A 228,712-nucleotide genomic window follows, 5' to 3' on the forward strand; every position below is an offset into this window, starting at 1 on the left:
AGCTCGCGCGCCGAGGCGAGATCGCGCCCGATCGGCTTCTCCAGCACGATGCGCGAGTTCGGCGTGATCAAACCGTTCTCTTTCAGCTTGTGCGAGATCTCGCCGAACAGCGCCGGCGCCACCGCCAGATAGAAAGCGCGGATGCATTCGCTGTCGCCGATCGCCGTCTTCAATTTGTCGAAGCCCGCGCCATTGGTCGCGTCGGCCGAGACATAGGAAAGCCGGGCAAGAAACGTCTTCAGCTCCGTGGCATCGATATCGGCCGGTTTCACATGGTCGGAAATCGCCTGCCTGGCGAACGCCTGGAATTCCTCGTCGGTCATTTTCGAGCGCGACGTACCGATGATGCGCGTCGGTTCGGAAAATTGATGGCCGCGCTGGCGATGATAGAGCGACGGCAAAAGCTTGCGTTCCGACAGATCGCCGGTGCCGCCGAAAATGATGAAGTCGAAAGGCTCGACGGGAATGATCTGGCTGGTCATGGTCTGTCCGCTTTAACGTCGGTCGCTGTGACGCGGTCGATATATTCTAATCGATTTAGATTTTCCAGTGCCACGACGTCACATCCCTTGGTCAATGGGTTTTTGCCGATTGGCCTTGAGGTCTGCCCTTGACACTGGCGCAACCCGGCGGCTTGTCGGCGAGGTGTTCCGGGTGGCCTTCGCAGTTGCAGCATAGAGCGGGATCGAAGCGAAAGCCAAAGGAGAAATCGAGCGTGTATACTGATCTTTCGGCGGCCATCGCCGGTGGCTGCCCGAGCGATCGTCTTCAATTGAGTGAAAAAGTCATGCGCCTGGAAAACAAAGTTGCCATCATTACCGGTGCCGCGTCAGGTTTCGGCGAGGGAATCGCCAAGCGCTTTGCCGAGGAGGGCGCCAAGGTCGTTGTCGCCGACCTCAACGCCAAGGGCGCCGAACGCGTCGCCAACGAGATCGGCCGGGCGGCGATCTGGACCCAGACGGACGTCTCGTTGCGTTCCGAGTTCGACGCGATGGTCGATGCCGCCAGGAGTGCCTTCGGCCGCATCGACATCATGGTCAACAATGCCGGCTACACCCATCGCAATGGCGATATGCTCGAGGTCGACGAGACGACCTTCGACCTGATCACGGCCGTCAACATGAAGGCGATCTACCACGCCGCTTTGGCGGTTGTGCCGGCCATGGATAGGCAAGGCGGCGGCGTTATCCTGACCACGGCTTCGACCGCCGGCATCAGGCCGCGGCCCGGCCTCACCTGGTACAATGCATCGAAGGGCTGGGCGATCACCGCGACCAAATCCATGGCGGTGGAGCTCGCGCCGAAGAACATCCGCGTCAACTGCCTGTGTCCGGTCGCCGGCGAGACCGGCATGCTGGAAAAATTCATGGGCGCCGACACGCCCGAAATCCGTGAGAAATTCCGCGCGTCGATCCCGCTTGGCCGACTTTCGACGCCGCTCGACATAGCCAACGCGGCGCTCTGGCTGGCTTCGGACGAGGCGGCTTTCATCACTGGCGTGGCGCTGGAAGTCGACGGTGGACGTTGCATCTGAGCCGTCCGGCGCTGTCGGGTCAAGTTTGACGCGATCGTTTATCGCACTCGCTGGACGCGGCCGACTGTATTACAGAACCCATCCGAGCCGTGCTGCAACGTCAAGGATCGCCTGACAGCCCTAATGCATGTCGCGCCAAAGTGCGCAGCGGTTTTGCGATAACGACATGCATAAAAACGAGAACTTAAAGCGCGTCGCATGAATCCATTCAAACGCGACGCGCTTTAGGCGCCGGTCTTGACGAAGCTCTTGTAGATCCAGCCGCGTTTGCCGTTGTAGACGATCTCACACCATTTCTTGCAGCCCATCACCTGAACCGAGGTTTTGGCGGGAATGGTGACGATTGCCGCCGCACTGTTCTTCGGACCGGTGCGCATGGTGACGCCCCTGAGGATGCGTCCGGTATCTGCCGGGCTTGCTTGCTTGGCCTCGACTTTGGCCTGGGTGCCATCGTTCTGTGTCGCCGCCGGCTCTCCCGGCTTCGGGTTGGGAATGGCGGCGGTTGGCGCGCCGTCCGTCGTCGTCTCGTTGGGAGCAGCGACTTTGGCAAGCAATGCTGCCACTTTGGTTTTCGCTGCCGGATCGGCGAGTGCCGCCGCAGCGGACGGCTTGTCTGCCGTTTTTTCAGCCTGGCCTGCCATCTGGCGGGATGCGGATCCCGATCCTGTCCAGCGAGGATCGTTGGGCGCCAGCGCCGGTATCTCGGCCTTCGCCGCAACCACCACCGGCGAAACCGCATCGGTTTTGCTCGCAGCCTGCTGCACCGCGGCGACCTTCGAGGCCGCGGCCGGCACGATCCTTGTTGTTTTTACCGGAATGCTTGAAACGATCTGCTCGGGACTCGCGACCGCTTGTCTCTCGTTGGCCGGCAATGCCAGCCATAGCGCCACCGCGGCCACGCCAAGCAGCGCTGCTGTGCCAAACGCGGCGATGACCAGATGCAAGTTCGACCGGATTTGCTGCCAGAACCTGGGCCGCACGTCGTAGCCAAACTGCATCGCAAAGCGCCGTCGTTCCGGCGCGCCGAAACTGAAGGGCTCTCTCACTCTTGCAACCTCCATTTGCGGGCCGACGTTCTTACGACCTGTGCCGGAAAACCGGCATTCGGTCGGCATCGGTCCCAAACCAACGCGGGCAGGCCCGCAAAATCCCCGTTCAACTGCCCTGAGCGGGCATCCTTTGCCGGCGATTGTGGCATCACTGCGCCCTTGCCGGGCGGATTCTGCACCTTTGCGCTGGATTCTGCAACTTCAAAGGGATTTTGCAATCTATGGTTATATCCTGTCCCTCAAGGCATACCAGTTGAGCGCAAGAAAGAGCAGAGGCGCGCGGAAGCGTCGACCACCGGGAAAGGCCGGGATTTTTAGGTCCTCGATCAGCCTCAGCCGGTCCCGGTTGCCGGCAACGGTTTCGGCATAGAGCTTGCCGAAAAAGTTCGACAGCATGACGCCGTGACCGGAATAGCCGCCGACAGAAATCACATTGGGCATCACCTCGCGCACGAAGGGTTTTCTCGGCATCGTGATGCCGACATAGCCGCCCCAGCCGTGAGTGATCTCGACGGCCTTCAGCGCTGGGTAAAGCTCGGCGATCTGCCGGCGGATGTGGACATGGATGTCTTTCGGATCGTTGACGGCATAGATCTCGCGCCCGCCGAACAGCAGCCGCCCATCCGTCGATTTGCGGAAGTAGCGCACGACGAAGCGGGAATCATCGACCGCCTCACCGCCCGGCAGCACGTTTGTGTCAGCCCCCAGCGGCACCGTCGCGCCGATGAAGGAGCCGATCGGCATGATGTGCGCGGCACTGACCGGCTCGAGCGTGCCGCCATGGGCGTTGACGCCGATCAGACATTTCTCGGCTGATATCGTGCCCTTCGGCGTCGTGACCCTGACCTTGCCGCCAAGCGACGCGATGCCGGTCGCCGGCGTCTGCTCGAACAGGTGCGCCCCCGCCTGCGCCGCCACCTTTGCCGTGCCGATCACCAGCTTCAGCGGATGGATGTGCCCGGTGCCGGTGTCGCGGGTGCCGCCGAAATAGCGCGTCGAGCCCAACCGCCCAGCCGTCTCCTTCGCATCCATGAAGGCGATGTGCGGATAGCCGAAGCGGTTCGCCATAATCTCGGCATGCGCCTTGTAATCGTCGACATAGCGCTTCTTATGCGCCACCGACATCTGGCCGGGCATGTAGTCGATCTCGATCTTGTTGACGGTGGCGAATTCGAGGAGATGCGACTTGGCCTCTTCGGCGAGGTCGAACAGCGCCTTGGCGCGGGAAAAGCCGTATTCCGCTTCGAGCTCCTCGGCCCAGGCGCGCTGACCGGTGCCGAGCTGGCCGCCATTGCGGCCCGATGCGCCGTCGCCGAAACGATGCGCTTCGATCAGCACGACATTGCTGCCGGCCTTGGCAAGGTGCGCCGCCGCCGACAGGCCGGTGAAGCCGCCGCCGACGATGACGACGTCGCATGTCCGGTCGCCGTCGAGCGCCGGGTATTCGGGCCGTGGGCCGGCCGTGTCCTCATACCAGGAGCGGCCGGGGGAGATTGGGGATTGGTAGGGCATGATGACCGAGTAGGGGAATAGGGGAATAGGGGAGTAGGGGAAATGCTAGTCGGCTGAAAGTTTGCGGATTAGAAGTCGAAGAAGCTTTCCTACACTTTCGGTGCTCGCCAACAATGGCGCCGCCGTGGCATTCGGCGCGATGCCGGTACGCTCAGCGATCGGAAGCTGAGTTTCCAGTTCCCTCAGTGACCCTTGAGCGATACGGAGGAATTGCTGATAGGAACCCCTGACCTCTCTGCCATAGCCTTCCGCTATGTTCGCCGGCACCGAGCTTGCGGCGCGCCGACTTGGCTGGTCAGTCCATAAAGCTCCTCCTTCGGCCAGGATTTCGTCGCGTCGTACACAGCCACCGCAAGGTCCATTGCCTGCTGCCAGACTATTAAGTCCTTGTAAGAACCCGTTTTCTCGCCCATTCGCCCTACGCCCCTACTCCCCTACTCCCCTACTACACGTTCAACAGCAGATACTCCCGCTCCCACGGACTGATCACTTCCATGAAGGTCTCGAATTCCGCCCGCTTGATCGCCGCATAGGTCGCGGCAAACGACTTGCCGAGCAGCGCGCAGAGTTCCTCGTCGGCTTCGAACAGGTCGACAGCCTCGAGCAGGCTCCGCGGCAGGTCGATCTCTGCCTCGTTGGCGGTGGTGAGAACCGGCGGTTCGGCCTTGATCTTGTTGGTCATGCCGATCAGCCCGCAGGCGAGCGATGCAGCCAGCGCCAGATAGGGATTGGCGTCGGAGGAAGGGATGCGGTTCTCGACGCGCCTGGCTGCCGGGTCGGATCGCGGGACGCGGAAGGCGGTGGTGCGGTTGTCGTAGCCCCATTTGTTGTTGACCGGTGCCGAAGCCGACTGCGTCAGCCGGCGGTAGGAATTGACATAGGGCGCGAACATCACCAGCGCGTTCGGCACATGTTTCTGCATGCCGCCGAGGAAATGGAAGAAGGCTTCGGTTTCCGAGCCGTCCTCGGCCGAAAAGACGTTCCTGCCGGTCTTCTTGTCGATGATCGACTGGTGGATATGCATGGCCGACCCGGGCTGCCCCTGGATCGGCTTGGCCATGAAGGTGGCGTAGATCTCATGCTTCAGCGCCGCCTCGCGGATGGTGCGCTTGAACATGAACACTTGGTCGGCGAGTTCGATCGGATCGCCATGGCGCAGATTGATCTCGAGCTGGCCGGCGCCTTCCTCGTGGATCAGCGTATCGATCTCCAGGCCCTGGCTTTCGGAGAAATGGTAGATGTCGTCAATCAGCTCGTCGAACTCGTTGACGCCGGCGATCGAATAGCCGGCGCCACCGCCTATCGCCCGTCCCGAACGCCCGACCGGCGGCGTCAGCGGGTAGTCCGGATCGGGATTCTTGCGCACGAGGTAGAACTCGATCTCGGGCGCCACCACCGGCTTCAGCCCGCGCTTGCCGTAAGCGTCAAGCACACGCTTCAGCACGTTGCGCGGCGTGAACTCGACCGAGCGACCGTCCTGGTGGACGAGGTCGCAGATGACCGCCGCCGTCGGGTCCTCTTCCCACGGCACCACGGTCAGTGTCGACAGGTCCGGCATCAGCTTGAGGTCGCCGTCGTCCTCCGGATAGTGAAAGCCGTTGCCGTCTTCCGGGTAGCCGCCGGAGATCGTCGTCATGAACACGGCCGAAGGCAGCGCCAGCGAGGTGTTGGAGGTAAACTTCTTCGACGGCATCATCTTGCCGCGCGCAACACCCGCCTGGTCGGGCGTGATGCATTCGATATCCTCGATGCCGCGCCACTCCAGCCAGGCGCCGACTTCCTTCCAGTTTTTCACACCACGTTGATTTTTCACGAAGGCAGGCGTGCGGATACGTCCTCCGCGGGTCGACGGACGGACTTCCTTTTTTGCAGGCGGCATCATTCACCAGATTGGGTTGCGGATTTGGGATTATAGCCGGGGCCGGCGAGGGAAGGGAAGGGGAGCGCGGTTGCGTTCGCCTGCGCAGTTGAAAACTGCTCTGGGCGGCTTAGGTTCGACGCAAGTTCAATGACCTCGGTTGAAGACATCGAATGCAGTACAATCATGAATTGACTACGATCGGCTTCGATGCCGACGACACGCTCTGGCAGAACGAGCAGTTCTTCCGCATGACCGAAAAGCGCTTTGCCGCGCTGCTCGCCGATCACGCCGAGCAGGAGCACATCTCGGCAAGATTGCTGGAGGCCGAGAAGCGCAACCTCGCCGTCTACGGCTTCGGCATCAAGGGATTTACCCTGTCGATGATCGAAACGGCAATCGAGATTACCGAGGGCCGCGCGCCGGCCTCGGTCATCGCCGAGATTCTTGCCGCGGGCCGCGAGATGCTTGGCCATCCGATCGAGGCGCTGCCTCATGCGCGCGAAACCGTGGAAAAGCTGGCAGATGCGTATCGCCTGGTGTTGATCACCAAGGGCGACCTCTTCGATCAGGAACGCAAGCTGGCGCAATCGGGCCTGGGTGACCTTTTCGATGCCGTCGAGATCGTCAGCGACAAGAGCCCCGCCACTTATATCAATATCTTCAGCCGCCACGGTGATGGCGCCGAAAGAAGCATGATGGTCGGCAATTCGCTCAAGTCGGACGTGGTGCCGGCCATTGAGGCCGGCAGTTGGGGTATCCACGTGCCGCATGAGCTGACCTGGGCGCTGGAACATGTCGAGCCGCCGATCACCGCCCCTCGTTTCCGCCAGATAGCCGATCTCTCGGAATTGCCCCGGCTGATCGAAAGCATCGGGAAAGCCGGCTGATCGCGTGTCTCGCTGTCGAGCCGGACGTGCGCTGCAGCGCATCGACGCCGGACATCAGCGTGTCGCAGTCCTTGTTGTCCGCTCCGTCATAGGGCCGCGCTGTAGCCGACGCCAAATCACGCGGCCGCATACAATCCACGACGTTAAGCCGTTTTCTACTTGCAAATCAGTCGCAATTGCAGAATATGCGAAAAGCGCGCGCCGCAGTCGCACAATGGCGGCCAGCGGCGAGACATTAAGAATCGCGACAGGAGAAATTGATGTTCGAGAGATACGGACGACGGGTTGTCGTTGGCTTGATGGCTGCGGTTTTCGTTGCGGCGGTGGCTTCAAGCCCAGCGAAAGCCCAGGAAAAATTCAAGGTGGTGACGACCTTCACAGTCATCGCCGACATGGCGAAGAACGTGGCGGGCGATGCAGCAATCGTGGAATCGATCACCAAGCCTGGAGCGGAGATCCACAATTATGCGCCGACGCCGGGCGATATTCAGCGGGCGCAAGGTGCACAGCTCATTCTGTGGAACGGGCTCAACCTCGAACTCTGGTTCGAAAAATTCTTCCAGAACCTCAGCGACGTGCCCGGCGCTATTGTCTCCGAGGGCGTCCAGCCGATGAGCATCGCCGAGGGACCCTATACGGGCAAACCGAACCCGCATGCCTGGATGTCGCCGGCAAACGCGCTGATCTACGTCGACAACATCCGCGACGCCTTCGTCGCGCACGATCCGGCGCATGCCGAGACCTACAAGGCCAATGCAGAAGCCTACAAAGCAAAGATAGAGGCGGCCGTCGCGCCGATCCGCGATAAGCTTGCCTCGATCCCGCAGGACAGGCGCTGGCTGGTGTCGAGCGAAGGCGCTTTCTCCTACCTCGCACGCGATTTCGGGCTGAAGGAGCTTTATTTGTGGCCGATCAACGCCGACCAGCAAGGCACCCCCCAGCAGGTTCGCAAGGTGATCGACGCCGTCAGGGAAAACAAGATCGTCGCCGTCTTCAGCGAAAGCACCGTGTCGGACAAGCCGGCCCGGCAGGTCGCGCGTGAGACAGGAGTGCATTATGGCGGCGTGCTCTACGTCGATTCTCTCAGCGAGGCGGACGGCCCGGTGCCGACCTATATCGACCTGCTGCGTGTGACATCGGATACGGTTCAGAAAGGCCTCGCCGCAGGGCTGTCGCAATGAACGAAGCCGTTCCGCCTCTTGCCCCCGCGTCCGAGGATGCGGGAGGCGGTCTCGCCGTCCGCGGCGCGACTGTCACCTACCGCAACGGCCACACGGCGCTGCGGGATGCGAGCTTTGAAATTCCGACAGGCACGATCACGGCGCTTGTCGGTGTCAACGGCTCGGGCAAGTCGACGCTGTTCAAAGCCATCATGGGCTTCGTGCGGGTGGCAAAGGGAGAGATTATTGTTCTCGGACAGCCGGCCGCGGCCGCGCTGAGGAAGAACGTCGTCGCCTATGTGCCGCAGGCCGAGGAGGTCGACTGGAACTTTCCAGTACTCGTCGAGGACGTCGTCATGATGGGGCGCTACGGCCATATGGGCATGATGCGCCTTCCGAAGGCGGCTGATCGCGAGGCGGTTACGGCCGCGCTTGCGCGTGTCGGCATGAGCGATTTCCGCAAACGCCAGATCGGCGAGCTTTCGGGCGGGCAGAAAAAGCGCGTCTTTCTGGCTCGGGCGCTGGCGCAGGACGGGCGCGTCATCCTGCTCGACGAGCCCTTCACCGGCGTCGACGTCAGGACCGAGGACGCTATCATCGAACTGCTGCGCGCGCTCCGGAACGAAGGCCGAGTGATGCTGGTCTCGACGCATAATCTGGGTAGCGTGCCGGAGTTCTGCGACCGTGCCGTGCTGCTCCGGAATACGGTCCTTGCCTACGGGCCGACAGGCCAGACCTTCACGCAGGCGAACCTGGAAAAGGCTTTCGGCGGCGTCTTGCGTCATTTCGTGCTGGGCGGCGCCGGGCTGCATGAGGACGACGACAGGCGCCGCCTTGCCGTCATCACCGACGACGAACGGCCACTGGTCTTCTACGGAGAGAACGGAGCCATGCAGCACAAGATGCGGGAACCGGACGAATGAGTGTCCTGCTCGAGCCGTTCGGCTACGAATATATGCTCAATGCCATGTGGGTGTCCGCCTTGGTTGGCGGTGTCTGCGCCTTCCTGTCCTGCTATCTGATGCTAAAAGGCTGGTCGCTGATCGGTGACGCGCTCTCGCATTCGATCGTGCCGGGCGTCGCTGGCGCCTATATGCTGGGCCTTCCCTTCTCGATCGGCGCCTTCTTCTCCGGCGGGCTAGCCGCTGCCGCGATGCTCTTCCTCAACCAGCGCACCAAGCTGAAGGAAGACGCCATCATCGGCCTGATCTTCTCCTCCTTCTTCGGCCTCGGCTTGTTCATGGTGTCGCTGTCACCGACCTCCGTGAATATTCAGACGATCGTGCTCGGCAACATCTTGGCCATCACCCCGGAAGACACGCTTCAGCTCGCCATTATAGGCTTCGTCTCGCTCGCCATGCTGCTGGTGAAATGGAAGGATCTGATGGTGGTTTTCTTCGACGAGAGCCATGCCCGCTCGATCGGCCTCAACCCGAGCGCGCTCAAGATCATGTTCTTCATGCTGCTATCGGCCTCCACGGTCGCCGCGCTTCAGACCGTCGGCGCCTTCCTCGTCATCTGCATGGTGGTGACTCCCGGCGCGACCGCCTATCTTCTGACGGACCGCTTTCCGCGCCTGCTCGTCATCGCGGTCGTCATCGGTGCGGCCACGAGTTTCAGCGGCGCCTATGCCAGTTATTTCCTCGACGGCGCCACTGGCGGCATCATAGTCGTGTTGCAGACGCTGATCTTTCTCGCCGCCTTCTTCTTCGCTCCCAAGCATGGAATGCTGGCAGCCCGCCGCCGCTCGGCGCGGGCCTTGGAGGCCAGCCTATGAGCATTCTCGATACGCTGCTTAGCCCCTTCCAGTTCGACTTCATGGTCAATGCCCTGATTGTTTCGGTTCTGGTCGCTATGCCGACGGCGCTGCTCTCCTGCTTTCTCGTTCTCAAGGGCTGGTCGCTGATGGGCGACGCCATCAGCCACGCCGTCTTTCCCGGCGTGGTCATCGCCTACATTGTCGGATTCCCCTATTCGATCGGCGCCTTCGCCGCCGGAATGGTCTGCGCTCTGGCCACCGGCTTCCTCAAGGACAACAGCCGCATCAAACAGGACACGATAATGGGCATCGTCTTCTCCGGCATGTTCGGTCTCGGCCTGGTGCTCTATGTAAAGATTCAGTCCGACGTGCATCTCGACCACATATTGTTCGGCGATGTGCTGGGCATCGGCTTGCGCGACATCGTCGAAGCGGGGCTCATTGCTGCGATCACGGCCGGCATCATCGGGATCAAGTGGCGCGACTTCCTGCTGCACGCCTTCGACCCGGCTCAGGCTCGCGCGGTTGGTCTTCGGGTCAATCTGCTCCACTACGGCCTACTTTGCCTGATCTCGCTCACTATCGTCGGCGCGCTGAAGGCGGTCGGCATCATCATGGCCATCGCCATGCTGATCGCGCCTGGCGCCATCGCCTTCCTGCTGACAAGGAAGTTTAGCGCCATGCTGATCCTGTCGGTCGCGATCGCGGTCGCCGCGTCGTTTCTCGGCGTCTATCTGTCCTTCTTCATCGACAGCGCACCGGCGCCGACCATCGTTCTCATGCTGTCCGCCGCCTTCATCGCGGCCTTCGCCGTCACCACACTTAGAGTGGGCCGAATGGAGATTGGCGAGGAACGCTAGAAACGGGCGGTCATTCTCCGGATTGACGAGAGCGTCGCGTTTTCTGGATCGGCTTTACGTAGATCTCCAGTCTGTGGCTGATGATCGTGAATCCGTGCTGTCGAGCGATTTCCTCTTGGAGCCGCTCGATCTCCGACGACTGGAATTCGACGACGTCTCCCGTCTCGATATTGATGAGATGATCGTGATGCTCACGGGGGACGGTTTCGTATCTGGCGCGCCGATCGCCAAAGGTGTGCCGCTCCAGAATGCCCTTCTCGCGCAGAAGGCTGACGGTGCGATAGACAGTGGCGAGCGCGATCGTCGGCTCGATGGCGACAACACGGCGATGGAGTTCCACCACATCCGGATGGTCGCTGGATTCGGATAGAACGCGCATGATGACGCGGCGCGGACCGGTGATGCGCAGTCCGAGTTTTCTGCAAAGCGCGGCGATGGTCTGTTCTGAGGACATGTCGTGATCCGCCGATATCGACAGCCATGTCGCGAAGTCGGAACATGCCTGCGGATTTGTTCGAAGGTGCTATCCCAGATGCGTCGCAATTGCAAAAGGAGACGTAGCGGGGCTCATTGTCAGGCGGTACCGAGCGCTCGCATACTGACATAAATAGCCAGATCCCGATCGCAAGAAGCGAGGAAAGGCGTGTAAGCCGGATCGGACGTCGGCTAGCTGCGTGCGAGCCCGATCAAATGGTCGATCACTGGCTGCAGCCGTTCGGTCGTGATCGGTTTGACGACAACCGTATCGACGACGCTCGACAGGCCGAGGCTCTCCGGTGTGCCGTTCTTGGTCGAAAGCAGGATCACCGAGGGAAGCGACCTGCCCGAGGTGCGTCGCAGCGCGTCGATACCGCACATCAGCGCGTCGCAGTCCTTGTTGTCCGCTCCGCCATCGAGGACGACAGCTCCGGGAATGAGCGATCGCAAAGTCGTTGCTGCCGTTTCGGGCGATTCCGAGATCGGTTTGAGCCCGGATCGTTCGACGATTTTCGAAACCACCACCCGGTTGACCGGCGACTTTCCGACGACGAGCACACGGGTGAAGTCTGTGAGCATCTCCGGGTCCACGTTGCGGCTCACGAAAGTCAGGTGGTTTACAGTCTTGGTATCGCGATTCACGGGGCGCATGAGCGTGGCGGGCACTCGTCGGGTTTCAATGCAGGGTTGAAACTTAGAGACAATTGCCGTGAGATCTCTCCCTATGTCAAGCTGAAACGACGATATCCAGAATATCGCAAGAAACGTTAAATTTAAAGCAAGTTCTGTTCTTGCTCATTATGGCAATTGATCGTGCAATCGCAGATCACCTGCGCAGAGACTGCGCAGGTGACGCCGGATCGATCGACAGGCTTTGGTCGGATTTCGGTCAGTCGAGGCTCCGCTGCGTGACGATCACCGGGATCAGCAGATCGCCCCAGTTGCCGTCGCCGCCATGGTGCCGTGCCGAGCGCACGAGCTCCACCGACACACCGGCCTCGACCGCCTTCATCACCGATTGGTTGAGCCTGTGCAGGTCGTTGGCCAGCATGCGGATGGTCGCCTGCTGGTCGACACTCATGGTGGTGGCCTGTTCTTCGGCCCGTTCCTTGACGCGACTGATCGATGCCATTGGTCTTCTCCCTTAGCCCTTTAGGGGCGTTTCCTCTGTCTGTTGCGTTCCTGCTATTCTGCGGCCGGCTTGAACTGGGCGTGCTCGGTCGATTCATGCATGGCCGTGGTCGAGGACCGGCCACCGGTGATCGCCATCGACACGGCGTCGAAATAGCCGGTGCCGACTTCGCGCTGGTGCTTGGTCGCGGTGTAGCCGTGGGCTTCCGCCGCGAACTCCGCTTCCTGCAACTCGGAATAGGCCGCCATCTGCCGCGCCTTGTAGCCGCGGGCGAGTTCGAACATGCCGAAATTGAGCTGGTGAAAACCGGCTAGCGTGATGAACTGGAACTTGTAGCCCATGGCGCCGAGTTCCCGCTGAAACCTGGCGATCGTGGCGTCGTCGAGGTTCTTCTTCCAGTTGAAGGACGGCGAGCAATTATAGGCGAGAAGCTTGCCGGGATGGTGCCTGTGCACGCCCTCGGCGAATTTTTTGGCCTGCGCCAGATCGGGCTTGGAGGTTTCGCACCAGATCAGGTCGGCGTAAGGCGCGTAGGCGATGGCCCGCGCGATGCACGGCTCGATGCCGTTCCTGACGTGGTAGAAGCCTTCCACCGTGCGGCCGGCGCCATAGTCGACGAACGGCTGGTCGCGCTCGTCGATGTCGGAGGTGAGCAGCTTTGCCGCTTCCGCGTCGGTGCGCGCGACGACCAGCGTCGGCGTGCCCATGACGTCGGCAGCAAGTCGCGCGGCGTTGAGGTTGCGGATGTGTGCGGCGGTCGGGATCAGCACCTTGCCGCCGAGATGGCCGCATTTCTTCTCCGACGCCAGCTGGTCCTCGTAGTGGACGCCGGCGGCACCCGCCTCGATGAAGGCCTTCATGATCTCGAAGGCATTGAGCGGTCCGCCGAAGCCGGCTTCCGCATCGGCGACAATAGGCGCGAACCATGTATCGACCGAAAGCCCCTTGCCTTCGGAGGTCTCGATCTGGTCGGCGCGCTGCAGGGTGCGGTTGATGCGCTTGACCAGTTCGGGCGCCGCATTGGCGGGATAAAGCGACTGGTCCGGATACATGGCGGATGCGGTGTTGGCGTCGGCGGCGACCTGCCATCCAGACAGGTAGATCGCCTTCAGCCCGGCCCGGACCTGCTGCATCGCCTGATTGCCAGACATGGCGCCGAGCGCGTTGACGAAGTCCTCCTCGTGGATGAGCTGCCAGAGCCGGTTGGCGCCCATTTCGGCGAGGCTCTGCCGGATCTGGACCGAACCGCGCAGCCGCTTCACGTCCTCTGGCGAGTAGGGTCGATCGATGCCGTCGAAGCGGCCTTCCGGCGCCGAGGGGACGAGGTTGTAAAAATCGGTCATTGGTCACTCCGGGTAAATCGCTGCTGGGAATGGACGGCGCCTCATGGAGAATTCCGCGCCGTGTGACAGCATTTACATTTCAGCGCGAGGAAAACCAGAAGATTGGCGGGAAAATAAGTGAAAACCTGTGTTGTGTTTGACAGCTAGGCGCTGTAATTTTGTCGCGATTGTAAAACGCCGACATGGCCATCGCCGTGCAGAAGTCATGTAAATTTCTGTCAAGGACAGTCGAGTGGCCGATCAGAAGATCTTCGCCGGGCCGCGTATCCGCCGCATCCGCAGCGCCAAGGGCCTGACCCAGACGGCGATGGCCGAAGGGCTCGGCATCTCGCCGTCCTATCTCAATCTCATCGAGCGCAACCAGAGGCCGCTGACGGTCCAGCTGATCCTGAGGCTGGCATCCGTCTACAAGGTCGACCCGCATGAATTGCAGGGCGAGGCGAGAGGGTCGGTCGCCGCCTTGAAGGAGGTGTTTTCAGATCCGCTGCTGGTCGGCGAATTGCCAGGTGACCAGGAGCTGATCGAGCTTGCCGAGGCGGCGCCCAACGCTTCCGCCGCGGTGATAAAACTGTTTCGCGCCTATCGCGAGCAGGCCGAGCGCCTTTCCGACCTCAACGAGCTTCTCGCGCGCGAGGGCAAAGCGACGGCACTCTCCGGCGCCCGCTTGCCGATCGACGAGGTGCACGAGATTTTCGAGCGCCGGCCGAACCATTTTGCCGCGCTCGAAGCGGAAGCCGAGGCATTCACGTCGGTGCTCGATCCCGGCGACGATCTGTTCAGTGCGCTGAAGGCCTGGCTGAAGCGCGAATACGGCATCGTCGTCAAGGTGCTGCCGGTCGCCACCATGCCGAACTGGCGCCGCCGCTACGACCGCCACTCGCAGCGTCTGTTTCTGTCCGAGCGCCTGTCGCCATTCGACCAGTTGCGCGAGGTGGCGATGGAGGCCTGTCTGATCCGCATGACGGTCGCGGTGGCAGGCGAGATCCAGGCGCTGAAGCTGAGCACGGATGAAGCCCGCCGGCTCGCCCGCTTCGAGCTTGGCCGCTACGCCGCCCACGCGCTGATGATGCCCTATCAATCCTTTCACGCGGCAGCACACCGCGCGCGTTACGACATCGACGTGCTGCGCTCACGCTTCGGCGTCTCCTTCGAGCAGGCGGCGAACCGCCTGACCATGCTGCAGCGGCCGGGCACGCCGGGCGTGCCGTTCTTCATGCTCGAGGTCGATAATGCCGGCAACCGCTTCCGCAAAGCGGGCAGCCAGGGCTTTCCGCAAAGCCGCTTCGGCGGCAATTGTCCGAAGCTTCCCGTGCATGCCGCCTTCACCCAGCCCGGCCAGATCTTCGTCGAGGCGGTGGAAATGCCCGACGGCGCCGAATTCCTCTGCGTCGCCCGCACGCTCGAAGGACCGCAAGGCTCGTTTTCGGAGCGCCCGCGTCGTACCGCACTTCTGCTGGGCTGCGACATCGGCTTTCGTGACGAGATCGTCTATGGCGCGGCACTGCCTGGGCCGGCTGCCGCAGCGACCGGAAAAGCCGGACAGGGCACCAATCCGGCCACGCCGATAGGCCCCGCCTGCCGGCTGTGCGAACGCATCGGCTGCCTGGCCCGCGCCGAGCCGCCGGTGACGCGCCCGCTCGGTCTCGACGAGATGGTGACCGGACTAAGCGCCTTCGATTTTCAGTGAGGCCTTGGCAGGCGACCTGCCGTCCTTGCCACAACCGTCGCCGTCCGCTGGATCACGCCTGGCAATCGTCTTTGCGTTACGCCAATGAGGCACGTTCTTGTCGTCCGTTGCGCATCGTGCCGCCCCGAAATCGTCGACAGTCGCGCCCATGACCGACACCGCATCATCACCGATCGCCGTTTCGCCTGCCGTCTCGCCGCGTGAGGAGCGTATCGGCTTCCTGTTGATATTCCTGTCGGCGCTGATGTGGAGTTTCGGCGGCGCCATCGCCCGTTTCATCGACGCCGGCGACAGCTGGACGGTGGTGTTCTGGCGCTCGGTCTGGGCCGCCGCCTTCCTGATCTGCTTCATGGTCTGGCGCGACGGCTGGCACGGCACGGTGAGGTTGTTCCGCGGCATGGGCCTGCCCGGCCTTGCCGTGGCGTTCTGCTTCGCCACCGCGTCGACCTCTTTCGTAGTGGCGCTTGCCTATACCACTGTCGCCAACATCCTTTTGATGCAGGCCGGCGTGCCGCTCTTGGCGGCGCTGTTTGCCTGGGTGCTGTTTCGCGAACGGGTGGCCTTGGCAACCTGGGTGGCGATTGCAGCCGTTATTGCCGGCGTTGCCATCATGGTATCGGAATCGCTCGATGGGGCTGTTTCGCCCATCGGCGACGGCTTGGCGCTGCTCATCGCTGTGATGTTTTCGATCGCCACCGTCATCACGCGGCGCTTTGCCCATGTGCGCATGACGCCGGCGACCTGCCTCGGCACGATGCTTGCCGCCGCGTTCGCGGCGTCGCAGGCATCGCAATTCGGCGTCTCCAGCAGCGACATGGGCTTCCTCTTTGCATTCGGCGTGGTCAATCTGGGTCTCGGCCTTGCCTTCTTCGCCACCGGCGCCCGGCTTGTTCCGGCGGCGGTCGCAGCACTGCTCGGCACTTTCGAGCCGATCCTCGGCCCGATTTGGGTCTGGCTCATCCATTCCGAGGTGCCGTCGGGACGCACCATCCTTGGCGGCACGGTCGTGGTCACGGCGCTGCTCGTCCATATCGGGCTCGAATTCAAGCGTCAGGCGCGGCCCGTACGGCCGGGTGTCACCGGCATGCCGTCGCCTAATTGATGCAGCGCACGCGCCAAAGCGAGATGAGCCATTGACAATGGCGCAGCCGCGCGGGCAGGCTGCCAATACGGCAACAACAAGACAGGCTCATCTTGCCAAGTCTCCCCTCCGGCCCGACCGAGACCGGACAACATCGTCGTATCCCTGCCCGCGCCGTGGCGAGAGCCTTTGACGGCGCCGGAATGCCACCTGGATCACGACATAGGAACGGGGGGCTTGGCCACTGCGCATCGAACCACGAGGGGATTGGCGGTTCGCGCTTGTCGCTTGTCGGAAAGCCCAATAATCTGAAGCAAACGCCCAGCTGCGCAGCCCCGCGACGAGTTGGCGATGGAACACTCATCAAAGGAGAGACGCATGACCCGCAAAGCATTCTGGCTTTCGGCGACCTCGGCATTTCTGACGCTTTTCACCCTCGGCGCTCATGCCCAGGACCGCGTCGTCAATGTCTATAATTGGTCGGATTACATCGACAGCTCGATCATCGAGGATTTCACCAAGGAAACGGGCATCAAGGTCACCTATGACACCTTCGATTCCAACGAACTCCTGGAGACGAAACTGCTTGCCGGCGGCAGCGGCTACGATGTCGTCGTGCCGACCGCCAATTTCCTCGCACGCCAGATCCAGGCAGGTGTGTTCCAGAAGCTCGACAAGTCGAAGCTGCCCAACATTTCCAACATGTGGGACATCGTTTCGGAGCGCACAGCCAAGTACGATCCCGGCAACGAATATTCGATCAACTATATGTGGGGCACGGTCGGCCTCGGCTATAACGTCAAGAAAGTGCAGGAAGCGCTCGGCACCGACAAGATCGATAGCTGGGACGTATTCTTCAACCCGGAAAAGCTGGCCAAGCTGAAGGATTGCGGCGTCTATGTCCTCGATTCCCCGAGCGACATCCTCCCGAACGCCTTCAAATATCTGGGCATCGATCCCGAGACCACGTCGCCGGACGATTTCGCCAAGGCGGAAGAACTGATGCTGAAGATCAGGCCTTACATCCGCAAGTTCCACTCGTCGGAATATATCAACGCACTGGCCAATGGCGACATCTGCCTGGCCGTCGGCTGGTCGGGCGACGTGTTCCAGGCGCGCGACCGTGCGACGGAGGCCAACCGTGGCGTCGAGATCAGCTATTCCGTGCCGAAGGAAGGTGCCGAAATGTGGTTCGACCAGATGGCGATCCCGGCCGACGCGCCGCATGTCGCCGAGGCGCATGAATTCCTGAATTACATGATGAAGCCGGAAGTGATCGCCAAGTCGAGCAACTACGTCTTCTACGCCAACGGCAACAAGGCGTCGCAGCAGTTCATCGAAAAGGAGATACTCGAGGATCCGGCGATCTATCCGGACGAGGCGACGCTGGCGAAGCTGTTCACCATCGCCCCCTACGATTCCAAGACCCAGCGCGTCGTCACCCGCACCTGGACCAAGATCGTCACCGGGCAGTAGGCGACAATCAACGACCCCGGCAGGTGCTGCCGGGGTCAAGTCTTCTGGGGACAGAACGCAGGACGGAGTGGGATATGAAATCGCTTGGCAGCATCCGCAGGGATTTCGCGCCGTGGAACGATCCGAACGCCAAGCCATACATCCAGTTCGACAAGGTCACCAAGAAATTCGGTGACTTCACCGCCGTCAACAATCTGTCGCTGACCATATTCGAGCGCGAGTTTTTTGCCCTGCTCGGGGCGTCGGGATGTGGAAAATCGACGCTTTTGCGGATGCTCGCCGGCTTCGAGGAGCCGACCGCCGGCCGCATCCTGCTCGATGGCCAGGATTTGCGCGGCATCCCGCCATACCGGCGGCCGGTCAACATGATGTTCCAGTCCTATGCGCTGTTCCCGCATATGACGGTCGAGAACAACATCGCTTTCGGCCTTAAGCAGGACGGCATGCCGAAGCCCGAGATCGCGGCGCGTGTTGGAGAGATGCTGAAGCTGGTCAAGCTCGAGCAGTTCGCCAAGCGCAAGCCGCACCAACTGTCCGGCGGCCAGCGCCAGCGCGTGGCGCTTGCCCGCTCGGTCGCCAAGCGGCCGAAGGTCCTGCTGCTCGACGAGCCGTTGGGCGCGCTGGACAAGAAGCTGCGCGAGGAAACGCAATTCGAGCTGATGGATCTGCAGCAGTCACTCGGCCTCACCTTCGTCGTCGTCACCCATGACCAGGAAGAGGCGATGACCATGGCCGACCGTATCGCCATCATCGACAAGGGCGAGGTGATGCAGGTGGCGACGCCGGCCGAAGTCTACGAGGCGCCAGGTTCCCGCTTCGTCGCCGGCTTTGTTGGCAACGTCAACATGTTCGAAGGCAAGATTGCGCATGGCGAGGCCGGCGCGGCAAGCATCGATGCGGGCAACGGCATCACCATTCGGACGGAGAATGCCGGCGATGCGGCCACCGGCGCGGCCGTCGCCTTCGCGATCAGGCCGGAGAAGATCAAGATATCGTCGACGAGACCGGCCGGTGCCGTTAACGCCATCGAGGGCGAGGTTTACGATATCGCCTACCTCGGCGACATGACCGTCTATCACGTCAGGCTTGACGACGGCCACGTGGTACGGGCGAGCACGATGAACGCGGCCCGCCTCACCGAGGATCCGCTGAGCTGGAACGACCGTGCCTGGGTGTCGTTCAGGCCGGACGCCGGCGTCGTGCTGACGCGATAGGGGCGGTCATGTCGAATGCCGCTGTCACCGCTGCAACGAGCTCTCGGGCCGCCGATGCGGGCAAATCCGCCCTGGCCAGACTGGGAGAGGCCGTCGTTGGCCGCCTTGTCATCATCATTCCCTATCTGTGGCTGGTCTTCTTCTTCCTGATTCCGTTCGTCATCGTCTTCAAGATTTCGCTGTCGCAGACGGCGATCGCCATACCGCCCTACACGCCGGTACTTGGCTTCGGCGATGGGCTTTCCGGTTTTTTCGCTCAGCTGAAACAGCTCAGCATCGATAACTACACATGGCTGACGCAGGACGCGCTCTACATCAATGCCTATGTGACGAGCGTCATCGTCGCCGCCATTTCAACGGTGCTGACATTGCTTGTCGGCTACCCGATCGCCTATGGTATGGCCCGTGCGCCGGCGATGCTGCGCCCGACTTTGCTGATGCTGGTGATCCTGCCGTTCTGGACCTCGTTCCTGATCCGCGTCTACGCCTGGATCGGCATCCTCAAGCCCGAGGGGCTGCTCAACCAGCTGCTGCTCGCCACCGGCGTCATCAGCCAGCCGCTGATCATCCTCAACACCTACACGGCAATCTTCATCGGCATCGTCTATTCCTATCTGCCGTTCATGGTGCTGCCGCTTTATTCCGCCCTCGAGAAAATGGACTATTCGCTGATCGAGGCGGCCAAGGATCTCGGTTGCCCGCCGACCAGCGCCTTCTGGAGGATCACCTTTCCGCTGTCGCTGCCCGGCGTCATCGCCGGTTGCCTTCTGGTGTTTATTCCCGCTGTTGGCGAGTTCGTCATTCCCGACCTGCTCGGCGGATCGCAGACCCTGATGATCGGCAAGACGCTGTGGAACGAGTTCTTCGCCAATCGCGACTGGCCGGTGTCGTCAGCCGTCGCCGTCATCCTGCTGTTGCTGCTGATCGTGCCGATCATGCTCTTCCAGCGGGCCCAGGCCCGCGCCCAGGAGCAGGACAAATGAACCCGACCTGGAGCCGCTTCAACATCACTTCGATCGTGCTGGGCTTTGCCTTTCTTTACCTGCCGATTGTCCTGCTCGTCGTCTTCTCCTTCAACGAGTCGAAATTGGTCACCGTCTGGGGCGGCTTCTCGACCAAATGGTACGTCTCGCTGTTCCACAACCAGGGCCTCATGGACGCCACCTGGGTAACGGCTCGCGTCGCCGTCATCTCGGCCACCGTGGCGACCGTGCTCGGCACGCTGGCGGCTCTCACCCTGACGCGCTACACGCGCTTCAAGGGCCGGATGCTGTTTTCCGGCATGGTCTTTGCGCCGTTGGTCATGCCGGAAGTCATCACCGGCCTGTCGCTGCTGCTGCTCTTCGTCGCCGTCGGTCTCGACCGCGGCTTTCTCACCGTCACGCTTGCCCACATCACCCTGACCATGTGCTTCGTCGCGGTCGTCGTGCAGTCGCGCCTGATCACGTTCGACCGCTCGCTGGAAGAGGCCGCGATGGATCTTGGCGCGCCGCCAGTGAAGACCTTCTTCCAGATCACGCTGCCGGTCATCATGCCGGCGATCGTGTCTGGCTGGATGCTGGCGTTCACATTGTCGCTCGACGATCTGGTCATCGCCAGCTTCACCTCAGGGCCCGGCGCCACCACGCTGCCGATGAAGATCTACAGCCAGGTTCGTCTCGGTGTGACGCCGGAGATCAACGCCGCCTGCACCATCCTGATCGCGGTCGTGGCGGTCGGCGTCATCATCGCTTCGCTCGCCAACAAGCGTCGCGAGGTGCAGCGCCAGCGCGATGAGCAGGCCGCACAGCGTGGGTGACGAAAGCGGGGCGGCAATACCCTCGTTGCCTACTCTCCGGAAACCCCGCGGCTTATCGGCGAAATGAACGGCGTGCTCCACGTTCCGCCGACGAAGAACGAAGACTGGTTGGGACCCTGGTTATTTGTCTGCGTGGCTGGCGGGTCCGCCTGAATGATGCCGCCGGACAGCGCCAGCCCGCGCCCGGCATAGGAGGCGATGCCGGAAAGCCAGATCTTGTACTTCGCCGAATTCGCTTCGGCCTTGTCAATCTTCGCCACACCGTTCGAAATGCTCGCCTTGAGTTCGGCCCCGTCGATCGGCAGCGTTCCGTCGGAGACATCGTCGAGCGCGAAGAACCCGCCCTGTTCGTTGTGTTTGAGAAACGCCGGCAAATTGAACCGGCTCAACGCGCCCTGGCCGAATTTCGCCGAAACCGAGCCGTCGGCGTTCTCGAAAATGGAATCCCAGGTTCTGCCCGGCCCCTTGAGGATGACCGAAACGGTTCCCGTGCCGATCGGCACCAGTCGCGTCATTCCGGCTGCGGTGCCAAAAGCCCCACCATCGATGTCGGAGGCGAGCAGCCTGATCTCGACCTGCGTGCCTCCCAGCTTGCGGTCGAAACGAAGACTGCTCTGGATGTTGCCGCCAAAGGCCGATGCATCGGAAATATCGAAGACGGCAAGACCGTTCTTGACCTGGGCGGCGGCGGCGACGTCGGCAAGCTGGATGGCGCCTGCGGTGGCCTGCGCTGCCGACAGTCTGAGATCGAGATCGATCCGGTCGGCGACACTTATGTCGATTTCGCCTGGACCAGCGCCGTCCGCAGGCGCCAGGGGGGTGAAAGCGGAGAGAAACGACCGCAAGTCGAGCGTCTCGAAGGCGAGCGTACCGGCGATCACCGGCCGCGCCTCGCCAAAGGAGAAGTCCAGCGCACCCATTCCCGGATTGTCGTCCAGAGCGATCTCGGTGTTTTCGAATTTAATGCGGCCGGAGGTCGCCGTGACCTTGCTGGAAACGGAAACCGAGCCGATTGCCGCGCCCGGCGCGATGCCGGCCCGCGACCATTCGAGCACGCGCCTGAGCGAGGGTGCGGCAAATTTCGCCTGGCCGTCGAAATAGGCATTCTCGGACATGCTGGCCACGCAGTCGAAGGAAAAACTGGCAGGGGCCGCCTTGAAGGAAAGCGTCATCGGCGCCGCACCGCCCCCAAACAGCACCAGCGGGTTCGCCGATGCGGCATCCACGGCGATGCTTTCGCCACGCCAGATCCCGGTCGCCGACAGCGTCGCATTGCTGTTCATGGCGGCCCAGTTCGCCTGTCCGCTCAGGCTGCTCAGTATCTCAGCGTCCTTACCATCGACGGAGGTCACCACGCGGCCGTTCCTGAACTCTACGGTGCCGAACGGATCAGCCGGCAGCTTGCTCAGGTCCGGCTTGGCTGGATTGGCGCTGACCACGGCGCGGGCGATGTCGATGGAACGGGTGATGCGTCCGCCTGAAGGCAAGGCGGGCAGGAAAAGCCCATGTGCTGCGCGTTGAACCCTGATCGTCGGCCGGATCAGCCTCGCCGTCGAGAACACCACATCGCCGCGCAACGCCGCCATGGCGGAGAGATTGACCTCGACCCGTTCGGCCTCGATCACCGGCGGGGTGTCGGTTTCTGTCCATTGCGAAAGCGTCACGTCGGTCAGGATGGCCCGGAAATTCGGCCAGACCTCGATCCGCGGGGCGCCGTCGATGGTGACCCTGAAACCGCTCCACGCACTCATTTCCCAGGCGATGCGGTCGCGCACGATGCGGGTCGAGGCGACGAGCGGCAGGGCGGCAACGGCCAGCGCGATGACGAGCACGGCAACGCCGATCGCCCATATTCCGCGCCGGATCAAAGGTGATGACATGTCGCCCGTATGCTTCCGTTCCGACCAAAAATCGCCCGACGGGTGTAACCCCAGTCGTCACTACGACTTAGGGCTGACGCATTTCAAGTCTTTATGGCCCGGCGATGGCATTTGCGCACATCCGCGTCGCGCGGCCGAACAAAATCTTGCTCTGCTGCGACGCGATATGCATAAGCGATCCCAATGCCTGTCGCCAAAATGCGCAACCTTTTGGGATAACGACATACATAAAACAAAAGTCTAAGGCGCGTCGCGTGAACCAAACGTGACGTGTTTTAAGGAGGAACGATCATGGCTGGCGACGCACCGCTCTGGGCACCGACGAAAGACCAGGTCGACGCGGCGCCGATGACTGCCTTCATGCAGGCCGCCGCGGCCGCAACCGGCAAGGTTTTTTCCTCCTATGCCGAACTACACCGTTGGTCGATCGACGATCGCGAGGCATTCTGGAGCCTGGTCTGGGACTTTTGCGGGATCGTGGGCGACAAGGGCGCCGGCGGCGGCGAACGCGTGCTTGTCGATGGCGAGAAAATGCCCGGCGCCGCGTTTTTTCCCGACGCGAAGCTGAACTTCGCCGAGAACCTGTCGAAGAAAACCGGACTCGGTGACGCCATCGTCTTTCGCGGCGAGGACAAGGTCGAGCGCCGGCTCTCCTGGAATGAGCTGCATGCGCTGACCTCGCGGCTGCAGCAGCTTTTCCTGTCGTTTGGGGTGAAAAAGGGCAACCGTATCGCCGCCATGATGCCCAACATGCCGGAGACCGTCGCGGCAATGCTGGCGACAGCCTCGATCGGCGCCGTCTGGTCGTCCTGCTCTCCCGATTTCGGCGAACAGGGCGTGCTGGACCGGTTCGGGCAGATCGAGCCTGTCGTCTTCATCGTGCCCGACGGTTACTGGTACAATGGCAAGGCGATCGAGGTCGCCGACAAGATCGCGGCCGTTGCGGCAAAGCTCGTCACCGTCCGCAAGATCCTGATCGTCGACTATCTCGGCACGTCGACCGATGTGGCGGCGACCATCGAGAAGGCGACTGCGCTGGACGAGGCGCTCTCATCCTTTGCCACCAAGCCCGTCACCTTCGAACGGTTACCGTTCGCGCATCCGCTCTACATCCTGTTTTCTTCCGGAACGACCGGCATCCCCAAATGCATCGTCCATTCGGCCGGCGGAACGCTGATCCAGCATGTCAAGGAAGAACGGCTCCACGCTGGCCTGCTCGACGGCGACCGCTTCTTTTATTTCACCACCTGCGGCTGGATGATGTGGAACTGGCTGGTCTCAGGCCTGGCATCGGGTGCAACCCTTCTGCTTTATGACGGGTCGCCCTTCTATCCCGACGGCAACGTGCTGTTCGATTTTGCCGACGCCGAGAAGATGACCTATTTCGGCACCTCGGCCAAATTCATCGATTCCGTGCGCAAGGCCGGCCTCAGACCGATCAAAACGCATGATCTTTCCAGCGTGCGCACGATCTCCTCCACCGGCTCGCCACTGTCGCCCGAGGACTTCCGCTTCGTCTATGACGGCATCAAGAAGGACGTGCATCTCGCCTCGATCTCCGGCGGCACCGACATCGTCTCCTGCTTCGTGCTCGGCGTGCCGACCGAACCGGTATGGACCGGAGAGATACAGGGGCCTGGTCTCGGCCTCGCCGTCGATGTCTGGGACGACGACGGCCACCCGCTCAGGCAGGAGAAGGGTGAACTCGTCTGCACCAAGGCGTTTCCGGCGATGCCGATCGGCTTCTGGAACGATCCCGAAGGCAAGAAATACCACGCAGCCTATTTCGAGCGCTTCGACAATGTCTGGTGCCACGGGGACTTCGCCGAATGGACCGCTCATGGCGGCCTGATCATCCATGGCCGCTCCGACGCGACGCTCAACCCGGGCGGGGTGCGGATCGGCACGGCGGAGATCTACAACCAGGTCGAGCAGATGCCGGAAATCTTGGAAGCACTGTGCATCGGCCAGGATTTCGACAACGACGTGCGGGTTGTGCTGTTCGTGCGGCTGGCTGAGGGGATGCAACTCGACGCGGAGCTGGAAAAACGCATCCGCGCGAAAATCCGCAGCGGCGCGAGCCCCCGCCACGTGCCGGCTAAAATCGTCGTCGTTGCCGACATTCCACGCACCAAATCGGGCAAGATCACCGAGCTTGCGGTGCGCGACGTGGTGCATGGCCGCGCCGTCAAGAACAAGGAGGCGCTGGCCAATCCCGAAGCGCTCGAGCTGTTCCGCGACCGGCCGGAACTGGCCGACTGAGCAAACAGACCGGCGGTGCCATGCGACTTAATAGGTCCGGCTGAGCATGGTTAACGAAATATCTCGCTCGAATTTACCTAGAATTCATGAGTGGTACACATTGGTAAATTTTTCGCGGCGCCGGTAAGGTTTTGTTAAGGGCCGGCATCGATAGTCGTGCGTAACTTGAGGGAGAAATCCCGTTCCTCTCCGGAGGATCTGAATTCGCTCAAGCCCCGTGTAACAGCAATCCAATCATTCAAGGCGTCCTGTGGACGCCTTTTCTTTTGGAGCATCGGACCCAAAAGTGGGGACCGGCTGGGAAAATCCGATGCCAAACAAAAAGATAGAGCGGCGACACGGACGACTGAAAGTCCGCCACTCTAATCCGCGAGCACGCGGGTCGACGGGAAAGCGACTTCGACCAGGGTGCCCTCTCCGGGCGTCGAGTTAATGGTGAACCGGGCCCGGTTCGCCTCGACCATGGCCTTGGTCAGCGGCAGCCCGAGACCGGTACCGTCGCCGCGCCCGCGCTTCAGCGCGTTGATCTGCTTGAACGGCTTGAGCGCCTGCTCGATCTCGGACTGGCTCATGCCGATGCCGGTGTCGCGCACGCGCATGACCACGTCGCCGGAGATCTCGTAAGCTGTCGATACGATCACCTGACCGCCGGCCTGCGTGTAGCGAATGGCATTCGACAGGATGTTCAGTGCGATCTGGCGCACGCTGCGCAGATCGGCCACCACTTCCGGCAGCCGAGAGGCGAAGCTGGAGCGGATGATGACACGTTCGCGGTTGGCTTGCGGCTGCATCATCGCCACCGTCTCGGACAGCGTGTCGTTAAGCGACACCGCCTCATATGCCATCTCCTGCTGGCCGGCCTCGATTTTCGAAATGTCGAGCAGATCGTTGACAAGGTCGAGCACATGATTACCCGACCGGTTAATGTCGCGTAGATAGTCGCGGTAACGGTCATTGGCGACCGGCCCGAATTTCTCGTCGACCATCAGCTCGGAAAACCCGATGATGGCATTGAGCGGCGTGCGGATCTCGTGGCTGATGCGGGCGAGGAAGTCGGTCTTTTGCGAGGAAGCGCGCTCGGCCACGGCGCGTGCCTGGGTCAGATCCTCTTCGGCCCGCTTCCATTGGGTGATGTCGCGCACCACCGCGCAGAAGCCGCTATCGTTGGGCAGGCTGCCGATGGTCATGAACAGCGGAATGAAGCGCCCCTGCGCCTCGCGTCCAATCACCTCGCGGCCGTCGTTGAGCACGCTCGCCACGCCGGGCTCGGACAATCCGTCGAGATAGTCTCGCGCGGCGCGCTGGCTTTCGATCGCGAACAGCGAGACGAAGGGCTTGCCGCTCACCTCGTCGCTGTCGAAACCGAAAAGCGCTTCGGCCGGGCGGCTGATCGAGCGGATCGTTCCGTCTCGGCTGATCAGCACGACGCCGTCGGTCGCGGTGTCGATGATGGTGCGCATCTCGGCGATGCGTGCCTTGAGCTCGGAAGTGTCCGGCTGCGTCTGGTCGTCGGCGGTACTATGCAGAATGGCTGCTGCCTCGTCGTCGCCGGAACGGCGCACGACCAGCATCAGCGCCTTGCCGCCACGCCACGGAACCGAACGCAGAATGGCCTCGATCGGGAACTCCTGACCGTCATGCGTCTTCAACCGGAGCGCGTGATCGGTTCCGTCGGAGGCGCTGTCGTCGTAAGGATCGGCAAACAGCGCGCCGAGGCCACCGGCATCCTCCAGATCGTCGAGCGTGTCATAGCCGGTCAGGCTGAGGAATTCCTCATTCGCATAGTGGAGATCGTCGCCGGAATGGATGAGCAGCGGCACCGGCAGTTTGCCGAGGATCGAAGTGTCCGGAGCCTTGCTGCCATCTGCGGTCGAAAAAGCCGATGGCACGAACCCTTCGAGCTTGAGCGGCGGCACCTGCAGGCGCGGCCGCTCAATCGGCGCCGCCTCCACGTCGCCGACATCGCCGATGTGATCGGTTGACGAACGGGTTTCGTCGTCACCGGACGGCGCCCAATCCTCGCTGTCTTCTGCATCACGGAAATCGGCGTCCGTCATGCTGTCGTCGTCTTCGGCGGCGGTCGATCGACTGCCCGTGTCGGTGGGTTCGACTACCTCTTGCGTCGCCTTGTCCGGCTCCGAAACCGGGGCGCCGTCGCTATTGTCGGCGACATAGTCCCGGTCGGCGTAGTCGAGCAGCGAGCCTGAGATGCCGGACACGGTTGCTTCCCGCTGCTCGGCGTCGAGCCTCGCGACATCCTTCTCGTCTTCGACATCGGTTTCGGACGGTTCCGCCGCAGCCGGTTCTGCCGACATTGCAGCATCGGGCTGTTCGGTTGGGGGATTGTCCTTCTTGAGCCGATCGCCGATTTCACGGAATGCACTGCGTTCCAGCGTCGACAGGCCTTTGTCGTTGGCCGGCTGCCTGTGCTCCGCCAACCGGATCACCTTGTCGGCAAAGCGCCGCTCCGGCTTCGGCACGATGGTCAGCGCCGGCACCTCGCCCTGGAACGGGTCGGTTTCGTCAGGCGTTTCGGCGACTTCCGGCTCGAAGGCTGCGGGAGCCCCGGCATTAGGGACAAGCGCCATACCGATCGCTTCCGGATCGACCACTGTATCGCCGGTGCGGGCAACGCCGAAGCCGCGAAAACCCTCGAAGGCACGGCTTCGGCCGTAGACGGGCAGCGCCGCCAGGTCGACGGGAATCTTGAAATCGGTGCCGGCAACCGGCCACAGCACCGAGCGGCCGGACCAGGTGTCGCGACGGTCGAGCAGGCCGGCGATCTCGCCGGACGCATCGAGGTCGAAGGTGGCCGCGACGTCCCTGAAACGCCGGCCGATCACATCGGCGGCAGGCTTGCCGACGAGTTCTGCGAATTCCGGCGACAGCGCACTGAACCTGCCTTCGGCGTCGGTGCGCCAGACGAAACGCAGGGGCGGCGCCGCGCGGTCGATCGAGGGGATGGCACGCTCAGTCGGGTAGCCGGCCCCGATGGCATCCTGTGCGGAACTTTCGGCCGAAGCATCCGCCTCGACATGTCCGGACGCATCCGGTCGGCCCGGCTTTTGCGCCTCATCCTCGCTGGCGCTGAAATACCAATGGTCATGCTGTGGAGGCATTCCGCCGGCCGCTTCCGGACCCTGCTCGGTCGAATCGGGCGCGGTTAAATCAGGTCTGGTCGAATCAGGTCTGGTTGAATCTGGCCCGGTCGAATCGGGAACGTCGTGCTCCGCCGACACCGAACCGTCTCCGCCGGCTGCCGGGACGGTCTGCGCTGCCACATCCAACTTCGCGACTGTTGCGGGCGCTTTGTCCTGCTCTGCTTTTGGCGGGACTGCGGCATCGGCCGCCGCCGCACCGATAGCGGTTTCTCCTCCCGCGCTGCGCTCGCCAGCAGAGCCTGCTTCGGAGTCAAGCCGGTTCTCGTCGATCACCACCAGCAGGTGCCGCTCGTCCGTCAGCCGGGCGAGGCCGGCCGGATAGGAAGTGGTGCCGCCTGGAACGAGGCGTTTGACGATGCGATCGTTCTCGTTCGCCACATCGGTCACAAGCGCTGCCAGCGTTTCGGGCAAGATGCCGAGCGCCGAAAAACCGTCGGAAGCGGCCTCGATGTTGCCTTTGGCATCGACGAAGGCGATGAAATGACCGTCTTCGGTAAAGCCGCTGATGGCCTGAGCGGCGATCTCGGCGCTGCGCGAGCCGGTCTGTGCCGCCGGCACCGCCAGCATGATCGCTTTTTCGCCGTCAGGCATTGTCACCGCGCTGGCCAGAAAGCCAACCGCGCGGCTGGTCAGGCCGGTTGCCAGCCGCACCGTGATGGCGCGGTCGCGACCGATCTGTGGAAAGCCGCTTGTCGCCATGATCTGGCGCCTGGCGATCAGCGGCAAGCCTGTCGAGGCGCCGATGATGGCCTCGATGTCGGGGTAGCCGAACACCGCTGCCCCTGGTCCGTTGGCCCAGATCACCTGTTCGAGGTCTGCCGACAGAAGGGCGATCGCGTCGCCGGCGGCAAAGCGCTGGCGGACCGCGTCGAGCACGGCGACGTCGAGGAAGGAGTAGTTTTCGGACGGCATGCGCTTTGGGAACCCTCACAGAGCGGCAGTTTGCGGTTAACGCTTTGTTAATAAAAGCCGACGGCGCGAAGGTCCACAAGCCATAGCGTGCAACCGCCGGAATCTCTGGGCTCGTGGTTAACGTTGGGAGCGAAATTCTATGGTGCGCTGCAACAAAGATATTGCAATGCACAAAATTTGCCTTTATATTGCCATCATACATGAACGAGACGGCTTTCTGTCGAAGTCGCTGCCGCTGCAAAGGATGGAAAATGTCCAGGACCAAGACCGCTGAAAATGTCGAATTCCCTAGCTTCGACGCTTCCAAAGCCACCGACCAGATCCGCGCTTTCGCGGAAAAGGGCGTCGAGCAGTCGAAAGATGCCTATGCCAAGCTGAAGACCGGCGCCGAAGAGACCCAGAAGGCTCTGGAGTCGACCTTTGAGACCGCCAAGAGCGTTTCCAACGACCTGTCGCTCAAGACCATCGCCGCTCTGCGCGCCAATACCGAAGCCGGCCTTTCGCATTTCGAAGCGCTGATCGGCGCCAAGTCGCTGTCGGAGGTCGTCGAACTGCAGACCGCATTCCTGCGTAAGCGCGTCGAGATGACCGTCGAGCAGGCAAAGGAGTTCCAGACCGTCGCCTCCAAGGCGGCCGAGGACGTCTCCAAGCCGATCAAGACCGCCTTCGAGAAGGCGATGAGCGAAATCAAGGCCGCCTAATATTTGCGCATATTTCGATGATGCAACAAAAGGTCGCATTTCTTCGAACAGGATTATGTGCGATATAGTGGTCAAGCGAATACCCGGCGGGTGGAACCTCCTCCCTCTGCTCTCCGGGGTGGCCAGCCAGCACCTCCTCCCGCTGGCTCGTAACAGGAAAAGGCCGGCACCTCCTCCCGCCGGCCTTTTTCTTTGCCCGGCGAAATACGATGTCGATGCCGGAGCACTCTTTGCCGACAGCGCCGCGCTTCCTGGTGCGCAAAGGACGCTGTAGAACTTTGGATTTTGCGAATGATCCTTTCCGAAAATCGATTCTGATTTTCGGGGCCATGCGCGGCCAAAAGCCTTGAATTAAACTCCGATAGCCCGTATTGACGCATCGCCGAACGACAGAGCGGGTCCCGGAGAATGAACGTTCCGCCCACTCCCGCTCAGGCAAACGTGCCGTTGTAGCTCAGATGGTTAGAGCGCCGGATTGTGGATCCGGAGGTCGCTGGTTCGATCCCAGCCAACGGTACCACTACTGTCCTCAATAAATTCAACCTGCTGGCGGATGGGGTAGGGGCCACCACGCCTCGACGGAGCCGTCGTCGGAAAATGGCTGACCCATTGCAGGGCATTCTACACAGCGGAATTACCGCCACGTACTTCGTTTGCATGTTTCGATTCCATTAGCTTGAGCGCATGGATTCGCCAGCCAGGCGACGACTCCCCAGTGCTCGCTGGTCAGGCCCAGCGGCCTCTAGCTGCCAGTCCCCCCACGCAACCAAGCCGCTGGGCCGTCCCGCCGGAGCGAAGCGCGTTGTCTCGCACATTAGCAACCTTCGGAACTGCCGGGCGCTATGCCGCGTCAATCTTCTGAATCGGACGATAACTGTGCACTATAGAACGAACAGAGCCGACTATGCGATTGCCGCGAAGCATGGCGGAGCGACTGCTAATGGCGATGAGTTGCCGGCGAGAACAAAGAAATCGCTGTTGGTAAGGGATCGGCGATCCGCCAAATTGGCCGCTAATCCGTCGAAAAGCGCGCTAGACCCGAACCCGAAAACGCGCGGTTAGCGCGTCCGGCGCTGGCCTTCGTTCCAAACAAAAAGCCCGCCGCGCACTTCGGCACGGCGGGCGTCTGTCCGAAGAGTTCGTGTCAGTCGTAGACCTTCACAATCTTGCGGGTGGATGGGTCGACCAGGACGGTTCGGCCATCTACGACGACGTAGCGGTATTGAACGTCCGGCACCTCGTAAAGCTCGACTGTATCGGGCAGAGCTGTGCCGATGTTGAGCTCCACGCCGAGAAGGCTGATGGATGCCATCGGTTTCTTTTTCACGTATTCCCGAATCACAGTATCCTGCTCGGGTTGAATGATGACGTCCTGAGCGGCGGCGGCGCTGACGCCAACGAGAAGAAGGATGCCTGCCGCGGCCGAGGAAAGTTGCTTTCTCATATTACCTCCAAGCAAACTCCGCTATGGCGCTTCATTGCTGCCGCGACGGATTGCTTAGCTTGAACGGTGTGGAGCAATTCTTGTTCCACTGGCAGGGCGCGAATCCGCTTACACAAACGCGCGCCCGCTCAAGGCGGCAAGCCATCCTGACAGGTATTTCGGGAACGATTGTCGAGACGGGGCGGGCAGGCACCGGGGTAACATAAAGGCAAAAAAGCCAATCAACGGCTGCACTCGGATTGTGGATCCGGAGGTAGGCGGCCGCGCTGCCTATGTGTCAGCCGCTATCGTCGCCTGCAACCATTGTGTGATGGCATCGAAAGCGATCGGTTTGGTCGTGGCGACGTCAAACAGCGGTCCGCGCCGCAGCGGCTCGGCGCGCTTGGCCAGTTCTATCAGTTCGGGGATGTAGGCCGCTCCCGGATGGCCGGCGGGACGCTGGTCGAGCCGTGCGCGATAGCGCTCGGCAAGAACCTCGCCGGGAGCATGACACCAGATTTCGGCGGTCTGCTCGACGCCGGCCCTTCGCAGGTGATCCTCGAGCACCTGGCGCGGCTGGAAGCCGAACCAGGCGTCGACGACAAATATGGTGCCAGACGGAGCCTCGCCGACGACCGACCAGATGGCTTGGTAACTGGCGCGGCCGAGCGTCCGGTTGAATTCGCGATCACCGCCGCCGAGCACTTCGAGGAACGGGTTCTTGATGGTATCGAGCGCGAGCAATGGCCAACCCATGCGCTCGGCGATGCCGCGCGAGACGGTGCTTTTGCCGCTGGCGGGGATGCCGTTAACGAGCACGGCGCGCCGGCTGGGCACGGCGCGCCTGGCGGGCACACCACGCCGGCCGGGGTTGAGCCGGGCAGATGGCAAGGACACGGGCGCGACTGCCGCCTTCGTCGCGAGCGCTTGCACACCGGCGCCGATGACGCCTGCGTCGTCGCCCAGTTGCGCGGATTCCACCGGGCATTGGTACCACGGAGCCAAGGCGGGAGCCCTGGCAAGCGCCCGGTGGGCCGCCAGGCCAAGTCCGCCGCCGAGCAGGACCAGGTCAGGGGCGAACATGGCCACGGTCGTATCGATTGCCGCACGCAGCGGCCCGGCCCAGGCTTCCAGTATGCCGCGCGCCAGCGCGTCGCCGCCCGCATCCCGGCCAAAAAGCTGATCGACCGAAACATCCGGACCGAGGCCTGCCCGCGCGATGTGACGGCCAAGCGCTGTGCCTGAGCTGGTGGTTTCAACGCAGCCGCGCCGGCCGCAGACGCACGCTTCGCCTGACATGTCGACGGTGATGTGGCCGAGCTGCCCCGCCGTCCCCTTGCCGCGGACGATCCGCCGGTCTTGGACCACGGCACCGCCAATGCCGGTCCCGATCGTGAACATGACGATGCTTTCATGGCCTCTGGCGGCACCGAGAGCCATTTCCGCGATCAGTGCCATGTTGTCCTTATCGACCAGGCGCAGCGCCGGTTCAGTGGAGCTCGCCAGGATGAATAGTTCCGAACAAACCACCCCACTTCTCGAAGTCCGACACCTTTCCAAGCATTTCGGTGCGGTGCAGGCGCTGAATGATTTCTCCATGGCCGTGCGGCCGGGCGAAGTGGTGGCGCTGGCGGGCGACAACGGCGCCGGCAAGACGACGCTGATCAAGGCGATATCGGGCGTCTTTCAGCCGACCGGCGGTGAAATTCTGCTGAGAGGGCAGCCGGTGACGTTCGCGACGCCTCAGGAGGCGCGCGAAAAAGGCATCGAGACCATTTACCAGGATCTCGCTCTCGCCGACAATTTGTCCATTGGCGCCAATATCTTTCTCGGCCGTGAACCCATGCGCAAGGCCTTCGGTTTCCTGCCGGTGCTCGATCGCAAGGCCATGGCCGTCGCCGCCAAGCAGACCATGGGACGGCTGGACTTCCATGTCAGCCGGCTCGACGCCCCGGTCAGCAATTTCTCCGGCGGTCAACGGCAGGCTGTAGCCATCGGCCGGGCCGTCTATTGGGACGCGCAGATCCTGATCATGGACGAACGGACCGCGGCCCTCGGCGTACCGGAGCAGCGCAAGGTCATTTCGCTCATCCACCAACTCAAGGCACAACGGCGGGGCGTGATCTTCATCTCGCGCAATCTGCAGGATATTTTCGCCGTTTCCGACCGCATCGTCGTGCTGCGCCGCGGCGTTCAGGCTGGCGAGCGCAAGATCTCGGAAACCAACCATGACGAAGTCGTCAAGCTCATGGTTGGCGGATAAGCCGAACTTTTCGATTATTTGAAACAGCTCACTTGCCGAAGAAATCAGCCTCCCGGGCCGCCAGCAGGCAACTCTTTGGCGAGAAGCGACCCGCGGCAAGATCGCCGGCATAGGCTATCGCGCCTAGCTGCTCAGCACCTCGATGCGCTCGGTCGATTCCCGGTGAAGTATGCTCGCCCCGATGATGATGATACGCCATACAGATGCGCTCGGCGGAGCGGAAACAAGCAGGATGGCGAGCAGAGTCGACATTGCCTGAGGATGTCACTATATAGCGGCGGCTTTGGCCGCGTGCCCTAGGGGTGCGCAGCGAATGGCACCGCAAACGTGCCACGTATTGTGACACCAATTGTCATACAAATTGACTGGAATTCCGGAAAAAAGCAAGTAGAAACAATGGTTCGATCCGGGACATGATCCCAGCCAACGGTGCCAGTCTCCTCAGAAAATAGAATCGCCTCAACAATTAGAATGTGCTCCTTGAACCTTCGATTCACGTCAGCTCTGTGGAGCTTGGGCAAGATCGGCTTGCCGGACGGCGACGACTCGGTTGGAATGGGATCGTGCATCTTTTCGGGGATACCGGCGTTTATGAATACCAACCGGCGCAGCCGCCAGGGAACAGCAGCATGAGCGAACACGCGATCGAGTTCTTGCAAGGGTGGATCGGCGAAAAGGTCCACTGCCAGCCCTCGCTGGACAGGATCGAGGAGCAGGCCGAGACCCTCGCCAGGGAATGCGCCGCCAGGGCGGCTGAAGCCGGCATACCGCTGGAGGATATCCAGGAAGAGGTCGGCGACATTCAGGAGCTTATAGCGTCGAAGCTGGAAGAGGCGGCTGAGGCCGACCAGGACGAAAAGAATTCGGACAAGCCTGCCGAGTGACATGCCGACCCGGCGAAAGGCCGGGAAAGGCATCTGTTTACCAGGCTCAACCATTTCCAAGACCTGGGCGACGTGTGACACGCCACAGTGCTACTTTCCCTGACTTGCCCCGAAGTTGCCCTTGAGCCATGCCTTCGGCAGCGCCGGCACGAAATTGCCGTCGCGCCCGGTCATGTCGTCATTGGCGACCAGCGCATTGAGGATCGCCTCCTCCACGCTCTCGATCACGGCGTCGAAGAACGGATCGATGTCGGTATCCGGGATAAAATCGGCGCTGGCGATGCGGCCTGACGGCGCCAGCGCCGCCTCGCGGTTGGCGGTCGAAAAGGCCAGGAAAATATCGCCCGAGCTATGATAGCCGAACCCGCCGGTCATGGCGACGCCGAGCGGCGCCCGGCGGGCCAGCCGCTTCATCTGATGCGGCATGAACGGCGCATCGGTGGCGACGATCCCGATGATCGAACCTTTCTCGGCCCGCGGCGTGCTTTCGCGGATCGCCGGTTCTACGAGATCGGGCCCGGCACGCAGGCCGCGAATGGTGAAATTGCTCCGCTTGCCGAAATTCGCCTGCACCAACGCGCCGACCGTGTAGCGCCCGCCGTGCCATTCGACGAGGCGCGATGCCGTGCCGGAGCCCGCCTTGAAACCGAAGGCGATCATGCCGGTGCCGCCGCCGACGCTGCCTTCCTCGATCGATCCGCTGGTCGCGCCATCGAGCGCCGCGGCAACATGTTCGAACCTGAGATGGTGGCCGTTGATGTCGTTCAGGAATCCGTCATAGGTTTCGGCAGCCACCGGCAGGCCCCAGCCGCTGTCGAGCGCGGACGGCAGCACGCGCTGCATCCAGCGCAGCGTTGCGTCGCGTGAAACGCCGCAGGAATGCGTGTTGGTGATGGTGATCGGGAAATTGAACGCACCTGTCTCCTCGATGATGTGCGAGCCGGTCAATTCGCCATTGCCGTTCTGGCTGAAGATGCCGGCAAAGACCGGCGTGGCGAGATCGGCGCGCGGTCTCGGCAGGATAGCGGTCACGCCGGTGCGCACCGGTCCCTTGCCGACCACCAGCCTACCATCGCCCAAAATCAGCGTCGAATAACCGACCGCAACGCCAGCCACATCGGTGACGGCGTTGAACGGCCCAGGCGTGCCGTCAAAACTTATGCCGAAGGCTCGCGCGCGTGGCCTGCCGGAAGGCGTCGTCTGGTGATGATTGTCGGTCATGCGGGCTCAGAAATCATAGGCACTCAGAAATCATTGCCACTCAGAACAGGGAGCCTTGATTGCCACGCTCCTTGGCTTTGGCGGCCGGCTTAGCAGTTGTTTTCGGCCGCGCGGCACCGCTGGTCGCAACCGCATCGGCGGTCCCGTCGGCAAACTCCAGCGAAAGTGCCATACCCGGCACCACTTCCGCCGCTTGCTTGATCACCGCGCCGTCGGCGTCTTTCACCAAGGCGAAGCCACGCGCCAACACCGCCTTGTGCGACAGCGTGGCCAGCAGCCGGTCGGCCTGGGTCAATTTCCCGCGCAAGCGCTCGAGCCGTACGGAAATCACCCGGTCCTGTCGCCGCGACAGCGCCGCCAGGCCATCTGCCTGCAATTTCTGCCGCCTTGCGATCGGCGCCGGCGACAGCCGCGCCGCGGTGCGCGAAAACCGCGTTCGCCGCTCGCGCACGATGGCGAAGAACGCCGCTTGCGCGCGGCCAAGGTCGCGGCCGGCCAGCGTGCGGGCCTCGTTCATGCGTCGCGACAGGGTGGCCGGCGTCAGCCGCTGCGCCTGAAGCCTAGCTCGCTTGCGCTGGACGCTGACGGACAGCGCCCGGCCAAGCCGGCTGGTCGCCTCGTCTAACCGCCGGCGCGGCAATGCCAGCAACTGGTCGGGCGAGGGCAGCGCTCGGGCGGCGGCACGCGCCGCCTGGCGCTTGCGCTCGAAATTGCGCGACACCGCGGCCTTGAGCCGCGCGCCAAGGCTGGCAAGCGTCACTTCGAGGTCGGCGCGCACGGGCACGGCGATCTCAGCGGCACCCGTCGGTGTCGGCGCCCGCACATCCGCCGCCAGGTCGATCAACGTCCAGTCCGTTTCATGGCCGACGGCGGAGATCACCGGAATGCGCGAGGCGGCGACGGCGCGGGCCAGCGCCTCGTCATTGAACCCCCAAAGATCCTCGAGGCTGCCGCCACCGCGCGCCACGATCAGCAGGTCGGGCTGCGGAATGGCGCCATCCAGCGCCAGCGCGTTGAAGCCGTTGACGGCGGCGGTCACTTCGGCGCCGGCCGTTTCGCCCTGCACCCGCACCGGCCAGACCAGCACATGCAGCGGAAACCGGTCCTTGATCCGGTGGATGATGTCGCGGATGACAGAGCCTGTCGGCGAGGTGACGACGCCGATGACGCGCGGCATGAATGGCAGCAAGCGCTTGCGGCCGGCATCGAACAGGCCTTCGGCCTGCAGCCGGCGCTTGCGCTCGTCCAGCAGCGCCATCAGCGCTCCGGCGCCGGCCGGCTCCAGATTGTCGATGACGATCTGGTAGTTGGACTTTCCAGGATAGGTGGTGAGCCGGCCGGTGGCGATCACCTCCATGCCCTCTTCGGGGCGGAACTTCAGCCGGCTCATCGTGGTCTTCCAGACCACGGCGTCGAGCCGTGCGCGGTCGTCCTTCAGGCAGAAATAGGCGTGGCCGGAGGAATGCGGCCCGCGATAGCCTGATATTTCGCCGCGCACCCGCACATTGCCGAAGACGTCCTCGACCGTGCGCTTCAGCGCGCCGGAAATCTCGCTCACCGTGTATTCGGTGGCGTTGGTGCGTGATTCGGATACTGCGTCGCTCATTGGCCGATTGGGGGGCGGTTGTCCGTCCGCGTCAAGACGGGTGTGTCCGGTGCCGGCCAATTGCGGGGGTTTTTCACCAGCCCGGCGAGATCTGGTTCGGCTTGGTCCGCTTCGTCTTAGAGAAGGCAAATGCCGGGAAGTCGAAGCTTCCCGTATCTTCGCCGAGCGGCACGGAAATATTGTCGAGGCTTTCCGAAATGTGGCGGGCCAGCGCATCGACGATCTCCGGCCGCGACGTCTGGCCACGCATGATGCCGATGCGGCAATCGGGCAGGGCGCCGAACCCGTCGGCGTCGCCCAGAACCCGCATGCCGGGCCGCAGCGCGCATTCCGGCAGCACCGAGATCGCCAGGCCGGAAAGCACCGCGGCGGTGATGACGGTTGCCGAGAAGCTGGTGAACAGGATGCGGTAGTCGCGGTTCTGCCGGTCGAGCACGTCGACGGCGGCCCGCCGCCAGATGCAGTTCGGCCGGCCGAAAGCCATCGGCAATGTGTCCTGCTCATGTGTCGCGTGGTTGGCCGAAGTGACCCACAGCAGCGGTTCGCGCCGCACCACTTCCGACTGGCCGTGTGCGTCATTGTGCGTCACCAGCGCCAGATCGAGATTGCCGCGCTTGATATGATCGACCAGCCCCGGCGTCGGCTCGCAGATCACGGTCAGTTCGACACGTGGATTGGAACGGGCGAAGCGGGCCATGATCTCGGGCAGGAAACGATCGGCATAATCGTCCGGCGTGCCGATGCGGATCGTGCCTTCGAGCCGCCGGTCGTCGAAGGCGGCCAGCGTTTCCCGATTGAGGAACAGCAACCGTCTTGCGTAGGAGAGCAGCCTGTCGCCTTCCTCGGTCAGCCTGTTGGTGCGCCCGTCCTTTTCGAACAGCGGCTTGCCGATCCGTTCCTCCAGCCGGCGCATCTGCATGGACACCGCCGACTGGGTCCGATGCACCGCTTCCGCCGCGCGGGTGAAGCTGCCGGTGTCGACGATTGAGACGAAGGTCTGCAACTGATCGAGATCGAGTGGCGCTTTCATCGGTCCAATCCATCATTAGTGTTGATGCTAAAGATTAGAAACATTCGTTGGATTAATCAATCGAACGATGGCAAATTTACGACTGTCCACATGACGGCATGTGAATCGGGACCGGAACGGCCGCTGTTACCAGCGCCGATCACCTGTCTCGTCCTTTCGATGAAGGAGACTGACATGGCTACGTTTGATTTCGCCACCGAGACTTCGCGCATTACGTCGCGTCCGGCTATTGCGACGCGCGTAGTCGACACCATCTTCAACGTCTATCGCGCCTGGAAAAACCGCCGCGCCTTCTATCGCCTTGGCGAGATGTCGGACGCCGAACTCGCCGACATCGGCTTGACGCGCGCCGATCTCCACGTCGCCATCGAGGTGCCGTTCGGCCGCGATCCAACCGAGAGGCTTCGCATCATCGCGGCCGATCGCACAGACACGATAGAGGGTATTGCCCGCAAGGTGGCATGATGGCGTTGTTGCGTGCCCTTTCGCGTGCTTTGCGCGTCTAAAGGGCGCACGGCGCTTGGATTTCGCAGGCTCCCACTCCCTGCCGGTCCCCCGCCGGCCCGCCTGCACACTGCCCGGTTCTCACAAGGACCGGGCATTTTCTTTGATCAACGCTGAAGATCAGATGCCGGCAGACTCGTCGGGTTACCGGCGATCCATTCCTCGCTTGAACTGGTCGAAGATCGATTCGACGCCCTTCAGGTAATCGTCGCGCTGCTGCGCGCCCGTCTCGAACATCTTGCCGAACAAATCGTCGAACGGATTCCTTGGCCTGCCGCTCGGATTGGCCGGCGGCTGTGGCGCCGGGCGCTGCTGGGGCGCCTGACGCGGCTGCGGCTGAGGCTGCTGCGGCTGTTGCGAACCACCGCCGAACATATCCTGCAGCACCTTGCCGAGCGGATTGTCACCATACGGGTTCTGCGTTTGTTGGGGCTGCGGCTGGCTTTGCGGCTGTTGCGCGCCGCCGCCGAACATGTCCTGCAGCACCTTGCCGAGTGGGTTGTCCATCGGGCCGGGCGCCTGGCGCTGCTGTGGTGCCGGCGCTTGCGCGGCTCCGCCGGCCTGCCGCATCATCTGCTCGATAATCTCGCCGAGCGGATTGCTGCCGCCGCCGAATCCGCCTGCTGCCTGCATCTGATCTGTAGTCTGCTTGAACAGTCCGCCCATCATCATCGAAGCCACGGCCGGCAGCATCTGCTGCAAAACCTGCTGGCTGACACCGCTTGCCTGCGCAGCCTGGCTGGCAACGGCGCGGGACAGCTCTTTCGAGCCGAACAGATGGCCAAGAATGCCGTTGCCTTCATCGACGCCCTGCGGCGAGAAAGCCCGGCTTGCGTCCTCGAAATATTTGGCGTGCTGGCCGCTGGCCATTGCCGTCATGAATGCGCCGAGCCCGTAAGGATCGGACGTGTTGCGCTTCAGCCCCTGTGAAAAAGCCGGCAGCAGCGCCTCAACCGCCGATTGCGTTTGCTGCTGCGACAGCCCGAACTGTTGGGCCAGGGCCTGCATGCCGTGGCCGTTCTGAGCCTGCGCCAGAATGTCGAACAAGGAAGGCATTGGTTTTCTCCTCCGGGAAAATCCTCGCAGGAAAGCCTACCGCATCGGCCCGAAAATCGGAATCGATTTCGGAAAGCACGATGCGGTAGCTTAAAGAGAGTCAGAGCGTCCTTGCGCGTCCACCAGGGCGCGGCGCTCTAATTCGTTTCCATTACCAACTGAGGCGACTATTCCTGAGCTGTCGGCCAACCGGATAGCAAACTGCTAGTACGCATATTCCATGAACACCGGCTCGATCGAGCCGCCCCAGCGCGTATGATAGGCGGAGAGCAGCTCTTCGGCGCTTGTCGTGCCACGCGCGACCACTTCGTCCAGCGTGCTGAGGAACGACGTTTCATCATAGCCGTCGCGGTTCTTGCGGCCGCGGTTCTTCAGCCCCATGCGCGAGATGACAAGCACGTCGCGGGCGATCTCGCGCAGTGTCGTGTTGCGGAACGGCGCCGAAATGCCCTGTTCCGGCACGGCGTTGCGCATCGCCAGCACCTCTTCATAGCTCCAGCTCGAGGTCAGCGCCTCGGCCGCGTCGAGCGCCGCCGCGTCATAGAGCAGCCCGACCCACAAGGCCGGCAGCGCGCAGATGCGCCGCCACGGTCCGCCATCGGCGCCGCGCATTTCAAGGAAACGCTTCAATCGCACGTCGGGGAACAGCGTCGACAGATGGTTCGCCCAATCGCCCATCGTCGGCAGCCCGTCGGGTATCTCGTTGCGGGCCGCACCTGCCATGAACTGGCGGAAGGTGACGTGTGTCATGTCGTGGTACTGGCCGTCGCGGATGACGAAATACATCGGCACGTCGAGCGCCCATTCGACATAATCGGCGAAGCCGAAATCGGGCGAGAAGCAGAATTCGAGCAGGCCCGAGCGCTGGTTGTCGGTGTCGCGCCAGATGTCGCCGCGCCAGCTCTGAAATCCGTTGGGCCGGCCTTCGGTGAAGGGCGAGTTGGCGAACAGCGCCGTCGACAGTGGCTGCAGCTTCAGCGACACCTGCATCTTGCGGCGCATGTCGGCCTCGCTCTCAAAGTCGAGATTCACCTGGATGGTGCAGGTGCGGTACATCATGTCGAGTCCTTTGGTGCCGACCTTGGGCATGTAGCGCGTCATGATCTCGTAACGCGATTTCGGCATTTTCGGTGTGTCGGCCAGTGACCATTTCGGGCTGCCGCCGAGGCCGAGGAAGCGTATGCCCATCGGCTCGGCGATCTCGCGCACCTGCGCCAGATGCGCATTGCCTTCGCGGCAGGTCTGGTGGATCGTCTCCAGCGGCGCGCCGGACAGTTCGAACTGGCCGCCGGGCTCCAGCGAGATCGCGCCCTGGCCGGTCGGCTCGACCAGCCCGATAATGCGGCCGGCATCCATGATCGGATCCCAGCCGAGTTTTTCCTGCATGCCCTCGAGAATGGCGCGGATGCCGTGCTCGCCGCCATAGGGCACCGGCGCATTGCCGTCGACATAGAACGGGAATTTCTCGTGTTCGGTGCCGATGCGCCATTTGTCGCGCGGCTTGTTGCCTTCAGCCAGATGCTCGACAAGCTCGTCGACGCCTTCGATCGGCCGGAAATCGGTTGTGTCGCGCGCCATTACAAGTCCTCTGCAGGCGGTCGGACGACCGCCGGCGCTAGATGGACGAAATGTCAGTAGGCGATCAAGCGAAAAATCCTGAGCCACAGGGTAACTGGAATTGATTGACGCTGCTTCTTTCTTCTCCCGCAAGGGCCCCGCTGGGGGAGAAGGGGAGAATCTTCACCAATCCCCGACCGTCGCCTGTATCACCGCCAGTGCCGCCACCGCAGCCGTGTCGGCGCGCAGGATGCGCGGACCGAGCGGAATGGCGGTTACGAAAGGCAGCACCCTCAGCATCCTTCGTTCCTCGTCGGAAAACCCGCCCTCGGGCCCGACCAGCAGCCCGAACTTCTTCTCCCGCACCGCTTGCAGCGCGGGCAGGGGATTGTTGGTCGAGGCATCCTCGTCGCAGAAGATCAACCGCCGCTCCTTGTCCCAGCCGGCCAGCAGGCGCTCGAACTTTTCCGCTTCCCGCACCTCCGGAACCGCCAGGATGCCGCATTGTTCGGCGGCCTCGACGACATTGGCGCGCAGGCGTTCGATGCCGGGCTTCGCCACTTGCGTGTGCTGGGTGATGACCGGCTGCAGGACGCCGGCGCCCATCTCGACCGCCTTCTGCACCAGATAATCGAGCCGACCCTGCTTCAATGGCGCAAAGCAGTAGATGAGATTGGGCAGCGGCGGCTGCGGCCGCTGCAAGGCCAGCACCTTCAGCCGCACCGCTTTTTTGGATTTCGCGGCGATTGCCGCCGACCATTCGCCGTCTCGGCCGTTGAACAACAGGATTTCGGCGCCTTCGCCGAGCCGCAGCACATGCATCAGGTAATGACCCTGCTGCGGGCTCGCCTCGAACTCGGCTTCCGGTCCGAGGTCGTTCGGCACGAAAAGCCGCTGCATCTTGTAATTGGCGCGCATCGCCGAGGAATGGGCGAGCCAAACCTTGGCGTCAAGTCTCAGCCGAGGGATGCCAGACCGGTTCGTAGCCTTGCCGCAGCACGGAAACGGTGGTTGCCGGCGTGAGCAGGCGGATTGGACGGACGGCAAAACCACCGAACCCCACCGGATCGCCATAGCCTGCGAAGGACCAGCGAAGCGCCTTGCGGCCGCGCATCGCATAGGCGTTGCCCCCTTCCGCAATCATGGCGCCGTCCGGCAACCCGGCAAGCTCTTCGGCGGATACGACCGGTGCCCGCCCACCTGCCGCCAGCCGCTCCTTATGCAGCCGCTTATCAACCTGCGGTGCGCGCGGCTCCGCAATGCCGTAGGCCACGCCGAAGCGCTGGACGAAGTCGCCCGCCCGCTCGCGCCGGCAGAAGAAGCAAGGCCGATGCCCGGCCGAGAGCGCTGTGACCTCGTCCAGGAAAAACAGCTCGGTCCAGCCGGTCTTGCCACCGTTCCTGTTTCGGCCCATCGGCTCGCGCCGTACATCGCGGAATTCACAGACGCAGATGATCCAGGCCTGCAGTGCCCAGCGCTTTTTCAGCAGCGTCTTCGTTTCGGGGTCATGGATGATACCGCGATTGCCCATCAACCGGCCACGCTCCGGCACGGCGCGGAGAACGCCGAACGGGTCTACGCGGTTCTGCAGTGGCATAGCTTTCTCCCCGAATACGCATCTTGGCCGAAATGACGGCGGCATGATATCGCTCGACGCATCATTTTCATATCAGCAGGTTTTTCAATGCGGGTGCTGGTGGTCCAGAATTTCGACAGTGAGGGCCTTGGCCAGATCGGCGCAGCGCTAGTCGAGGCGGGCGCCGATATCGACCTGCGCCGGCCCTATTGTGGCGAGATGCTGCCGCAGGACAGCGATGCGCACGACGCCATGGTCGTGCTCGGCGGCGCCCAGAATGCGCTGGACGACGAGATTTGCCCGTATTTCCCTGAACTGCTCGACCTGACGCGCGATTTTGCGAACAAGGATCGCGCCGTGCTCGGTATCTGCCTTGGCAGCCAACTGGTCGCGCGCGCCTTCGGCGGCGAGAACCGGATCGGCGGCGCCTCGGAATTCGGCTGGCACAAGGTCTCGCTCACTCCGGCGGCGAAGGCCGATCCGGTGCTCGCCGCGCTGCCTGGAAATTTCCCCATCTTCGAATGGCACGACGACACTTTTGCCTTGCCTGAAGGTGCCGTGCGGCTCGCCGGCAACGAAGTAGCCGAGAACCAGGCGTTTCGCATGGGCCGCGCCGTCTATGGCTTTCAGTTCCATTTCGAGGCGGACCGGCCGATGGTCCGCGACTGGAGCTCATCCTTCGCATCCCTCATTGCCGAACGGCACCCGGACTGGAGCACTCGGCTCGACGACGAAATGGCCCATCACGGACCGGATGCCGATGCCGCCGGGCTGGCCATTGCCCGCGCCTGGGTGGCGACGATCTGACGGCTGTCGGTCCCGACGTTGCATATTTGGCACGTTGGCAAAAATCCGCTGTGGACAGCTTGTTTCGTCCTTGGCTTGTGGCCGCCCGCCACCCTAGAAGGCACGCGCTCTGCATCTTCCGTGCAACGCGATGAACCCTTTGTCTCACTCGCGCGACACATCGCCGATACAGAAACTGCCTAGAAGCGCGAAATCGTCGAATTTTGAGACCTATTTCCGTTTCAACCTATTGGTAACCCGCCTCGTGCACAGATGAAGAGAGCTCAACAAGAGATGACGTCCGTGAAAGCAGCGCTTCTGTCCTTTGTCATGTTGTCGGCCATAGTGTTGTGCGGCTTCGGCACTTATGCCGGCGACGCAGCCAACAACCACAACGCCGTCGATGGCTACGGCGTCACCGCCGCGCTTCGCTAAAACACAGACTTGAAGCGCCACGCGCTTTAGGCCCTCTCACCTGACACCACCAGGATACGCTTGTCCGCGCCGTCGACGACGAGCGCGCTGAGGTTTCCCGTCTGGTAGGCAAGCGTGTCGATATTGACGCGGTTGACCATCACCTCCGCCTCCGGAACCGGCGTGTGGCCATGCACCACGATCTTCGGATGCAGGCCGGAATGATTGTGGAAGACATCGCGGATCCAGATCAGATCCTGCGTGCTCTGACTTTCCAGCGCAATGCCTGGCCGGATGCCGGCATGGCAAAAGAAGAAGTCGCCAAAGGTCAGTGAAAACGCTAGCGACTGCAGGAAGTCGACATGGCTTTTCGGCACGGCCTCGACCAGCGCCGCATGGCCTTGCCGCAGTGCCGCCTCGGACCTGCCAAACCACGCACCGCCGCCTTCATTGAGCACCACGCCATAGGACTGCGCGGTCTGGATGCCGCCATAGCGCATGAAAAGCCCGTCCGCATCGGGTGCATCGAGGAAGTCGAGGAAGCCGATGTCGTGGTTGCCGGCGAGCATCAGGTGGCGCGGGTCGCGTTTTCGCACTTCGATCAGGAAATCGATGACGCCCTTGGAGTCCGGGCCGCGGTCCACATAGTCGCCGAGATGGATGACACGCCAGTCGGCCGGCCGCGCCTGGCGGATCTCGGCCGCAATCCGGCGGTACATGGCGACGAGCAGGTCGAGCCGGCCATGCACGTCGCCGACCGCATAGATGCGCATGCCTTCCGGTCCGCGCGCGTCGAGAAAGTGGATGCCGGGGGCAATCAATGCGTCCATCTCCGTGATCATGCCGTCACGGGAGTCTAACGCCGAAGCTGATCTTTGCCCATGTCGGTTACCAGACGCTTTCCGCACAGTGCCAGCGTAATGTCCATCTCCTTGCGGATGATTTCCAAGGCTTTGGTGACCCCATCCTTGCCGAGCGCGCCAAGGCCGTAAAGGAAAGGCCGGCCGATATAGGTGCCCTTGGCGCCAAGACACAGCGCCTTTAGCACGTCCTGGCCCGAGCGGATGCCGCCATCCATATGCACCTCGATCGTGTCACCGACAGCGTCGGCGATCTCTTCCAGCACCTCGATCGACGACGGCGCACCGTCGAGCTGGCGCCCGCCATGATTGGAGACGATGATCGCGTCGGCGCCGGTCTTGGCCGCCATCAGCGCGTCTTCCTTGTCGAGGATGCCTTTCAGGATCAGCTTGCCGCCCCAGCGTTCCTTGATCCAGGCAACGTCCTTCCACGACAGATGCGGATCGAATTGCTCCGTCGTCCATGAGGACAGCGAGGTGAGGTCGCCGACGCCCTTGGCGTGGCCGATGATGTTGCGGAAAGTCCGGCGCTGGGTACCGGCCATGCCGATGCACCAGCCCGGCCTGGTCGCCATTTGCCAGATGTGTTTCGGCGTGAAGCGCGGCGGCGCCGACAGCCCGTTGCGGATATCCTTATGGCGCTGGCCGAGGATCTGCAGATCGAGCGTCAGCACCAGCGCCGAGCATTTCGCCGCCTTCGCCCTGTCGATGAGATTGAGGACGAAATCCTTATCGCGAAGCACATAGAGCTGGAACCAGAACGGCTTCTTGGTCACTGATGCGACATCCTCGATCGAGCAGATGCTCATCGTCGAAAGCGTGAACGGCACGCCGAATTCCTCCGCCGCCTGCGCCGCCAGCATCTCGCCGTCGGGGTGCTGCATGCCGGTCATACCGGTCGGCGCCAGCGCCACCGGCATCGCCACCTTCTCGCCGATCATGGTCGATTCCAGCGAGCGGTTGCTCATGTCGACCAGCACGCGCTGGCGGAACTTGATCTTTTGGAAATCCTCCTCGTTGGCGCGGTAGGTGCTTTCGGTCCATCCACCTGAATCGGCATAGTCGAAGAACATCTTCGGCACGCGGCGGCGCGCCAGGTCCTTGAGATCGGCGATGGTGAGGATCATGCTCATGGGTTTTCCGCTGGTTGTTCGCTAATTCGTCGTTGATTTTCTTGGCCGGCGCTCAGAGGCTGTTTGGAAAGTCGCTCCGGCGAGTCATATGGTGGGGGTTTCGAGAACCGGAGCGGAGCGGACATTTGGGCTCCGTGAGCCCGCGCATGACCCCAATTGGAAAGATTTTCGGAAAGGATCATGCGCAAAATCAAAAGTGCTACAGCGTCCTTTGCGCGTCCAAAGGACGCGCGGCGCTGTAGGTAAGCGCAGAAAACGCCATCAGATGGCCGCCGCGGTAGAGTTTCCAAACAGTCTCTCACGAGCGTTTTCTTGCCGGCTCGCTGTCGCCGGCCTCTGAGCGCTGAATCAGCCTCAGCCGCGACACACGCTGCCAGTCGCCGCTGCGCTCGGCCTCGGCCATGGTGCGTTCGACATGGGTGATGTGGTCCATCGCCGCCTGCCGTGCGGCCGCCGGATCGCCGGCCTTGACCGCCACGTAGATCGCCCGGTGCTGCGAAAGCAGCGCTTCGCGCGCGCCGGGCACGTTGAACACCAAGAGCCGGTTCTGGAAGACGCCCTCCGACAGCAGCCGGTAGCACGAGCGCAGCGTGTGCAGGAGGATGATGTTGTGCGCGCATTCGCAGATTGCGTGGTGGAACTCGACGTCGATTTCCGCCTCGTCGTCGAAATTGCCGGTCCGGTGCGCCTCGTCCATGCGCGCCATGATGCGGTCGAGCAACGCCAGATCGTCCGATGTTGCGCGCCGCGCCGCGTACTCGGCCGCCACCGCTTCGATCTCGCGGCGGTATTCCAGATAGTCGGTCGCCGCCTTGCGGTGCATGGAGATCAGGTCCGTCACCGGCTTGGTGAACAGCTGCCCGATGACGTCGGCGACATGGCTGCCGCCGCCGGGCCGCGTCGTCAAAAGCCCGCGCCCCTCCAGCGCCTTCAGCGCATCGCGCAGGATCGGCCGCGACACCTCGAACTGCCGTGCCAGCTCGCGCTCGCCCGGCAGCCTGTCGCCGGTGCGCAGAACGCCTTCGAGGATCAGACTCTCGATCTGCTGCACCACCTCGTCGGCGGTGCGGGGATGCTCGATCCGGGAGAAAATATCGCTCAACGGGGATGGCCTGGGGTTGAACCGGTGTCGCGCAGGATAAAGCCAGTGTCACCAACTGGTCAAATTATTTATCCACTTCGTCGGTTTGGCCGGGTCCAACGTCGTCGCGGTATATCGATTTCGGCTAACTTGTCGTTTGCGTCCCCCGGCAATTGGCTCTAGAGGGACGCGATTGCACCAGGCCCGGGGGACCAGCCGTGGCAGATGACCGGTCCAATCTCAAATTTCAGCCGCGCGTCGAGGGCAGCGTCATGGGCTTTCCCGCGCATCAGGGACGGCCTGGCGCGCTCGGCGAGGTTCACGCCCGTCCGCATCCGCTGGTCGAGAAACCGCGCGTGCTGGTGCAGCTTTCCTTCATGACCGAAGCTGGGTCCGGCGTCGACCAGGCCGTGCTTTCCGAATTGTCGCGGCGGCTCGGCATCGCCGCGCCTGACCCTCATGCCCGCCACCACGCGATGAAGTGGGGCAAGGGCTCGCTGCGCTGGGAACGGCACACGGAATTCTCCACTATCTGTGGGAAGGGCCGCTCTCCGAGAGCGGCCAGCGCCACGACGAGTCGCCTTTCGGCAACGGCTTTTCGCCGCCGGGAACGGTGATTTCCGGCATCAGGCTCGAAATCCGCAAATGGACGCAGGCGAGCGAAGAGCTGATCGCCAGCTTCGACCCAACCAGCCTGTGCTATTCGCTGGTCGAGCGCGGCAACGCCGCCATCGTCACCGATTTCCGCCAGGACGGTGACGGCATGACCCGCATGCTGGTGCTCGACCGCGGCCTGACGCCGGCACGCACCGGCGCGCTGGCGCAGCGGCTGATCGATATCGAAACCTACCGCACGCTGGCCATGCTTGGCCTGCCGCTGGCGCTGATGCAGTCCGGTCGCGCGCGCCGCATCGAAGACAGGCTGGCGCAGACCACACTGGAAATGAAAGTCGCCGAAACCCGCGACAGTCAGACGCTGCTTGCCGACCTGACCGAGCTTGCCGCCGAGCTGGAGGCCGATGCAGCCTCCAGCCTCTATCGCTTCGGCGCCAGCCGCGCCTATGACGGCATCGTCCGCGAACGGCTGGAGGCGCTGGAGGAGGAGGCGGTGCCCGGCTACGACACCTGGGGCGGGTTCCTGCAGCGTCGCGTCGCCCCCGCCATGCGCACCTGCCGTTCGGTCGAGGAGCGTCAGGCCAATCTGTCGACGAAGCTCACCCGCGCCACCACGCTGCTGCGCACCTGGGTCGACGTCGAAGTCGAGAAGCAGAACCGCGATCTGCTGGCGTCGATGAACAACCGCGCCCGCCTGCAACTGCGGCTGCAGCAGACGGTGGAAGGGCTCTCGGTGGCCGCCGTCTCCTACTACGTCGTCGGCCTCATCGGCTACGTCGCCAAGGGCGCCTCGATCTTCGGCCATGCCTTCGCGCCCGAGCTCGTCACCGCCGCCTCGGTGCCGCTCGCCATCCTGCTGGTCTGGTGGGGCGTGCGCCGTGTGCGCCGCTTGCACTCCGAACCCGCCAAGCAGGCGGGCGAGTAGGACCGGGTCACCGTCCCGGTCAAACAACCCACAAGGGAAGGATGAAATCTCAGCGGCAGATTGCCGCTGCGGAAGGCCGTGCCGGGTGTCGACTCTCGATTTCGGCCAAAGCAGGATTTGCAACAGGCGCCTGCCGCTGGTAAAAGATTTTTACCAGTCGATCGAAGGAGACTGTCGATGTCCGGCCTGCTGATGCCGAAGCCAGACGACGCCACGATGCGCCGGCGCGACGAGATCGTTGCCGATATGCGCATCATCGTGCCGGGCGAAGGCGTCGTCGACGCTGCCAATTCGATGCGTGCGTTCGAGAGCGACGGCCTCACCGCCTATCGGCAATTGCCGCTGGTCGTGGTGCTGCCCGAAACGGTGGCGCAGGTCTCGCGCGTGCTGAAATATTGCAACGACCGCAACATCCGCGTCGTGCCGCGCGGCTCCGGCACCTCGCTGTCCGGCGGCGCGCTGCCGCTCGAAGATGCCGTGCTGCTGGTGATGAGCAGGTTCAACCACATTCTCGAGATCGATTTTCCCAACCGCATCGTCGTCGCCCAGCCGGGCGTCACCAATCTCGGCATCACCACCGCCGTCGAGCAGGAGGGCTTTTACTACGCCCCCGATCCATCCTCCCAGATCGCCTGCTCGATCGGCGGCAATGTCGCGGAGAATTCCGGCGGCGTGCATTGCCTGAAGTACGGTCTTACCGCCAACAATGTGCTCGGTATCGAGATGGTGCTGATGAACGGCGAGGTGGTGCGGCTCGGCGGCAAGCATCTCGACGCGGAAGGCTACGACCTGCTCGGGGTCATGACCGGTTCCGAAGGGCTTCTCGGCGTCGTCACCGAGGTCACTGTGCGCATCCTGAAGAAGCCGGAGACGGCGCGCGCGCTGCTGATCGGCTTCCCGACCAGCGAGCAGGGTGGCCAATGCGTCGCCGACATCATCGGCGCCGGCATCATCCCGGGCGGCATGGAGATGATGGACCGCCCGGCGATCCACGCGGCTGAGGATTTCGTCCATGCCGGCTATCCCTTGGATGTCGAGGCGCTGCTGATCGTCGAGCTCGACGGGCCGGGCGTCGAGGTCGATCACCTGATCGGCCTTGTCGAAGCCATCGCCTATAGGAACGGCTCGACCACATGCCGCATCTCGCAGTCGGAGCAGGAGAGGCTGAGCTTCTGGGCCGGCCGCAAAGCTGCCTTTCCGGCGGTCGGCCGCATCTCGCCCGACTACTACTGCATGGACGGCACCATCCCGCGCAAGGAACTGCCGCGCGTGCTGCACGGGATGCGCGAACTGTCGGAGAAATACGGCCTCGGGGTCGCCAATGTCTTCCATGCCGGCGACGGCAACCTGCATCCGCTGATCCTTTATGACGCCAATGTGCCGGGCGAGCTCGACAAGGCGGAAAGTTTCGGCGCCGACATCCTGCGGCTCTGTGTCAAAGTCGGCGGCGTGCTGACCGGCGAGCACGGGGTGGGGGTGGAGAAGCGCGACCTGATGCCAGAAATGTTCAACCAGATCGACCTCGACCAGCAGATGCGGGTCAAATGCGCTTTCGATCCCAACCATCTGCTCAACCCGGGCAAGGTGTTTCCCCAGTTGCGCCGCTGCGCCGAGCTCGGACGCATGCACGTGCATCGCGGGCAGACAGCGTTTCCGGACATTCCGAGGTTTTGATGATGGATCTCAGAATGGGGGTTCCTGGCCCCCGCGTTGCGGGAGCGAGGAACCAGAGATAGCCATGACCACCTTCACTCCCTCCACCGCAGCCGAAACCCTCTCCACCGTTGCCTGGGCCGCCGCCGAAGACTCGCCGCTCGAAATCCTCGGCCATGGTTCCAAGCGCGGTATCGGCCGTCCGCTGCAGACCGAGCATACGCTCGACCTGTCGAAACTGTCCGGGGTGACGCTCTACGAGCCGGCCGAACTGGTGCTGTCGGCCAAAGCCGGCACGCCGCTCGCCGACATCGAAAGCCTGCTTGCCGAAAACGGCCAGCAGCTGGCCTTCGAGCCGCTGGATTATGGCCCGCTGCTCGGCGGTGAGTTAGGGCGAGGCACGATCGGCGGCGTGCTGGCTGCGAACCTTTGCGGCCCGCGCCGGCTGAAGGCGGGGGCGGCGCGCGACCATATTCTCGGCGTAGCGGCGGTTTCCGGTCGCGGCGAGGCCTTCAAGTCCGGCGGCCGCGTCGTCAAGAACGTCACCGGCTACGACCTGTCGAAACTCATGGCCAACAGCTGGGGCACGCTTGCCGTCCTCACCGACGTCACCTTCAAGGTGCTGCCATCAGCCGAGACCGAAGTCACGCTCGCTCTGCGCGGCCTGCTCGACGATCATGCCGCCGCCGCCATGGCGCTGGCGCTCGGCTCCAGCGCCGAAGTGTCGAGTGCGGCCCATCTTCCCGAACGCGTCGCCGCGCGGGTCGCCGGCGGCAGCCTCGGCAATGCCGCGGCGACATTGCTGCGCGTCGAGGGGTTCGGCCCGTCGGTCGCCTACCGCATCGCCGCGCTGAAAGACCTGCTCGGAAATGCCGGCCCGCTCGAGGAGATTTCGGGCGATATCTCGCATACCGTCTGGCGCGACATCAGAGATTGCGCGCCGTTTGCCGACGGCCTGGAAAAGCCGGTGTGGCGCGTGTCGATGGCGCCGGCGCAAGGTCACCAGATGGTGCTGGCGCTGCGCATGCAGGCGGCGGCCGATGGCTTCTATGACTGGCAGGGCGGACTGATCTGGCTGCGCATGGAGCATGGCGATCCCGAAGCCGATCTTCTGCGCGGCCTGGTGAGACAGTATGGCGGCGGCCATGCGACGCTGGTGCGCGCGGCGCCTTCGCATCGCGCCGCTGTGCCGGTGTTTGAGCCGCAGGCGCCGCAACTGGCAGCGTTGTCGGCGCGGCTCAAAGCCGAATTCGATCCTAAGAATATCCTCAATCCCGGCCGTATGGCGCCGGCTGCAAGCTCTGCTACTCTTGGCACGGCAACCGAGGGAGCAGCATTATGAGCGACGTCAATCCAGGCCCTACCGATTCAGGTAAACCCGCGCCGCGCCAGACCGACCGCTGGCTGGAGCCGGGTTCGACCAACGCGCTGGTCATCTACATCCTCTATCTCGCCAGCCTCGTCATCGGCGTCACCGGTATTGTCGGCATCGTGCTGGCCTATATCAACCGCGGCAAAGCAGGCGGCTTCGTCGAGAGCCACTATACATTCCTGATCCGCACCTTCTGGATCGGTCTGCTTTATGCGCTGATCTCGGTTGTGCTGATGATGGTGGCGATAGGCGTCGTGCTGATGTTCGCCGTCGCAGTCTGGTTCATTGCCCGCTGCATTCTCGGCCTGCAGGCGCTGCAGCGCGGCGAGCCGGTCAAAGACCCGGAAAGCTGGTTCTTGGGATTATAGGATTTTTGCGTGCAGACCAATTTTTCGCTTGCCCAGCTTGCCGATCCGCATGTCGCGGAATCGGAGAAGATCCTGCGCAAATGCGTGCATTGCGGCTTCTGCACGGCCACCTGCCCGACCTATGTGACGCTTGGCAACGAGTTGGATTCGCCGCGCGGGCGGATCTACCTGATCAAGGACATGCTGGAGAACGGTCGCCCCGCTGACAAGCAGATCGTCACCCATATCGACCGCTGCCTGTCCTGCCTCGCCTGCATGACAACCTGCCCGTCGGGCGTCAATTACATGCATCTGGTCGACCACGCCCGCGTCCATATCGAGGAGACCTACAGGCGCTCGCCGCTCGATCGGCTGATGCGCGCCATGCTGGCCTTTGTCCTGCCTTATCCCTCGCGCTTTCGCGCTGCGCTCAAGCTGGCGAGGCTCGCGCAGCCATTCGCCGGTCTGTTCGAAAAGATCCCGGCGCTGAAGCCGCTGGGCGCGATGCTCAAGCTTGCCCCGGCGTCGGTTCCTGCGGCCTCGCCAATGGCTTCGCCGGGCATCCATGCCGGGCCGGGCGCAGCAAAAAACGGCCGCGTCGCCATTCTCACCGGCTGCGCACAATCCGTGCTCGATCCCGGCATCAACGACACGACGATCGCGCTGCTGACGCGGTTGGGCGTCGAGGTCGTGGTTCCCGAGGGTGAGGGCTGCTGCGGCGCGCTGGTGCATCACATGGGCCGCGAGGGGGCAGCGCTTGCCTCGGCCAGGCGCAATGTCGACGCCTGGACGCGCGCCATCGATCAGGGAGGGCTGGATGCCATCGTCATCACCGCGTCGGGCTGTGGCACCACCATCAAGGACTACGGCTTCATGCTGCGCCTCGATCCGGCCTATGCCGACAAGGCGGCGCGCGTATCGGCGCTGGCCAAGGACATCACGGAATATCTGGTGGGTCTCGACCTGCCCGAGCCGGTGCGCAAGCCCGGCACCATCGTTGCCTATCACTCCGCCTGCTCGATGCAGCACGGCCAAAAAATCACCCGCCAGCCGAAGGAGCTTCTGGCCAAAGCCGGCTTCATCGTGCGCGAACCTCGCGAGGGGCATTTGTGCTGCGGCTCGGCCGGCACCTACAACATCCTGCAATCCGAGATTTCGGTTCAGCTGCGTGACCGCAAGGTCAGGAATATCGAGGCGACGGGTGCGGAAATCGTCGCCACCGGCAACATCGGCTGCATCACCCAGATCGCCTCTGCCGCCAAATTGCCGGTGGTGCACACGATAAAACTGCTCGACTGGGCCTATGGTGGCGAACCACCAAGAATGAGTTGATTGCGGCCCACCTACTAATGAGAGTGCAGAAGTGCTCGATTCAGAGTCCGAAGAGATTGAAACCATCGTACGGTTGCTATCGGACGGGTCGCGTACGACGATCCAGGCCCGCTATAGCGAATGCGAGACAATCATCGCTCTGCATCTCGAGGACGGGTCCGAATTCCTATTTGCGCTGATAAAGGCAGCAGTCGAAGCCAACGTTCACCGGACCAATCTGATTGACGACGTAATTTCGTTTCTCGACGACACGCACTTGGCCCGTCTGGCATTTTTCCTGCAAGGAGAAGTGAAACGGGGAATAGATGTCGAGGATCTGCTTGCTCACGTCGCCTTGCAGGCGCCGGAATTGTTGCCAGCCAGCACCTTGGGCGACATTCCCGATTTCGCAGACTGGCTGACGCATGACGATCCTCATTCGCCGCCCGCGTGCCATCACTTCATCTTTGAGGAGGGCGCTCCGAGCGACATGTCTTTCCGACGCATCGCAACCATCCCACCTGGCACCTGCCGGAGGCAGGACCGTCACTTGCAGTTGGCGGCGAGGGGATGGCCACCTGTCCGGCTTGCGGCAACAGGCTGGTGCATCTGGTCACCTTGAACGATCTTGGAGGGCAAAGAGGCGCATTTCCTCGGCTCCGCCTTGAAACTTGCGAGGGGTCTCTCGAGCCGACCTACTATTCCCATGACGCCACCGGGGTGCCGACACCGATCGCGCCGTTCCATTCCTCCGACGACTTCACGTCCGAACGAGCACCCAACGAGAGCATCGCCCGTCTGGCGCCGACGCCGCAGCGATGGCTCAGGCAGTCGTACGGGATAAGCAATTCAAGGCAAAACCTGTTTCGGCTTGGCGGGCTGCCCTCATGGATTCAGGGGCCTCAGTTTCCAGTCGTTCCCGGAACGGACCGGAAAATGAAATTTCTTCTTCAGTTCGATTCACTCGCCGGCTTCTGCTGGGGCAGCGGTGGGATGCTTTACGTCTTTTGGGATGAAGATAGCCGTATCACATGCCATCTGCCGCAATACACGTGACGCCACCAGCTACTCCGCCGCGAGCCTCTCCGCCGTCCCGTAGGTCGCCTGGTAGCGCGCGCGTTGCCGGCTGAGCGCTACCATTGTGTTGCGCAAAAGGATCGCCACGGTGATGGGGCCGACGCCGCCTGGCACCGGCGTGATCCATGACGCCACCTCCTTGACGCTCTCGGCGTCGACGTCGCCGACGATACGGCTCTCCCCGTCCGGTCCTGTCTCGGCATTGATGCCGATGTCGATGACGGCTGCACCCGGCTTCACCATGTCGGCCTTGATCAGCCGCGGCTTGCCGACCGCGACGAACAGCGCGTCGGCGCGGCGCGCATGAGCAGCCACCGAGCGCGTCATGTGATGGCAGACCGTCACGGTGGCGCCCTCGCTCATCAGCAGGAAAGCGATCGGCTTGCCGACGATCTCGGAGTGACCGACGATGACGACCTCGAGCCCCTTCAGATCGAGGCCGGTCTCCTTGAGCAGTTCGACCGAAGCGGCCGCCGTGCACGGTGCAAGGTCGAGCTGGTTGTAGACGATGTTGCCGATCGAGGCCGGGTGCATGCCCTCGACGTCCTTGAGCGGATGCACCGCCGCCTGAAGCGTCTTGATCGGGATATGCACCGGCACCGGCCGCTGGATGATGATACCGGTGACGCGCGGATCGGCATTGAGACCGTGGATCGCTGCTTCGAGTTCGCCGGCGGTGATGTCGGCGGCAAACCGTCTTTCCTCGAAACCGATGCCGGCCAATGCCGCCTTGGCGCGCTGGTTGCGCACATAGACGTCGACCGCAGCGGTGTCGCCGACGGTGATCGATATCAGTTTGGGCGGAAAACCTTCTGCGGTGGCGATCGCTGCATCCTCGCGCACCGAGGCGATGATGCGTTGGGCGACCGGGCCGCCTTTGAGATAGCGGCTGTCATCGGACAGGGGCATGTAGATTGGCCTTTGTCTGGGAACGTGGCAGCCGACATAGCAAAATAACGAGAAGAATGGCAGCGAGAATGCGAACCGCCATACCCCGGGCGCGACCTACCGGTCAAAGCTGACCCTGCCAGACGTGATCCTGTCGCCTCCTAGAAACAGAAAGGGCAGCGCGGTTTTGCCGCGCTGCCCTTTCGTGACTGGCCGCATCCCCACACGGCCCGTCCCCCGTATCCAATTACCAGAGTCTTCTGGACACACTCGGCAATAAAATCAACTGCAGATTACATCACCACAACCGTCGTGCCAACATCGACCCGCTCGTAGAGGTCGACGACGTCTTCGTTGCGCATGCGAATGCAGCCCGACGACACCGCGCCGCCGATCGTCCAGGGCTGGTTGGTGCCGTGGATGCGGTAGAGCGTCGAGCCGAGATAAAGCGCGCGCGCGCCGAGCGGATTCTCGACGCCGCCGGCGACATAGGTCGGCAGATAACGGCCTTTGGCGGCCTCACGCGAAATCATCACCGCCGGCGGCCGCCATTCGGGCCAGACCCTCTTCTGCGAGATCCTGTGCTTGCCGGCCCATTCGAAGCCCGGCTTGCCGGTGCCGACGCCATAGCGCCGCGCCTTGCTGTTGTTCTCGACCAGATAGAGGAAATTCTCCCTCGTATCGATGACGATCGTGCCCGGCTTCTCCGGACCGTCATAGACGACCTCCTGCGGCAGGTAGATCGGGTTGATTTGCGGGCGCGCGATAATGCGCTTCTTGGCCGGCGCCTGCATCGCCGCCGTGTGCAGCTGAGCCGGTTGCGCCTGCCGTTGAGAATGGCGCTGCGGCTTTTGCATCTCTTGCCGGTTCTGGCGGACGATGCCCGGCGCGCGGCCAAGCTGCAGCACCCAGGGCGCTGAAAGGTCGGGGCTAACCATCACCGGCGGCCTGTCGGCATAACGGTCATTGGCGCTGGAGGATGTAGCGGTAGTGGCCAGCACGGCTGCGGCGCCGAGCAGCGGGAACAAAAATGTCTTCATCGGAACGCACCTTGATCGTCGAACACGCCGGGCGCAAAAGCGTCCCCGGTTCGCGGACATTGGGCGCGGAGCAGCAACCGAAACATGAATCGGAATGCGTAAAATGCTCCATTGTCAGTAAAGCTTTCGGTGTGGTTACCGGCCGGTTCAGGAATCTGGTAAAGCCGCGGTAAAGGCAGCGCTGAGGCGCATTAACGAATGGAATTCCGCCATGGATGAGAAGACAGGCCTGCTCGCCGGACCCGATGGTATCGCGCGCTGCTTCTGGCACGGCAATCTGCCGGATTATTTGCACTACCACGATCATGAATGGGGCCGGCCGGTCACCGACGACCGCAAGCTGTTCGAAAAGATCTGCCTCGAAGGCTTTCAGTCGGGCCTGTCCTGGCTGACCATATTGCGTAAGCGCGAGAATTTTCGCGAGGCGTTCGCCGGCTTCGATGTCGACAAGATCGCCGCCTTTACCGACGAGGATATCGAGCGCCTGCTCGACAATGCCGGCATCATCCGCCACCGCGGCAAGATTGTCTCGACCATCAACAACGCTAAGCGTGCGCGTGAATTGGCCGACGAGGCCGGTTCGCTGGCGGCCTGGTTCTGGAAGTTCGAACCCGGCCCCGACGAACGGCCCGAAATCGTCGATCTCGCCCATCTGCGCGCCAACCCGACCACGGCGGTTTCCGTGCGGATTTCGAAAGAGCTGAAAAAACGCGGCTGGAGCTTTGTCGGCCCGACCACCGTCTACGCCTTCATGCAGGCGATGGGGCTGGTCAACGACCATCTCGAGGGCTGTGTCTGCCGCGAGCAGGTCGAGGCGGAGCGCAGGGCGTTCAAGCGGCCGAAGTAGCTTCCTTTTTGCCTTCTCCCACACAGGGGAGAAGGCAGGGCGCTCAAAAACTCAAGCGCCGCTGGCGCCGGCCAGAAAAAGCCCGGCGACGATGGCCGCCACCGTGGCAAGGGCTGGGTAGATCACCAGCAGGCCGGTCACCAGCGCATCGCGCATGGTCGGTCCTGTACGCTCGTCCGCGGCAACCTCGAACGGTCCCGCCATTTGGGTTGCAGGCCTCAGTGCATGATGATCGGCTGGCCTCAGCCGGGGCAGCTCGCGGGCGCCGCTGTCGATGATGTCGAATTGCCGTGCCGTGGTCATGGCTCGAACCCCTTGTTTCGGCGCGCTTTATCGGCTGCGATTGTGTCGGCACGATGCCGCGCTCATGGCGGAATTGTTTCGTTTTGGCCCGGTGTGTTTCAGGAAAGGTGCAAACTCTTGCCGCTCCCGGCTGCATCGGTTAGGACACCCGCGCTGTGGAAATTCAGTAATTTTGCCGATCCACGGAACGCTAGGAAACACCGAGTACCCATATGATGGCCGACAAATCGGAAAAGATGAAAGCGCGGCTGCCGCGCGGGCTTGTCGACCGCGGCGCCGACGATATCCGCGCCGTTGAGAAGATGATGGCGACGATCCGCTCGGTCTATGAGCTTTACGGCTTCGAGCCGGTCGACCAGCCGATGATCGAATACACCGATGCGCTGGGCAAATTCCTGCCCGACCAGGATCGGCCGAACGAGGGCGTATTCTCCTTCCAGGACGACGATGACCAGTGGCTGTCGCTGCGCTACGATTTGACCGCGCCGATGGCCCGCTTCGTCGCCGAGAACTTTGAGCGTCTGCCGAAACCCTATCGTAGCTACCGCTCCGGCTGGGTGTTCCGCAACGAGAAGCCCGGCCCCGGCCGCTTCCGCCAGTTCATGCAGTTCGATGCCGACACGGTCGGCACGCCGGGTGTGGCGGCGGACGCCGAAATGGCGATGATGATGGCCGACGTGATGGAGGCGCTCGGCATCAAGCGCGGCGACTATGTCATCCGGGTCAACAATCGCAAGGTGCTCGACGGCGTGCTCGAGGCGATCGGCCTCGGTGGCGACGAGAACGTCGGCCGCCGGCTGACGGTGCTGCGGGCGATCGACAAACTGGACAAGCTGGGCGTCGAGGGGGTTCGTCTGCTGCTTGGCACCGGACGCAAGGACGAGAGTGGTGATTTTACCAAGGGCGCCGGGCTGGACAACGTTCAAGCTGAGGCAATCCTTCACGCTACGGCGAAGCCCGAGCTAGGTGATTTAGGAGACCCGGTCTCCGCAGTGAGAGCCAGCCAGTCCTTCAACGAAGGCGTTGCCGAACTATCAACCATTGAAGACTTGGTAAGGGCCGCTGGATATGGCGAAGACCGAATAGTTATGGATCGTTCCGTCGTTCGTGGTCTCGAATATTATACCGGTCCGGTCTACGAAGCCGAGCTCCTGGCCGAGATCCCCAACGAAGAGGGAAAAATCGTGCGCTTCGGCTCGGTTGGCGGTGGCGGGCGTTATGACGGCCTCGTCTCGCGCTTTCGTGGCGAGCCGGTGCCGGCGACCGGCTTTTCCATCGGCGTCTCCAGGCTGATGACGGCGCTCAAAAACCTCGGCAAGCTCGACACGTCGGACGTCGTCGCGCCGGTCGTCGTGCTCACCATGGACAAGGACACAGAAAGTCTCGGACGCTACCAGAAGATGGTGGCCGAGCTGCGTGCCGCCGGCATCCGCTCCGAAATGTATCTTGGCGGCGCCGGCATGAAGGCGCAGCTCAAATATGCCGACCGTCGCGGCAGCCCCGTCGCCATCATCCAGGGCGGCGACGAGCGCGCCAAGGGTGAGGTGCAGATCAAGGACCTGATCGAGGGCGCCCGCATGTCGGCGGAGATTGCGGACAACGCCGAATGGCGCGCCGCACGCCCGGCGCAGGTGACGGTGGCGGAAAGCGAGCTGGTCGCCGAGGTGAGGAAGATACTGGCGGCGCAGTCCGAGGAGCGAGCGCGTGGCAAGTAGAGGTCGCGTTTCATCGCGCCCCCCTCTGTCCTGCCGGACATCTCCCCCACATGGGGGGAGATCGCCAGTTTCACCGGCGGCTCCATCCGTTCAGTGTCGGCGATTGGCGAAAGCGGCGACGACAGCCGATCTCCCCCCAAGTGGGGGAGATGTCCGGCAGGACAGAGGGGGGCGCCATAGAACGCTAACCTCTGCACTCCGTCCAGCACCCGCTGCGCGCCAATCCACCTTCTCCCACACGGGGAGAAGGGAAGGGCACCTGCCATGACCTCCCGCTACCCCGCCATCGCATCAGACATCACAAAACTCTTCGCCGCGCGAAACACGCATGCGGTCGAGGTGGCGGTGCTGCAGCCGGCCGACCCATTCCTCGACATGGCGGGAGAGGATCTGCGCCGCCGCATTTTCCTCACCGACAGCGAGACCGGACAGACGCTTTGCCTGCGGCCGGAATTCACCATTCCGGTCTGCCTCGACCATATCGCCAGCCAGGCCGGCACGCCGCGCCGTTATTCCTATCTCGGCGAGGTGTTTCGCCAGCGTCGCGAGGGCGGCAATGAATTCTTCCAGGCCGGCATCGAGGATCTCGGCGACCGCGACACGGCGCAAGCGGACGCGCGTTCGCTGGCCGATGCGCATGCGCTGCTTTCGCTGGTGCTGCCGGACCACCCACTGGCGATCACGCTCGGCGATCAGACCATATTCGAAGCGGTGCTCGCCGCGCTCGGCCTGCCGCGCGGCTGGCGCATGCGGCTGGCCCGGGCTTTCGGTTCGGCGGCGATGCTGGAGGCAGCGCTTGCCGACCTCGCCAACCCGACACGCAACGGCCAGCTCACCGGCCCAGTCGCTGCCCTTGTCCTCAATGGCGACCTGGAAGGGCTTTCGTCGCACATCGCCGGCGGCATGGAGCAAGCGGGGCTGTCGGCGTCGGTCGGGCGCTCGCCGGCCGACATTGCTAGGCGGCTCATCGAAAAGGCCGAACTGCGCAGCGTGCGGCTGTCGAACGAGGCGTTTTCGGCGCTGAAGGATTTTCTGGCGATCGACGTAGCGCTTGACGGCGCCGCACAGGCGCTCGAAACGTTCGCGGCCGGCGCCGGGCTTTCGCTGGGCGCGGCGCTGGACAATTTTTCCGCACGTGCAAAGTCGATCGAAGCTCTTGGCCTGCCCACGGCAAAAATCCGCTACGACGCCGCCTTCGGTCGTCCGCTCGACTATTACACCGGTCTGGTCTTCGAGATCGCGGCGGAAAACGGCGACCGGCCGCTGGCCGGCGGCGGCCGCTATGACCGCTTGCTGACGCTGCTCGGCGCGAAAACGCCGATCCCCGGCGTCGGCTTTTCCGTCTGGCTCGACCGCATCGAAGCGTTGCGGGAGAAGGCGCAATGATCACGCTGGCGATCCCGTCGAAGGGCCGGCTCAAGGAGCGGGCGCTGGAGGTGCTGGCCAAGGCCGGGCTTGCCGTCAGCCTGCCCGGCGACGAGCGTAAATACCGCGCCCGCATCGAAGGTGTGGAGAGCGTAGAGGTGGCGTTTCTGTCGGCGTCCGAAATATCAGGCGAGATCGGCCAGGGCTCGGTCGACCTCGGCATCACCGGCGAGGATCTGTTGCGCGAAAGCCTCGCCGATTGGGAGGCGCGTGCGGAGATCGTCGCCCGCCTCGCTTTCGGCAACGCCGATGTCGTGGTGGCGGTGCCCGACATCTGGCTCGATGTCGATACGATGGCCGATCTCGACGATGTCGCCGCCGATTTCCGACAGCGCCACGGCAGGCGGCTCAGGATCGCCACCAAATACTGGCGGCTGACGCAGCAGTTCTTCTCGCAAAAGCACGGTATCCAGGTCTATCGCATCGTCGAGAGCCTGGGCGCCACCGAAGGCGCGCCGGCGGCGGGATTGGCCGATGTCGTCGTCGACATCACCACGTCAGGCTCGACGCTGCGCGCCAACCATCTGAAGGTGCTGGCCGACGGCGTCATTCTGCGCTCGCAGGCCTGCCTTGTCGCATCGCGGAAGTTGCGTACGGCGGCGGACGAGGCAATCTTGCGCGACCTCGCGGCGAAGGTGGCAGGCGCAATCCCTCCCCCTTGAAGGGAGGGTGCCTCGCTTCGCTCCGAACCCTCCACTCAACGGGGGAGGGATCGCCGCGGCTCCAGTACCATCAACGGGATTTCCACCACCCCGGCAGGCTGATAGACTCGGTCGCCTGTGGAGGAGACGGCGATGCCGATCAATCTCGACGAGTTGAAGAATGCCACCAGTCTGCGCGGCCGCCGTCCGCGCAATGGCGCCACGTTCGTCGCGCCGGTCGACGGCAGGGCGCATGTGTCGGGCGAGCGCACCATGCCGCTGCTGCAGCAGACCATCCCGGCACTGCTTTCCGATACCGTCAGCAAATACGGCACGCTCGATGCCGCCGTCTTTGTCGACCAGGACAAGCGCTTCACCTGGAGCGAACTTTCAGACACGGTGGACGCGCTGGCCGCAGGCTTCCTGGCGCTTGGCCTGGCAAAAGGCGACCGCGTCGGCATCTGGTCGCCCAACCGCTGGGAATGGCTGGTGACGCAGTTCGCCACCGCGCGCATCGGCCTGATCCTGGTCAACATCAACCCGGCCTACCGGCTGACCGAGCTCGATTATGCGCTGAACAAGGTTGGCTGCCGAGCGCTGGTCACGGCCGTCAAATTCAAGACGTCCGACTATCTCGGCATGATCGAGACGCTGGCGCCGGAGATCGCGACTGCGACGCCCGGCAAACTCGAGGCGAAAAAATTGCCGGCGCTGAAGATCGTCATCCGCATGGGCGAGGAGAATTCTCCCGGCATGTTCAATTTCGCCGACGTGCTGGCGATGGCAGGACGCGACGAGCATGACAGCCTCGACCGGATCTCCGAGGGGCTGAAGCCCGGCGACGCCATCAACATCCAGTTCACCTCAGGCACAACAGGCGCGCCAAAGGGCGCGACGCTGACCCACAACAACATCGTCAACAACGGCAATTTCGTCACATCGGCGATCAGGCTGACGGTCGAGGACCGGTTGTGCATCCCGGTGCCGCTCTATCACTGCTTCGGCATGTCGATGGGCACGATCGGCTGCGTCACCAAGGGCGCAACCATGGTCTTCCCGGGCGACGGCTTCGATGCCGGCGCCACGCTGAAGGCAGTGGCGGGCGAGCGCTGCACCGGCCTCTACGGCGTGCCGACCATGTTCGTCGGCCTGCTCGACCATCCGGATTTTGACACCTTCGATCTCACCAGCCTGCGCACCGGCATCATGGCCGGCTCGCCGTGCCCGATCGAGGTGATGAAGAAGGTGGTGTCGCTGATGCATATGGCAGAGGTGACCATCGCCTATGGCATGACCGAGACCAGCCCGGTGTCGTTCCAGAGCAGCGTCGACGACCCACTGGAAAAACGCGTCTCGACGGTCGGTCGTGTCCATCCCCATGTCGAGGTCAAGGCGATCGATGCCGATGGCGTCACCGTTGCGGTCGGCGCGCCGGGCGAACTCTGCACACGCGGCTATTCGGTGATGAAGGGCTATTGGGACGACGAGAAAAAAACCCGCGAGGCAATCGATCCCGACGGCTGGATGCACACCGGCGACCTCGCCACCATCGACGCCGAGGGCTATTGCAACATCGTCGGCCGGGTCAAGGACATGGTCATTCGCGGCGGCGAGAACGTCTATCCGCGCGAGGTCGAGGAGTTCCTCTATCGCCATCCCAGGGTCAGGGAAGTGCAGGTGTTCGGCATTCCCGACCCGAAATATGGCGAGGAGCTTTGCGCGTGGATTGTGCTCAAGCCGGGCCAGATCGCCACCGAGCAGGAGATCAAGGCCTTTTGCGCCGGCCAGATCGCCCATTACAAGATCCCGCGCCACATTCGCTTTCGCACCGAATTGCCGATGACGGTGACCGGCAAGCCGCAGAAGTTTCTCATGCGCGGGGCGATGGTTGACGAACTGGGGCTGGAGACGCCGAAGACCGCCTGAGGGGCGGACCGGCGGAGCATCGTAGTCCTGTTGGCTGCCCTTTGCGACGCCCGGGCGAGACGCACGCTTCCGGGGTGGAGAAAAGCGGCTGGCTACCTATTTCGGAAGAGGGCGGATGGGGAAACAAGGCCGAAATCTCGGCCCCAAAGCGAAAGGAACCCGCAATGGCAAAGAATACGATTTGCCTCTGGTACGATAAGGACGCCGAGGCTGCCGCCCGCTTCTACTCCGAGATATTTCCTGACAGCGTGGTGAGTGCCGTGCACCGTGCACCCAGTGACTACCCGGCCGGCAAAGAGGGCGACGTGTTGACGGTCGAATTCACAGTCGCGGGCCTTCCTTGTATCGGCCTCAACGGGGGTCCCGAGTTCAAGCACAACGAAGCGTTCTCTTTCCAGATCGCCACCGATGATCAGGAGGAGACCGACCGCTATTGGAATGCCATTGTCGGCAACGGCGGCCAGGAGAGCGTGTGCGGCTGGTGCAAAGACAAATGGGGGATTTCCTGGCAAATCACGCCGCGCGTGCTGACTGACGCGATGGCGGCTGGCGGCGACGAGGCAAAGCGCGCGTTTGATGCCATGATGACCATGGTGAAAATCGACGTCGCCGCGATCGAGGCGGCGCGGCGCGGTTGATGCTCCATCGCGATTTGCGGCCAATTGCTGCCAGAGCTAGTCCGCTCGCCACCCAAGTGCGGCCGTCCAGCCACCAGCTTGCGCAGCGCGGCAGCCTTCGCTTCAAGCTGGGCGATCGGATGAAAGTCGGCGATGTCATTGGCTTGCTCTGCAATACGGGCAACTCGACCGCTCCGCACCTTCATTTCCCTGGTGATGGCTGTCGCAGTCGGAGCCAGCGGGCTGTCGGTAGACGAAGGTTCGCTGAGCGTCAGGATCCTTATCGGAGCGCTTTCGAGTGCGATTATGTTCATCACCATTTTCGTGGTGCTCGACCATGCCGAGGCGGTGGCTCGGCGTGTAGGCGAGCCGTACGGCACGCTGGTGCTGACTCTTTTCGGACAACACGGCCTTTTGTTGCCGGCTGCCGGAGCGGCCCTCGCGACCTACTTCAGAACTGCAGCCAGTTCGATCAAGTCATTTGCCATGTATTCCCAACCGTCGCGCGGCTTGACAACGGCAGCCTTCGATGGGTCATGCGCATTTGTGCGAACGACATACGCCGTCTTCAATCCGCATCGACGCGCGGCGTCCAGATCGTAGTCGTGGGCGGCAACCAGCATCGCCCTGTCCGGCTCCACGCCCAGCAGCTCGCAGGCACGAAGATACACCTGTGGCATCGGCTTATAGGCCTCGGAGACATCAGCGCCGAGGATCGTATCCCATGGCAGCCCGGCATGTTTTGCCATGTCCACCAGAAGTCGGGTGTTCCCATCGGACAGCGGTGCGACGATAAAGCGTTCCTTCAATCTGAAAAGACCCTCCACCGAGTCCGGCCACGGGTTGAGGCGGTGCCAAGCCAGATTGAGATTTTCCAGTTCGGCGCTCGGTACAGCCGATGGCATCAAGCCGTATCCTTTCAGACAGGCTTCCAGGTCCTCCATGTTGAGCAGATCGAGCGGGACAAAGGGCCGCCGACCGCAGCGAACGGCTTCAACCGATGCGTCATAGCGTCCGACCCAAGCATCGGCAAAAGCACTAGCGTCGATATGCAAAGCATCGTGGCGCTTCAGAAAAGAACTTGCCTCCGCCGCTATGCTGCCGCGCCAATCGACAACGGTCCCCAGGACGTCGAAGAACAATACCTCAACTTTCGTCACTTTAGCTCTCCATGCTCGTCGATTGGGGGTCCGTCAGTCGCGGTAAGAGGGGTCGATCTTGTCGAGCTGCCGCTTGAGATAGTCGAAAACCTGATCGTTGTAGGGCAGCCAGCCGTCAGCTTTTCTACGCCAGATCGTTGGACATGACATTGAGTGGTTGCCCGTCGATCGGTGCTGGCTCGATCTCGTCGGCCGCTGCGAATACTTGGGCGCGTCGGAAACATCGGCTATGGGGAGAGCCTCGCCGCCCTCACCTTCGATTTCCACTGTCAGCTGGCTCAGAGCGGGGTTGTCGCGGGCGATCAAAGCGACCTTCGCACCCTCCCGCGCGAGGCGCAGCACAATAGCAGCAGAAGCGCCGGTGATCACCGCTGTCTCTTCCGCTTCAATCCGGCGGCGCCAGGTCGGTGCTGGCAAGTCTAAACCGCCGGTCCTTCGAACCCGCTTCTCTCGTGCGATTTCCACAGGAACCAGCCGAGGACGGTACCGAAGAAGAATGTGTGGGCAATGAACTGCACGACCGGGCTTGCTTGCAGAAACCAGGGGAACGCGATCGGCGCGATCACATAGAAATTGACGAGCCACAAGGCGAGGCCAAAGATGCTGCCGAGACCAATGAAGGCTGCTCGCCCTCGCAGCATTGCGGCAATCTCCCCGAACACGATCCCATAGACGATGGCCAGGATCAAATGCACGATCACGCCAGCGATGCTGGCCGTCAAGAGCGGGTAGCCGGGATCGAGAGCTTCCGGTCCAAGCGCGATGGCGCCGATCATGCGCAGGGGCGTGAAGAACGCTTCCGCCCCCATCATGAACGCACTCGCCGTCATTTCAAACGCCGCAAAGACGAGGCCTGCGACAATGCCTGCAACGGCACCCTGCTGGAGTCCCCATCGGATGTCGCGCGGCGTCACCGGCGTGTGGATGTAATCACGGTAAGCCATAACACTGCTCCTTGTCTGGACGCAGACTCATCCGCAAAACCAATGCCAGGCACGCGTCGGCGGTTCCGGGCGTTCGGCGCAACTCACGAGGATTTGATTGAAGTTGATGTTCTCACGCCGAGCGGACGGTTCGGCCTTCGCCCGCATCGACGCTGCAGCCATGCAGCTTCCCCGCGACCGCCCCAATCCAGCTATTACCTCGCGCGAGACCTCAGCTGGCTCCATAGATCGTAGCCCGCAAGGAGGACGCCGATGCCGACCGCAACGCCTAGATCGGGATGCGGGACGAACCGGATTACGACGCCGAAAAACGCCAGAAAGACAACAAACGCCAAGACAGCCAGGAAGCGGCTCAAATTCATCTATTTTCCTCCACTCGCCGCGGCATCCCCGTCTCAGCCTCCATAGATCAGGTTGGGCAGCCCGTACACGATCTGCGGGAAGATGTAGATGATGACCATGCACAGGATAACGATCAGCATATAGGGCATCATTCCGCGGAAAATATCCGAAAGCTGAACATGCGGCGGCGAAATGCCCTTGAGGTAGTAGGCCGACATCGCCATGGGCGGCGACAGAAAGGCCGTCTGAAGGTTGACCGCGACGAGCACGCCGAAAAACAGCGGATCGATCTCGAAATGCGCCAACAGCGGCAGGAAGATCGGAATGAAGATAACGATAATCTCGGTCCATTCCAGCGGCCAGCCCAGGATGAAGATGATGATCTGGGCGACGATCAGAAACATCAGCGGCGACATGTCGAGGCCGGTGACGAAATCGCTGATCAGTTGCTGGCCTCCCAGATAGGCAAAGACCGAGGCGAAGGTCGCGGAGCCGACGAACAGCCAGCACACCATCGCGGTCGTGCGCGCCGTCAGATAGACCGACTCCTTCAGGCGTTGCCACGTCAGGGCGCGGTAGGCGGCGGCCAGCACCACGCCGCCGAGCGCGCCGATGGCGGCAGCCTCCGAAGGCGTGGCGAGGCCGAAGAGAATAGCGCCGAGCACCGCGAGGATCAGGACAGCCAGAGGGACGAAGGAAGTCAGCAGCATCCAGCTGATTTGCAGGACCGAATAGTGGCCTACCTCGTCTCGGGTCGGCTTCGGCGCCACCTGCGGCTGCAGCACCGCCTTCGCCACCACATAGATCAGATAGAGGCCGGCAAGCAGCAGCCCTGGAAGCAGGGCTGCCGCATACATACGAACCACCGACACACCCGCCGTCGCGCCATAGACGATGAGCAGAATGGATGGCGGAATGAGGATGCCGAGGGTTCCGCCCGCGCAGATCACTCCCGAGGCATATCTGATGTCGTAACGCGCCTTCAGCATGGCGGGAAACGCCAGCAGGCCCATGAGTGTCACGACCGCGCCGACGATGCCTGTGGCCGTTGCGAAAAGGGTGCAGGTGATGAGGGCGGCGACCGCCATGGAGCCGGGAATGTGCCGGGTGGCGATATAGAGAGTGCCGAAAAGGCGCTCGATGATATTGGCCCGTTCGACGATGTAGCCCATGAACAGGAACAGCGGGATAGCGGTCAGCACATCGTTCGAGATTACTGAATAAGTCTGATTCACGAACAGATCGAAAATGCGGTTGTTGAAGAAGCCGCCGATCCAATGTTCCGTAAGCGTCCAGCCGTCGGCACCATCCTCAACCGCCCGTTCGTAGGCGCGCCACATCCGCCCCGGATTTAAATAAGCGTAGTAGCCAAAGGCGACCCCGAGCGCCATCAAAGTGAACGCAACCGGGAAGCCAAGGAAGATCGCCAGAACCAGAATGAGCAGCATCGCAACGGCGACCTGAGGATCGCTCATCTGTCTTCTCCGTCGCGTTCGGGGCGATTGTCGGGGTGAAGGAATGGGAGGTCGACTGCTTCCGAACCGTGATGCAGAACATCGAGCGTCTTGGCTTCCATCAGCACCTTCTCGGTCTCTTCCACGTCTTCAGCTGCGCGCGGCCATGTTCCGGTTCGCAGACAGACGACGCAGCGGAACACCTGAGCAATCCCCTGAACGAAGAGCAGGATGCCTGCCGCCACGATGACGGCCTTGAACTGGAAGATCGGAATCCCGGCCGGACTGTTCGAGCTTACCTCGAGATAGCGGAAGCTGCGTGCGGCATACTTCCATCCGGCCAGAACCAACGCCGTCACGCCTGGGAAGAAGAAGATGAAGTACAGGACAAGTTCGACCGCCGCTTGCACGCGCGGCCTCCACAGACGGTAGACGAAATCGCCGCGCACATGCCCGTCTCGCGACAAGGTGTAAGCGCCAGCCATCATGAACATGGTGCCGTAGAGCATGTAGCTGAGGTCGAATGCCCACGCGGTCGGCGCGCTGAACAGGTATCGCACGACAACTTCATAGCTCACGCCGAGCGTCATGATGACGACGCTCCACGCGAACACCTTTCCAAACCATGCCGAAAGTTCATCGGCGAATGCGATGTAGCGGAGCATGTCTCGGGTTCCGTCAGATACATCCGGCGGTCGGGAAGACCGTCGGATTTGCCCAAGCGGAGGCGCGAATTAGACCTTCAGCTTGCCTGGGAAGTAATGTTCGTATGCCAGTGTCAGGTCGGCTGAATTCATAAGCTCGTAGTAGACAACGCGTTCGACCCATTGGCGCTGGCTATCGAGCACCCGCTTCATGAACTCGTCCGCCTCCAGCGTCGGGATGATCTTGTCCCAAGCCTGGAGTTGTGCGTCGAGAATCTCCTTGGAGGTGCGGTGCACGGTGACACCGTGCTCGGTCTGCAGTTTCTGCAGGTCGGCCGAATAGTTGTCGAGGGCGACTGCGGTGGTCGCGGTGCTGGCCGCCTCCACGCCATATTCGAGAATGGCCTTCAAATCGTCGTCGAGGTCGTCGAATACGTCCTTGTTGAACAGGAATTCGAACGACTCGCTCGCCTGATGATAGGACGACAAGATGTAGTTCTTGGCGACGTCCTGCGAACCGAAGCGAAGGTCGGATGACGGATTGTTGAATTCGAAGGCGTCGATAACCCCGCGCTCCATGGCCGGCACGATTTCACCGCCGGGCAGCTGCGCCACGCTGAGGCCGAGGTTCTGCATGAGATCGGCGGCAAGACCCACCGTCCGGTACTTGAATCCCTGCAGTTCGGCGGTGGTCGTGACAGGATTCTTGAACCAGCCGAACGGCTGCGCCGGCATCGGGAAGCCATAGAAGCCGACCACGTTGAGGCCCATGATGTCCTGCGTCAGCTCGCGGTAGAGATCCTTGCCGCCGCCCTGGTGGAACCAGGCGAGCATGGTGGTGGCGCTGCCGCCGAACACAGGGCCAGTTCCGAAAAGCGACGCGGCCTTGTGCTTGCCGTACCAGTAGACGGGAACGGTATGCGCCGCGTCGATGACGCCGTCATTGACGCCATCCAGCACCTGGAACGCGCCCACGACCGCACCCGCGGGCAGGAGCTCGAACTTCAGCCGGCCGCCCGACATCTTTTCGACGCGCTCTATGTATAGCCGCGCGAAATCCATCCAGATGTCCGACGCAGGCCAGGAGGTCTGCATCTTGATGGTCACCGGCGCCTGCGCCAGTACGGCCGGGGCCGAGAGCGTCGTCGCTGCAGCCGCACCGGCCGTGATGGCGGTGGACTTTTCCAGGAACCCGCGACGCGAGATTTTCTTGTCGGACATTTACTCCTCCCACTGTTGTAAACTCTTCTGCCACAACCAGAATATGCAAACTCGCCCTTCACGCAACCAATTTCGCTGCCGGTGACATCGGACCTCGGGCATCTGGTCCGGCACAAGCGCCACTGTGTTTCCGCATCCGACTTTTTAGTAGTCGGCGCGTATCCTCCATCTGGTTCCCATAGCGAATGTAGGACTGCTGCGCAGGCTGCCAAGGCGATCGTAACGAGTGTTGGCCGTCCGCGAAAGGACCCTGTTTATGGAAGCATGGGCCCCTTGCTCGCAGCTTGGAAACGAGATTGAGGTCAATCGGACCCTCTGATCCTCCACCTCACGCCGCCAGCATCGCCTGATCCAGCCCGCGGATAATCTTGACCAGTTCGAGACATTCGTCGTGCCGGACCTTGTTGCGCCGCCAGGCGAGGCAGATCGTGCGCTGCGGCATCGGTTCCTGGAACGGCACGATCTTCAAATCGCGCATGGCGCTGGCCGGCCCTGCGGCCATTTCCGGGATGAGTGTGACGCCGAGCCCGTGCGCCACCATCTGCAGCAGCGTCGTCAGGCTGGTTGCGCCATAGCTCGCCATTGCCACCGGCCGCACGCTGCCGCAGACGGCAAGCGCCTGTTCGCGCAGGCAGTGGCCTTCCTCCAGCAGCATCAGCCTTTCCAAGGCCGGGCTTTCCGGCGGAACCGGCGGCGAGGCGAAGGCGGGGTCGCCGGCCGGCACGGCAAGGAAGAACCGGTCGGAGAAAAGCGGCTCGGTGATCAGCCCAGGCTGATCGAGGGGAAGCGCCGCAATGAAGGCGTCGAGCTTTCCCAGGGCGGTGTCCTCGACCAGCGACGCGGTCACCGCTTCGCGCAATTCGAGCTGCAAGGCCGGAAAATGCCGTTTCAGCTCCGGCAGCACATGCGGCAGGAGATAGGGCGCCACCGTCGGGATGATGCCGAGCCGGAAGCGCCCTTCCATGGCGGGGCGGCCGCGCCGGGCCGTGGTCTCGATCTCGCGGATGTCGGCAAGAATGCGCTCGATCCGCGGCAGCATGGCCACTGCCTCGTCGGTCATCCGCACCGATTTGCCGCCGCGCTCGAACAACCGGCAGTTGAGCCGCAGCTCCATCTCGGCGATCTGCGACGACAGCGCCGGCTGGCTGACCCCGGCCAGCTTCGCGGCGCGGCCGAAATGCAGCGTCTGCGCCAGTGCCTCGAAATATTGCATCTGCCGGACGGTGAGGCCTATCATAAGGAAAACTTATCGCAACAAACAGGAAAGGCAATTTGTTTTTATCGACAGTGCGGCCTAGTCTGGAACCATTCCAGAATGGCGTGGCTCAAGTCCCGTCCGGAAATCAACAAAAATCAACGAATCGGAGAGAACGATGGACGCAAAGACCGATGACAACAGCGCCGGCAAATGCCCGGTCGCGCATGGGGCGGCCGGCAGGACCAACCGTGACTGGTGGCCAAACCAGCTTGACCTTGCCGTTCTCCACCAGCAGTCGAGCCTCTCGGACCCGATGGGCGAGGACTTCGACTACGCCAAGGAATTCAAGAGCCTCGATCTCGATGCGGTCATCAAGGACCTGCACCAGGTGATGACCGATTCGCAGGATTGGTGGCCGGCCGATTTCGGCCATTACGGCCCGCTCTTCATCCGCATGGCCTGGCACAGCGCCGGCACTTATCGCATAGGCGACGGCCGTGGCGGCGCCGGCGCCGGCCAGCAGCGTTTCGCGCCGCTCAACAGCTGGCCGGACAACGCCAATCTCGACAAGGCACGGCGGCTCTTGTGGCCGATCAAGCAGAAATACGGCAGGAAGATCTCCTGGGCCGACCTGTTGATCCTCACCGGCAACGTCGCGCTGGAATCGATGGGCTTCAAGACGTTCGGCTTCGCTGGCGGGCGCGCCGATGTCTGGGAGCCCGAGCAGGATGTGGATTGGGGTTCCGAGACCAAGTGGCTCGGCGACGAGCGTTATTCGGGCGACCGCGAGTTGCACGGCCAACTCGGCGCCGTGCAGATGGGCCTGATCTACGTCAATCCGGAAGGGCCGAACGGCAAGCCGGATCCACTGGCCTCGGCACGTGATATTCGCGAGACCTTCCGCCGCATGGCCATGAACGACGAGGAAACCGTGGCGCTGATCGCCGGCGGCCACACGTTCGGCAAGACCCATGGCGCCGGAGATGCCGCTCTGGTCGGGGCGGAGCCGGAAGGCGCCGGCATCGAGGCGCAGGGCCTCGGCTGGTCGAGCAAGCATGCCACCGGCATCGCCGGTGACGCCATCACCTCGGGGCTCGAGGTCACTTGGACCACGACGCCGACCAAGTGGAGCAACAACTTCTTCGATAATCTGTTCAACTACGAATGGGAACTGACGAAGAGCCCGGCGGGCGCCCATCAGTGGACGCCGAAGGGCGGCGCCGGCGCGGCCACGGTGCCGGACGCGCATAATCCGTCAAAGCGTCACGCGCCAGCCATGTTGACCACCGACCTCGCTTTGCGCTTCGATCCCGCCTACGAGAAGATCTCGCGGCGTTTCCACCAGAATCCGGATCAGTTCGCCGACGCCTTCGCCCGCGCCTGGTTCAAGCTGACCCACCGCGACATGGGCCCGGTTGTCCGCTATCTCGGCCCGCTGGTGCCGAAGGAAGAGCTGATCTGGCAGGATCCTGTCCCGGCGGTCGACCACGAGCTGGTCGGCGAGCAGGATATTGCGTCGCTGAAGGCGAAGATCCTGGCGTCGGGCCTGTCGGTTTCCGAACTGGTTTCGACCGCCTGGGCGTCGGCCTCGACGTTCCGCGGCTCCGACAAGCGCGGCGGCGCCAACGGCGCACGCATCCGCCTTGGGCCGCAGAAGGACTGGGACGTCAACCAGCCGGCCGAACTGTCGAAGGTGCTTTCGAAGCTCGAAGGCATCCAGAACGAGTTCAATGCCGCGCAGACGGGTGACAAGAAGGTCTCGCTTGCCGACCTGATCGTGCTCGGCGGCGTCGCCGCGGTCGAGAAGGCCGCCAAGGACGGTGGCCAAGACGTCAAGGTGCCGTTCACGCCGGGTCGCATGGACGCCTCGCAGGAGCAGACGGACGACCAGTCCTTTGCCGCGCTTGAGCCGACCGCTGATGGCTTCCGCAATTATGTCCGCGGCAAGCAGCCGATGTCGATCGAAGCACTCCTGGTCGACCGGGCGCAGTTGCTGACGCTGACGGCGCCGGAGATGACGGTGCTCGTCGGCGGCCTGCGGGTGCTCGGCGCCAACGCCGGCAAGTCGAAGCATGGAGTGTTCACCGACAGGCCGGGCACGCTGACCAACGACTTCTTCGTCAACCTGCTCAGCATGAACACGATCTGGGATCCGGCCGCAGGCTCCGAGGAGGTGTACGAAGCCCGCGACCGCAAGACCAGGGAGGTCAAATGGACCGGCACCCGTGCCGACCTGATCTTTGGCTCGCACGCGCAGCTGCGAGCACTTGCCGAAGTCTATGGGTCAGCGGATGCCGGACAGAAATTCGTCAGGGATTTCGTCGCGGCCTGGACCAAGGTGATGAACCTCGACCGCTTTGAGCTTGCCTGATCCCAGCGAAACGTTCTTTCCTCCCAAGAAAAAGGCGCGGGCGATGCCCGCGCCTTTTTTGATTGGCCAAGAGGGTGTCAGTCCTTCTCGAAGATGCGCGTCTTGGCGACCACGCCGGCAATGGCGCCGCCGATCAGCGGTGCGACGATGAACAGCCAGAGCTGGCCAATCGCGGCACTAGCCGAAAACAGCGCCGGGCCGATGGAGCGGGCCGGATTGAGCGACGTGCCGGTCACCGGAATGATGGCGAAATGCAGTCCCGCCAGCGTCAGGCCGATGACAAGGCCGGCAAAGGCCGTCATGTGGCTGCCGCTGTGACGCCGAGGATCACCGTGACGAAGGTGAAGGTTCCGATCAGCTCCCACAGGAACGCTGAGCTGACGCCCCATTTCGTCGTGTCCCAGCCATTGGCGCCGAAGCCGCCGGTATGGCCGCCGACCTGTCCGGAGACGATGATCCACAGCGCCAGCGACGCAATGATGGCGCCGATGATCTGTGCGATCCAATAGGGGATGACGTCCTTGGCCTGCATTCGGCCGGCAAGGAACACGCCGAGCGTCACCGCCGGGTTGAGATGCGCTCCCGAGATCGGGCCGATCGCATAGGCCGCCGCAATCAGGCCGATGCCGAATGCAAGACCGATGCCTTCCTGGCCGAGTGGCAGCGCGCCGCCGAAGCCGCCAGTCACCACCGAAGCCGTGCCGATGAACACCAGTAGAAATGTGCCTAGAACTTCCGCCAGATAAGTCTTCATTGCCCTCTCCTCGTAATTTCCCGCCGATCCGCTTGAAGTTCTTCGCGAATCACGCAGCGGAAGATTACCGCAACTTCAAAAGTTTGAAAGTACAAGCAACGCGTCGGTTGAAGTCTCGGATGCCGACAAAGTTGTTCGATCTGGCGCTCCGCCGCTTGTGTGCGCCTGTCGCGCGCTTTAGAGCGACGTGCGTCCACTTGGACGCACAAAGTACGCGTCTCAAGACTCTGAATCTTCGCATCGTGCTTACCGAAAATCGATTCCGATTTTCGGGCCGATGCGATAGAGCAGGACCCCGGAATTAATTTGCTGAGTAACGGAATAACAAGATGCGACTGGGCGGACGGCTGGCAGCGGCCATCGAAGTGCTGGAGGATATCGGCCGGCGGCACCGGCCGGTGGCCGATGCGCTGAAGGATTGGGGCCTGTCCCACCGCTTCGCCGGCGGCGGCGATCGCGCCGCGATCGGCAACATCGTCTACGACGCGCTGCGCCGGAAGCGCTCGGCCGGCTTTTTGCTGGGCGAAGATACGCCGCGCGCCATCGGTTTTGGCGCGCTGCTGCTTGAATGGAACCAGACGGCGCAGTCGCTGAACGAAGCGCTCGACGGCGACAAGTTTGCGCCGCCGCTGTTGAACGACGGTGAACTGAGGGCCGTCACCGATCGCCGGCTCGACGCTGCGCCGTCGGCGGTACGGGCTGATATTCCGGATTGGTGCGAACCGCTTTTCGAGCAGGCTTTCGGCGCCAGCTGGGTCGACGAAGGTGCGGCGTTAGCGACCCGCCCACCGCTGGACCTCAGGGTCAACACGCTGCGGGCCGACCGCGGCAAGGTGCTCGCCGAACTGGCCGAGACCGGCGCCGGGCCTGCACGGATCGCACCGCACGGCATCCGCATCCCGCCGATCGCGGGCGACGGCAGGCACCCGAACGTGCAGGCGGAACCCGCCTTCCAGAAAGGCTGGTTCGAAGTTCAGGACGAAGGCTCGCAGATCGCCGCCACGCTGACTGGCGCGGAGGCCGGGATGCAGGTCCTCGACTTTTGCGCCGGAGCCGGCGGCAAGACGCTGGCACTGTCGGCGGCGATGGACAATCGCGGCCAGGTGTTTGCCCATGATGCCGAAAAGGCGCGGTTGGCGCCGATCTTCGACCGCATCCGGCGCTCGGAAAACCGCAACGTGCAAATCGTCACCAAGCCGGCCGAGCTCAGCACCCTTTCGGGCCACATGGATATCGTCCTGATCGACGCGCCCTGCACCGGCAGCGGCACATGGCGGCGCCGGCCCGATGCCAAATGGCGGCTGACGCAGAAGCAGCTCGATGCACGCAAGGGCGAGCAATCGGCCATCCTCGATGCGGCCAAAGCCTTCGTCAAACCGGGCGGGCTGCTGGTCTACATCACCTGCTCGGTATTCCACGAGGAGAATGGCGAACAGGTCGCTGCCTTCCGAGATCGTAACCGCGGCTTTGTTCCTGTCGATCACCGCCAGCTCTGGGACAGCCGCTTTCCGGGCCACGAGGCGGCTGCGCGTATCGGCGCCGCAGGCGGCATTTCGCTGTCGCCGGCGCTGAGCGGTACCGATGGGTTCTATGTCTGTGCGCTGCGCAAGGGCGGCTGAACCAGGCCGGCGGACGTGATTGCTGCAGTGCAGCAATAGCGATTGCCTGCCGCTCATGCCTCTGCAATAAGCTTTTTTGACAGGAGCGTGACAAGCCATGGCAGCAAAGATCGTACCCGCCCCCGACTATGAGGATCGCGTCAGGACGTCCTTCGCGCGCCAGAACGCCATGACAACCATCGGCGCCGAGCTGACGCTGGTGACGCCCGGCATCATCGAGATCGAGATGCCCTATTCGACGGCGCTGACCCAGCAGCATGGCTTCCTTCATGCCGGGGTCATTTCGACGGCGCTCGACTCGGCCTGCGGCTATGCGGCTTTCTCGCTGATGCCCGAGAATTCGGGCGTGCTCACTATTGAGTTCAAGGTCAATCTGCTGGCGCCGGGCCGGGGCGAACGCTTCCTGTTCCGCGGCTCGGTGACGAAGCCCGGCCGCACCATCATCGTCGCAGACGGCCAGGCCTATGCCTTCGCCGTCGACGGCGAGGCCAAGCTGATCGCCACCATGACCGGAACGATGATGACCGTGGTGGGTCGCGATGGCATTGAAGGCTGATCCGATGCGCAAGGGCGTCAGAATTGCGGGTAGGGACGTGCTCTTCGCGATGGCGGCGCAGGCCGAATACGGTCCGCATCTGCAGCGGCTGTTCACGCCTGTCATGACCGGCGTTGGACCGGTCGAGGCGGGCGTCAGGCTGGGCGCGGAACTGTCATGGCTGAAATCTGAAAAGGCGCTGCCGGATCTCGTCGTGTCGCTCGGTTCGGCGGGCAGCCGGACACTGGAACAGACGGAAATCTACCAGGCCGTTTCGGTCGCCTACCGCGACATCGACGCCTCGCCATTGGGTTTCGAGAAGGGCGCGACGCCTTTTCTCGACCTGCCGGTGACCGTGCCGCTGCCGTTCAGGATTCCTGATATAAGGGAGGCGACGCTGTCGACCGGCGCAGCCATCATTTCCGGCAGCGCTTATGATGCGATTGCCGAGGATATGGTCGACATGGAGACCTTCGCCTGCCTGCGAGCCTGCCATTTGTTCGGCGTGCCGCTCGTCGGCCTGCGCGGCATTTCCGACGGGGCTGCCGATCTCAGACATGTCGGCGACTGGAAGGAGTATCTCCACATCATCGACGAGAAGCTGGCGGATGCTGTCATTCGGCTAGAACAGGCGATCGGGTCCGGCGCGCTGCAATTTGGATCACCGCATGAAAACGCGGAATCGGATTGAGGGAGACACCTCGCAACCCATTGCGCCGACTCGTTTCTTTCTCTAAACGCTCGCCATGAAGATAGCCAATCATCCCGACACCGTCCTGATTGTCGATTTCGGCAGCCAGTTCACGCAGCTCATCGCCAGGCGCATCCGCGAGGCCGGCGTCTTTTCCGAGATCGTGCCGTTCCAGTCGGCCGAAGCGGCGTTCAAGCGCATCAATCCGAAGGCGGTGATCCTGTCCGGCGGCCCGGCCTCGACCGCCGACATCGGCAGCCCGCGCGCGCCGCAGATCGTCTTCGACGCCGGCGTGCCGGTGCTCGGCATCTGCTATGGCCAGATGGCTATGTGCGTGCAGATGGGCGGCGTCGCCGAAAGCTCCGACCATCGCGAATTCGGCCGTGCCTTCGTCGAGATCCAGAAGGACAGCCCGCTGTTTGAGGGCCTGTGGGCGCCCGGCCAACGCCACCAGGTGTGGATGAGCCATGGCGACCGCGTCATCTCCCTGCCCAAGGGATTTGAGGTGTTCGGAAAATCGGAAGGCTCGCCCTTCGCCATCTTCGGCAATGTCGAGCGCAAGATGTACGGCATCATGTTTCACCCCGAAGTGGTGCACACGCCGGACGGCGCCCGGCTGCTGCAAAACTTTGTCCACAAGATCGCCGGCATCGAGGGCGACTGGACGATGCGCGCCTACCGCGAGCACGCGGTCGAGACGATCCGCAAGCAGGTTGGCAAGGGCAAGGTCATCTGCGCGCTTTCGGGCGGCGTCGATTCCTCGGTCGCCGCGCTGCTGATCCATGAGGCGGTCGGCGACCAGCTCACCTGCATCCTTGTCGACCACGGGCTGATGCGCAAGGACGAGGCATCTGGTGTGGTGGAGATGTTTCGCCAGCACTACAATCTGCCGCTCATCCTGGTCGACGCCTCGGACCGTTTTATCGGCGCGCTCGAGGGCGAGTCGGACCCGGAGAAGAAGCGCAAGACCATCGGCCGGCTGTTCATCGAGGTGTTCGAGGAAGAGGCCGAGAAACTTGGCGGCGCCGATTTCCTGGCGCAGGGCACGCTCTATCCCGACGTCATCGAAAGCGTTTCCTTCACCGGCGGCCCGTCGGTGACGATCAAGTCGCACCACAATGTCGGCGGCCTGCCCGAGCGCATGAATATGCAACTGGTCGAGCCGCTGCGCGAACTGTTCAAGGACGAGGTGAGGGCGCTCGGCAAGGAACTCGGCCTGCCCGACAGCTTCATCGGCCGGCATCCGTTTCCCGGCCCTGGTCTTGCCATCCGCTGCCCGGGCGGCATCAGCCGCGAAAAGCTGGAGATCCTGCGCGAGGCCGACGCCATCTATCTCGACGAGATCCGCAAGGCCGGCCTCTACGACGCCATCTGGCAGGCCTTCGCCGTGCTGCTGCCGGTGCAGACCGTTGGTGTGATGGGCGATGGCCGCACCTATGAATTCGTCTGCGCGCTACGCGCCGTCACCTCGGTCGACGGCATGACGGCGGATTTCTACCACTACGACATGGCGTTCCTCGGTGCCGCCGCCACCCGCATCATCAACGAAGTGCGCGGCATCAACCGCGTCGTCTACGACGTGACGAGCAAGCCGCCGGGTACAATCGAGTGGGAATAAAGCTCCGTCATTCCCCAGCATTCGGCCACTATCGGCGACACTTCATTAAACCTATGAATTTCAATTGCTTTCGTCTCTATGCCTATCGCTGACTATCGCCCCTAAGCGGAATCATTTGGCGGTAGATCTGACGGCATTCCTTTTCGCGTCTTCCTCGCTGCACACTGATACCGTCACTGCGCCGGACTCAAGCATTTTGGCATCTTTCAAGGTAAAGCATTGAATCCAAAGGAGTCTCGCACAGCCTTGACGGTAAAAAGGTTGACGGTAAAATTAGGCATTGAACAATCCTAGATGCACCTCACCCGGCTCCTCCTATGCTCACCGACATCGCACTTAAGAAGCTGAAATCAAAAGAAAAAATTTACAAGGTCGCTGATCGTGACGGTATGTACGCGACCGTGGCTCCCACGGGGCAGATATCGTTCCGATACGACTACCGAGTGAATGGTCGGCGAGAGACAGTGACGCTGGGCCGCTATGGTGAGGGAGGCATCTCGCTAGCAGAGGCGCGTGACCGCTGTCTTGCCGCACGGAAAATGGTGGCAGCCGGAAAATCGCCAGCCCAGGAAAAGCAGCGTGACAAGCGGCGCATGTCTGCGACGGCCACGTTCGGCGATGCCGGCAGACGATGGTTTAAAGGGGCGAAGATGGCGGACAGCACGCACTCCATGCGCAAAGCCGTCTTCGATCGAGACATCTTGCCGATTTGGGACAAAAGGCTCCTCACAGAAATAACATCGGACGACTTGCGGGCGCTCTGCGCAAAAGTCAGGGCCCGTGGCGCACCAGCAACGGCCATTCATGTCCGGGATATCGTTAAGCAGGTCTATGGTTATGCCATTCTGCACGGTGAGAAGATCGCCAATCCGGCGGACGAGGTAGGACCGGCGTCGATAGCCACCTTCGAGGCGAAAGACCGGGCGTTGTCACCCGCAGAAATTCGAATCATGCTGAAAGAGTTGGAAAATGTGCCGACATTGCCAACCATTCGGTTGGGCCTAAAGCTGATCCTGCTCACGATGGTTCGGAAAAGTGAGCTGCTGGACGCGACGTGGGATGAGGTCGACTTCGAGAACGCGGTATGGAGCATTCCCAAAGAGCGAATGAAGCGGAAGAAGCCACATAACGTCTATCTGTCGCGCCAGTCCCTCGACATCATGATTGCGCTCAAGACTTGCGCTGCGAACTCTCGATACGTGCTTCCATCTCGCTACGACGCCGACGAACCCATGTCGCGCGCGACCTTCAATCGGGTTACCATGGCGATTGTGGACCGCGCAAAAAAACAAGATCTGCCGCTTGCTCCCTTCACGGTGCACGATCTACGGCGGACCGGCTCGACGCTCCTAAACGAGATCGGATTCAATCGCGACTGGATCGAAAAATGCCTTGCCCACGAAGACAGTCGCTCCTCCCGCGGCGTCTATAACAAGGCTGAATATGAACCGCAGCGTCGCCACATGCTCCAGGAATGGGCTGACATGATTGAAGCCTGGGCGGCTGGCAAGAAGCACGGACCCACACTGCAGCCGAGTTCCGGGGCAGCCGTCATCCTCGATCCGATTTGACGGGTCTCGTCTTCCGCGACCGCACGTCTGGTCCCGGGGCCAGTTCGATTGAACCAGCAGAGGACGCGTTCCGCCGTTCCTGAATCCAGGCTTCGATTTCTCCCAAGTCCCAAACGACACAGCGGGGGGTCAGATTGAACCGTCGGGGGAACTCGCCTCGTTGTTCCATTTCATAAATGGTCGTGTCCGATAACGGGACGATTTCTCGCAATTGCGATCGGCGAACAGTTCGCACGACCTGTCGCGCCTCAATGTGCGGTAGAACCGGAAGGGAGCCATCCGCTGGCGCGGTCTCTATGCCTTGGCAGCTTTCGCGTTGAGTTGGCTTCTGCCGTTTGACCATGTGCATACCGAAGGGCTCCTTCGGGCCAACGATCGTGCATCTGCTCCAACCTGGGTATAGCTCTCAGCTACGATCACATCGTCTCCTTTGACCAGCCGGCGAGCTTTGCGAAGTTCGGCAGGCCTAGGTCTTGCTCACGAGCACACCGACTTCGCGAGCGTCGCTATTCAGAGCATGATCTTATCGGCGAGATCGGTAGCTGGCGCCATCGCGCGTAGCCTCGACAATTGGTGGAAGGATCTACTGCTTCGCGCGAGCGCCTCGCGCTATGAGCCAAAGAGATCAGCTTTGCCGTGTCCCCAAAACCGACATCGCAGGCCGACGAACCGGATATCACGGTTGCGCCATCGGAAGGACTGTTCGTCGATCGGACAATGGCGATTATGAGTGTACCAAAAAGCTATACTTCAATGCACGCAGAATGCGGAAGCCATCGCTAAAACGTTTATTGCTCAAGCAAATATATACGCTATCGTAAGAATCATTTAATTGTGTCAGCAAGAAGGGCTGCGGGAGGAGATAGCCGTGGATGCACTTGTGCGCGAGTTGAATGGCTTGGGTTATCAGCCGGTCTTTTTGCCTGGCACTGGCCCGCAGCCGCCTGAGCTCTACAGCTACTCGCAGTCCCAGCGGCGCCTGGTCCGGCGTGGTCCGCTGGCCGACTACTTGCCTAAGACCGCCGACGTTCCTGTAATTGAGGCCGATCTCGCCAATATCGACTACCAGTACACCTCCGGGAAAAACGTGAGTGCTACCGCGTCCTTCCTGCAGAATTCACTGAAGTGCATCGGCATCGACGCATTGCCAAAACTGGACCTGGGTTTCGCCGGCTCGAATGATTTCAGCTTCGCTTTCACCGGTGTGAAAAGTCGAAGGGTCGACCCATCAAAGATTGACACGCTGATCAGTGGCCTCAACGTTGGTGCAATCCCGACCGATATCGTACAGGCGGGGCGAATTCACATCGTTTATGAATACGCCTACGCCAACGAGCTCGTTATGAGTCGCAATGATCGCCGCGAATTCAAATCGGACGTATCAGGCAAGATTGGCGAATTCATCGATATCGGCACAAAGGGTTCGGTCAGCCTGGCCAGCAAGTCGACTATTTCCTTTAAGGGAGCCGAAGGCCAGCGCGCTGCTTTCGCCTACAAGGCGGGCTATCTGTCACGCGAAGATGAATTGAGCAAATGGGAGTTCCATCCAGAAGAGATGCACAGGGGCGACGAGGATGCCCAAGCATACATTCCAGCACGCGGCGTTGTTCTTATTGCCGACTAGCCGGGGCGGGTCCTCATGTCGGATGCTGATAGCGGCGAGGGCCCGGACGCCCTGCTTTTTTCCACCCGCTTTGTGTCGGAGGGCGCTCAGACAGAGTTGACCATCCAGCCGCCGGTGGAAGGTTTTCGTTTTGTTGGCGCTGCACATGCATTCGAAGACCTACAAGCGCTGCCGCTGCGTCTCGAGTTCCAGGATGTTTCGGCGCGCGCGGGGACATACAAGAAGTTCCTTCGGTCATTTGGCGTGCCCCCCGAAGATCAGCACCTCAACAGCGCCTATGATCGGCTGCAGCGCCTGTTTGGACAAGCCAGCAACAGGCCCTTCGAGTGGCGCATCGCCGCCATCTCGCGGGACAGCGCCATTCCAAACCTCGCGACATTGCCTTGGGAGCTGGTGCTCTTTGACGAAAGCGACGTCTCGTTACTCGGGCGCGCTGCGGTTGTCCGTACGTTGGATCGCTCGAGTGACTATACACCCTCTCAGGTTGCCGACCCTCTCCGTACGCTGGTTGTCCAGGGCGGACAAACCGGGGGCGGCAAGCTTCAGTTTGACCGGGAGGCTACGAACTTCGAGCGCGCATGGCAGGATTTGGGTCTCGCGTCCCGCGCGCGCATCGCCGAGCCAATTGTGACCGGGAGCAGCCTCGAGTTGCTCGGTCCGACGATCCAAAAGGTTAAGCCGCATGTCCTTTGCTTCAGCGGCCACGGTCGCGCGACGCCCGCAGGGTTCGAGTTTCTTTTCGAAGGTGACAATGCCTGGACTCCCGTAGAGAAGATCGCATCAGTTCTCGTTGATGCGCGCGATGTAGCCGGTCTCCCGATGCTGGTGGCGTTTTGGACCTGCGAGAGCCTGATGGTCGTCGAAGAGGCGATGACCGATCTGGCGTTGCAAGGCGCGTTGCCCGCCATCGTCGCCGCTATGTCCGATATAGGGATCGAGGCGGTCATCGGTTGCCAGACCCGAGTGCAGGATTCCTGTTCGCGGATTCTAGCGCGAGCCTTGTTTAGAGCCATCGCGGAGGGACAGGGACCTTCCAGAGCACTGGCGCTTGCGCGGGCGGAACTTGCCAGGGGGTCGGAGAGCACACCGCCGGGCGCCGAGGCAGAGTGGCCAAGTCCGGTCCTTTGGATTGGCGGCGCGGCGATGCCGCGGCTCATCTGGGCAAGACCCGAGGAGGAGGAAAGGGCGCTCCTCCTGGAAAGGGTAAGCTATGAGAGCCTGAACGCTTCCGACGCCGCTACAGGCCTGGCTAGCGAAGCCGGCGCAGGTGTTGGCAGGGTGGAGGGGTGGTTTGGCAATACTCCTTGCTGGGTCGTCCACGAGAATGTTGCCCATGATTCTATCGGTCTTCGCCGGATGCTTGGTCGGGCAGCCTTGCCGGACGGTACGTCATTGCTTGTCTTGAACGTACAGCCGGACGATGCCGACAACTTCCTGCGAGCCTTCGCAGGCAACATGCGAGAGATTAAGGCACGCATCTTTCCCGGTGCCGGATACACCAATACGGCCTGGCTAATGTCGATCCTGGCGCTTGCCGAACGTGAAGACCGCAGAGAGGATGCGTGGCAGCAACTGCTGCAACGCCCAAATCTGGCCATCGCGGTGATCGCAAAGGGTGGAATTTCGGATATTGCAGCCCTGCTTCAGGCTATTAACGCAAAAAAGCCAGTCGTCGTCATCGCCCCCTCAGGCCCTTCCGGGGCCAGAGGGTCATCCTGGTATGTTGATACTTTTTCTGCGGAGACCAAGGCGGATGTGCCTCCCACATTGCAGCCGTTTCTTCAGGCGCTCGCTGTCTTTGGTCGAGCTCTCTCGCGTCGGCAGGTCAACGAGTTTGGGACACTCCTCGGCACGGAGGAAGCGTTCGTCGCGGCCGAAGCGTTCTTGCTAAATTATGGCGGACGCTATGCCCTCGGCGCATTGCTTGGCGCGCAACTGGCTGCGTCGCTGACCCCGGACTGCGCAAGGACGGCGCATGAGCAATGCCTTCGTTTTCTCGATGGCGTTGCGAGCAGCGCGGCCTGGCCCCCCGAACTCATCGCAAGGTGGCGGCTCGAACATGCCATTGCGGCGGAATTGGCCGATGACAACATTATCTCTCGGGCCGGTACGGCGATCGAAGCTTGGGTAAAGGCAGGCGACGCCCATCAAGTCGCCGAGATATATAAATTGCTGGGAAGGCGCAGGCGCGACATACCGTTTGAACGGCTTTTGCAGGTCGCTACTGCCTACCGGGGGATGGGACATTCGGATCGCGCAGCGACACTGCTGTCCCAGATCCCGTCCGGCCAGCTTGATGACTATCAAAAGGTCGAGCTGGCGCTAGCCTATGCGGAAGCATTGCGAAATTTACCCGACAGATCGATGCAGGCCGAAGCGCTCACGCTGCTGCAGGAGGCACTGAAGATCGCCGAGAGGCTGGTGCAAACCGAAATGGGTGGTGACTATGAGGTCTTGCTGCGCATGACTGTCGAGCACGACATCGCCAGACACAGTGTCTATTTCCAGAAGGACAGCCGCTCCGCCAAAAAGGCATACCAAGAGATTATCGAAGGTTGTGATGAAGTGCCTGACCGACAACGTCTCAAAGTCGCGGCGCTGCGCAATCTGGCCGATGTTTGCGATCGATACGCCTATGGATTGCCAACGGATCCCGCTGGCGCTGTCAAATACCTCAGCGAAGCACAGCGCATCATAGACCAAACTCTTACCGAGCCAGCGTTGCTGCCTCACATCAGCTACGAGCTGTCGAAGGCGTTGGACCGCGCGAATCGCGCGGACGAGGCAAAATCGTGCTTGGCGAGTTCGATCATACGCGCCAGGGGCGAAGGCGACGCGCTGGTTCTGGCGCTGGCCAGCAATCGGCGCTTCTGGAAAGAGCATGCGGCAAGCGAGCATTTCCTGGATTCCCAACTGGGCAATTGGTTCAACACCGAAATGCTTCTCGAGGCAGTCGACAACCATTCCTGGGCCAGGCGTGCACTGGTCACATCGCGGATACGCGCTGCCCGAAGGATTGCGGAGGACGATCCGAAAAAATCGCGCGAGTTGCTGCTTGGGGCGGCCTCCGCGCTTCTAGGTTCTGACGGACTCACATCGGCCTCAGATATGGTCGATCGATGGCTGCCAGTATACGCGGGCCTGTCCCGACGGTCCGGTGATCAGCAAGCCAGGCAGAAAGCCGGCCAACTGGCGGCCAGACTCGACGAGGCCGGGATCGACCGAAACGACATAGGTGCAATCTGGAAGAGGGTCAGTTGAAATGGGGCAGTCTGGTGCTGGAGGCGGTGGTGGGGGCAGTGGCGGCAGCCGTGGCGGTGGAAGCAGAGGGGGCAGAAGTGGCAGTAGCGCCGGTGGCGGCGCAGGGGGAGGCAACAGCAGAAGTGGAGGTGGAAGTGGAAGTAGGGACGGCTATCTGTCCAAGTCGGACGCTCAAGGTCGTGACACCTCGCACAACGTCCTCGCAAGGCTGAAGCCAGACTATCTGATTAGGCAATTCGGTTCGATCCCGCCTGACATTGTGCGTGAGCTGGTTCTGATGTCCGTCGATCTGAAAAGCACTGACGGAAGCGCTTTGTGCAAGCGATTGGACCTTGATCGGAATTGCTCTTTGCAAGACGTGCGCGACGCGATCTTCCGCCTTAGTTCCAAGGACGAGCACGACCAGCGCATGATCGGAGCCGCACGGGCATCTCTGGCGGCTTACTTCGAAGAGCTCACGGACTTCGATGACGATCTGCTGGTCGCACGTGGACAGAGCACGAAATGGTCCGGGGGTATTTCCGCGGCCGTCCGAGACAACGCGCTCGAGCGATACCTTTCCCTGCTCGTGGAGAATGTCCTCCTTCGCGAGGAGGAAAGCAGGTTGTCGCAGCAAGAGTTCGATGCGCTTCGAGCGCAGGCAAACCGCCGAGGAGCCGATTTGGCGAAGCGATTGAGGTTGCGCTACGAAAAATCGGGCGACGCTGGCGACGCCCGCGTGCTTACGCGCGCCATGGCCGAAGAGAGCGAGCAAAGCTGGTTTTTGACGAGATTGAGGGCCTGACATGAGCGAACCATCTGCGCGGGTCTCCGCCACCGTCGTCAATGAGCGTTCGGCAAACGGGACAACCAGTTATGCGATTGCTTTCGATCTGCTGAATGACATCAAAGTCGACATCCCGGGCCCTTTCGGCCCTGGCACAATCGGTGAGATTGAAAGCGATTTGCTGGACATTGCGCTGAGCGTGCACTTTCTGGAGCGCGATCAGCGGAAGAAGGCTTTCACCAACAGGGTGAGGCAAATCGATGCGCGTTTGCCTGTGCGAAGGCCCGAGTTCTGGGAACTGAATCGAGACCGCATCGTCGAGCTGTTGCGCTTCATGGGTGGTTGCGACTGGTCGATCAGCTTTGTCTCCTCGTCTGTACCAGTGCGCACCGCAGCGGCGGTAGTTGAAGCGCCGGCACGATCGGTTGCGCTCAACTCCGGCGGCATGGATTCGACTTGCGGCTTGGCCAGCCTCGTCGCTGACGTGAAGGACATTCGCCTGGCGAGTTTTTATACCCTCAACAGCAAGATCCAGCGCAGCCTCGCGGACAAGCTTGGCTTCGAGTCGCCGTCACGCATGCGGGCGGTGTGGAAAGACCGCTCGGAGAGGCGTGGCAACGGCGCTCTTTCCTATCGCTCGTTTCTCTTCCTGACGTTTGGAGCAATCGTCGCGAAGAGCTTCCAGGCCGGGCAGCTGCTGCAATTCGAGAATGGCGTTATGGCGCGCGCCGTGCCGCCCGCCGCCAGCTATTTTACGACCCGACACGCACATCCCAAAACCCACAGGCTCTTCAATGAGTTGTTAGCGGCCGCTGATATCGACGTAAAAGTCGAAAACCCGTTCATGAGCATGACGAAAGGCCAGGAAGTCGAGGCTTGCCGAACGAAGCTTTCTAGCAAAACAGATGATCTGCTAAAGCAGACCGATAGCTGCTGGTACTTCCACTACCAAAGGGTGCCTGTACGCTACGGCCCTGGAACCATCTCCAAGGAACCCCGGCGTCATTGCGGGATTTGTGTCCCTTGCCTGGTTCGTCGTGCGGCTTTTGGTGACGGCAACTATGTTTTCGATCCGATGCGTCCGCCGAAAGCCGCCACAGGCGCGCAAAGCGACCAACGCAATTTTACCTACAATTTGGATGCATTGCGAGGGTTCAGCCATATTGCATTGGACACCACCAATGGGCCGGAGTTCAGGCGTGCATTGAGCAGAAACGGGATCGACGTTGATCAGGAAACCGGCAGTTGGTCCGATCTTCAGCAACTCTACTCCCGTTTTGCGCGCGAATTCCTATCCCGCTTTCCGGAGAAGTAGGTTCGTGCTCACGATAGATATGCTGCGAACGGCGCCCGCCCTCAGTATTCGCCAGCCTTGGGCGGAGCTCCTTATCTCCGGGCGCAAAGATATTGAGGTCAGAGCTTGGACCGACCGGTATCGAGGACCCCTCTGGATTCATACCGGCACGAAAATTGACGACCTGGCGAGCTCGCGGTTCGGGCAGGGAACCCTTTTTACCGGTGGATTAATCGGCATCGCAGAACTCTACGACATCCGTCTGTTGACGCGCCACTTGTTCCACGCGTGGCATAGTAGACATCTCGATTTCTCGCCTTTTCCGTTCGACAAAGAGCTTTACGGCTGGATATTTTCGAAGATGGTTAGATTGGAGCAACCCTGTTCCGCCAAGGGTGCGCTTGGACTTTATAAGCCTGATCTATCGAACGTTCCTCCCAACGCACTTGAAGAGCTGCTCCGCGAATGGCGATAGATGGTTGAGCGTGAAGATTGCGACGGGCTCGACCGGCAACACTGGCCCACAGCTATCTGTTGAAAACCTGTTGACCTGCGGCGAAATAGCACGTTCGTACTTGTTCTGTTCGCGCGAATCGGCGCAGAATTGGGTTAATGACTCACTCCGCCAGCGTCGCACTGCTCTGTTCATTGCTAAGGCCGGACAATGATGCCCGACCGACTTTCCTTTTTGGTGCCGGAGCATCGTTCACCTCGGGTGTGCCGCTTGCGGCAGAAAGCGTCAAGCGCCTTGCCAAGCAGGCCTACGCCGATAGGGTCCTTGGCGGCAAAACACTTCCCGAGCAGATCAAGATGTCGGAATGGGTGTCGTGGTTGCAGGGCCAGACATGGTTCGTTCGTGGCGAAGATCATCTTGCAGAAAATTTCCCGCTCGTTATCGAGCATCAGCTGAAGCCGGAAGCGTATCGCAGATCCGTGCTTCTTGACCTTGTTTCTCTCAAACAGGAGTTGAGCGCCGGCTATCGCGCTGTGGCAGAATTGGTCCTGCGTGGCCTGGCGGGCACCATCCTAACCACAAATTTCGACATCTGCCTGCCGAAGGCGCTGCAAGACAAGCAGCCGCATATTCGGCACGTCGCCGAGGTCAATCGGGCGCCCGGTGATTTCAATGAATTCTCGCCGTTCGCGCGCGCCCAGATTGTCTGGCTTCACGGCAAGGCCGAGCAGTACACCGATCGGAACCTGATCAGTGAGACCCGGGAACTTGATCCGGTCCTGGTGCAGAAACTCTTGCCACTCCTCGAGGCCACGCCTCTCGTGGTTGTTGGTTATCGGGGCGCGGAGCAATCTGTGATGGGATCGCTCCTTGGGGCGGAGACAGGCCTTAAATTCAGGCATGGCATTTTCTGGTGTCGGCGCGCGGGTGATGTACCGCACTCCAGCGTCGAAGCTCTTGCGCAGCGGCTGGGCAGTAATTTCCAGTACCTTGACATCGACGGGTTCGATGAGCTGTTCCGAGACCTGAACCGCGATCTTGCAGGCGTGCAACGTTTTGCGTCGGTCAGCGCGCCCGAAGCCGCTCGGCAGTTTGATGATGAGCCAGTTGCCGATGCGACCTGGGCGGATATCGATGCTGATCTGGCGCTCAGTACGCTGCGCCAGTATTGCTCGAAGCTGGAGCGGGGTGTCATCGCTTCCACGCAGCTGAAACCGCTGATGCGGGAGTTAGGCCTTCTCGTAAGCGATGGAGGTGTCGAGCGGCCAAGCGTTGCATGTGTGCTGTTGTTTGGTCGGGAGCCCGGCCGGTTCTTCTCGTATGGCGTGGTGTCTGCCACGATCGCGGGAAAAAAACGCAGGCTTTTTGCCGGCAACGTCATCGGACAGTATCGGGCCATTTTGGACTGGTTTGACGAAGAAAAGATCAATCCTGTGCTGAAAGTGAAGGGTCGCCGCCAGCACGAGACCCGGCCGGCGTATCCAGAGCGCGCCCTGGTCGAAATCCTCGTCAATATGATTGTGCATCGCGACTACGCGGCGGCAAAGCCGTCGCAGATCAATGTTGTCCCGGGTCACTCGGTGCGCTTCTCCAATCCTGGCGCAGCGTTACCGGATGCGACAGACCACCTGCTGATGGGTCCTGATGGAGCCTTCGTTCCCGTGCCCGAATTCAGCTATCTGCGTAACCGTGCCTTGTGCGACATCTTTTTCGGCATGAGCGCCATGGAGCGTGCTGGCACGGGTCTTACCGATGCCTGCAAGCTCGCATCTGAATTCGGGGGAGCGGCGAGTTTCGCCTATCCGCCTGGGGAGGACAGTTTTAGCGCAGAACTGTTCCGGGTCGAGGCGTCGGCAGGCTCCGCATCGGTCGCACGTGACCACCGCCCGGTTGGAACCTATATCCTGAATTTGCTCCCCTTCGTGGCCACTCCGCAGTATCTGACGCATGTCCCGCTCGCGGTTCATCGCTGGGACGAGCTTGAAAAGAAGGTCCCTCTCGAAACCGCCGGCACCTTTGTTTTCGAGTGGCGGACAGGCGATCTTTGGTGCTTCCTGCCTGACGTCGTCGCCAACACAATTTTCGGACCCGCGGCCGCCGCGCCGGCGCATTCCATCCCGCTGGCCGAGATCGAACAGGACCAGGTTCTGCTGGCCAAGTTCTCTTGGCTCACGCGGCGCCACTTTGAGAACCATCTTAAGCAGTTTGAGAGCCAGGGGCTGATCATCGAGAAGGATAAGAAAGGCCATCTGGCGCGGCGCGCTTACTTCACGGCGTTCAAGGGAAACAACCGGACGCTAATCTACGACAGCCCAGTTAAGAAGAACATCCGGCGGGATGTCGTAAAGCGCCGCGGCGAAGATCACAATTCGTGGTTCGAATGCGAAGGCTTCGGCTACGAGGTGGTGCGACAGGCCAATGTCTGGGGAATTCGCATTAAGCCCTTTTATATGTTTGCCAGGCGTGACGGTAAATCCCCGCTTCCGGGCTATATGCGCACGAGGAAGGCGACCCGCCGCATCAAGTTCGACCGAAACGCCAATGTGGAAAGCGATCTTACATTCTGGGGTCGCTTCCTGTCGCAGGGAGCACCGACAATCAATATCGGCAGCCAGTACGTTGATGACCTTCTGCTCGATGGTGGGTTTGTGACGGTCGATGTTCAGGAAGGAGGGTTGATTGATGGCTCTGCCACTCAAGATCGACGTTCTGCCTGAACCAGCCCTGGAATTCTCGAATGGCGCGCGTGACATTGACCCGCGCCGGGGCCTGGCCGCGAATGGCCCCGTCGATAACCGGGGCCTGCGGACGATACGGCTTGGGCTGGTCGGACTGCCTGAAGACATTGAAGCTGCGCGCGCCTGGCTAAGGCGGATGGAACGGTTCGCAGCTGCCGTTGAAGGAAACTCAAACCGCTTTCGCGACTGGCCGGGCCTTGAGAAGGCCCTGAATTGTCGGTTCGTCATAGAGGAGTCATTCCTGAGGCCGGTAGAGCCGGCCGTCTACAACACTCATTTTCGGGATGCGCTGACCGGGAAGTCCTTCAATGAGCTGGTCGAGTTGTTCGATGGCCGGATCAGCAGCCTGTTTGGCGATGACGCTCCGGACTGCATCGTCGTCTGTATCAAGCCGGAACTTGGAGATTTGCGGGTTGCCAACCCCGGCCTGACGCCGGAGGAGCGTAAAGCACTCGAAGTGCTTCGGGCAGAAGAAGAAAGCGATCAACTCGCGCTTTTCCAGCCGTCGCCCGACGAGTTGAAGGCCGCCGAGGCGCTCTATACGATGGCGGACGATCTTCTTTTTCGGACATTCTACCGCGCCATCAAGGCGCGGACGATGACCCATGACGAAGCCGTGCCTATCCAGATCCTGCGGCGAGATGCGATTGACCGGCCCGACGATAAAGGTCAAAGCAGCGCGACCCGTTTCTGGAATATCGCAACCTCGATATACTACAAGGCGCGCGGCATTCCGTGGCGGCCAACGGACCTGCCGAAGAACGTCTGCTTCGTCGGCATTTCCTTTCATCACATGAAGAAGCGCAGCGGCCATCTTGTTTACGCCAGCGTAGCGCAGGCCTATTCGACTGACGTACAGCCTTTTGCCCTGAAAGGGGCAAACATCGACTACGAACAGCGCCGTGACAGACAGCCCTATCTTAATGAAGGCCAGGCGAAGGCCCTTCTGGAAGACGTGCTCGCACAATATAACGACAGGGCCGGGGTAATGCCCGACCGTGTAGTGATCCACAAGACGAGCGGTTATCAGCCAGAGGAGTTGGAAGGCTTCAGGAAGGCAGCAAAGGATCGAGTTGCTACCGTTGATTGCGTTTGGATGCGGTCGACGGCGTTCCGGATGGTCAGGAAAGGCCTAGAGGAGCCGTGGCGGGGGACGCTGTGCACGCTCATGGATCAGTCATACCTTTTCACGGGCGGATACGTGCCGTGGTGGAATGAATATCCAGGCATGCATATTCCAGCACCCTTGGAGATTGGCTGTGCCGGCCTCGGGGATGTGCGGGAGCGCGCCAAGGAAATCCTCACGCTGACGAAGATGAATTGGAATTCCAGCGACGGAATTGCCCGCCTGCCAATTACGCTGCTGTTTGCGCGTAAGGTCGGCGAGCTCATGTGCGAATTGTCCGACAATGCGACGCCGAAGCCGTCGTATCGGTTCTACGTCTAGATCGTCACGACGTCCCCGTTCTTGTGGCAAATCCCTTTATGACGGTCCAGAAGTTCGCGCGTCAACGCATGCATCATTTCGGATAGCCCAAGGAGGCATCATCGCCTTTTCCGGGTGACACAAGACTTCCGTGGTCGCGTTTCCTTCATGCCGGCGGATCGCCCGCGCCTTCATCAGTGTAGTCGACGGCCCTTCCCACCGCATAAGGGAGGGTGAGACCGATCAAGTCCGGCAGACCAAGCCTGGGGTGGTCCGCAAGCCTAGCAATATCACCAGACGTTAGGCTAATGCGCTTCGTTGCAAGTGCGACGAGGAATTCAAGGCAGGCTTCCGCTTGCGTGTCCTGTGCATCGCCGAGCATTTTGAGGATCATGTTGCAAATCTTCATGCTGTGCTGTGCGGTTTCAGCATGCGCGAAATTCAGTTCATGAGGGAAGGCTGCACGCAGGAAACAGGCTTGGATGATCCCGTCATTGAACCGTGTGAAATTCTCACTCGCGAGCACGGCGTAGTGAAACGGCGATTGCGCGAGAGGCGCTTTCGTCTGCCCTGCTTTCGATACCTTGCGACAGTTTTCAAGAATTGAGGATATCGTTGCAAACACATCGCCTTGGGTGATCCTTCCATCATAATCCGGATCCCAAAACGCGAAGCTGGGTCGCAGCCGAAGTGCGAAGCCGGCTCCGGTGGGCAGGAAAAGCTGATCTGCGCTGATATTTCCGGACAATACAGCGATCCGTTCTTCGACTTTGGATAGGGCCGGATTGATGTGATCGTTCATTCTCATGTCGTTCGCCACTGCCTGCCAAAAGCGCAGTTCGGTCGCCCACGCGGAGAATTGGTTCGGGTGGGGAAGCGTCATTTCGTCTACGACGCATATGACGTGCTTGGGAGCATCGTTGTTGTGTTCCAAGTCACGCTGCAATGTCGTCTGGTGGGTTGCGACGGCGTGTTTTCGGAGACCTGCAAAAAACGTTCTGGGCAGGCTCTTGAAAGGCTCACGAAGATCCCGGCTTGCGTCCTGGAGGGATTGTCCGGCGCCTATGCTAGCCGAAACGACGATAACACCGTGGCGACCTTCATCCTCTTCTGTCAGGTTGTTCGCGTCGAGTTGTCGCGGCCGTGGCAAACCGAAATTAGCAATTTCATCGGCCACGATCTCGGCAAACTTCCGGCTATCGTTTTCCCCAACGGCCAAGACATGACTACTTGAAGCTGGAGCGTGGCGCCGGAGGAGAATTCTGATCTGGTCGCGTGCTTCCTCGTCGAGCAGGGTCTTGTCCAGATCGACATGAAGGCGATGAACGTTGCGAACAGCATCTCGTTTCAGGCTGAAGGCATGCTTGCCACGGTACTTCTTCATGACCTTTTTCAACGACGGCGGCGCATCTGTCTGCACGACGATATGGGCCGATACCGTTGCGGCGTCGGCAAGGAATTGATCGCCGACGAAGGTGATTGTGCGCGAGCCGTCTCGGCACCACTCGCAGTCGGTCTCTTCATGCACTTTCAGCGCGGCAAGCTCCGGCTTGCTCATCGCTGTTCTCGCGTCGAAAATCAGTGTTCCCGTCACCTCCTCGGCTGTCGAAAACAGAGTGATGACGCGATTATCCGGTAGCTTGGTGAGGTTCGAAACCTCCTTCGGCAACGAGCCAGTTGCTGTTGCCGAGATCAATGCCACTTCGCGCTCGGGATCCTGCACACTCAGGTTTTTGATACCCTCGTATGATGAAAAGCTTTCGATCCGAGGGGTAAAGAACCTCCCATTTAAGCGGCTCTTCAGCAGATAGGCGGAATAGACGAGGGAGGCTATCGACGAGGAATCAACCCAGATCTTTTTGATGTTGTCGTTTAGGTGCGGAAGCAAAACCACCGACAGAAAGCCGATCTCTTCACCTTGGATAAGCATATTTGCGGCCCGCAGGAATGCGGCCGAGTGACGTTTGCGGGGATGCACGAAATGATGTCCCGGCGGTGCTACGAGGACCGCCTCTCGCTTTTGAGCGAGATTGACGATTCCTGCCTTGAACATGCCCTTGAAATCATTCTCTGTGAGCGAGATGGTGCCCTGGATCACGGAAGATTTTGTCGTTTTGAGTCTTCCGCGCGGATCAAATTCCGCCACCAGCACTGGGATGGTGGCATTCGCCAACCGAAGGGTTGGACCCGAGGCGATCGATCTCTTGACAGTGATTTTCACTGCAGTGGCAACATCTTTTGGAACTATCACGACAAGAGCATCCGGATAGGGGTGTTCGCCGGGCGTCTCTTGGTCCACAATATTGATCAGGTCTTGCTGATTGAATTTTTCCTCGGTGGTCACCACCACGAGGATGTCGCCGATGCCCGGCTTGGTCCAACGGAAGTGATATAGCGATGCCATCAGCTTCCCAGGCCCATCGGAATAAGGATCGAAAACACCGCGCCAACGACCGGCGCATGGGAGCGTATCGTCGAGCCGCCTTCAGAATCTAAGAAGGAGGTATCTTCCTCCTCAAAGCGCGGGACTTTCAGCCCAGGCGGAAACCATTTGTAAAGCGATAGGCGACCGGTGCGTAAACGGAGAAAGCCGCCACACGCCTTGAGAGCCAACATCACTCGAGGGAGCCCCAGCCCATGTGCAGGATCCGACTGTGTCGTCACGTTCTTCAAGAAGCAGCTGCGAACAAGCTGATATTCCTCGTCAATGGAAAAATCGTCAGGTATCGCCGCGCGGTTTGCGCGAGCCGCAAGCCCGGGTCCGCTGTCGAAGACCGAAATTTCCAAGAATTCGACGCGCGGCCGAATGGCCAAGCCCTTCATGCTTGAGAAGTATTGACGAAGGGAATTGGACCCGGCGGTGTGCTTTTCATAGGGGATGTCGACCGGTCTCAGTGCAAACACGACGCCGCGCGCGGATCGGCGATACAACGCACCACGGATATCGGTGCGCGCATGAAGATGGGTGTTTGAGAATAGTTCCTTGAATAGACTGGCCAACACCTCGGTGTCGATCTCGTGCAGTGCCAACCTGTTTCGGGCAATGAGCCGGCCGAGAGTCTGTTGGACAACGCCCAGAAAATCGCTGCGAACCTCACCGCTGTTAGGGTGGTAGAGAAGCGGATTGGGGCCATCTGGCTCCAAATGATCAAGGGAGATGAGCGGTAGGACTTGACCGTGGATCATCTGGGAAAAGTCGCCACTGTAAAGCGCATGCCGCCGTCGATTCACCAGCTTCAGCATAGCTGATGTCACATCGCGCTCGCCATCTCGGCCGATGATGCGATCGGCGAACGTGGCGGCGACAAGGCCGTACGTCCTGTTCAAAAACGTGTCGGCTGCGACATTGGGCTCTTCATCCGCAGCCAGCCTCAGGGTCGCAGGCTCGTTCGCTCTAGCCCAAGTGACAGCCAGTTGTGCGCCTGTCACCGATCCCCCAGCGCGAGCCTCGAAAGCCCATTTGTTCGGAAGCGTGAGGACACTGCGGCGGCGGGCAAAATCGCCAAGCGCTCGCTCGCATTCCATATAGGCAGCATTGCGGCCGAGTTCATGGTGATGTTCTACTAGGTGTTCCATGCGGCTAAGAATCTCGCGTTCGATTCAACGTTGCCAGAAACTCGTCCCATTCCCGATTCGACATCGCCGTGTCCGATTGCTCGACCTTTTCGCCGGCAAGCATCCGGCGAAGCGCCTTAAACGCTTCGCCTGAGAACGTTGCCGCTTCCAGTCGGTGTTCACGAAATGCCTCGAACGTCATCGGAACCCATTTCCTCATCACGTCTAGGATGACCTCCGCATAGACTCTGATCTCATATTGGGCATGTGGATCGGCGCGCAGCCTGAGGAAATTCATGAGGTTGTGCAGATCTGTCTTCCAATACCACTGGGTATAGAAATTGAGCGACAGGTTCATACGCGCAAGTTCGCGGGCCAGCCCCTGACGGTTTTCATCAAGTTGCTCGCCAGCCTCGTTCTGATTGAGCATATCAAGATAGTGGTCGTAGTTGCGCTCTGCGTCTTCGGTGAGCATTCGGAGCACATGTTTCGCCTCCTCCGGTCCGACGACATCGCCCCGTCCCTGCCGGTTTTGTACTGACTGCGCTGCCAACTGATCGAGCGCAGGCACGTAAAACTCGCGGTCAAGGATCGAGTAGCGCGCTGAGTATTCGTTCACGTTGGCCATTCGGTGCCTGATCCACTGCCGCGCAACGAAGATCGGCATTTTTACATGGAGTTTAATCTCCGCCATCTCGAACGGCGTGGTATGCCAATGACGCAGCAGATAATTGATGAGGCCACGGTCCTCCGAGACCTTCTTGGTGCCGCGTCCGTACGATACTCGCGCGGCTTGGACGACGGCTCCGTCGTCACCCATGTAGTCCACTACCCTCACGAACCCATGGTCGAGGACCGGAATGGACTGATACAGGATGGCTTCCAGCCCCTCCGAGACGGCGCGCCGAGTGGGTATGATCGTCTCTCGTGATTTTTCGATTTCGAAAGACTGGTTGCTGGAGAGATTGCTCATTTTTGATCCTTCGTTCGCGGCAGCGTGAAGTGCTTGTATTGCGGCTCGCCTGTAAATTGAAGCACTGACTTTAAGCGTTTGCCTACTTCGCTTTGCACCACCAATGGGGCTGGAATGGCTCCGCCCCGTTCCATCGTTAGACGATGTAGACTAGAATAGCTTCCGATCTTCCTCCTTATGCCGTCGGTCACCGATCGAGAATAGTCTTTCCGAAATACGCGCATCACCTCGCAACCAAGAAGCGCGTTGTGAGCGTGCGCCGCAACCGAAAGCCTCAACCAGGCTGAAACCGATACTAAAGCTTGCCGCCCAACACTGGTCCGACAGTGTGGTGGCTCAGACTGTAATCGTGACCGCTGCGCTTCGCGCTTGGCCGCCTCGTTCCTTTCCCGCAAGGATTGTCGAGCACTCATCTCTCGGGCAGCCAGGTCGCGGTAAAGGTCTCAACTGGTGAACCATTCAGGCCGAGCGACGTGGCTTTGCCTAAGCAACAGTCGTGAGAGGAATGGCCGCTATTTGATCTGCTCATCCGCGAAGCTGCCGGTCCGCCCTTGATGCTGTGGACGGCTCTCCTCCGCCTCGCGCTACAATCGCGGGGCCAGAGCTGGAGGAGAGCTATGATGGGTAACGTTACGACGATTGGTCTGGATGTTGCGAAGTCAGTGTTTCAAGTCCACGGCGTGGGTGCGGCGGGCAAGGTTATCGTTCGCAGGAAGCTGACCCGTGGGCGCGTGCTGGCATTCTTCGAGAGCTTGCCGCGATGCCTGGTCGGTGTCGAGGCCTGCAGTTCCTCGCTTATTGGGCGAGAGAACTTACTGGACGTGGCCATGATGTGCGGCTCCTGCCAGCACAGTATGTGAAGCTATATCTGAAGCGGCAGAAGAACGACGCTGCAGATGCAGAGGCGATCTGCGAGGCCGTGACCGGGCCGACCCTGCGCTTCGTGCCGGTGAAGTCGCCCGAGCAGCAGAGTGGGATGATGCTTCATCGGGCTCGGTTGATGCTCAACCGCCAGCGCACACAGATATCGAACGCGTTGCGGGCTCATCTGTCGGAGTTCGGGGTCGTGGCGCCGATCGGGCGGAATGGGATTGAGCAACTGCTCGTGGTCATCAACGACGAGAACGACGCTAGGATAGGCGATGACTTCCATCGCGGTGCGATCAGCGCCAGTTCAGGGCGGACGTCATTCGGCCGGAATGTTGCGGTCCGCAACCGCATCCTCGGCCTCCTCCCGGAGCGGAGACTGGTGTGAGGCGATTCGCGCCGGCCGCTGGTGCCAGAAGACCGGTTCCGACCCTTTTGCGGAGCTCGCTACCGTAGCTTCTTGTCCTTGGAACTTATCCACACTACCCCCCGGCGCTCGAGGTAAATGCTTTGGATCTCGAACACCTGCGCGTTGTAGGGAGCGATTATGAGGGCGGTCTCCAAGTCGAGAGGTTTTCGTTTCCCTTGTCATCCACCCACGTTGAACCGCCCTGGAGCATTGCATTAACGAGGTCGGCAACCGCAACGGCTTCCTCCGGGGAGCAGTTCTGGTTCCCGCAGGCGTGTCGCGTTGGAGCAGTCCATGCATGCCGATATGATGACCTTCCCTGAAATGCTCTTCAGTACCTGTACTAGTGAAGTCCAACAGCATAATTGCATTGTAGAACCATCGATGCTCGTCTAAGAGGAACGGTGGTCAAGTCCTGCGGGGGGCTTTAATGGAATTCGCCGAATCAGTTTCGGCTCGCTATCGAATTGCATGTTGTTTTCTGGCTGTGCTGTTAGCGGCAGCAGCGTGCGCTCTCAACGCATTCGCTGACACCTTGGCGCATAACAGTGCAATGATTGCCGGCCGCGCATCCGTCGTCGACGGAGACACAATCGAGATCCACGGTGAACGCATCCGCTTCAACGGCGTCGACGCTCCGGAATCTTCACAGCTGTGCCTGAACGGCAAAGGTCAGAAATACCGCTGCGGATCCATCTCGGCGAAGGCGCTCGATGCCTTCCTCAGCAAATCCTCACCTACGACATGCGAGTTCGTCGAGCGTGACCGTTACGGCCGCTTCGTGGGCAACTGCTACCGCGCGGACGGTTCCAGCGTTCAGGAATGGCTTGTGGCAAACGGCCTTGCTCTGGACTGGGTACGCTACAGCGGCGGAGCCTATGCCCAGCTGCAGCTAAATGCCCGCGAACAGAATTTCGGCTTGTGGTCCGGCACGTTCGAGAACCCTTGGGACTGGCGTGCCAACAAGCGCGCCCCGGCGGTTTCCGCACCCCTCGCGGAATTGCCCACCCAAGGCGGCGGAGGCTGCAAGATCAAGGGAAACGTCAATGCCAAGGGAGAACGCATCTTCCATGTTCCCGGGCAAGCGCATTATGAGCGGACCAGGATTTCGGAAAACGAGGGCGAACGGTGGTTCTGCAGAGTAGGCGAAGCCGTCGATGCAGGCTGGCGTCCAGCCGCCCGATAGCAGCATAGCCGTTGACGCGGCGACAATTAGAAAACCCAAAACATAGTCTCGCGGGGGTGAGCGTTTGGCAATACGATTTGAGAGCCTGAACAAGCTCAGGGACAAAGTCCTTGAGGCAAACCATGATTTCAGATCAGGGACGCAAGTATTCCCCAGCCTCAACGTCGACAAGATGGCAAAGGGCCTCGACCTTGTAAATGAAGGCAAAAGACGCGGCGCGCTGAACCAGCCCCCGAAAACAGCAAAACCTTACGACGACGTCGAGTACACCGTCATCGAGAGGGTGGAGGAGGTAAAGAAAACCTCCCAGCAGGCAGTCGAATCCGACCTCCAACTGTTCGCGGGCCGTCTTGCCAGCCTCGACTTCGAGGACCAGTTCGGCCTGATCAACCTGGCGAACTCGTCCAGCGTCTCGGACTTCAAGGCCGAGGTGGCTGTCGGCGTCGACGAGCTTCACGGCCTGAGAAAAGCTCTCAAGGATGCCGAACGCGAGCACACCTGGTTCAAGGACAAGCACGACCTGATCCGCGCCGCACGCATTCCCGAAGGGGGCGCACACCTGCTCAGGGTGTCGTTGCTGGTGTTCCTGTTCCTTGTCGAAACCGGGATGAACGGCAGCTTTCTGGCCAAGGGAAACGAGCAGGGCTTTTTCGGCGGCATCATCGAGGCGGCGGCATTCTCCTTCGTAAACATCGGCATTGCCCTGCTGGCATCGATCTATTGCGCCCGGCTCGTCACCCACAAATCCTTTCCCGTCAAAGCCATCGGAGCCGCGGCAATTGCCGGCTACGTGGTCCTTGCCCTCGCCATCAACCTGGCATTGGCGCACTACAGGGAAGTCACAGGATCGCTCGCGGACGGGGCGGGAAACCTCGTGGTCAGCAACATGTGGGCCAACCCGGCCGGGTTAACCGACATCAAATCATGGCTGCTCTTCATGATCGGAATGCTTTTCTCGATCATCGCGTTCATCGACGGGTGGTTCGTGCTCGACCCGTATGTCGGGTACGCGGGCGTCGAAAAGAGGCGCAACTCGGCGAGGGAAAACTACAAGGACGGGAAGGGCGAACTCATCGAGCGGCTTCAGGACGTCCGCGACGAGCACAATGACAAGGTCAAGGAGATCATCAAGGGCCTCGGACTGCTGCAGCGGGAACACCGCGCAATCGTCGAACACAGGGGTAAGCTCCTCTCCCTTTTCGCAGAGCACCAGAACCATCTCGAACGCGCGTGCAACCAGCTTCTTTCCAAGTACCGCGAAGCCAACGTCCAGGCGAGGGTAACGCTGCCTCCCAAATATTTCTCGAACCCATACCACCTCGAAAAGGTGAAGCCGAAGGTCACGGGCGACGGCGAATGGGGCGACAAGGAATTGTCTGTCTCCATCAGGGATGCGCAGGCGCGGCTCAACGAACAGGTCCGCCTGATCGGACAGGAATGCGAACAGGGCATCGCCGCGTACCAGGAACTTGACAAGCTTCATCCGGACAAGATCGATGGCTAGGCGTTACGGCAGGAAAAAGAAGAAAACCAACATCGGCACGATACTGGGGGCAAGTGCCCTGGGCTTGCTTTCCCTTGGGATGGTGGCCGGCTTCGTGTGGATGTGGTCACGGACGGACGACACAGTACTCGTGAAGGGCACCAACTGCCCCGCAACAGGCGCGACCAGCGCAACGGTCGTCATCTTCGACGCGACCGATCCGATTTCTCCCACGACTTTGAGCGATCTGAAGAACCAGTTCAGAGGCATCGTCGGCAGCGTAGAGAAGGGTGGCTACCTGAGGGTGGTCAGCCTGACCGGAAAACCGGGCGAAATCCCGCTCATGTTTGACGGCTGCAATCCTGGTGACGGTTCGTCCGTCGACAACTGGACCGGTAACCCAGAAATGGCACGGAAAAAATGGGAGAAGGCTTTCGACGAGCCTCTGGCCAACCTGCCCGATGAGATCGCGAACGGGACCGAGGCCGCACAGTCGCCGATCATGGCGGCGATCCAGAAGGTGAAGCTGACGATCTTTGACGGCGAGATCGGAGAAGGGCGGCCGAACAGGCTGTTCGTCGCCTCCGACATGATTGAACACACGCATCTCTATTCGCAATACAAGGCAGGGCCCGACTACGAAAAATATCTTGGGAGTCTTGCCGCGAAGGAATACCGGACACCCCTTGGCGGGGTCGACGTGTCGCTCCTCTATGTCGAGCGGCCCAACAGGAAATTCGAGTCCCTTGCCCACGTCGAGTTCTGGAAACAATGGGTCGAGGGGCAGGACGGCAATTTCGTAAATGCGATCAGGCTGGCGGGCCTCAACCTGGCGGGGGCCGAACAATGAGGACGAAGAAACATCAAGGTCTCTTGTCCCATCCCTACTTTCCGATGTGGGTTTTTGCCGTCTTCACGATCGGCGGATGCTTCTTCATCGCGGTCTCGAAATGGTTCCGGGTCGACCCCATCCTGTCCATGTCCGTCCCGATCCTCTTGATGCTGTCCTACCTGGCACTGTCCACGATTACGGGGAAGCTGCGGCTGCATGACGAGCAGACGGGCGACAACCTTTATTACATGGGGTTTCTTTACACCCTCTCGAGCCTTGGCATGGCGCTCTACCAGTTCGGCTCCGACGCCTCCACCGACGCGGTCGTCAAGAATTTCGGCATCGCCATTACCTCAACTATTGCGGGCATCGCACTTCGCATTCTCTACAATCAGATGAGACGCGACCCCGCCGACATCGAACGGTCCGCACGCCACGAACTGGCGGATATGACAAGGCGGGTCCGGGCGGAGATGGAAAACGTCACCAGGGAGTTCTCCGACTTCCGTCGGGTAAGCAACCAGATGCTGGAGGAAGGCTTCGACGAGATCGCAAAGCAGGCCGAGCGCAACGGAGAGCATATCAGGACGATCCTCGACAAGCTCGCCATGGAAGCCATCAAGCCGATTCAGGAAGCCGCAGGAAAGCTGGGCGGCGCAATGCAGAGCAATTTCGACCAGATCGAGGGCCAGTTCACCGCCATCGCCAAGAGGGTGGAAACCGGGGGAGACCTGCTTGAGAAGGCGAATTCCTCGATGTCTACCTCGGTTGCCAGGCTGGGGACGCAAGCGGATGTCGTAGCGGCCAAGCTCGAACGCGTCGTCGTGCCCGAAGAGGTCCTGAAAAACGACCTCGCTCCCATGGTGAAGGCGTTGGGGAATGCCGTCGCCCAGTACGCCGTCAAGACCGAGACTGCCTCCGTCGAGCAACAGTCGCGGATGGCGGAAATCGGCAACATCTTGCAGGGGGTGGCAAACACCACGGCAAAGGCACTCCATGTAGTGGGAGAGCATTCGGAAAGGGCGGCAGCTGCCGCGGAAAAAACTGCCGAAGCAGTTAACAGCCAGCAGCAGCTGATTGAAGTGCTCGCAAGGGTGGTTCAGAAACAAAGCCAGGACACGAACGAGCTGGTCGCCAAACTTCTGGCGGGCATGCAGCCCAAGACTTACGAGACACGGCCCGCTACTCAGACCGCAGCAGCATTTGCCTCAACCACACCCGGTCCAAGTATCGTGCCTGGTGTCGCCTTGCCCAGGCCCGCTCCCGAACCGGTCGCGGTTTTCCAACCGCTGGATGGCGTGTTGCCGCCCGCTCCCGCAGAGGCCTCGCGCATCAAGGGGTGGTTTAGCCGATGAGCACGCCGGGCGACACGTCCGTCAATCACGAACGCAAAGGTTACGGCCGCGGCCTGATCCTTGGCCTCACCATGGCCGAGACGATGCTGCTGCTGGTCTTCTGCCTCCTGCTTGCGGCAGGGGCGATCATCGCAAAAAAGGAAAAGGAGGCCGCGGCGGCCGAGAGCTGGGCCATTGAGGCGACGAAGAAAGCCGGGATTGCCGAAGCCCAGGCCGACAAGGCCAAGAAGGAAAACGAAGCACTTCTCTCACAGGTTTCCAAGATGATGGAATCGGCGACTGGCCGTAGGATACCGGACGAGCAATGGCGCGAACTGGTCAAGGCGAAACAAGATGTCGAAAGGATCGAGGAAACGGGCCTGACAGTCGAAGAAGCCATCAAGCACGCCCCCGTGACCAAGGTCATCAAGGAACACGCGGTGGACGAGAGAACCGCAAGGGAGCTTGCCCCCGCCGTCAAAAAGCTGGCCGAGCAGGGGATAACGGCCGAACAGACTGAGAAAATGGCGTCTTCCATGGCGGTGCTGCGCGACAGGGGCTTCACTGAGAAGGCCGATCCTGCGGCCGATCTCGCTGCTGCCCTGGACAAGGCCGCCGAAGAAGGGAATTCAACGCCGCACAAATGGCCGCCCATCATCAGCATGAGTGAGCTGGAGGGCTACAACTTCAAGGTCGGCAGCGCGGAGTTGTCGGACACGTTCAAGATCAAGCTACGCCAAAAGGCCTCGGAGATCGCAGGGAGGGCGAAGGAATACGGCGTCGACATCATCGAGGTGATCGGACATACCGACGAGCAGGCCATGTCGGGATACGCATCGAACTTGGACAGGGGATTAAAACCCGTTCTGGACGGCCAGAAACCCATCGGCTCCCTGCATCCCGCCGACAACGCAGGCCTCGGCCTCGCACGCGCCATTTCGGTCGCCGAACTGCTCGGAGGCATGCCCGAACTCAAGGGCCTGACCATCCTGCCAATGTCGGGCGGCCAGCTGATCCTGCCCGGAGACCAGCTTACGGACGGTGCGCAGTCAGGAGACGTGAAGGCCAGGCGGCGGATCGAAATCCGGGTCCGCAAAAGATCGGAGCAACAAACGACAAAAGCCGTCGTTCAGCAGACTCGCGACGGATAGCGTTGAATACGCTCTCGGCTCCCGACAACTTACCTCGTTTCTTTTGGCTGGGATTTCGCGGTCAGAATTCTGGCCGCGGCCGTTACCGGCGAAAGGAGCCGAAATCCCTTCCCTCGGCGAAGGCTCCAAATGAAGCTACCTGCTCGTTCCGATTGACGAGAACGATGCCAACATTCCACCCTAGACCGTAGTTTAGCATCAGAGGGCGGTATGCCGAGTCCGCGTGCCGGCGGGCCGGCGCGGGCGCCATGTGGAAAATTTTTGCCGGGAAAAAAACGGCTGAGAGAGGTGATCCGACGGTCGGATCATCCTTTCAGATGGTAGAGAAATGGCCCGAGGGCCGAAGTGGGACGGTGTTCATAGGGGACACGCCGGAACTGCGCAAAGACCAGTGACAAGAGATCAGCATTCAGGATTATATTCCTCCCCGTTGCGGCGAGCCCTTCAACGGAGATCGCCATGCCCCAAAAGACCCTCGCCGACACCCTGGCCGCCCGCGAAACCATCTATGTCAATTGCGGACACCCGATGTGCTGCAAATCGACGAAGCTCGACATCCAGGGGCTGATTGACAGGCTCGGCTGTGACCACGGCTCGATGCATGACGACCTGGTCGGGCTCTTTGCTTGCTCAAATTGCAAGGCTGCCGGCCGTGACCGACGGCAGGTGTTTTTCACATGCATTCCTGACTACGAAGGCCAGCAGCGGGCTCGCAATCGCGACTGGAAGCCAACTTTCGGTTCGCGCTAGAGGGCGAAATCCTTGCGTCCAAAGGCTACATGCATCAGTAAGCATCTTTAGTAGCTCTTGATTGGTTTGAGAGAATGCGCATCAACGACGCGATTCGCAAGGCAGTGGTTTTCCTTGGCATTGTGGACGACAAAGAATCGTTTGTTCCATATGGGACTGGCTTTGTCGCGCTCTGGCCGACTCAAATTCCTGGTGGCTACCACATCTATCTTGTGACCGCGCACCACGTCCTAAAGGATATTAAGAGTTCTAAGCGTGATCTGATAGTTCGGATCGATGGCAGAGACGGCAACACTGCGCTTGGCAGGATTGCAGCGGTCGATGAATGGATACTGCACGCAACAAATCCCCTATGTGACATCGCAGTAATTCCGTTCGTTGCGTCTCCTGAGACATTTGATTTCAAGGGCGTAGATCTAACCAAAAACGCCGTGTCGGCAGAGTTTATCGAAGAGTACGATATGGGGCTGGGAGACGCGGTCTTTACTGCTGGGCTATTGACCCGACACTTCGGTATTTCAAGGAACATTTCGATCGTCCGCAACGGCAACATCGCGGCTATGCCCGACGAGCCCGTTGATTTGGGTGATCTAGGCCAACAGGAAGTATACTTGATCGAAAGTCGCTCCATTGGCGGATTGAGTGGCTCGCCCGTCTTTCTTAGCGCCGGACCGAGAGTGAGAAAAGGCATGTTTGTTATCGACTCACAAGACGACATAGAGCGGCTTCTGGGTGTGAACATTGGCTTATTTCAAGTTCAACCTTCGAGCGACAGAGCGCGAACGGACGAGGCCGATCGGCGCGATCATTTCCTTGAGTTGATGAGTTCTGGCATAGCCGTAGTCGTCCCGGTCGAGCGCGTGATAGAGATCATAAGGGATACACCAAAGCTCATTGAGCATCGCAAAAAGCAGTTGCAGGCTTCGCCTCCGCAAGGGCGCGCTTGACGATTTGGACGTACGCCAGCGTCCTATCTAACAGCGCACGTTGGGAACTGACCTGCCGCCCGATCCGCAAGAGCTTTCGTTACCTCGGATTTGGAGGCGCATGCCCTGGCAAGCTTCACGCCGAATCCTTTGCCCTCCAGGCAGCGAACAATGTAGCGGTCTCGCAGTTCGGAATTCACATCATAGGTCGTGCTCGAAGCGGGGATGTTTATGGCTCCGACTCGGTTGCAGGTCGTCATAGTGCCATACGTGTTGCATTGGATCGTGCCGGGATTGTTGTAGCCGGGGTTAACGTCGGTCGCCAGCGACTGCGGGATCTCTCTGAACGAGTTGATTTTGCATTGATCGGTCGCGGTCTGGGTTGAGTTGAGATCAACCCCAGGCTTGAAGACCACATAAGCCGGTGTGGACTGACATCCAGCAACAGCCAGTACCACGAAAGCATAGCGCTTATGCATGTTTGTTCCCCCGCCGGCACTGAACGCTAAAAGGGTCGTCTCCGCAAGGGCTTGCCGCCGTTAGCCTCCGCTGTCTATGCCGCCGCGCCCCTGAGCCTCACGCCAGCGCGGACGCAATCTGACAGGCGGCGGGCATGGATCTGACCGGCAGCTTTGCGCCCACTCTCGGACATTTAAAACCGCCGGTGCTTTCCTAGTAGCTGACGGTCCGCCCCTTGCTTAGCGACGGCTAATCCGTTTGCTACGGACCACGGACGCGAGCATTTATCCCCGAGACTATCCGAGATCCTCCGGTTGCGCGCCTCCACCATGACCGATTGCAGACGCCGGGGCCGACGGAAGGCTCCATGGAAAAAGTGTTGGACAACGCGGAGCGCCTGGAGTGGGCTCAAACCTTCGGGTGCGGCCAGTACCGGTTGCTGAATTTACTCAGAGCTCAACGCTAGCTTAGCGATCCTCAACTCCGACACGGATTGTCTGGCGTCGCCCTCATCGTGCCAAAAGGCGAAGCGCAATCACTCGGAAGGTTCTGAAACATTGTAGGTCAGAATGCATGCGAAGTCCTCCACGATCTGGTCGCGAGAAGGCCGTGCAGACGCTCGGAAAGTGCATGTACAGCTTGACCGTATCTGGATACACGATCGGGTGTCGGGGACCGATCAATTTCAATCATCACTCGCTACCAAGGGCCACATTTGTGAATAGAAGCGTCGATGCCGTACTGCGTTATTGGCGCACTTCTTTGGCTGACGGAGCCCTGGGAGAGGGCAAGTTCCGCCAACGGGATCGCCAACGGTTTATCGAACTCTCTCCGGAGACCCTCAGGAATGGCCTGCTGCCTCGGGAGTCGGTCAATCGACTATTCAAGGGGGAAGCAAAAGCTAAGACTGTTGGGGTCCGCTTTTGGCCGCTAGTAGTGGCAAGGCGCGTGTCACATGGTGCGGTGAGCATCGACGGCCTTCCCGAATTGGTCGCGCCTGTGGTTACCGAGGCACTGCTTGACCGCGAGGGCAAGATCTCGCCGCGACGCAACGCGATTGCGCGTGACGTGCTGACGCCGCTACCTTCTGACGAGTTCACTATCGGTGCTGTAGATGCCTTAGATAGCTTCCTGACTGCGGAGCCGCTGCAAGCGGGCGATACTTCGGATTGGGCGGCCTATTTGGCGCATTGTCGCAAAATGGTGGACGCCGTGGCCAAGGGCTGGCCAGAAGGAGATCAATATTACCGCGCAGCCGGTTTTGGCTTGCTGGAGCTAGCCGAGGACGCTTCGGCGACAGTGCGTAATATCTTGCACCTATACGACAAAATCCTAGCCGATCGTCCGGGCGCGCCGCTCCTCGCCAAGATTGTCTCACCAGCGAAGGCTTCGCTCGCTGACCGCAAGATAGAGAAAGCACTTGCCCGTCGTCTGGGTCATTCCAATCCCCATTTCCCATTGGCTGAGCAGCAGCGACAGGTTCTCGCCTGGCTGGACGCTGCAGTGCCAGGCGATGTAGTCGCCGTCAACGGTCCGCCGGGGACGGGTAAGACGACCCTCCTTCTTTCGGCGGTGGCCGGACTTTGGGTTCGTGCAGCATTGAATGGCGGTGATCCACCTGTGATAGTGGCTACGTCGTCCAACAATCAAGCAGTCACGAACATCATCGACGCTTTTGGTAAGGATTTCGCCTCTGGCGACGGGCCGATCGCGGGGCGTTGGCTGCCCGAAGTCGGCAGCTTTGGTATATTCTTGCCTGCAAATTCTCGACGGCAGGAGGCGGCAGAGAAATATCAAACCGAGGACTTCCAAACTCGGATTGAAACCATCGATGGCTTTCAGGCAGGGAAAGATGCGTGGCTAGTTTCTGCCAGAGCGGCTTTCCCTGACGTTCAGGGAGAGGTCGCCGACTATGTCGCTGCCATTCAGCGAGCTATTGCCCATCAGGTGGCAAAACTTGAGGAGGCTGACCGCAGCCTCGAACATCAATCTTTGGCGATGGACAAAGCGCAGCTACTTGGAGCCGACCCGGCGGTAGCAGAAGCGCGTGCACAGGCAAGTGTCAGCGACTGGGTCCTTGTGGTCGAAAGCATGCAACGCCACCGCGCTGCGTTCGCCCGCCAACAAGCCCAGGAATCCAGCCTCCTGGCGCTGTTCAGCTTTCTCCCGGGCATTGAACGAAAGCGAGTTCTCAGGGCGCGCTTGACGCTGGGAGGTCTTTCCGGGTTTGAGGGGCTGAGGCGTGTCTCTGAGATTGACCAACTCCTAGGTCAGACGCTCCGAAAGGCCGAGGGCGAACATGCCTCGGCAAATAAAGCTTTGACTCGCATCAGGAAGGTGCTGGCGGAGATCAGCGCCGCCCAATCCGCTCGAAAACAGGCGTTGATATCGCTCCACGGAGGGGATGGGCTGGAGGAGGGCTTGGAGGATCGTATTGACGTCAACCAACGTTTCGAGCTTTTCCGACTTGCCACCCATTATTGGGAAGGCCGCTGGTTGATAGCGATGGAAGCCGACTTGGCAGCGATCGTCGGCTCTGCCGCGAAAAGAGGCCGATCCGCTTTGGTCCTTCGCTGGCATCGGCGCATGATGCTGACCCCTTGCGCAGTTTCAACTTTCGCCAGCCTCCCTCCGAAGCTTTCTTACAGCCGCCGAGACGGAAGCGAATGGTCCAATGAGTTCCTTTACGATTTTATCGACCTACTTATCATCGATGAGGCGGGCCAGGCCTTGCCCGAGGTCGCGGGCGCTGCCTTCGCTTTGGCCAAGCGCGCCCTGGTCATCGGCGATTTGAGGCAGATAGAGCCGATCTCCGCCATACCTCGCCCCGTCGACGTTGGGAATCTACGCGAGGCTGGTTTGCTCCGTTCGGATGCAGACATCCAAAGCATCAGTGCCACGGGCCTTTGCAGCACATCAGGCAGCGCTATGGGGCTCGCCCAACAAGCCTGTCGCATTTCGCCTTGGCCAGACCTAGGTCCGGGCCTTTGGCTGTTTGAACACCGCCGTTGCTATGATGAGATCATTGAGTACAGCAATGCCCTTTGCTACCAGGGCAAGCTTCGCCCCCGTCGCGGGCCCGTGCCAAGCGATGCGCTCTTGCCTGCCATGGGATACGTTCACGTCAACGGAAAGGCGGTTCGTGCGAGCAGTAGCCGCTCAAACCCCACCGAAGCTCACACCATCGCGAATTGGATCTCTCAAAACCGTCTCTCTTTGGAGGCGCGGTACAATCGCCCAATAGAGGAAATCGTCGGCATTGTTACACCATTTGGAGCTCAGGTCCGCGAGTTACAGCGGGCTTGCTCCGCACAAAAGATCCTAGTCTCGGGGCGCTTGGGTATAACAATCGGCACCGTCCACGCACTTCAAGGTGCCGAGCGCCTGGTGGTAATTTTTTCTCCTGTCTATTCCAAACATGCCGATGGTGGTTTCATCGACGCTTCTCCCAGCATGCTGAACGTAACCGTGTCACGCGCCAAAGACAGTTTTCTAGTATTCGGAGACATGGATGTGCTGGCGAGCGCGGTACCTGGTTCGCCTCGTGCATTCTTGTCGGCCTTCCTTGATAAACCTGGTCGAGAGCTCAATTTCGATCCGGTGCCGCGCGCCGATCTACACGGGAGCCAAAGACAGTTGCAAAGTCTGCGTGACGCTGCACAACATGACGCGTTCCTGTTGGATGTGTTGTCTGCCGACGCGCGCCGCTATCTGATCGTAAGCCCTTGGATCAAGCTGCGAACGATGGAGCGTACAGGCATTTTGAAGGCCTTGGAGTTAGCCGCCGCCCGGGGTGCCAAGATCGACATCTACGCCGACCCCTTGTTGAACGCCGACCTGACGCCTGGTGGCGCCAAGCAGATAGACGAAGCTGACGGGGCGCTGAGACAGATTGGCGTCACGCTGCACCGTCTTGAGAAGCTTCACAGCAAGATTGTCGCCGTCGAGGATGACCTTCTCTGCGTAGGGTCATTCAACTGGCTAAGTGCCGATCGAGAAGGCCAATATGCACGTCATGAAACCAGTTACATCTATCAAGGCGACGATGTAGAGGCCGAAGTCCGCGTGACGAGGGATGACTTGAAACGGCGCACTAAATAACCGGTGGGTGTCTATCGGATAACCCTTGAGTCAAACGAGCCACACGCAGCAATGCGCCGTCATTTCGGTCGTTCAGACGAGCTTTGCCTTCGCCTGGAAACGGATTTTGACGCCGGACACTCGGAACGGTCACTTCGCGCCCCACAGTCGGTCATAGAGGAAGTCGTTGCCTCTGTTTGAAAGTAGACAAGACATCGTCTGGGCAACGAGGTCTCGTTGCCTTCCGCGCCATAGGAGTCGTTGGCATCCACCGTTGCGCTCGATGCGCTGATTTCTTGACCGCGAATGGCGCATGGCATTGGCATCTTCATCTTTCCGTGGATGATGCCAAGGCGGGAATCGAGGCTCCAGACCATGAGCGGCGCAGTGATGGTGCGATAGGCGGATTCCCTCGTAGAGGAAAGAAAGCAGAACTCTAGATGCCAACAATGTCTCGCGAGGAATTGATTGTTGCGATCGGTGAGGGTCGGATTGCGGCAGTAACGATTGACACAACCGTCTTCGACAGCAAACAAAAAGATTTCAGGCGCACGGATTTCCGGTCGATCGCGCAGATCAAGACCAGGAAAACACCGATCCTGATAACCGACGTGATTGCGAGCGAGATGATGTCTCACCTCGAGGTCGAGGCGGCGGACACGCAGCGGGCTCTGAAGACCGCACTGCGTAACCACAATCTCAAATGGCATCGCCAAAGCGCCGGCGGTGAACAAGCGACCCTGTTTCTGGACAAGGATCCGGCGGAATTCGCAAAGTCCGAGTTCGATGATTTCGTCGCGACCGTGGGGGCGGAGGTGATCAAGGTCGCCGATACGCCGGACGGGCTGACGGAACTGTTCCGCCGGTATTTCGCAGTCGAGACGCCCTTCGCGAAGAACCAACCCCGCAAAAAGGAATTTCCCGACGCAGCCGCACTACTGTGCCTGGAGGCCTATGCAAAGCAGCGGAAGAAGCTGGTCATGTGCATCGCCCAGGACAATGCCTGGAAGGATTTCTGCGAGAAATCAGATCATCTGGTCGCGGTGTTTCCACTCAATGAAGCGCTCGGGACTTACAGTGAAGCCTACAAAGATGCGGATCTCGCCGACAAGATCGTCGAGCTCTGGAAGGCGGGAGAGCAAGAGGACTTCGAGCATGAGGTTCGCAGTGCCATCATCGACCGGCTCAGCTATGTCGATTACGAGGTCGAGGCCGACTGCGCTGTCGAGTATGAGGCCGAACCGATGGATGCCCAGCTCGTCGAGATCCTGATGGACACGCTCACGGATCCGATCGTCCTGGCCGCGGACGAGGAGAAGGTGACCTTCTCGATCGAGGTCGATATCAAAGCCAAGTTCGAGGCCAGTTTTAGCTTCAGCATCTGGGACAGCGTCGACCGGGAGCATGTCGGAATGGGCTGCGCATGGGCGGATAGGACCAGAGAGGTGACGATGTATTTAACGGTCGTCGCCGATCGCGACGTCGACGATGGCATCGAGTTTCACGAGGTTTCCGTCGCTCATCGGTCGTTCACGGTCGATTTCGGCTATGTTGACGCGTTCCCGCAGGAAGAGCCTGACGAATAGCGACGTCAGGGGATATGGCGGTTGTCAAGACGCTGCTCGACGATCCAGTCGCAGGGTGGATCGAGAGGACGGCATTCCAATTGGCGTTTGCCATTGTAATTAATTAGCCGGTTAGTGCTGTCAGGCATAGTTCTCCTCCGCCAACAGTCTTTTGCTTGGCGGGCACAACGCAGGCGCAAATCAAACGACGAGGCCGTGCAATGGCGGATCTTCGCGGCTTTTTCGTTTCGCAAATTTGTGCCTGAGTGCCTGAGATCCCCGTGTTGTGGAAATGGCGCCCCTGTGAAATATCGGATGACGAGTTCGAACCATACACTGCTTCAAACACAAACATAGTTCTGCTTTTGCGGGCTGCGATCTTAAAAGCTGCCGGTCCCAAGCCATTCCGATGCTGTGACGTCTACAGCGGCACGGTTTGAACTTGCGACCCCTTTGCCGTGCAAGTTAGCCGGTCGATCGCTATCGATTGGTCCCGGTCAGGCATCGAAGAAGTCCTGTCCTAGCTAGGCTTCGGTGAGACAATCTCGACGAGAAAGATAAGGATCTTGAAAGGCCTATTCTGTCCCACTTTCGAAATTGAGCGTTGAAAAAGTTCAATTTTTGCTCCCCGGCTAGGGGCACCGTCCTGTTTTTCAGGCGCTGATTTTATTCGGTTTTTCGGCGGTTTTGTCCCACTTTCTTCAACCACCTCGGCCGGTGGGACAATTCCGTTCTTTTTTCGTTTTGAAATGAGCTTGTGCGCTGCGCTCCTCGAAAGCTGTTTGCGGTTCGCCTGGCGGGTGTAGAGTGTGGTCTGAGACTTGGTGACCCAACCGCAAATCGCCATCAGCTCTTCGTCTGTGGCGCCGTTCTCAGCGGCTGTCACCGCACCGGCCTTCCGCAGTCCATGAAAGCTGCATTCGGGCAAACCGGCCTGTCGCACCACTCACGCATCTTGTTCCCAAGGCTGTTAACGTGAAGGGCGTGCCCCACTCCGAAACCAGATAAGTCATGTCGCCGGTGGGGCTATGCTCGATCACCTCTGCGAGCGGTGCCAAGATCGGAAGCTCGACGACAACGCCGGTCTTCTTTTCGGTCTTCTTTGGCCGAATGCTCAGCCATCCATCCTTGACATGCTGCCGGCCGACGATGGCGAGGTCCGACAGACGCAAACCCATGTACATCGCGAGATGCAGGGCGAGGCGTCCCTTGCTGCCGATCGGGTGCCGCTCCTCGAATATCCCGATTTCGTCTTGGGTCCATGTGTGGAAGCCGTCGCCGGAGTTCAGCCGCCTGATCCGCAGCGCCGGATGACCTTGGCGACTTCGTTTTCGACGGCCCAGCCATACATCGCCGAAATCACCTTGACGAAGTCGTTCTGCGCGCCCGGCGTCGACCGCAGCTCGTCGCGGATCTCAAGGACGTGTCTGCGGTCCATCAGTGCAAACGGCAGCGATCCGCGCTTCTTGCCCCTGTGCTTGCTGTCGCAGATTTCATCGAGGATGCGTGAGCGGCGCGCCAGCAGATCCGGATCCAGCTTCGGCACAAGCCTGTTCGGCGGTTCCGGCACAGTGATCGGGGCTATTTCACCTTCTTGAAGGTAGCGCGTGTTCCGGCTCTTTGGACTTTTGTGGCCGCGTAGCGCCAGCACCCAGCACAATAAGGACGAGGGCGATGAAAACCACCCAGAGACTGGCGCGCAGCGAGGTCGCCTGAGCCAGCATGCCGATGAAAGCCGGACCGACAAGCAGACCGGCATAGCCGAGCGTCGCGACAAGCGACATTGCCGAGCCTGCAGCCTGGCCGCCGATCCGGCCCGCAGCAGCGAATAGCGCCGGCACCACATTCGCGATGCCGAAGCCGCACAGCACCAGCGCCAAGAAAATCGCCGGAACCGTTGAGATGCCGAGGATCATGATCAGCGCGACGGCGCTAGCTGCAGCTCCGAACTGCAGCATGCGCACTGGCCCGAGGGCGTTAGCCATCGCATCGCCGCCCACCCGGCCTGCTGCCATCATGCCGGCGAAAACCGCGAAGCCGAAAGCGCCTGTGCTCACCGTGGCCCCTGCGGTGCTCACGAGATAGACGGCTGACCAGTCCATTAGCGCCCCTTCCGAAAACAGCGCGAGAAAGGCGAGGGCGCCGACGAGCAGCAGTCGTCTGCGCTGCTCCGGATCGAGCCTCGTTGCGCCATTGTTCTGCTCACCGGGCTGTGGCGCATGCGGTTCGCTTAGCCACCAGCCAGCAACGCCGAAGAGGATCACGCCTACCCCCGTGGCGGCGAGGCAAGTCTGGACGTTGCCGCCCGAATAGAGGATTTGTCCGCAGACGCCGGCGCCGACGAGGTTGCCGACGCTGAACAGGGCATGGAATGACGACATGATATGCCTCCCGGTCCGCCTCTCGAGAAAGGCGGCTTCCGTATTCATGGCTACGTCAAGCGTGCCGAACAGAGCTCCGGCGAAAGTAACGACCAGCGACAGGGTGATCACGCTCGGCGCTTGTGGTGCGGCGATGAGGGCCAGCCCGAAGCCAGTGCAGGCCACAAGACAAAGTACCCGTGTGCCAAAGCGCGGCACCAGTCGGCCGACATTGATCATGGTCAGGATCGCGCCAACCGCAAAACACAGCAGCACAAGGCCAAGCATACCCTTGTCGATCTGTTGTTGCGTACTGATTGACGGCAGGCTCGCCGCCCAAGCGCCTATCCCGGTGCCACCGGCAAGAAAAAACATGAAAGACGCCATGCGGGACGGCGCGTGCAATTCGGCAGAGGTCATTAAAATCCTGTTTGCGGGGCTCTGGGCTAGGAAGGCGATAAGATCGGCGCGCGGACTACGCTAGCTTGGTGAAGACTAAGTCGCCTCATGACCGCACCCGAAGAGCGGATGGGGCTATTCATAGCGCTTAATGGGAACAACCTTGCCCGTTGCTGCGGCCTTTGCCACGGCTTGCGCGCCAGCCAGCGAGGCCAGCCCATCGCGACCGGTGGCGCGGGGGTTGCCTTTTCCCGCGACCGCTACCAGGAACTGTTCGACCGTATCGGCATAGATGTCGTTTGCGCGCAGCGGGATCAGTTCGTTGCGGCCGTTTATGCGTCGGGTCAGCGTGCCCGTTGTGCGCTGCGCAAGCGTGCCGGTCGCGGTCAGCGAGCCCTCAGAACCAAGCGCCACGACCTGGCTTTCCACCTCGGGCGTGACGAAGCTCTCATGCACCTGCACAAATGCGCCACCACTCATTGTCAGCGCGTACATCGTATGGTCGTGGATGATATCCGAGCCCAGCGCTACACCGGCGCCCAAGGCGATCGCTGTCTGCGGTGTCTGATCCAACAGAAAGCTCGCCAGGTCGATGTCGTGTACACTGAGGTCGAGATAAATTCCGCCTTCCGACGCATCCTTGATCCGCCACGACTGCAGTACTGGTCGCAAAAAGCCGGCGTGGACAATCATCAGCGAGTGTACCGTGCCGATCTCGCCGGCGGCGATCATCCGCTGCATTGTCTGGTGAAACGGCGACGAGCGCAGATGATGGTTGACGGCGAGAACCACGCCGGCCTCTTCGCATGCGCGCACCATCTTCCAGGCATCTGCCGACCGGGTCGCCAAAGGCTTGTCGCAAAGCACGTGCTTGCCCGCAGCGGCCGCCGCCACAACTTGATGGTGGTGGTGCGTGTTGGTCGAACTCACATAGACCGCGCCGATCCGTTCGTCTGCAAGCAGTGCATCTAGGTTGGAGCAGGAACTGGGGATATCAAGATCGCGCGCGAACGCGGTTGCGTGGTCAGCGTTGTGGCTTATCACGCTGAGCGGCCGGCCGCCGGTGCGTCGGATCGCATCGACCATGTATTCGCGAGCGATCGTGCTGGCGCCGATCAGGCCCCAGCCGAGACCGGCAGGAACTTCGGGAGCTTGTCGGCGCACGACGGCGTCGGCCAGCGTCGCCGGTCGGACGTTCTTTACATTGCGACCTGCCATGGCATCAATCTAGCCCGCAGGCACCTAGCACGGCCACTTTCACATTCTTGGGCATCCGGGTTCCTGTCAGTTAAGTCAATGAGTAAGGTCAGCGCGCAACTTCGATGCCGCGCGCAGTGTCACGGCGGCGATCGTAAGCGACGGATTCACCGCTGCCGAGGTTGGCAGCACGCTTGCGTCCATAATGTAGAGGTTCTCGACGTCATGCGATCGGCAATACGTATCGACGACCGAGGTCGCGCCATCAGTGCCCATCTTGGCTGTGCCGCACTGATGTGATGGCGTACGACGATCGAAAGCGCGCGACAGCACGATCGGAAAGCCGGCCGCCTTGAAAACGCCGCGCGCGCGCTCGACAAGCGTCTTGTGGCAGAGCATGTTCGAGCGCCGCCAGTCTAGGATGATCGACGAACCGTCCACCATCACCCGACTTTCGGGGCTTGGCAGGTCCTCGCTCATAACGTACCAGTCGAAGGAATAGCGGGCGATCAGCCCAGTGACGAATTCCGGGACGCTCGGCATATTGGCCTTGAAAATCGGTCCCGATATTTTTCCGAGCAGTTGCACATTGCCGAGCGGAAAGCTGGTCTTGGAATCGTGCAGATAGAAGTCGTTGAAGCCGAAGGTTTTGGAATGGACCGCAGTGTTGCGCAGGCGAGGATCGAGCGTGATCATCGCGGTGCAGTTGTGATTCATAAAGTTACGGCCGACTTGGTCGGAGCCGTTGGCGAGACCATTCGGATGCCGCCCGTTCGCCGAGCGTAGCAGGAGCGCTGCGGAATTGACCGCGCCTGCCGCCAGGATGAAACGCTTCGCGCGCACCACCACGTCCTGCCCCTTGTGACGGATCATTGCTTGCGTGATCGTCTTGCCCGAGGCATCCGTGTCGAGGCGCAGCACCTCCGCGCCGGTCAAGAGCTCGACATTGCCATGCGCGAGTGCTGCTGCGAGCGGACCAGTCTCCGCGTCGATCTTCCCGGTAAAGGTGTCCGGAAAGGCATCCCAAGGGGTCGGTGCGCGCTTCAGCCACGCGCCATGATCGATTGCGACCGGCAGCGAACTGGTGTGGATGCCGACCTTCTTCAGCCGCTGCCGGGCCTTGCCGATCGAGGGCTCGTCCGGAATGGCCTGAAAATCGTAGCCCGTTGAATGCGGCGGCTCCGTCGGGTCCTCGCCGATTTGACCACGCACACGGAACAGGCGCTCTGCCTTGCCGTACCATGGTTCGATCTCGTGGTAGTCAAAAGGCCAACCGGGCGTGCTACCTTCCATGTGCCGCTGCGGGACGAAATCCTCGGCGCGATAGCGAAACATGATGGCGCCGTAGAATTTCGAGTTACCGCCGACATTGTAGAAATTGCCGGGGCTGAACGGCGTCCGTGTGCCGTCGAGCCAGGATTCCTTGGTGCGGAAATGTCCGCGTTGGAATATCGCGCGCTCGTCTCGCGTCTCGGGCGTGTCCTGCAGCTGCTCGCCGCGTTCGAGGACGAGGATCTTGGCGCCAGTATCGGCAAGCACGGACGCAGCCGTCGCGCCGCCGATGCCTGAACCAATGATGACGATGTCGGCGGAAAGCTCTGTCACTGCACTTGCCCCGTGGTTCCTGCCCACAAGTCGGTCACGCCGCCTCGACCGCCTGCCCGTAGCCAACATTCTTGCGCGCGAAGCGGCGCACGCGGACATTGGCCTGCTCGGCATGGCCGGCAAAGCCTTCCATGATGCAAAGCCTTGAGCAGCGCTCGCCAATCATCGCCGACGCCTCGTCAGTCAGGATCTTCTGATACGTGCAGGTCTTGAGGAACTTGCCGACCCAGAGGCCGCCGGTGTAGCGCGCCGCGGTCTTGGTCGGCAGAGTGTGGTTGGTCCCAATCACCTTGTCACCGTAAGCCACGGTCGTGCGATGGCCGAGGAACAGCGCGCCGTAATTGGTCATGTTGGCGAGAAAATAGTCAGGATCGGCGGTCATCACCTGGACATGCTCGGAAGCGATGCGGTCGGCCTCCTCGACCATCTCGTCCAACGTGTCGCAGACAATCACCTCGCCGCAATCTTCCCAAGCCTTGCCGGCTATGGCTGCGGTCGGCAGAATAACCAGCAGCCGCTCTATCTCGCGCATCGTGTCGCGTGCGAGCTTTTCGGAATTGGTCAGAAGCACTGCCGGTGAATTCACGCCGTGCTCGGCCTGCCCGAGCAGGTCGGTGGCGCACAGCTCGCCGTCGGCCGTGTCGTCGGCGATCACCAGTGTCTCGGTCGGTCCGGCGAAGAGATCGATGCCGACCTGGCCAAACAGCAGTCGCTTGGCCTCCGCGACAAAGGCGTTGCCCGGTCCGGCCAGCATGTCGACGGGCTTTATCGTCTCGGTGCCATAGGCCATCGCTGCGATCGCCTGGACACCGCCCATGCAGTAGATCTCGTCGGCGCCAGCAAGATGCTGGGCGGCGACGATCAGCGGCGCCGGGCGACCCTTGAAGGGCGGCGCACAGGTGATGACGCGGTCGCAACCGGCGACTTTCGCCGTCAAAACCGACATGTGCGCGGAGGCCAGCAGCGGGTATTGCCCACCAGGCACGTAACACCCGACATTTTCGATCGGGATGTGTCGATGCCCGAGGATCACCCCGGGCAGCGTTTCGAGCTCGATGTCGAGCAAGGAATCGCGCTGCGCCTGCGCGAAGTTGCGCACCTGGTCCTGCGCGAAGCCGATGTCGTCACGCTCCTGGATCGTAAGGCTGTCGACACACGCTCGGATCTCGACGTCGGTCAGCCGGTAAGATGGCCTGTCGAGCCCATCGAATTTCGACGACAGTTCCCGCACCGCCGCATCGCCGCGTACCGCGACATCCGCCAGTAGCGCCTCCACGGTCGCGGTCAGCGTCGCGTCCTGCGCAAATCCCGTAGCAGCCTTGGACGATTTCAGCCGTCTGATCATGTCTGGACCTTTTGGCGAGGCGTTTCATCGCCCCTCATTCGAGGGAGAGGCCGAGGCAGCGCGTTTGGAAGGCAACCGCCTTTTGCGGAATCACATATGCTGTTCGAGTTCGCGGCCGGCGGCGTATTCCGCCTGCTCCTTCTCGTAGTAGGCGGGCGACGGGAAATCCCACCAACCGGTGACAAACGGCCCGGCCGCATCGCGTGAGGTCGTGACCTCGACCAGCGCCGGCGCGTTAGAATCGAGTGCAGCATTCAGCGTCTTTTCCAGATCGGCCGAGTCATCGACCTTCCAGGCTTCCATGCCGAAGTTCTTGGCCACTTCGGCGATGTTGGCGGTGTAGGGTTCGCCGTTGCCCTTGTGGTGGTTGAACTCGCTGCCGACATGGCGACCCATGAACTTGCGCTGGCCGCCGCGGATCGACATGTAGCCGCGGTTGTTCTGGACCAGGAATACGGCTGGGATGTCGTTCATGACGGCCGTGCCCATTTCCGGCAGTGACATCATGAAATCGCCGTCGCCGACCACTGCAACGACCTGGCGGTCGGGCTGCGCCAGCTTTGCGCCGAGTGCCGCCGGGACTGCCCATCCCATCGGGGAGAACGAGCCTGAGGTAAGATGCGTTCGCGGTTCATAGACCGGAAACGTCTGCTTGACGGCCCCCTGCGTGTTGCCCGACCCGGCAAGGATGATCCCCGAGCGGTGCATCACCTTGCGCAGCGCGCCGAGCGGCCGCTGCGAGGTGAAGGGGCTCTCGTGGGAGTCGCGGCGCGGTGCCAGCATCTCTTCCCATTCTGCCTTGGCCTTGCGGATATCGGCATGGAAGCGGTCGCGCCGACCGAGCACACGGCTCGACTGCTGGTCTGAAATAAGCGCCAGCAGCGCCTCAAGCGTGGCCCGAGCGTCGGCGACGATGCCCACTTCGGTCGGGTAATTCTTGCCGATCTCATGATGGTCGAGATCGATATGGATAAGCTTACCGGGCGGGATAGAGAAGGACGCGCCCTTGCGATAGCTCGACGACGACCAGTCGGTGAAGCGGCAGCCGACCGACATGACGACGTCGGCGCTGGCGGTGATCTGATTGCCGCAGGCTGTGCCGGTCTGACCGACGGCGCCGATCGACAGCGGATGATCCTCGGGGAAGGCGCCCTTGCCATTCCAGGTCGAGGAGACGGCCGCCCCGACCTTCTCGGCCAGCGCAAGAAGCGCCTCCGAGGCATTGGAGCTGATTGCGCCACCGCCCGCGATAATGACCGGCCGCTCTGCCGATAGCAGCAACGCTGCCGCCCTCTCGACAGCAACGGGATCGGGATAGGCCACGCCGACCGCCATGCGCGAAGCGAGCGGATGGATGGTGACGTCGGCCGCTTCGGTCTGAAGGTCCATTGGCACTTCTACATGCACCGGTCCGGGACGGCCCGACAGCATTGTGTTGAAGGCACGATGCATGATGAAGGGCAGTTCGTCGACGCGGCCCGCCTTGTACACGCGCTTTGTCACCTGCTCAGTGATGCGCGGAAACGCGTTCTCCTGCTGGCGCTCCAACTCCTGCATGACGCCGTGGCCTTTCATGTGCGTCGCCGGACCGCCCGAAACGTAGAAGGCCGGAATGGAGTCGGTGTAGCAGGTCGCTAAGCCGATGATGGTGTTGGTCGCGCCTGGGCCGATCGAGGTCGAGCACGCCATCGGCTTGCCCGAAGCGCGGAAATAGCCGTCGGCCATGTGGACGGCGCTCTGCTCGTGCATGACCTGGATGAACGGGATCTGCGAGCCGGACTCGAGAAACGCGTCGAACAATGACCAGATGCCGTGGCCGGGGACGCCGGCGACATATTCGACGCCATACTCCTTCAGCGCTCGTGCTACGATTTGTCCGCCCGTCAAATTCATCGGTTCTACCTCGTTTTTCGCGTGGCCGGCGGGTCGATGGCTCGGCACCCGGCAGCAGGATCGAGGCAGAGTTTCAGGAAATTGTCGTTGGCGCACAATTTCGCAGAGACTTGAATATTGACGCGACATGACGCAACATATGCGACATGTGACTTAAAGCGGGCGAGGTCGATGGAACACGACGAAAACCAGGTGGCCCACTTCTCGGCCAACCTGCGCCTGCTCTGCGAGCGTCACGGCTCGATCTCCGCCGTCTGCCGGAAGATCAATCTGAATCGTCAGCAATTCAACAAATATCTTTCCGGGCTGCACATGCCCTCGCCGCAGAACCTGCGGTTGATCGCCAATTACTTCGGTCTCAGCGTGCCGATCCTGTTTTCGCAGCCGGACGAGTTCCGCACCCTTGTGGAGGGCAATTTTTTCCACGCGATGGAAAATGTGCGCCGTTCGCCCGAGCTCAACAAGTTCGTCGAGGCGATGATCGTCGAATCGAGCGGCGACCAGAAGGAGGTCCTTGGCGTCTGGGACCGCTACCAGTACTCGTCGATCTACAAGGGGTTCGTCCTGCGCTCGGCGTTCTGCATCTACAAGAACAACCAGTTCCTGCAGCACTACTATATTGAGCGGTTTCCGAGCTACGACGATCCGACGAAGACGGAATATGTCTTCAAATATTACGGCTTCGTCTTTCCGGTCGCCGGCCGACTTTTCACCGCCGACTTCGAAGGCATTCAGCGTAACGAGCTGACCTTCGGCGTCTATGCGCCGGTCAAGCGCAGCTCATCGAAATTCATGTTCGGCATTGCCACAGGCATCGCGGCCACCATGTTCCGCCAGCCTTACTCGACCAAAGTGGCGCTGCACTACCGGGGACCTGGGTTGCTCAAGCGCGAGCACCTCGACGCACTGACCGTGCTCGACCGTGGCGACCCGTCAATCCCGCGCGAGGCGTTGCAATTCCTCGGCGACGGCTCCGAAATGATCCAGCTCGGCTGACGCAATCAGACGCGGCCAAAGCGTCAAGCACGCTCGCCAATCTGTTTGCCACGATATTGCGGGAGGTGCGCAGCCGTATCGGTTGGCGCGGTCCGGCTGAGCGCAACTTGGCCATGATGCCGTTTCCAAAGTGGCGCACCTGAAGCGGTACTTCGCGCAGCGTGCGCAACATCGGTTCAGGAAACCCTGTTGTGCGAAATTGAAAAAAGTTGGCGGAACCGATTAGATCGAGCCAATATACATCGGCGACAAGGAATGAAAAATGCAACTTAACGCACGCGAAGGCCCGTTGGAGGTGCCCAAGATTGGCATGCGTTTGCTACTAGACCGCGCATCCCAGCGGCTGCGATATCTTGTGAGGGTTCATGAAATTGCGCGCCGCTTGGTCGACAAGCACGGCCCGAACCGTGCCCTGGCCCTTACGACGTCAGCCGCTGCTCGAGCGTCGGGCAAGCGCGCGGCGATTCTCAAGGGAATTGCAGAATCCGCATACGATCTGAACCGGCTAGATATTTATTACCACTAGCTGGACCAGCGGATCCGAATTTGAGTCGACATCCTGTCGACATCCTAATGGCGGAGAACCGGGTGTTGATCGTGACAAGTTCAGTCAGCATGCCGATCGACAGATCACGAAAGTAGGGCAATCACCGTGGTTCCAAGGCCCTCATCAGCTCCAACTAGACTGAATGAGAACGGTACCGAATCTTGCTGATGCCTTTTCGGTGCAGCAGATGCAGCCTTTTCCTAAGCTAGGAAATATCACCAGCAGTCCGACCAGCATTCAACCGACTCTTGAGCCGCTGTTCAGAAAACAATTGCAAATTTGGCCAAGGTCGGTTAGATCGATCTAATTACGTAGGGAGGAAAGTACGGTGGACAGTTTGTAGCGCATCTCAAATGCCTATGTCGTTGAGTATGCTGGGAATGCCGACGCGCGGGACACGGCTGGCCACCTTCGACATTGGAAGGTCGGATGTCCCGTCGCCGAATACTCCGAAAGGAACAGGCCCAAACACCAAGAGGGAAGTGCTTTCTAATTCCATAACCGTCGTTCTTCCTCCCTGAAACGACGGCTTCGCCGGTGCGCGGAGATTAGACCCCCGCGCACCGGCATTCTCTTATCAGGGGGCATCGGAAGGCGAAAATCGTTCATTGCGTTCAGGCCGCACGGCAGAATCCCTTTTAGAGAAGCAGAAGCAAAGGAGTTGCCTCTCAAGCCTCGCGGATTCTGCTGCACTTCGAGAACCGTCGCGATGACAGCGTCCGCGACTGCTCGATTTCAGACGAGACCGGGCGGGAGTAAGCGGGGCACGTAATAGATCGATCCAAGGCCAAACAATGACAAATGGGAGGCCGTAATGGCAGGGATATTGACTGGACTGTATAGCGGCGCCGAGGTGGCGCGAACCGAAAGACTACCAAGCCGCTGGAGGCTCGGAGTGGCGCGGCTGATGTCGCTGATTGTGCTGTCGCCTTCTCTCCTCATCCTCAGCGTATTCGTCTACGGCTTTGCGATCTGGTCCTTCGTGATCTCGATGACGTCGTCGAAATTGGCGCCGAAGTACGACTTCGTTGGGTTAGATCAGTATTTCGCCCTGTGGTCGATGGATCGCTGGCATGTCGCCGTCAGCAATCTCGTGATCTTCGCCGGGCTGTTCATTTCGCTGTCCGTCGGGCTCGGCCTGCTGCTCGCTATCTTTCTAGACCAACGCATCCGCGCCGAAAATGTCATCCGCTCGATCTATCTTTATCCGATGGCGATCTCCTTCATCGTCACCGGAACCGCCTGGAAGTGGATTCTCAATCCGGGTCTGGGTATAGAGAAGCTGGTTCGTGATCTGGGGTGGACGAGCTTCTCGTTCGACTGGGTCGTTAACCCGAACATGTCGGTCTACACGCTGGTCATCGCCGCCGTCTGGCAGAGTTCCGGCTTCGCCATGGCGATCTTTCTCGCGGGCCTGCGCGGCGTCGATCAGGAGATCATCAAGGCGGCGCGCATCGACGGCGCCGGACCTTGGCTGATATACCGCGCAGTCGTCATTCCCATCCTGCGGCCAGTCTTTCTGACCGTGCTCGTGATCCTGACCTATCAAGCGGTTCGATCGTTCGACCTGGTCGTGTCGCTGACCGGCGGAGGCCCCGGTTTCTCGTCCGATCTGCCGGCGACATTCATGTATCAATTCGCCTTCAGCCGAAACCGCATGGCGCTCGCCGCGGCGAGCGCGATGATGATCTTCATGACCATCGCGGCGGTGATGGTCCCGTACATCTACTCGGAACTTCGTCGGGAGGCCCGCAATGAGCGCTGAAGCAATCTTGTCCCGACAGGCCCGGGCGCCCAGCTTTCGAGTATCACGCATACTCGGCCGGATGTTCATTTACGGCATCCTGATCCTGTTCGCGGCCTACTATCTGATGCCGCTGTTCGTGATGATCGTTACGTCGCTCAAGGACATGTCCGAGATTCGCGAAGGCAATCTGATATCGCTGCCTCGGACCCCGACGTTGGAGCCTTGGCGTGTCGCATGGACGGAGGCCTGTGTCGGTGTCGATTGTCCAGGCATCCGCGGATTCTATGCCAACACTTTCCTGATGGTGCTGCCTGCCGTGACCATCTCGACGCTGCTCGGCGCGCTGAACGGCTTTGCTCTGACCAAGTTTGCCTTTCCCGGACATCGCCTCGTCTTCGGCCTGATCATGTTCGGATGTTTCACACCCTATCAAGCGATACTAATTCCGATGGCGACAGTGCTCGGAAAGCTGGGGCTTTCAGGCAGCCTGTGGGGTCTGATCCTGATCCACGTCATATATGGGCTGCCGTTCACGACCCTTTTCTTTCGAAACTACTACGTCTCCATTCCGCAGGATCTGGTAAAAGCCGCGCGGGTGGATGGGGCCGGCTTCTTCAGGATCTTCTATCACATCCTGCTGCCCATCTCGGCGCCCATCGCCATCGTGTCGGTGATCTGGCAGTTCACCAATATCTGGAACGACTTCCTGTTCGGCGCATCCTTCACCTACGGACGCAACGCGCCGATCATGGTCGCTCTCAACAACATCGTGAACACCTCGACCGGTGAGCGTCCGTACAACGTCCAGATGGCGGCGGCGATCATGGCCGCGCTTCCCACCCTGGTCATCTACATCTTCGCCGGACGCTACTTCATCCGCGGCCTGGTCGCCGGTTCCGTGAAAGGTTAGTGCCATGTCTTCACTTGTTATCAAGGACATCTCGAAACGCTTCGGCGCTTACCAAGCGCTGGAGAGCGTGAGCATCGAGGCGGAATCTGGCGAGTTTCTCGTGCTCCTCGGACCCTCAGGATGTGGAAAATCGACCCTTCTGAATATGATCGCCGGGTTGGAAACCGTCACTGAGGGGCAGATCCGGATTGATGGCGAGGTGGTAAACGACCGCGATCCCAAAGACCGCGACATCGCGATGGTTTTCCAGTCCTACGCGCTTTATCCGAGCATGACGGTTCGGGAAAACATCTCCTTCGGCATGAGGGTCAGGAGGGTGCCGAAGCCGCAGCAGGCCGAGTCCGTGAACCGGGTCGCCAAGATGCTTCAGCTCGAAGCGTTGCTGGACCGGCGGCCGAGCCAGCTCTCTGGCGGGCAGCGCCAGCGAGTGGCCATGGGCCGTGCGCTGGTGCGCGATCCCAAGGTCTTCCTGTTCGACGAGCCGCTTTCCAATCTCGACGCGAAGCTGCGCGTCGAGATGCGAACCGAAATAAAGAAGCTTCACAAGAAACTAGGTGTGACGATCGTCTATGTGACGCACGATCAGATCGAAGCCATGACACTGGCGACGAAGGTCGTCGTTATGCGTCAGGCGCGGATCCAGCAGGTTGGATCGCCGCAGGAGATCTACGATCGACCGCAGAACCTGTACGTTGCGAGCTTCATTGGCTCACCACCAATGAACCTTATTCCCGGGACATTGCTCGAAAACGGCGGGCAGGTGGCAGTCGAAACCACTCGCGAAAATGGTGCCAAGCTGACAGTTCCGATGGGGCGGGCCACCCCGGCTACGGCGCAATACTTGGGCCGCAAGATCATCCTTGGCGCGAGGCCCGAAATCATTACGGAACCGGGTACTCATTACGATGGCGCAACCCCTTACAGATTCGAGGCCAGGATCGAGGTGATCGAGCCTACCGGCTCTGACAATCTGGCGATCATCAGTCTTGGCGGGATCGATGCCATAGCCCGGCTGCGGCCCGGCGCCGGTCTTGTCGGGAAGCCGATGTCATTCAGCATCGACACCAGCAAGGCGCTGCTGTTCGATCCGCAGACCGAACAGCGCATCGCCTGAGATGGCAATGCCAATAGCAGCATAACTTCGCTGTGATTGTCGTCGGCGGCGGTGCGACGGCGTTGCTGTTGGCGCCTTCCGATCTCCTGCCGTCAGTTCCCATCGCTGACGATCGCGGTCCGGCCCTGCGTGTAGCCCATGCCGACGATTTCGGTGCCCGAGGCTGAGGCGACGAGCATCCGTACAGGCCACCGAAAGGATCGATAAATGACTATAATCTCGTTCCAATTGTTCACGGCTAGGCGGTTTGGGCCCCTGGATCAAATCCTTCCGCGGCTCGCTGGCCATGGATACACGGCGGTTGAAGGGTATGATGACTGCTATGACGATCCCCAACGGCTCGCGATACTTTTGCGCGAAAATGGCCTCATCATGCCGACCGGACATTTCGGGCTCAACCATCTGAAGGATGTGCGATGGGTCGCGGATGTCTGTCGTGAAGTTGGCATCTCGACCGTTATCGGACCCAATATCGACACGGCCGAACGGCCCCGAACGACCCCCGAATGGAAAAACATGGCCCGCCGGATCGCTTCGACCGGCGAGGCGATTGTAGCCGAAGGCCTGTCGTTCGCTTGGCACAACAATGAATTCGAGTTCGCGCACGCGGCGGACGGCGGTCTGCCGATGCAGATCCTGCTCGAACAAGCGCCAGATATCGGGTGGCAGTTCGACGTTGCCTGGGCCATCAAGGGCAGCAGTGATCCGGCGTCCTGGATGAACCGCTTCGGGTCCCGCATCGTGTCTCTACACGTGAAGGACATTGCGGAGCCGAATGAAAATCCGGGCGAGGAGGGCTGGGCCGATGTCGGCCACGGTGTCCTTGATTGGACGGCGCTAATCTCAAGCGCATTGACGACAACCGCCGCCTCGACATTGGTGATAGAGCACGAGGCGGTCTCGGATCTCGACAGGTTTGCGGCAAGATCGTTGCAGTCCACACGTGACTGGCCGACGGCCAATTCGGCTAACACACACCTATTGTATCGATCTAATCAGCATGCTACCGTCCCCTCCGGAGTGTCGACAAGAGGACCCAATCGATGAGGCCGACGCTGGCGATTTTTGCGATTAGTGCGGGCAATTGCTGCGGGTTGGAATGTGCCGGATCGATGGAGGAACTCGGGCTCGGCTTTGTTTTGATCAACATTAGATCGATACAATCAAACTGCGAGAATGCGTGGCCGCATAAGCGGCTTCGGCGGCTGTCCGTCCAGGCCGCTCGACGACGTGGGGACGGTAACCCAATGGGAGACTGGCAATGACACCGAAAGTTATCAACAAAACGAAGATGCTTGGGTTGGCCGCTGCATCCGTATTTGCTCTGGCGTCGGTCGGCGTGGCGCTTGCCGACGGCAAGGTAGAAGTGATGCACTGGTGGACGTCGGGTGGTGAGGCGAATGCCTTGAACGTTCTGAAGGATGCCTTGAAGTCCGACGGGATCAGCTGGGAGGATTCCGCTGTCGCGGGTGGCTCCGGCACCAACGCGCTGCAGGTTCTGCAGGCCCGCGTTGCTTCCGGCAATCCCCCTGCTGCTATGCAGATGCACGGCGAACAGATCCGCAGCTATTCGGAAGAGGGCCTTCTTGGGGATCTCTCCGATATCGCCGCCGAGCAGAACTGGGACACCGTCATGGCGCCCGAGCTTCAGGCTTTCGCCAAGTACAATGGCGTCTATGTCGGCGTGCCCTTCAACGAGCACCGTCACAACTGGATGTGGGTCAGCAAGAAGATCATTGACCAATATGGTGGCAAGATCCCGGCGACATGGGACGAATGGTTCGTTCTGGCCGACAAAATGAAGGCGGATGGGGTTCAGCCTCTAGCCCATGGCGGTCAGCCTTGGCAGGAATTCATGCTGTGGGAGGACATTCTTGTCGCTACGGGTGGCGCTGAATTCCACAAGAAGGCGATCGCCGAACTCGATCCGGCTGCTCTGGAAAGCGAAACCATGGTGAAGGCATTCGATGCCTTCCGCAAGGTGCTGAGCTACGCCGACGCCAATGCAGCGAACCGCGATTGGAACCTTGCCACCTCGATGGTGATCGAGAACCAGGCGGCTTTCCAATTGATGGGCGACTGGGCGAAGGGCGAATTCACCGTAGCTGGCAAGAAGGCAAACGTTGACTACATCTGCGCTCCCGCGCCCGGCACGGAAGGCATCTATGTGTTCCTTGCGGATTTCTGGGGTTTCTTCCCGGTCAAAGACGAGGCTGCCAAGAAGGCGCAGATGGAGATGGCGCGATTGACCATGGATCCAGCGGTTCAAACCGAGTTCAACATCCGCAAAGGTTCGATCCCGGCTCGGACCGATATCGACCCGAAGGCGTTCGACGAATGCGGCCAGGCTGCCATCGCCGATCGCGCCGCGGCGTCCGAGAAGGGCAATGTGCTAGCGTCGCTGGCGCAGAACCACGCGCAGTCGCGGGAAGTGCGGGGCGTCTTTGAGGACGTGATCAGCTCTTTCGCCAACAATCCGTCGCTGACGGCGCAGGATGCCGTCGTGCAGCTGAAGTCCGGCCTCGCCGGTCTTTGATCGATACTGAGCTCAGAGGGGCGGGAGCAATCCCGCCCCTCTGTGGTTTCACTTCCACGATCCAGCCCGCGAGTAACTTCCGTGACAGATGCGATTCACCCACTTGGAATTACGCCATACCTCCGACCCGACCTGCCGAAGCGGCCGCACCGGATGAAAATGCTGATAGGCGGCAAATGGGCGGAAGCGTTGAACGGCGAGACATTCTCGCGACGCTCCCCCGGGAATGGACTGGAGGTCGGCATCTATCCCGAGGCTGGATCGGAGGATGTAGACCAGGCGGTTGCCGCAGCCCGCTCAGCCTTCGACACTGGACATTGGCCCTATATGCCAGCTGAACATCGGGCGCGCATCCTGACGCGAACCGCCGAACTGATCCGGCAGAATGCCGACCGGATCGCACTTTTGGAAGCGCTGGAGAGCGGCAAGGTCATCTCCCAGGCGCGCGCCGAAATGGACTGGTCGGCAAATCTCTGGGACTACTGCGCCGGCGTGGCGCGGACTTTGCACGGGGACAGCCACAACAACCTTGGGCCGAATCTGATCGCCAACGTCATGCGTGAGCCCATCGGAGTGGTGTCAATCATCACGCCGTGGAATTTTCCCTTGCTTATCATCTCGCAGAAGCTGCCCTTCGCCCTCGCTGCCGGCTGTACGGCAGTCGTCAAGCCGAGCGAATTCACACCGGCGACGACCCTCATCCTGGGCGAATTGCTGATAGAAGCAGGGCTGCCCGAGGGGGTCGTCAACATCGTCACCGGCCATGGCCGGCCGGCCGGCCACCGCATGCTCGACCACCCCGGCGTTGACATGATCTCTTTCACGGGATCGACCGCCGTCGGCAAGGTCGCCGTCCAGTCCTCCGCACAGCAGCTGAAGAAAGTATCACTCGAGCTCGGCGGCAAGAACGCGCAGATCGTTTTCGCTGACGCAAACCTCGAGGAGGCGGCGGACGCCATCATCGAAGGGGCGTTCAAGAACGCCGGAGAAAGCTGCAACTGTGGCGCGCGCCTGCTCGTCGAACGCAGTGTCCACGACGAACTCGTGCAGCGCGTCCTGAAGCGCGCCCGGTCCGTCAAGGTCGGCGATCCCCTTGATCCGGACTCACAGATCGGAGCGATCATCAGTCCGGCCCAATTGGACAAGATCGTCGGCTTCGTGTCGCGGGCGAGGGAAAGTGGCGCCGACGTGCTTCTCGGCGAGGGAAGGATCCCGTCGAGCGACGGTCTTTACATCTATCCATCGATCCTGACAGGCGTCGACCCGCAGACCGAGGTGGCCAACAGCGAGATTTTCGGGCCTGTTCTCTCCGTGATCCCTTTCGACACAGCCGCCGAAGCCGTCGCCATCGCCAACCAGACGGATTTTGGCCTTTCGGCCGCTGTCTGGACGTCAGACTACGAGCGCGCCGTCAGCATGACGCGTAGGCTGCAGGCCGGGACGATCTGGGTCAATACCTACTCCTCGGGGCCGGCCGAGCTACCGTTTGGCGGATACAAACAAAGCGGTATCGGGAGAGAGAACGGCCGCGCCGGCGTCGAGGAATTCACGGAACTAAAGACGGTTCAGTTCTACTTCGGTGGGCGCCAGGCCTGGTGGGTGCGTGGACAGCGCTGAAACAGATCCTCGCCGCCGACATCAGCCCGAGCGTGGGTCGGAGTCATCCAAAGCCGAGGTGGCCGTGGTCCGAGTACGACCATCCGGATAGACTGCCGGTCCCTTGATTTCGATCTTGTTGCCGAACGGGTCGAAAACGTAGAAGGAATGCCCCATTCCGCGGGCGCCACCATGAAACGCTTCGCGCTCGATCTGCACGCCATGATGCGCAAAGTGTCGGCGCACCGCCTCATGATCCAACGGTCCGGTCGCGACACAGACATGGTCAACATTGCGGCCGCCGACGACTGGCGGAATAGCATCCTGGGCGCCTGGATTGGTGGTGTCCAGCAGCACGATGAGCGAGGCGCCGCACCACAGTTGTTCCATGCCGAGTTCCGGATAGGCATAGCCGGGCTGGCAGCCGAGGACGCCCCTATAGAAAGCTAGCGCGGCAGTCATGTCGTCAACGAGCAAGACCACGTGATCCAGACCGACAAGCGAGAGGGGATTAGGACCTGATGACATCAGTTTCCTCCGTTGCAAGATGTGCGAAAGCCGGCTGATGCTGCGATCAATTCTGCACCCGTTCCCATTGGCGAGATGCATGAGATGCCATGCATGCATCGACCAGCGCGACGATGCGTTTGGCATCACCGAATGTCGGCCAAGCTGGCTGTCCGGACACGATCGAGGCGATCACCTTGCTAGCTTCGAGCATCTTGATCTCATTGTAGCCCAGTCCGAAATTCGGCAAAGGCAGGAAGCTTCGATAGTCAGAATGCTCCGGCCCTACATCGATGGCGCGGAATCCTTGCTGGCCCGGCATGTCGCTGAGTTTGAAGACGTTCAGCCGGGTGATCTGGTCATAGTCGTAAGTGATCGAGCCCTTGGTGCAGTAGATCTCATAGCGCTGGGTGAATCGCTTGCCGGTTGCGATCCTGCTGAAATCGACAGTGCCGATGCCTCCAGATTTGAACCGGCAGATGAGGAAGCCCGCATCTGGGTTGGTGACCTTCCGGGTTTTGCCGGTCACGGCAGCCGCAGCCTGTCCGCCATAGGTGGCCCCGGGAACATCGGGACGCTCCCCGAAAACGATCGGGCAGTGCGCAACCAGTTCATCGACCTCTCCGACCAGGTAATCGATGAAGCTGAACACATGCGATCCTGTATCTCCGACGATCCCCGTCCTGGCGAGTTCACCGTCCAGGCGCCAGATGAACGGAGCTCGCGGGTCGCCGTGGCTGTCGACGTGCTGTGTGCCGTGAAACATGGTGATGTCGCCGATCTCTCCCGACCGGATGATTTCTCTCGCCAGCTGGTGAGCCGGATTCATGGGAAAGCTGTGCCCGACGCGCGTGATGACTCCGGCCTTTTCGGCCAACGCTACCAGTTCGTCGGCCTCGGCGCCCGTGTCGGTGAACGGCTTTTCGCAATAGACGTGCTTGCCGTTCTGAAGCGCTGCCTTGGCAACCTCGAAATGCAGCGCGTCCGGCAGGCAAATGTCGATGAGATCGACATTCGGGTCAGTAACCGCCTCACGCCAGTCACGGCCGACACGCTCGACTCCGAGAAGCCGCGCCGCCTCGCGAACGCCGGCTTCGTTGTCGTCGACGAGCCATTTGATGACGACCTCGGCGCCGAGCGCTGGAAACTGCCGTGTCATTGCGGCATAGGCGTTGGAGTGCACCCGCCCCATCCAACCACACGCGCCAAGCACTGCCACTTTAATTGGCTTCATCAATTGTCTCCTGAAGTTTATCCGACGCGCAGCGCGAGGCGGGTCACTCTCTCAAAAGGCGCGAAGCGCAGTCGTATGCCGAGAAGTAGGTTGAAAATTGCATCGATCTAATTTAAGGTCAAGGTATCTTTTTTAATCATGCAGGAGAATGCCTTGACCGCCGAAAAAAATCGATCGCGCCCACTCAACTTCGCCGACCAGCACATCTCGGCGGTTCTCTACGAGGATGTCGAGGCGCTCGACGTTCGCGGCATTGTTGTCAACCTCAGCCCGCAGACAATATGGATCGAGGGTGTCGTCAACGCCCCGATCCAGCCCTGGCGGTCGACGACTGTCCTGGACAAGAAGGTGCTCGAGGCGGATCTCATTGCCGTGCTCAGGATCGACAAGACCGAGAACCTGGGTGGTGTCATGCACCGCGGCTGGACTTGGTTCGGTGACCTGTATGCCGGCTTTCCCCGTCAAAACCCGCTCTACGTGTCGTCAATCGACAATATTGGTACCGTCGAAGAGGACCCGCGCACCTTCACGCGTGAGAGCGCCGGCGGCGATGCCCGGCAATCCTTCGAACTCAAGCTAAAGCTTTGGTGGGCACCGGCCCAGACCGACGGCTTCATTCATAACGAGCATCCTTTTCTCGAGACGCACACGCAGATCCATGGCTTCGGAAGAATGCAGAAGTTCCGCGAGCGGGATTCAGAAACGATCTACGAGGACGTCATAATGTCGCCCGGCTACACGCATGAAGCGTTCTGCTTGGTGACTGGGAAGAACGAGTGGACCTATCCGTGGCACCGCTATTTTTCGGATACCGATGCCATATGGCTGGCCGTCGAACTGCACCCCTGACAGATCCAACGCGGGCCACCTCCGGCAGGGATGCCGGGGTGGCCCGTCCGGTCAGACCACCTTGCCGGCGAGCATGATCGCCGCGCCTTTCTCGCCGATCATAATAGACGGGGCATTGGTGTTTCCGCTCACCAGCGTCGGCATGATCGACGAATCGATCACACGCAGGCGCTCCAGTCCGCGTACCCGCAATTGCGTGTCGACGACGGCCATATCGTCGCTGCCCATCTTGCAAGTGCCAACGGGGTGGTAGTCAGTCTTGCTCCATTCGCGGACATAGTCGGCGATCTGGGCATCGCTCCTGAGGTCTTTGCCAGGCATGTATTCGCGCTCAATCAACCGATCGAGCGCCGACTGGGCGAAGATCTCGCGGGCCTGCTTGAAGCAAGCGATCGACCGGCGCAGGTCTTCATCGACACCGAGGAAATTGGGATCTATCAGCGGTGCCTTGAGCGGATCGTTCGAAGCCAGCTTGACTGAGCCGCGCGCATCCGGCCGCAAATAGGCGGTGTTCAGCGTCATGCCGGATCCGACGATCTTCTTGCGGCCATGGTCGACAACGTAGGCTGGCAGGAAATGCATCTGGTTGTCGGGCCAGTCGTCATTGCCGTCGGTCGACAGGAAGGCGCCGCCCTCGCAGACATTCGAGGTGACCGGTCCAGTGCGATAGAGCAGGTACTGCAACCCATTCCGGATCATCGGCAAAAGACGGTCCTGCCCGTCATAGCTGATCGGATCCTTCAGGGTCGCCACGGCATAGACGTCCAGGTGGTCCTGCAGGTTCTTGCCGACGCCCTTGAGATCATGCACGGGCTTGATGCCGAGCGCCGACAGTTCGTCTGCCTCACCGATGCCCGACGACAACAACAGGCGCGGCGACCCGATCGCGCCGCTGGAGACGACGACTTCGCGTTCGGCATTGGCTACTTGGGGCGTTCTTGACGAGCCGACTGCATATTCCACGCCTGTGGCGCGGCCGTTTTCCACAATCACGCGCAGCACTCTAGCCTGCGTGATCACGGTAAGATTGGCGCGATGCCGCACCGGATGAACGTATGACACTGCTGCGCTGCCGCGCCGGCGATCCCGTTGCGTGACTTGATAGTAGCCGATGCCATGTTGCCTGGCGCCGTTGAAGTCAGGGTTGAAGGGATGGCCGGCCTGCTGGGCGGCGCGAACAAATATATCCGTCAGCGGTAGCGGACTGACTTGATCGGAAACCGCCAGAGGTCCGTCATTGCCATGATAGGGAAGGGTAAAGCGCTGGTTGGATTCGGCGCGAACGAAATACGGCAAGCAGCCGTCGTAGCCCCAGCCTTCGTTCCCGAGTTTGGCCCATTGGTCGTAGTCGTTGCTGTTGCCGCGGATGTAGACCATGGCGTTGATCGAACTGCCGCCGCCAAGCGTCATGCCTTGAGGATAGTGCATTTCTCGATTGTTGACGTTTTTCTGGGGCGTGGTTCGAAACTCCCAGCTCACCCGCGGCCCCACCAGCTTCGAATAGCCGGCCGGAAAATGGATCAACAGCGACTTGTCCGGTCCACCGGCCTCGAGAAGAAGGACGCGCGCCTGCGGGTCGGCGCTGAGGCGATTGGCGATGACGCATCCTGCAGATCCGCCGCCGACGATGATGTAATCGAAAATCATCTGTGAAACCCGATTCCTGGAGGGCCGTCGAAAGGCCTCTCTAATGTTGATCAGAGTCGAGCGACCAAGCCAATGGCGCCTTGCTGCCCGCAGTCCACCGACAGGATTTGACAAATTCGCCTGAAGGTCTTAGATCGATCTAATAGCAACAACGAACGCTGAACTCAATTGTTTTTCCAGGCAAACGGAACAGCCATGACCCGGCATGCGATGCTCGATCTCGGGGGTGTCCTGAGCGCTAGGACGTGTCGGAAGGTTGTCTCCAAGGTCTGCCCGTGCCGGTCCAAGGCGACGGTTTTCCCGGCACGCCTACGAGCCCGCGGCAGTAGCCAGCTGCATTAGCTCGATCCCAGATCTCTCAATCTCTCGCGAAAGGAATTTTGAAATGACCAAGCCCGGAAAACTGAGATGGGGCCTGCTCGGCGCTAGCAACATCGCTAAGGAGTGGCTTCACACCTCGATCAGCAAACATCCCGACTGCGAGGTGGTTTCGGTCTACAGCCGAGATCAGCAGCGGGCGGCTGCCTACGCGCAGGACCTGGGTCTGCAGCGGTATTTCACCCAAATTAGTGCCTTCCTCGCCGATCCGGAACTGGACGCGGTCTACATCTCGACCACCAATGAGAAGCATCGTGACGAAGCGATTGCAGCCGCTAACGCGGGCAAGCACATCCTTTGCGAGAAGCCACTGGCATTAAATGTCGAGGATGCGCAGGCCATGATCGATGCGGCCCAGGCCGCGGGTGTCGTGCTGGCGACCAATCACCATCTTCGCAACATGGAGACGCACCGCGCGATCAAGGATGTGATCAAGTCAGGCCAACTCGGCCACATCACCTCTGCCCGCATTTCTTTCACCGTCGACCTGCCTGACAATCTGGCGCGCTGGCGCCTCAACGATCCAAAAACTGGCGCAGGCGTGGTGCTTGACCTGACGGTTCACGACATGGATCTGCTGCGTTTCTATTTCGACGCGGACCCGGTCTCTGTTACGGCCATGGGTTTGACGTCAGGCAGTGCACCGCACGGGATCAAGGACAATGTGATGACGATTTGGGAGTTTCCGGGCCGCCTGCTCGTCAGCTGCCATGACACGTTCCTGGTGCCGTTCGGTGGCACTGCGATCGACGTTCACGGCGTGAGCGCATCCGTCCATGGCGCTGACGTGCTGTGGCAGAAACCACAGGGGCGCATCACCGTGCGCGATACCGAGGGTACACACGAAATTCGCGTCGAGCACCTTGTCCCCTACGACCGAACGGTTGCCGATTTCGTCAAGGCTGTTCGCGGAACTGGCGAGCCGTCCGTGACTGGCGAAGACGGCAAGAAGGCGCTTCGCCTCGCGCTGGCCGCCGTCCAGGCGATGGAAACTGGCAAAACCGTGCACCTCTAGCGCCGTGCAATGGACGTCATGCGGGCGAGGCGCTAGGCTCCGGATGGACATAGGCGGGTCCACGAGAGAAATGATAGGCCGCGACGCTGCCTGGCAGGGTAGCGGCCTTCCCATCTAAACGCCACAGCAATCGATCAAGACGATTACAACGAAAATCAGGCCGAGAGCCGATGGTTGTACAACAATCGACGGCCCTTGGGCCGGCCATCGGATAACATGCCCCGCAGCCGCAACTCGAAAATGCCACTCCAGCTGCAGGACCCGGCAACCGAGTTGGAGACGTTCTGGCGACTATGGATTGAAAGAATAGTCGCTTGCTGCCGAATCCGCCGAAACTAGGCCGTTGTCTATGTCCAACGCAATTGCCTCGCGCGATCTGTCGACCGGCGCACCGTAACCGCCGCCGCCCGGCGTCAGGACGACCAGCCAATCGCCGGCTGGGATCGTCTGACGGCCTTTGCCGTTCAGGGGCCGGCCGGATCCCAGGCCGACGAAGCCTGATCCGCCGACCTTGCCTCCAGCCCGGCCGCGCGGCGGATGCGTGATGCGGTCCAGTGCGGCGTAGAGGTCGAAATCGACGGGATCGCGGTTCTGAATTTCGATGTGCTGGCCAAGGCCGCCGCGATAGGTACCGGGACCGCCGCTGTCGGGCCTAAGCTCCTTGCACCTGAACAGCAGTGGAGAGATGGATTCAATAATTTCGACTGGGACACCCGAGACGCCGCTTGGAAAGGCAGTGGCCGAAAGGCCGTCCAAAAATGGGCGCCCACCAACGCCGCCGGTCTGCACCGAAAGGACTGAAAAGCGGTTGAAATTGTCCGACGCACCGTTTGCTGTACTGGCGTGGTTCTCCATGATCAAGTTCCACAAACATGACGTGCCTTCGGCCGGCGGCTGTATCGCCGGAATCTGCGCCAGGCAACCGAAGACAACGTCGGGAAGCATCTGACCTATGATGTGTCGCGACGAAACGGGTGCCGGCCGCTGCGCATTCAAGATACAGTTGACAGGCGCTGTGACGTGTATCGGCTCGAGAGAGCCGGCATTGTTGGGAATATCGGGCGCAATCAGCACGCGGATCCCATAGGTCGAATACGCCTGCGCATAGGTGAGGGGTACGTTGATCCCTTTGGAAGATGCACCGGAGCTTCCGGTAAAGTCGATGGCAATGGTCGAGCCTTTGATGGTGAGTGTCGCCACCAGGTCGATGGGCTGCTCGTAACCGTCGACCCGCATCGACGACGAATAACTGCCGTCCGGCAGCGCCGCGATCTTAGTTTCGACCGCGTTGCGCGACTGGGTGATGATGTGCTCGGCTAGCCCTTGCAGCGTGTCGAGCCGAAATTCGCGCATCATCTCGATGAGGCGTTCGACGCCGATATCGTTGCAGGCGGCGAGCGACAGGATGTCACCCTCCGCCTCGGTGGGATAGCGGGAATTTCCGCGGACGATGTCGATCAGCGTCTGGTTCTTGACGCCACCATCGATCAGGCGAAGAAAGGGCACATAAAGACCCTCTTCGATGACGTCGCGCCCGTCCGGGCCGAAGCCGATGCCACCGATGTCGACGAGGTGGCTGGTGCAAGCAAACAGCGCCACCAGGCTGCCGTCGAGAAAGGCGGGTGTCACCACCACCATGTCATGAAGATGCCCGGTGCCCTTCCATGGATCGTTGGTGATGTAGACATCGCCTTCCCGCATCGTCCCGGCAGGAAAGGCGATAAGGAAATGTTTCACCGATTCTGCCATCGAATTGACATGGCCAGGCGTCCCTGTCACCGCCTGCGCCAGCATGCGGCCATCCATGTCGAAGACGCCGGCCGACAGGTCGCCAGACTCGCGCACGATCGGGCTGAAGGCTGTCCGGACCAGGGTCTGCGCCTGTTCCTCGACGACCGAAATCAGGCGATTCCACATTATCTGCGTGTGGATGTCGGAAAGCTCAGAATGCATGTCCATGACCAATACCGTCAGACCTTGGCGTTGAGGATGATGGAGCCGTTCGCATCGATCGAAGCGTGGAATGTCGAGGTGACGACCGTCGACGTTTCGTCCTCGGCGATGATGGCGGGTCCGCTGATCGTCTGATCGGTGCCGATGGCATCGCGCCAATAGACCGGGCTGTCGGCAAAGACTCCGAGTTGCCCGTCGAAGAGCCGGCTTCGCCCGACGGGTTCGGCCACACCGGCTGCGCGGGGACGAACGAAGACGATGTCCTGCGACGGGCCTGTGCCTACCGCCGTAACCGTGACGGCCCAACTCAACGCCTCGATGGCGGCGTGGTCGATCTTGCGCCGATAGAGTGCGATGTAGGCGCTGGTGAAGGCGCAGGCGAGGGCCTCCCGGTCGGCGCTGCGGAGCGGCCTGTCCTCCAACTGAACCTCGATTTCGTGGCCCTGTCCGGTGTAGCGCAGGAAGACGGAACGGCGTGCTTCGAGCGGCGCCTCCGGATCCGCCTCGCGGATGACGGCGGAAGCCTCGTCGATCATCTCGTCGAACTGCCGGTTAATAGCGTCGATGTCGAGGTTGGCAATGCGGGCGAATGCGCTGCGCACCACCTCATAGCCGAGAGGGGCTCGCAGGAAGCCGATGGCGGAACCGACACCTGCACTTCGGGGCACGATAACGCGCCTTATACCGAGCTTTTCCGCGAGACGTGCGGCGTGCAGCGGGGCTGCGCCGCCGAACGCGACCATAGTCCTCGCGCGAACGTCTTTTCCCCGTTCGATTGCGTGTACTCTCGATGCGTTGGCCATATTCTCTTCGACCACCTCGCAGATGCCGAAGGCACCGGTCTCCAGCTCGGTTCCCAACCGATCCGAAACACGTGCCGCGATCGCCCGGCGCGAGGAGCCAACGTCCAACAGGATAGAGCCGCCGGCAAAACGCACCGGGTCGATCTTCCCAAGAACCAGATCGGCGTCGGTGACCGTTGGGGCCTCGCCGCCGCGACCGTAGCAAGCCGGTCCAGGTTCGGACGTCGCGCTCTCTGGCCCGACCTGTATCCGGCCGAGCGAGTCGACCTGCGCGATAGATCCGCCGCCGGCGCCGATCTCGACCATTTCGATGACCGGTATGCGGATCGGCATGCCGCTTCCCTTCATGAAGCGCTTCGACCGAGCGACTTCGAAGGAGCGGGATTTGAGCGGCTCGCTTTTGTCGATGATGCAAATCTTTGCTGTCGTTCCGCCCATGTCGAAGGACAACAAGTCATCGACGCCGCATCTTGCGCCGATATGCGCAGCCAGAATTGCGCCGCCAGCGGGGCCGGATTCTACCAGGCGGATCGGCAACTCGCAGGCGTTGCTCAGCGTCGTCAGGCCGCCCCCAGAGGTCATCAGCAGCAGCGGGGCCGACAGTCCGATGCGATCGAGCTCGCCGCGCAGCCTTTGCAGATAGCTCGCCATGAGAGGCTGCACATACGCATTGGCGCATGTGGTCATCAGCCTCTCATACTCGCGGATTTCGGGGCAGACCTTGCTGGAGAGCGAGACATAGGCTTGCGGCATAAGCTCGCTCAAACGCGCGCCGACCATCTGTTCGTGCCGGGGGTTCGCGTAGCTGTGCAACAGCCCGACCGCCACGCTGGTCACGCCGGCGGCGAGCATCGTGTCCACATGGGCGTGCAGCGGATCGAGATCGATCGGAACGATGACCGAACCGTCGACAGCCACCCTTTCGCGAACCATCAGGCGCAGGGCGCGGGCAACGAGCGGCTCGGGTTTCACGAGATTGATATCGTATTGGTCGAAGCGGCTTTCACGGCCGATCTCGATCACGTCGCGAAAACCTAGCGTGGTGACAAGCGCGGTCTTGGCCCCTTTGCGTTCAATCAGCGCATTAGTTGCCAGCGTCGTCCCGTGGATGAAAATGTCGATATCGGCGGCCGTCAGTGCTGCGCGTCTCAACGCCTCAAGGATTCCGGTAATCACGCCGGTTTCCGGAGTCTTGGGTGTGGTCAGCACCTTGGCGGTAAAGCGACGGTCGCCACATTCGAGCGCGATATCGGTGAATGTGCCGCCAATGTCAGCGGCCAATCGACAGGAAGGCTTTTTGGTCATTTCAATCCCTTGCCGCAGGAGATCTCCCCAAAAGCGACTTTCAACTAGTGTGGTTAGATCGATCTAATAGCTGTATGGAATGGCGTCAAGGCGATTGGTGATTTGAAACCAATTTTCCTGTATGTCGGGGGGTGCTTACTGACTCGTCGGAGTTGGCCAGCGCTCTTTCAATCTCGTGCAGGTTGGAGTGGAAGGTATGGACGGCAAAAACTTGACGGAAAAGCGCGGGCAGCAGCGCGTGACGCTTGACGTCGTCGCCAAGCATGCCGGCGTTTCGAGGTCAACTGCCTCCCTCGTTGTTCGTAACAGCAACCTGATTGCGCCCGAAACGCATGAGCGGGTCCGTGCCTCCATGAAGGCGCTCGGTTACATCTACAATCAGTCAGCGGGCAGTTTGCGGTCGCAGAGGACGAAGACGCTTGGCATGGTGATTGCTGATATATCAAATCCATTTTACGCGCTGCTCGCGTCAGGCATAGAATGGGCGTGCCACCAGCAGGATTTTCTGACGATCTTTGCCGACACCGCTGAAGACGGTGGGCGCCAGAAGATGATCATCGATCGTCTCATACAACACAATGTTGCCGGCGTGTTTCTCTGTCCAGCCGGCGAAAACTCTGCCGAAGATCTTGCCGCGCTCCAGGTGGCGGGAACACCTCTGGTCCAGATCATGCGTCACGTCTCGGGACAAAAGGTTCCCTATATCGGCCCCGACAACGTGGCAGGGGTGCAACTCGGCATCGATCATGTGGTCCGTCTCGGCCGCAAGAAACTGGCATTCATCGGTGGCCCTGCCGGCAAGTCCTCGAGCGAGGAGCGTCTTGACGGCTTTAACAAGGCAATGAACAGGCATCGGCTGAAGGTGAAGAAGGACTTTATTAGATCCGTTGCGATCAACCGACGCGAAGCAATGGAAGCTGCACTTGTCTTGCTCGACCGCTCCGATCGCCCGGACGCGATCATCTGCTACAACGATCTCATGGCATTTGGTGTTATGCTGGCGATGCAGCGGCTCGGGCTGACGCCCGGCAAAGAGGTGGCCCTGGTCGGGTTCGACGATATTCCGGAATCCGCACTTTGGACGCCGGCATTGACGACCATCTCGATTGATGCACGCAATATCGGACGCTTGGCGGCGCGTGTTCTTCTGGACAAGATCGCGAACCCCAGCCGGACGCCTCGGGACATCATTGTTGAGCCTAAGCTGGTAATCCGGGAATCCTGCGGCGAGCCTTTCGCAGTAGCGTAAGCCACCGCCTGTCGGCTTGCGGGCAAGTCGACATCCAGGTCATGACGCCCAGTTTTTCCGATAGTCCGGATAGATCGTCAGGCCGCCGTCGACGTACAGCGTCTGCCCCGTAATGTAGCGGGCATCCTCCGAGGCGAGGAAGGCAAAGGCGGCTGCGACTTCATCAGCGTCGGCAATCCGGCCGAGCGGAATATGTTTTTCCACAGCGGCGCGCTTGTCGGCGTCGAACACCCAGTTCCGGTTCAGCGGCGTCACCGTGGCTCCCGGCGCGACGTTGTTGACCCTGATGCCCTGCGCTGCGTATTCCAGTGCCAATGTCCGCATCAGCATCCCCAGTCCGCCCTTGCTTGTGGCGTAGGCAATGAAATTGGGCTTTGGAATGATTTCGTGATTGCTAGAATTGTTGAGGATGACGCCAGCGGAATGGCGTGAAAGAAAATGCCGCACCGCAAGCTTTGAACAGACGAAGACGGCTCTGAGATTTAAGTTCAGCACCGCGTCAAAATCCTCGATCGGAAATTCATGCGACGGGTGCTCGCGATTGATGCCGGCATTGTTGATCAAAATATCGACCTGTCCCGCCAGCGCCACCGCCTGGTTGAACATCGTCCCAACCTGGGTCGGATCGGATAAGTCGGCGGGTATGATGCCGCCGACCCTATCGGCACCATATAGGTCGGTTATTGACGTTGCGGTCTCGTGGAGAGTGTCAGAGCCCGAAAGATCATTGAGGATTACGATCGAACCTTCCTCGGCAAAACGCATGGCCGTAGCCCTGCCAATGCCTTGTGCAGCGCCTGTAATCAGTACTCGTTTGTCAGTCAGTCCGCGCATGATGGCATCCGTTACGGGGGTGATGGGCTCGGCGCTTGGGATCCGGTTCGCTTAAGTAAGGCGTAGGGCTAACGCGCGCAGTTTTGAAACCGACGCAGCGATGCGATCGCCCGACAGGGTGCCATTCTCGACGGCCATCTCGATCGCGTCGACCATGGACGGGATTCGCCTAACGCCTTCTGCTGAGACCAGCATCCAGTCGCCACCAGCGGCGACCGCCTTGATAGCCGACTCCTCGATGGTCATGTCTCGAATCGTCGCTTTCCAATCCAAGTCATCGGTAAGGACAACACCGCCAAAACCGAATTCATCTTTCAACATGCTGATTAGTTCGGCTGAATGAGAAGCGGCGATGGGGGGCGTTGTCGCGTTGAAGATTGCCGGCCCCATCATGACGACGTCGGCACCCGCGTCGATACCAGCCCGGAATGGTGTTGAGAATGCCCGTAGCTCATCGAGCGAGTGCGGAACTACGCCTTCGTAAACGGCGGGGTCGAGCTTACAGATCGGGTGACCGGGAAAATGCTTCACTGTAGCGGCGACGCCGCCATCCTGAACACCTTTGACAAATGCACCCACAATCCGCGTCACTTCGCCAATGTCTTCGCCGAGGGTACGCCCCTCGAGCCAGGGATTGGGGCCTGCAAGCACATCCGCTACCGGCGAGAGGAAGACATTAACCCCAAGCCTGCGGGCAGATATGGCCGAGGCTTTTGATCGCGCCTCGATCACCTCATTCGTCGATCGGTGGGCCTCTTCGAGAGACGGCAGCGATTTGGTGAGCCTATGAAGCCGCTCTATGCCGCCGATTTCGGCGTCGACGGCAATGAGGACCGGGCCGGCGATGGCTCGGGCCCGGGCAATCGTTGTACGCCAGCGTTCCTGCGTTTCGTCGGCAACTCGCCTAGGCTCGATGACGCGGCTGACATATTCCTCGCGCGTTTCGCCAAACAGCAATGAGATGCCGCCGTTCTCCAAGAATCTGGCCAATGCACTGTCGATCTCGAGTTCAGGCAAGATCGGGAGGAAAAGTGCATGGATGTCGCGCCGCAGTTGGGTACTCATTTTGTCTCCTCAAATCGGGTGGCGGTCACGAGCTGTCCAGCCGCCAGAACGCGGCCCACAGTTTCGGAGCCGCAGGGCGCAATGGTTATCCGCCCGGATCACCCCGCTGGATGAGGCTTCATTGTCTGATCAGCTGGGACGGTGTTAGATCGATCTCATCAGTAGATGCGTTTGTCGACAGCTGTTGTCAAGCTCCGATTAACACATCGGTTCGGCTAGTTTCAAAATCTCGAGGGCGACGGCGTCACCATCACGTGTGCCTCTTTGCCAGAGATCCTCGAAGTCTCCCGAGACAACGGATATGCCTTGCGCGCTGCACAGTTCAAGCAATGAGCCGACCTGAAGATAGCTGAATTTACCGACGCGCTTGGTGAAGGGGAAGACATTGCGATTGGCCAGAATGTGGGTAAGCAAGTCGTCTTTTGACCGGGACTGGGCCACTCGAAGGAGAGCGGATAGCTGCGACGCAAGCGTCAGGCCGCGTGTTTCGGCGCAGTCCGTAATATTGCCGACGAAGATTTTCACTGCTCTCGCGTTGCTTCGGATCGCGTCCAGTATCCCTTCGACCATGAGATGGGGTAGGACGCTGGAAAAAAGGCTTCCTGGCCCGTAAAGAATGACGTCTGCTTCGAGAATGGCTCCTATAGCCGGGCCGTTGGCCTCGACCGACGCTGCCCTGTCCGACCCTCGCGTCAACCAGATCTCGTCAATCAACGTAGGCGGTTCGGAGGGGGGCATCGAGGTGATGCGGTCCTGGCGGGTGATGACGCGTCCGTCAGAAAGCTGGGCCGACAGATGGACATCGTTGACGACCGAAGAGGGCCAGACGTTTCCCTCGATGCCGCACAGGTCTTTGAACCTGGACATCGCAGCGTTGACGTCGTTGTCGTGAGCTAGATAGGCGCCAGCCAGGATAAAATTGCCGACGCTGCCGTTTCCAAGATCGAAATCCTCCGGCAAGCGGGAGCTGAAGAGATCGAGATAGCGCGTAATTGCGTTGCGAAGAGACGGTGCCTGCGTCTTCAAAAATGGATGCCGGCAATCGGCGAAGAATTCGAATTCCATTCGCAGTTGCCGTTGGCCCACTGCCTCGGACAGGCGTGAATTGCACATCCTTATGACGTTGCCGGCACATTTCTCGCCGTGGGCCATCGTCATCAAGGCTTGCCGGATATCTCCCACTGCTAGGATACCCAGTGCTTCCCGGATGGCTCGCGAACTGCCGCCGCTATCCCAGGCTGGCACGATGCGCGTCAGGCGGCTAGGACCGCGCGACAGCGCCAGATTGATATTGCGACAGCCGCTGCCTCCACCCAGCATCACGATATGAGGGGTCTTCCGAACGCCGGTATTCTGCACTGCCAGCCGCTCCTCCGAAAAAGCGAAAATAACGCTAGAGCCATTGAGTATATTGAAACATGCAATCCATTAGTTTATGACTTAGATCGATACAACGATCTTTTCTAGCGTGCCGGGCTCATGGAGTCCTGCCAGCGACATGGTCAGGGGAAAGCGATGATACGGGCTTTAATGAGAACAACGGCGTTGAGATTTGCGTGCCTAGCAGCGCTGTTGGTCGCCGCCGATTCTTTCGCATTCGGCGGGCGCACCATGTATCGATGCTATGATCTCATCCTCGGACATAGCCAAAGGCAGGCCGAAATTTCCGGTCTGAAACTCCGGGCATACGGCGCCGTTTGGTCGAGGCTGCTTGGCGTCGAGGACGTCGGTGAAGGCACCAAACCCACTGGTTGAAATAACCCTGTCTAGTACGAACAGGATCGAGGAGTTGTCGACCGATGAACTTCGGCGAAGGGTTGCATCGATCTAATAAAATCGGTAACCATCCCGCAGGTCGCAAACATGAGACATGAACTCATCGAAGAACTCATGACATCCGGTAGCCGTCACACGGTTGTCTTTTTTCACACTGCACCCGCGTTGGTTCAAGTCTTCGACGAACTCGCCGCCGAACTTGCCCCGGCAATGGTGATCAGACATGTGCTTCGGCCAGATTTGCTGAAGCAGGCAATCGACATCGGAAGTGCGACTGCCGAGATCATTGAGGCCGCCGCAGAGGCGATGCTTCGACAGACGGGGCCGCATGTCGATGCGGTCATTTGCACGTGCTCGACGATCGGCCAGGCCGCCGACCTGGCCAACCTGCAGCGACCGGTATTCAGGATAGACCGACCGATGGCACGCAGATGCGTTGAATTGGGCGGGCGCGTTCTGGTGCTTGCGACAGTTGGCACGACGATTGCCCCGACGGTCGAATTAATAACTTCTGAAGCAAGCGCGGCAGGTCGTACCTTGTCGGTCGAAAGCTCGGTTCTTGAACGTGCTCGTAGGCTGTTTCTGGAGGGTCGCCAGGACGATTACCTGGACGCTATTGCGCAGGGCATCTCGGCGGCCACACAGGATGCAGATGTAGTCGTCTTGGCGCAGGCCTCGATGGCTGCGGCGCTGCCTCTAGCGAAACACAGCGCCGTGCCCGTTCTGAGTAGTCCCCGCATTGGTTTCGAGGGCATATTACAGGACTTGTCTCGCCGAGTTGACTGAACGTGTCCGCCGCTCGTCCATACCGCGGACTGAAGAAAGGAAATGCGTGTGGGGAATGCCGGCCAGCCAATCGACTTGCGGAGCGACACAGTCACCAAACCCACGCGCGAGATGCTTGACGCGATGGCACGTGCGGATTTGGGCGATGATTTTTTTCGCGATGATCCGACCGTTATGGCTTTTGAAGAGGAGGCCGCGGATCTCCTTGGCCTTGAGGCGGCGATGCTCGTCATCAGCGGAACAATGGGCAACATCGTTTCATGTTTGGCGCAGTCGTCGAGAGGCGAATCGTTCATCGTCGAATCGCGTGCCCACATTCAAATCAACGAAAGCGGGTGGCCATCGACGCTTGCCGGGCTGACGCCTCGGCCGGTGACCGGCACGAATGGAGTGATCTCGCCGCAATCCCTCGAGGAGGCAATTCAGGACAGCCGTAGCAGACTTGGCGTGCCCTCAAGTCTGCTGTGCCTTGAGAACACTCACAACGCAGCTGGCGGCAGGGTCATGACCCCTGCGCAGATCGCAACGCTTGCCGGCTTGGCGCATACAAATGGTTTGCGGGTACATCTCGATGGTGCCCGGATTTTCAACGCCTCGGTCGCTCTTAATGCGCCTGTCCGCGAATTCGTTCGCGATGTCGATACAGCGACCTTCTGCTTGTCGAAAGGGTTGAGCTGCCCCCTCGGTGCCGTAGTTGCCGGGGGAGCGGACGTAGTTAAGGAGGCGCGCCGCTGGCGTCAGGTCGTGGGTGGCGGCATGCGCCAGGCAGGCATCATTGCTGCGGCCGGCCAGGTGGCCTTGCGGACTATGGTGGACCGGCTTCAGCAGGATCACGAGAACGCGCGACTTCTGGCGTCCAGATTGCAGGCCGCGGGCTTCGACATCGATGTGCAGGCGGTCGAGACCAACATTCTGTTCGTCAAGCTCCCCGAGCACGGGTTCGATCCTCACCTGCTCCACGCTGGACTGATCGGCAGGGGAGTTGTCGTCAATCCACCGAGAGGCGGCCGGGTGCGGCTGGTCATCCATCGGCACGTATCGAAGTCCGATGCCATGACGGCAGCAGATCTGTTTATCGAGGCCTTCCATGCCGCGCAAGGCGAGGATGGTTCGCCCGACCAGCGCCGCGTCGCCGACGGCGCGGCTGTTTATTGATGCCCGGGGTGGAAATGAGTTCCTGGCCTGGATGCATAGCGGGAGCGCTGATGGGAGCGATGCAAATTGCTGCGTCGACCCCTCAAGTGTCGGTCGTTGCGACGGAACTTCGGCGGTCCGCCGATTCGCGAGATTAGGCGATGCTGCTTGGCGTGATCGCGGACGATTTCACCGGCGCTAGCGATATTGCCAACACGCTTGCGAAAGGGCTCCCTGGACAAGGGGGCTTGCGAACGGCACAGTTTCTCGGAGTGCCTTCAAGTCCCGCGCCGGAAGGGGTCGAAGCCGGTGTCGTCGCCCTGAAAAGCCGGTCGGTTCCGGCGGGCGAGGCGGTTGCGCAATCTCTCGCGGCGCTGGAATGGCTACGGGCGCAAGGATGCCAGCAGTTCATATTCAAATACTGTTCGACTTTCGATTCCACGCCTGGTGGTAATATTGGACCGGTCGGTGAGGCGCTGGCCGAGATGTTGGGCGTGAAAGGCGTAATTGTCTGCCCGGCGTTCCCTGCGGTTGGTCGGACCGTCTATCAAGGCCACCTCTTCGTTGAGGACCGACTGCTCAACGAGTCCGGCCTGCAGAATCATCCGCTCAACCCGATGACTGATCCGGATATTCGCCGCTGGCTTGCGCGCCAGACGACAACTCCAGTTGGTTTCGTCGCTTTGGCAACCGTCAGTTCTGGTCATTTTGCTCTAGCGACGGCGCTGGAAGAAGCCGCGCAGAACGGTCAGACGCTCATCGTCGTCGACGCCGTCGGGGATGAGGACCTGATTACGATCGGCAAGGCGGCAGCCCTCGCTCCATTGATCACCGGTGGATCTGGTGTTGCCCTTGGGCTCCCAGCAAATTTTCTTGCCGCCGGCCTTGCGTCAGGATCCGGTGACGTCGCGATGGGGGTCAGGGGACCCGAGGCGATCCTTGCCGGAAGCTGTTCGGGCGCGACACGGAAGCAGGTCGAAGTCCATGCGCGAGCGCATCCGGTTTTGGCAATTGACGTTGAGAGAGTGATGGCAGGAGAGGTGACTCCGGAAAGTCTGGTTGCTTTTGCCGAGAGCCATCGCGGCCGCGCGCCTCTGGTGTTCTCTGGAGGCACGCCGCAAGAAGTGGCGGCCTTGCAGCACTGCTTCGGACGCGAAGAGATCGCAGAAAACCTCGACACGCTCTTTGCCGAAACGGCGAAGATGCTGATCAAGCGTGGCACCAAACGGCTGGTGGTGGCAGGCGGAGAGACGTCCGGGGCCGTTGTCTCGGCGCTTGAACTCGGTGCGCTCACTATCGGCCGAGAGATCGATCCGGGGGTACCGGCGCTCTATTCGCATGGCGATGAACCAATCGCCCTGGCGCTCAAGTCCGGGAATTTCGGGTCGCCTGATTTCTTTAGCAAGGCGCTGGCGAGACTGGAGGGTCGATGATGGACGAGAGCAAGCTGCGGCAGGACATTGTCCAGCTGTCGAAGTCGCTCTACGACCGTGGTTTCTCGGTCGGATCAGCTGGCAACATCAGCGCGGGCATTCCCGATGGACTGCTCATCACGCCGACGAATTCCTGCCTTGGCTTTCTCGATCCCGCGAGGATCAGCAAGCTCGATCGGAACGGGAATCATGTCGCCGGCGACCCACCGTCAAAGGAGATATTCCTTCACCGCGCCTTCTATGAAACGCGGCCGCAAACGGGGGCTGTCGTCCATCTCCACTCGACCTATGCCACGGCGCTGTCGTGCCTGTCCGACATTGATCCGCAGGACTGCATTCCGCCGCTGACACCTTATGTGGTGATGCGGGTCGGAACGGTGAGGATGGTGCCGTATGTCCGTCCTGGCGATTCGAAAGCTGGCGATCTGATCCGCGACCTGAAAGGTGCCTGCGCAGCCGTCCTGCTCGCCAATCACGGCCCTGTCGTAACAGGCAAGGATATTACCTCGGCAGTCTACGCGGCAGAGGAGTTGGAGGAAACGGCGAGGCTTATACTGATGTTGCGCGGAATGCCGACGAGGCGATTGACTTCCGAGCAAGTTCACGACCTGAGCGTTGTGTTTGGAAGTTCGTGAGAAAATCCGGCAACGCCGATCGCTTGCCGAGAGGACAGCGCGAACCGACCAACGCGAAAGCTTGCGACCTGAACGATGTCTCGATGGAATCCGGGCTACTCACGGGGTGGACCAATGAGACCTATCTACCATCGACTGTATCCTGCGGCTCGAATGAGCGTGCCGACGGCTCGCAGCGCTGACGAGATCATCTCGTTCTGCAAGCCGCGCAGTTGTAGACGGGTCACCCTGATGACCCAATCCCATATAGATCCCGTGCGACATCGTCACCCCAGCGCTGAGCGGCGTTGGGGCATTTTCGTCATATCCGTGGGGATATCCGTGAGGTAGCGGAAATGCGCGATCGTTAGCTCACTTTTTTTTCTGATCGGAGTGGCTGGATCTGAGCCTGCGACCCCCATCGCGCCAAACGAGATGGCACTAGGGTCTAACAACGTAAATGTGCACGAGACATCTCGGGTCGTGAAGCAAAAATGAATTCACGCCCGCGGAATGGTACGGAATGGTGAGGGAAAGCTTCCGTTTTCGGCCCGCGAAAAAACTAGTGAAATCAATGCACCTGTTCCGTCCTCCGGGCCCACCATTGTCGCTCAATATCAATAATTTATGGCCGACGTCTATCTAAAGTGGGCCACGTGAGCTCCGCTATACCCGCCGTATTCAGATTGAATGTTGTCGCCTGACCACGATCCAAGGGCAGGAGAAGCGATCTTGTGCCTGTTTCTATCCTCTATTTTTGCTCCTGTTCGTCGGTCGGTCGACGACCCCAGCGGCGATCGGCTCGATGCGCTTTTCTGCGCGATCCAGACGGCCTGGGCGTGGACGATGCGAAGCGAGCGATACGGCGCGCCGGAACATCTTGATCCGCTCCAGGGATGGATCGCCGATCCATCCCTCCGCGAGATCCAGCCTAAACCCGGCGCCTCATCGGCTCGGCATCTACTCGGCTGCGCCGCTCTCCGAAGCCAGGGTCGGGCCGGCTTCAGACCGCCTGCGCCGGAATGTCCTGCGCAGAGCAACGTAGAAGACCGGCGTCAGGAAGAGGCCGAACAACGTCACGCCCAGCATGCCGGAGAACACGGCCGTTCCGAGCGATTGGCGCATTTCCGCGCCAGGCCCGCTGGCGATCACTAGCGGCACCACGCCCAGGATGAAGGCGAATGCCGTCATCAGGATCGGCCGCAGCCGCAGCCGGCAGGCCTCGACAGCCGCCTCGACGGCGTCAAGGCCGCGCTCCTCACCTTGGCGCGCGAACTCGACGATCAGGATCGCGTTCTTCGCCGCCAGGCCAATGAGCACGATCAGCCCGATCTGCACGAGGATGTTGTTGTCGAGACCGCGGAAGGCGACGCCTAAGAGGGCGGCCAGCACGCTGAGCGGGATGATAAGCACGATGGCGAACGGCGTAATCCAGCTTTCGTATAGCGCAGCGAGCGCCAGAAAGACGAACAGAACCGACAGGCCGAAGATGAAGACCGCCGTGTTGCCGGTCTGCCGCTCCTGGAAGGCGAGTTCAGTCCATTCGAAGGAAGTGCCCTGCGGCAGCGATTCGGCTGCGATCCCCTCCATCAGGTCGAGCGCCGTGCCCGTGGCGACACCCGGCGCTGCATTGCCCTGAAGCGGCACGGAGACATACATGTTGTAGCGTTGCACGAGCGAGGGACCGGTGACGTCGCGGATCTCGACCAGTGTGCCGAGCGGCACCAGGTCGCCGGCCGCCGAGCGCACCTTCAGCTTCAATATGTCGTCGCGATCGATGCGGAAAGCCTGGTCGGCTTGCGCCCGCACCTGGTAGACGCGACCGAAGGCGTTGAAATCGTTGACATAGGCGGCGCCTAGATTGATCGACAGCGTCTCGAAGATGTTGGGGATCGGCACGTTCAGCATCCGCGCCTTGTCGCGGTCGATCGCCAAGAAGAATTGCGGGCTGGAGGCCGAAAAGGTGGTGAAGACGCCCATCAACCCGGGCGTCTGGTTGGCCTTGCCGGCGATTTCGTTGGCCAGCGCCAGAATCGGCCGCATGTCGGCGCTGTTGCGCTCCTGGAGCATCATCTTGAAGCCGCCGGAGTTGCCGATGCCCCGCACTGGCGGCGGCGGCAGCGCGATGATGAAGGCCTCCTGGATGCTTTGCAGGCTGCCAAACAACGTGCCGATGATCTTGTCGGAAGTATCGCCGCTCTCGAGCCGTTCCTCAAAGCTCTTGAATGGCGCGAAGATCACGCCGGAATTGCTGGCGTTGGTGAATGTCGCGCCGTTGAATCCTGCGAAGGCGACGGCGTTGGCGACACCCGGTGTCTCGCGGATGATATCCGACGCCTTCTGGATGACTGCGTCCGTTCGGGCGAGCGAAGAGCCCTCCGGCAATTGCACGACGACGATCGCATAACCCTGGTCCATGTTCGGGATGAAGCCGCGCGGCACCGTCTGCAGCATGTGATAGGTCGCGTAGAGCAGGCCTGCGAAGACGAGCAGCATGGCGGCAAGCGCCAGAGTCGTCCCGACCAGCCTGTGCACCAGCCACGCATAGCCGTCCGCCATCCTGTCGAACCCGTTGTTGAACCCGTTCGCCAGAGCGCGGCCGAACCTTGCCAGGAAGAAGTTCGAATGTTCCTCGCTGTGCGGCTTGAAAAGCACGCCAGCGAGAGCCGGCGAAAGCGTCAGCGAGTTGAATGCGGAGATCGCGGTGGAGACCGCGATGGTGATGGCGAACTGCAGGTAGAACTGGCCGGAAATCCCGGGAATGAAAGCCGCCGGAACGAAGACGGAGATCAGCACCAGCGAGATCGCGAGGACCGCGTTTCCCACTTCATCCATGGTCTTGTGCGCAGCGGCGCGCGGAGCGAGCCCCAGCCGGATGTTCCGCTCGATATTTTCCACAACCACGATGGCGTCGTCGACAACGATGCCGACCGCCAGCACCAGCCCGAACAGAGTGAGCATGTTGAGCGAGAAGCCGAAGGCGAGCAGCACGGCAAGCGTGCCGATCAGCGAGACCGGTATCGCCACGATCGGCACGATCGCCATGCGCCACGACTGCAGGAACACGATGATGACGATCACCACCAGCAGGATCGCCTCGGCGATGGTGACATAGACCTCGTTGATAGATTCGGCGATGAACTCGGTCGGATTGTAGATGATCTCGTAGGCCAGCCCCTCCGGGAAATCCTCCGAAAGCTCCGCGATGGTCTCCTGGATTTCTTCCGCCGAGGCCAAGGCATTGGTGCCCGGCCGCTGGAAGATGCCGAGCGCCACCGCCGCCTTGTTGTTGAGATAGGAATTGGTGACGTAGTCCCTGGCGCCGAGCTCTATGCGCGCCACGTCCTGCAGGGAGATCAAGCGGCCGTCCTTGGTCGACTTGACTATAACGTAGCGGAACTCGCGCGCGTCTTCGAAGCGCCCTTGCGTGGTGACCGTATACTGGAAGGCCGAGCCGTCGCCAATCGGCGGCGCGCCGATCGAGCCGCCCGACACCTGGACGTTCTGGTCGCGCAGCGCCTGGACTACGTCGCCTGCGGTCATGCCGTAGGCGGACAGCTTTTCCGGGTCGAGCCAGACGCGCAGCGAATATTCGCGCTCGCCGAAGATCTGCACGTCGCCGACGCCGTCCAGCCTCAGGAGGACGTCGCGCACGCGCGAACGCGCATAATTCGAGACGTAGAGCTGATCATATGTGTCGTCGGGCGACAGCATATGGATGACCATCATCAGGTCGGGCGAACTTTTCGCCGTGGTGATGCCGAGCCGGCGCACCTCTTCCGGTAGGCGCGCTTCGGCGATCGAGACGCGGTTCTGGACCAGCACCTGCGCAGCGTCGAGATCGGTGCCGGGGCGGAAGGTGATGGTGAGCGACATCGAGCCTTCGCCGGAGGAATAGGACGACATGTAGAGCATGTGCTCGACGCCGTTGATTTCCTGTTCGATCGGCGTCGCCACGGTCGCGGCGACCGTCTCGGCGTCGGCGCCCGGATAGGAGGCGCGCACCACGATGGTCGGTGGCGCGATTTCGGGATATTGGGCGACCGGAAGCTGCGTATAGGCGATGCCGCCGACGAGCACGAGCACGATCGACAGCACCACCGCGAAGATCGGGCGGTTGACGAAGAAATGGGCGAAGTTCATTGCGTCTGCCCTTCGGCTTCAACCTTGGGCGGCAACGTGGTCATCTCGGACTTGACGGTGACGCCCGGCCGCACTCGCACCAGCCCGTTGATTACCACGGTCTCTTCGCCGGCGAGGCCCTCGCGGATAACGCGATAGCCGTCGATGCGCGGGCCGGTGCGGACCGGCTTGGCCGAGATCAGGCCTGCCTCGTCGACAACGAAGACGATGCGGCGGTTCTGGTCGGCGCCGATCGCTTCGTCAGGCAGAAGCACGCCCGGATGCGGCAGCGAGCCGGGCACGTTGATGCGGCCGAACATGCCTGGCTGCAGCACGCCGTCCTTGTTGTCGAAGCGCGCCCTGGCCCGCATCGTGCCGGTAGCTTCGTCCAGACGGTTCTCGGCGAAGTCGAGCTTGCCCTTGAACGTCGCTTCATCACGGTCGGCGACACGGACGACAACATCGACGCCGCCGGCGCCCTCCTGCATGACGCCGCCGCGCTCGCGGGCGTCGCGCGCATAAGCGAAGTAGGTCCGCTCATCGATGTCGAAATAGAAGTCGATCGGGTCGATCGAGACGATGGTGGTCAGCACGGTCTGGTCGGCCTGCACCAGATTGCCCGGCGAGATGAGCCGGCGGTCGACCCGGCCGGAAAACGGCGCCTTGATCTCGGTGAATTCGAGATCGAGACTTGCGTTTTCAAGTGCCGCCTCCGCGCCGTCCAGTTGCGCTTGGGCGGCGAGATATTCGCGGCGGCGGTCGTCCAGTGTCGAAACCGGTATGTTGCCTTCGCGCGACAGGGTCTCGGCGCGCTCGAACTGCATCTTGCTGAATTCGACCAGGGTCTTGGCCGAGTCGACCTGCGCCTGCGCCTGGTTCAGCGCCGCCTTGAACGGCCGCTGGTCGATGGTGAACAGGAGGTCGCCCTGCTTGACCAGCGTACCGTCCTGGAAATGGACCCGGTCGAGATAGCCGCCGACGCGGGAGCGCAGCGAAACCTGGTCGACGGCTTCGAAACGGCCGACGAACTCATCGTCCTCGACGATATCGCGCACCACGGGCTTGGCTACCGTGACGACGGGCGCGGGAGGCGCTTCCTGCGCCTGTGCGGCCGGGGCCGCGAGCAAGCCGATCGCCGCGAAGGCCGCGGCGGCGAGCCATTTTGCAGGGACGTTTCTGCTGGAGGGGGCGGCCAGAGAATCGTGGCGGAGGCGTGCAGTGTGAACCATGGTTACCCCTCGTAATCGGCCCTTTATGCGAAGTCCGTAACATCTAGGCAGCGGGTGTGCCGCACAAATCAATCTTTTTGAACTGACCACCACAACCGACAGCTTGTTATTGAACAACCTTGACAAGGAAGCGGCTAGCCTGGGAGCGAACGCACATCTCGCGTTTATCCGCTGCGTAGGCATCGCCATGCGCTCGAGCTAAAGCGGATCTGACAAGCCATTGCGCATCCCGACGTGCGGCGGAAATTCTCTATCGTGGCCCTGCATAGGGCGCTCCACAGCGCTGCTGAGTCTGATACTCGAGTTTTGATGAACGAGAAGGGCCACTTCTCAGATAAAGCGCAACGACAAGTATCGGGAGTCTTGCTGTGCAAATTTCTTGAGAGGCCGACGCGCCGGGTCTAGGTAAGGTTTTCCTAGATTGTGTTCATTTTCCAGAGAGTCGGGAGTGCTCATGTCGTCGATCGCCGCCGCCCTGCCTGATTGCCTGCGCTCGGTCGAGCGCCCCGGCGACTTCTGCGTCGGTGGCCTGCGGGAAATCTTCATGCCGACGATCGACGTGGAGGGCGTGGGCAGGATCGCCTTCCCGCTTCCGGCGGCGCAGGCTGAGCGACTGGTCGCCGTAGCCGAGGCGGCACCCCATGGACGCGGCGAGGAAACGGTGCTCGATCGCGACGTGCGCAGAACCTGGCAGATCGACCCGCGCAGGATCCAGATCGGCGGGCGTAGTTGGGAGACGACATTAGCCGAGCTCGTAACCGACGCGGCCCGCGGCCTTGGCGTCGAAGAGCCGGTCGCGGCGGAGTTCTACAAGCTTCTCGTCTATGACTCCGGCAGCTTCTTCCTTAATCACCGGGACACCGAAAAGACGCCCGGCATGTTTGCGACCCTGGTGATCGTGCTTCCCTCTGCTCATCGTGGCGGCGAGCTGGTCGTGCGGCACCTGGGTCGAGAGGTGATGTTCGATCCGCACCCCGAAGATCCGTCGGAAATCGGATTCGCCGCCTTCTATGCAGACTGCTTGCATGAAGTGCGCCCGGTCATCACCGGACATCGCCCGATCCTCGTCTATAATTTGCGCTTCCTCGGCAAGAGACGATCGCTGCGGGCGCCCGACTATCGCGCGGTCGAGGCGCAAATCGCGGACCTGCTGCGCGGCTGGGCTGGCGCGGAGGACGAGCCCGACAAGTTGATCGTGCCGCTCGAGCATGCCTACACGCCGGCGGAGCTGTCGTTCGACGCCCTCAAGGGGGCCGATGCGGGCGTGGCGTCGGTGTTGATCGAGGCGGCAGCGGCGGCGGAGTGCGATCTCCATCTTGTCCTGGTATCGATCGAGGAGAGCGGCAGCGCCGAGCACACCGGCAATTATCGCCGCAGGCGCTGGGATCGAGACGACGAGGGCGATGAAGAATTCGAAGTCGCGGAGGTTTTCGACCGCTCGCTGACCCTGTCCGCGTGGCGGCGTCCGGACGGCGGCGAGATCGGGTTTCACGACTTTCCATTCGATGAGGAGGAGCTCTGTCCGCCCGATGCCTTCGACGAGCTTAGGCCCGACGAGCAGCATTTCCACGAGGCGACGGGCAACGAGGGCGCATCTTTCGAACGTACCTATCGCCGCGCCGGTCTGGTGCTGTGGCCGCGCGCGCGGCGGCTCGCGGTGCTCAACCAGGCCGGCCTCGGGGCGACGCTGCCGTATCTCGAAGACCTGGCGAAGCGCTGGGAGACGAGCGACACCGCCGTCAAGCGACAGTTTTGGGGGGAGGCCGACGAGCTTTCGGGACATATGCTGCGCTCCTGGTCCCGTGCGACATGGCGCAGGGAGGACGATACCGATGCCGGTCGGATGCTCATCGATGAGCTTCTTGCGGAGCTTTCTGCCAAAGGTCATTACGCGGCGTCCGACAACGAGGCGATCGTGCGCGCCGCCGCGCTTCTTCCGCGACCGCGGGCCACGGACTTGCTGGTCGAGATCGTTAGACGCAATGCCGCGGCCCACTTCGGCGCCTGCGCCGATTTGCTGATGCGTTGCGTAGCGGCGCCGAACGAGTCCGTTGCCGACGCCGCGAAGATCGGCGCAGCCTTGATCGACGTCTTGCCGGGTGACCCGGACAAACGTCTGGCGCTTGACCCCTGGGCGCGACCTGGGCCCGTACTGCCTGGTTTCGTCGTCGATCTCCTGACGGCGACGAGCAAGATCGACGCCGGGCTCGCGGCGCGCGCGGTCGAGCACCTGCTGGCCTGGCCCCGGACTTACACGCCGGATGCGGTGCTGGTCCCCGCGGCACTGGCCTTCGCCAAGCGGGCGGAGAGCCTGGCATGGCCGGCCATCGGCCGACTGCGTGAGGCGGCTCTCGACCATCTGCGCGGTCGCATCGCGCTGCCGCTGGAGGCCCCAAGGGATTGGTCGCGGGCCAATCCGCTCAAATGCACATGCGACGACTGCCGCGCACTTGGCGCATTTCTGATCGACCCTCATCAACAACAATGGCGCCTGAGGGCGGCCCAGAACCGGCGCACCCACGTCGAGGAGAGCGTCCGAAACGCCGCGTGCGACGTTGACCTAGCCACCGAAAGGCGCGGCAGCCCGCACACGTTGATCGCGACCAAGAACCAGGCCAGTTACGAGCGACGCGCGAAACAGCGCCGACAGGATCTGGAACATGTATCGGCGCTGGGCGGATGAAGCCGGTCCGCGTTTCCGGGAACAGCAAACCTGGCCACAGGGCGTGCGGTTCAGCCGAAGCCGTCGCCGCTACGAGCGACAGGGACTACTGATGGAGCCGCAGGTTCTGGTGGAGGCGCGACGCGATCTGGAAGATCGGCGACACGGACGACCGGATGCGGGAGAGTCCGAACGACAGCCGCAACGACGAAGGGCCGCCTCCGGATCAGTCTTCAGGGGGAGGTTTCAAACCAGTCCGAACTGTTGCAGACGCGGCGGTGAGCGGATCAACAGTCCGCATTTGAATTTGTTGGCCAGAATCGCATTTTGTCGAGCAAGGAGGTTTTTTGATGCCGAAGTCGTCCCATGAAACTCAGCCGCCACCGATTCAGGCAAGTCTGCGACGGCGAACGGTCATTGATACGGCGCGGCAGCTCGGGCTGCTTGAAGGCGAGAATGGCCGGATCGGCGGTCGGATTCGACGCGACCTCATAGCGGCTGCCAAGGAAAAGTCCGGCATTACCACCGATACAGAACTACTGGAATACGCCTTGGCGAAGGTCGCGCTTGAGGACGACTTTGGGGTAAAGTTGGTCCGCCGGAAGGGCCGGGTCGCGAAAGAAATCGCCCTTGAGTTTTGATCTGTCCCGTGCGCTGCGGCGGATCAAGCCGCAACGCACCAACAGATACTATCCAACGCCGCTCGGCCGCCGATCTGCCTATTCTTCGGAAGCCGATTTCAGCTGGCCTTGAGCTGTTGCTCGATACCTGCGTCTATATCGACGTACTCCAATAGCGCTCTCCCGTAAGCGTGGACGAACTGCTTGAGACCCGATTGTCAATCACTCCACCGTTTGCCTGGCTGAACTGACGCACCTGTTCGGCCGCCTCGATCCGTTGCGCCCGGCCACGAAGACCGTGTCACGCGAAATCCGGCGCACCCTCGAAGACATACAAGGCCACCGGCTCTTTTCCCCATCGGATCCCGCCATGGGCGAGGCCCGAATGCTGGCCGGCTTGGTGATGCGTCTGTCAGGCTCTGCCCGCGGTGAGAGCCCAACCCTGCTGAACGATGCGAGCTTGTATCTCCAAGCGCTGGAACGCGGCTGGATCGTTCTCACACGCAATGTGCGCGACTTCGACTATTTCGATCAGCTTCTGCCAGTGGGTCGTGTTCTTTTCTACGAGCAGGGGTAGCCGGCTGGGGCCCATTGGGTGGCGATATGGGAAGTCAATTCTGGCCCAGGAAAAAGACAATGAAATCAGTGCCGTGAACACGTCCTCCGTCCTCCGGGCCACCAAAGTCCATGAATCAACCACTATGGTCAAATTCAGATTCGCTATGTCCCACGACTCAGGTGCATTCACCGTGAGCAGGCGGTCACCGGACTAAGCCTTGGGTGGGGCCTCCACGCCGGACATTGCAAGAACCGGGGGAGGAAGCCGAGCGCCTTCGATCTTGACCGCAGCCACGGCAGCATTGAGCTGGTGCAGCTCGTCCTCCGTAAAGGTGATGGCAGCGGCCGCAATGTTCTCGTCGAGGTGGGCGGCCTTCGTTGTACCGGGGATCGGCACGATGAACGGCTTCTGTGCCAGCAGCCAGGCCAGCGCCAGCTGGGCGGGTTTGACCTCTTTGCGTTGCGCCCACGTCCGCACGACGTGGACGAGCGCCATGTTGGCCGCCAAGGCATCCTCGGCCATGCGGGGAACCCAGGCGCGGAAGTCTTTCTCGGGGTCGTCGCCAAAGCGGCTTCCTGCTGTAATCGTGCCGGTCAGGAAACCATAGCCCAGCGGAGCCCAGCTTACGAAGCCGATGCCCAGTTCCTCGCACAGAGGCAGCACGTCGGCCTCGGGACCACGCCAGACCATCGAATATTCGTTCTGGATGGCGGCGAGCGGCAGAACCGCGTGCGCGCGTCGGATGGTCTCCAGTCCCGGCTCCGAGAGCCCGAAATGCAGAACCTTGCCCTCGGCGACGAGATCCTTGACCGCGCCGGCGACGTCTTCGATCGGCACCCGCGGGTCGACCCGGTGCTGGTAGAGCACGTCGATGCGGTCGGTGCGCAGGCGGCGCAAGCTGCCTTCGACGGCGCGCTTGATGTGCTCGGGCCGGCTGTTCAGGCCCGCTCCGATTTTGCCGGTCTCAAGGTCGACGTTGAACCCGAACTTACTCTCCAGAACGACAGTCTCGCGCAGCCCCTGCAGCGCATCGCCAACGATCTCCTCCGAAATGAAGGGTCCATAGACTTCCGCCGTGTCGATGAGGGTGACGCCTTGGTCCACCGCGCGCCTGATAAGCGCAACGGCGGCGGAGCGATCAATGGGGCTGCCGAAATAATCCTGGGCTGTGCCGTCGTCCTGGCCAGGTTTCCACTGGCATCCGAGCCCGACGGGAAACACCTCGAGGGCGCCCAGCTTGCGGCGCTGGCTCGCGGGTTGCGGGCTGGCCGTTTGCGCCGCCGCTTCGCCAAGCGAAGACAGCAGCCAGGGCGCTACGCCGAGAAAAGCTGCCGACGCCAGAAATTGCCGCCGCTGCGGGTTGTCAATGTTTGAGGGAGACTGATTGACTCGGTGAGATTTCGTCATGTCACGATCCTTGGCTCGGGATACGCCATGAGGCTAGCGCGGATGCTCGGTGCGGTCGCCGGCCTTCAAAGGGTGGTTTGCTGAAGATAGACACGGCCGGCGCCACGGACAGGCTCGATTCTTGCTCACTTCGTGGCTCGCCGGGTTCAGGCGAAGCTGTCGCCCGAAAGCCTATCGGTGCCGGATCGACTGAGTCCGCGCCTGCCTGCCTATGCCTGATGGCGGCACGCCGTACTGCCGCCGGAACAGTTGACGAAAATGGTGCAGGTTCGAGAACCCCGCAGCCGCAGCCGCCTGCGGCACGGTTGCCTGGGTCGACCGCAGTGCGTGAAACGCTCGATCCAGCCGACTTACGGTTACAAAGCGATGCGGTGGCATGCCGAAGGTGTTGGCAAAACTGCGCGCAAAGTGAAACGGGCTGAGCGCGGCCGCCTCGGCAAGATCTGCCAAGGTCAGCGGTTTGTCGCCGATGTCCAGCACCAGTTCCACCACACGCTGACGCCGCCGCGCGTCAAGCGTTCGCCGGATACCCTCGCGGCCACCGAAGTGCCGCCGCAGCACCTGGGCATAGGCGGCGCGAACCAGTGTCTCGGCCTCCAGATCCGACATGGGTATCCACCCGCGCAGGGCGGCGCGCAGCCTGGTCGCGACCGCCTGAATTATCGGGTCCTGCCAGCCATGCACGTCGTCGAGATCGGCGTGGCTTTCGACACGCATGTCCCGCGCCATCTCGCGGCGTAGCCCGGACGCCCCGGTGATTTCCAGAACGTCGGAGGGTGAGTCCGTCTCCAACCAGGCGATCGGCGTGTCGCCGCCAAGCCCGATTGTCATAGGCGGCACGGGCCGCGGCCTTGCAGCGCCATCGGCTAGGCGCACAACGGCATCCGCCTGGCCTGTGAAAGCCATAGCGATCGACCCGGGCGCCGACGCCGAGTCGATCTCGCCGTCGCGCCATGCCGGCAAAAGGCAATGCGCCAAACGGAAGGTCTTGCTTTCCCGGCGGATGATGTCGGGTTGCGCGCGGCTGGTCATCCTTCGGCTTTTCCCGCTGACGTGGTAGGCGAAAACGGCCGCCTGAGCGGCTCCGCGGCTACAGTACGCCGCTGATTTGCGGCATTTTTCCGTCCGCGGCCCTTCTCATCGGTCCGCCAAAACGGCAGAATGACTGCGGTGCCAAACACGTTGCCCACGGCGCGGCGGCCGATAAGAGAGCGATCAAATGCGCCTCGCGATGCGATTGCCATCCGCTTTCTGTTGGCCTCGCGGACATAGTCGTCAGTCCCCGTCATCGAGGAATGTCCCATAGCCTGCATTATGGCGCGCGCCCATGAAAGCGGCCTCTACCACGCCGTTCTAGCAGTGGCCTCGCCCTAAACTCGAACCATGAGGAATATTGATCCACGCTATTTAATGTGGAGTTCCTCATCGAGGTTTGGGCGTGGGCCGGCGGCAGCTCGCTGTCGCCGATTTGCGTTCCCCATCTAGATCTGCACAGAACGCTAGCACATGACGGCTTTCTCCGATCCGGTCGGGGGCGGGCGCATTCGTTGAGCTGAAGAGTCGAGAGGGCCGCGGGATCGCGGGTTATCGATCCAATCTGAAACCCATGCGGCCGCTGTTTTCTTACTTTGGTTGCTCGGACCAACGGGAAATTAATGAACGAGGGAGCGTGACGAGCTTGTTTGAGGTATCTCGCAGCCAGTGTTGCTGTGCGACTTCATCGGCAACCGCCCCTGAGACGGTGGACCCGATTGTTGCCGCCATGACGCGGCGCTGGCTGGTCAGGATGATCGAACTGCACCGAGTCATTGAATGCCTGCCAGAACAGGCGGTTGGATTTCCGCGCCATCGCCTGTTCGGGATCGATCACCTGTTCGTTTGATTCGATGCTGCCGTCACTCTCATCCTCAACGCGCAGGGGGCGGCCCGCATCGGTCATCAGGACGCGCTGGCGAATGACCTCAGTCTGGATGGGAATGGAAGGAACGATCAACGTGCGATTGATCCTGGCTATCTTTCCAGAGCTGAATCTCCAGCAAGGAAAATCGGTCTGCTGCCAAACCGGACGAATTAAGATGGTCCGAGATCGCGTGAAGGTCGGATCGGATGCCGTCACCTGCCACGATCAATAGAAATCTCCGAGATCGAGAGAGCGTGACACTGCATCGACGAAAGTGCTTTCGTCGAGCTTGGGCCAACGCTGCTTCGCGAGATCGTAAATCGGGTTGAGGGATAAGTGATTCCCCGTGCTTTGCCTCACCTTGGCTGTCAGGTCTCCATAGGTCAGTCCGCGCGTGAGCGCGGCATACTCCAGCGTTTGGGCGATTACCTCCCGGCGCGCCTGAGGATTGCGCCAGAGCTTGCACTCGATCAGGACTAGGCGTCCTGTTCGGCTGACTCCAAGAATGTCCAGGAAGACGACACCGCCTTCGCGGGTCAGCGGAAGCTCGCGGACGATCGGAACGAAATTGCCTGCATCGGCATCCATACGATCGAGGATAACCAGTTCGGGACTCTCGAAAAGCAGCAATTGTAACCACTCCTCGTCGTGCGCTCCCTCGCCAGCGTGAAGGCGTGAGCGCTTGAAGAACGATGGGCGTTCGGCATCGCTCGGGATGAACATTGCAACCAATTGAAACGCCCCCTGTAGATAAGTTTGCAGCGACATCATGCGTCTCCGTCAATGTCAACGGCATGTGCGATGGTCACTGACATGGGGAGAATGGCCGAGAGGCGGGCGGACACGAATGGAAAATGATCAGCTGCGATTGATGGCGTGGAATTGTGCCGGAGGACTTCATCGCAAGACGAAGCCGATAGAGCTCGCAGCGCCAGACATGCCATCCTGTCCGAAGCACCGGAGAACTGCGCTGCGCTCGTTTCTGAAAGTGCGTCCGGGGTTTGGACAGGTGTGAACCCGAACTACAGACTCGCAGTCATCGGAACCAACGGATGGCGGATCGAACGTGTCCCAATCGTCGTTGATGAACGCTTGTTCCTTCCTGTGAGAGCTGTTCGCGGCGGGGAAGAGTTATACGTCGTCGGTGTCTGTGCCAACGCGCGCTAGCCCACCAGCAAGGGGCCAGAGCCGGACGGTGGTGTCCCAGGATGCCGAAGCCAGCATCGATCCGTCGCGTGACAGTTCGAGGTCGGCGACAGGTCCGGTGTGACCCTCCAGAATTTGGGCCGGCTCGCCTCGACCGATTTGCCAGAGCGCGATGCGATCATCCGCGCCGGCGCTGGCAAAGCGCCCGTTAGGCAGTACCGCGACGGCACTTACCTCACATTCGTGAAAGAGCAGCACGTCCCGCGCTTCGCCGGTCTCAAGCGACCAGATGATCGTCTTGGTGTCAAAACTGCCGGTTGCCGCCGTCTTTCCGTCCGGCGCCACGCAAATCCCCCGCACCGGACCGCCATGCCGCGCAGTTCCGCACTATGTGCCGTCGCGCCGGCGAGGCAAACAGCAGCGAGCAACGCTATTGCGAGCGTCTTATGCATTGCGCATCATACATTTCCGTGTTCCGCTGGCGGGCAGCGTCTTCGCCGGGCAGCAGCATGCGATCGCGACCCGACCAGCCGCACAGTCCAAGCTATTAGAGGCAATCCTATGACTCAAAACATGGAAACCGATCCCTTCAACGTGTCGATGCGCAAGTTCCTGAAGCAGGTCGGCGTAACCTCGCAGCAGGCGATCGAAAAGGCCGTGGCGGATGCGGGACTGAAAGGGCAGGGGCGCCTGACCGTGCGGGCCGTGATTACGGCTGAACGCGCCGGTCTGCACCACGTCGTCGAAGGCGATATCGAGCTTGGCTGAATAGGTTCAGCGGTGCGCCCGGCGCCCCATCGACACCCCATGGAAGAACCGGACCTGCCCTTAAAAACTAACGGCCAGCAACTCTTCTTCCCGAACGCTGAGCAGAAGCGCTCCTGAAGTCGGTTGCAAAGCGGGTTGCATCTGCCCCATCATCGCACATGAAGAGAATGCAGCCTTCCCTCGGCGCGCTGACCGGTCTCGAAGCGGCTCTCGCCGCACTCCTCGACGGGGTGGTACCGGTTGCGCCCACTCTTTTGCCGCTTTGCCAGACGTTTGGAAAGATTGGGGCCGCTATGCCGCCCCTGGTACACGCGCAGCCCACCCGCGACACGGCAAAGACAGATGGCTGGGCGTGTCGCGCGCTCGATCTTGCCGGTGCGTCGGCCTATTCGCCGCTGCCGCTGATGGCAATTCCGGTCTGGGTAGAGGCAGGCGTCGCCATGCCGGAGGGATGCGATTGCGTTCTCGATGCCGATCTCATCGATTGCAGCGGCCCGATGCCCCAGGCGCTCGGGGAAGCAGCGCCGGGCCAGGGCGTGCGCCGCGCTGGCGAGGACATGGAGGCGGGCCGACCACTCATCATTGCAGGGCACAGGCTGTCGGCCGCGGACCTCCTCGCCCTGCGGAGTGTAGGGATTGGTGAAATTGCGGTGCGGGCACCGCAGTTGCGCCTGATCGATGTCGCCGCCCCGGCGAGCGATACTTTAACGGGGCATTTTATCGCCGACCTCGCAAGAGCCTCTGGCGCGACGGTGTTCGATATCGAAACGGTTACGCGCGACGCCAGATCCGTCGCCCAGGCCCTTGCGAGTGCAGCCGGCGATTTGATCATCCTGATTGGAGGCACTGGTGCGGGGCGCGCCGACGCAACGCCCGACGTGCTTGCCGCGCGTGGGGCGCTCATCGCCCACAACATAGCGCTGCAGCCCGGCCGAACCGCGGCGATCGGCCGGCTCGACGCGGTCCCGATAATTGCTCTGCCCGGAGCGCCCGATCAGGCCTTTGCCGCCTTTCTTGCGCTGGTTCAGCCGACCATCGATCGCCTGTCGGGCAGGAGCGCCCGGCGACAGACGGTCCTGGCACTGGAGCGAAAAATCTCCTCCACGGTCGGGCTGGCCGAGATCGTCCTCCTGAAGCAGGAACAAGACAGATGGGCCCCACTTGCGATAGGAGATTTTTCCCTGGACGTGATCCGCATGGCGGATGCATGGCTTGCTATTCCAGGTGGCAGTGAGGGGTGTGCTGCGGGAACAGCTGTCGGCGCCTTTGTGTTCGATGATCCCAGATGAGTAAGTCATGACCAGATCCACCCGCCAAGATACCGGCCAGGAGCAGTTCCTGACGGTCCTGTCGCGCGACGAGGCGCTCGCCCGTTTCGAGGCGGCGCTATTTCCGCGAACGATCCCGACCGAAGAACTGACGCTTGCGGATGCGCTTGGGCTGGCGCTTGCCGATGATGTCATGGCTCCTATCGACGTGCCTCCCTTCGACCGTTCGAACGTCGATGGTTTTGCCGTGCGCGCCGCCGACATGGCCACCGCGTCGGAGGCCCTTCCTGCCAGGCTCCTGCTCAACCACGAAACTATCGCATGCGGTGTTGCCCCGCAAATACCTGTGCTCGCAGGCACCGCCACCTCCATCTCGACGGGCGGTCCCGTGCCGCGCGGCGCCGATGCCATCGTCATGGTGGAGCACACTCAACCCACCGAAGGTGATGCCATCGAGGTCAGGCGCGGAGCCTCGCCCGGCCAGTTCATCTCGAATGCCGGATCCGATATTGCCCGCGGTGAGGTTCTGCTGCGTGCCGGAACGGTGATCGGCTCGCGAGAAATTGGCATGCTTGCCGCCTGCGGAATTGCGCTGGTGACGGTGGCGCGCAAGCTGCGCGTGGCGGTTTTGTCGACTGGCGACGAACTTGTCCAACCGGGCGACGCCCTGCGACCCGCCGGCATTTACGACGCCAATGGGGCAATCGTCAGCGCCGCGATAACTGAAAATGGCGGCGAGGCGAGCTTTCTCGGCGCGTATCCGGATGACGAAGCCAAGCTGGAAGCCGCCATGCGCGAGGCGCTAGCGGCCCATGAGGTGCTGATACTGTCGGGCGGGACGTCCAAGGGCGCCGGTGATGTCAGCCACCGCATCGTGAACCGTCTCGGCGCGCCCGGCATCGTTGCCCATGGCGTGGCGCTGAAGCCGGGAAAGCCGCTCTGTCTCGCCGTTTGCGACGGCAAACCGGTCGTCGTGCTGCCGGGATTTCCGACTTCGGCCATGTTCACTTTGCACGACATGATCGTACCTTTGCTGCGCCGCATGGCGGGCCTGCCGCCTCGGACCGAAGCGAAGGTCACGGCAAAGGTTCCGCTGCGCATTCCATCCGAACTCGGCCGCACGGAGTTCGTGATGGTATCGCTGGTCGAGGGTGATGAGGGGCTTGTCGCCTATCCCACCGGCAAGGGCTCGGGGGCGATAACCTCCTTTGCCCAGGCGGATGGCTTCATCAGCATCGAAGCTTTAGCCGACAATATGCCTGCCGGAAGCGAGGCTTCGGTCACGCTGTTCACACCGCACGTCCGTGTTCCCGATCTCGTGGTGATCGGCAGCAACTGCACGGGCCTGGATCTCGTCGTGGGCATTCTGTTTCGCGCCGGCCTGACGGTGCGGTCTATCGCGGTCGGGAGCCTGGGCGGCCTGGCCGCGGCTAAACGGAGCGAGTGCGATATCGCGCCCATCCACCTCTTCGACGCCAAGACGCAAAGCTACAATGCGCCGTTCCTGAGCGACGGCCTCGAACTCGTGGAGGGATGGCGGCGCATGCAGGGCATCGTCTACCGCCCAAGCGACATCCGCTTCCAGGGGGCCGACGCAGACGAGGCGGTGCGTGCCGCACTCGCCGATCCAAATTGCATGATGGTCAACCGCAACCAGGGCTCGGGTACACGCATCCTGATCGACCAACTGCTTGGTCCGGCGCGTCCCGACGGATATTGGAACCAGCCCCGCTCGCACAATGCCGTCGCGGCGGCCGTGGCGCAGAACCGAGCAGACTGGGGCGTCACCATTGCGCCGGTGGCGCAATCAGCCGGGCTCGGTTTCGTTGCGCTGAAGGAAGAGCATTATGATTTCGCGCTGGTCTCTGCCCGCAAAGAGCGACCCGCGGTGCAGGCCTTCCTTACCGCGCTCACTTCGCCTGAATTCAACGAGGGGATCGAGCGCATGGGTTTTACCCGGCCTGGCTAAGGTGCCAGAGCCGTTCGGCCTCGGCAAAATCTTCGACCGTGTTGACATTGAAGAATGGATCCACCGGCTTGGCCGGCCAGGACGCGGTGGCAACCTGGTAGCGAGCCGTCCAGAGGTCGATCTTGCGAATGCCCTCTTCGACGAGTGCATCGCGTAACTCATCGCGCATCGCCACTTGCCAGAGTCCGATGACAGGATGCGTCCGGCGCGCTGACATCGCCACCGCCAGATCCGCACCTTTCGCCAAGCGCGCCCGATGCAGCCGTTCGACGAGGTCGCGCGGCAAAAAAGGACAGTCCGCCGCGACGCTGACGATCCATTCGACGTCGGGCCTGTTCTCCTCAGCCCAATCGAGGCCCGCAAGCACCCCAGCGAGCGGCCCCGGATAGTTCTCGACCGGGTCGGCGACGACTGGAAGGCGAAAGCGGTCAAAGCGGGCAGGGTCGCCATTGGCGTTCAGCAAGAGCCCGTCGCATTGCGGGCCGAGGCGATCGAGGACACGATCGAGGATCGTGAGTCCGTCGATCCGACGCATGGATTTGTCGCCACCGCCCATGCGCCGGGCGAGCCCCCCGGCGAGAACGACGCCCAGGGTGGGCACCTTCTTATTCGCCATCGGCGGCTCCCTTGCGTCTGTGACGAGCTGCTTCCTCGTCGACGGAAGCGAGGTCCTGGTCGAAGACAATCCGATCCTCGCCAGACAGCACGGCGAACCGCTTGCCGCGCGCCCGGCCGACGAGCGTCAAGCCTGCCTGACGCGCCAAATCGACGCCCCAAGCGGTAAAACCCGAGCGTGAGACGAGGATCGGAATGCCCATTCGAACCGTCTTGATCGTCATTTCCGACGTCAGCCTGCCCGTCGTATAAAGGATCTTGTCGGCCGGATCGATGCCGTGGCGATACATCCAGCCGGCGATTTTGTCGACGGCATTGTGGCGCCCGACATCCTCCATATAACAGACCGGCGTTCCTTCCTTGCAAAGCACGCAACCATGAATCGCGCCCGCTTCAAGATAGAGCGACGGCGTCGTGTTGATCGTGCGGGTCATTTGGTAAAGCCAGGAGGTGTGCAGTACGGCGGCCGGCAGAGCGGTATTTTCGAGCGCCTCGAGAAGATCGCCGAAAGCCGTACCCTGCGCGCAGCCTGAAGTCTGCGTCCGTTTCTTGAGCTTCTGCTCGTAATTGGTGTTGCGCTCGGTACGAACGATCACGACCTGCAGGTCGTCGTCATACTCGACTTCGGTTACGACGTCGTCGAATTTGAGCATGTTCTGATTGAGCAGGTAGCCCAGCGCCAGATATTCGGGATAATCGCTGATCGTCATCATCGTGACGATCTCCTGCGCGTTCAGATAGAGCGTCAGCGGGCGTTCAACGGGGACGCGCACTTGAATAGGCGCGCCCGTATGATCGATGCCGCTGACCTGTTCGGTCAATCGGATGTCCTCCGGACTCGGCATGATGATGGCGGGGTCTGGTCGGCTTTTCATCTGCTGCATGGCGCTCTCTTGAAAATTGCAATCCCGCTCGCCGGGGTGGATGCATTACCTTCAGCTTGACGTCTACTATATACCCTGTTCAAACGCAGGCCGGTCGACAAAAGCGCCTATACGCGCAGACTGGCTTGCCGGATGGCGCCGAGCTGCCGGTTCGGCCAGATCCACAGAGGCTGAAGGCTCGATGGCGCAACTTTCAGACGACTGCTTCGCTTTCGGCGGCCCGATGCGATCGGTCGATGATACCGCCGCACTGATTGCTTCACGGCTGACCGTTGTGGACGAGACCGAAACCGTCCAGCTGGCGAATGCCGATGGGCGCGTCCTGGCGAGAGATTTAGTTGCGCCGCTGCCCCTGCCGCCTTTCACCAACTCAGCCGTCGACGGCTATGCACTGCGCGGCGACGACCTGCCGGGAACCGCTGAAAAAGCTTTCCTCGTGAGCGACAGGATCCAGGCCGGGGTGGCCTCGGATCGGCCCGCCGCGCCCGGACAAGCCATACGCATCTTCACTGGCGCCCCGCTGCCGGAGGGGGCAGACACGGTCTACATGCAGGAAGATGTCCGTGTCGACGAGACCGGCAGGGTCATTCTTCCGCCGGGCCTGAAAAGGGGAGCCAACGTGCGGCCGGCGGGCGAGGATGTCGCAGCAGGCAAGGTGGTCCTGCAGGCCGGCCAGCGCATGCGCCCGCAAGATGTTGCGCTCGCCGCGGCTCTCGGCATGACGCAGCTCGAAGTCCGGCGCAAAGTTCGCGTCGCGATCTTCTCGACCGGCAACGAGATCGTCGCGCCGGGAAATGTCCGGGGACCGGCCCAGCTTTTCGATTCGAACCGTTTCATGCTTATGGCCATGCTCGCAAGAGTGGGCTGCGAGACCACCGATTTGGGCATTCTGACTGACGACAGCAGCCTGATCGCGGATGTGCTGAGCGAGGCTGCCCCAGGCCAGGACCTGATCCTGGCCTCCGGCGGGGTCTCGACCGGGGAGGCCGACTGCGTCAAGGCAGCACTAGAGAGTGTGGGCACCCTGGTATTCTGGCGGGTGGCCATAAAACCCGGCCGACCGGTCGCCATGGGGGTGATCAGGGGAACAGCCTTCATTGGGCTGCCCGGAAATCCGGTGGCGAGCTTCGTCACATTCGCCCATATTGCGCGCGCCGCGATCTTGGCACTGGCCGGCGCACGGCAGCAGCCACCAATTTCGCGGCCTGTGCGGGCCGCCTTTTCCTACCGAAAAAAGCCGGGGCGACGCGAATATGTGCGGGTAAGCCTGCGTGGAACGCAGGACGGGACATATGAAGCCGTCAAATTCCCGCGCGAGGGCGCGGGCCTGCTGTCTTCTTTGGTCCAAACCGACGGCCTTGTCGAACTCGGCGAGGAAGTAGCCCAGGTAGAGCCGGGTCAGACCGTTCAGTTCCTCGCCTATTCGGACCTGAATTGACGAACGACGTCGGGCCGGCGCACGCAGTTTGCCGAGACCCCTGGCCGCTCTCATTTGCGGCAGCCGGGAGGCCGTGGCCGTTGACGACCGGTAACCGGTCCGCCATGGTGCGCCACCATGACAACGAGACAGCTCGATCTGACGGGATTGAAATGTCCCTTGCCGGCGCTGAAAACCCGCAAGGCGCTCAGCGGCATAAGGCCAGGCGAGCGTCTTGAGGTCCGTTGCACCGATCCGCTGGCGGCCATAGACATTCCCAATCTGATCAACGAAACGGGCGACCGCCTGGAGGCGACGGGACGGGATGGCGACCACATCATTTTCTTGATCGAGAGGGCGCAAGCTGCCCCGGTATAAACCGTGCGACAAATCAGGGCGCAGATCAGTTCTGTCGCGGCGCCCCGGGATGCTAAAAATTGCCAGACCGGCATTGCTTCAACTCGTGTGGCAGGTCCTTGATCAAAGGTGCGCCGGGCTCAAGCGCAGGATACGGCTCACTTGAACTGTAATGCGGGAAACTGACAACGATATCGGTGGCTTGAGCCGCCTTTCTCAGACGAAGGGTTCGCGCCGGGAGGAGAGAGAATGACAATGCAGCAACGGCGGTCCCCGGATCGCGGACCCAAAGGGCGGGCGCTGGATGACGTGGCCCTGGCAGATGTCCGGGAACTTCTTGGCCATCGCGAACGGCGCCGGGATCTCTTGATCGAGTTCCTGCATCTGATCCAAGACCACTACGGTTGTCTGTCGGCCGCGCATCTGCGCGCGCTTGCCGAGGACATGCGCCTGTCCCAGGTGGAGGTTTACGAGGTCGCGACCTTCTACGACCATTTCGATATCGTGAAGGAAGGCGAGGCGCGGCCCGCGCCGCTGACAATCCGGGTTTGTGAATCGATTAGCTGCATGCTGGCGGGCGCGGAACGCCTGTTTGGCGAACTGGCCGGCGACGCCGACCCGCAGGCCATCCGCGTCATGCGTGCGCCCTGCATGGGCCGCTGCGCCACCGCCCCTGCCGCGCGCGTCGGCGACCGCGAAGTCGACCACGCGACAAGCCACAAGCTGTTGGCGATGGCGACAGACGGGGACATCCGCACAGCGGCGCCTGACTATGTCGGCTTGGATGCCTATCGCGCTGCCGGTGGGTATCAGCTCTTGCAGAAAGTGCGCGACGGCGTGCTGGCCACGAATGCCATTATCGAGATCATGGAGCACGCCGGCCTGCGCGGCCTCGGCGGCGCCGGCTTTCCGGCCGGCAAGAAATGGAGTTTCGTGCGCGGCTATCCAGGGCCGCGGCTGATGTCGATCAATGGCGACGAAGGCGAGCCTGGCACTTTCAAGGACCGCGTCTATCTTGAAAGCGATCCGCATCGTACCTTAGAAGGGGCGCTGATCGCTGCCTACGCGGTGGAGGCCAAGCGCGTTTACTTCTACATGCGCGACGAATACCCAGCCGTGCTCGCCATTTTGCGCGCCGAGATCGCGGCGCTCGAGGGGGCCGGCATCGTCAAGCCCGGCTTCATCGAACTGCGGCGCGGCGCCGGCGCCTATATTTGCGGCGAGGAAAGCGCGATGCTGGAAAGCATCGAGGGCAAGCGCGGCATGCCCCGACACCGGCCTCCTTATATTGCCGAAGTCGGCCTTTTCGGACGCCCGACACTCAACCACAACGTCGAGACGCTGTGGTGGATTCGCGACATCGTCGAGAAGGGGCCCGAATGGTTCGCCGCGCAAGGCAAGCCCGGCCATCAGGGAATTCGCTCCTGGTCGGTTTCCGGACATGTGAAGGAGCCGGGTGTCAAGCTGGCCCCGGCCGGCGTCACCGTGCGCGAATTGATCGAGGATTATTGCGGCGGCATGGCAGACGGGCATGAATTCAAGGCCTATCTGCCAGGTGGAGCCTCGGGGGGCATCCTTCCGGCGTCGATGGGCGACATTGAACTCGATTTCGGCGGCGAACTCGCCAAACAGGGCGCCTTTGTCGGCTCACATGCGGTGGTCGTGCTTTCGCAAGCCGACAATATCAAGGATGTGACCCTCAATCTCATGAATTTCTTCAAACATGAGAGTTGCGGGAAATGCACGCCGTGCCGGGAAGGAACCGAAAAGCTGGTAACGCTCTTGAAAGAGAAGGGCGTGCCCAACGAGACGGCGATGCGCGACCTTGAAACAGTGATGCGAGATTCCTCCATCTGCGGTCTCGGCCAGGCGGCGCCCAATCCGGTCAATCACCTTTTGACGCATTTTAGGGATGATCTTTGAAATGGCAGATGGCGTCATATTCACCCTCGACGGTAAAACGGTCACAGCTGCTGACGACGAGACCATTTGGGACGTTGCGAAGCGCGAAGGCACCAGGATCCCGCATCTGTGCCATGTTGACATGCCGGGCTATCGGCCAGACGGCAATTGCCGCGCGTGCATGGTCGATGTCGAGGGCGAGCGGGTGCTCGCCGCCTCCTGCATCCGCAAACCTTCCGCCGGAATGGTGGTGAAGACGGATACCGAACGGGCCAGGAAATCGCGCGAGATGGTGTTCGAGCTTCTCGCCAGCAATATGCGGCCGGCGGCCGACGGTCCGGATCAGCAGTCGATGTTCTGGCAGTGGGCTGGTTCGATGGGGATTTCGGGCGATCGCTATAGCTCAAAATTTGCCAGCGACGATGTTCGGCCGGAATTCGACATCACGAATCCCGCCATTGCCGTCAATCTCGATTCCTGCATCACTTGCGGCGCCTGTGTGCGGGCCTGCCGCGAGGTCCAGGTCAACGATGTGATCGGCATGGCCGAGCGCGGCAATCACTCGCTTCCCGTCTTCGATATGCACGATCCGATGGGCCTGTCGACTTGTGTCACCTGCGGTGAATGCGTTCAGGCCTGCCCGACCGGCGCGCTCTACGAAAAGTCGCTGATGGACAAGACAGGCAAGACCCGCGTCATCCAGGAATTCGACAAGGTCATCGACACGCTGTGCCCGTTCTGTGGCGTCGGCTGCCAGACCAGCGTTGCCGTCAAGGACAACAAGATCGTCCAGGTCGATGGCCGTAACGGCTATGCCAACGAGAACCGGCTCTGCGTCAAGGGGCGTTTCGGCTTCGATTATGCCATGTCGCCTGAACGGCTGACGAAGCCGCTTATCCGCCGCGACGACGCCCCGAAATCGGGCGATTTGGACATGCGCGGCGTCGATCCGCTGACCGTGTTTCGCGAGGCTACCTGGGAAGAGGCGCTCGCGCGTGCCGCCGGCGGGCTGAAGCGCATTCTCAAGGATCATGGCGGGCAGGCGCTGGCCGGCTTCGGCTCGGCGAAAGGCTCCAATGAAGAGGCTTATCTGTTCCAGAAGCTGGTGCGCCAAGGCTTCGGCACCAACAATGTCGACCATTGCACGCGGTTGTGCCACGCATCGTCGGTGGCAGCACTCATGGAAGGCGTCGGTTCGGGAGCAGTTTCGGCGCCCTTCAACGACGCGCTGAAGGCCGAATGCATCATCGTCATCGGCGCGCGGCCGACCACCAACCATCCGGTCGCCGCGACCTATTTCAAGCAGGCGGCCAAGCGCGGCGCCAAGCTGATCGTCATGGACCCGCGCGGCCAGGACCTGATGCGCCATGCGTCGCATTCGCTGCGGTTCAAGGCTGGCAGCGACGTCGCCATGCTGAACGCGCTGATCCACGTCATCGTTGAGGAAAAGCTCTACGACGAGCAGTATATCCAGGCCAACGCTTCCGGATTCGAGGCGCTGAAGGCCAAGGTGAAGGATTATTCGCCCGAAGCGATGGCCGAGGTCTGCGGTGTCGAGGCGAGCGTGCTGCGCGACGTCGCCCGCACCTACGCGACCGCCGAGCGGTCGATCATCTTTTGGGGCATGGGCATTTCCCAGCACACACACGGAACCGATAATGCGCGCTGCCTGATCGCTCTGGCGCTGATCACCGGACATGTCGGCCGGCCGGGAACCGGCCTGCACCCGCTGCGCGGCCAGAACAACGTGCAGGGCGCATCCGATGCCGGGCTCATCCCGATGTATTTCCCCGACTATAAATCGGTCGAGAACATCGACATCCGCGGCGCCTACGAGAACTTTTGGGGCCAGACGCTGGACCCCAAACGGGGCCTGACGGTCGTCGAAATCATCGACGCCATCCATGAAGGCGAAATCAAGGGCATGTACATAATGGGCGAGAACCCGGCCATGTCCGATCCGGACCAAACCCATGCCAGGCAAGCACTGGCCATGCTCGACCATCTCGTGGTGCAGGACATCTTCCTGACCGAGACCGCTTGGCATGCAGATGTGGTGCTGCCGGCCTCGGCACATGCCGAAAAGCTCGGCACATACACCAACACCAACCGGCAGGTGCAGATTGGGCGTCCAGCGCTCGAACTGCCAGGCCAAGCGCGTCAGGACTGGGAACTGATCGTCGAACTGGCGAGGCGCGTGGGTCTGGACTGGAATTACGGCCATGTCTCGGATGTCTATGCCGAGATGGCCAGCGTCATGCCTTCGCTCAAACACATCTCCTGGGATCGCGTCGAACGCGAGGGATCGGTTGTCTATCCGGCCGACGGCCCCGACAAGCCTGGCAACGAGATCATCTTCTCGTCCGGATTCCCGACCGCGGACGGACGCGGCCGCATCGTGCCGGCCGATTTGCTACCGCCCGATGAGGTCCCCGATGAAGAGTTTCCACTGGTGCTCACCACCGGCCGCCTGCTCGAGCATTGGCACACCGGCGCCATGACGCGCCGGGCGGGCGTGCTGGACGCGATCGAGCCACACGGGATCGCCGCGATGAACCCTTATGAGATCAAACGGCACGGCCTACGCCAAGGGGAGATGATTGCGGTCGAGACGCGGCGCGGCACGGTGGACGCCATCCTCCGCGCCGATCGGGAGGTCGCCGACGGCATGGTGTTCATGCCGTTCTGCTTCAACGAAAGTCCGGCCAACATGCTCACCAACCCGATGCTGGACCCCTACGGCAAGATTCCGGAGTTCAAATACTGCGCCGCACGAATTGCGCCGGCGGCGAAGGCCGAAGCTGCCGAATGAAACCGATATCACGCCATCTACACGACCCAGAGGGCTGGGCGTGCCATTGGTCGGCCCGCAGCCCGCGTTCGCTTCGCAAGCGTCTCCGAACTGTGCGGTGCTGTCCGGCCTAACGTCCATCTGGTCGAGCTCTGAGGCCGAGGCAATTGAAGCGGCTGGCCTGCTGGCCGCAGCCCGTCCAAGTGGATAGTCGGGATCAACCGTTCCCTGGACATTTCTTCACTTTCGAGTGGCCGGGATACGAGGTCATCCACGAGTGGCGGCCGATCGCCGAGGGTTAAACTCAAGCTTTCCCCCAAAAAATCGGCGATCAATACAAACGGCTGACGGAACGAACGGAAGCAGAAACAATGACACAATTACCTGCGTGAACGATCCTGATCAGCGGAAGGCTATGACATCTGCTTTGACAAGAGGTGGATCAACAAAGAGCGAGTGCCCATGGCGGGTGACAATAACGATCGGATGCTGTTTGCGACTGCGTTGGCGCGGCGCGGCGGCGAGCTCGGCCTGCAATATTTCCGACAACTGGAGACACTCACAATCGAGAGCAAGGGTCATCAGGACCTGGTTTCCGAGGCCGACCGGAATGTCGAGACGTTTATCCGCCAGGAGCTTGCGACTCAGTACCCAGAAGACGGCGTTATCGGAGAGGAACACGCCGCACTAGCGGGCGGATCGGGTTACACCTGGGTGATAGATCCGATCGACGGCACTGCCAATTTCCTGCGCGGCATCCCAGCCTGGACCGTCGTCATCGCCTGCGTCAAGGAGGGGCTGACGGTCGTGGGCGTTATCCATGAACCGTCTACCGGCGAGACTTTTTATGGACGACGCGGCGGCGGAGCTTTCCTCAACGAGCGGCCCATCAAGACAAGTCCGACGAAGAGTCTGATGCAAGGCTCGGTCGGAACCGGCTTCTCAAATCGGCGTGAAGTTCGTGCCGTCGCCAAACTGATCGATCTCCTGCTTCAGGAGGGCGGCGTCTTTTTCCGCAATGCATCCGGCGCGCTTATGCTTGCCTACGTCGCGTCGGGCAGGCTGCTCGCCTATGTCGAGGAGCATATGAACGCTTGGGACTGCCTCGCAGGCATGCTTCTGGTCGAAGAGGCCGGCGGATTGGTCGTCCCGGTCGATCCGAAAACGGTCTTGGAGGAAGGAACACTGGTCATCGCGGGCGGTAAGGGCGTGTTCGACAAGGTCCACGCGCTTTGCAAAGAGGCGTTCAGTCTGTGATCAGCACGGGCCCGCGTTCGGGAAAGCCGATGCTTACCGGCTGCCCCGCTCGAAACGCCGTGTCGACATCCGGCGAGATCACGAAGACTTCGCCGAATTGCGTGGCGACTACGAATTCGAGGTGGCTGCCGACATAGGTCACTTTTTCAAGTGTGCCGGGCAAAGTGCCGGGAGCATTCGGTTCACCAATCTCGAGGCGGCTCGGTCTCGCCGCCAGCTTGGCTGGCCCCGGTTTGCGGCCGCGAGCCGGCAGCTTCAGGACAGCGGATCCAAGCTGCACGGTGGCGCTGTCGCCCTCGACCGACACCACCTCGCATTGGAACATGTTGGCTTCGCCGATGAAGTCGGCCACGAAAGCATTTTGCGGAAGGTTTATCTGCTATCGGTCGTCAATGTGCAGCCTGACTGGAATGAGCGTTCCCAGCGGCAACGCGCCTGGCTCTCGCCAGCCGACGCTGCGGCCCTGATCTTTGAACCCCAACTGGTCAGTCTCATGAGATCGATGGCTCAGGCTCCTGTGCCCTATCGGCAAAGTCCGGCGAATACCGCATCTGGCCAACCCTGCCGCGATTTACGCTAACGTCGGAAGATGGCGCAGAGCACGGGCCCATTTTCCGACAATCCTGGCGTCGTCTTGCGGGTGCAGAGTATCTCCGCGGTGGCCGCGGGCCGCAGCGACTACTGATGCCGTCACTGTCGCGACGCGCCGCTGCTTGGCAAGGGACCTCACGGGGAATGGTCGACCAATGTCGGATTTGGCTCAGGTCCCCGATGATTTCAGAGTTGGCCTCACGCAATGACGAAGCCCGGATCCTTGGCGAGTTTGACACGGTGAACAAGAAAGAAGCTGCGATCGATCACCGCCAGTTAGGGCAGCAAATTCAGATTGTCGCGAACGCGTCGATGTTGGACGTTCGCTCCGTCATGATTTCCAAGCTTTGAGAACACAGCAGTGCGAGCACCTTTGGGCGAAATACGGTACGTTGCTGGTGAGGTCGAACTGCGTGCCTTGACTGCGACGGCTTAGAGCCCGGCTGCAAGCACACGTCGAGCTCCAGGCCTTGATCGGAGTTGCGAATCAACTGCTGAAGATACAGCTAATATTCCAAGATCGTCATGGAACGAAGATCGGTCAATCCGGTTTGAAAGTTAGTCCGCCGGCCACCGGCAAGTAGCCGCGGATGGCTGGCTCTCCGCCAGAGGCCGGCCGGCCGGCGCCTGAAGATTGGCGCGGGCTACCGGCCATAATCGAGGCCACGCTAATGAGACAAGTCACACGCTTCCCGCTCATCCTAACCTTCATCATGATCCCCACCGCGTTGCTCCATGCTCAGACATGGCTGCCCATTGGCTTCAGGCACTTCGGCTTCGCGTTCGATGTTCCACCCGGGTTTGTGCTGACGCAGCGTTCGGATGAGGGAGCAGCGTTTGAGGGCAAAAACGACGCGTTTCTTACTGTCTGGGGCGCGCGGCTCGGTAAGGCGAGTTTTCGGACCGAGATCGAGCATCGCATGGTCGAGGACGAGCAGAACGGCTGGCAATTGACCTATCGTCGGGTGACGCCGGAATGGGCCAGCTACTCCGGTGTTAAAGACGGCCAAATCCGGTATGTGCGGGCCATCAGAGTCTGCCGGGACCGCGCCGCCCTGTTCACCATCAGTTATAGCCGCAACGAGAAGATCCCCTACGATCCGATTGTAGTCCGCATGGTACGCTCGCTGAAGGCGGAAGGCTGTTAGGAGGCGCCAGCCCGAATCTGCACGAGTGCGCGATGGAGGCTGTAATCAACAATGTGTACTCATCTCAAGGCAGTTCGATTTGTGCCGCTAAGGCGTGCGTGCTCGGACAGAATGCCGTTAAGCCGCCATCCACTGGTTGAAATAACCCATCGGCTGCTATGTTGTCTAAAATCGCGTTTTGTTGAACGGATCGACAGCCATCCGGCCTTCGCCTTGGTAAGGATGATAGGATTGCGGGTCGTGTGAGCGCTGATCTAATCAAAAGGGCCAAAGCCCGAAGACCGGAATAGCCGGGACCGGCCCTTGGCTCATGTACTGATCGGCAGCACAGTCAACGCTCTTGCGCGGACGTCGCCGGTACCACTCCTGGTCGTGAAGAAGAGGGTGCTGGAGACGGAGGGTCGAGCAGCCGTGGCGACCGACCTGTCGGACTCGCCGAAGCCGGCGTTGATGGTGGGGGTTGCGATGGTTTGGGTTTCGGCCGTCTTGAGCTGTTTCACGCGCCCGACCCGCCGTATCGCGGTCTGGTGGACGACAAACCAGCTTTACGACACCCAGTCGAGGAAAGCGCGGTCGAGAAGTGCCGGGCTTTCATCCAGGGGCGTGGCAGGCGCGGATGCTGTATCTATGATTGAGGTCATTGTCCGGCATGGGGACCCGGTGACCGGACTCGAGGTACTGACGAATGAAGCCGATACCGATCTCGTCATCGCAGGCACGCACGGACGAAGCGGCTTGATGCATGCCCTTGGGTAGCGCAGCCTCGCGCATTCTGAATGATGTACCCTGCGATGTACTCGTCGTGCCGAGCCGTGCGCGTTGACACTCGACTGCGTCGCGACGCTTCAGCTTCTCGCCCTGGCATCTCGGTACTGCGGACGGTCCCCCGAAGGCGTTAACGCCTGAACCTCCGCGGCCGATGCACGCAAACTGGCCGCCGGTCGACGGACGGTGCCAACCAATAGACGGAGCTAGTCGCATGGAAGTTTTGTGACGGCTGCGGGCCTGGGGTCCAGCGAGCGGATTGCTCGCTTGGCAAAATTCGATGTCGGCTGGCGTCAGCTCGCGGGGAGGGCAGCCATGTTGGCTGCTTACATTGCTTGGACCGCAACCTGCGTGTGGCGAGACCATCACAATAAGAGAGCGGGCGTCGACATAGTCCAGCTTGGGGCCGAGCTTGACTTTTCGTCATTGCCATCCCACGTTCATAACATGTTGACCGACCGCCTTACTTTTCTCCTTACGCGGGTGTGCCCCATCGCGGGCACCTGACCCCCGGCCAGGTCGCGTCGCGCCCTGGTCGCGGGGCATAGGCCACTTTCCCTGACGCAGGGATTAGCCGCAGAGCGACATAATCCAAGACAACGATCAAGGCTGCGGGCACGCCGTGCCCGGCAGCAGCATGAAACCAGTAGGAGGCCTAGATGGGTCCCGAGAGTAAGAGACAGCGCAAGCCCGCGATTACAATGACGCGCTCCGACCGCGAGCGGCTGTGGCTGCTGGCGGAATCCTATGCGATGAGGGCCCCCGATGTCGCGGACGTACTCATGGCAGAGTTGGAACGCGCGCGCGTGGTCGAAGACGCACGCATCCCGGCCGATGTCGTTCGCATGGGATCCACCCTTCGCTTCACCAGCGACCTGGGAGAAGACCGGCGCGCGACACTGGTATTTCCGGGCGAGGCCGACATCGCCGCGGGCAAGATCTCGATCCTCACACCGATCGGCGCGGCGCTTATCGGCCTTTCCGCGGGACAGTCGATCGACTGGACTGCGCGTGATGGCCGGATCCACCGTCTGACAGTCGAGACGGTGGAGGCACCGGGTACAATCGCAAGTCCTGTTGCGCCCGCCGAACTGAGGACGGCGCCGTGATACAAGTCCTGGCCCCTTGCCGCCTTTCGCTCTTCGGAGGCTGTCTCATCGCAGGGTCGTAGCCCCTGTGCCGCCGTGCGCGGCCAGGGGATTCTCCATTTCGTTTAAATGCAACCGCTCCCGGGGCGGAGCGATGGAGAACTGCGATGCCAACAGAAACCTGTATTCTCACCACCAAGGATTTGACCATCCTCGAGGTCATGCGCGAACGCTGCCTCGGCCGGGACGATCCGCTGGCGCCGATCCTGAAGAGAAAGATCGAGAGCGCCCTGGTGGTTTTCCGCGATGACGTTCGCGTCAACGTCGCGACGCTCAGCAGCCGCGTTGCGTTCAGGGTTGACGGGCGCGAACCCGATACGCGTATTCTCTCGCACGACCGGATGAACGGGTCAGGCGGCCTGTTCCTGCCGATCACCACGCCGAGGGGGCTGGCCCTCCTTGGACTTGCCGAGGGCGAGGACTTCTTCCTGACAGACCTCGAAGGGCGGGAAGAGCGTGTCGTGCTGGAGAAGGTGCACTATCAGCCGGAAGCCGCACGGCGCGAGAGGGAAGCCTTGTCGAGCTCTTCCGCTCCCGCGCAGCGCAAGCCATCGCTGAAGCTGGTTCGCGGCGCGCTCTACAACGAGCCGCGCCTCGTGCCCGCCGGGTCAGACGATTTCGACGGCCCGGGACCCTCGGCTGCATGAGGCCGGTGCACGAGCGAGGGTGGAGGCCGGTCCTTTTGAAAGCGAATGCCGGCATCCAAAAGGACTGCATCGGGAGGAATGGATACTTGTCAGTTTGAGGCTGGAATGCTCTCATATCCGGACTTGCCCCCTGTCGTCATATCTGCAGGCGACCGTCTGCAGGCGATTGCCCAGTCCTTCCTGGAACAGTCCCACCCTCTGGCAGCACCGATCCTGCAGAACTCCAGCGTGCGGAATTGCGCGATCCTGAGGCAATCTCGGCAGACACAGTTTCGCTCGACCGCTTCGTCACTTACAGGACGGTAGGCTCCTACAAGGCAGGACGCGGGCTCCTGATCCATCCGGATGACAGAATGTGGCCTCCCGCTGAGATATCAGTGGCCACGCCTCTCGGGATCAGCTTTGGTTCCCACTTTCACATGAGGCCGAGAGACAAGCCTGCCATCCTGTGAACCAATGGTTTCCTGTTTGAAGGCGTACGCACTTACCGGATCGCTCGTGGCGTCGCGGGTTCGTCGTCGCCGCAACCGCAATCAAACCCAGGAGAGCTGGCGGATGGCGATGGCGAATCGTACCCTCACTCGCGCCTTACAGAGCCATCAATTTGCATCAGCGGGCCGGCTACGCGGGCAACATGTGGGCTTTGGTTGCTGCGGGACGATAAGGAACGATGCGGGAAGGTTCTTCGATATGGCACACGAAAAAGATAATAAAATCAAATGTTTGAATGCGTCCCCCGGGCCCATTACTATTTTAACTATACGATTTGTTAGATTTTCTGGCGCTATTTGAGCCCATCTTTTGGATTCGAACCCATTTGGAATCTTCGAGAAATCGGAAGTTCCATTGCAAGCGGGTGGTACGGCCGTGTGGACAGCGCGAGAGTTCGCGTGGCTTGGTGCAACGGGCATTTCGGTGCGACGCGTCCCTGCGAAACCCGAATGTCTGACCCTCTCGGACACTCCGCGGGCCTCGCTCTAAGTCGGCTTGGCATTAATGCGATCGCGTCCGGCCCAATGTTCCGTTCGGTGAGCTCGAAATTCAAACGGGCCATGGAGGCGCGGGGCAATTAAGCTTTCTTGGCCACGGCCGGAGCCTCGGCAGGCGCGGGCAGGCACGGCTTCGGACCTCATTTATGCCCAGGATCGATAAGTCCAAGTGGATTGGGCTGTCTAATATGATGAGCGTAGGGACGTTATTTCCCGGGCATCGCGGTGGACTGACGGCACGAATGACCGCCTGCCGCCTTGTCAGGATGCTCGCCATGGAAGCCACCTACGACACCCGGCTTGCCGATGCCCGCGGCGCATGGGGTGCGGTGCTCTCGATGGCGCTTTGCGTTGCGGTCCTGATCGTCGTGACTGGCTTCACCGTGCTGCTCATCGTCTCCGGGCTCTCCGTCACCTTCGCCCCGAATTTACGCGCTTCTGATGGTTAGTCGGGCGCTGCTCGGCGTCGCGATCGGCGGATTTTGGTCGATGTCGACCTCGATCGTCATGCGCCTGCTGTCGGAAGACCTTGTCCCGAAGGGGCTTGCCATGCTGAACGCTGGCAACGCGATCGCGGCGACCGTCGCAGCGCCTCTTGGCAGCTTGCTAGGCGCTTATGTCGGATGGCGCGGCGCCTCGTCGTGCCGCTCGGCATGCTGGCGCTGGTCTGGCAATGGATCAGTCTGCCGCCGCTTCCTACACGGGGAAGACGGGCGTCCGGCAACGTGCTGGCGATGTTTGGCCGCCGCCCGTCGCGCTCGGCATGGCTTCCATCCTGGTGCTCTTCATGGGGCAATTCGCGCTCTTCACCTACTTGCGCGCGTTTCTCGAGCGCGTCATTCGGACTCGGCATTTCCGCACTCTCGGCCATGCTGCTTGTGATAGGACTGGCGGGTGTCGCGGGAGCCTGGTGGATCGGGCGGCTCCTGCGAACCCGACTGTTCAGCATCCTGATCGTGATCCCGATCCCGATGGTGATGGCTGTTCTCGCTGTCGGGCTTATCGCGCTCGGAGCAATGCCGGTTGCTATGTCGCTGCTGCTCGTCGCTTGGGGTTTTTCGCCACCGCCGCGGCGGTCGGTTGGGGCAGGTGGCTGAGCCGCACTCTGCATGATGAGGCGGAGGCCGGCGGCGGGCTGCAGGTTGCCGTCATCCAGCTTGCGATTACGGGCGGCGCCGCGATCAGTGGCATTCACTTCGATGCGATCGGCTGGTGAAGCGCGTTCGCTTCGGCGGCACTTCTCTGCGGATCGTCGCTCTTGGCCGTCGCCGCGTGGCGCGCAGCTCGGAGGTCTCTGCCATGACGATCAAGCACTCAGTCCTCACCCGCCGGACGCTGCTCGGCGCCGTGCTCGCAACGGCGGTCCTGCCGCGTCTCGCCTACGGCCAGCAGGGCAGGGATCCGGCCAGTCAGGAGCTTACCGACATGCGGATCAGCATGACGTTCGACGGGCGGACCATGACCGCCACGCTTTACGACAACCCGTCGGCGGGTGATTTTTTCTCTATGCTGCCGCTCGAGCTTACGATCGAGGATTTCAGCAACAACGAAAAAATCGCCCACCTTCCGCGCAAGCTCACCGAGGAAGGCAGTGGCCCCTTTGGCAATGAAAGGCCCTACGACCTTTGCTACTTCATTCCCTGGGGCAACCTGGCGATGTTCTACGCCGACTACCGCCATCCCGGTCTGATCAGGCTCGGCCGTTTCGACGAGGGCTACGAGGCTCTGCACGTGCGCGGCGAATTCCCACTGCGCGTCGAGGCCATTTCCTGACGCAACGCAAGAAGGAGCACTCCATGCTCGTGACCATCCTACATAGCCAGGCGATATGCGCTGCGAGGAGATTGCAGTCCCAAGATACAGCAGCCGACCGATGCCATCATCAAGCTGTCAGCCAGTTGCATCTGCGGGTCTGATCTGTGGCCCTATCGCGGGCTGCAGCCGGTGGACCGCCCGATGCATATGGGTCACGAATATTGTGGCATCGTCCTCGAGGTCGGCAGCGAGGTCCGCACGGTCCGCCCCGGCCAGTTCGTCTTCGGCTCCTTCTGTATTTCCGACAATACCTGCTCGCATTGCCGCTTTGGCTTTCAGTCATCCCGTGCGAACTATGCATGTATGCAGAGGGCAGCCGCTATCAGGAGGAGATCAGCGCCGTCGGTGCGCGAGGTAAAGTCGAATGCCTGGTGCCGGGTCCCGGCCGCTTCTGGCCAGCTCATCTCGGCGCGGCGCAGACGCCGCAGTTGATCGTCAGCCCGCGCTTTCCGCAGGGACCGTATACCGTCGAGATCCCGGTCGACCCACAATTGTTGACGGCCGGCGATCACAACGGCTCGACTTTCGATCAGCATCAGCGGTTCTGCGCCGCCCTACGAGGCGAAGGGCCGGTAGAGGTGACGTTGGATGATGGCTGGAAAGCTGTCGCCATGGGTATGGCCGCACAATTGTCGGCAAACCAGGGCACGGCCATTTCCAACCCTCTCGATGCCTGCGAGAGCGCTCAGTGGGACTGATGGCAGCTCACGTGACCGCTTGATCTTACTGACCAAGTGGTAGCGGAGACGGCTAAATCGCAGAATCCACGGCGTGAGCCGCCTAAAGCGCGTCGCGTTTGACCGGCCTCATGCGACGCGCTTTAGGTTGTTCCGATTGCCGCTATGGTTCGGACCAGCCTGTCCGCGACACAGGTCGATGCTCCAGCCGCCATGAGCATCTGCGGCAAGATCAACCATTCCAGCGTCCAGGCTGCACCAGAGCGCTCTTGCTCATGGATCAGCGCATGATGCATTCCCGACAATTGGACTGCGTTGTAGCGGGCAAGCGTCACCAGCATCTCAGCGTCGATGGGATTGCGCTTGTGCGCCATGGCGGACGATGAACCGCCGCCCGCCCGTTGCAGCTCGCCGCCTGCCTGCGCCATCAGCGCAATGTCCTGCCCGAACTTGCCGAGGCCGCCCGTCACAAGCGACAGCCAGTTGGCCAGCTCAGCGATGCGGTCGCGCTGGCTGTGCCATTGCGGCGCGTCGCCGAGGCTTAGCCGCCGGGCCAGCGCGGCACGGATGGCGGCGCCTTTGTCTGCGAACTTCTCGAGTGTCCCGACGGCGCCGCCGAACTGGATGACGAGAATCGATCCTTGCACCGATTGAAGCCGCTCGTGGTGGCGCACGAGCGGTTCGCGCCAGCTTGTGACGCGGTCGGCTACAGAAATCGGAATCGCTGCCTGCATTCGGGTTCGGGCCATCAGCGGGCGATCGCCAAACCGATGGCCGAGATCGGCGAAGGCGACCACCAGAGCCGAAAGCCGTTCTTCCAATAGGTCGATACAGGCGCGAATTCTCAGGATCATGGCCGTGTCGATCACGTCCTGGCTGGTCGCACCGAAATGCACATGCTCCGAATGCGGCTCTCCCACAGCATGCCTAATCTGCCGCACGAGCTCCGGCACCATGACGCCGTCGGTGCACCGTTGCGTCCCTCAGGGCCTGGATTTCCGGTCGAAAATTGTCGAGGACGCGGCCGATTGCGCTTGCTGCAGCCGCCGGGACGATGCCGAGTGCACCTTCTGCGTCGGCGAGCGCTTTCTCGACTTGCAGCATCGTCGCAAGTTCGGCCTCGACGCCGAGCAGCGTCGCCATCTTCTCATCGCCGAGAAGCCCGGACAGGAGGGGATTGTCGAATGCTGCGATCATATGTCGAAGAAGACCGTCTCGTTGATGCCCTGGAGATGAATGTCGAACTTATAGATGTCGCCATCGCGCGGCGCGACCAGCGTTGACACGCGCTCTCTTTGCTCAATGCGCATCAGGACGGGATCCTCGGCGTTGGCCGTTTCCTCGTCGCTAAAATACATGCGGGTGTGAAGGCCAATGTTGATTCCACGCGCGACGATCCAGACCGTCAAATGCGGCACGCGACCGGGTTTGATGGTTTCGAACATGCATTCGCCCGTCGTCATGTCGGTGGGCAGCCGGCCCCAGCCGGTAAAATTCGGGTCGGCGGAGCCGCGCAGATCCGAGGGCGAATTGTAGATGCCGGCGGCGTCCGCCTGCCAGATCTCCACAAGCGCGTCCTTCAGCGGCGAGCCGGCGCCGTCGATCACCCGGATGTTGACCCTGATGCGTTCGCCCCTGGTCTTGTTATTGACCATCGCGGTGCCAAGGTCGCGTTCATAGACGCCCGAGATACCGGCAAAGTTGGGCGTCAGCCCTATATGGACGTAGGGTCCAGCGGTCTGCGAGGCGCTTTCCTTCAGCCGACTGAGAGCCTGGACCATCAATTGCCCTCCATACGATTCTCGAACAGCGTCGAGCGGCGGCCGCGCAGTACAATGTCGAATTTGTATGCCCGCGCATCCATCGGTATCGTTGCCTCCATGTCGAGCGTGGCGGTGAGGCCTTCAATAGCGCGGCGCTCGTTGATGGTCCGCACGATCGGGCACCTCCAGATCATCGGGTCGCCCTCGAAATACATCTGGGTGATCAAGCGCTGCGCGAAGCCGTGCCCGAAGATCGAGAAATGGATGTGAGCTGGACGCCAGTCGTTGGGTCCGTTGGGCCAGGGATATGGCCCCGGCTGGATCGTGCGGAAACAATAGGAGCCATCCTCGCCGGTGATGGTGCGGCCGCAGCCGCCGAAGTTCGGATCGAGTGGCGCGAGATAAGTCTCCTTCTTGTGTCGATAGCGTCCGCCGGCGTTGGCCTGCCATACCTCCAGCAGCGCACCGGCGACGCCGATGCCGCGCTCGTCGAGTAGGCGGCCATAGACGAGGATGCGCGGCCCGATCGCGCTTTCGCCCGGCCCGGCAAGATTGTGTATGAGGTCATTGTCCAGTTCACCGAGAATATTGTGGCCGAAGACCGGCCCCGTAAGCTCCGACAGGGTGTTGTCGAGGGAGAGAAGCGGCCGTTGCGGCGAGCGCAGCACGGAAGTCTTGTAGGCTGGCGTGAAGGCCGGCGGATGCCAGTTGCGGTCGCGCTGAAAGAAGGCGCCGATTTCCGGCGTCCGGTTGGCGGGAAAGCGCGAGTTGGTCATCGTTTGCCGGCGTGAGCGTCCATTTCGTCGAACGTCTTCCTGGCGATCTTCATCGCATGATTTGCCGCCGGTACGCCGGCATAGATTGCCACATGCAGCAGCGCCTCGCGTATGTCGTCGAGCGTCGCCCCGGTATTGACGCTGGCGCGGATATGCATCGCAACCTCTTCATCCTGCTTCAGAGCGGCGAGCAGCGCGATGGTGATCATAGAGCGCTCGCGCTTGGTGATGTTCGGCCGCGACCAGACGTGGCTCCATGCAGCCTCCGTGATCAGTTCCTGGAAAGGAATGTCGAATTCGGTCTTGGCCGCCTCTGCGCGGTCGACATGGGCGTCACCCAGCACCGAACGGCGCGTCGCCATCCCTTCGACGTATCGGTCGCCGTGTTGTGGCTTGCTCATTTGCGCTCTCTTCGCATGTCGTTCAGGAAGCCACGTATCAGCCCGGCGAGCCTTTCCGGCTGCTCGACGCATGAGATGTGGCCCGCACCGGCGATGACCTCGAACCGTGCGGCGGGGATTGAGCGGGCCAGCGATTCCACCAGTTCAGGCGGCGTCGATCCGTCCTGATCGCCGACAATGCAGAGTGTCGGCACTTTGATCGCGGCGGTCGTCGCGGTGAAATCGGCGTCGCGGATAGCCGCGCAGGCAGCGGCGTAGCCGTTCGGATCCTGGCGCGTCAGCATCGTTTTATAACCCGCCAGTTCCTCGCCGCGATTCTTATGGAAATCCGGTGTGAACCATTTTCGCATCACGTCGTCGGCAAAGCTCGCGATGCCCTCCGACAGGGCCGCGTTGATGCGCCCGTTCCACATCTCGGGCGTACCGATTTTCGCTGCCGTATCGCAAAGGATCAACCCCTCGATCAAATCCGATCGCGTCTTGTAAAGGCATTGCGCAATGACGCCGCCGATCGAAAGCCCGCAGATCACCGCGCGCTTTACGCCAAGATGGTCGAGCAGCCCTGCAAGGTCCGTCGCATGGGTCTCAATTGTTTGCGGCGCGCCACCCAGTTCGCTCAGGCCGTGTCCGCGCTTGTCAAACGCAACGAACGTGCAGTCGTCGGCGAGCCTTCGCTCGACCTCGTTCCAGATGCGCATATCGGTGCCGAGCGAGTTCGCGAAGACGACCGTCGGCCTGCCAGCTGCCGGACGATGCTGGTAATGGATCGTCGCGCCATTAATGCGAGCAAAGTTCATACCCGTCATACCTTTGGCATTCCTTTGGGCCGCATCAGCCGTTTTTGCGCGGCAATGCGGAATGATGCGTTCGGCGCACCATATCCTGCATACGCGCCGCGCCGTTCAACGAACTCGATAATGAACCCCTCTCCGAATGTCGGTGCATAGAGCTGGAAAAATTCGCCGTTGTCGTCGCGGTCATAAAGGATATTGGCTGAGCGCAACCGATCGGCGACCTCCGGATCCAAACCGAAGCGCGCTTCTACGTCGTCGTAGTAGTTCATCGATATCAGAAGTGGTTCGAAGCCGTTGGCCTGCAGCTTCGCCGCCGTCGCAAAGATGTCATCCGTCGCGAGTGCCAGATGCTGGACGCCGGAACCAAAGGTTTCTGCGATGAAATGGCCAGCCAGCGTGCGGTGACTCTCGGCGCCGTTCAGCGTGAGGCGGAAGCGTTTGTCCAGACCTTCGATCACCTGGCTACGCACTAGGCCGGCCGGATCGACGATGTCGACCATGGGGGTCTTGGTCGTCCTAAAGATCGAGACATAGAACAGCAGCCAGCTCGGCATCTCTTCCTGTGCCATGGTCTGCCCGACATGATCGATACGGGTGAGGCCGACGCCATTGCCGGAACTTGCCGACGTGACCGGCGTAAACTCTATGTCCCAGACCTTCGCCAGGTCGGTCTTGGCATCGAGGAAGTAGATCAGTCCGCCGCCGACGCCGCGGATCGCCGGGATCGACAACTCGCCGGGCCCGACCCGCTGGTGAAAGATTTCCGCGCCCAGCGCCTCGGCGCGCGCGACCGTGGCGGCGGCGTCCTCGACCTTGAGGCCCATCGCGTATGCCGACGTGCCATGGACAACAAAGGAAGAATGGGCAAAGCCCTGCCGCTCGGTATTGATGACAATATTGATCTCGCCCTGGCGGTAGAGCGTGACCTCCTTCGAGACGTGCCGACCGGCCTCGACAAAGCCGAGCATGCGCAACAGCGATCCAAGCTGTCCGGCGTCCTGGCGATCGGCCGCGAACTCGATGAACTCGACCCCTCCAACCCCGATGCGGTCGGGCATGGGCGGGATGGCCATCTCAAGCGCCGGTTCTTCACGCCGCACCTGATCCATCAACCATACGAGCGAACGCCGTCCGTCGACGGAGATCGCCTTTGCCGACCCGCCACGGAACTGGTCGTTGAAAATCTCGAGCGACAGATAGCCGTCATAACCGGTTGCCGCGACCGCCTGCATGAACTGTCGCACCGGCAGATCACCTTCGCCTGGCATGTTGCGGAGGTGCCGGCTCCAATAGAGCAAGTCCATTTCGATCAGCGGCGCGTCGGCGAGTTGGACAATGAAGATCTTGTCAGCGGGTATCGAACGGATGGAGCCGAGTTCAATCCTGCGGGCCAGCGTGTGGAAGGAGTCGAGAACCAGCCCGACGTTCGGATGGTCAGTCCTGCGCACGATTTCCCATGCATCGCGATGATCGTTGACGTGACGCCCCCAGGCCAATGCCTCGTAGCCGACGCGCAGACCGCGCTTGGCGGCGCGCTCGCCAAGCTCGTGAAAATCCATGGCCGCCCGGTCGATCCCGCCAAGCGAGACCGGCGACACCGACGAGCATACCAGCATCAGGTCGGTGCCGAGTTCCTGCATGACGTCGAACTTGCGCTCGGCACGATCAAAGGCGCGGTTGCGCTGGGGCTCCGGCAAACCCTCAAAATCCCTGAACGGCTGGAAGAGGGTTATGGTCAGACCTGTGTCACCAGCCATTCGGCCGACGTCGCGCGGTGAGCCGTCAAAGGCGAGGAAATCGTTCTCGAAGATTTCAACGCCGTCGAAGCCCGCGGCGGAAATTGCCGCGAATTTCTCGGCCAGGTCACCGGCGATCGACACCGTCGCGATCGAAGTCTTCAAACGCGTCTCCTCCCTGGTTTGTTGTGAACGAACCAGTTCGTACATAACTAAGGCAACGCTGGCAGCACCGCAAGTTCGGCGCGCTCAGCGTTCTGCGGGAGCTTCGTCCTTCGCGACAAAACGCAACAGCATCTCCACGCTGTTGCGTTTGAGCCGCTCGAGTTGTGCCGGTGCGCCGAAGTCGCGTCCGAAGATCATCGAAAAGGTGGTGCGATTGGAAACGTTGAAGAAGCACAGCGCGCTTACCTGCCAATGAAGTTCGACCGCGTCGAGTCCCGGCCGGAAGACCCCCTCTTCGACACCGCGTGAATAGATGCGAGAGATATGGTCGATCGCAGTCACGTTCAGTTCGCGGATCGCATTCGATTGTTCGAGGTAATGGCCGTGATGGATGTTCTCGATCATCACCATGCGGATGAATTCCTCGTGTCGGTGATGGTGGTCGAACGTGAACTCCACCAGGCGTGCCAGTGCCGCCACGGGGGGCAGACCTTCGATATCAAGTTGAGCCTCGCCCTCGCGCACCTGGCGATACGCGTTCTCGAGCGCGCGCAGGTAGAGACCTTCCTTATCGCCGAAGTAGTAGTAGATCATGCGTTTGCTGAAGCGCGTGCGCGCTGCAATCTCGTCTATGCGCGCGCCCGACAAGCCGTTCAGGGCAAACTCCTTGGAGGCGATCTCCAGGATGTTGCGGCGCGTGCCCTCAGGGTCCTGGATACGCGTCGTGCTCGCGTCCGGCTTCGGCTTTCGTTCTTTCTTGATAACGGCCATGCAGTTTGAGTTCCCGCCCCGGCGCAGCCGGCATTTGACTAAACTAACCAGTTAGTACATCATTCGCAAATCGCGACGGACTCATTTACCGGCGCGTTTGGCGTGAACACAAGGGCGATCCAGGAATTGCCGCATTTGGGCTGGGAGGCGGCCCGCCACAGGGAGGAAATTCGGAAGATGGGCGACAGCCTTGTCGACCTCCTTTGCCGTCTTGCGGACGAGCACAAGGGCGCCGCCAGCGGCGACAGCGAAAAGGTCGTGATTGGCCTCGTCGGACGCGGCATTCAGTCCTCGCGCACTCCCGGCATGCACGAGCGTGAAGCCCGGCGCCTCGGCATCGGCTATTCGTACCTTTTGCTCGATTTCGACCGGCTCGGATTTCCCGACGCGGCGATCGGCGACTTGATCGCGGCGGCGGAAATTGCAGGCTTTCACGGCCTCAACGTCACTCATCCGTTTAAACAGGCTGTTATGCCCGTCCTGGATGCGCTGTCGCCGGCAGCGCGCGCAATTGGCGCGGTGAATACGGTCGTCTTCGCTGGCGGATGCAAGGAAGGCCACAACACCGACAGCTGGGGTTTCGCGGAGAGTTTTCGCGAGGCGATGTCAGGCGCATCGATGGGCTGCGTCGCAATGTTCGGCGCCGGCGGAGCGGGCGCCGCAGTGGCAAACGCGCTGATGGAAATGGGCGTTGACCGGCTGTTCGTCCTGGACAGCCAACCCAGACGCGCCTCGGATCTTGCGTCGCGCATGGGCGCCTTGTTCGGCGGTCGCGTCGAGACGTGGCCGGACCCGGCCGCAGCCGTGCGCATGGCAAACGGCATCGTCAACACGACCCCGGTGGGTATGGCGAAATACCCCGGAACACCGTTCGACACGGCAATTCTGACAGCCGAAAAATGGGTCGCCGACATAATCTACTTTCCGACCGAAACAGAGTTGTTGGTCGCGGCCCGTACGATCGGCTGCAGAACGCTGCCGGGCATCGGCATGGCGATCTATCAGGCCGTCCGCGCGTTCGAACTCTTCACCGGGCGCAAGGCCGACCGCCGCGCCATGGCGGATCATTTCGAGGCCGCCGCATGAAGGCAGTGACGCCTATAACCATATGAAGACCATAGGGAGGAAATCGACATGAAAGCTGAAATGAACCGACGCTTGTTTATGGTCGCCGCCGGCGCACTCGCCGCCGGGACCGCCGTTCCCGCCTTCGCCCAGGACAAACCGAAGCTGCGTTTCTCGGCCGTGTTCTCGGAACAGGACATCCGGGCCGAGATGATGAAAATGTTCGCCGACGCCATCAAGGACGACTTTGCCTTCGAGGGTTATTACGGCGGGAACCTGTTCAAGCAGGGCACCGAACTTGTCGCCATCCAGCGCGGCAACCTTGAGATGGGCAACGTTGCCCCGCAGGACATCTCCAAGCAGATTCCGGCGTGGTCTATCGTCACCGCCGGCTACCTGTTCCGTGACGCCGCGCACCTGAAGGCCTTCTTTGCCGGCGATGCCGGCGCGGAGCTGAAGAGGATGACCGAGGACCAGCTCGGTGTGAGGGTGCTCGGCCCCACCTATTTCGGCCTGCGCCAGGTCGGTCTGAAGCCGGACAAGGAAATCAAGACTCCCGCCGACATGGCCGGCATCAAGCTGCGTATGCCGGGTGGCGACGCCTGGCAATTCCTCGGCCAGGCGCTCGGCGCGAACCCTACGCCCATGGCATACGCCGAGGTCTATACCGGCCTGCAGACAGGCGCAATCGACGGGCAGGACAACTCGTTGCCCAACGTCGAGAACATGAAGTTCTACGAGGTCATGTCGCAGATCGTACTCACCTCGCACCTTGTCGGTTTCGACCTTCTCAGCATCTCGAAAAAGGTGTGGGACGAGATGGGGGCCGAGAAGCAGGCAAAGGTCCAGGCCGCGGCGGACAAGGCGATCGACTTCTCGACACAGAAACACCTGACGCGCGAGAAGGAACTCGTCGAAACATTCAAGGGCAAGGGCCTTAAGATCTACGAGCCCGATGTCGCAGCATTCCGCAAGCATGTGCAGGAGCAATATTTTGCCTCCGACCTGGCCAAGGAATGGCCGGCCGGTATGGTCGACAAGATCAACGCGCTTTGACCCGACAAAACTCGCCGGCCGGTCCGCTTGCGACCGGCCGGCCCGTCTGGCCAGACGCCCGCCAGGGAGGCATCATGAACCCGGGATTGAGAAAGGTCGGCGGCTGGCTCTACCGGCGCGCCGAGAACGCAATCGCCATCGCAATCGGCGCCATGTTCGCCGCGTTTCTGCTGCAGGTTGCTTTTCGCTACCTTCTCAACTGGCCGACCGGCTGGAGCAACGAGCTGACCGTCGTACTCTGGATCTGGGTTGTGCTGTTCGGCGCAGCGTTCGTCGTTCGTGAAGAAGAGGAAATCCGTTTTGATCTCCTCTACGCCACAGTCGGTCCGGACATTAGGCGGGTAATGACGCTTGCCTTCGCAATCGCTCTCGTCGCGCTCTATGGCTGGTCCTTTCCAGCCGTCTTCGACTACGTGACCTTTATGAAGGTCGAGAGCACCGCCTACCTCAAGATACGCTTCGACTGGCTGTTCTCGATCTATCTCGTCTTCGTGGTCGCTGTGATCGCCCGCTATCTGTGGCTGGCGTGGCGTGCTCTCCGCGGCGAAGCACCGGCGGAATTTGACCCCACGAAAGCGAGCTCCGGCGTATGAATCTCGCGAGTCCCTTTTCGCTGTCAGTCGTTGCGATCACAGCGCTGGCCTTGCTTGGCCTGCCAATCGGTCACTCGATGATCGCCGGGTCGATCCTCTATCTCTGGCTTGCAGGGCTGGACATGGGCACCTCCGCCGAGCAACTGCTCAACGGGCTCTACACAAGCTACATTCTGCTTGCCGTACCGATGTTCATTCTCGCCGCGGAGTTGATGAACGCCGGGACAATGACCGACCGGCTGCTGCAATTCTGCAACGCCGTCGTCGGCCGTTTCCGCGGCGGCCTGGCGCAAGTCAACGTGCTGCAATCGATCATCTTTGCCGGCATGTCCGGCTCGGCCATCGCCGACGCCGCGGGCACCGGCAAGATGATGCAGCAACTCATGACCAAGGATGGCAAGTACCCGGCGAGCTATGCCGCTGCGCTGACAGCCGTCACTTCCGTCATCGGCCCGATCATTCCTCCGTCAATTCCGCTGGTCATCTACGCGCTAATCTCGGATGCATCCATCGGCTACCTCTTCATTGCCGGTATCGTGCCCGGCCTTCTTCTCGCGCTGTCGCAGATGATCATCGTCGCCATCGACGCGCGCCGGAAAAACTTTCCGGTCGAGAAGCCGGTGCCGCTCAGGGAACTTCCGGGGATCACCTTGCGCGCATTTCCGGCGCTGATGCTGCCGGTCGTCCTGCTGGTCGGCATAAGGGGCGGCGTGATGACCCCGACCGAGGCCGCGGCGGTCGCCGCCGGCTACGCGCTGCTCATCTCGGTCGCGATCTATCGCAGCGTGACGCCGGGTCAGCTCTACCATGCGCTTCTCAACAGCGCCCGCACAACCGCCTCGATCGGCATGCTCATCGCCGGCGCCCTGGTGTTCAACTACGTTGTCACCGTTGAGAACATTCCGCATTCCCTGTCGGTGGTCCTGCAGTCCTGGGATCTTTCGCCGATGGGTTTCCTGATCCTCGTCAACATCCTGCTGCTGATCCTGGGCTGCGTGCTGGAGGGCACGACTATCCTGCTGGTGATCGTGCCAGTGCTGATTCCGACAGCGAAGGCGCTTGGCGTCGACATGGTGCATTTCGGCGTGATGGTCGTCGTCAACATCATGCTCGGGCTCGTCACCCCACCCTACGGGTTGCTGCTGTTCATCATGACCCGCATCGCAGAAGTGCCGCTGCGCGACCTGGTGCACGACGTAATGCCGTTTCTCTACGCCATGATTGCCGCCCTGATGCTGATCACCTTCTTGCCATCGCTGGTGTTGTGGCTGCCGCGCCTGCTGGGCTATCAAGGATAGGACCATGACCAAGCCAATCTTCGTTCTCAACGGCCCAAATCTCAACCGGCTCGGCATGCGCGAGCCGGAGATCTATGGGAGGACGACACTCGCAGAAATCGAGGGGATGTGCCGTGACGCCGCCGGCGACCATCCGATCCGTTTTCACCAGTCGAACATTGAGGGGGAAATCGTCAACTGGGTCCACGAGGCGATCGATGAAGGCGCGGGCATTCTGATCAATCCCGCGGGTTTGAGCTTCATTTCGATCCCGGTGCTTGATGCGCTAAAAATGTTTCCGGGCCCGATCGTCGAACTGCATATCTCGAACATTCATCGCCGCGAGGAGATCTATCACCGGTCGCTGGTATCGAAGGTCGCCACCGGCGTGATCGCTGGGCTTGGCGCCAAGGGATATCCGCTCGCGATCCGCTGGCTCATGGACGAGGTCGACCGGTAAGTGTATCGCCATGCCTGAACCCTGCATCATCGCCGTGGCGATCACCGGCTCGCTGCCGCGCAAGGAAGACAATCCTGCGGTGCCAATCAGTGTGGCCGAACAGATCGAGTCGACCCAGGAAGCCTTTGAAGCAGGTGCGTCGCTGGTGCACATCCACGTGCGCAATGACGATCAGAGTTCATCGTCTGAACCAACGCGTTTCGCTGCCGTTCAGGAGGGGGTGCGCAGGCACTGCCCCGGCATGATCATCCAGTTCTCGACCGGCGGGCGCGGTCGTGATCCTGCCGCGCGTGGCTCGGCACTTTATCTGAAGCCGGACATGGCCTCGCTTTCGACGGTTCGGTCAACTTCCCATCCATGGTCTACGAGAACCATCCCGCCCTGATCGGTGATCTCGCAACCGCGATGAAGGCAAATGGCGTGCTGCCGGAGATCGAGATCTTCGACCTGTCGCACCTTCACACTGCCAGGCGGCTGGCCGACGGGGGACTTATAGAGCGCCCGCACATCCAGTTTGTCATGGGCGTGCAAAACGCACTGCCTGCGGAGGAGAGATTGCTCGATGTGCTCCTCAGGGAAGCGAAATTCCTGTTTCCACAATCTACCTGGACGGCGGCCGGAATAGGCCGCAACCAAACGATCGTGATGAACTGGGCGTTGGCACGCGGAGCAGACGCAGTGCGTACCGGACTTGAGGATAATATCAGGATCACTAGGGAACGCCTGGCGCGCAGCAACGCGGAGCTTGTCGAACTCGCGGCGGCCTCAGTCGAGAGGCTTGGCCGACGTGTGGCCACCGTCAATGAGGCGCGCCAAACGCTAGGTCTGGCGTCAGGATCGTAATTGCCGGCCGCAGCTTCGCGCCGCGCTGTCGGACCTGTTGCGCCTTGGCAACGTCCTCGTCGATCCTTCAGACATAGCTATCCGCGACAAGGAGGAAGCTCGACATCCTGGCGCACCCGGACATCAATAAGGCCGGCTTTTGCCACCGAGCACGACAAAAATTGCACTGTCACCGCAATTCAAACGCATCCGCGAACTGCCCATCACACCGGACAAGCTGCTCTGAACCCGCGCGCCAGTAACAAACCTGCCCGAGCGTGATCATCACGCGCCGAGATGTGCTCGCCGCGACGAGGGCGTTCGCCGGTCGCGGGAGCCGTTACCGGACCACAGCGTCCCGCACTCGGCGAAGTCTTGCGGTGCCGAGCCTGACAGGCCTGCCGCCAACTTATCCCAGCCAATATCTCGGCCCCGGCCCCTTGCGACCTGCCATATCGGCAGGGTTCGCAAGGCTACACCGGTCGATCGACAGGCAGCCACAACCGATGCACTCGGTAAGCCCGGACCTCAGACGCTGCAACTCGGCGATGCGCTGGTCGATGCGCTTGGTCCACCGGCCCGACAAACGCGACCAATCCCGACGTGACGGCACGCGATCGGCTGGCAATTTGGCGAGCTCGTCGCCAATCTCCTCAAGCGTCAGCCCAATTCGCTGCGCGAAGACGATGAAGGCGATCCGGCGCAGCACCGAGCGCGGATAGCGTCTATGCCCCGAGCCGGCCCGCTCGGAAGCGATCAGCCCGCGCTCCTCGTAAAAACGCAATGCCGATGAGGCGACGCCGCTGCGCCGCGACACATCGGTGATGGTCAGCATGGAATCCATGCATGAAAGAAAGCACAATTCCCGCTTGACTTCAAGTTAACTTGAACTTGTAGCAACGGGCAGTGCAGATTGAAGGAGCACCGGCAATGCAGACGAATATCGAGCTTCAGGGACTTCGCGTGGCGGTCACGGGCGGCACGTCCGGCCTCGGACTGGCGCTTGTGCGGCAGCTTGCCGAGCAGGGTGCGTCCGTCGCCTTCGTCGCCCGCACCACCGCGGACGTCGAACGCATCGCCGACGAGACCGGCGCGCACGGGATTGTCGGCGACGTTGGCAAGAAGGAAGACATCTACCCGATCGCGTTGCAGGTCACCGCGAGCCTCGGCGGGCTCGACGTCCTGATCAACAATGCGTCGAGCCTTGGACCTGTTCCTCTGGCGCTTCTTGCCGATACCGAGTGCGAGGAGTTGGAAAAAGCGCTCGCGGTCAATCTCGTCGGCGCGTTCCGGCTGACGAAAGCCCTGTTCGGTGCGCTTGCCGCGTCCGCACGCGAGGGCCGTGGCGCTCTGGTGATCAACATCTCCAGCGACGCGGCGGTGAACGCCTATCCCGGCTGGGGCGCGTATGGCGCGAGCAAGGCTGCTCTTGCCCATCTCACGGCGATTTGGGACGAGGAGGCGAAAGCCGACGGCATCCGGCTCCTCGCGTTCGATCCCGGCGATATGGACACCCCGCTGCACGCGCTGGCGCTTCCTGACGCCGATCCGTCGACATTGAAGCACCCCGAAGTGGCTGCTGCCGAGGATCATCGAAAGGATGCTCGACGCGTTGCCGGTCAGCACAACGACTCTCGCCGGGACACGCGGATGATTGCCGCCGACCGTCCCGATCGGCGCTCCGCCAGGCTGTTTGTCGTCGAGGCAGACGGCGCGATGCGCGACCTGCCGCGCGCTGGACTCGCGATGCTATTCGATCCCAGCGATCTGGTCGTCGCCAACGACGCCGCGACCTTGCCTGCCAGCTTGCACGGCACGCATGTCCCCAGCGAAGAGGCGATCGAGATTCGCCTGGCAGGTTGGCTGTCACTTCCCGATCCAACCCGCTTCGTGGCTATTGCCTTCGGCGCGGGCGATCACCGCACGCGCACGGAAGACCGGCTGCCTCCGCCGCCGCTGTCACCAGGTGACCGCCTCCGGCTTAGCCCGCTGGAAGCCGTCGTAGAGCGCCTCCTCGACCATCCTCGCCTTCTCGAGCTGCGCTTCCCAGGCAACCGCGCAGTGGTGCTTGCAGGCCTGGCGCGGCACGGCCGGCCGATCCAATACGCGCATGTTCCCGAACCGCTGGCACTGTGGGATGTCTGGACGACGATTGCCGCCGGGCCGGTCGCGTTCGAGGCGCCGTCGGCAGGCTTTGCGCTCGACTGGCGCACGCTCCAAGCCTGGCGTCGGCGGGACGTCGGCTTCGCAACAGTCACGCATGCCGCGGGCGTTTCCTCCACCGGCGATCCCGCGCTCGATTCGCGACTCCCTTTCGACGAGCCGTACCGCATCCCCGAGCGCACCGCGGCGCAGGTTGCGCGGGCGAAGCTCCGCGGCGGCCGCATCATCGCGATCGGCACGAGTGTAGTGCGCGCGCTTGAGGCGGCCGCCAGTCCCGACGGGAATGTCCGTGCCGGAAATGGCATTGCGACAGGGCGCATCGCGCGGGACACGCGGCTTCACGTGGTTGATGCTATTCTCACAGGCGTCCACCAGCCCGGCGAAAGCCATTTCGAGCTCCTGCGTGCCTTTGCCGACGATGCTCTGCTCGCCAAGGCCTCCGCAACCCTCACCACGTACCGATACCGCACGCATGAATTCGGCGATTCCATGCTGCTCGATCGCCAACCGCTGCATCTATAGCGCGAACAGGACCGGGCCGCCTCCTCCCTGACATGCGTCCATCACGGTCATGGAAGATTGGCCCATCGCCGCCACGGTGGCACGCCTGGACGCTGCATTCGGCGAGGCGCACTTCGATCCAGAGATGAGCGGTTGCCTGCTGGCTAGGTTCCGACACACAACGACGGCTTGCAACTTTCACCCGCACTAGCCTGACGACTGGATCTCACGGCTCGCCCAGCACATCGGCAGCCGCTCAAACCTTGCTTCAGCCTCGTACTGGACATTCCGAACGCTGGCGATATCAGCGGCTTCCCATCCGCGCCTCCACCGCATTACGGTGACAGTTTTCCCCGCCGGGCCGCGTTTTCCCGATTCACCGGTTTTCCGGTCGGCAATCCGGTCCGGAGTGCTTCGCTGCCCACCGGCCGCAGATGCCGACATCGGCGGCGCAGCAATGCAAATCGAGCTATGCGTTCCATCTACACACAGCGACAGCCGAGCAAACATAGCAAAAAGTGCTCAACGAGGTCGCCGCAGCATCGGGACGAGCGTCGGCGATGAACCGACCTGGATCGCGCCGAGCGGTTCGAAGCCGTGGCGCTGGTAGAACGGGATGTTGCGCGGGTTCGAGGATTCCAGATAGGCGGGCGCGTGATCGCGATCGCACTGCGCGAGCGCGTATGCCATCAAGGCTTCGCCGTGACCTTTGCCCTGATGCGCCGGGTCGACGCCGATCACGGGCAAGTACCAATGCGGTTCGGTCGGGTGGTACTTGGCCATCTGCTCGAATATAGCGGCGACTTCAGCGGCAAGAGAGGGCGCAACCGTGCTCTCGACAAGCGCACCAAGCCCTTCCTCGTCGGGATGCACACCGGGCGACAGCCACAGCGCCGTCCCGGCGTAGCCATCGGTGCAAAAGGCGCTTCCGTTTGAGAATGCCCTGGCCCCGAACGCGCGGACCAGTCGCGGCATGGCGGCAAGGTACTGGTGTGCATGCGGCCAGGTCCATCGCGCCATGGGATCCTCTGCAAAGGCCAGCACGATGGTTCCGACCGCCGGGTCTTCATCGGCCGCGGCCATAACTCTCACTGTCGGCGATTTCACGCTGCCCTCCGAGTGATGCAGGTGGTGCGACGAGGCGCCCTCAAGGGGCTCCGCAACAAGCGGGCAGGAGTCCTCTCAGGCAAATTGCGCCGCTCCCCCTGTGTTCGCTTTGATGAACTCCATTTTGAGGGAGAGCGCGCAACGCATCGAGCTGAGGTGCTCGAGCGGGAGCGCTATCCATTTCCAGCTTGTATTCTTCGAAGGCCAAGGTGACATCATTGGCATCAGCGACCGTGATCAGGGAGTCCATCGGAAACCCGCCCCACATCTGGCTACCATGTTTCGCCTCCGGCGTTAAGTTTATCTCCTGACGCAACAAGTTGCTTCGAGGAACGGAAAGGAAACCCCCCGAGTAAGGAGACAGGAGCGATGACGAAACACAAGACCGGAACACGCGAACAATGGCTGGGAGCGCGGCTCGCACTGCTCGAGGCGGAGAAACGGCTCATGCGGCAGAGCGACGAGCTGGCGCGACAGCGACAGGAGTTGCCGTGGGTTCGGATCGATAAGGAGTATCTATTGGAGACCGAGGAGGGAAGCGCCTCGCTCGCCGACCTTTTCCAAGGGCGCTCGCAACTCTTCGTCTATCATTTCATGTTCGGCTACGGATACCGGCTCACCGATGAGCGCCAAGGATGCACCGGATGCTCCTTGATCGCCGATCACTTCGACTGCGTCATCCCCCACTTGAACGGCCGCGACATTACCCTCGTTTGCGAATCGATCGCCCCGTTGCAGGAGCTCCAGGATTACAAGCAGCAAATGGGCTGGCGCTTTCCGTGGGTTTCGTCGCTCGGGAGCGATTTCAAATACGACTTCGGCGCCGCCTTCACCGAAGAGCAGCAGAGAGACGGCGCCGACTATACCTATCAGCATGTCGACAGGGCCGAGCCGCAGAAGGAGGGAATGAGCGTCTTCGCGCTCCAGGACGGTGCCGTCTACCACACCTACTCCACCTACGCCCGTGGCACCGAGGCGCTTATGGGGGTCTACCGACCTGGCTCCGTGGGGAAGGAACGAGAACGGGCTCGAATTCCCCCAGGCATGGTGGCGCCGCCATGACGAGTACGGCAATCGCTGAGCGGTGAGTGTGATGGGCACAACCGCGAATTACGGTGACAGGTGCGCTATTTCCTTTCTGCCTGCCGTGCCTTCGATCCGCGCCCGCGGTGGGCGCAGATCCGCCTCATGAAGATAGTGCGCGTCCGCTATGACGCCGGGCCTGGCGGCATCTTTTCGAACGTCGTCAGCCCGGTTTCCATCTTGTCCCAGGGGAGGGCCCGGCTGCCGTAGGTCACAACGGTCGGATTGAACCGGCTCGGATCGTCGAGGCTTGCGGCATGGACCGTGATCGGGTCCGGCATGGCGGTGTATGTCAAGTAAACCGGGGTTCCGCAGACCGAGCAGAAGGAATGGATTTTGACATTTCCGTTGTCAGCCGCGATACGCCAGTCCGTCGTCGTGCCGGTGATGGCCACGTCCGCTCGCGATGCAAACGTCAGATAGGATCCATGACCGGTGCCGCTTCTTTTCTGGCAATCGCGGCATTGGCAGTGGTTTTCGAAGATCGGGGCTGCCTTTGCCTCGTAGCGCACCGCGCCGCACGCGCATCCGCCGGTGTAGAGAATGCTCATCTGCTCGGTCCTTTGTCCTGGGTTAGGCCGCTCGTTCGGAGGCGCGCGGCCTGGCGAAGACATCGATCGCCTGACCCGTTTCGAGGAAGGATTTCAGGCTGGAGAGGACGATCGGCCAACCGCGCTTGATGCCGTTCGCCATCCCGCTGCCGGCTTCGAGTTCGTCATGGGTGACGGTCAGCCGGACCATGGCCTCGTATTCCTCGAGCTCGAAGGTCACCCGGCTGTAGCTCGCCGGATCAGATGCCTGCGAAGCGTTTGCCCAGGTGATGACGAGACGGGTCGGCGGCGACACCTCGACGACCTTGCCGACGAGTTCGACGGTCCGTTCATCATTGGCGCGGATATGTTCCCATCTTGAACCCGGCTTCCAGTCAGAGACGTTCTCGTGCCCCCAGTAGTGCCGTGCGAGGTCCGGTTTCGTTATTGCCTCAAACACCTTTCCCGGTGTCGAGACAACATAGGTCGTGTAGATAAAGCTTTCTTTGGTCATTGCTACGCTCCTTGTAGTTTCGCGAGCATAGGTAGATGGGGAAACCGGACTCGTGTGAGTGACAATCGTGTCGCGAATGGCTTCTAGTATGCCGGAAGGTTGATGCATGACGCGCTGGCACCTTGCTCATGGACGGCATCTCGACATTGGCGCGAAATCGTTGCTGATGGGGATTTTGAACGTTACGCCGGACAGTTTTTCCGACGGGGGGGAATTCGATCGGCCGGAGTCGGCGCTCCAGCAGGCGCGGCGCATGATCGGCGAGGGCGCGGCGATCATCGATGTCGGCGGCGAATCCACCCGGCCCGGAGCCGGCGCCGTTTCGGCGCGCGAGGAACAATCGCGCATCCTCCCGGTCATCGAGGCGCTGTCGTCCGACGGCGGCACCCTCGTTTCGGTCGACACCTATCGGGCCGAGACGGCGCGCCTGGCGGTCGCTGCGGGCGCACATATCGTCAACGACGTGCATGGCCTGCAGCGCGAGCCCGACATCGCGCATGTCGCGGCGGAAACCGGGGCCGGCCTCGTCATAATGCACACCGGGCGCGGCCGCGAAAAACTGGCGGATGTGATCGCCGACCAGTTCCTGTTTCTGAACAGATCGCTGGAGATCGCGCGCGACGCCGGCATCCCCGACGACCGGATCGTGCTGGACCCGGGCTTCGCCTTCGCCAAGGACGGAGAGGAAAACCTTGAGCTTATGGCTCGCTTCGGTGAATTGCGCGCTCTCGGTTTTCCATTGCTGGTCGGCACGTCACGCAAGCGTCTTGCCCGTCACCTGGTCGGCGGAAGCGACGAGGGGCGAGACGTCGGCACAGTGGCGACCAGCGTCATCTTGCGGCTGAAGGGCGCTTCGATCTTTCGCGTGCACAATGTCGCGGTCAATCGCGATGCACTGGCTTTCGCCGACTCGGTGCGCGAGCGCGAGACGGTGGAATAGAAGAGCGCGCGTCAGGCGGGCTCGGTCACGACGCCGATCCGCCGGTAGACGAATTGTTCGTCGTTCGAAGGAACTGCCGCAGCACTCTGGGCTTCGTCGATCAGCATTGCCATGCGCGCATGGATCGGCGATTTCGCGCAAGCCGGGTCCGTCGCGGCGGCATCGCCGGCGATCGCCATCGCCTGGCAGCGGCAGCCGCCCCAGTCGATCTCACGCCGCTCGCAGCTGCGGCAGGGCTGCTGCATCCAGTCGGTGCCGCGAAAGGCGTTGAATGCCGGCGAATCCGTCCAGATCTCGGCCAAGCTGCGCGGTCCGAAACGCTCAAAACTGAGCGACGGGATGGTCTGTGCGGCATGGCATGGCAGCACGGTGCCGTCCGGCGTCACCATGAACGCGTCGCGCGCCCAGCCGCCCATGCACGGCTTGGGATAGACAGCGAAATAATCCGGCGTCACGAAATCGATGTTCATGATGCCGGTGAGCCGTTCGCGCGCTACCGCGACGATTTCCGCCTGCCGGTCGACCGCAGCACGCTCGGGCATCAGTTGATCGCGATTGGTCAGCGCCCAGCCAGCGTACTGCACGTTGGCGATCTCGAGCCGCTCCGCGCCCAGCGAGAGGGCCAGATCGATGAATTCCGGCACCTCCTCGATGTTGTGACGATGGATCGGCGCGTTGATTGTAAGCGGCAGGCCGGCCGCGCGAGCGCGGCGTGCCGTCTCCAGCTTCTTTACGTGGCCGCCTTTGTGATTGCCGATGCGGTCGGTGGTCGCCGGACGTGCGCCTTGGAAGCTCAGCTGCAGATGGTCGAGCCCGGCTTCGGCAAACGCCTCAATGCGGCCTTCGGCGATGCCGACGCCGGCGGTGATCAGGTTGGTGTAGACGCCGCGCGCCGAAAGCCCGGCGATCAATTGCTCGAGGTCGCGGCGCAGCGTCGGTTCGCCGCCCGACAGATGCACCTGGAGAACGCCGAGATCGGCGGCCTGCGAGAACAGGTCGAACCAGGTCTGTGTATCGAGTTCGCGATTGGCCTTCAGCAATTCGAGCGGATTGGAGCAATAAGGGCATTGCAGCGGGCAGCGATGCGTCAGTTCCGCAAGCATGCCGATCGGAGGGAGAAGGGGCTCGCTCATAGCTTCACCAGCAGCTTGTCCGACCATTCCTGCAGGAAGGCGACGACGTCGGCCGCCACGGCCTCCTGTTCGGCGTCATAATCCGCGGCAAGGTCGGCAATGATGTAGCCGACCGTGGACCGTCCATCGCAGCGGCGCAATATGTCGAGGCTGATGTCGTTCGGCCAAAATACTTTTTCCGGCGAAAGCACGGCAAAGGCCTGCCGCACGGGATCGTACTGTATGCGCACGTGCTTCGGCAGCGACGGCACCGATCGTGACGACACCAAAGCTCTTTCGCGCAGCGCCATCATCGGGCTGTCTCCGGACGGAAGGCGCCGGGCGGGATGTTTCCCGGCTCGGCATAAGCGTGTTGGAGCGCGTCGAGCATGGCCCAGAGTATATCGCATTTGAACACCAGCGCATCGATCGCCTGCTGCTGGCGCTCCGCCGTGTCGGCATGGCTGAGCACGTAGGCGAGGGCAAAGTCGGCGTCGCGCGAGGCCTGTTCGGGCCGTCGGGTGAAGTAGGCAAGCGTATCCTCGGTAATGTAATCGTATTTGGCCAGCATCGCCGGCACCCGCTCGCCGATGATGAGCGGCGAAAACATCTCGGTCAGCGACGACGCGACCGCCTCGAACAGCGTCCGGTTCGTGCAAAAGGAGAGGTAAGCGCCGACCGCGAAACGTGTCGCCGGCAGCGCCAGCTTTTCGCTCTTCACCGCTTCGGCGTCGAGGCCGAGCGAGGTCGCCAGGTGCAGCCAGCGCGCGATACCGCCGCTCCAGCCGTCCTCGCCATCATGGTCCTCGATGCGCTTGCGCCAGGCGGCGCGAAACGCCGGGTCCTCGGCATTTGCGAGAATCATGGCATCCTTGCGCGGGATGACAGCCTGGTAGCAGTAGCGGTTCAGCGCCCAGGCCTGCATCTCGGACCGCGACAGCGCACCACTGGTCATCTTGTGATGGAAAGGATGGCGGTTGTGATATCGCTCGGCACCGACCTGACGCAGCACGGCTTCGAGCTCGCTGAAGGACAGGCCGTTCCTGGCCGCGTCGTGGAAATCACTCAAAATTCCACCTCCATCCCGTCGCCGGCGACTTCCCAGCCGGCCGCTTTGACCGCTGCGTGTTCGGCGGAATTCTCGTCCAGAACGGGGTTGGTGTTGTTGATGTGGACGAAGACACGGCGGCCGATCCTTACATCGGCTAAGCCGGCGATCGAACCCGCGTCTCCTGACATTGCCAGATGCCCCATGCGCGCCCCGGTTTTTTGGCCGACGCCGGCAGCAATCATCTCGTCGTCCGTGTAGACTGTGCCGTCGAACAGGAGGCAGGCGGCATCGGCTAGAAGCGTGCGCAGGGTCGCATCGATGCGCGCGCAGCCCGGGATATAGAAGACCGAGCCGCGACTGCCGGTACCGGCGATACGGACGCCGATCGTGTCTCCGGACTCGGAGCTGAAATTGGCATCCGGCTGGCCTCTTTCCTCAAGGTAGAGCGCTATCTTTCCGGGCACCGGAAAGCTCTCGACAATCACGCCGGTGTCGTTGCCGTTTGCATCGCAGATCGCCAGTTCTTCCGCCGGCGGCAAGATGCGTCGTGGCACGAGCGTCGGATCGAGAACATTGAAAATCGAATTCGCCTCCAGCGTTGCCAGAACCTTTGTCGTTGCGTAGATGACGAAGGGCTGCCGCTCACGCAAGCTTAGCAGGCCGGCGACATGGTCGACATCGGCATTGGTCAGCACCACCGCACGAATAGGTGTCGAACGCAGCGGCGCATCGTACGCGGGCTGCAATTCAGGCGTTTGCGCAATCTGCTGGCGAATATCGGGCGAGGCGTTGAAGAGCACCCAGCCGGCCCCATCCACTGACGCGGCGATGCTTGATTGGGTTCGCGAATGCACGCCGGCCATCCCGGTGCGAGCCGCGCGGCTCAGGCGATAGTTGCAATTCCATTGCGGAAAGCCGCCGCCTGCCGCCGAGCCGATGATTTTCAAGCGCATTGCAATGCCCGCTCTGCGGCTCATTCAACCAACAGCAAGTTTTCGACCGCGAATGGCTTCGCGCCCGTATCGAACGCGTCAAAGCCTTTCACGAAGACCTCGCGCGGCAAGGCAGTGCGTGCCCCCGTTGCCAGGGACACGCACCTCTGCGGCCTACTTCTTGGGAGGAATTTCAGCAGGCAGATACCGCGAAATTTCGAAGCCCGCAGCAACTTGGCACATGGTCGGTTTCGTCCAGCTCTTCTTCATGGCATTTCTCCTCTTCTACCAGCCCGAAGGGGCCGATCCTTTTGTCAGTCAACCATTGCTGGGCACCATTGCAATGGCTCGTCCATCAGCTCTCAAAATGGACAAATGAAACGGTAGGTTCTTAAAACTCGAAAAACAAGACGATCGAAAATAACAATATGCTCACGCTCAATTGCTGATCACATAAGGCTTCTTCTTCTCCAGCGGAAGGTTTGCACGTTCCCATCCATCGGCGCCGGGCGGATACCAGATCACCGAGCTGTAGCCCCACTCGACGGCCCGTTTCGCGGCATTCCACGACATCCAGCAATTCGTCATGCAGTAGAACAAAATCGCGCGCGACTTGTCGGCACCGGCTTCGGCCGCGAGGCCTTGGCGAAAATAGTTGGCGGTCTCCTCGGATATAGCGCCGTAACCGACATTGGCCAGCCAGGTGCTGCCCGGGATGTCCTTTCTGATCGTGTCTCTCCAAATCGTTCCTGCCGGCAAATTAGCCGGCTTCGGCGTGTTCGGCATGACGTCGAAGAACACCGCCTTCTTCTCCCGCCACAGCGCCTCCGCCTCTGCTGTCGTCACCACGCTTGCGCCCCGCAGCGTCTGCGGCACCGGCGCCCGATAATCGTTCATCCGGTAGCCGCCGGGCTCGGCGACATCGCCAGCCCACATCGGTGGGGTCAGACCCAAAAGGCCCGCAGCGACCAGCAAAATCGTCTCCTTTCCCTTCATACCGGTTTCGTCATTGCGTGATCGGATTATCGTGTTCGTCGATCAGCGGCACATTGTAGTCCAGCAGGATCCTGTTGATCTCCGCCTGGTTTTCCCTGATCACCCGGTTGAGCGTCCGCTTCCATTCCTGGTCGGATGGACGCACGCCCATGGTGATGCGGTAGGACATGCGCGAGCCGGTTTTTTCCTTCACCAGCGGAACGATCGTGAGATCGGCGCCGAGTTCCTTGGCATAGTAGCCTGCCATCGGTCCCCACATGACAGCCGCATCGATCTTGCCGGCAAGCATGTCCTTGATCATGACTTCCCCCATGGAAGGGGTGAGGCGCGTATCCACCGCCAGCGGATAGATTTTTGCCGTTCGCAAGAGCTTGTTGGCGGCCATATTGGCAGTCGGCGGCGTGCTTTCGACGACACCGATCTTCTTGCCGGTGAGTTTCGGATCCTCGATCGTCTCGACGCCTTCCATGCCGTTGCCCTTCGGGTGCACCAGCACATAGGAGGAGCGATAGTAGGCGTTGGTGTTCTGCACCAGCTCATCGCCCTGAGCGTAACCCATGATGATGTCGCATCGGTTGGCCGCCAGCGTGTTGCGCACGAAGCCAGCGACAACAGGAAACCATGTATAGGCGACGGACTTGCGGCCGGTTTTCGCGGCAACCAGTTCGGCCAGCCTGTTTTCGAAGCCTTCGCCGCTCTCGTCAGTGAAAGGCATGTTCGAAGGATCGGCGCAGACGCGCAGAATGTCGGGGTCGACCAGTTCTCCCGCGGCACCAAGGCCGGCGTCCTGCGCCTGGGCGTTCGAAGTCAGCAAGGCGAGTGCGCCGAGCATCGGCAGGACAAAGCGCAGCTTCGACGCATCACGGTCAATCATATCATCCACCCATACAGGATGCTTCGGCATCCTTCGCTGCCTGTGGCTTGTCTGCTTTCTTCGGCGGCCTGCCGCGGGGCGCCGCACCGTCGGCGCGGGCACGCAGATAGACGTAGAGATCATCCATGTAGCAATAGACGTTCTTATTGTCGCCAAAGGCTGGCATCACGTTCTCCTTGCCGCCGCCGACATTCTTGCGGCCTTCGGCGACGATCGAGAGGAACGTGGCGTAATCCATGGTTTTCAGGCTGTTGACCAGGGCCGGCGCATAGCTCGAACCTGTGCCGTCCGGTCCGTGACAAACATGGCAATCGGAGTGATACCGGCGGTAACCGCTGAATGTGTACCAATCGACGGTTCCGTTTTCGATTTTGTAGGTCGGATTGCCCTCCGCGTCGAAATACTTGCCGTCCTCTTCCGTCCCCACCTTGGCTTTTTCCGCGCTGTCCGAGGCCTGCGCGAGACTTGAACTTGCCAGCGGCAGCAGAGCCAGAGCGAGAACGGAGATTACAAGGCGAACGGACATTCAGACTCTTCCTTCATTTCGCCTGCACACGGTCTTGCTGTCGTGAAGCGGCATTGATCGATGTTGGAGTGCGCGGCAAAATTGAGAGCCCGGTCCTGGCTTCCCGGTGATCCGGGCTCTCGCTTTTCAAGCCTTGGTCTTCTCACAAGACCCCGAGGCGTGCCTAAGGTTCCCGTGTATCAGTCCGGGAGACCGAAGACGGTGAGCTGGCCGCCCAGCGTCGTATAGTCGGCAAGTGCTGCGTAGCCACCGACCGCGCCCAGACCAGCAGTCCCAACGACCGCGGTCTCGTCGCCTTGCGCACGGCCCTGATCGACGGCGCCATGCCAGGCAGCGGCGTTTTCGGGCGAAAGCAGTCCACCTGCCAGACCGATACCGGCCCAACCGCCGACGCCGGACAGAACGGCGATGTACTGCTTGCCGCCATGCTCGTAGGCCGTGACGTTGCCGATGATGCCGGACGGGGTCTTGAACTTGTAAAGTTCGTTGCCGTCATGATCGACCGCCTTGATGTAGCCCTCGAGCGTGCCGTAGAAGACGACGTCGCCATCCGTTGCCAGCGCGCCCGACCACACCGAGAACTTCTCGGGCTTCGACCAGACGATCTCGCCTTTGGCAGCATCCCAGGCAATGAAGTTGCCCATATGGTCGGCTCCAGGGGGAGGATACATCGACACGGTGGCGCCCACGTAAGGCTGGCCGGCAGTGTAGCTCACCTTGTAAGGCTCATAGTCCATGCAGACATGGTTTGTCGGCACGTAGAACAGGCCGGTCTTCGGCGAATAGGCCGCCGGTTGCTGGTCCTTGGTTCCAAGCGCCGCCGGGCAGATGCCCGTCGTGTTGGTGTCTTCGCCGTTCTGCTGGGTCGAATATTTGGCCACGACCTGCGGGCGGCCATACTGGTCGCTGCTGGGGTCCATGTTGACTTCCGTCGCCCAGTTCACTGCCGGATCGTATTTCTTGGCGACGAGAAGTTCGCCAGTGGCGCGATCCATGGTGTAGGCAAAGCCGTTGCGGTCGAAATGCACCAGCACGTCGCGCTTGGCACCGTTGACCTCCATGCCGTCGACGAGAATCATCTCGTTGATGCCGTCAAAGTCCCACTCGTCATGAGGGGTCATCTGGTAGAGCCATTTGGCAACACCAGTATCCGCATCGCGAGCCATGATTGTCATCGACCAGCGATTGTCGCCTGGGCGCTGCACCGGGTTCCATGTCGAGGGATTGCCGGTACCATAGTAAACCAGGTTCAGCTTGGGATCATAGGAATACCATCCCCATGTCGTGCCGCCGCCTGTCTTCCACTGTTCGCCTTCCCAGGTGTTCATGCCGGAATCCTTTCCGACAGGTTTGCCGAGATGGGTGGTCTTTTCGGGATCGATCAGGGTGTCTGCGTCCGGACCTTCCGAATAGGCTTTCCAGGCGAGCTTGCCGTCTGCCAGATTGTAGGCGGCCAGCCAGCCCCGAACGCCGAATTCAGCGCCGGAGACGCCGACGAGCACCTTGTCCTTGACGACCACGGGCGCTGACGTACCGGATTCGCCCTTTCCGCCGTCGGTCTGCTCGCCGTTCTTGACCGACCAGACAACCTTGCCGGTCTTGGCATCGAGCGCGACGACGGTGGTGTCGGCCTGGTTGAGAATGATCTTGCCGTCGCCATAGGCGACGCCACGATTGACCGTGTCGCAGCACATGATCCCAATGACATTGGGGTCTTGCTTGGGCTCGTATTTCCAGAGGATCTTTCCGTCATTGTTGAGATCGAGAGCATAGACTGTGTTCGGGAACGGCGCGTGGACATACATCACGTCGCCGATGATCAACGGCCCGCCTTCATGGCCGCGCAACACGCCAGTGGAGAAGCTCCACTTGACCTGCAGGTTCTTCACATTGTCTTTGGTGATCTGGTTAAGTTTGGAAAAGCGGGTGTTGGCGTAGTCACCCGTCTGCATCACCCAGTCCTTGGGATTTTCGGCCATTTTTATCAGTTCTTCATTGGCCGACGTCATGTGGACCGCGCCGAACGACATGAGCGCCGCGGTCGTTAGTAGGTAGGCAGTTTTCGCAAGTACACGCATCAAAGTCCTCCCAGGGTTCACAATGACGAATCGTCCGTCGAGCCCACGAGGGCTTGCCCAAGCGATTCATGTGGGGGAAGTATTTCCGGCAGCGTGTCACGACCTAAGCCGAATGAGCAGAGGGCACCGTTACTGCCCATCCCACTTGGCCTACGAAAGACTGTCGCCGCTCCCTAATGACGGTGACGCCCTTGAAGCCGGAAACAGGATGAAGCTATGTCATTCCCAGGAGGAAGGCAAGAAAAATCACTTCCAGCTATGTTGCACTGCAATATAGAGAAATAGATATGAAAAAACCCATACAGAAAGCTATTGATCGACTATGAACGAGGCTGGATTTATATAAGTTCCCCAATTTTGCGTATTTTTTTGGCGGAATGTATTCGTTTTTATTTATAAATATTCATTGGTTCGTGTGACGTTAAGTATGCGCCCGTCGCTCCGGGTGCCGATAGTGAAGGAGACATGAAATGAAGGTCAGCACCACGATTCACAGCCGATGATCGTGCGGTCTGGGAGGCCTTTTGTCGGCCGGCACGGCCTTGCTCCTTTGGTACTATATGGCCAGCAAGAGAACTTGACGGGGGTGATGGCACGAGGCCAACTGGTGCGGTGATCCTGTCTCGATCCATGGGCTCGACCCATCGGGCTCAATCTATCATGTCCGCGCCAATCGGAGGGTTCCCCATGCTCAGATATGTCGGCTTGTCGACGTTGCCGCTGTTGCTGGCATCGGCTCTGGCCTTCGCCAATCCGGCCGGTGCCGCCGGAGATTATCCAACAACGACAGTTGTCGACTATGTGCTCGGCTGCATGCAGACGAATGGCCGGACACGTCAGGCGCTGGAAAGCTGTTCCTGCTCGATCGACGTCATCGCCTCGATCCTTCCGTTCGAGGATTATGAAAGGGCCGAGACCTTCAAGAGCATGTCTCTGACGACAGGGGAGCGTTCGGGACTGTTTCGCGAAAGCGCGCCGGCAAAAGCCGCAAGCACGGAACTGAAGCGCGCGCAGGCGGAAGCCGACGTGCGCTGCTTTTAGAGCGTGCCCGGGTAAGAGCGCCGACGGCGGGAGACAACCGCTGCATACGGTATCGAGGCTTCAGAGTCCTGTAGCCTCCAGTGGCCATTGATCGCGAAACACCTTGCCGTCCGTATCAATCGCTTCGACCTGGATTTGGCCAGTGCCGTGCGCCGTGAAATCGAACCGGAAATTGGGGTCTTCCGAAATCGATATTCCGCCTTCCATCGAGAGGATCGGCCGGTCTGCATGCGAGATCGACAATTTCTGAACGAAATGCGCGGGGATGAAGTACTGGGTCAGCGGGTTCCGCTGCAGGCCCGAATTGTTCGGGTGGCGGATCATCAGCTGCAATTCCTGCGCTTTTGTCATCGTCTCTTGCGGCGGGAACTGGCGCAGCTTCATCTGCCCCATTGTCGCCATCGCCTCGTCCTGGTTCTTGACCGCTGGGGCCGAGCATCCGCCTGACGCCTTGACGAAGGTCTGAGCCATGTGAAGTTCACCGCTCTGGGTTTCTGCTATGGCACGCAGATAGGAATAGTCGTTGACGCGCACGCGCGTCGACAGATGCGTCACGCCGGCGTCCTTGCCGATCTGGAACGTCGCCGCCACCGGTGCCGGATTGACGTCGATGATCAAGGTGACGGATTTGATGCCGTCGGGCGCCTTGGCCGGGTCGATATAGATGTCGACGGGCACGATGGCGGCATCCTGCGCCCGCTTCGGCGCCTCGACTCTGACGACGCCGGTATCGATCAGAATAGCCCGATCGCCGAACACGTCGCCTTTCAAATCCTGCCAGATCCTGTCTGAAGACGCGGCTGTTTGTTGCGCGTGGGCGGCTCCGGAGGAGCCAAAGAGCGTGCCGACGGCCAGGATGATCGCGGCAAAGATGGCTGCGAGCGGCAAGGCGAGCTGCCGGCTCCGGTAAGAGTGGTTCTGCATTTCGATGCCTCCACCAATGTCAGAGAGGTGGTGCCCAGGCCGATGTCGAGGATAAGCCTTTGACGATGCCTTGGCAAATCGATCCACTTCATCCCGTCCAACGCTTGTCGGTGTGATCTATTCCCATTCGACTTCGGCAAAGGCGGCCGTTGCATTGCGCTGGTTGTAGTCGTCGAACATATGCCAATTGCCCCGTTCGCTTGCGCCGGCGGTCTTGACTGCCTCGCTGAGCGGCGTCCCTTCGACGATCGCCTTGCGAATATCGCGCGCCAGAACTTCGAAATAGCGCCGCTCCGCCGTCAGCGCCTCCGGCCAGTCGGCCGGCACCGGGCCGTGACCCGGAACGGCGCGCACGGCGCCGATCGCGGCGAGCGCATCCATCTGGCGAAGCCAACCGAGCAGCGATCCGTCGAGCGTCGGCAAGGAACCTATGAAAACGAGATCGCCGGCAAACAGCGTGTGGGTCGCGCTGTCGAAGACGGTCAGGTCGTTGTCGGTGTGAGCCGCTTTCCATGCCTGCAATTCGAGCACGCGTCCACCGAGGTCGAGCTGCAGGCGATCATCGACCAGCATCGTCGGCGGTATGATCTCGACCCCTTTCATGAGCGCGTCGCCGATCTGTTCGCGGAAGCTTTGCAGGTAGAACGCGCCGCGTGCCTCGAGCGCGCGCGGCAGATTGCGATGGCCGACGATGGTCGCGCCGATCTCCCGGAATGCCGCATTGCCGAAGATGTGGTCGGGGTGCATGTGGGTGTTGATCAGGTAGCGAACCGGCCTGGCGGTTATTTTGCCGATCGCGGCGATGAAGGCGTTCGCCTCGATCAGGCTGCCGCCGCTGTCGATGACGGCAACAGCGTCGGTGCCGACGACGACGCCCAGGTTCGAGATCGCGCCCTGGTTGGCGGCGCTCATCAATTCATCGACGCCCCGGAAAGCGAAGACGCCGTCGGCGATTTTTCTGAGCTTGAATTCAAGGCCGGCCGCGGCGAGAGCGGCCCGCCCGAGGCAACAGGGCAGCATCGCGGCGCTGACCGCGGTGCAGGCGAAGCCGTTCACAAGCTTGCGTCGTACCCTGTCGATCGGCATGGCTTTTCCCCGATATGCATTCCGAACCGTAAGGCGATCAGGCCACGCCTGGGAATTTTTGATGGAACGACCGCAAGAGGTCGCTCATCACCTGTGGATTGCGATATTGCCGCGGCAGCTTTACGTCGAACATGCCGAGCACATGGGCCGGCCGCTGCGCGAGAACGATTATGCGATCCGACAGCATCAGCGCCTCGCGCAGATTGTGGGTTACCATCAGGGCCGTCGTAGGCCGCGCCGACCAGACGGTCACAAGCAGGTGCCGAAGCCGCTCGGCAGTCCGTTCGTCGAGCGAGGCAAAGGGTTCGTCCAGGAAAAGCACCGCCGGTTCGGTGGCGAAGGCCCTGGCAAGTGCTGCCCGGCGCGCAAGCCCGAGCGAAAGCTCGGCCGGATAGAGCGAACGCATGCCGGGGAGGCCGAGCGTGTCGAACAGCCCGTCGAGATTCTTCGCTCTCAGGCTTTTCGGCAGCGCCAGCCTGACATTCTGCTCCACCGTCCGCCACGGCAGCAAGATCGGCTCCTGGAATACTGCGGCGATCCGGTTGGAGCCGCCTTCAGGCAGTTGGAATGAGCCGGAAAAGTCCTTGTCCAATCCAAGCAGGATGCGCAGCGTCGTGGTCTTGCCGCAACCCGACGGTCCCAACAAGCAGGCGAATTCGCCTTGCCGGACCTCGAAGCAAAGGTCCTGGAGCGCCGTGATCGAGACGCCTTGCGCGGACCTGAAGGTCTTTTCGGCGATGTCGACCCTAAGCGGGACGACGGCGCCAGCGGGTTGCATGTCGTTCAACGGGCTGCACCAGAAGGAGTTCGATGACAAGCATCACCGCCACGAAAGCCAGCGTGTAGGCAAGGATGGCGGCGACGTCGAAGAGCTGGAAATAAAGATAGATCTGGAAGCCGACGCCGTTGGAGCGGCCGAGCAGTTCGACCACCAGGACAATCTTCCAGATGAGAGCGATGCCGGATCGTGAGGCGGCGGCAAGATAGGGCTGCAGTTGCGGCAGCAGGACGTGGCGGACACGGTCGAGAAGACCGAAGCGGTAGACGGCGGCCATTTCGGCGTAACTCGGATCAAGCGCTCTGGCGCCTTCGCGCATCGTCACCACGACATTGGGGATCTTGTTGACGGCAACCGCGCCAATCGCCGCCGCTTCGTTGAGGCCGAACCAGATGTAGGCGAGCACGATGACCACCAGCGCGGGAATGTTGAGGAACAGAACCACCCAGGGACTGAAGAACCGGTCTGCGCTGCGGTGGCTGCCGAGGAGAACGCCGATAACCGAGCCAACAACCATCGCGACGACATATGCCGCGGCAACCCGGCCGAGTGTCGCGCCGAGATGGTAGAAAAGGTCGCCGTTCGCCGCCTCTGCGAGCAGCACCTGCCAGACCTGTCCCGGCCCTGGAAAGGCACGGCTCGGCCAGGCATTTGCCGCAAGACCCCAAAGCAGGCAAAGCCCGAGCAGAGAGACCGCGACCGTCAGCACGGGTGTCAGCGCCGTTGCAAGGCTGGATTGGCTGGAGATGTCGGCCACGGCCCCCGGCGGGCGATCGCCGGTATCAGGTGCGCTCATTGCGGGAGCTCCTGCCAGAACGTGCCTGGCGCCATTTCCGGCGCGCGGCCGACCAGCTTTTCGCCGCCGATCTCGGCCAGCACGCGGTAGAGCTTGCCGGCGTCGGCCGCATCCTCGGCGACCGGGCGTCTGGGAATGCCCTCGCGAAAGCGGTCACGCAGTTTGGCCAATTCCTTGCCCTGTGCGCGGATAATCGGCGCAAGGCGCAGCCACTCATCGTCGGATCTGGCCAGCAAGTCCTTGGACAGCGCCGAAGCCTTGATGAAGCCCCGGACGGCGGCCGGATTTTCGTTCGCCCATTTGTCATGAAAGACATAGCCGAGCGCCGACACGGCGCCCGAGGCACCGAGCGCTTTCGCCGCATCATCGGCGCCGATCAGCCGACGAAAGCCGTTGGCCTCAAGGCGGGCGCAAAAATGCCAGAAGTTGAGCACCGCATCGAGTTCGCCTTGCATCGCCTTTTCCGAAATCAGCGGCGGCGCGCCAAAGACGATGTCGCTGGTTGCCGGCAGGTCGAGGCCGTGATCGCGTCTGGCCAGCGCCTGGATCAGCAGCCAGCCTTTATCGAGAGGCCCGCCGGCGACGCCGATCTTTTTTCCCTTGAGATCGATGATCGTGCGGATCGGCGCCCCCTCCTTCACCATGATTGCCCCGACGGCGGTCGAATAGGGGACCAACGTGAGGTCGACGCCTTCCGAGCGCTGGCGCGAGACCCACAGCCAGTCGGAGACGATGCTGTCGATCGCGCCGGCCAGCATGGCGACGTTGGTTGCATCCTCGCCGGCGAAATCGATAATCTCCAGATCGATGCCGTTGGCTGCGTCGAACTTGTGTTGCTTCATGGTGTCAAGCGCCCAGCTCACAGTGCCGAACTTCAGCACGCCGATGCGAACCTTGCTCGTTGCGAAGGAGGGTTTTGAGACAAGCGCTGCGGCCGTTCCAAGAGCCGCCAGACGGAGCGTTCCTCGACGCGAAATCATGATGATGTCTCCTCCCGGGGCCGTAACAGGCCGGGGCGCCGATCAGATCGCACGGTCCTTGTTCGGGAAAGCGCATTTCCAGCGCTTGACCTTGAGGGTCGGGTGTTCCTGCGACCATTTCGCGATTTCGCTGGGCGCCAAGACCATACATTGGACGAGAGAGCCACGGCTCTCGAAATAGAGATGCTCGTCTCGGCAATTGCCCGGATTGGTAATCAGGCAAACCGTCAATATGAGGTCGACCATATCCATTCAGCACCTCTTGCGCGCTTAAAGACGCCCGCTTCGGCGAGATCCGGCCCGGTCTGCGAGCCTGGACAAAATCGCCATCTGCCGGAGTCCCGAGGTGCCCGTGGAAAACCGGAATGGTTTGAGGCTACGCGTTCGCCCGATGGCCGTCAACAAAGTCGAATGGATAGGGCGCCGGAGCCGAGCTCCTCTGAATTCGGGAAGGACGCCGGCGATACCTGAAAACACAAAACCCGCCTCGGCGGGCGGGTCGTTGGCGCAAATCAGCGCATGGCCAAATCAATAGCATAAATGCCGTCACAAAGCAACGAATCGCGAGCTCGCGACCAGGGCAATCGCTTCCGGTTTTGCGCTGCCCTCATCTCCCGTGCCGGGCACTTTTCGCCGTGCCTGCGGTTCACTGGACCTCTGTATGGTTGACATCGCTCATCTCCCGGGTAGCTTCCAAGATGCAGGCGTCGCAACTCCACAGGGGAGAAGCTTTCGCTCTGCCATAATCGACGCATGCCGATGATCAAACAAAGGCATGCGCAAATCGTCCAGGGCACCTTGACGATCAATGAGGAAATGCCATGCGTGCAATCGCGTTTTTCGCCGTCGTGTCCGTTGCGACGTTTATCACGAGCCAATCTCAGGCACAGGATGCCGCCGCGGGTGAGAAGGTCTTCGCCAAATGCAAGGCCTGCCACGTCGTCGACGAGGACAAGAACAAGATCGGTCCGTCGTTGAACGGCGTTATCGGCCGGACAGCCGGCACGCATCCGGGGTTCAAGTATTCCAAACCCATGACCGAGGCGGGTGCATCCGGCGTCAAATGGGACGAAGCCACGCTGACAGACTATCTTCGCGATCCCAAGGCCAAGATCAAAGGTACGAAGATGGCGTTTGCCGGCCTCAAGAAGGATGAGGACCTCGCCAACGTCATCGCCTATCTGAAGCAATTCTCCAAATAACCCGGTTTTTCCGCAGAAGTAACCTGGTTTTTCCGCATGAAGTAACCCTGTTCTTCCCCGGAAATAACGCGACTTCGCCGGCCGTTCGAAACTGCGTTCGGCCGGTGCCCGCCTGGTGGTGGCGCCGGTCAGGCGGCGTCTTGCAGCCTGCGCATCGCGGAAGGCAGGTCGAACAGGTTGTCGCAAACGAGATCGGCGCCAAGCTCTTCAACCGGAATTTGGGTGTAGCCGCCACGCAGCAGAATGATGGGCATGCCGGCGGCGCGCGCGGCAGCCACGTCGGCGCCGCTGTCTCCGACCATCAGCGCGTCACGAGGTTCGACCTGAAGCTGGTCGAGCGCCAGCAGCAGAGCGTCGGGCGCCGGTTTCAGGTATGTCACCGCGTCTCCGCCAACGATCGCGCCAAGGTGTTCCGTCAGCCCAAAATGCAGCAGGATTTCGCGAGCCGCCAACTGCGGCTTGTTGGTCACCACACCCATGGCTATTCCGCTCAAGTGGAAGTGGGTGAGAACCTCCCTGACGCCAGGCATCAGCGTCGTCAGGCCGGTGAGATGTCTGCGGTAGATCGGCGCCATGACGCGGTTGGCCTCGTCAAGCGCGCTGCCGAGGAGCGGCGTGCCGGAAGCGGTGAAGGCTCGCTCGACCAGTTTCCTGACGCCGCCGCCGATCATGGCCTTAACCTGTTCCAGGCGCAGCGGCGGCAGATCGCGGCCGGCCAGCAACTCGTTGACTGCGGCCGTTATATCAGGCGCCGAATCGACCAGCGTGCCGTCGAGATCGAACAGGATCGCTTTCGACGATCGAAGCCGCCTACCCATGCCGACGTTCATGCGGCGTCCTTCCACTTGATCGAGCAGCCGATCGAAGCGATCTGGTCGAGCGGCCCGTCGCCGGTTCGGGCAATTTGCTTCATCGCCTCGAACAGGTCGCGTCTCAACCCGGGCGGTCCGGCGTCGCGTCGCGCCGCGTCCAGCCGGCCGCGATATTGCAGCGTCAACTCGCTGTTGAGCCCGAAGAAATCCGGAGTGCAAACGGCTCCATAGGCACGCGCCACTATCTGGCGCTCGTCGTGGAGGTAGGGGAAAGTGAAGCCGTTCGTCCTGGCGAAGAGCTTCATGTTGTCGAAGGAATCATCCGGATAGGCGTCGGCATCGTTGGAATTGATCGCGACAAAGCCGATGCCTTCGGGCTTGAGATCGTTGGCATCGCGGACGACGCGTGAAATCACCGCCTTCACATAAGGGCAGTGGTTGCAGATGAAGGCTACGACCAGCCCGTTCGGGCCGGCGTGGCTGAAGATCGAGTGCGATTTGCCGTCGATGCCGGGCAAAACGGCATCGATGGCTTGCCAGCCGAAATCGCAGACAGGTGGGATCGCCCCCATGTTGCCCTCCGATGAAATGGTTTACGCGGCTTTCCGGATCGCCCCGTCGGCTGCCTGTCTGATGGCGCCGATATTGGCGCGATAGGCAGCCTCGGTGCCACCCTTGAAAATGGCCGAGCCGGCAACCAGCACATTGGCCCCGGCCGCGGTGACCAGGGGCGCGGTTTCGGGCGTGACGCCGCCGTCGATCTCGATGTCGATCGGGCGGTTGCCGATCAGTGCCTTGATCCGCCTGACCTTGTCGACGACCGCCGGAATGAAAGCCTGGCCGCCGAAACCCGGATTGACTGTCATCAGAAGCACCAGATCGAGCCGGTCGAGCACATATTCGATGACACTTTCCGGCGTCGACGGGTTCAGCGATACGCCGGCCTTCTTGCCAAGATTCCTGATCGCCTGCAGCGAACGATCGAGATGCGGCCCGGCCTCGGCATGCACCGTGATGATGTCGCAGCCGGCATCGGCGAAGGCGGCGAGATATGCATCTGCCGGCGCGATCATCAGATGGCAGTCGAAGATCTTGTCCGTTCGGTCGCGGATCGCCTTGATCACCGGCGGGCCGAAGGTGATGTTGGGCACGAAATGGCCGTCCATCACGTCGAGATGGATCCAGTCGGCACCCGCCCGGACGACCGTTTCGACCTCGTCGCCGAGCCGCGAGAAATCCGCAGAAAGCACCGAGGGCGCGATGATTGTCTTAGTACCCATGGTCGTCGGCTCCCATTCTGTCTACCGTTGCCGGTCGCTGCACACCAACTGGCGTCATCTTGTCAGCGCCTTCGTCTCCGGTTCGCCTTCGAGCTTACCTTCCGCGAACACGCGGCTGCCGCGAATATCGGATTCTTCAATGGTGATAAGGTCGGTTTTCGTCAACGCCCGGTCGCGCGACGCGAAAAGCCGGTTGGCCTGGCGAAGCCGCGCCCGGTCGAGCCCATTGCGGACCGAGCGGGCGTTGGAGAAATGCGGCAGCCGCATGCGTATCGGGAGATACTCTTCGAGCGCCTTGGCCGCCGCCTCGCTGAGACGGTAATTCTGTTCCGCCAGCATGATCTCGGCGATCGATTTGAGTTCGCTGACGCCGTAGTCGGGAAAATCTAGGTGGTGGGCGATGCGGGAGCGCATGCCGGGATTGCTGTCGAAGAAGCGGTCCATCTTGTTCTTGTAACCGGCAAGAATCACGACCAGGTCGTCACGGTTGTTTTCCATGCATTGCAGCAGGATTTCGATCGATTCCTGGCCGTAGTCGCGTTCGTTCTCGGGCTTGTAGAGATAGTAGGCCTCGTCGATGAAAAGCACCCCGCCCATGGCGCGCTTGATCACTTCGCGGGTTTTGGGCGCGGTGTGGCCGACATACTGGCCGACGAGATCGTCTCGCGTCACCGCGACCATGTGGCCTTCGCGGACATAGCCAAGACGATGCAGGATTTCGGCCATCCTGAGCGCCACGGTGGTCTTTCCGGTGCCGGGATTTCCCGTAAAGTTCATGTGCAGCGTCGGCGCGCCCGAGGTCAGGCCGAACTTGCGGCGAAGCCGGTCGACCAGGAGCAGCGCCGCGATCTCGCGGATGCGGGTCTTGATGGGCTTCAGGCCAACGAGTTCGCGGTCGAGCTTGTCCATCACCTCGTCGATGTTAGACGCCTCGAACTCGGCCTGCAGATCAACCAATTCGTCCTGCGCGGCAGCGCCCTTTGCTATCGCATCCAGCATGGTTTCGGCTAGCTCCGCTCGCCTTCGGGCCTGTCGGTCGCATAAGGCACGATCGAATAACCCTGGCTGCGGCCGTCGCGCTCCTGGCGCAGCAGCCGGAACCCGGGTTCGTTGGGCGGCCGGTTGACGATGAACGACATGCGTGGCGCTTCCCAGCCCTTGGTCGAATCGAAGGCGGTGACCCGGACATACATGTTGGGCATGGCTTTCCGGCAGCTGTTGACTTCAAGCAGGATGCCCGCCGGGTCCTTCAGGTCGAACATCGGGTTGCCGTACATTTCCCAATAGGTGTTTCGCGGATGCGGATCGTCCGTGTACTCGACGCTGACCGCCCAGTGGTTTTTCAGCGCGTATTTGATCTGCGCCGAAATCTGCTCATCGGTCAGGTCGGGCAGGAATGAAAACTGTCCCTGCGTGACCTTGTTTCCCGGATTGGTCATCATGGCGACGGTTCCTTTCGTCTAGAAGCTGGGCGTTGCGGTTGGCACGAAGTCGGCCGTGTCGGTCGATTCGTAGTTGAAGGTGACGTCCTTCCAGGTCTCCAGGGCCGCCTTCAGCGGCGTGCACCATCTGGCCGCCTGCTCGAGGATTTTGGTCCCTTCGCGCAGATAATCGCGGCCCTCGTTGCGGGCGAGGATCATCGCCTCCAACGCGACACGATTGGCCGTCGCGCCGGCCTGGATGCCGTCCGGATGGCCGATCGTGCCGCCGCCGAACTGCAGGATGACGTCCTCGCCGAGATAATGGATCAGCTGGTGCATCTGGCCGGCATGGATGCCGCCCGAGGCAACGGGCATCACCTTGTTGAGCGAGGCCCACTCCTGATCGAAGAACAGCCCGGTTTCGAGATTCTGCGGCGTGCGCTCCTCGCGCAGCGTGTCATAAAAACCCTTGATCATCAGCGGGTCGCCTTCCAGCTTGCCGACCACGGTGCCGGCATGGATGTGATCGACGCCGGCCATCCGCATCCATTTGCAGATGACGCGAAAATTCATGCCGTGGTTCTTCTGGCGCGAATAGGTCGAGTTGCCGGCGCGGTGCAGGTGCAGGATCATGTCGTTGCGGCGTGCCCATTTGGCCATCGACTGGATCGCCGTGTAACCAATGACGAGGTCGATCATGATGATGCAGGAGCCAAGCTGTTTTGCGAATTCGGCTCGCTCGTACATCTCCTCCATCGTGCCGGCGGTGACGTTGAGATAATGGCCCTTGACTTCGCCGGTAGCGGCCGACGCCTTGTTCACAGCCTCCATGCAGTAGAGGAAGCGGTCGCGCCAGTGCATGAAGGGCTGCGAGTTGATGTTCTCGTCGTCCTTGACGAAGTCGAGGCCACCCTTCAGCGCCTCATAGACGACGCGGCCGTAGTTGCGGCCTGAAAGGCCAAGCTTCGGCTTCGTCGTCGCGCCGAGCAGCGGCCGGCCGAACTTGTCGAGCCGCTCGCGTTCCACCACGATGCCGGTCGCCGGGCCCTGGAAGGTTTTGAGGTAAGCCACCGGGATGCGCATGTCCTCGAGCCGCAAGGCCTTGACCGCCTTGAAGCCGAACACGTTGCCGATGATCGATGCAGTCAGGTTGGCGATTGAGCCCGGCTCGAACAGGTCGAGGTCGTAGGCGATGTAGGCGAAGTACTGTTGCTCGGTCCTGGTGCCGGGACCTGTGTTCGGCACCGGCTCGGACCTGAACGCCTTGGCGCGGTAGAGCTCGCAGGCGGTCAGCCTGTCGGTCCACACCACGGTCCATGTCGCGGTAGAGGATTCACCGGCGATGGCGGCGGCCGCCTCCTCGTGGTCGACGCCGGGCTGCGGCGTGATCCGAAACATGGCGACCAGGTCGGTTTCCTTGGGCCGATAGTCCGGCTCCCAGTAACCCATCTTCTTGTAGGGTATGACGCCCGACTTGTAGCGTTCCTTGCCTTCCTTGAGGGTGCCTGCTGACGGCATGTCGATCTTGTTCATAACAGGTCTCCTGTTGCCGCTCAGGCGGCTTTCGCGGTTGCGATTTGCGGGTCGAGCTTTCCCGCGGCGTAACGTTTGGCCATCTCGTCCATGGCGATAACCCTGATCTTCGAGGCGTTGCCCGCGGTGCCGAAGCGTTCGAAGCGATCGCGGCAAAGATCGCGCAAGGCGTCCATGGCGGGTTTCAGGAATTTGCGCGGATCGAATTCGCGCGGGTCCTTTGTAGCGATGCGGCGGAACTGCCCGGCCATGGCCATGCGGCAATCGGTGTCGATGTTGACCTTGCGCACGCCGTAGCGAATGCCGCGCTCGATCTCTTCAACCGGAACGCCAAAGGTCTGGGGCATCTCGCCGCCATATTTGTTGATGATGTCCTGCAGTTCCTGCGGCACCGAGGAAGAACCATGCATGACCAGATGCGTGTTGGGCAGCTTTTGGTGGATCGCCTCGATCACCTGCATGGCCAGGATGCCGCCGTCCGGCTTGCGGCTGAATTTGTAGGCGCCATGCGAAGTGCCGCAGGCGATCGCCAGCGCGTCGACCTGGGTGGCGGTGACAAAGTCGACCGCCTGATCGGGATCGGTTAAAAGCTGGTCGTGGGAAAGCGCACCTTCGGCGCCATGGCCATCCTCGGCCTCGCCCTGGCCGGTTTCCAGCGAGCCGAGCACGCCGAGCTCGCCTTCGACGGAAGCGCCGACCCAATGCGCCATGCGTGCGACACGTTCGGTGATGGCGACGTTGTAATCGTAGCTCGCCGGCGTCTTGGCGTCCGCCATCAATGACCCGTCCATCATCACCGAGGTGAAGCCGTGGCGGATCGCCGAAAGGCAGGTGGCTTCGTTGTTGCCGTGATCCTGATGGATGCATAGCGGAATGGCCGGATGCATTTCGGTCAACGCCTCCATCATCTTGGCCAGCATGATGTCGTTGGCATAGGAACGGGCGCCGCGCGACGCCTGGATAATGACCGGCGCGTCGCAGGCCTTGGCCGCCTCCATGATGGCGAGGCCCTGTTCCATGTTGTTGATGTTGAATGCGGGCACGCCATAGCCGTGCTCGGCGGCATGGTCGAGAAGCTGGCGAAGGGTGATGCGGGCCATTATCGGGTCCTCCTAGATGATGAGCTTCAGCGTCGCTGCGGCGACGGCTTCGGGCGTGATGTCGAAATGCCGGTAGAGATCCGGGGCAGGGGCGCTGGCGCCGAAACCGGCCATGCCGACGAAAGCGCCGGTGTCGCCGATCCAGCGATCCCAGCCGAGCCGCGCCGCGGCTTCGATGGCAATGCGCGGCGCCGAGCCGAGGACGGCCTTGCGGTAGTCCGCATCCTGTTCCTCGAAGAGCTCCCAGCATGGCATCGAAACGACCGCGGCGGCGATGCGGTGTTCGGTTTCCAGCCGTTCGGCGGCGGCAACGGCAATCTCGACCTCCGAGCCGGTGGCGATCAGCGTCACGGCGCGGTGCTCGGCTGGCTCGCGCAGGATGTAGGCGCCCTGGCTCGACCGGTTCTCGTCGCTGTGTGCCTCCTCGCTGTGTGCTTGGCGCAGCATCGGCAGGTTCTGGCGCGAGAGCACCAGCACGCTCGGCCGGTTCTTGCTCTTCAGCGCCAGTTCCCAGCACTCCGCCGTTTCGATGATGTCGGCCGGCCGGAAGACGTTGAGGTTCGGCGTCGCCCGTAGCATCGCCAGGTGCTCGACCGGCTGGTGGGTCGGGCCGTCCTCGCCGAGCCCGATGGAATCATGCGTCATCACATAGATAACGCGCTGGCCCATGAGCGCTGAGAGCCGCATCGCGCCGCGCGCATAGTCGGCGAAACACAGGAACGTGCCGCCATAAGGCACGAAGCCGCCATGCAGCGCGATTCCGTTCATGGCCGCGGCCATGCCGTGCTCACGGATGCCGTAGTGAATGTAACGGCCAGCATAGTCATCCGGCGCTATGCGATCCATGCCCTTGGTGATCGTCAGGTTCGAATGCGTCAGATCGGCGGAGCCGCCGACTGTCAGGTCGGTCGCGGCGTTGATTGCGCCGAGCGCCATTTCGGAGGCTTTTCGCGTTGCAACCTTGGTCGCCTTCTCGACATGCTCCTTGCGGAAAGCGCCGAGCGCTTCGAAGACTGTGTCGGGCAGGTTGCCGGCGACCGCGCTCTCGAGGGCCTGACGCTGAGGCGAGGCGGCAAGCCGCTGCTCCCAGGCGTGCCGCGCCGCTTGCCCGCGCTCGGCAATCTCGCGCCAGGCGAACAGGATGTCGTCCGGCACCTCGAACGGCGCGTAGGCCCAGCCGATGTTTTCGCGCGTCGCGGCGATCTCTGCATCGCCCAGCGGTGCGCCATGTGTCTTTTCCGAGCCGCCCAGATTGGGCGCGCCCTTGCCGATCATCGTGCGGCAGGCGATCAGAGATGGTCGATCCGACTGCTGTGCTGCTTCGATTGCCGCAGCGACGGCCTCCATATCGTGGCCGTCCACCGATTGGACATGCCATCCGGCGGCTTTGAACCGTGCCGGCTGGTCCATCGATGTCGACAGCGAAGTCGGTCCGTCGATCGAGATCGCATTGTCGTCCCAAAAGACAATCAGCCGGGAGAGCTTCAGGTGACCGGCAAGGTCGATCGCCTCATGGCTGATGCCTTCCTGCAGGCAGCCGTCGCCGGCGATCACATAGGTGAAATGGTCGACGAGATCGGCGCCGTGGCGGGCAGCAAGCATGCGTTCGGCCAGTGCCATGCCGACGGCGGTCGAGATGCCTTGTCCAAGCGGCCCGGTGGTCGTCTCGATGCCAAGCGCATGGCCATATTCCGGATGTCCGGCGGTACGGCTGCCCAGCTGACGAAACCGCTGCAGTTCCTCGATCCGCATGTCGTCGTAGCCGAGCAGGAAATGCAGCGCATATTGCAGCATCGAGCCGTGCCCGGCCGAAAGCACGAAGCGGTCGCGATCGGGCCAGTTGGGCGCCGACGGATCGATATTGATGAAGCGGCTGAATAGTACCGTCGCGACATCGGCCATGCCCATCGGCATGCCAGGATGACCGGAATTGGCCTTTTGGACGCTGTCCATCGCCAGTGCCCGAATGGCATTCGCCATGTCGCGCTCCGAGACGGCTGCGACGGGCTTCAATGCTGCTGCTTGGCTGTTCATGGCGTCCTCCTCACGACACACGGTTCTTGCGTTCGATCAATTGCAGGATGAGCGGCGTCAGGATCAGCTGCATGGCAAGGTCGAGCTTGTTGCCTGGCACCACTATGGAATTCGGCCGCGACATGAACGAGTCGTGGATCATCGAAAGCAGGTAGGGGAAATCGATGCCGCGGGGGTTGGCGAAGCGGATCACCAGCATCGATTCGTCGGGCGTCGGAATCCAGCGCGCGATGAATGGGTTGGACGTGTCGACGATCGGCACGCGCTGGAAGTTGATGGCGGTCTGCGAGAACTGCGGGACGATGTAGCGGACATAGTCCGGCATGCGGCGCAGGATCACGTCCATCACCGCCTCGGTGGAATAGCCGCGCGTTGCCCGGTCGCGATGGATCTTCTGGATCCATTCGAGATTTATGACCGGCACCACGCCGATCTTGAGGTCAGCGTGCCTGGCCAGGTTGATCTTGTCGGTGACGACGCAGCCATGCAGGCCCTCGTAGAAGAGCAGATCGCTCGGCGGGAATTCGCGCCATTCGGTAAATTGTCCCGGCGGCGTGCCGTACTGCTTCTCCTCGTCTTCGTCATGGATGTAGGTGCGGGTCTTTCCGGTTCCCCGGCGGCCATATTCCTCAAACACCTCTTCGAGGATTCCGAGTTCGTTGGCCGCGGCATTGAAGTGGGTGAAGTTCGGATTGCCCGCCTTCTCCTCCTCGGCCACCTTCACCTTCATCGTGGCACGGTCGTAGCGATGGAAAGCGTCGCCCTCGATGAAGGCGGCCTCGATATTCTCGCGCCGGAAGATCAGATCGAAGATGCGCTTGACCGAGGTGGTGCCTGCGCCCGACGACCCGGTGATGGTGATGATGGGGTGCTTTGCCGACATGATGCTCAAGCCCTGAACAGGCCGCGGCGGCTGAACAGCGGCGCACGCTCGCCGATGGCGCTGGGCTCGGTGTGATAGCGGGTGATGCGCGCGACTTCCCGCGCCGATCCGAACACCACGGGGACGCGCTGGTGCAGGCTCTCGGGTTCGATTTCGAGGATGCGGGTGATCGTATCGGTAGCGGCACCGGCCGCCTGTTCGATGAGATAGGCGATCGGGTTGGCCTCGTAGACGAGGCGCAGCCGTCCCTGGCGATAACCCTTGCGCTTGTCGCCTGGATACAGGAATACGCCGCCGCGCATCAATATGCGATAGCAGTCGGCGACCAGGGAGGCGATCCAGCGCATGTTGAACTCCTTCTCTCGTGGGCCTTCGGTGCCTTCGAGGCAGTCGTCGATGTAGAGCCGCACTGCCTCGTCCCAATGCCGGTAGTTGGCGGCGTTGATGGCGAACTCCTGGGTGCGCTGCGGGATGATCCGGCTCTCGTAGGCCTGGACGAAGGTGCCGAGCCTGGTCGAGAGGACGAAGACATGCGTACCGCTGCCGAGCGACAGAACCAGTGCCAGCTGCGGCCCGTAGATGAAGAAACCGGCCCCCAGCTGGTTCACGCCTGCCTGCAAAAAAGAGGCGGCCAGATTTTCGTCCGGCGCGCCAGTTGCAGGGAGGAGCGAGAAGATCGTTCCGATCGACACGTTGGTGTCGATGTTGGAGGAGCCGTCGAGCGGGTCGATGGCGATGGCGAGAGGCGCTTGCCTGTCGAGCAGGACCGGCTGCTCCAGTTCCTCGGAGGCGTAGAGCGCGACCGGAGCGTGGCGCATGGCGTCGAGGAAGATGTCGTCGGCGAAGATGTCCAGATCCTTCTGGATGTCGCCATCGGCATTGGCGCCGCGGGCCCCGGCAAAGGCGGTGCCGAGCACCCCTTGATTGATAGTGTTGCGGATATTGGTAGCGGCCTGCGTCAGCTGGCGGACAGTCGCCACCACCGCGGAGCGCAGCTCGTCCGGCGGGCCGAGATAGGAATTCAGAAAAGCATCGAGCGTTGCCGCTGGCATCGTAACCTCCCGATCCAGCCGCCTCTCCTCGGGTCGGCCGGACAGGGGAATAAGAACAAACACCACCGGATAAGTAAAATTCAATAACTTTACTTTTACACTAAAAAAATTTTAGTATCTCGCATGAGAAACCTCACGCTCAAGCAATTCAAGACAGTTCAGGCAATCATCAGCCACGGAAAAATCGTCAGCGCGGCCAAGGCGTTAGGCCTGTCTCCTCCAGCGCTGACGATCCAGTTGCGGCAAGTCGAGGAGGAGTTCCAACTGGCCTTGTTCGACCGGACGTCGGACGGCATGCGTCCCACTGCCGCAGGTCTGGCCTTCGTCGAGACGGCGCAGGCGATCGAAGAGCGGCTTCGCCTGCTCGAAGACAGGATGGATGCGATCAAGGGCGTGCGCATCGGCAGCTTGAGGCTGGGCGTCGTTTCCACCGCCAAATATTTCGCGCCGCGGCTCATGGCCGGCTTCATGAAGGAGCATCCCGACATCGACATGCGGCTTGCCATCGGCAACCGCGCCGAAACGATCGACAGTCTGAAGAACCACGACATCGACATTGCGCTGATGGGACGCCCCGCGAAGGAAGTCCCGGTCCGTGCCTCGGTCTTCGGCGATCACCCGCTGGTCATCATCGCGCCGCCCGACCACCCGCTGGCCTCGGCACGCGAGATATCCAAGGAGCGGATCGCCGAGGAGCATTTCCTCATTCGCGAGCCCGGCTCCGGCACGCGCATCTCGCTGGAGATATTCCTGAGCGACGTGCCCGGCCGCATCGACGATCTCGGCGTCGAGATGGACTCGAACGAGACGATCAAGCAGGCGGTGATGGCCGGGCTCGGCATTGCCTTCATCTCTGCCCATACCATCGCCGCCGAAACCGAAGCCGGCCGGCTGGTCATCCTCGACGTTGTCGGCATGCCGATCCGCCGGCAATGGTTTTCGGTGATGCGCAGCGATCACGCGATCTCGCCTGCCATGGCGACGTTCCACGACTTCCTGATGCGCAAAGGCGCGATGTACCTGCCCATGTTCGGCAAGCTCTATCCGCACGAACGAGGTCGCGCGATCTAGCGCGCGGCCCCAATGCGCTTCTGCTAGCCTACAACTTGTTCGGCGCCAGGTCAGTTTCCTGCGCCGTTTCGCCCCGCATTCGCATTCGACAGGAGCCTGCGTAAGCAGAACGGGCTGCCGGTCTGACGACATCGACGACATGCCGTGAAGGTCGGAATCATCGGCACTGGAAACGTCGGCGCCACATTGAGGCAGCGCCAACCTGAAGTGATTTGCTCTGGAGAACGCCTCGGCGAGCGTTGGCGTTAGATAAGCGGCATGTTATGTTGCAGTGCGAAAGAGCAGGGCCACGTCCTTTCACACCCGTAAGCAATCTGTATGTGCGAACCCTGCAGACTGGTCAGTATCACTGAAACCTCCCGGGCATGGGGTTCGGGATTCGATGGGGACAAGGGGTAATGCTTTACACGCTCGTTATGATGGTCTGCCTGACGGATGTGCCGCAGACCTGTGAACAACGCGAACAGATGGTGGACGGCTTGGCGATGAATCCCGGGACCGCCTTCATGCAGGTGCAGCCGCTGGTCGCCCAGTGGATCGAGACGCATCCCGGTTATTTCGTGCAGCGCTGGCGCGTGCTGCCCGGCCGGGGATCGTGAGATCCGCCGCGAAGGTCGATGAGGTTCTACTTCTTCGCGGCAAGTGTTTCCGAGACCGCCTTGGACAATTGATAAAGCCGCTGCTCGATGATCGTCGGCACTTCACAGACGTAAGTCAGTGATTGGACGCGTTCATTGAAAATTCGCGTTGCGAATTTCAGCTGTTCGGTTCGCCGTTCGATCTCGTCGGGATCTGCATCCGGCTTTGCCCGCAACGCATCGACGTCGGACGCTTCCTTGCGCAACGCGGCGGCCATTTCGAGTTGCTTGTGGGCGTAACGGGCAATGCCTGAGATCACGTGCGAACGCTCGGCGTCCATGTAATCGAACATGCCTTGCACCAGCATCGCCATTTTCGGCGCAAGCTGCTCGGCCGGCAGCGAGGCAGCGAAATCCTTGATCTTCTTTTGGGCTTCGGCAATCGGTATCCGCCGGGCTGCCGCCTCCTCGACCAGAGCGGAGACGGCGGGGTCCTTCGACAAATCCTTCGCCGCTGGCGGCAGCTCCGGCCCGTTCCAGATCTGGCCGAGCGAGAGTTGCGGCACCTTGCGCTGTATGCAGGGCCAGTCAGGATCGGTGTTCGCCGCCTTGGCATTCACGCTCGGCGCGAGAATGGCAACCACAGCCAGGCAGCGAACAAGGCTCATTCGTGCCATCAGGCATTTCCTCCCGTGTCCTGTTTGCGGGTCATCAGGCCTAGCGAAGGGTCGTAGGCGATGATTGCGGCGGCAAGGAACAGCAGCGTGCAGCCGGCCACGACGCCCAGCGACAGCCAGTTAACCTGCCCGTAGAAGGCGAAGCGGATCAGTTCGACGGCATAGGTGAACGGGTTGGCGAGGCAGATTTTGTAAAGCAGCGGGCTCGCCTCCTGGATGCGCCACAAAGGATAGAGCGCTGGAGAAGCGAAATAGCCGGGAAAGATGACGAAATTCATGATGCCGGCGAAGTTTTCGAGCTGCTTGATCATCGACGACAAAAGCATGCCGAGCGCGCAAAGCATCATGCCCGACAAGAACAACGCCGGCAGCACCATGAGATAGCCGATCGGCGGCGCCTTGACGCCCCAGAACCAGGCAACGATCAGGAACGCATAGACCTGCGCAATCGATACGGAGACGCCGGCAAGCATCTTCGACACCAGCAGGAACCAGCGCGGGAAGGGGCTGACCAAAAGGGTGCGCATGTTGCCCATCTCGCGGTCATAAACCATCGACAGCGAAGACTGCATGCCTGAGAACAGCAGGATCATGCCGCACAAGCCCGGCGTGATGTAGACCTCGTAGAGCACGTAGGTCTTGTAGGGTGGGATGATCGATACGCCGAGCACCTGCCGGAATCCGGCGGCAAAAATGAACAGCCAGATGAGCGGCCGAACCAGCGAGGATATGAAGCGCTCGCGCTGGTGCAGGAAGCGCAGGCACTCCCGCAGGACGACGCCTTTGAGGCAAATGAGATAA

At 61.3% G+C, this 228,712-nt stretch carries 197 protein-coding genes, 1 tRNA gene and 10 pseudogenes (2 of these 208 only partly in view); 106 read left to right on the forward strand and 102 right to left on the reverse strand.

Annotation, left to right across the window (positions count from 1 at the left end):
* A protein-coding gene (gene zwf / locus A9K68_RS12100; RefSeq protein WP_065010765.1) for a glucose-6-phosphate dehydrogenase crosses the window boundary here: on the reverse strand, positions 1-482 show its 5' portion. Its footprint begins 988 nt before the window's first position; 482 of the gene's 1,470 nt are visible here — the first part of the coding sequence; it begins with the start codon at positions 480-482; its stop codon lies beyond the left edge, outside the window.
* A 305-nt stretch (positions 483-787) separates the two neighbouring features.
* Here zwf and A9K68_RS12105 point away from each other — a divergent pair, with 305 nt between their 5' ends.
* Positions 788-1,534: an SDR family oxidoreductase gene (locus A9K68_RS12105; RefSeq protein ID WP_065010766.1), complete on the forward strand. Its 747-nt coding sequence runs from the start codon at positions 788-790 to the stop codon at positions 1,532-1,534.
* 224 nt (positions 1,535-1,758) lie between these two features.
* Here the strand turns inward: A9K68_RS12105 and A9K68_RS12110 are convergent, their stop codons facing one another.
* The 4 genes and pseudogenes from A9K68_RS12110 to A9K68_RS12125 form a co-directional block, all read right to left on the reverse strand.
* Positions 1,759-2,580 carry an SH3 domain-containing protein gene (locus tag A9K68_RS12110; RefSeq protein WP_065010934.1) on the reverse strand — a complete coding sequence of 274 codons (822 nt, stop codon included), beginning with the start codon at positions 2,578-2,580 and terminating at the stop codon, positions 1,759-1,761.
* 228 nt (positions 2,581-2,808) lie between these two features.
* Positions 2,809-4,095, reverse strand: coding sequence for an FAD-binding oxidoreductase (locus A9K68_RS12115; RefSeq protein ID WP_065010767.1), 1,287 nt, complete (start codon positions 4,093-4,095; stop codon positions 2,809-2,811).
* Between the two features lie 45 nt (positions 4,096-4,140).
* Positions 4,141-4,508: pseudogene (locus tag A9K68_RS12120) on the reverse strand (four helix bundle protein).
* 32 nt (positions 4,509-4,540) lie between these two features.
* On the reverse strand, positions 4,541-5,977 hold the full coding sequence (locus A9K68_RS12125; protein WP_065010768.1) for a glutamine synthetase family protein: 1,437 nt from the start codon (positions 5,975-5,977) through the stop codon (positions 4,541-4,543).
* A gap of 149 nt (positions 5,978-6,126) precedes the next feature.
* Between A9K68_RS12125 and A9K68_RS12130 the strand changes: the two genes are divergently transcribed.
* The 5 genes from A9K68_RS12130 to A9K68_RS12150 all read left to right on the forward strand — a co-directional run bounded on the left by A9K68_RS12130 (position 6,127) and on the right by A9K68_RS12150 (position 10,622).
* Positions 6,127-6,843 carry an HAD family hydrolase gene (locus tag A9K68_RS12130; protein WP_065010769.1) on the forward strand — a complete coding sequence of 239 codons (717 nt, stop codon included), beginning with the start codon at positions 6,127-6,129 and terminating at the stop codon, positions 6,841-6,843.
* A gap of 260 nt (positions 6,844-7,103) precedes the next feature.
* A complete protein-coding gene (locus A9K68_RS12135) occupies positions 7,104-8,024 on the forward strand; it encodes a metal ABC transporter substrate-binding protein (protein WP_065010770.1) in 921 nt (306 codons plus the stop codon).
* Complete coding sequence (locus A9K68_RS12140; protein WP_065010771.1) at positions 8,021-8,926, forward strand: manganese/iron ABC transporter ATP-binding protein; 906 nt, start codon at positions 8,021-8,023, stop codon at positions 8,924-8,926. Before A9K68_RS12135 ends, A9K68_RS12140 begins: the two co-directional genes overlap by 4 nt.
* Positions 8,923-9,780, forward strand: a complete 858-nt coding sequence (gene sitC, locus A9K68_RS12145; protein WP_065010772.1) for an iron/manganese ABC transporter permease subunit SitC — start codon at positions 8,923-8,925, stop codon at positions 9,778-9,780. Before A9K68_RS12140 ends, sitC begins: the two co-directional genes overlap by 4 nt.
* On the forward strand, positions 9,777-10,622 hold the full coding sequence (locus A9K68_RS12150) for a metal ABC transporter permease (RefSeq protein WP_065010773.1): 846 nt from the start codon (positions 9,777-9,779) through the stop codon (positions 10,620-10,622). Before sitC ends, A9K68_RS12150 begins: the two co-directional genes overlap by 4 nt.
* Before the next feature lie 10 nt (positions 10,623-10,632).
* Here the strand turns inward: A9K68_RS12150 and A9K68_RS12155 are convergent, their stop codons facing one another.
* From A9K68_RS12155 to aceA, 4 genes are all read right to left on the reverse strand, one after another.
* Positions 10,633-11,076 carry a Fur family transcriptional regulator gene (locus tag A9K68_RS12155; protein ID WP_029348428.1) on the reverse strand — a complete coding sequence of 148 codons (444 nt, stop codon included), beginning with the start codon at positions 11,074-11,076 and terminating at the stop codon, positions 10,633-10,635.
* Positions 11,077-11,288: 212 nt separating this feature from the next.
* A complete protein-coding gene (locus A9K68_RS12160; RefSeq protein ID WP_065010935.1) occupies positions 11,289-11,750 on the reverse strand; it encodes a response regulator in 462 nt (153 codons plus the stop codon).
* Positions 11,751-11,988: 238 nt separating this feature from the next.
* The gene (locus tag A9K68_RS12165; RefSeq protein ID WP_029348426.1) at positions 11,989-12,231 is read right to left on the reverse strand and encodes a hypothetical protein; all 243 of its coding nucleotides are present in this window, start codon (positions 12,229-12,231) and stop codon (positions 11,989-11,991) included.
* 53 nt (positions 12,232-12,284) lie between these two features.
* Complete coding sequence (gene aceA / locus A9K68_RS12170) at positions 12,285-13,574, reverse strand: isocitrate lyase (protein ID WP_065010774.1); 1,290 nt, start codon at positions 13,572-13,574, stop codon at positions 12,285-12,287.
* Between the two features lie 232 nt (positions 13,575-13,806).
* Here aceA and A9K68_RS12175 point away from each other — a divergent pair, with 232 nt between their 5' ends.
* The 6 genes from A9K68_RS12175 to A9K68_RS12200 all read left to right on the forward strand — a co-directional run bounded on the left by A9K68_RS12175 (position 13,807) and on the right by A9K68_RS12200 (position 20,830).
* Positions 13,807-15,261 carry a helix-turn-helix domain-containing protein gene (locus A9K68_RS12175; RefSeq protein ID WP_029348422.1) on the forward strand — a complete coding sequence of 485 codons (1,455 nt, stop codon included), beginning with the start codon at positions 13,807-13,809 and terminating at the stop codon, positions 15,259-15,261.
* 148 nt (positions 15,262-15,409) lie between these two features.
* Positions 15,410-16,363 carry a DMT family transporter gene (locus tag A9K68_RS12180; protein ID WP_065010775.1) on the forward strand — a complete coding sequence of 318 codons (954 nt, stop codon included), beginning with the start codon at positions 15,410-15,412 and terminating at the stop codon, positions 16,361-16,363.
* Positions 16,364-16,720: 357 nt separating this feature from the next.
* Positions 16,721-17,818, forward strand: a complete 1,098-nt coding sequence (locus A9K68_RS12185) for a polyamine ABC transporter substrate-binding protein (protein ID WP_065010776.1) — start codon at positions 16,721-16,723, stop codon at positions 17,816-17,818.
* A gap of 74 nt (positions 17,819-17,892) precedes the next feature.
* Complete coding sequence (locus tag A9K68_RS12190; RefSeq protein WP_065010777.1) at positions 17,893-19,032, forward strand: ABC transporter ATP-binding protein; 1,140 nt, start codon at positions 17,893-17,895, stop codon at positions 19,030-19,032.
* 8 nt (positions 19,033-19,040) lie between these two features.
* On the forward strand, positions 19,041-20,015 hold the full coding sequence (locus A9K68_RS12195; protein ID WP_065010778.1) for an ABC transporter permease subunit: 975 nt from the start codon (positions 19,041-19,043) through the stop codon (positions 20,013-20,015).
* Positions 20,012-20,830 (forward strand): ABC transporter permease subunit, encoded by an 819-nt coding sequence (locus tag A9K68_RS12200; RefSeq protein WP_065010779.1) that lies wholly within the window; start codon positions 20,012-20,014, stop codon positions 20,828-20,830. The genes A9K68_RS12195 and A9K68_RS12200 overlap by 4 nt, the downstream gene beginning before the upstream one ends.
* Before the next feature lie 29 nt (positions 20,831-20,859).
* On the opposite strand, the gene A9K68_RS12205 is transcribed toward A9K68_RS12200, so the two are convergent.
* Positions 20,860-22,710, reverse strand: coding sequence for an AsmA family protein (locus tag A9K68_RS12205; RefSeq protein WP_065010780.1), 1,851 nt, complete (start codon positions 22,708-22,710; stop codon positions 20,860-20,862).
* 291 nt (positions 22,711-23,001) lie between these two features.
* Between A9K68_RS12205 and A9K68_RS12210 the strand changes: the two genes are divergently transcribed.
* The gene (locus A9K68_RS12210; RefSeq protein WP_065010781.1) at positions 23,002-24,972 is read left to right on the forward strand and encodes an acetoacetate--CoA ligase; all 1,971 of its coding nucleotides are present in this window, start codon (positions 23,002-23,004) and stop codon (positions 24,970-24,972) included.
* 362 nt (positions 24,973-25,334) lie between these two features.
* Here the strand turns inward: A9K68_RS12210 and A9K68_RS12215 are convergent, their stop codons facing one another.
* Positions 25,335-29,045 carry a PAS domain S-box protein gene (locus A9K68_RS12215; RefSeq protein ID WP_065010782.1) on the reverse strand — a complete coding sequence of 1,237 codons (3,711 nt, stop codon included), beginning with the start codon at positions 29,043-29,045 and terminating at the stop codon, positions 25,335-25,337.
* 251 nt (positions 29,046-29,296) lie between these two features.
* Here A9K68_RS12215 and A9K68_RS12220 point away from each other — a divergent pair, with 251 nt between their 5' ends.
* Both A9K68_RS12220 and A9K68_RS12225 read left to right on the forward strand, forming a co-directional pair.
* Positions 29,297-29,746, forward strand: coding sequence for a phasin (locus A9K68_RS12220; protein ID WP_065010783.1), 450 nt, complete (start codon positions 29,297-29,299; stop codon positions 29,744-29,746).
* Between the two features lie 443 nt (positions 29,747-30,189).
* Positions 30,190-30,266, forward strand: a tRNA-His gene (locus A9K68_RS12225).
* Positions 30,267-30,890: 624 nt separating this feature from the next.
* Here the strand turns inward: A9K68_RS12225 and A9K68_RS12230 are convergent.
* Together A9K68_RS12230 and A9K68_RS12235 are read right to left on the reverse strand one after the other, a co-directional pair.
* Positions 30,891-31,190: a DUF1236 domain-containing protein gene (locus A9K68_RS12230; protein ID WP_065010784.1), complete on the reverse strand. Its 300-nt coding sequence runs from the start codon at positions 31,188-31,190 to the stop codon at positions 30,891-30,893.
* Positions 31,191-31,460: 270 nt separating this feature from the next.
* Positions 31,461-32,711, reverse strand: a pseudogene (locus A9K68_RS12235) (ROK family protein); the annotation flags it as partial.
* On the opposite strand from A9K68_RS12235, the gene A9K68_RS12240 reads away from it, so the two are divergent.
* Together A9K68_RS12240 and A9K68_RS12245 are read left to right on the forward strand one after the other, a co-directional pair.
* Complete coding sequence (locus A9K68_RS12240; RefSeq protein WP_065010936.1) at positions 32,677-33,432, forward strand: ATP-binding cassette domain-containing protein; 756 nt, start codon at positions 32,677-32,679, stop codon at positions 33,430-33,432. The pseudogene A9K68_RS12235 and the gene A9K68_RS12240 overlap by 35 nt on opposite strands.
* Positions 33,433-34,061: 629 nt before the next feature.
* Entirely contained in the window at positions 34,062-34,316 is a 255-nt protein-coding gene (locus A9K68_RS12245; RefSeq protein WP_065010937.1) for a DUF768 domain-containing protein, read from the forward strand.
* A gap of 90 nt (positions 34,317-34,406) precedes the next feature.
* Here A9K68_RS12245 and A9K68_RS12250 read toward each other — a convergent pair whose 3' ends face one another.
* From A9K68_RS12250 to A9K68_RS12260, 3 genes are all read right to left on the reverse strand, one after another.
* On the reverse strand, positions 34,407-35,537 hold the full coding sequence (locus A9K68_RS12250; RefSeq protein WP_065010785.1) for a P1 family peptidase: 1,131 nt from the start codon (positions 35,535-35,537) through the stop codon (positions 34,407-34,409).
* 40 nt (positions 35,538-35,577) lie between these two features.
* The gene (xseA, locus tag A9K68_RS12255; RefSeq protein ID WP_065010786.1) at positions 35,578-37,143 is read right to left on the reverse strand and encodes an exodeoxyribonuclease VII large subunit; all 1,566 of its coding nucleotides are present in this window, start codon (positions 37,141-37,143) and stop codon (positions 35,578-35,580) included.
* A gap of 73 nt (positions 37,144-37,216) precedes the next feature.
* Positions 37,217-38,173: a LysR substrate-binding domain-containing protein gene (locus tag A9K68_RS12260; RefSeq protein ID WP_065010787.1), complete on the reverse strand. Its 957-nt coding sequence runs from the start codon at positions 38,171-38,173 to the stop codon at positions 37,217-37,219.
* A gap of 174 nt (positions 38,174-38,347) precedes the next feature.
* On the opposite strand from A9K68_RS12260, the gene A9K68_RS12265 reads away from it, so the two are divergent.
* A complete protein-coding gene (locus tag A9K68_RS12265) occupies positions 38,348-38,638 on the forward strand; it encodes a DUF1127 domain-containing protein (RefSeq protein WP_065010938.1) in 291 nt (96 codons plus the stop codon).
* Positions 38,639-38,821: 183 nt separating this feature from the next.
* Here A9K68_RS12265 and A9K68_RS12270 read toward each other — a convergent pair whose 3' ends face one another.
* The 4 genes from A9K68_RS12270 to A9K68_RS12285 all read right to left on the reverse strand — a co-directional run bounded on the left by A9K68_RS12270 (position 38,822) and on the right by A9K68_RS12285 (position 42,887).
* Entirely contained in the window at positions 38,822-39,733 is a 912-nt protein-coding gene (locus tag A9K68_RS12270) for a DUF937 domain-containing protein (RefSeq protein ID WP_065010788.1), read from the reverse strand.
* A 204-nt stretch (positions 39,734-39,937) separates the two neighbouring features.
* Positions 39,938-41,311 (reverse strand): glutamate--cysteine ligase, encoded by a 1,374-nt coding sequence (locus A9K68_RS12275; protein WP_065010789.1) that lies wholly within the window; start codon positions 41,309-41,311, stop codon positions 39,938-39,940.
* A gap of 162 nt (positions 41,312-41,473) precedes the next feature.
* Complete coding sequence (locus A9K68_RS12280) at positions 41,474-42,208, reverse strand: 16S rRNA (uracil(1498)-N(3))-methyltransferase (RefSeq protein WP_065010790.1); 735 nt, start codon at positions 42,206-42,208, stop codon at positions 41,474-41,476.
* Positions 42,209-42,239: 31 nt separating this feature from the next.
* Positions 42,240-42,887: a hypothetical protein gene (locus A9K68_RS12285; RefSeq protein ID WP_065010791.1), complete on the reverse strand. Its 648-nt coding sequence runs from the start codon at positions 42,885-42,887 to the stop codon at positions 42,240-42,242.
* 87 nt (positions 42,888-42,974) lie between these two features.
* On the opposite strand from A9K68_RS12285, the gene A9K68_RS12290 reads away from it, so the two are divergent.
* Positions 42,975-43,673 (forward strand): type 1 glutamine amidotransferase, encoded by a 699-nt coding sequence (locus tag A9K68_RS12290; protein WP_065010792.1) that lies wholly within the window; start codon positions 42,975-42,977, stop codon positions 43,671-43,673.
* A gap of 282 nt (positions 43,674-43,955) precedes the next feature.
* Positions 43,956-44,087 (forward strand): hypothetical protein, encoded by a 132-nt coding sequence (locus A9K68_RS32255; RefSeq protein WP_258124092.1) that lies wholly within the window; start codon positions 43,956-43,958, stop codon positions 44,085-44,087.
* A gap of 26 nt (positions 44,088-44,113) precedes the next feature.
* Here A9K68_RS32255 and A9K68_RS12295 read toward each other — a convergent pair whose 3' ends face one another.
* The 3 genes from A9K68_RS12295 to A9K68_RS12305 all read right to left on the reverse strand — a co-directional run bounded on the left by A9K68_RS12295 (position 44,114) and on the right by A9K68_RS12305 (position 47,161).
* Positions 44,114-44,887 (reverse strand): metallophosphoesterase, encoded by a 774-nt coding sequence (locus A9K68_RS12295; RefSeq protein ID WP_095519373.1) that lies wholly within the window; start codon positions 44,885-44,887, stop codon positions 44,114-44,116.
* A gap of 35 nt (positions 44,888-44,922) precedes the next feature.
* Positions 44,923-46,059: an alpha-hydroxy acid oxidase gene (locus A9K68_RS12300; protein ID WP_065010793.1), complete on the reverse strand. Its 1,137-nt coding sequence runs from the start codon at positions 46,057-46,059 to the stop codon at positions 44,923-44,925.
* A gap of 298 nt (positions 46,060-46,357) precedes the next feature.
* The gene (locus A9K68_RS12305; protein WP_065010794.1) at positions 46,358-47,161 is read right to left on the reverse strand and encodes an FCD domain-containing protein; all 804 of its coding nucleotides are present in this window, start codon (positions 47,159-47,161) and stop codon (positions 46,358-46,360) included.
* 251 nt (positions 47,162-47,412) lie between these two features.
* Between A9K68_RS12305 and A9K68_RS12310 the strand changes: the two are divergent.
* From A9K68_RS12310 to A9K68_RS12340, 7 genes and pseudogenes are all read left to right on the forward strand, one after another.
* Positions 47,413-48,680: pseudogene (locus tag A9K68_RS12310) on the forward strand (DUF3422 family protein).
* 177 nt (positions 48,681-48,857) lie between these two features.
* Positions 48,858-50,354, forward strand: a complete 1,497-nt coding sequence (locus A9K68_RS12315) for an FAD-linked oxidase C-terminal domain-containing protein (protein WP_065010795.1) — start codon at positions 48,858-48,860, stop codon at positions 50,352-50,354.
* Positions 50,355-50,418: 64 nt separating this feature from the next.
* Positions 50,419-51,675: an FAD-binding protein gene (locus A9K68_RS12320; protein WP_065010796.1), complete on the forward strand. Its 1,257-nt coding sequence runs from the start codon at positions 50,419-50,421 to the stop codon at positions 51,673-51,675.
* On the forward strand, positions 51,672-52,073 hold the full coding sequence (locus A9K68_RS12325) for a DUF4870 domain-containing protein (protein WP_065010797.1): 402 nt from the start codon (positions 51,672-51,674) through the stop codon (positions 52,071-52,073). The genes A9K68_RS12320 and A9K68_RS12325 overlap by 4 nt, the downstream gene beginning before the upstream one ends.
* A gap of 9 nt (positions 52,074-52,082) precedes the next feature.
* Complete coding sequence (glcF, locus tag A9K68_RS12330; RefSeq protein WP_065010798.1) at positions 52,083-53,384, forward strand: glycolate oxidase subunit GlcF; 1,302 nt, start codon at positions 52,083-52,085, stop codon at positions 53,382-53,384.
* 31 nt (positions 53,385-53,415) lie between these two features.
* Positions 53,416-53,985: a hypothetical protein gene (locus tag A9K68_RS12335; protein ID WP_065010799.1), complete on the forward strand. Its 570-nt coding sequence runs from the start codon at positions 53,416-53,418 to the stop codon at positions 53,983-53,985.
* A complete protein-coding gene (locus tag A9K68_RS12340; protein WP_156768490.1) occupies positions 53,967-54,419 on the forward strand; it encodes a DUF1963 domain-containing protein in 453 nt (150 codons plus the stop codon). Before A9K68_RS12335 ends, A9K68_RS12340 begins: the two co-directional genes overlap by 19 nt.
* Before the next feature lie 9 nt (positions 54,420-54,428).
* Here the strand turns inward: A9K68_RS12340 and A9K68_RS12345 are convergent, their stop codons facing one another.
* Both A9K68_RS12345 and A9K68_RS12350 read right to left on the reverse strand, forming a co-directional pair.
* Positions 54,429-55,349, reverse strand: coding sequence for a bifunctional 5,10-methylenetetrahydrofolate dehydrogenase/5,10-methenyltetrahydrofolate cyclohydrolase (locus tag A9K68_RS12345; RefSeq protein WP_065010800.1), 921 nt, complete (start codon positions 55,347-55,349; stop codon positions 54,429-54,431).
* 272 nt (positions 55,350-55,621) lie between these two features.
* A complete protein-coding gene (locus A9K68_RS12350; protein WP_065010801.1) occupies positions 55,622-56,368 on the reverse strand; it encodes a L,D-transpeptidase in 747 nt (248 codons plus the stop codon).
* Positions 56,369-56,579: 211 nt separating this feature from the next.
* Here A9K68_RS12350 and A9K68_RS12355 point away from each other — a divergent pair, with 211 nt between their 5' ends.
* Entirely contained in the window at positions 56,580-57,215 is a 636-nt protein-coding gene (locus A9K68_RS12355; RefSeq protein WP_065010802.1) for a DNA-3-methyladenine glycosylase I, read from the forward strand.
* Positions 57,216-57,266: 51 nt separating this feature from the next.
* Here the strand turns inward: A9K68_RS12355 and A9K68_RS12360 are convergent, their stop codons facing one another.
* Positions 57,267-57,518: a hypothetical protein gene (locus A9K68_RS12360; protein WP_065010803.1), complete on the reverse strand. Its 252-nt coding sequence runs from the start codon at positions 57,516-57,518 to the stop codon at positions 57,267-57,269.
* Positions 57,519-57,733: 215 nt separating this feature from the next.
* Between A9K68_RS12360 and hisS the strand changes: the two genes are divergently transcribed.
* The 6 genes and pseudogenes from hisS to A9K68_RS32460 all read left to right on the forward strand — a co-directional run.
* The gene (gene hisS, locus A9K68_RS12365) at positions 57,734-59,233 is read left to right on the forward strand and encodes a histidine--tRNA ligase (protein WP_065010940.1); all 1,500 of its coding nucleotides are present in this window, start codon (positions 57,734-57,736) and stop codon (positions 59,231-59,233) included.
* Positions 59,234-59,497: 264 nt separating this feature from the next.
* The gene (locus tag A9K68_RS12370; protein ID WP_065010804.1) at positions 59,498-60,619 is read left to right on the forward strand and encodes an ATP phosphoribosyltransferase regulatory subunit; all 1,122 of its coding nucleotides are present in this window, start codon (positions 59,498-59,500) and stop codon (positions 60,617-60,619) included.
* Entirely contained in the window at positions 60,616-61,320 is a 705-nt protein-coding gene (gene hisG, locus A9K68_RS12375) for an ATP phosphoribosyltransferase (RefSeq protein ID WP_065010805.1), read from the forward strand. Before A9K68_RS12370 ends, hisG begins: the two co-directional genes overlap by 4 nt.
* Positions 61,321-61,452: 132 nt before the next feature.
* Complete coding sequence (locus A9K68_RS12380) at positions 61,453-63,225, forward strand: AMP-binding protein (protein ID WP_065010941.1); 1,773 nt, start codon at positions 61,453-61,455, stop codon at positions 63,223-63,225.
* 164 nt (positions 63,226-63,389) lie between these two features.
* Positions 63,390-63,863 carry a VOC family protein gene (locus tag A9K68_RS12385; protein ID WP_065010942.1) on the forward strand — a complete coding sequence of 158 codons (474 nt, stop codon included), beginning with the start codon at positions 63,390-63,392 and terminating at the stop codon, positions 63,861-63,863.
* Between the two features lie 132 nt (positions 63,864-63,995).
* Positions 63,996-64,235, forward strand: a pseudogene (locus tag A9K68_RS32460) (ionic transporter); the annotation flags it as partial.
* Between the two features lie 53 nt (positions 64,236-64,288).
* Here the strand turns inward: A9K68_RS32460 and A9K68_RS12395 are convergent.
* From A9K68_RS12395 to A9K68_RS12425, 7 genes are all read right to left on the reverse strand, one after another.
* Positions 64,289-65,002 (reverse strand): haloacid dehalogenase type II, encoded by a 714-nt coding sequence (locus tag A9K68_RS12395; protein ID WP_065010806.1) that lies wholly within the window; start codon positions 65,000-65,002, stop codon positions 64,289-64,291.
* 33 nt (positions 65,003-65,035) lie between these two features.
* Positions 65,036-65,419, reverse strand: a complete 384-nt coding sequence (locus tag A9K68_RS12400) for a hypothetical protein (RefSeq protein ID WP_065010807.1) — start codon at positions 65,417-65,419, stop codon at positions 65,036-65,038.
* A gap of 2 nt (positions 65,420-65,421) precedes the next feature.
* The gene (locus tag A9K68_RS12405) at positions 65,422-65,946 is read right to left on the reverse strand and encodes a hypothetical protein (protein WP_065010808.1); all 525 of its coding nucleotides are present in this window, start codon (positions 65,944-65,946) and stop codon (positions 65,422-65,424) included.
* A gap of 395 nt (positions 65,947-66,341) precedes the next feature.
* Positions 66,342-67,763, reverse strand: a complete 1,422-nt coding sequence (locus A9K68_RS12410; protein ID WP_065010809.1) for a TRAP transporter large permease subunit — start codon at positions 67,761-67,763, stop codon at positions 66,342-66,344.
* Positions 67,760-68,407 (reverse strand): TRAP transporter small permease subunit, encoded by a 648-nt coding sequence (locus A9K68_RS12415; protein ID WP_065010810.1) that lies wholly within the window; start codon positions 68,405-68,407, stop codon positions 67,760-67,762. Before A9K68_RS12415 ends, A9K68_RS12410 begins: the two co-directional genes overlap by 4 nt.
* Before the next feature lie 69 nt (positions 68,408-68,476).
* Positions 68,477-69,607 carry a TRAP transporter substrate-binding protein gene (locus A9K68_RS12420; RefSeq protein WP_065010811.1) on the reverse strand — a complete coding sequence of 377 codons (1,131 nt, stop codon included), beginning with the start codon at positions 69,605-69,607 and terminating at the stop codon, positions 68,477-68,479.
* A gap of 328 nt (positions 69,608-69,935) precedes the next feature.
* Entirely contained in the window at positions 69,936-70,844 is a 909-nt protein-coding gene (locus A9K68_RS12425; protein WP_065010812.1) for a hydrogen peroxide-inducible genes activator, read from the reverse strand.
* A gap of 136 nt (positions 70,845-70,980) precedes the next feature.
* Between A9K68_RS12425 and katG the strand changes: the two genes are divergently transcribed.
* A complete protein-coding gene (katG, locus tag A9K68_RS12430) occupies positions 70,981-73,176 on the forward strand; it encodes a catalase/peroxidase HPI (RefSeq protein WP_065010813.1) in 2,196 nt (731 codons plus the stop codon).
* Positions 73,177-73,253: 77 nt separating this feature from the next.
* Here the strand turns inward: katG and A9K68_RS12435 are convergent.
* A pseudogene (locus A9K68_RS12435) lies at positions 73,254-73,930 on the reverse strand (aquaporin).
* Positions 73,931-74,259: 329 nt separating this feature from the next.
* Between A9K68_RS12435 and A9K68_RS12440 the strand changes: the two are divergent.
* The 5 genes from A9K68_RS12440 to A9K68_RS12460 all read left to right on the forward strand — a co-directional run bounded on the left by A9K68_RS12440 (position 74,260) and on the right by A9K68_RS12460 (position 79,964).
* Positions 74,260-75,549, forward strand: a complete 1,290-nt coding sequence (locus A9K68_RS12440; protein WP_065010814.1) for an RsmB/NOP family class I SAM-dependent RNA methyltransferase — start codon at positions 74,260-74,262, stop codon at positions 75,547-75,549.
* 97 nt (positions 75,550-75,646) lie between these two features.
* Positions 75,647-76,105, forward strand: coding sequence for a PaaI family thioesterase (locus tag A9K68_RS12445; protein WP_029348345.1), 459 nt, complete (start codon positions 75,647-75,649; stop codon positions 76,103-76,105).
* Between the two features lie 4 nt (positions 76,106-76,109).
* On the forward strand, positions 76,110-76,775 hold the full coding sequence (locus A9K68_RS12450; RefSeq protein WP_065010815.1) for a 5'-methylthioadenosine/S-adenosylhomocysteine nucleosidase: 666 nt from the start codon (positions 76,110-76,112) through the stop codon (positions 76,773-76,775).
* A gap of 55 nt (positions 76,776-76,830) precedes the next feature.
* Positions 76,831-78,393 carry a glutamine-hydrolyzing GMP synthase gene (gene guaA, locus A9K68_RS12455; RefSeq protein ID WP_065010816.1) on the forward strand — a complete coding sequence of 521 codons (1,563 nt, stop codon included), beginning with the start codon at positions 76,831-76,833 and terminating at the stop codon, positions 78,391-78,393.
* 317 nt (positions 78,394-78,710) lie between these two features.
* Complete coding sequence (locus A9K68_RS12460; RefSeq protein ID WP_065010817.1) at positions 78,711-79,964, forward strand: tyrosine-type recombinase/integrase; 1,254 nt, start codon at positions 78,711-78,713, stop codon at positions 79,962-79,964.
* On the opposite strand, the gene A9K68_RS12465 is transcribed toward A9K68_RS12460, so the two are convergent.
* A complete protein-coding gene (locus A9K68_RS12465; protein ID WP_082982641.1) occupies positions 79,945-80,199 on the reverse strand; it encodes an AlpA family phage regulatory protein in 255 nt (84 codons plus the stop codon). The two genes, A9K68_RS12460 and A9K68_RS12465, sit on opposite strands and share 20 nt — an antisense overlap.
* 633 nt (positions 80,200-80,832) lie before the next feature.
* Here A9K68_RS12465 and A9K68_RS12470 point away from each other — a divergent pair.
* From A9K68_RS12470 to A9K68_RS12500, 7 genes are all read left to right on the forward strand, one after another.
* A complete protein-coding gene (locus A9K68_RS12470; RefSeq protein WP_065010818.1) occupies positions 80,833-81,588 on the forward strand; it encodes a hypothetical protein in 756 nt (251 codons plus the stop codon).
* Positions 81,589-81,603: 15 nt separating this feature from the next.
* Complete coding sequence (locus tag A9K68_RS12475; RefSeq protein ID WP_065010819.1) at positions 81,604-84,849, forward strand: CHAT domain-containing protein; 3,246 nt, start codon at positions 81,604-81,606, stop codon at positions 84,847-84,849.
* A gap of 277 nt (positions 84,850-85,126) precedes the next feature.
* Complete coding sequence (locus A9K68_RS12480; protein ID WP_065010820.1) at positions 85,127-85,633, forward strand: hypothetical protein; 507 nt, start codon at positions 85,127-85,129, stop codon at positions 85,631-85,633.
* 1 nt (position 85,634) lies between these two features.
* Positions 85,635-86,930 carry a 7-cyano-7-deazaguanine synthase gene (locus A9K68_RS12485; RefSeq protein WP_065010821.1) on the forward strand — a complete coding sequence of 432 codons (1,296 nt, stop codon included), beginning with the start codon at positions 85,635-85,637 and terminating at the stop codon, positions 86,928-86,930.
* A gap of 4 nt (positions 86,931-86,934) precedes the next feature.
* A complete protein-coding gene (locus A9K68_RS12490; protein ID WP_141246625.1) occupies positions 86,935-87,384 on the forward strand; it encodes an ASCH domain-containing protein in 450 nt (149 codons plus the stop codon).
* A gap of 137 nt (positions 87,385-87,521) precedes the next feature.
* Positions 87,522-90,080 carry an SIR2 family protein gene (locus A9K68_RS12495; protein WP_141246624.1) on the forward strand — a complete coding sequence of 853 codons (2,559 nt, stop codon included), beginning with the start codon at positions 87,522-87,524 and terminating at the stop codon, positions 90,078-90,080.
* The gene (locus A9K68_RS12500; protein ID WP_065010824.1) at positions 90,046-91,548 is read left to right on the forward strand and encodes a hypothetical protein; all 1,503 of its coding nucleotides are present in this window, start codon (positions 90,046-90,048) and stop codon (positions 91,546-91,548) included. Before A9K68_RS12495 ends, A9K68_RS12500 begins: the two co-directional genes overlap by 35 nt.
* Before the next feature lie 145 nt (positions 91,549-91,693).
* On the opposite strand, the gene A9K68_RS12505 is transcribed toward A9K68_RS12500, so the two are convergent.
* From A9K68_RS12505 to thyX, 3 genes are read right to left on the reverse strand one after another with little or no spacing between them, the layout of a single operon-like run.
* On the reverse strand, positions 91,694-93,931 hold the full coding sequence (locus A9K68_RS12505) for a hypothetical protein (protein WP_065010825.1): 2,238 nt from the start codon (positions 93,929-93,931) through the stop codon (positions 91,694-91,696).
* Positions 93,931-95,103, reverse strand: a complete 1,173-nt coding sequence (locus tag A9K68_RS12510; protein WP_065010826.1) for a hypothetical protein — start codon at positions 95,101-95,103, stop codon at positions 93,931-93,933. The genes A9K68_RS12505 and A9K68_RS12510 overlap by 1 nt, the downstream gene beginning before the upstream one ends.
* Positions 95,104-95,107: 4 nt before the next feature.
* The gene (gene thyX, locus A9K68_RS12515; RefSeq protein WP_065010827.1) at positions 95,108-96,055 is read right to left on the reverse strand and encodes an FAD-dependent thymidylate synthase; all 948 of its coding nucleotides are present in this window, start codon (positions 96,053-96,055) and stop codon (positions 95,108-95,110) included.
* Positions 96,056-96,672: 617 nt separating this feature from the next.
* Between thyX and A9K68_RS12520 the strand changes: the two are divergent.
* The 8 genes and pseudogenes from A9K68_RS12520 to A9K68_RS12555 form a co-directional block, all read left to right on the forward strand.
* Positions 96,673-97,121: pseudogene (locus A9K68_RS12520) on the forward strand (IS110 family transposase); the annotation flags it as partial.
* A gap of 640 nt (positions 97,122-97,761) precedes the next feature.
* On the forward strand, positions 97,762-98,517 hold the full coding sequence (locus A9K68_RS12525) for a thermonuclease family protein (RefSeq protein ID WP_245430155.1): 756 nt from the start codon (positions 97,762-97,764) through the stop codon (positions 98,515-98,517).
* A gap of 64 nt (positions 98,518-98,581) precedes the next feature.
* Positions 98,582-100,021 carry a hypothetical protein gene (locus tag A9K68_RS12530; RefSeq protein WP_246811355.1) on the forward strand — a complete coding sequence of 480 codons (1,440 nt, stop codon included), beginning with the start codon at positions 98,582-98,584 and terminating at the stop codon, positions 100,019-100,021.
* Positions 100,014-100,850, forward strand: a complete 837-nt coding sequence (locus tag A9K68_RS12535; protein ID WP_065010830.1) for a hypothetical protein — start codon at positions 100,014-100,016, stop codon at positions 100,848-100,850. The genes A9K68_RS12530 and A9K68_RS12535 overlap by 8 nt, the downstream gene beginning before the upstream one ends.
* Positions 100,847-102,187: a hypothetical protein gene (locus A9K68_RS12540; protein WP_141246623.1), complete on the forward strand. Its 1,341-nt coding sequence runs from the start codon at positions 100,847-100,849 to the stop codon at positions 102,185-102,187. The genes A9K68_RS12535 and A9K68_RS12540 overlap by 4 nt, the downstream gene beginning before the upstream one ends.
* Entirely contained in the window at positions 102,184-103,317 is a 1,134-nt protein-coding gene (locus A9K68_RS12545) for an OmpA family protein (protein WP_065010832.1), read from the forward strand. The genes A9K68_RS12540 and A9K68_RS12545 overlap by 4 nt, the downstream gene beginning before the upstream one ends.
* A 459-nt stretch (positions 103,318-103,776) precedes the next feature.
* Positions 103,777-104,067: a hypothetical protein gene (locus tag A9K68_RS12550; RefSeq protein ID WP_065010833.1), complete on the forward strand. Its 291-nt coding sequence runs from the start codon at positions 103,777-103,779 to the stop codon at positions 104,065-104,067.
* 74 nt (positions 104,068-104,141) lie between these two features.
* Positions 104,142-105,014 carry a hypothetical protein gene (locus tag A9K68_RS12555; protein WP_065010834.1) on the forward strand — a complete coding sequence of 291 codons (873 nt, stop codon included), beginning with the start codon at positions 104,142-104,144 and terminating at the stop codon, positions 105,012-105,014.
* Positions 105,015-105,037: 23 nt separating this feature from the next.
* On the opposite strand, the gene A9K68_RS12560 is transcribed toward A9K68_RS12555, so the two are convergent.
* A complete protein-coding gene (locus tag A9K68_RS12560; RefSeq protein ID WP_065010835.1) occupies positions 105,038-105,472 on the reverse strand; it encodes a hypothetical protein in 435 nt (144 codons plus the stop codon).
* 610 nt (positions 105,473-106,082) lie between these two features.
* Here A9K68_RS12560 and A9K68_RS12565 point away from each other — a divergent pair.
* Both A9K68_RS12565 and A9K68_RS12570 read left to right on the forward strand, forming a co-directional pair.
* Complete coding sequence (locus A9K68_RS12565) at positions 106,083-109,553, forward strand: AAA domain-containing protein (RefSeq protein ID WP_163603015.1); 3,471 nt, start codon at positions 106,083-106,085, stop codon at positions 109,551-109,553.
* 419 nt (positions 109,554-109,972) lie between these two features.
* Complete coding sequence (locus tag A9K68_RS12570) at positions 109,973-111,118, forward strand: PIN domain-containing protein (protein ID WP_065010837.1); 1,146 nt, start codon at positions 109,973-109,975, stop codon at positions 111,116-111,118.
* 499 nt (positions 111,119-111,617) lie between these two features.
* On the opposite strand, the gene A9K68_RS31305 is transcribed toward A9K68_RS12570, so the two are convergent.
* The 7 genes from A9K68_RS31305 to A9K68_RS12605 all read right to left on the reverse strand — a co-directional run bounded on the left by A9K68_RS31305 (position 111,618) and on the right by A9K68_RS12605 (position 119,896).
* Positions 111,618-112,043, reverse strand: a complete 426-nt coding sequence (locus A9K68_RS31305) for a hypothetical protein (RefSeq protein ID WP_203546901.1) — start codon at positions 112,041-112,043, stop codon at positions 111,618-111,620.
* 339 nt (positions 112,044-112,382) lie between these two features.
* Positions 112,383-112,643: a hypothetical protein gene (locus A9K68_RS12580; RefSeq protein ID WP_141246621.1), complete on the reverse strand. Its 261-nt coding sequence runs from the start codon at positions 112,641-112,643 to the stop codon at positions 112,383-112,385.
* Between the two features lie 40 nt (positions 112,644-112,683).
* On the reverse strand, positions 112,684-113,832 hold the full coding sequence (locus tag A9K68_RS12585; RefSeq protein ID WP_163603016.1) for an MFS transporter: 1,149 nt from the start codon (positions 113,830-113,832) through the stop codon (positions 112,684-112,686).
* Positions 113,833-113,991: 159 nt separating this feature from the next.
* Entirely contained in the window at positions 113,992-115,074 is a 1,083-nt protein-coding gene (locus A9K68_RS12590; protein WP_082982622.1) for a Gfo/Idh/MocA family oxidoreductase, read from the reverse strand.
* A 75-nt stretch (positions 115,075-115,149) separates the two neighbouring features.
* The gene (locus tag A9K68_RS12595; RefSeq protein ID WP_065010841.1) at positions 115,150-116,658 is read right to left on the reverse strand and encodes a GMC family oxidoreductase; all 1,509 of its coding nucleotides are present in this window, start codon (positions 116,656-116,658) and stop codon (positions 115,150-115,152) included.
* Between the two features lie 34 nt (positions 116,659-116,692).
* Entirely contained in the window at positions 116,693-118,003 is a 1,311-nt protein-coding gene (hisD, locus tag A9K68_RS12600; protein ID WP_065010842.1) for a histidinol dehydrogenase, read from the reverse strand.
* Positions 118,004-118,093: 90 nt separating this feature from the next.
* On the reverse strand, positions 118,094-119,896 hold the full coding sequence (locus A9K68_RS12605; protein ID WP_065010945.1) for a thiamine pyrophosphate-binding protein: 1,803 nt from the start codon (positions 119,894-119,896) through the stop codon (positions 118,094-118,096).
* 171 nt (positions 119,897-120,067) lie between these two features.
* Here A9K68_RS12605 and A9K68_RS12610 point away from each other — a divergent pair, with 171 nt between their 5' ends.
* From A9K68_RS12610 to A9K68_RS12645, 8 genes are all read left to right on the forward strand, one after another.
* On the forward strand, positions 120,068-120,892 hold the full coding sequence (locus A9K68_RS12610) for a helix-turn-helix transcriptional regulator (RefSeq protein WP_065010843.1): 825 nt from the start codon (positions 120,068-120,070) through the stop codon (positions 120,890-120,892).
* A gap of 262 nt (positions 120,893-121,154) precedes the next feature.
* Positions 121,155-121,418 (forward strand): hypothetical protein, encoded by a 264-nt coding sequence (locus A9K68_RS12615; protein WP_065010844.1) that lies wholly within the window; start codon positions 121,155-121,157, stop codon positions 121,416-121,418.
* A gap of 835 nt (positions 121,419-122,253) precedes the next feature.
* A complete protein-coding gene (locus A9K68_RS12620; RefSeq protein ID WP_082982624.1) occupies positions 122,254-123,204 on the forward strand; it encodes a sugar ABC transporter permease in 951 nt (316 codons plus the stop codon).
* Positions 123,194-124,096: a carbohydrate ABC transporter permease gene (locus A9K68_RS12625; RefSeq protein ID WP_082982625.1), complete on the forward strand. Its 903-nt coding sequence runs from the start codon at positions 123,194-123,196 to the stop codon at positions 124,094-124,096. The genes A9K68_RS12620 and A9K68_RS12625 overlap by 11 nt, the downstream gene beginning before the upstream one ends.
* 4 nt (positions 124,097-124,100) lie before the next feature.
* Positions 124,101-125,210: a sn-glycerol-3-phosphate ABC transporter ATP-binding protein UgpC gene (gene ugpC, locus A9K68_RS12630; RefSeq protein WP_065010847.1), complete on the forward strand. Its 1,110-nt coding sequence runs from the start codon at positions 124,101-124,103 to the stop codon at positions 125,208-125,210.
* Between the two features lie 207 nt (positions 125,211-125,417).
* Positions 125,418-126,257 (forward strand): sugar phosphate isomerase/epimerase, encoded by an 840-nt coding sequence (locus A9K68_RS12635; RefSeq protein ID WP_082982626.1) that lies wholly within the window; start codon positions 125,418-125,420, stop codon positions 126,255-126,257.
* 214 nt (positions 126,258-126,471) lie between these two features.
* Positions 126,472-127,746: an ABC transporter substrate-binding protein gene (locus tag A9K68_RS12640; protein WP_082982627.1), complete on the forward strand. Its 1,275-nt coding sequence runs from the start codon at positions 126,472-126,474 to the stop codon at positions 127,744-127,746.
* 153 nt (positions 127,747-127,899) lie between these two features.
* Positions 127,900-129,363 (forward strand): aldehyde dehydrogenase family protein, encoded by a 1,464-nt coding sequence (locus A9K68_RS12645; protein ID WP_065010849.1) that lies wholly within the window; start codon positions 127,900-127,902, stop codon positions 129,361-129,363.
* A gap of 21 nt (positions 129,364-129,384) precedes the next feature.
* On the opposite strand, the gene A9K68_RS12650 is transcribed toward A9K68_RS12645, so the two are convergent.
* Positions 129,385-129,870, reverse strand: a complete 486-nt coding sequence (locus A9K68_RS12650; protein ID WP_065010850.1) for a VOC family protein — start codon at positions 129,868-129,870, stop codon at positions 129,385-129,387.
* A gap of 46 nt (positions 129,871-129,916) precedes the next feature.
* Positions 129,917-131,083: a Gfo/Idh/MocA family oxidoreductase gene (locus A9K68_RS12655; RefSeq protein WP_065010851.1), complete on the reverse strand. Its 1,167-nt coding sequence runs from the start codon at positions 131,081-131,083 to the stop codon at positions 129,917-129,919.
* Positions 131,084-131,236: 153 nt separating this feature from the next.
* Between A9K68_RS12655 and A9K68_RS12660 the strand changes: the two genes are divergently transcribed.
* Positions 131,237-131,932 (forward strand): hypothetical protein, encoded by a 696-nt coding sequence (locus tag A9K68_RS12660; protein ID WP_245430153.1) that lies wholly within the window; start codon positions 131,237-131,239, stop codon positions 131,930-131,932.
* Between the two features lie 51 nt (positions 131,933-131,983).
* Here the strand turns inward: A9K68_RS12660 and A9K68_RS12665 are convergent, their stop codons facing one another.
* Entirely contained in the window at positions 131,984-133,579 is a 1,596-nt protein-coding gene (locus tag A9K68_RS12665) for a choline dehydrogenase (protein WP_245430152.1), read from the reverse strand.
* A gap of 385 nt (positions 133,580-133,964) precedes the next feature.
* Between A9K68_RS12665 and A9K68_RS12670 the strand changes: the two genes are divergently transcribed.
* The gene (locus tag A9K68_RS12670; RefSeq protein WP_065010853.1) at positions 133,965-134,972 is read left to right on the forward strand and encodes a Gfo/Idh/MocA family oxidoreductase; all 1,008 of its coding nucleotides are present in this window, start codon (positions 133,965-133,967) and stop codon (positions 134,970-134,972) included.
* Positions 134,973-135,263: 291 nt separating this feature from the next.
* Here A9K68_RS12670 and A9K68_RS12675 read toward each other — a convergent pair whose 3' ends face one another.
* Both A9K68_RS12675 and A9K68_RS12680 read right to left on the reverse strand, forming a co-directional pair.
* Positions 135,264-136,925 carry a hydantoinase B/oxoprolinase family protein gene (locus A9K68_RS12675; protein WP_095780337.1) on the reverse strand — a complete coding sequence of 554 codons (1,662 nt, stop codon included), beginning with the start codon at positions 136,923-136,925 and terminating at the stop codon, positions 135,264-135,266.
* Between the two features lie 17 nt (positions 136,926-136,942).
* Entirely contained in the window at positions 136,943-139,033 is a 2,091-nt protein-coding gene (locus A9K68_RS12680; RefSeq protein WP_065010855.1) for a hydantoinase/oxoprolinase family protein, read from the reverse strand.
* A gap of 196 nt (positions 139,034-139,229) precedes the next feature.
* Here A9K68_RS12680 and A9K68_RS12685 point away from each other — a divergent pair, with 196 nt between their 5' ends.
* Complete coding sequence (locus A9K68_RS12685; RefSeq protein WP_065010856.1) at positions 139,230-140,282, forward strand: LacI family DNA-binding transcriptional regulator; 1,053 nt, start codon at positions 139,230-139,232, stop codon at positions 140,280-140,282.
* A 39-nt stretch (positions 140,283-140,321) separates the two neighbouring features.
* Here A9K68_RS12685 and A9K68_RS12690 read toward each other — a convergent pair whose 3' ends face one another.
* The 3 genes from A9K68_RS12690 to A9K68_RS12700 form a co-directional block, all read right to left on the reverse strand.
* Positions 140,322-141,116, reverse strand: a complete 795-nt coding sequence (locus tag A9K68_RS12690; RefSeq protein ID WP_065010857.1) for a glucose 1-dehydrogenase — start codon at positions 141,114-141,116, stop codon at positions 140,322-140,324.
* A 51-nt stretch (positions 141,117-141,167) separates the two neighbouring features.
* Positions 141,168-142,181: a glycoside hydrolase family 3 N-terminal domain-containing protein gene (locus A9K68_RS12695; RefSeq protein WP_065010858.1), complete on the reverse strand. Its 1,014-nt coding sequence runs from the start codon at positions 142,179-142,181 to the stop codon at positions 141,168-141,170.
* Between the two features lie 198 nt (positions 142,182-142,379).
* Positions 142,380-143,540: a gluconeogenesis factor YvcK family protein gene (locus A9K68_RS12700; RefSeq protein WP_245430151.1), complete on the reverse strand. Its 1,161-nt coding sequence runs from the start codon at positions 143,538-143,540 to the stop codon at positions 142,380-142,382.
* Between the two features lie 504 nt (positions 143,541-144,044).
* Between A9K68_RS12700 and A9K68_RS12705 the strand changes: the two genes are divergently transcribed.
* From A9K68_RS12705 to otnC, 4 genes are all read left to right on the forward strand, one after another.
* The gene (locus tag A9K68_RS12705; RefSeq protein WP_082982628.1) at positions 144,045-144,743 is read left to right on the forward strand and encodes an aspartate/glutamate racemase family protein; all 699 of its coding nucleotides are present in this window, start codon (positions 144,045-144,047) and stop codon (positions 144,741-144,743) included.
* A gap of 48 nt (positions 144,744-144,791) precedes the next feature.
* On the forward strand, positions 144,792-145,898 hold the full coding sequence (locus A9K68_RS12710; protein WP_163603018.1) for a GntG family PLP-dependent aldolase: 1,107 nt from the start codon (positions 144,792-144,794) through the stop codon (positions 145,896-145,898).
* Between the two features lie 140 nt (positions 145,899-146,038).
* Positions 146,039-147,310 carry a 3-oxo-tetronate kinase gene (otnK, locus tag A9K68_RS12715; protein ID WP_065010861.1) on the forward strand — a complete coding sequence of 424 codons (1,272 nt, stop codon included), beginning with the start codon at positions 146,039-146,041 and terminating at the stop codon, positions 147,308-147,310.
* Positions 147,307-147,945 (forward strand): 3-oxo-tetronate 4-phosphate decarboxylase, encoded by a 639-nt coding sequence (gene otnC / locus A9K68_RS12720; protein ID WP_348626639.1) that lies wholly within the window; start codon positions 147,307-147,309, stop codon positions 147,943-147,945. Before otnK ends, otnC begins: the two co-directional genes overlap by 4 nt.
* Positions 147,946-148,884: 939 nt before the next feature.
* Here the strand turns inward: otnC and A9K68_RS12725 are convergent.
* A complete protein-coding gene (locus tag A9K68_RS12725; protein WP_065010862.1) occupies positions 148,885-152,067 on the reverse strand; it encodes a multidrug efflux RND transporter permease subunit in 3,183 nt (1,060 codons plus the stop codon).
* Entirely contained in the window at positions 152,064-153,275 is a 1,212-nt protein-coding gene (locus A9K68_RS12730) for an efflux RND transporter periplasmic adaptor subunit (RefSeq protein ID WP_246811356.1), read from the reverse strand. The genes A9K68_RS12725 and A9K68_RS12730 overlap by 4 nt, the downstream gene beginning before the upstream one ends.
* 454 nt (positions 153,276-153,729) lie before the next feature.
* Between A9K68_RS12730 and A9K68_RS12735 the strand changes: the two genes are divergently transcribed.
* The 3 genes from A9K68_RS12735 to A9K68_RS32465 all read left to right on the forward strand — a co-directional run bounded on the left by A9K68_RS12735 (position 153,730) and on the right by A9K68_RS32465 (position 157,134).
* Positions 153,730-155,958 carry a 2OG-Fe(II) oxygenase gene (locus tag A9K68_RS12735; protein WP_065010863.1) on the forward strand — a complete coding sequence of 743 codons (2,229 nt, stop codon included), beginning with the start codon at positions 153,730-153,732 and terminating at the stop codon, positions 155,956-155,958.
* A 329-nt stretch (positions 155,959-156,287) separates the two neighbouring features.
* Positions 156,288-156,578, forward strand: a complete 291-nt coding sequence (locus tag A9K68_RS12740) for a hypothetical protein (RefSeq protein ID WP_203546902.1) — start codon at positions 156,288-156,290, stop codon at positions 156,576-156,578.
* Positions 156,579-156,927: 349 nt separating this feature from the next.
* On the forward strand, positions 156,928-157,134 hold the full coding sequence (locus A9K68_RS32465) for a hypothetical protein (RefSeq protein ID WP_348640715.1): 207 nt from the start codon (positions 156,928-156,930) through the stop codon (positions 157,132-157,134).
* A 192-nt stretch (positions 157,135-157,326) separates the two neighbouring features.
* On the opposite strand, the gene A9K68_RS12750 is transcribed toward A9K68_RS32465, so the two are convergent.
* The 5 genes from A9K68_RS12750 to A9K68_RS12770 form a co-directional block, all read right to left on the reverse strand.
* A complete protein-coding gene (locus A9K68_RS12750) occupies positions 157,327-158,523 on the reverse strand; it encodes an aldo/keto reductase (protein WP_065010864.1) in 1,197 nt (398 codons plus the stop codon).
* A gap of 171 nt (positions 158,524-158,694) precedes the next feature.
* Positions 158,695-159,555, reverse strand: a complete 861-nt coding sequence (locus A9K68_RS12755; protein WP_065010865.1) for a helix-turn-helix domain-containing protein — start codon at positions 159,553-159,555, stop codon at positions 158,695-158,697.
* A 685-nt stretch (positions 159,556-160,240) separates the two neighbouring features.
* Positions 160,241-160,516, reverse strand: a complete 276-nt coding sequence (locus A9K68_RS12760) for a hypothetical protein (RefSeq protein ID WP_156768492.1) — start codon at positions 160,514-160,516, stop codon at positions 160,241-160,243.
* A gap of 132 nt (positions 160,517-160,648) precedes the next feature.
* Positions 160,649-161,194, reverse strand: coding sequence for a hypothetical protein (locus A9K68_RS12765; RefSeq protein WP_203546903.1), 546 nt, complete (start codon positions 161,192-161,194; stop codon positions 160,649-160,651).
* Between the two features lie 360 nt (positions 161,195-161,554).
* Positions 161,555-161,914 (reverse strand): hypothetical protein, encoded by a 360-nt coding sequence (locus A9K68_RS12770; protein ID WP_065010869.1) that lies wholly within the window; start codon positions 161,912-161,914, stop codon positions 161,555-161,557.
* 216 nt (positions 161,915-162,130) lie between these two features.
* On the opposite strand from A9K68_RS12770, the gene A9K68_RS12775 reads away from it, so the two are divergent.
* The 3 genes from A9K68_RS12775 to A9K68_RS12785 all read left to right on the forward strand — a co-directional run bounded on the left by A9K68_RS12775 (position 162,131) and on the right by A9K68_RS12785 (position 165,574).
* Entirely contained in the window at positions 162,131-162,337 is a 207-nt protein-coding gene (locus A9K68_RS12775; protein WP_065010870.1) for a DUF6494 family protein, read from the forward strand.
* A gap of 167 nt (positions 162,338-162,504) precedes the next feature.
* Complete coding sequence (locus A9K68_RS12780; RefSeq protein ID WP_348640716.1) at positions 162,505-163,626, forward strand: molybdopterin-binding protein; 1,122 nt, start codon at positions 162,505-162,507, stop codon at positions 163,624-163,626.
* Between the two features lie 7 nt (positions 163,627-163,633).
* A complete protein-coding gene (locus A9K68_RS12785) occupies positions 163,634-165,574 on the forward strand; it encodes a molybdopterin biosynthesis protein (protein WP_065010872.1) in 1,941 nt (646 codons plus the stop codon).
* Here A9K68_RS12785 and mobA read toward each other — a convergent pair.
* Positions 165,558-166,190, reverse strand: coding sequence for a molybdenum cofactor guanylyltransferase MobA (gene mobA, locus A9K68_RS12790; RefSeq protein ID WP_065010873.1), 633 nt, complete (start codon positions 166,188-166,190; stop codon positions 165,558-165,560). The genes A9K68_RS12785 and mobA overlap by 17 nt on opposite strands.
* A complete protein-coding gene (fdhD, locus tag A9K68_RS12795; protein ID WP_065010874.1) occupies positions 166,180-167,073 on the reverse strand; it encodes a formate dehydrogenase accessory sulfurtransferase FdhD in 894 nt (297 codons plus the stop codon). The genes mobA and fdhD overlap by 11 nt, the downstream gene beginning before the upstream one ends.
* Positions 167,074-167,254: 181 nt before the next feature.
* On the opposite strand from fdhD, the gene glp reads away from it, so the two are divergent.
* From glp to A9K68_RS12820, 5 genes are all read left to right on the forward strand, one after another.
* Entirely contained in the window at positions 167,255-168,511 is a 1,257-nt protein-coding gene (gene glp, locus A9K68_RS12800) for a gephyrin-like molybdotransferase Glp (protein WP_065010875.1), read from the forward strand.
* A gap of 117 nt (positions 168,512-168,628) precedes the next feature.
* The gene (locus A9K68_RS12805; RefSeq protein WP_065010876.1) at positions 168,629-168,868 is read left to right on the forward strand and encodes a sulfurtransferase TusA family protein; all 240 of its coding nucleotides are present in this window, start codon (positions 168,629-168,631) and stop codon (positions 168,866-168,868) included.
* A 228-nt stretch (positions 168,869-169,096) separates the two neighbouring features.
* The gene (locus A9K68_RS12810) at positions 169,097-170,770 is read left to right on the forward strand and encodes an NAD(P)H-dependent oxidoreductase subunit E (RefSeq protein WP_065010877.1); all 1,674 of its coding nucleotides are present in this window, start codon (positions 169,097-169,099) and stop codon (positions 170,768-170,770) included.
* 1 nt (position 170,771) lies between these two features.
* Entirely contained in the window at positions 170,772-173,561 is a 2,790-nt protein-coding gene (gene fdhF, locus A9K68_RS12815) for a formate dehydrogenase subunit alpha (RefSeq protein ID WP_065010878.1), read from the forward strand.
* A 441-nt stretch (positions 173,562-174,002) separates the two neighbouring features.
* Positions 174,003-174,797, forward strand: coding sequence for an inositol monophosphatase family protein (locus A9K68_RS12820; protein WP_065010879.1), 795 nt, complete (start codon positions 174,003-174,005; stop codon positions 174,795-174,797).
* Here the strand turns inward: A9K68_RS12820 and A9K68_RS12825 are convergent.
* Positions 174,787-175,149, reverse strand: coding sequence for a TOBE domain-containing protein (locus tag A9K68_RS12825; protein ID WP_065010880.1), 363 nt, complete (start codon positions 175,147-175,149; stop codon positions 174,787-174,789). The two genes, A9K68_RS12820 and A9K68_RS12825, sit on opposite strands and share 11 nt — an antisense overlap.
* A gap of 431 nt (positions 175,150-175,580) precedes the next feature.
* Here A9K68_RS12825 and A9K68_RS12830 point away from each other — a divergent pair, with 431 nt between their 5' ends.
* The 9 genes and pseudogenes from A9K68_RS12830 to A9K68_RS12870 all read left to right on the forward strand — a co-directional run bounded on the left by A9K68_RS12830 (position 175,581) and on the right by A9K68_RS12870 (position 182,598).
* On the forward strand, positions 175,581-175,739 hold the full coding sequence (locus tag A9K68_RS12830) for a hypothetical protein (protein ID WP_156768494.1): 159 nt from the start codon (positions 175,581-175,583) through the stop codon (positions 175,737-175,739).
* Positions 175,740-176,101: 362 nt separating this feature from the next.
* The gene (locus A9K68_RS12835; RefSeq protein ID WP_246811357.1) at positions 176,102-176,536 is read left to right on the forward strand and encodes a hypothetical protein; all 435 of its coding nucleotides are present in this window, start codon (positions 176,102-176,104) and stop codon (positions 176,534-176,536) included.
* A gap of 411 nt (positions 176,537-176,947) precedes the next feature.
* The gene (locus A9K68_RS12840) at positions 176,948-177,292 is read left to right on the forward strand and encodes a universal stress protein (protein WP_156768495.1); all 345 of its coding nucleotides are present in this window, start codon (positions 176,948-176,950) and stop codon (positions 177,290-177,292) included.
* A gap of 710 nt (positions 177,293-178,002) precedes the next feature.
* Entirely contained in the window at positions 178,003-178,410 is a 408-nt protein-coding gene (rnk, locus tag A9K68_RS12845) for a nucleoside diphosphate kinase regulator (protein ID WP_246811358.1), read from the forward strand.
* 146 nt (positions 178,411-178,556) lie between these two features.
* The gene (locus tag A9K68_RS12850) at positions 178,557-179,096 is read left to right on the forward strand and encodes a hypothetical protein (RefSeq protein ID WP_065010885.1); all 540 of its coding nucleotides are present in this window, start codon (positions 178,557-178,559) and stop codon (positions 179,094-179,096) included.
* A gap of 1,264 nt (positions 179,097-180,360) precedes the next feature.
* Positions 180,361-181,388, forward strand: a pseudogene (locus tag A9K68_RS12855) (MFS transporter).
* Complete coding sequence (locus A9K68_RS12860; protein WP_065010953.1) at positions 181,385-181,858, forward strand: cyclophilin-like fold protein; 474 nt, start codon at positions 181,385-181,387, stop codon at positions 181,856-181,858. The pseudogene A9K68_RS12855 and the gene A9K68_RS12860 overlap by 4 nt, the downstream one beginning before the upstream one ends.
* Positions 181,859-181,881: 23 nt before the next feature.
* Positions 181,882-182,185, forward strand: a pseudogene (locus A9K68_RS12865) (alcohol dehydrogenase catalytic domain-containing protein); the annotation flags it as partial.
* Between the two features lie 14 nt (positions 182,186-182,199).
* On the forward strand, positions 182,200-182,598 hold the full coding sequence (locus A9K68_RS12870; protein ID WP_203546947.1) for a hypothetical protein: 399 nt from the start codon (positions 182,200-182,202) through the stop codon (positions 182,596-182,598).
* A 122-nt stretch (positions 182,599-182,720) separates the two neighbouring features.
* Here A9K68_RS12870 and A9K68_RS12875 read toward each other — a convergent pair whose 3' ends face one another.
* The 8 genes from A9K68_RS12875 to A9K68_RS12905 all read right to left on the reverse strand — a co-directional run bounded on the left by A9K68_RS12875 (position 182,721) and on the right by A9K68_RS12905 (position 188,983).
* Positions 182,721-183,518 carry a 3-carboxy-cis,cis-muconate cycloisomerase gene (locus A9K68_RS12875; protein ID WP_348640717.1) on the reverse strand — a complete coding sequence of 266 codons (798 nt, stop codon included), beginning with the start codon at positions 183,516-183,518 and terminating at the stop codon, positions 182,721-182,723.
* The gene (locus A9K68_RS32470; protein ID WP_348640718.1) at positions 183,505-183,774 is read right to left on the reverse strand and encodes a hypothetical protein; all 270 of its coding nucleotides are present in this window, start codon (positions 183,772-183,774) and stop codon (positions 183,505-183,507) included. The genes A9K68_RS12875 and A9K68_RS32470 overlap by 14 nt, the downstream gene beginning before the upstream one ends.
* Entirely contained in the window at positions 183,771-184,358 is a 588-nt protein-coding gene (gene pcaG, locus A9K68_RS12880; RefSeq protein ID WP_065010887.1) for a protocatechuate 3,4-dioxygenase subunit alpha, read from the reverse strand. Before pcaG ends, A9K68_RS32470 begins: the two co-directional genes overlap by 4 nt.
* On the reverse strand, positions 184,358-185,116 hold the full coding sequence (gene pcaH, locus A9K68_RS12885) for a protocatechuate 3,4-dioxygenase subunit beta (RefSeq protein ID WP_065010888.1): 759 nt from the start codon (positions 185,114-185,116) through the stop codon (positions 184,358-184,360). Before pcaH ends, pcaG begins: the two co-directional genes overlap by 1 nt.
* On the reverse strand, positions 185,113-185,517 hold the full coding sequence (pcaC, locus tag A9K68_RS12890; RefSeq protein ID WP_065010889.1) for a 4-carboxymuconolactone decarboxylase: 405 nt from the start codon (positions 185,515-185,517) through the stop codon (positions 185,113-185,115). Before pcaC ends, pcaH begins: the two co-directional genes overlap by 4 nt.
* On the reverse strand, positions 185,514-186,314 hold the full coding sequence (gene pcaD / locus A9K68_RS12895; protein WP_065010890.1) for a 3-oxoadipate enol-lactonase: 801 nt from the start codon (positions 186,312-186,314) through the stop codon (positions 185,514-185,516). The genes pcaC and pcaD overlap by 4 nt, the downstream gene beginning before the upstream one ends.
* A gap of 5 nt (positions 186,315-186,319) precedes the next feature.
* Positions 186,320-188,212 (reverse strand): sugar phosphate isomerase/epimerase and 4-hydroxyphenylpyruvate domain-containing protein, encoded by a 1,893-nt coding sequence (locus tag A9K68_RS12900; RefSeq protein WP_065010954.1) that lies wholly within the window; start codon positions 188,210-188,212, stop codon positions 186,320-186,322.
* Positions 188,213-188,296: 84 nt separating this feature from the next.
* Positions 188,297-188,983, reverse strand: a complete 687-nt coding sequence (locus A9K68_RS12905; protein WP_065010891.1) for a TetR/AcrR family transcriptional regulator — start codon at positions 188,981-188,983, stop codon at positions 188,297-188,299.
* Between the two features lie 177 nt (positions 188,984-189,160).
* Here A9K68_RS12905 and A9K68_RS12910 point away from each other — a divergent pair, with 177 nt between their 5' ends.
* From A9K68_RS12910 to A9K68_RS12935, 6 genes and pseudogenes are all read left to right on the forward strand, one after another.
* Positions 189,161-190,069: a shikimate dehydrogenase gene (locus A9K68_RS12910; protein WP_082982643.1), complete on the forward strand. Its 909-nt coding sequence runs from the start codon at positions 189,161-189,163 to the stop codon at positions 190,067-190,069.
* A 48-nt stretch (positions 190,070-190,117) separates the two neighbouring features.
* Positions 190,118-191,104 (forward strand): TRAP transporter substrate-binding protein DctP, encoded by a 987-nt coding sequence (dctP, locus tag A9K68_RS12915; RefSeq protein WP_065010892.1) that lies wholly within the window; start codon positions 190,118-190,120, stop codon positions 191,102-191,104.
* A 74-nt stretch (positions 191,105-191,178) separates the two neighbouring features.
* Positions 191,179-191,697: a TRAP transporter small permease subunit gene (locus tag A9K68_RS12920; protein WP_065010956.1), complete on the forward strand. Its 519-nt coding sequence runs from the start codon at positions 191,179-191,181 to the stop codon at positions 191,695-191,697.
* Complete coding sequence (locus tag A9K68_RS12925) at positions 191,694-192,995, forward strand: TRAP transporter large permease (protein ID WP_065010893.1); 1,302 nt, start codon at positions 191,694-191,696, stop codon at positions 192,993-192,995. The genes A9K68_RS12920 and A9K68_RS12925 overlap by 4 nt, the downstream gene beginning before the upstream one ends.
* A 4-nt stretch (positions 192,996-192,999) precedes the next feature.
* Positions 193,000-193,434, forward strand: coding sequence for a type II 3-dehydroquinate dehydratase (locus A9K68_RS12930; RefSeq protein ID WP_065010894.1), 435 nt, complete (start codon positions 193,000-193,002; stop codon positions 193,432-193,434).
* A 10-nt stretch (positions 193,435-193,444) separates the two neighbouring features.
* Positions 193,445-194,277 (forward strand): annotated as a pseudogene (locus tag A9K68_RS12935) (3-keto-5-aminohexanoate cleavage protein).
* 388 nt (positions 194,278-194,665) lie between these two features.
* Here A9K68_RS12935 and soxR read toward each other — a convergent pair.
* Positions 194,666-195,100, reverse strand: a complete 435-nt coding sequence (gene soxR / locus A9K68_RS12940) for a redox-sensitive transcriptional activator SoxR (protein WP_065010895.1) — start codon at positions 195,098-195,100, stop codon at positions 194,666-194,668.
* Between the two features lie 86 nt (positions 195,101-195,186).
* On the opposite strand from soxR, the gene A9K68_RS31705 reads away from it, so the two are divergent.
* Positions 195,187-196,941: an SDR family NAD(P)-dependent oxidoreductase gene (locus A9K68_RS31705; RefSeq protein WP_246811359.1), complete on the forward strand. Its 1,755-nt coding sequence runs from the start codon at positions 195,187-195,189 to the stop codon at positions 196,939-196,941.
* A 501-nt stretch (positions 196,942-197,442) separates the two neighbouring features.
* On the opposite strand, the gene A9K68_RS12955 is transcribed toward A9K68_RS31705, so the two are convergent.
* Entirely contained in the window at positions 197,443-198,027 is a 585-nt protein-coding gene (locus A9K68_RS12955; protein WP_203546904.1) for a GNAT family N-acetyltransferase, read from the reverse strand.
* Positions 198,028-198,396: 369 nt separating this feature from the next.
* Between A9K68_RS12955 and A9K68_RS12960 the strand changes: the two are divergent.
* Positions 198,397-199,108: pseudogene (locus A9K68_RS12960) on the forward strand (DUF899 domain-containing protein).
* A gap of 127 nt (positions 199,109-199,235) precedes the next feature.
* Here the strand turns inward: A9K68_RS12960 and A9K68_RS12965 are convergent.
* Together A9K68_RS12965 and A9K68_RS12970 are read right to left on the reverse strand one after the other, a co-directional pair.
* On the reverse strand, positions 199,236-199,661 hold the full coding sequence (locus A9K68_RS12965) for a GFA family protein (RefSeq protein ID WP_065010899.1): 426 nt from the start codon (positions 199,659-199,661) through the stop codon (positions 199,236-199,238).
* 22 nt (positions 199,662-199,683) lie between these two features.
* Complete coding sequence (locus A9K68_RS12970; RefSeq protein WP_065010900.1) at positions 199,684-200,154, reverse strand: SRPBCC family protein; 471 nt, start codon at positions 200,152-200,154, stop codon at positions 199,684-199,686.
* A gap of 106 nt (positions 200,155-200,260) precedes the next feature.
* On the opposite strand from A9K68_RS12970, the gene folP reads away from it, so the two are divergent.
* Positions 200,261-201,094 carry a dihydropteroate synthase gene (gene folP / locus A9K68_RS12975; RefSeq protein WP_065010901.1) on the forward strand — a complete coding sequence of 278 codons (834 nt, stop codon included), beginning with the start codon at positions 200,261-200,263 and terminating at the stop codon, positions 201,092-201,094.
* Positions 201,095-201,105: 11 nt separating this feature from the next.
* On the opposite strand, the gene pqqE is transcribed toward folP, so the two are convergent.
* Genes pqqE through pqqB form a run of 4 tightly spaced genes read right to left on the reverse strand, consistent with a single transcriptional unit; the run spans position 201,106 to position 204,210 of the window.
* Positions 201,106-202,227, reverse strand: coding sequence for a pyrroloquinoline quinone biosynthesis protein PqqE (gene pqqE, locus A9K68_RS12980; RefSeq protein ID WP_065010902.1), 1,122 nt, complete (start codon positions 202,225-202,227; stop codon positions 201,106-201,108).
* Positions 202,224-202,520, reverse strand: coding sequence for a pyrroloquinoline quinone biosynthesis peptide chaperone PqqD (gene pqqD, locus A9K68_RS12985; protein ID WP_082982630.1), 297 nt, complete (start codon positions 202,518-202,520; stop codon positions 202,224-202,226). The genes pqqE and pqqD overlap by 4 nt, the downstream gene beginning before the upstream one ends.
* Entirely contained in the window at positions 202,517-203,275 is a 759-nt protein-coding gene (gene pqqC, locus A9K68_RS12990; RefSeq protein ID WP_065010903.1) for a pyrroloquinoline-quinone synthase PqqC, read from the reverse strand. Before pqqC ends, pqqD begins: the two co-directional genes overlap by 4 nt.
* A complete protein-coding gene (gene pqqB / locus A9K68_RS12995) occupies positions 203,272-204,210 on the reverse strand; it encodes a pyrroloquinoline quinone biosynthesis protein PqqB (protein ID WP_065010904.1) in 939 nt (312 codons plus the stop codon). Before pqqB ends, pqqC begins: the two co-directional genes overlap by 4 nt.
* Before the next feature lie 220 nt (positions 204,211-204,430).
* On the opposite strand from pqqB, the gene A9K68_RS13000 reads away from it, so the two are divergent.
* Positions 204,431-204,568, forward strand: coding sequence for a hypothetical protein (locus A9K68_RS13000; protein ID WP_163603020.1), 138 nt, complete (start codon positions 204,431-204,433; stop codon positions 204,566-204,568).
* A 59-nt stretch (positions 204,569-204,627) separates the two neighbouring features.
* Here the strand turns inward: A9K68_RS13000 and A9K68_RS13005 are convergent, their stop codons facing one another.
* The 4 genes from A9K68_RS13005 to A9K68_RS13020 form a co-directional block, all read right to left on the reverse strand.
* Positions 204,628-205,185 (reverse strand): PQQ-dependent catabolism-associated CXXCW motif protein, encoded by a 558-nt coding sequence (locus A9K68_RS13005; protein WP_065010905.1) that lies wholly within the window; start codon positions 205,183-205,185, stop codon positions 204,628-204,630.
* Positions 205,186-205,195: 10 nt separating this feature from the next.
* Positions 205,196-206,059 (reverse strand): quinoprotein dehydrogenase-associated putative ABC transporter substrate-binding protein, encoded by an 864-nt coding sequence (locus A9K68_RS13010; RefSeq protein WP_065010906.1) that lies wholly within the window; start codon positions 206,057-206,059, stop codon positions 205,196-205,198.
* Position 206,060: 1 nt separating this feature from the next.
* Positions 206,061-206,585: a c-type cytochrome, methanol metabolism-related gene (locus A9K68_RS13015; protein ID WP_065010907.1), complete on the reverse strand. Its 525-nt coding sequence runs from the start codon at positions 206,583-206,585 to the stop codon at positions 206,061-206,063.
* A gap of 179 nt (positions 206,586-206,764) precedes the next feature.
* The gene (locus tag A9K68_RS13020) at positions 206,765-208,663 is read right to left on the reverse strand and encodes a methanol/ethanol family PQQ-dependent dehydrogenase (protein ID WP_065010908.1); all 1,899 of its coding nucleotides are present in this window, start codon (positions 208,661-208,663) and stop codon (positions 206,765-206,767) included.
* Between the two features lie 687 nt (positions 208,664-209,350).
* On the opposite strand from A9K68_RS13020, the gene A9K68_RS13025 reads away from it, so the two are divergent.
* Positions 209,351-209,704 carry a hypothetical protein gene (locus A9K68_RS13025; RefSeq protein ID WP_065010909.1) on the forward strand — a complete coding sequence of 118 codons (354 nt, stop codon included), beginning with the start codon at positions 209,351-209,353 and terminating at the stop codon, positions 209,702-209,704.
* A gap of 60 nt (positions 209,705-209,764) precedes the next feature.
* Here the strand turns inward: A9K68_RS13025 and A9K68_RS13030 are convergent, their stop codons facing one another.
* The 6 genes from A9K68_RS13030 to A9K68_RS13055 form a co-directional block, all read right to left on the reverse strand.
* Entirely contained in the window at positions 209,765-210,628 is an 864-nt protein-coding gene (locus A9K68_RS13030; RefSeq protein WP_065010910.1) for a quinoprotein dehydrogenase-associated SoxYZ-like carrier, read from the reverse strand.
* A 117-nt stretch (positions 210,629-210,745) separates the two neighbouring features.
* Positions 210,746-211,714, reverse strand: a complete 969-nt coding sequence (locus A9K68_RS13035) for a quinoprotein relay system zinc metallohydrolase 2 (RefSeq protein ID WP_065010911.1) — start codon at positions 211,712-211,714, stop codon at positions 210,746-210,748.
* 37 nt (positions 211,715-211,751) lie between these two features.
* Positions 211,752-212,492: an ATP-binding cassette domain-containing protein gene (locus tag A9K68_RS13040; RefSeq protein WP_065010912.1), complete on the reverse strand. Its 741-nt coding sequence runs from the start codon at positions 212,490-212,492 to the stop codon at positions 211,752-211,754.
* Entirely contained in the window at positions 212,461-213,288 is an 828-nt protein-coding gene (locus A9K68_RS13045; RefSeq protein WP_082982632.1) for an ABC transporter permease, read from the reverse strand. The genes A9K68_RS13040 and A9K68_RS13045 overlap by 32 nt, the downstream gene beginning before the upstream one ends.
* Positions 213,285-214,268 carry an ABC transporter substrate-binding protein gene (locus A9K68_RS13050; RefSeq protein ID WP_348640719.1) on the reverse strand — a complete coding sequence of 328 codons (984 nt, stop codon included), beginning with the start codon at positions 214,266-214,268 and terminating at the stop codon, positions 213,285-213,287. Before A9K68_RS13050 ends, A9K68_RS13045 begins: the two co-directional genes overlap by 4 nt.
* A gap of 42 nt (positions 214,269-214,310) precedes the next feature.
* Positions 214,311-214,520, reverse strand: a complete 210-nt coding sequence (locus A9K68_RS13055) for a hypothetical protein (RefSeq protein ID WP_065010914.1) — start codon at positions 214,518-214,520, stop codon at positions 214,311-214,313.
* A 569-nt stretch (positions 214,521-215,089) separates the two neighbouring features.
* Between A9K68_RS13055 and A9K68_RS13060 the strand changes: the two genes are divergently transcribed.
* Positions 215,090-215,470, forward strand: coding sequence for a cytochrome c family protein (locus A9K68_RS13060; RefSeq protein ID WP_163603022.1), 381 nt, complete (start codon positions 215,090-215,092; stop codon positions 215,468-215,470).
* A gap of 128 nt (positions 215,471-215,598) precedes the next feature.
* Here the strand turns inward: A9K68_RS13060 and gph are convergent, their stop codons facing one another.
* Genes gph through A9K68_RS13110 form a run of 10 tightly spaced genes read right to left on the reverse strand, consistent with a single transcriptional unit; the run spans position 215,599 to position 225,585 of the window.
* Positions 215,599-216,300, reverse strand: coding sequence for a phosphoglycolate phosphatase (gph, locus tag A9K68_RS13065; RefSeq protein ID WP_065010915.1), 702 nt, complete (start codon positions 216,298-216,300; stop codon positions 215,599-215,601).
* Complete coding sequence (locus tag A9K68_RS13070) at positions 216,297-216,854, reverse strand: thioredoxin family protein (RefSeq protein WP_065010916.1); 558 nt, start codon at positions 216,852-216,854, stop codon at positions 216,297-216,299. The genes gph and A9K68_RS13070 overlap by 4 nt, the downstream gene beginning before the upstream one ends.
* Before the next feature lie 21 nt (positions 216,855-216,875).
* A complete protein-coding gene (gene rpe, locus A9K68_RS13075) occupies positions 216,876-217,562 on the reverse strand; it encodes a ribulose-phosphate 3-epimerase (protein WP_065010917.1) in 687 nt (228 codons plus the stop codon).
* A 54-nt stretch (positions 217,563-217,616) separates the two neighbouring features.
* The gene (gene cbbX / locus A9K68_RS13080) at positions 217,617-218,561 is read right to left on the reverse strand and encodes a CbbX protein (RefSeq protein ID WP_065010918.1); all 945 of its coding nucleotides are present in this window, start codon (positions 218,559-218,561) and stop codon (positions 217,617-217,619) included.
* Between the two features lie 8 nt (positions 218,562-218,569).
* A complete protein-coding gene (locus tag A9K68_RS13085; protein WP_065010919.1) occupies positions 218,570-219,004 on the reverse strand; it encodes a ribulose bisphosphate carboxylase small subunit in 435 nt (144 codons plus the stop codon).
* Between the two features lie 18 nt (positions 219,005-219,022).
* Positions 219,023-220,501 carry a ribulose-bisphosphate carboxylase large subunit gene (locus tag A9K68_RS13090; RefSeq protein ID WP_065010959.1) on the reverse strand — a complete coding sequence of 493 codons (1,479 nt, stop codon included), beginning with the start codon at positions 220,499-220,501 and terminating at the stop codon, positions 219,023-219,025.
* Positions 220,502-220,536: 35 nt separating this feature from the next.
* Positions 220,537-221,616: a class II fructose-bisphosphate aldolase gene (fba, locus tag A9K68_RS13095; RefSeq protein WP_065010920.1), complete on the reverse strand. Its 1,080-nt coding sequence runs from the start codon at positions 221,614-221,616 to the stop codon at positions 220,537-220,539.
* A 12-nt stretch (positions 221,617-221,628) separates the two neighbouring features.
* Positions 221,629-223,650: a transketolase gene (gene tkt / locus A9K68_RS13100; RefSeq protein WP_065010921.1), complete on the reverse strand. Its 2,022-nt coding sequence runs from the start codon at positions 223,648-223,650 to the stop codon at positions 221,629-221,631.
* Between the two features lie 10 nt (positions 223,651-223,660).
* Positions 223,661-224,533 carry a phosphoribulokinase gene (locus A9K68_RS13105; RefSeq protein WP_065010922.1) on the reverse strand — a complete coding sequence of 291 codons (873 nt, stop codon included), beginning with the start codon at positions 224,531-224,533 and terminating at the stop codon, positions 223,661-223,663.
* A gap of 5 nt (positions 224,534-224,538) precedes the next feature.
* The gene (locus tag A9K68_RS13110; RefSeq protein WP_065010960.1) at positions 224,539-225,585 is read right to left on the reverse strand and encodes a class 1 fructose-bisphosphatase; all 1,047 of its coding nucleotides are present in this window, start codon (positions 225,583-225,585) and stop codon (positions 224,539-224,541) included.
* A gap of 123 nt (positions 225,586-225,708) precedes the next feature.
* Between A9K68_RS13110 and A9K68_RS13115 the strand changes: the two genes are divergently transcribed.
* Both A9K68_RS13115 and A9K68_RS13120 read left to right on the forward strand, forming a co-directional pair.
* Positions 225,709-226,656, forward strand: a complete 948-nt coding sequence (locus A9K68_RS13115; protein ID WP_065010923.1) for a LysR family transcriptional regulator — start codon at positions 225,709-225,711, stop codon at positions 226,654-226,656.
* Between the two features lie 398 nt (positions 226,657-227,054).
* The gene (locus A9K68_RS13120) at positions 227,055-227,255 is read left to right on the forward strand and encodes a hypothetical protein (RefSeq protein WP_065010924.1); all 201 of its coding nucleotides are present in this window, start codon (positions 227,055-227,057) and stop codon (positions 227,253-227,255) included.
* Between the two features lie 26 nt (positions 227,256-227,281).
* On the opposite strand, the gene A9K68_RS13125 is transcribed toward A9K68_RS13120, so the two are convergent.
* Positions 227,282-227,911, reverse strand: a complete 630-nt coding sequence (locus tag A9K68_RS13125) for a hypothetical protein (protein WP_065010925.1) — start codon at positions 227,909-227,911, stop codon at positions 227,282-227,284.
* A protein-coding gene (locus tag A9K68_RS13130) for an ABC transporter permease (protein ID WP_065010926.1) crosses the window boundary here: on the reverse strand, positions 227,911-228,712 show its 3' portion. Its footprint extends 59 nt past the window's final position; 802 of the gene's 861 nt are visible here — the last part of the coding sequence; its start codon lies beyond the right edge, outside the window — the gene reads right to left on this strand; it ends in the stop codon at positions 227,911-227,913. Before A9K68_RS13130 ends, A9K68_RS13125 begins: the two co-directional genes overlap by 1 nt.

The organism is Mesorhizobium sp. AA22, assembly GCF_001672375.2.
GTDB lineage: Bacteria > Pseudomonadota > Alphaproteobacteria > Rhizobiales > Rhizobiaceae > Mesorhizobium > Mesorhizobium wenxiniae.

What these genes read in the sequence shown, in the direction of transcription:
- A9K68_RS12105 (WP_065010766.1), top strand. Translation starts at nt 788, where the DNA reads ATGCGCCTGGAAAACAAAGTTGCCATCATTACCGGTGCCGCGTCAGGT.
- A9K68_RS12115 (WP_065010767.1), bottom strand. Translation starts at nt 4,095, where the DNA reads ATGCCCTACCAATCCCCAATCTCCCCCGGCCGCTCCTGGTATGAGGAC.
- A9K68_RS12125 (WP_065010768.1), bottom strand. Translation starts at nt 5,977, where the DNA reads ATGATGCCGCCTGCAAAAAAGGAAGTCCGTCCGTCGACCCGCGGAGGA.
- A9K68_RS12130 (WP_065010769.1), top strand. Translation starts at nt 6,127, where the DNA reads ATGCAGTACAATCATGAATTGACTACGATCGGCTTCGATGCCGACGAC.
- A9K68_RS12135 (WP_065010770.1), top strand. Translation starts at nt 7,104, where the DNA reads ATGTTCGAGAGATACGGACGACGGGTTGTCGTTGGCTTGATGGCTGCG.
- A9K68_RS12140 (WP_065010771.1), top strand. Translation starts at nt 8,021, where the DNA reads ATGAACGAAGCCGTTCCGCCTCTTGCCCCCGCGTCCGAGGATGCGGGA.
- sitC (WP_065010772.1), top strand. Translation starts at nt 8,923, where the DNA reads ATGAGTGTCCTGCTCGAGCCGTTCGGCTACGAATATATGCTCAATGCC.
- A9K68_RS12150 (WP_065010773.1), top strand. Translation starts at nt 9,777, where the DNA reads ATGAGCATTCTCGATACGCTGCTTAGCCCCTTCCAGTTCGACTTCATG.
- A9K68_RS12155 (WP_029348428.1), bottom strand. Translation starts at nt 11,076, where the DNA reads ATGTCCTCAGAACAGACCATCGCCGCGCTTTGCAGAAAACTCGGACTG.
- A9K68_RS12160 (WP_065010935.1), bottom strand. Translation starts at nt 11,750, where the DNA reads ATGCGCCCCGTGAATCGCGATACCAAGACTGTAAACCACCTGACTTTC.
- A9K68_RS12165 (WP_029348426.1), bottom strand. Translation starts at nt 12,231, where the DNA reads ATGGCATCGATCAGTCGCGTCAAGGAACGGGCCGAAGAACAGGCCACC.
- aceA (WP_065010774.1), bottom strand. Translation starts at nt 13,574, where the DNA reads ATGACCGATTTTTACAACCTCGTCCCCTCGGCGCCGGAAGGCCGCTTC.
- A9K68_RS12180 (WP_065010775.1), top strand. Translation starts at nt 15,410, where the DNA reads ATGACCGACACCGCATCATCACCGATCGCCGTTTCGCCTGCCGTCTCG.
- A9K68_RS12185 (WP_065010776.1), top strand. Translation starts at nt 16,721, where the DNA reads ATGACCCGCAAAGCATTCTGGCTTTCGGCGACCTCGGCATTTCTGACG.
- A9K68_RS12190 (WP_065010777.1), top strand. Translation starts at nt 17,893, where the DNA reads ATGAAATCGCTTGGCAGCATCCGCAGGGATTTCGCGCCGTGGAACGAT.
- A9K68_RS12195 (WP_065010778.1), top strand. Translation starts at nt 19,041, where the DNA reads ATGTCGAATGCCGCTGTCACCGCTGCAACGAGCTCTCGGGCCGCCGAT.
- A9K68_RS12200 (WP_065010779.1), top strand. Translation starts at nt 20,012, where the DNA reads ATGAACCCGACCTGGAGCCGCTTCAACATCACTTCGATCGTGCTGGGC.
- A9K68_RS12205 (WP_065010780.1), bottom strand. Translation starts at nt 22,710, where the DNA reads ATGTCATCACCTTTGATCCGGCGCGGAATATGGGCGATCGGCGTTGCC.
- A9K68_RS12210 (WP_065010781.1), top strand. Translation starts at nt 23,002, where the DNA reads ATGGCTGGCGACGCACCGCTCTGGGCACCGACGAAAGACCAGGTCGAC.
- A9K68_RS12215 (WP_065010782.1), bottom strand. Translation starts at nt 29,045, where the DNA reads ATGCCGTCCGAAAACTACTCCTTCCTCGACGTCGCCGTGCTCGACGCG.
- A9K68_RS12220 (WP_065010783.1), top strand. Translation starts at nt 29,297, where the DNA reads ATGTCCAGGACCAAGACCGCTGAAAATGTCGAATTCCCTAGCTTCGAC.
- A9K68_RS12230 (WP_065010784.1), bottom strand. Translation starts at nt 31,190, where the DNA reads ATGAGAAAGCAACTTTCCTCGGCCGCGGCAGGCATCCTTCTTCTCGTT.
- A9K68_RS12240 (WP_065010936.1), top strand. Translation starts at nt 32,677, where the DNA reads ATGAATAGTTCCGAACAAACCACCCCACTTCTCGAAGTCCGACACCTT.
- A9K68_RS12245 (WP_065010937.1), top strand. Translation starts at nt 34,062, where the DNA reads ATGAGCGAACACGCGATCGAGTTCTTGCAAGGGTGGATCGGCGAAAAG.
- A9K68_RS12250 (WP_065010785.1), bottom strand. Translation starts at nt 35,537, where the DNA reads ATGACCGACAATCATCACCAGACGACGCCTTCCGGCAGGCCACGCGCG.
- xseA (WP_065010786.1), bottom strand. Translation starts at nt 37,143, where the DNA reads ATGAGCGACGCAGTATCCGAATCACGCACCAACGCCACCGAATACACG.
- A9K68_RS12260 (WP_065010787.1), bottom strand. Translation starts at nt 38,173, where the DNA reads ATGAAAGCGCCACTCGATCTCGATCAGTTGCAGACCTTCGTCTCAATC.
- A9K68_RS12265 (WP_065010938.1), top strand. Translation starts at nt 38,348, where the DNA reads ATGGCTACGTTTGATTTCGCCACCGAGACTTCGCGCATTACGTCGCGT.
- A9K68_RS12270 (WP_065010788.1), bottom strand. Translation starts at nt 39,733, where the DNA reads ATGCCTTCCTTGTTCGACATTCTGGCGCAGGCTCAGAACGGCCACGGC.
- A9K68_RS12275 (WP_065010789.1), bottom strand. Translation starts at nt 41,311, where the DNA reads ATGGCGCGCGACACAACCGATTTCCGGCCGATCGAAGGCGTCGACGAG.
- A9K68_RS12280 (WP_065010790.1), bottom strand. Translation starts at nt 42,208, where the DNA reads ATGCGCGCCAATTACAAGATGCAGCGGCTTTTCGTGCCGAACGACCTC.
- A9K68_RS12285 (WP_065010791.1), bottom strand. Translation starts at nt 42,887, where the DNA reads ATGCCACTGCAGAACCGCGTAGACCCGTTCGGCGTTCTCCGCGCCGTG.
- A9K68_RS12290 (WP_065010792.1), top strand. Translation starts at nt 42,975, where the DNA reads ATGCGGGTGCTGGTGGTCCAGAATTTCGACAGTGAGGGCCTTGGCCAG.
- A9K68_RS12300 (WP_065010793.1), bottom strand. Translation starts at nt 46,059, where the DNA reads ATGAGCATGATCCTCACCATCGCCGATCTCAAGGACCTGGCGCGCCGC.
- A9K68_RS12315 (WP_065010795.1), top strand. Translation starts at nt 48,858, where the DNA reads ATGTCCGGCCTGCTGATGCCGAAGCCAGACGACGCCACGATGCGCCGG.
- A9K68_RS12320 (WP_065010796.1), top strand. Translation starts at nt 50,419, where the DNA reads ATGACCACCTTCACTCCCTCCACCGCAGCCGAAACCCTCTCCACCGTT.
- A9K68_RS12325 (WP_065010797.1), top strand. Translation starts at nt 51,672, where the DNA reads ATGAGCGACGTCAATCCAGGCCCTACCGATTCAGGTAAACCCGCGCCG.
- A9K68_RS12345 (WP_065010800.1), bottom strand. Translation starts at nt 55,349, where the DNA reads ATGCCCCTGTCCGATGACAGCCGCTATCTCAAAGGCGGCCCGGTCGCC.
- A9K68_RS12350 (WP_065010801.1), bottom strand. Translation starts at nt 56,368, where the DNA reads ATGAAGACATTTTTGTTCCCGCTGCTCGGCGCCGCAGCCGTGCTGGCC.
- A9K68_RS12355 (WP_065010802.1), top strand. Translation starts at nt 56,580, where the DNA reads ATGGATGAGAAGACAGGCCTGCTCGCCGGACCCGATGGTATCGCGCGC.
- A9K68_RS12360 (WP_065010803.1), bottom strand. Translation starts at nt 57,518, where the DNA reads ATGACCACGGCACGGCAATTCGACATCATCGACAGCGGCGCCCGCGAG.
- hisS (WP_065010940.1), top strand. Translation starts at nt 57,734, where the DNA reads ATGGCCGACAAATCGGAAAAGATGAAAGCGCGGCTGCCGCGCGGGCTT.
- A9K68_RS12370 (WP_065010804.1), top strand. Translation starts at nt 59,498, where the DNA reads ATGACCTCCCGCTACCCCGCCATCGCATCAGACATCACAAAACTCTTC.
- hisG (WP_065010805.1), top strand. Translation starts at nt 60,616, where the DNA reads ATGATCACGCTGGCGATCCCGTCGAAGGGCCGGCTCAAGGAGCGGGCG.
- A9K68_RS12380 (WP_065010941.1), top strand. Translation starts at nt 61,453, where the DNA reads ATGCCGATCAATCTCGACGAGTTGAAGAATGCCACCAGTCTGCGCGGC.
- A9K68_RS12385 (WP_065010942.1), top strand. Translation starts at nt 63,390, where the DNA reads ATGGCAAAGAATACGATTTGCCTCTGGTACGATAAGGACGCCGAGGCT.
- A9K68_RS12405 (WP_065010808.1), bottom strand. Translation starts at nt 65,946, where the DNA reads ATGGCTTACCGTGATTACATCCACACGCCGGTGACGCCGCGCGACATC.
- A9K68_RS12410 (WP_065010809.1), bottom strand. Translation starts at nt 67,763, where the DNA reads ATGAGCGATCCTCAGGTCGCCGTTGCGATGCTGCTCATTCTGGTTCTG.
- A9K68_RS12415 (WP_065010810.1), bottom strand. Translation starts at nt 68,407, where the DNA reads ATGCTCCGCTACATCGCATTCGCCGATGAACTTTCGGCATGGTTTGGA.
- A9K68_RS12420 (WP_065010811.1), bottom strand. Translation starts at nt 69,607, where the DNA reads ATGTCCGACAAGAAAATCTCGCGTCGCGGGTTCCTGGAAAAGTCCACC.
- A9K68_RS12425 (WP_065010812.1), bottom strand. Translation starts at nt 70,844, where the DNA reads ATGATAGGCCTCACCGTCCGGCAGATGCAATATTTCGAGGCACTGGCG.
- katG (WP_065010813.1), top strand. Translation starts at nt 70,981, where the DNA reads ATGGACGCAAAGACCGATGACAACAGCGCCGGCAAATGCCCGGTCGCG.
- A9K68_RS12440 (WP_065010814.1), top strand. Translation starts at nt 74,260, where the DNA reads ATGCGACTGGGCGGACGGCTGGCAGCGGCCATCGAAGTGCTGGAGGAT.
- A9K68_RS12445 (WP_029348345.1), top strand. Translation starts at nt 75,647, where the DNA reads ATGGCAGCAAAGATCGTACCCGCCCCCGACTATGAGGATCGCGTCAGG.
- A9K68_RS12450 (WP_065010815.1), top strand. Translation starts at nt 76,110, where the DNA reads ATGCGCAAGGGCGTCAGAATTGCGGGTAGGGACGTGCTCTTCGCGATG.
- guaA (WP_065010816.1), top strand. Translation starts at nt 76,831, where the DNA reads ATGAAGATAGCCAATCATCCCGACACCGTCCTGATTGTCGATTTCGGC.
- A9K68_RS12460 (WP_065010817.1), top strand. Translation starts at nt 78,711, where the DNA reads ATGCTCACCGACATCGCACTTAAGAAGCTGAAATCAAAAGAAAAAATT.
- A9K68_RS12475 (WP_065010819.1), top strand. Translation starts at nt 81,604, where the DNA reads ATGTCGGATGCTGATAGCGGCGAGGGCCCGGACGCCCTGCTTTTTTCC.
- A9K68_RS12480 (WP_065010820.1), top strand. Translation starts at nt 85,127, where the DNA reads ATGTCCGTCGATCTGAAAAGCACTGACGGAAGCGCTTTGTGCAAGCGA.
- A9K68_RS12485 (WP_065010821.1), top strand. Translation starts at nt 85,635, where the DNA reads ATGAGCGAACCATCTGCGCGGGTCTCCGCCACCGTCGTCAATGAGCGT.
- A9K68_RS12495 (WP_141246624.1), top strand. Translation starts at nt 87,522, where the DNA reads ATGACTCACTCCGCCAGCGTCGCACTGCTCTGTTCATTGCTAAGGCCG.
- A9K68_RS12500 (WP_065010824.1), top strand. Translation starts at nt 90,046, where the DNA reads ATGGCTCTGCCACTCAAGATCGACGTTCTGCCTGAACCAGCCCTGGAA.
- A9K68_RS12505 (WP_065010825.1), bottom strand. Translation starts at nt 93,931, where the DNA reads ATGGCATCGCTATATCACTTCCGTTGGACCAAGCCGGGCATCGGCGAC.
- A9K68_RS12510 (WP_065010826.1), bottom strand. Translation starts at nt 95,103, where the DNA reads ATGGAACACCTAGTAGAACATCACCATGAACTCGGCCGCAATGCTGCC.
- thyX (WP_065010827.1), bottom strand. Translation starts at nt 96,055, where the DNA reads ATGAGCAATCTCTCCAGCAACCAGTCTTTCGAAATCGAAAAATCACGA.
- A9K68_RS12525 (WP_245430155.1), top strand. Translation starts at nt 97,762, where the DNA reads ATGGAATTCGCCGAATCAGTTTCGGCTCGCTATCGAATTGCATGTTGT.
- A9K68_RS12535 (WP_065010830.1), top strand. Translation starts at nt 100,014, where the DNA reads ATGGCTAGGCGTTACGGCAGGAAAAAGAAGAAAACCAACATCGGCACG.
- A9K68_RS12540 (WP_141246623.1), top strand. Translation starts at nt 100,847, where the DNA reads ATGAGGACGAAGAAACATCAAGGTCTCTTGTCCCATCCCTACTTTCCG.
- A9K68_RS12545 (WP_065010832.1), top strand. Translation starts at nt 102,184, where the DNA reads ATGAGCACGCCGGGCGACACGTCCGTCAATCACGAACGCAAAGGTTAC.
- A9K68_RS12550 (WP_065010833.1), top strand. Translation starts at nt 103,777, where the DNA reads ATGCCCCAAAAGACCCTCGCCGACACCCTGGCCGCCCGCGAAACCATC.
- A9K68_RS12555 (WP_065010834.1), top strand. Translation starts at nt 104,142, where the DNA reads ATGCGCATCAACGACGCGATTCGCAAGGCAGTGGTTTTCCTTGGCATT.
- A9K68_RS12560 (WP_065010835.1), bottom strand. Translation starts at nt 105,472, where the DNA reads ATGCATAAGCGCTATGCTTTCGTGGTACTGGCTGTTGCTGGATGTCAG.
- A9K68_RS12565 (WP_163603015.1), top strand. Translation starts at nt 106,083, where the DNA reads ATGTACAGCTTGACCGTATCTGGATACACGATCGGGTGTCGGGGACCG.
- A9K68_RS12570 (WP_065010837.1), top strand. Translation starts at nt 109,973, where the DNA reads ATGCCAACAATGTCTCGCGAGGAATTGATTGTTGCGATCGGTGAGGGT.
- A9K68_RS12585 (WP_163603016.1), bottom strand. Translation starts at nt 113,832, where the DNA reads ATGTTTTTTCTTGCCGGTGGCACCGGGATAGGCGCTTGGGCGGCGAGC.
- A9K68_RS12590 (WP_082982622.1), bottom strand. Translation starts at nt 115,074, where the DNA reads ATGGCAGGTCGCAATGTAAAGAACGTCCGACCGGCGACGCTGGCCGAC.
- hisD (WP_065010842.1), bottom strand. Translation starts at nt 118,003, where the DNA reads ATGATCAGACGGCTGAAATCGTCCAAGGCTGCTACGGGATTTGCGCAG.
- A9K68_RS12605 (WP_065010945.1), bottom strand. Translation starts at nt 119,896, where the DNA reads ATGAATTTGACGGGCGGACAAATCGTAGCACGAGCGCTGAAGGAGTAT.
- A9K68_RS12610 (WP_065010843.1), top strand. Translation starts at nt 120,068, where the DNA reads ATGGAACACGACGAAAACCAGGTGGCCCACTTCTCGGCCAACCTGCGC.
- A9K68_RS12615 (WP_065010844.1), top strand. Translation starts at nt 121,155, where the DNA reads ATGCAACTTAACGCACGCGAAGGCCCGTTGGAGGTGCCCAAGATTGGC.
- A9K68_RS12620 (WP_082982624.1), top strand. Translation starts at nt 122,254, where the DNA reads ATGGCAGGGATATTGACTGGACTGTATAGCGGCGCCGAGGTGGCGCGA.
- A9K68_RS12625 (WP_082982625.1), top strand. Translation starts at nt 123,194, where the DNA reads ATGAGCGCTGAAGCAATCTTGTCCCGACAGGCCCGGGCGCCCAGCTTT.
- ugpC (WP_065010847.1), top strand. Translation starts at nt 124,101, where the DNA reads ATGTCTTCACTTGTTATCAAGGACATCTCGAAACGCTTCGGCGCTTAC.
- A9K68_RS12635 (WP_082982626.1), top strand. Translation starts at nt 125,418, where the DNA reads ATGACTATAATCTCGTTCCAATTGTTCACGGCTAGGCGGTTTGGGCCC.
- A9K68_RS12640 (WP_082982627.1), top strand. Translation starts at nt 126,472, where the DNA reads ATGACACCGAAAGTTATCAACAAAACGAAGATGCTTGGGTTGGCCGCT.
- A9K68_RS12645 (WP_065010849.1), top strand. Translation starts at nt 127,900, where the DNA reads ATGAAAATGCTGATAGGCGGCAAATGGGCGGAAGCGTTGAACGGCGAG.
- A9K68_RS12650 (WP_065010850.1), bottom strand. Translation starts at nt 129,870, where the DNA reads ATGTCATCAGGTCCTAATCCCCTCTCGCTTGTCGGTCTGGATCACGTG.
- A9K68_RS12655 (WP_065010851.1), bottom strand. Translation starts at nt 131,083, where the DNA reads ATGAAGCCAATTAAAGTGGCAGTGCTTGGCGCGTGTGGTTGGATGGGG.
- A9K68_RS12665 (WP_245430152.1), bottom strand. Translation starts at nt 133,579, where the DNA reads ATGATTTTCGATTACATCATCGTCGGCGGCGGATCTGCAGGATGCGTC.
- A9K68_RS12670 (WP_065010853.1), top strand. Translation starts at nt 133,965, where the DNA reads ATGACCAAGCCCGGAAAACTGAGATGGGGCCTGCTCGGCGCTAGCAAC.
- A9K68_RS12675 (WP_095780337.1), bottom strand. Translation starts at nt 136,925, where the DNA reads ATGCATTCTGAGCTTTCCGACATCCACACGCAGATAATGTGGAATCGC.
- A9K68_RS12680 (WP_065010855.1), bottom strand. Translation starts at nt 139,033, where the DNA reads ATGACCAAAAAGCCTTCCTGTCGATTGGCCGCTGACATTGGCGGCACA.
- A9K68_RS12685 (WP_065010856.1), top strand. Translation starts at nt 139,230, where the DNA reads ATGGACGGCAAAAACTTGACGGAAAAGCGCGGGCAGCAGCGCGTGACG.
- A9K68_RS12690 (WP_065010857.1), bottom strand. Translation starts at nt 141,116, where the DNA reads ATGCGCGGACTGACTGACAAACGAGTACTGATTACAGGCGCTGCACAA.
- A9K68_RS12695 (WP_065010858.1), bottom strand. Translation starts at nt 142,181, where the DNA reads ATGAGTACCCAACTGCGGCGCGACATCCATGCACTTTTCCTCCCGATC.
- A9K68_RS12705 (WP_082982628.1), top strand. Translation starts at nt 144,045, where the DNA reads ATGAGACATGAACTCATCGAAGAACTCATGACATCCGGTAGCCGTCAC.
- otnK (WP_065010861.1), top strand. Translation starts at nt 146,039, where the DNA reads ATGCTGCTTGGCGTGATCGCGGACGATTTCACCGGCGCTAGCGATATT.
- otnC (WP_348626639.1), top strand. Translation starts at nt 147,307, where the DNA reads ATGATGGACGAGAGCAAGCTGCGGCAGGACATTGTCCAGCTGTCGAAG.
- A9K68_RS12725 (WP_065010862.1), bottom strand. Translation starts at nt 152,067, where the DNA reads ATGAACTTCGCCCATTTCTTCGTCAACCGCCCGATCTTCGCGGTGGTG.
- A9K68_RS12730 (WP_246811356.1), bottom strand. Translation starts at nt 153,275, where the DNA reads ATGGTTCACACTGCACGCCTCCGCCACGATTCTCTGGCCGCCCCCTCC.
- A9K68_RS12735 (WP_065010863.1), top strand. Translation starts at nt 153,730, where the DNA reads ATGTCGTCGATCGCCGCCGCCCTGCCTGATTGCCTGCGCTCGGTCGAG.
- A9K68_RS12740 (WP_203546902.1), top strand. Translation starts at nt 156,288, where the DNA reads ATGCCGAAGTCGTCCCATGAAACTCAGCCGCCACCGATTCAGGCAAGT.
- A9K68_RS32465 (WP_348640715.1), top strand. Translation starts at nt 156,928, where the DNA reads ATGGGCGAGGCCCGAATGCTGGCCGGCTTGGTGATGCGTCTGTCAGGC.
- A9K68_RS12750 (WP_065010864.1), bottom strand. Translation starts at nt 158,523, where the DNA reads ATGACGAAATCTCACCGAGTCAATCAGTCTCCCTCAAACATTGACAAC.
- A9K68_RS12755 (WP_065010865.1), bottom strand. Translation starts at nt 159,555, where the DNA reads ATGACCAGCCGCGCGCAACCCGACATCATCCGCCGGGAAAGCAAGACC.
- A9K68_RS12765 (WP_203546903.1), bottom strand. Translation starts at nt 161,194, where the DNA reads ATGATGTCGCTGCAAACTTATCTACAGGGGGCGTTTCAATTGGTTGCA.
- A9K68_RS12775 (WP_065010870.1), top strand. Translation starts at nt 162,131, where the DNA reads ATGACTCAAAACATGGAAACCGATCCCTTCAACGTGTCGATGCGCAAG.
- A9K68_RS12780 (WP_348640716.1), top strand. Translation starts at nt 162,505, where the DNA reads ATGCAGCCTTCCCTCGGCGCGCTGACCGGTCTCGAAGCGGCTCTCGCC.
- A9K68_RS12785 (WP_065010872.1), top strand. Translation starts at nt 163,634, where the DNA reads ATGACCAGATCCACCCGCCAAGATACCGGCCAGGAGCAGTTCCTGACG.
- mobA (WP_065010873.1), bottom strand. Translation starts at nt 166,190, where the DNA reads ATGGCGAATAAGAAGGTGCCCACCCTGGGCGTCGTTCTCGCCGGGGGG.
- fdhD (WP_065010874.1), bottom strand. Translation starts at nt 167,073, where the DNA reads ATGCAGCAGATGAAAAGCCGACCAGACCCCGCCATCATCATGCCGAGT.
- glp (WP_065010875.1), top strand. Translation starts at nt 167,255, where the DNA reads ATGGCGCAACTTTCAGACGACTGCTTCGCTTTCGGCGGCCCGATGCGA.
- A9K68_RS12805 (WP_065010876.1), top strand. Translation starts at nt 168,629, where the DNA reads ATGACAACGAGACAGCTCGATCTGACGGGATTGAAATGTCCCTTGCCG.
- A9K68_RS12810 (WP_065010877.1), top strand. Translation starts at nt 169,097, where the DNA reads ATGACAATGCAGCAACGGCGGTCCCCGGATCGCGGACCCAAAGGGCGG.
- fdhF (WP_065010878.1), top strand. Translation starts at nt 170,772, where the DNA reads ATGGCAGATGGCGTCATATTCACCCTCGACGGTAAAACGGTCACAGCT.
- A9K68_RS12820 (WP_065010879.1), top strand. Translation starts at nt 174,003, where the DNA reads ATGGCGGGTGACAATAACGATCGGATGCTGTTTGCGACTGCGTTGGCG.
- A9K68_RS12835 (WP_246811357.1), top strand. Translation starts at nt 176,102, where the DNA reads ATGATCCCCACCGCGTTGCTCCATGCTCAGACATGGCTGCCCATTGGC.
- rnk (WP_246811358.1), top strand. Translation starts at nt 178,003, where the DNA reads ATGACGCGCTCCGACCGCGAGCGGCTGTGGCTGCTGGCGGAATCCTAT.
- A9K68_RS12850 (WP_065010885.1), top strand. Translation starts at nt 178,557, where the DNA reads ATGCCAACAGAAACCTGTATTCTCACCACCAAGGATTTGACCATCCTC.
- A9K68_RS12860 (WP_065010953.1), top strand. Translation starts at nt 181,385, where the DNA reads ATGACGATCAAGCACTCAGTCCTCACCCGCCGGACGCTGCTCGGCGCC.
- A9K68_RS12870 (WP_203546947.1), top strand. Translation starts at nt 182,200, where the DNA reads ATGTATGCAGAGGGCAGCCGCTATCAGGAGGAGATCAGCGCCGTCGGT.
- A9K68_RS32470 (WP_348640718.1), bottom strand. Translation starts at nt 183,774, where the DNA reads ATGATCGCAGCATTCGACAATCCCCTCCTGTCCGGGCTTCTCGGCGAT.
- pcaG (WP_065010887.1), bottom strand. Translation starts at nt 184,358, where the DNA reads ATGGTCCAGGCTCTCAGTCGGCTGAAGGAAAGCGCCTCGCAGACCGCT.
- pcaH (WP_065010888.1), bottom strand. Translation starts at nt 185,116, where the DNA reads ATGACCAACTCGCGCTTTCCCGCCAACCGGACGCCGGAAATCGGCGCC.
- pcaC (WP_065010889.1), bottom strand. Translation starts at nt 185,517, where the DNA reads ATGAGCAAGCCACAACACGGCGACCGATACGTCGAAGGGATGGCGACG.
- pcaD (WP_065010890.1), bottom strand. Translation starts at nt 186,314, where the DNA reads ATGAACTTTGCTCGCATTAATGGCGCGACGATCCATTACCAGCATCGT.
- A9K68_RS12905 (WP_065010891.1), bottom strand. Translation starts at nt 188,983, where the DNA reads ATGGCCGTTATCAAGAAAGAACGAAAGCCGAAGCCGGACGCGAGCACG.
- A9K68_RS12910 (WP_082982643.1), top strand. Translation starts at nt 189,161, where the DNA reads ATGGGCGACAGCCTTGTCGACCTCCTTTGCCGTCTTGCGGACGAGCAC.
- dctP (WP_065010892.1), top strand. Translation starts at nt 190,118, where the DNA reads ATGAAAGCTGAAATGAACCGACGCTTGTTTATGGTCGCCGCCGGCGCA.
- A9K68_RS12920 (WP_065010956.1), top strand. Translation starts at nt 191,179, where the DNA reads ATGAACCCGGGATTGAGAAAGGTCGGCGGCTGGCTCTACCGGCGCGCC.
- A9K68_RS12925 (WP_065010893.1), top strand. Translation starts at nt 191,694, where the DNA reads ATGAATCTCGCGAGTCCCTTTTCGCTGTCAGTCGTTGCGATCACAGCG.
- A9K68_RS12930 (WP_065010894.1), top strand. Translation starts at nt 193,000, where the DNA reads ATGACCAAGCCAATCTTCGTTCTCAACGGCCCAAATCTCAACCGGCTC.
- soxR (WP_065010895.1), bottom strand. Translation starts at nt 195,100, where the DNA reads ATGGATTCCATGCTGACCATCACCGATGTGTCGCGGCGCAGCGGCGTC.
- A9K68_RS31705 (WP_246811359.1), top strand. Translation starts at nt 195,187, where the DNA reads ATGCAGACGAATATCGAGCTTCAGGGACTTCGCGTGGCGGTCACGGGC.
- A9K68_RS12965 (WP_065010899.1), bottom strand. Translation starts at nt 199,661, where the DNA reads ATGAGCATTCTCTACACCGGCGGATGCGCGTGCGGCGCGGTGCGCTAC.
- A9K68_RS12970 (WP_065010900.1), bottom strand. Translation starts at nt 200,154, where the DNA reads ATGACCAAAGAAAGCTTTATCTACACGACCTATGTTGTCTCGACACCG.
- folP (WP_065010901.1), top strand. Translation starts at nt 200,261, where the DNA reads ATGACGCGCTGGCACCTTGCTCATGGACGGCATCTCGACATTGGCGCG.
- pqqE (WP_065010902.1), bottom strand. Translation starts at nt 202,227, where the DNA reads ATGAGCGAGCCCCTTCTCCCTCCGATCGGCATGCTTGCGGAACTGACG.
- pqqD (WP_082982630.1), bottom strand. Translation starts at nt 202,520, where the DNA reads ATGATGGCGCTGCGCGAAAGAGCTTTGGTGTCGTCACGATCGGTGCCG.
- pqqB (WP_065010904.1), bottom strand. Translation starts at nt 204,210, where the DNA reads ATGCGCTTGAAAATCATCGGCTCGGCGGCAGGCGGCGGCTTTCCGCAA.
- A9K68_RS13000 (WP_163603020.1), top strand. Translation starts at nt 204,431, where the DNA reads ATGGTCGGTTTCGTCCAGCTCTTCTTCATGGCATTTCTCCTCTTCTAC.
- A9K68_RS13005 (WP_065010905.1), bottom strand. Translation starts at nt 205,185, where the DNA reads ATGAAGGGAAAGGAGACGATTTTGCTGGTCGCTGCGGGCCTTTTGGGT.
- A9K68_RS13010 (WP_065010906.1), bottom strand. Translation starts at nt 206,059, where the DNA reads ATGATTGACCGTGATGCGTCGAAGCTGCGCTTTGTCCTGCCGATGCTC.
- A9K68_RS13015 (WP_065010907.1), bottom strand. Translation starts at nt 206,585, where the DNA reads ATGTCCGTTCGCCTTGTAATCTCCGTTCTCGCTCTGGCTCTGCTGCCG.
- A9K68_RS13020 (WP_065010908.1), bottom strand. Translation starts at nt 208,663, where the DNA reads ATGCGTGTACTTGCGAAAACTGCCTACCTACTAACGACCGCGGCGCTC.
- A9K68_RS13025 (WP_065010909.1), top strand. Translation starts at nt 209,351, where the DNA reads ATGCTCAGATATGTCGGCTTGTCGACGTTGCCGCTGTTGCTGGCATCG.
- A9K68_RS13030 (WP_065010910.1), bottom strand. Translation starts at nt 210,628, where the DNA reads ATGCAGAACCACTCTTACCGGAGCCGGCAGCTCGCCTTGCCGCTCGCA.
- A9K68_RS13035 (WP_065010911.1), bottom strand. Translation starts at nt 211,714, where the DNA reads ATGCCGATCGACAGGGTACGACGCAAGCTTGTGAACGGCTTCGCCTGC.
- A9K68_RS13040 (WP_065010912.1), bottom strand. Translation starts at nt 212,492, where the DNA reads ATGCAACCCGCTGGCGCCGTCGTCCCGCTTAGGGTCGACATCGCCGAA.
- A9K68_RS13045 (WP_082982632.1), bottom strand. Translation starts at nt 213,288, where the DNA reads ATGAGCGCACCTGATACCGGCGATCGCCCGCCGGGGGCCGTGGCCGAC.
- A9K68_RS13050 (WP_348640719.1), bottom strand. Translation starts at nt 214,268, where the DNA reads ATGATTTCGCGTCGAGGAACGCTCCGTCTGGCGGCTCTTGGAACGGCC.
- A9K68_RS13055 (WP_065010914.1), bottom strand. Translation starts at nt 214,520, where the DNA reads ATGGATATGGTCGACCTCATATTGACGGTTTGCCTGATTACCAATCCG.
- A9K68_RS13060 (WP_163603022.1), top strand. Translation starts at nt 215,090, where the DNA reads ATGCGTGCAATCGCGTTTTTCGCCGTCGTGTCCGTTGCGACGTTTATC.
- gph (WP_065010915.1), bottom strand. Translation starts at nt 216,300, where the DNA reads ATGAACGTCGGCATGGGTAGGCGGCTTCGATCGTCGAAAGCGATCCTG.
- A9K68_RS13070 (WP_065010916.1), bottom strand. Translation starts at nt 216,854, where the DNA reads ATGGGGGCGATCCCACCTGTCTGCGATTTCGGCTGGCAAGCCATCGAT.
- rpe (WP_065010917.1), bottom strand. Translation starts at nt 217,562, where the DNA reads ATGGGTACTAAGACAATCATCGCGCCCTCGGTGCTTTCTGCGGATTTC.
- cbbX (WP_065010918.1), bottom strand. Translation starts at nt 218,561, where the DNA reads ATGCTGGATGCGATAGCAAAGGGCGCTGCCGCGCAGGACGAATTGGTT.
- A9K68_RS13085 (WP_065010919.1), bottom strand. Translation starts at nt 219,004, where the DNA reads ATGATGACCAATCCGGGAAACAAGGTCACGCAGGGACAGTTTTCATTC.
- A9K68_RS13090 (WP_065010959.1), bottom strand. Translation starts at nt 220,501, where the DNA reads ATGCCGTCAGCAGGCACCCTCAAGGAAGGCAAGGAACGCTACAAGTCG.
- fba (WP_065010920.1), bottom strand. Translation starts at nt 221,616, where the DNA reads ATGGCCCGCATCACCCTTCGCCAGCTTCTCGACCATGCCGCCGAGCAC.
- tkt (WP_065010921.1), bottom strand. Translation starts at nt 223,650, where the DNA reads ATGAACAGCCAAGCAGCAGCATTGAAGCCCGTCGCAGCCGTCTCGGAG.
- A9K68_RS13105 (WP_065010922.1), bottom strand. Translation starts at nt 224,533, where the DNA reads ATGTCGGCAAAGCACCCCATCATCACCATCACCGGGTCGTCGGGCGCA.
- A9K68_RS13110 (WP_065010960.1), bottom strand. Translation starts at nt 225,585, where the DNA reads ATGCCAGCGGCAACGCTCGATGCTTTTCTGAATTCCTATCTCGGCCCG.
- A9K68_RS13115 (WP_065010923.1), top strand. Translation starts at nt 225,709, where the DNA reads ATGAGAAACCTCACGCTCAAGCAATTCAAGACAGTTCAGGCAATCATC.
- A9K68_RS13120 (WP_065010924.1), top strand. Translation starts at nt 227,055, where the DNA reads ATGCTTTACACGCTCGTTATGATGGTCTGCCTGACGGATGTGCCGCAG.
- A9K68_RS13125 (WP_065010925.1), bottom strand. Translation starts at nt 227,911, where the DNA reads ATGGCACGAATGAGCCTTGTTCGCTGCCTGGCTGTGGTTGCCATTCTC.